This is a genomic window from Cupriavidus ulmosensis, assembly GCF_977008105.1.
Map to the genome: position 1 here is coordinate 1 of NZ_CDRMWP010000002.1, position 227266 is coordinate 227266.

Annotated in this window: 196 protein-coding genes and 2 tRNA genes (1 of these 198 cut by a window edge); 124 read left to right on the forward strand and 74 right to left on the reverse strand. The window is 70.4% G+C overall.

Translation table 11 applies throughout. The features are described from left to right. Nucleotides 1–51: 51 nt before the first annotated feature. Complete coding sequence (locus ACWTPI_RS19985; RefSeq protein ID WP_231401657.1) at nt 52–1095, forward strand: replication protein RepA; 1044 nt, start codon at nt 52–54, stop codon at nt 1093–1095. 249 nt (nt 1096–1344) lie between these two features. Here ACWTPI_RS19985 and ACWTPI_RS19990 read toward each other — a convergent pair whose 3' ends face one another. After that, nucleotides 1345–1548 (reverse strand): cold-shock protein, encoded by a 204-nt coding sequence (locus tag ACWTPI_RS19990; protein ID WP_006159056.1) that lies wholly within the window; start codon nt 1546–1548, stop codon nt 1345–1347. Nucleotides 1549–1917: 369 nt separating this feature from the next. Between ACWTPI_RS19990 and ACWTPI_RS19995 the strand changes: the two genes are divergently transcribed. Continuing rightward, on the forward strand, nt 1918–2577 hold the full coding sequence (locus ACWTPI_RS19995) for a ParA family protein (RefSeq protein WP_020204770.1): 660 nt from the start codon (nt 1918–1920) through the stop codon (nt 2575–2577). A gap of 2 nt (nt 2578–2579) precedes the next feature. Beyond that, nucleotides 2580–3593: a ParB/RepB/Spo0J family partition protein gene (locus tag ACWTPI_RS20000; RefSeq protein ID WP_059411996.1), complete on the forward strand. Its 1014-nt coding sequence runs from the start codon at nt 2580–2582 to the stop codon at nt 3591–3593. Nucleotides 3594–3845: 252 nt separating this feature from the next. On the opposite strand, the gene ACWTPI_RS20005 is transcribed toward ACWTPI_RS20000, so the two are convergent. Beyond that, the gene (locus tag ACWTPI_RS20005) at nt 3846–5510 is read right to left on the reverse strand and encodes a phage integrase family protein (protein WP_454732510.1); all 1665 of its coding nucleotides are present in this window, start codon (nt 5508–5510) and stop codon (nt 3846–3848) included. Nucleotides 5511–6018: 508 nt separating this feature from the next. On the opposite strand from ACWTPI_RS20005, the gene ACWTPI_RS20010 reads away from it, so the two are divergent. The 13 genes from ACWTPI_RS20010 to ACWTPI_RS20070 all read left to right on the forward strand — a co-directional run bounded on the left by ACWTPI_RS20010 (nt 6019) and on the right by ACWTPI_RS20070 (nt 22679). After that, nucleotides 6019–6876, forward strand: coding sequence for a helix-turn-helix transcriptional regulator (locus ACWTPI_RS20010; RefSeq protein WP_059411998.1), 858 nt, complete (start codon nt 6019–6021; stop codon nt 6874–6876). 221 nt (nt 6877–7097) lie between these two features. Beyond that, complete coding sequence (locus tag ACWTPI_RS20015; RefSeq protein WP_020203277.1) at nt 7098–7547, forward strand: response regulator transcription factor; 450 nt, start codon at nt 7098–7100, stop codon at nt 7545–7547. A gap of 99 nt (nt 7548–7646) precedes the next feature. Then, nucleotides 7647–7946, forward strand: coding sequence for a hypothetical protein (locus ACWTPI_RS20020; RefSeq protein WP_020203278.1), 300 nt, complete (start codon nt 7647–7649; stop codon nt 7944–7946). Between the two features lie 739 nt (nt 7947–8685). Next, nucleotides 8686–9354, forward strand: a complete 669-nt coding sequence (locus tag ACWTPI_RS20025; RefSeq protein WP_043366677.1) for a phosphatase PAP2 family protein — start codon at nt 8686–8688, stop codon at nt 9352–9354. Between the two features lie 187 nt (nt 9355–9541). Continuing rightward, nucleotides 9542–10945, forward strand: a complete 1404-nt coding sequence (locus ACWTPI_RS20030) for an undecaprenyl-phosphate glucose phosphotransferase (RefSeq protein WP_454732511.1) — start codon at nt 9542–9544, stop codon at nt 10943–10945. Between the two features lie 173 nt (nt 10946–11118). Further along, nucleotides 11119–11370, forward strand: coding sequence for an acyl carrier protein (locus tag ACWTPI_RS20035; protein ID WP_020203280.1), 252 nt, complete (start codon nt 11119–11121; stop codon nt 11368–11370). Continuing rightward, nucleotides 11367–12566: an acyl-CoA dehydrogenase family protein gene (locus ACWTPI_RS20040; protein ID WP_454732512.1), complete on the forward strand. Its 1200-nt coding sequence runs from the start codon at nt 11367–11369 to the stop codon at nt 12564–12566. The genes ACWTPI_RS20035 and ACWTPI_RS20040 overlap by 4 nt, the downstream gene beginning before the upstream one ends. A 10-nt stretch (nt 12567–12576) precedes the next feature. Beyond that, nucleotides 12577–13596: an amino acid--[acyl-carrier-protein] ligase gene (locus ACWTPI_RS20045; RefSeq protein ID WP_020203282.1), complete on the forward strand. Its 1020-nt coding sequence runs from the start codon at nt 12577–12579 to the stop codon at nt 13594–13596. After that, nucleotides 13596–14588, forward strand: a complete 993-nt coding sequence (locus ACWTPI_RS20050; protein WP_454732513.1) for a DUF1839 family protein — start codon at nt 13596–13598, stop codon at nt 14586–14588. Before ACWTPI_RS20045 ends, ACWTPI_RS20050 begins: the two co-directional genes overlap by 1 nt. 14 nt (nt 14589–14602) lie before the next feature. Beyond that, nucleotides 14603–17179: a glycosyl hydrolase 2 galactose-binding domain-containing protein gene (locus ACWTPI_RS20055; protein ID WP_454732514.1), complete on the forward strand. Its 2577-nt coding sequence runs from the start codon at nt 14603–14605 to the stop codon at nt 17177–17179. A gap of 269 nt (nt 17180–17448) precedes the next feature. Continuing rightward, the gene (locus ACWTPI_RS20060; RefSeq protein WP_020423794.1) at nt 17449–18171 is read left to right on the forward strand and encodes a Crp/Fnr family transcriptional regulator; all 723 of its coding nucleotides are present in this window, start codon (nt 17449–17451) and stop codon (nt 18169–18171) included. A gap of 82 nt (nt 18172–18253) precedes the next feature. Further along, nucleotides 18254–20629 (forward strand): polysaccharide biosynthesis tyrosine autokinase, encoded by a 2376-nt coding sequence (locus ACWTPI_RS20065; protein ID WP_454733981.1) that lies wholly within the window; start codon nt 18254–18256, stop codon nt 20627–20629. A 226-nt stretch (nt 20630–20855) separates the two neighbouring features. After that, nucleotides 20856–22679, forward strand: a complete 1824-nt coding sequence (locus ACWTPI_RS20070; RefSeq protein WP_454732515.1) for an alpha/beta fold hydrolase — start codon at nt 20856–20858, stop codon at nt 22677–22679. A gap of 12 nt (nt 22680–22691) precedes the next feature. Here the strand turns inward: ACWTPI_RS20070 and ACWTPI_RS20075 are convergent, their stop codons facing one another. From ACWTPI_RS20075 to ACWTPI_RS20085, 3 genes are all read right to left on the reverse strand, one after another. Further along, entirely contained in the window at nt 22692–23942 is a 1251-nt protein-coding gene (locus ACWTPI_RS20075) for an alpha/beta hydrolase fold domain-containing protein (protein ID WP_454732516.1), read from the reverse strand. Between the two features lie 59 nt (nt 23943–24001). Next, the gene (locus tag ACWTPI_RS20080; RefSeq protein WP_454732517.1) at nt 24002–25165 is read right to left on the reverse strand and encodes a porin; all 1164 of its coding nucleotides are present in this window, start codon (nt 25163–25165) and stop codon (nt 24002–24004) included. A gap of 74 nt (nt 25166–25239) precedes the next feature. After that, entirely contained in the window at nt 25240–27213 is a 1974-nt protein-coding gene (locus ACWTPI_RS20085; RefSeq protein WP_454732518.1) for a cellulase family glycosylhydrolase, read from the reverse strand. A gap of 137 nt (nt 27214–27350) precedes the next feature. Between ACWTPI_RS20085 and ACWTPI_RS20090 the strand changes: the two genes are divergently transcribed. The 6 genes from ACWTPI_RS20090 (at nt 27351) to ACWTPI_RS20115 (ending at nt 33804) form a co-directional block, all read left to right on the forward strand. After that, nucleotides 27351–27965 carry a TetR/AcrR family transcriptional regulator gene (locus ACWTPI_RS20090; RefSeq protein WP_231401609.1) on the forward strand — a complete coding sequence of 205 codons (615 nt, stop codon included), beginning with the start codon at nt 27351–27353 and terminating at the stop codon, nt 27963–27965. 171 nt (nt 27966–28136) lie between these two features. Continuing rightward, on the forward strand, nt 28137–29345 hold the full coding sequence (locus ACWTPI_RS20095) for a formylglycine-generating enzyme family protein (protein ID WP_454732519.1): 1209 nt from the start codon (nt 28137–28139) through the stop codon (nt 29343–29345). A 56-nt stretch (nt 29346–29401) separates the two neighbouring features. Beyond that, a complete protein-coding gene (locus ACWTPI_RS20100; protein ID WP_454732520.1) occupies nt 29402–31213 on the forward strand; it encodes a sulfatase family protein in 1812 nt (603 codons plus the stop codon). 58 nt (nt 31214–31271) lie between these two features. After that, the gene (locus ACWTPI_RS20105) at nt 31272–32936 is read left to right on the forward strand and encodes a sulfatase-like hydrolase/transferase (RefSeq protein ID WP_454732521.1); all 1665 of its coding nucleotides are present in this window, start codon (nt 31272–31274) and stop codon (nt 32934–32936) included. A 56-nt stretch (nt 32937–32992) separates the two neighbouring features. After that, on the forward strand, nt 32993–33421 hold the full coding sequence (locus tag ACWTPI_RS20110) for a DUF2141 domain-containing protein (protein ID WP_155888084.1): 429 nt from the start codon (nt 32993–32995) through the stop codon (nt 33419–33421). A 74-nt stretch (nt 33422–33495) separates the two neighbouring features. Next, nucleotides 33496–33804, forward strand: coding sequence for a hypothetical protein (locus tag ACWTPI_RS20115; protein ID WP_020203296.1), 309 nt, complete (start codon nt 33496–33498; stop codon nt 33802–33804). A gap of 34 nt (nt 33805–33838) precedes the next feature. Here ACWTPI_RS20115 and ACWTPI_RS20120 read toward each other — a convergent pair whose 3' ends face one another. From ACWTPI_RS20120 to ACWTPI_RS20135, 4 genes are all read right to left on the reverse strand, one after another. Then, nucleotides 33839–36085: a polysaccharide biosynthesis tyrosine autokinase gene (locus ACWTPI_RS20120; RefSeq protein WP_454732522.1), complete on the reverse strand. Its 2247-nt coding sequence runs from the start codon at nt 36083–36085 to the stop codon at nt 33839–33841. Then, the gene (locus tag ACWTPI_RS20125; RefSeq protein ID WP_020203298.1) at nt 36082–36546 is read right to left on the reverse strand and encodes an arsenate reductase/protein-tyrosine-phosphatase family protein; all 465 of its coding nucleotides are present in this window, start codon (nt 36544–36546) and stop codon (nt 36082–36084) included. Before ACWTPI_RS20125 ends, ACWTPI_RS20120 begins: the two co-directional genes overlap by 4 nt. 5 nt (nt 36547–36551) lie before the next feature. After that, nucleotides 36552–37646 carry a polysaccharide biosynthesis/export family protein gene (locus tag ACWTPI_RS20130; protein ID WP_029043679.1) on the reverse strand — a complete coding sequence of 365 codons (1095 nt, stop codon included), beginning with the start codon at nt 37644–37646 and terminating at the stop codon, nt 36552–36554. Between the two features lie 413 nt (nt 37647–38059). Continuing rightward, a complete protein-coding gene (locus ACWTPI_RS20135; protein WP_020203300.1) occupies nt 38060–38932 on the reverse strand; it encodes a helix-turn-helix transcriptional regulator in 873 nt (290 codons plus the stop codon). A gap of 859 nt (nt 38933–39791) precedes the next feature. On the opposite strand from ACWTPI_RS20135, the gene ACWTPI_RS20140 reads away from it, so the two are divergent. From ACWTPI_RS20140 to ACWTPI_RS20170, 7 genes are all read left to right on the forward strand, one after another. Continuing rightward, entirely contained in the window at nt 39792–40661 is an 870-nt protein-coding gene (locus ACWTPI_RS20140) for a class I SAM-dependent methyltransferase (RefSeq protein ID WP_454732523.1), read from the forward strand. Nucleotides 40662–40668: 7 nt separating this feature from the next. Continuing rightward, entirely contained in the window at nt 40669–41856 is a 1188-nt protein-coding gene (locus ACWTPI_RS20145) for a glycosyltransferase (protein ID WP_020203302.1), read from the forward strand. 4 nt (nt 41857–41860) lie between these two features. Then, nucleotides 41861–43183 (forward strand): lipopolysaccharide biosynthesis protein, encoded by a 1323-nt coding sequence (locus ACWTPI_RS20150; protein WP_454732524.1) that lies wholly within the window; start codon nt 41861–41863, stop codon nt 43181–43183. Further along, nucleotides 43180–44319, forward strand: coding sequence for a glycosyltransferase family 4 protein (locus ACWTPI_RS20155; RefSeq protein WP_059412016.1), 1140 nt, complete (start codon nt 43180–43182; stop codon nt 44317–44319). The genes ACWTPI_RS20150 and ACWTPI_RS20155 overlap by 4 nt, the downstream gene beginning before the upstream one ends. Continuing rightward, nucleotides 44319–45254, forward strand: coding sequence for a DUF6625 family protein (locus ACWTPI_RS20160; protein ID WP_059412017.1), 936 nt, complete (start codon nt 44319–44321; stop codon nt 45252–45254). Before ACWTPI_RS20155 ends, ACWTPI_RS20160 begins: the two co-directional genes overlap by 1 nt. 100 nt (nt 45255–45354) lie before the next feature. Beyond that, nucleotides 45355–46341 (forward strand): glycosyltransferase family 2 protein, encoded by a 987-nt coding sequence (locus ACWTPI_RS20165; protein ID WP_454732525.1) that lies wholly within the window; start codon nt 45355–45357, stop codon nt 46339–46341. A gap of 33 nt (nt 46342–46374) precedes the next feature. Continuing rightward, the gene (locus ACWTPI_RS20170) at nt 46375–47823 is read left to right on the forward strand and encodes a hypothetical protein (protein WP_454732526.1); all 1449 of its coding nucleotides are present in this window, start codon (nt 46375–46377) and stop codon (nt 47821–47823) included. A 77-nt stretch (nt 47824–47900) separates the two neighbouring features. Here ACWTPI_RS20170 and ACWTPI_RS20175 read toward each other — a convergent pair whose 3' ends face one another. The 6 genes from ACWTPI_RS20175 to ACWTPI_RS20200 all read right to left on the reverse strand — a co-directional run bounded on the left by ACWTPI_RS20175 (nt 47901) and on the right by ACWTPI_RS20200 (nt 54465). After that, a complete protein-coding gene (locus ACWTPI_RS20175; RefSeq protein ID WP_029043681.1) occupies nt 47901–49172 on the reverse strand; it encodes a glycosyltransferase WbuB in 1272 nt (423 codons plus the stop codon). A gap of 38 nt (nt 49173–49210) precedes the next feature. After that, nucleotides 49211–50278 (reverse strand): glycosyltransferase, encoded by a 1068-nt coding sequence (locus ACWTPI_RS20180; protein ID WP_454732527.1) that lies wholly within the window; start codon nt 50276–50278, stop codon nt 49211–49213. Nucleotide 50279: 1 nt separating this feature from the next. Continuing rightward, nucleotides 50280–51281, reverse strand: coding sequence for a GDP-L-fucose synthase family protein (locus ACWTPI_RS20185; RefSeq protein WP_020203309.1), 1002 nt, complete (start codon nt 51279–51281; stop codon nt 50280–50282). After that, nucleotides 51274–52491 (reverse strand): GDP-mannose 4,6-dehydratase, encoded by a 1218-nt coding sequence (gene gmd / locus ACWTPI_RS20190; protein ID WP_454732528.1) that lies wholly within the window; start codon nt 52489–52491, stop codon nt 51274–51276. The genes ACWTPI_RS20185 and gmd overlap by 8 nt, the downstream gene beginning before the upstream one ends. Then, nucleotides 52478–53902 carry a mannose-1-phosphate guanylyltransferase/mannose-6-phosphate isomerase gene (locus ACWTPI_RS20195; RefSeq protein ID WP_454732529.1) on the reverse strand — a complete coding sequence of 475 codons (1425 nt, stop codon included), beginning with the start codon at nt 53900–53902 and terminating at the stop codon, nt 52478–52480. Before ACWTPI_RS20195 ends, gmd begins: the two co-directional genes overlap by 14 nt. A gap of 230 nt (nt 53903–54132) precedes the next feature. Continuing rightward, complete coding sequence (locus tag ACWTPI_RS20200) at nt 54133–54465, reverse strand: hypothetical protein (RefSeq protein WP_454732530.1); 333 nt, start codon at nt 54463–54465, stop codon at nt 54133–54135. 677 nt (nt 54466–55142) lie between these two features. Between ACWTPI_RS20200 and ACWTPI_RS20205 the strand changes: the two genes are divergently transcribed. Continuing rightward, nucleotides 55143–55268 carry a hypothetical protein gene (locus tag ACWTPI_RS20205; protein ID WP_020203314.1) on the forward strand — a complete coding sequence of 42 codons (126 nt, stop codon included), beginning with the start codon at nt 55143–55145 and terminating at the stop codon, nt 55266–55268. A gap of 33 nt (nt 55269–55301) precedes the next feature. Continuing rightward, nucleotides 55302–55745, forward strand: a complete 444-nt coding sequence (gene cynS / locus ACWTPI_RS20210) for a cyanase (RefSeq protein WP_454732531.1) — start codon at nt 55302–55304, stop codon at nt 55743–55745. A gap of 475 nt (nt 55746–56220) precedes the next feature. Here cynS and ACWTPI_RS20215 read toward each other — a convergent pair whose 3' ends face one another. Then, entirely contained in the window at nt 56221–56823 is a 603-nt protein-coding gene (locus ACWTPI_RS20215; RefSeq protein ID WP_020203316.1) for a response regulator, read from the reverse strand. Nucleotides 56824–57273: 450 nt separating this feature from the next. On the opposite strand from ACWTPI_RS20215, the gene ACWTPI_RS20220 reads away from it, so the two are divergent. Together ACWTPI_RS20220 and ACWTPI_RS20225 are read left to right on the forward strand one after the other, a co-directional pair. Beyond that, complete coding sequence (locus ACWTPI_RS20220) at nt 57274–59367, forward strand: ATP-binding protein (RefSeq protein ID WP_081651415.1); 2094 nt, start codon at nt 57274–57276, stop codon at nt 59365–59367. Continuing rightward, nucleotides 59364–61043: an EAL domain-containing protein gene (locus tag ACWTPI_RS20225; RefSeq protein ID WP_454732532.1), complete on the forward strand. Its 1680-nt coding sequence runs from the start codon at nt 59364–59366 to the stop codon at nt 61041–61043. The genes ACWTPI_RS20220 and ACWTPI_RS20225 overlap by 4 nt, the downstream gene beginning before the upstream one ends. Nucleotides 61044–61351: 308 nt before the next feature. Here ACWTPI_RS20225 and ACWTPI_RS20230 read toward each other — a convergent pair whose 3' ends face one another. Both ACWTPI_RS20230 and ACWTPI_RS20235 read right to left on the reverse strand, forming a co-directional pair. Beyond that, nucleotides 61352–61534 carry a hypothetical protein gene (locus ACWTPI_RS20230; protein WP_020203319.1) on the reverse strand — a complete coding sequence of 61 codons (183 nt, stop codon included), beginning with the start codon at nt 61532–61534 and terminating at the stop codon, nt 61352–61354. 139 nt (nt 61535–61673) lie between these two features. Next, a complete protein-coding gene (locus ACWTPI_RS20235) occupies nt 61674–61862 on the reverse strand; it encodes a hypothetical protein (protein WP_454732533.1) in 189 nt (62 codons plus the stop codon). Nucleotides 61863–61954: 92 nt separating this feature from the next. Here ACWTPI_RS20235 and ACWTPI_RS20240 point away from each other — a divergent pair, with 92 nt between their 5' ends. Further along, the gene (locus ACWTPI_RS20240) at nt 61955–62650 is read left to right on the forward strand and encodes a phosphoribosyltransferase (RefSeq protein WP_454733982.1); all 696 of its coding nucleotides are present in this window, start codon (nt 61955–61957) and stop codon (nt 62648–62650) included. 49 nt (nt 62651–62699) lie between these two features. On the opposite strand, the gene ACWTPI_RS20245 is transcribed toward ACWTPI_RS20240, so the two are convergent. Genes ACWTPI_RS20245 through ACWTPI_RS20260 form a run of 4 tightly spaced genes read right to left on the reverse strand, consistent with a single transcriptional unit; the run spans nt 62700 to nt 66460 of the window. Then, on the reverse strand, nt 62700–63242 hold the full coding sequence (locus tag ACWTPI_RS20245) for a LeuD/DmdB family oxidoreductase small subunit (protein ID WP_454732534.1): 543 nt from the start codon (nt 63240–63242) through the stop codon (nt 62700–62702). Then, on the reverse strand, nt 63239–64573 hold the full coding sequence (locus ACWTPI_RS20250) for a 3-isopropylmalate dehydratase large subunit (RefSeq protein WP_020203323.1): 1335 nt from the start codon (nt 64571–64573) through the stop codon (nt 63239–63241). The genes ACWTPI_RS20245 and ACWTPI_RS20250 overlap by 4 nt, the downstream gene beginning before the upstream one ends. After that, entirely contained in the window at nt 64570–65628 is a 1059-nt protein-coding gene (locus ACWTPI_RS20255) for a tripartite tricarboxylate transporter substrate binding protein (RefSeq protein ID WP_454732535.1), read from the reverse strand. Before ACWTPI_RS20255 ends, ACWTPI_RS20250 begins: the two co-directional genes overlap by 4 nt. 52 nt (nt 65629–65680) lie before the next feature. Then, nucleotides 65681–66460 carry a GntR family transcriptional regulator gene (locus ACWTPI_RS20260; protein WP_020203325.1) on the reverse strand — a complete coding sequence of 260 codons (780 nt, stop codon included), beginning with the start codon at nt 66458–66460 and terminating at the stop codon, nt 65681–65683. Between the two features lie 665 nt (nt 66461–67125). Here ACWTPI_RS20260 and ACWTPI_RS20265 point away from each other — a divergent pair. The 7 genes from ACWTPI_RS20265 (at nt 67126) to ACWTPI_RS20295 (ending at nt 75319) form a co-directional block, all read left to right on the forward strand. After that, on the forward strand, nt 67126–68631 hold the full coding sequence (locus ACWTPI_RS20265) for a hypothetical protein (RefSeq protein WP_059412028.1): 1506 nt from the start codon (nt 67126–67128) through the stop codon (nt 68629–68631). Between the two features lie 194 nt (nt 68632–68825). Beyond that, nucleotides 68826–69269, forward strand: a complete 444-nt coding sequence (locus ACWTPI_RS20270; RefSeq protein WP_059412029.1) for a hypothetical protein — start codon at nt 68826–68828, stop codon at nt 69267–69269. Further along, complete coding sequence (locus ACWTPI_RS20275) at nt 69266–69961, forward strand: C39 family peptidase (protein WP_020207142.1); 696 nt, start codon at nt 69266–69268, stop codon at nt 69959–69961. The genes ACWTPI_RS20270 and ACWTPI_RS20275 overlap by 4 nt, the downstream gene beginning before the upstream one ends. A 10-nt stretch (nt 69962–69971) precedes the next feature. Further along, on the forward strand, nt 69972–71228 hold the full coding sequence (locus tag ACWTPI_RS20280; protein WP_454732536.1) for a hypothetical protein: 1257 nt from the start codon (nt 69972–69974) through the stop codon (nt 71226–71228). 211 nt (nt 71229–71439) lie between these two features. After that, nucleotides 71440–72855, forward strand: a complete 1416-nt coding sequence (locus ACWTPI_RS20285) for an acetate kinase (protein WP_059412031.1) — start codon at nt 71440–71442, stop codon at nt 72853–72855. 230 nt (nt 72856–73085) lie between these two features. After that, a complete protein-coding gene (locus ACWTPI_RS20290) occupies nt 73086–73598 on the forward strand; it encodes a hypothetical protein (protein ID WP_020207109.1) in 513 nt (170 codons plus the stop codon). 962 nt (nt 73599–74560) lie between these two features. Continuing rightward, the gene (locus ACWTPI_RS20295; RefSeq protein WP_454732537.1) at nt 74561–75319 is read left to right on the forward strand and encodes an SDR family oxidoreductase; all 759 of its coding nucleotides are present in this window, start codon (nt 74561–74563) and stop codon (nt 75317–75319) included. Between the two features lie 15 nt (nt 75320–75334). Here the strand turns inward: ACWTPI_RS20295 and ACWTPI_RS20300 are convergent, their stop codons facing one another. Further along, a complete protein-coding gene (locus ACWTPI_RS20300; RefSeq protein WP_454733983.1) occupies nt 75335–76240 on the reverse strand; it encodes a LysR substrate-binding domain-containing protein in 906 nt (301 codons plus the stop codon). Nucleotides 76241–76426: 186 nt separating this feature from the next. On the opposite strand from ACWTPI_RS20300, the gene ACWTPI_RS20305 reads away from it, so the two are divergent. The 5 genes from ACWTPI_RS20305 to ACWTPI_RS20325 all read left to right on the forward strand — a co-directional run bounded on the left by ACWTPI_RS20305 (nt 76427) and on the right by ACWTPI_RS20325 (nt 80973). Further along, nucleotides 76427–77806, forward strand: coding sequence for an acyclic terpene utilization AtuA family protein (locus ACWTPI_RS20305; RefSeq protein ID WP_454732538.1), 1380 nt, complete (start codon nt 76427–76429; stop codon nt 77804–77806). Continuing rightward, nucleotides 77803–78165 (forward strand): AtuA-related protein, encoded by a 363-nt coding sequence (locus tag ACWTPI_RS20310; protein WP_020206097.1) that lies wholly within the window; start codon nt 77803–77805, stop codon nt 78163–78165. Before ACWTPI_RS20305 ends, ACWTPI_RS20310 begins: the two co-directional genes overlap by 4 nt. A 72-nt stretch (nt 78166–78237) precedes the next feature. Beyond that, on the forward strand, nt 78238–79224 hold the full coding sequence (locus tag ACWTPI_RS20315; RefSeq protein ID WP_454732539.1) for a Bug family tripartite tricarboxylate transporter substrate binding protein: 987 nt from the start codon (nt 78238–78240) through the stop codon (nt 79222–79224). Between the two features lie 103 nt (nt 79225–79327). Further along, nucleotides 79328–79918 carry a nuclear transport factor 2 family protein gene (locus tag ACWTPI_RS20320; protein ID WP_020206095.1) on the forward strand — a complete coding sequence of 197 codons (591 nt, stop codon included), beginning with the start codon at nt 79328–79330 and terminating at the stop codon, nt 79916–79918. A gap of 56 nt (nt 79919–79974) precedes the next feature. Next, nucleotides 79975–80973: an MBL fold metallo-hydrolase gene (locus tag ACWTPI_RS20325; protein ID WP_454732540.1), complete on the forward strand. Its 999-nt coding sequence runs from the start codon at nt 79975–79977 to the stop codon at nt 80971–80973. Nucleotides 80974–81007: 34 nt separating this feature from the next. On the opposite strand, the gene ACWTPI_RS20330 is transcribed toward ACWTPI_RS20325, so the two are convergent. Both ACWTPI_RS20330 and ACWTPI_RS20335 read right to left on the reverse strand, forming a co-directional pair. Next, entirely contained in the window at nt 81008–81442 is a 435-nt protein-coding gene (locus ACWTPI_RS20330) for an EamA family transporter (RefSeq protein WP_020206093.1), read from the reverse strand. An 11-nt stretch (nt 81443–81453) separates the two neighbouring features. After that, complete coding sequence (locus tag ACWTPI_RS20335) at nt 81454–81843, reverse strand: GNAT family N-acetyltransferase (RefSeq protein ID WP_020206092.1); 390 nt, start codon at nt 81841–81843, stop codon at nt 81454–81456. Between the two features lie 171 nt (nt 81844–82014). Here ACWTPI_RS20335 and ACWTPI_RS20340 point away from each other — a divergent pair, with 171 nt between their 5' ends. Next, entirely contained in the window at nt 82015–83511 is a 1497-nt protein-coding gene (locus ACWTPI_RS20340) for an AMP nucleosidase (RefSeq protein ID WP_020423973.1), read from the forward strand. A gap of 151 nt (nt 83512–83662) precedes the next feature. On the opposite strand, the gene ACWTPI_RS20345 is transcribed toward ACWTPI_RS20340, so the two are convergent. Beyond that, complete coding sequence (locus ACWTPI_RS20345; RefSeq protein WP_020206090.1) at nt 83663–84313, reverse strand: OmpW/AlkL family protein; 651 nt, start codon at nt 84311–84313, stop codon at nt 83663–83665. A gap of 955 nt (nt 84314–85268) precedes the next feature. Here ACWTPI_RS20345 and ACWTPI_RS20350 point away from each other — a divergent pair. Continuing rightward, the gene (locus tag ACWTPI_RS20350) at nt 85269–86654 is read left to right on the forward strand and encodes a hypothetical protein (RefSeq protein ID WP_454732541.1); all 1386 of its coding nucleotides are present in this window, start codon (nt 85269–85271) and stop codon (nt 86652–86654) included. A gap of 218 nt (nt 86655–86872) precedes the next feature. Here the strand turns inward: ACWTPI_RS20350 and ACWTPI_RS20355 are convergent, their stop codons facing one another. Genes ACWTPI_RS20355 through ACWTPI_RS20365 form a run of 3 tightly spaced genes read right to left on the reverse strand, consistent with a single transcriptional unit; the run spans nt 86873 to nt 89403 of the window. Then, nucleotides 86873–87187 (reverse strand): DUF6587 family protein, encoded by a 315-nt coding sequence (locus tag ACWTPI_RS20355; protein ID WP_454732542.1) that lies wholly within the window; start codon nt 87185–87187, stop codon nt 86873–86875. 17 nt (nt 87188–87204) lie between these two features. Beyond that, nucleotides 87205–89076, reverse strand: coding sequence for a ferrous iron transport protein B (gene feoB, locus ACWTPI_RS20360; protein ID WP_029044258.1), 1872 nt, complete (start codon nt 89074–89076; stop codon nt 87205–87207). Nucleotides 89077–89097: 21 nt separating this feature from the next. Next, nucleotides 89098–89403 (reverse strand): FeoA family protein, encoded by a 306-nt coding sequence (locus ACWTPI_RS20365; RefSeq protein WP_020206086.1) that lies wholly within the window; start codon nt 89401–89403, stop codon nt 89098–89100. 314 nt (nt 89404–89717) lie between these two features. Between ACWTPI_RS20365 and ACWTPI_RS20370 the strand changes: the two genes are divergently transcribed. Further along, nucleotides 89718–90017, forward strand: a complete 300-nt coding sequence (locus ACWTPI_RS20370) for an antibiotic biosynthesis monooxygenase family protein (RefSeq protein ID WP_059412063.1) — start codon at nt 89718–89720, stop codon at nt 90015–90017. 185 nt (nt 90018–90202) lie between these two features. On the opposite strand, the gene ACWTPI_RS20375 is transcribed toward ACWTPI_RS20370, so the two are convergent. Further along, the gene (locus tag ACWTPI_RS20375) at nt 90203–91078 is read right to left on the reverse strand and encodes a LysR substrate-binding domain-containing protein (RefSeq protein WP_454732543.1); all 876 of its coding nucleotides are present in this window, start codon (nt 91076–91078) and stop codon (nt 90203–90205) included. Between the two features lie 282 nt (nt 91079–91360). Here ACWTPI_RS20375 and ACWTPI_RS20380 point away from each other — a divergent pair, with 282 nt between their 5' ends. From ACWTPI_RS20380 to ACWTPI_RS20395, 4 genes are all read left to right on the forward strand, one after another. Next, nucleotides 91361–93181, forward strand: coding sequence for an acyl-CoA dehydrogenase family protein (locus tag ACWTPI_RS20380; RefSeq protein ID WP_454732544.1), 1821 nt, complete (start codon nt 91361–91363; stop codon nt 93179–93181). Nucleotides 93182–93423: 242 nt separating this feature from the next. Then, nucleotides 93424–94404, forward strand: a complete 981-nt coding sequence (locus ACWTPI_RS20385; RefSeq protein ID WP_020206081.1) for a Bug family tripartite tricarboxylate transporter substrate binding protein — start codon at nt 93424–93426, stop codon at nt 94402–94404. A gap of 174 nt (nt 94405–94578) precedes the next feature. Next, nucleotides 94579–95040, forward strand: coding sequence for a PaaI family thioesterase (locus ACWTPI_RS20390; protein WP_020206080.1), 462 nt, complete (start codon nt 94579–94581; stop codon nt 95038–95040). A 72-nt stretch (nt 95041–95112) separates the two neighbouring features. After that, nucleotides 95113–96276 (forward strand): CaiB/BaiF CoA transferase family protein, encoded by a 1164-nt coding sequence (locus ACWTPI_RS20395; protein WP_029044257.1) that lies wholly within the window; start codon nt 95113–95115, stop codon nt 96274–96276. An 845-nt stretch (nt 96277–97121) separates the two neighbouring features. Here the strand turns inward: ACWTPI_RS20395 and ACWTPI_RS20400 are convergent. From ACWTPI_RS20400 to ACWTPI_RS20415, 4 genes are all read right to left on the reverse strand, one after another. After that, nucleotides 97122–98846 (reverse strand): lactate permease LctP family transporter, encoded by a 1725-nt coding sequence (locus ACWTPI_RS20400; RefSeq protein WP_454732545.1) that lies wholly within the window; start codon nt 98844–98846, stop codon nt 97122–97124. Between the two features lie 202 nt (nt 98847–99048). Beyond that, on the reverse strand, nt 99049–100527 hold the full coding sequence (locus tag ACWTPI_RS20405; RefSeq protein WP_020202417.1) for a LutB/LldF family L-lactate oxidation iron-sulfur protein: 1479 nt from the start codon (nt 100525–100527) through the stop codon (nt 99049–99051). Further along, a complete protein-coding gene (locus ACWTPI_RS20410) occupies nt 100524–101228 on the reverse strand; it encodes a LutC/YkgG family protein (RefSeq protein WP_454732546.1) in 705 nt (234 codons plus the stop codon). The genes ACWTPI_RS20405 and ACWTPI_RS20410 overlap by 4 nt, the downstream gene beginning before the upstream one ends. Beyond that, nucleotides 101225–102016, reverse strand: coding sequence for a (Fe-S)-binding protein (locus ACWTPI_RS20415; protein WP_020202419.1), 792 nt, complete (start codon nt 102014–102016; stop codon nt 101225–101227). Before ACWTPI_RS20415 ends, ACWTPI_RS20410 begins: the two co-directional genes overlap by 4 nt. A 168-nt stretch (nt 102017–102184) precedes the next feature. Between ACWTPI_RS20415 and ACWTPI_RS20420 the strand changes: the two genes are divergently transcribed. Then, a complete protein-coding gene (locus tag ACWTPI_RS20420) occupies nt 102185–102874 on the forward strand; it encodes a FadR/GntR family transcriptional regulator (protein ID WP_454732547.1) in 690 nt (229 codons plus the stop codon). A 44-nt stretch (nt 102875–102918) separates the two neighbouring features. Here ACWTPI_RS20420 and ACWTPI_RS20425 read toward each other — a convergent pair whose 3' ends face one another. Further along, the gene (locus tag ACWTPI_RS20425; RefSeq protein ID WP_029043473.1) at nt 102919–103956 is read right to left on the reverse strand and encodes an AI-2E family transporter; all 1038 of its coding nucleotides are present in this window, start codon (nt 103954–103956) and stop codon (nt 102919–102921) included. Between the two features lie 261 nt (nt 103957–104217). Beyond that, nucleotides 104218–105231: a helix-turn-helix domain-containing protein gene (locus tag ACWTPI_RS20430; protein WP_454732548.1), complete on the reverse strand. Its 1014-nt coding sequence runs from the start codon at nt 105229–105231 to the stop codon at nt 104218–104220. Between the two features lie 222 nt (nt 105232–105453). Here ACWTPI_RS20430 and eat point away from each other — a divergent pair, with 222 nt between their 5' ends. The 6 genes from eat to ACWTPI_RS20460 all read left to right on the forward strand — a co-directional run bounded on the left by eat (nt 105454) and on the right by ACWTPI_RS20460 (nt 111210). Continuing rightward, entirely contained in the window at nt 105454–106893 is a 1440-nt protein-coding gene (gene eat, locus ACWTPI_RS20435) for an ethanolamine permease (protein ID WP_454732549.1), read from the forward strand. Between the two features lie 9 nt (nt 106894–106902). After that, nucleotides 106903–108285, forward strand: coding sequence for an ethanolamine ammonia-lyase subunit EutB (locus tag ACWTPI_RS20440; protein WP_454732550.1), 1383 nt, complete (start codon nt 106903–106905; stop codon nt 108283–108285). Between the two features lie 10 nt (nt 108286–108295). Continuing rightward, entirely contained in the window at nt 108296–109108 is an 813-nt protein-coding gene (gene eutC, locus ACWTPI_RS20445) for an ethanolamine ammonia-lyase subunit EutC (RefSeq protein ID WP_454732551.1), read from the forward strand. Nucleotides 109109–109202: 94 nt separating this feature from the next. After that, entirely contained in the window at nt 109203–110498 is a 1296-nt protein-coding gene (locus ACWTPI_RS20450) for a haloacid dehalogenase-like hydrolase (RefSeq protein ID WP_454732552.1), read from the forward strand. 106 nt (nt 110499–110604) lie between these two features. Beyond that, complete coding sequence (locus ACWTPI_RS20455; RefSeq protein ID WP_059412075.1) at nt 110605–110883, forward strand: type II toxin-antitoxin system RelE/ParE family toxin; 279 nt, start codon at nt 110605–110607, stop codon at nt 110881–110883. 12 nt (nt 110884–110895) lie between these two features. After that, the gene (locus ACWTPI_RS20460) at nt 110896–111210 is read left to right on the forward strand and encodes a HigA family addiction module antitoxin (RefSeq protein WP_059412076.1); all 315 of its coding nucleotides are present in this window, start codon (nt 110896–110898) and stop codon (nt 111208–111210) included. A gap of 20 nt (nt 111211–111230) precedes the next feature. On the opposite strand, the gene ACWTPI_RS20465 is transcribed toward ACWTPI_RS20460, so the two are convergent. Together ACWTPI_RS20465 and pdxR are read right to left on the reverse strand one after the other, a co-directional pair. Beyond that, a complete protein-coding gene (locus tag ACWTPI_RS20465; RefSeq protein WP_059412077.1) occupies nt 111231–112658 on the reverse strand; it encodes an FAD-binding oxidoreductase in 1428 nt (475 codons plus the stop codon). A gap of 108 nt (nt 112659–112766) precedes the next feature. Continuing rightward, nucleotides 112767–114365 (reverse strand): MocR-like pyridoxine biosynthesis transcription factor PdxR, encoded by a 1599-nt coding sequence (pdxR, locus tag ACWTPI_RS20470; protein WP_454732553.1) that lies wholly within the window; start codon nt 114363–114365, stop codon nt 112767–112769. A gap of 178 nt (nt 114366–114543) precedes the next feature. Between pdxR and ACWTPI_RS20475 the strand changes: the two genes are divergently transcribed. From ACWTPI_RS20475 to ACWTPI_RS20535, 13 genes are all read left to right on the forward strand, one after another. Next, entirely contained in the window at nt 114544–115893 is a 1350-nt protein-coding gene (locus ACWTPI_RS20475; protein ID WP_020202430.1) for an ArgE/DapE family deacylase, read from the forward strand. An 88-nt stretch (nt 115894–115981) separates the two neighbouring features. Beyond that, nucleotides 115982–117598 carry an ABC transporter substrate-binding protein gene (locus tag ACWTPI_RS20480; RefSeq protein ID WP_020202431.1) on the forward strand — a complete coding sequence of 539 codons (1617 nt, stop codon included), beginning with the start codon at nt 115982–115984 and terminating at the stop codon, nt 117596–117598. A gap of 92 nt (nt 117599–117690) precedes the next feature. Beyond that, complete coding sequence (locus ACWTPI_RS20485) at nt 117691–118695, forward strand: ABC transporter permease (protein WP_020423742.1); 1005 nt, start codon at nt 117691–117693, stop codon at nt 118693–118695. Continuing rightward, on the forward strand, nt 118692–119531 hold the full coding sequence (locus ACWTPI_RS20490; RefSeq protein WP_020202433.1) for an ABC transporter permease: 840 nt from the start codon (nt 118692–118694) through the stop codon (nt 119529–119531). The genes ACWTPI_RS20485 and ACWTPI_RS20490 overlap by 4 nt, the downstream gene beginning before the upstream one ends. 8 nt (nt 119532–119539) lie before the next feature. Then, nucleotides 119540–121204 carry an ABC transporter ATP-binding protein gene (locus ACWTPI_RS20495; RefSeq protein ID WP_454732554.1) on the forward strand — a complete coding sequence of 555 codons (1665 nt, stop codon included), beginning with the start codon at nt 119540–119542 and terminating at the stop codon, nt 121202–121204. Between the two features lie 44 nt (nt 121205–121248). Continuing rightward, nucleotides 121249–122511 carry a 4-aminobutyrate--2-oxoglutarate transaminase gene (gene gabT / locus ACWTPI_RS20500; protein ID WP_020202435.1) on the forward strand — a complete coding sequence of 421 codons (1263 nt, stop codon included), beginning with the start codon at nt 121249–121251 and terminating at the stop codon, nt 122509–122511. Between the two features lie 61 nt (nt 122512–122572). Beyond that, nucleotides 122573–124039, forward strand: coding sequence for an NAD-dependent succinate-semialdehyde dehydrogenase (locus tag ACWTPI_RS20505; protein ID WP_020202436.1), 1467 nt, complete (start codon nt 122573–122575; stop codon nt 124037–124039). A gap of 24 nt (nt 124040–124063) precedes the next feature. Then, entirely contained in the window at nt 124064–124351 is a 288-nt protein-coding gene (locus tag ACWTPI_RS20510; protein WP_029043477.1) for a cupin domain-containing protein, read from the forward strand. Next, nucleotides 124348–126072 carry a thiamine pyrophosphate-binding protein gene (locus ACWTPI_RS20515; protein ID WP_454732555.1) on the forward strand — a complete coding sequence of 575 codons (1725 nt, stop codon included), beginning with the start codon at nt 124348–124350 and terminating at the stop codon, nt 126070–126072. Before ACWTPI_RS20510 ends, ACWTPI_RS20515 begins: the two co-directional genes overlap by 4 nt. Nucleotides 126073–126175: 103 nt before the next feature. Then, nucleotides 126176–127249, forward strand: a complete 1074-nt coding sequence (locus ACWTPI_RS20520) for a histone deacetylase family protein (RefSeq protein ID WP_454732556.1) — start codon at nt 126176–126178, stop codon at nt 127247–127249. Between the two features lie 22 nt (nt 127250–127271). Beyond that, nucleotides 127272–128516, forward strand: a complete 1245-nt coding sequence (locus tag ACWTPI_RS20525; RefSeq protein ID WP_454732557.1) for a Zn-dependent hydrolase — start codon at nt 127272–127274, stop codon at nt 128514–128516. Between the two features lie 43 nt (nt 128517–128559). Continuing rightward, nucleotides 128560–130059 carry an aldehyde dehydrogenase gene (locus ACWTPI_RS20530; protein WP_029043478.1) on the forward strand — a complete coding sequence of 500 codons (1500 nt, stop codon included), beginning with the start codon at nt 128560–128562 and terminating at the stop codon, nt 130057–130059. Nucleotides 130060–130411: 352 nt separating this feature from the next. Next, nucleotides 130412–131365: a Bug family tripartite tricarboxylate transporter substrate binding protein gene (locus ACWTPI_RS20535; RefSeq protein ID WP_059412083.1), complete on the forward strand. Its 954-nt coding sequence runs from the start codon at nt 130412–130414 to the stop codon at nt 131363–131365. A 47-nt stretch (nt 131366–131412) separates the two neighbouring features. Here ACWTPI_RS20535 and ACWTPI_RS20540 read toward each other — a convergent pair whose 3' ends face one another. Together ACWTPI_RS20540 and ACWTPI_RS20545 are read right to left on the reverse strand one after the other, a co-directional pair. Beyond that, on the reverse strand, nt 131413–131886 hold the full coding sequence (locus ACWTPI_RS20540) for an aminoacyl-tRNA deacylase (protein ID WP_020202443.1): 474 nt from the start codon (nt 131884–131886) through the stop codon (nt 131413–131415). Between the two features lie 134 nt (nt 131887–132020). After that, the gene (locus ACWTPI_RS20545) at nt 132021–132977 is read right to left on the reverse strand and encodes a LysR family transcriptional regulator (RefSeq protein WP_454732558.1); all 957 of its coding nucleotides are present in this window, start codon (nt 132975–132977) and stop codon (nt 132021–132023) included. A gap of 941 nt (nt 132978–133918) precedes the next feature. Between ACWTPI_RS20545 and ACWTPI_RS20550 the strand changes: the two genes are divergently transcribed. From ACWTPI_RS20550 to ACWTPI_RS20565, 4 genes are all read left to right on the forward strand, one after another. After that, nucleotides 133919–134239, forward strand: a complete 321-nt coding sequence (locus tag ACWTPI_RS20550; protein WP_020202445.1) for an H-NS histone family protein — start codon at nt 133919–133921, stop codon at nt 134237–134239. Nucleotides 134240–134390: 151 nt separating this feature from the next. Next, nucleotides 134391–134807: a lysozyme inhibitor LprI family protein gene (locus ACWTPI_RS20555; protein WP_029043480.1), complete on the forward strand. Its 417-nt coding sequence runs from the start codon at nt 134391–134393 to the stop codon at nt 134805–134807. 155 nt (nt 134808–134962) lie between these two features. Beyond that, nucleotides 134963–136120 (forward strand): acyl-CoA dehydrogenase family protein, encoded by a 1158-nt coding sequence (locus tag ACWTPI_RS20560; protein ID WP_059412086.1) that lies wholly within the window; start codon nt 134963–134965, stop codon nt 136118–136120. Between the two features lie 129 nt (nt 136121–136249). Next, nucleotides 136250–137038, forward strand: a complete 789-nt coding sequence (locus ACWTPI_RS20565) for an ImmA/IrrE family metallo-endopeptidase (RefSeq protein ID WP_454732559.1) — start codon at nt 136250–136252, stop codon at nt 137036–137038. A gap of 50 nt (nt 137039–137088) precedes the next feature. On the opposite strand, the gene ACWTPI_RS20570 is transcribed toward ACWTPI_RS20565, so the two are convergent. From ACWTPI_RS20570 to ACWTPI_RS20580, 3 genes are all read right to left on the reverse strand, one after another. After that, complete coding sequence (locus tag ACWTPI_RS20570) at nt 137089–138399, reverse strand: MFS family transporter (RefSeq protein WP_020202449.1); 1311 nt, start codon at nt 138397–138399, stop codon at nt 137089–137091. Between the two features lie 490 nt (nt 138400–138889). Then, nucleotides 138890–139318, reverse strand: a complete 429-nt coding sequence (locus tag ACWTPI_RS20575; RefSeq protein ID WP_052165853.1) for a hypothetical protein — start codon at nt 139316–139318, stop codon at nt 138890–138892. Between the two features lie 319 nt (nt 139319–139637). Further along, nucleotides 139638–142490, reverse strand: coding sequence for a M16 family metallopeptidase (locus tag ACWTPI_RS20580; protein WP_454732560.1), 2853 nt, complete (start codon nt 142488–142490; stop codon nt 139638–139640). Nucleotides 142491–142658: 168 nt separating this feature from the next. Here ACWTPI_RS20580 and ACWTPI_RS20585 point away from each other — a divergent pair, with 168 nt between their 5' ends. The 8 genes from ACWTPI_RS20585 (at nt 142659) to ACWTPI_RS20620 (ending at nt 152432) form a co-directional block, all read left to right on the forward strand. Further along, entirely contained in the window at nt 142659–144146 is a 1488-nt protein-coding gene (locus ACWTPI_RS20585) for an AlkA N-terminal domain-containing protein (RefSeq protein ID WP_454732561.1), read from the forward strand. Next, nucleotides 144143–144679, forward strand: coding sequence for a methylated-DNA--[protein]-cysteine S-methyltransferase (locus ACWTPI_RS20590; protein WP_454732562.1), 537 nt, complete (start codon nt 144143–144145; stop codon nt 144677–144679). The genes ACWTPI_RS20585 and ACWTPI_RS20590 overlap by 4 nt, the downstream gene beginning before the upstream one ends. A gap of 446 nt (nt 144680–145125) precedes the next feature. Further along, nucleotides 145126–147411, forward strand: coding sequence for an alkaline phosphatase family protein (locus tag ACWTPI_RS20595; protein WP_454732563.1), 2286 nt, complete (start codon nt 145126–145128; stop codon nt 147409–147411). 185 nt (nt 147412–147596) lie between these two features. Beyond that, on the forward strand, nt 147597–148973 hold the full coding sequence (locus ACWTPI_RS20600; protein ID WP_454732564.1) for a cytochrome-c peroxidase: 1377 nt from the start codon (nt 147597–147599) through the stop codon (nt 148971–148973). Nucleotides 148974–149104: 131 nt separating this feature from the next. After that, nucleotides 149105–149761 (forward strand): hypothetical protein, encoded by a 657-nt coding sequence (locus tag ACWTPI_RS20605; RefSeq protein WP_454732565.1) that lies wholly within the window; start codon nt 149105–149107, stop codon nt 149759–149761. 62 nt (nt 149762–149823) lie between these two features. Beyond that, a complete protein-coding gene (locus tag ACWTPI_RS20610) occupies nt 149824–150741 on the forward strand; it encodes a 2OG-Fe(II) oxygenase (RefSeq protein WP_059412092.1) in 918 nt (305 codons plus the stop codon). A 41-nt stretch (nt 150742–150782) separates the two neighbouring features. Continuing rightward, complete coding sequence (thpR, locus tag ACWTPI_RS20615; protein WP_454732566.1) at nt 150783–151376, forward strand: RNA 2',3'-cyclic phosphodiesterase; 594 nt, start codon at nt 150783–150785, stop codon at nt 151374–151376. Between the two features lie 306 nt (nt 151377–151682). Further along, nucleotides 151683–152432: a flagellar brake protein gene (locus tag ACWTPI_RS20620; protein WP_020202460.1), complete on the forward strand. Its 750-nt coding sequence runs from the start codon at nt 151683–151685 to the stop codon at nt 152430–152432. Between the two features lie 53 nt (nt 152433–152485). Here ACWTPI_RS20620 and ACWTPI_RS20625 read toward each other — a convergent pair whose 3' ends face one another. Further along, nucleotides 152486–153334, reverse strand: a complete 849-nt coding sequence (locus ACWTPI_RS20625) for an IclR family transcriptional regulator domain-containing protein (RefSeq protein ID WP_029043485.1) — start codon at nt 153332–153334, stop codon at nt 152486–152488. A gap of 322 nt (nt 153335–153656) precedes the next feature. On the opposite strand from ACWTPI_RS20625, the gene ACWTPI_RS20630 reads away from it, so the two are divergent. Beyond that, the gene (locus ACWTPI_RS20630; RefSeq protein WP_454732567.1) at nt 153657–154163 is read left to right on the forward strand and encodes a hypothetical protein; all 507 of its coding nucleotides are present in this window, start codon (nt 153657–153659) and stop codon (nt 154161–154163) included. Between the two features lie 36 nt (nt 154164–154199). Here ACWTPI_RS20630 and ACWTPI_RS20635 read toward each other — a convergent pair whose 3' ends face one another. Both ACWTPI_RS20635 and ACWTPI_RS20640 read right to left on the reverse strand, forming a co-directional pair. Continuing rightward, nucleotides 154200–154553: a DUF1304 domain-containing protein gene (locus ACWTPI_RS20635; protein ID WP_454732568.1), complete on the reverse strand. Its 354-nt coding sequence runs from the start codon at nt 154551–154553 to the stop codon at nt 154200–154202. 87 nt (nt 154554–154640) lie between these two features. After that, nucleotides 154641–155162: a cupin domain-containing protein gene (locus tag ACWTPI_RS20640; RefSeq protein ID WP_454732569.1), complete on the reverse strand. Its 522-nt coding sequence runs from the start codon at nt 155160–155162 to the stop codon at nt 154641–154643. Nucleotides 155163–155406: 244 nt separating this feature from the next. Here ACWTPI_RS20640 and ACWTPI_RS20645 point away from each other — a divergent pair, with 244 nt between their 5' ends. Then, a complete protein-coding gene (locus tag ACWTPI_RS20645; RefSeq protein WP_454732570.1) occupies nt 155407–156366 on the forward strand; it encodes a VTT domain-containing protein in 960 nt (319 codons plus the stop codon). Nucleotides 156367–156374: 8 nt separating this feature from the next. On the opposite strand, the gene ACWTPI_RS20650 is transcribed toward ACWTPI_RS20645, so the two are convergent. Beyond that, complete coding sequence (locus ACWTPI_RS20650) at nt 156375–157073, reverse strand: hypothetical protein (protein ID WP_454732571.1); 699 nt, start codon at nt 157071–157073, stop codon at nt 156375–156377. Nucleotides 157074–157323: 250 nt separating this feature from the next. Here ACWTPI_RS20650 and ACWTPI_RS20655 point away from each other — a divergent pair, with 250 nt between their 5' ends. Next, nucleotides 157324–160182 carry a hypothetical protein gene (locus ACWTPI_RS20655; protein WP_454732572.1) on the forward strand — a complete coding sequence of 953 codons (2859 nt, stop codon included), beginning with the start codon at nt 157324–157326 and terminating at the stop codon, nt 160180–160182. An 80-nt stretch (nt 160183–160262) separates the two neighbouring features. Here ACWTPI_RS20655 and ACWTPI_RS20660 read toward each other — a convergent pair whose 3' ends face one another. After that, nucleotides 160263–161273, reverse strand: a complete 1011-nt coding sequence (locus ACWTPI_RS20660; protein WP_454732573.1) for a TauD/TfdA dioxygenase family protein — start codon at nt 161271–161273, stop codon at nt 160263–160265. Between the two features lie 303 nt (nt 161274–161576). On the opposite strand from ACWTPI_RS20660, the gene ACWTPI_RS20665 reads away from it, so the two are divergent. Beyond that, nucleotides 161577–162041, forward strand: a complete 465-nt coding sequence (locus ACWTPI_RS20665) for a YbaN family protein (RefSeq protein WP_454732574.1) — start codon at nt 161577–161579, stop codon at nt 162039–162041. Here ACWTPI_RS20665 and ACWTPI_RS20670 read toward each other — a convergent pair. Then, entirely contained in the window at nt 162038–162706 is a 669-nt protein-coding gene (locus ACWTPI_RS20670) for a TetR/AcrR family transcriptional regulator (protein ID WP_454732575.1), read from the reverse strand. The genes ACWTPI_RS20665 and ACWTPI_RS20670 overlap by 4 nt on opposite strands. A 123-nt stretch (nt 162707–162829) precedes the next feature. Between ACWTPI_RS20670 and ACWTPI_RS20675 the strand changes: the two genes are divergently transcribed. The 3 genes from ACWTPI_RS20675 (at nt 162830) to ACWTPI_RS20685 (ending at nt 165761) form a co-directional block, all read left to right on the forward strand. Continuing rightward, nucleotides 162830–163855, forward strand: coding sequence for an LLM class flavin-dependent oxidoreductase (locus ACWTPI_RS20675; RefSeq protein WP_454732576.1), 1026 nt, complete (start codon nt 162830–162832; stop codon nt 163853–163855). A 167-nt stretch (nt 163856–164022) separates the two neighbouring features. Beyond that, nucleotides 164023–164985 carry an aldo/keto reductase gene (locus ACWTPI_RS20680; protein ID WP_454732577.1) on the forward strand — a complete coding sequence of 321 codons (963 nt, stop codon included), beginning with the start codon at nt 164023–164025 and terminating at the stop codon, nt 164983–164985. 23 nt (nt 164986–165008) lie between these two features. Next, nucleotides 165009–165761, forward strand: a complete 753-nt coding sequence (locus tag ACWTPI_RS20685; protein WP_020202474.1) for a haloacid dehalogenase type II — start codon at nt 165009–165011, stop codon at nt 165759–165761. Nucleotides 165762–165866: 105 nt separating this feature from the next. Here the strand turns inward: ACWTPI_RS20685 and ACWTPI_RS20690 are convergent, their stop codons facing one another. Continuing rightward, nucleotides 165867–166619 (reverse strand): FkbM family methyltransferase, encoded by a 753-nt coding sequence (locus tag ACWTPI_RS20690; protein ID WP_059412100.1) that lies wholly within the window; start codon nt 166617–166619, stop codon nt 165867–165869. Between the two features lie 231 nt (nt 166620–166850). Here ACWTPI_RS20690 and ACWTPI_RS20695 point away from each other — a divergent pair, with 231 nt between their 5' ends. The 15 genes from ACWTPI_RS20695 to ACWTPI_RS20765 all read left to right on the forward strand — a co-directional run bounded on the left by ACWTPI_RS20695 (nt 166851) and on the right by ACWTPI_RS20765 (nt 182106). Continuing rightward, nucleotides 166851–168938, forward strand: coding sequence for a sigma-54-dependent Fis family transcriptional regulator (locus tag ACWTPI_RS20695; protein ID WP_454732578.1), 2088 nt, complete (start codon nt 166851–166853; stop codon nt 168936–168938). A gap of 202 nt (nt 168939–169140) precedes the next feature. Beyond that, complete coding sequence (locus tag ACWTPI_RS20700; protein WP_454732579.1) at nt 169141–170253, forward strand: ATP-NAD kinase family protein; 1113 nt, start codon at nt 169141–169143, stop codon at nt 170251–170253. Nucleotides 170254–170264: 11 nt separating this feature from the next. Then, nucleotides 170265–171260: a thiamine pyrophosphate-dependent dehydrogenase E1 component subunit alpha gene (locus ACWTPI_RS20705; RefSeq protein WP_454732580.1), complete on the forward strand. Its 996-nt coding sequence runs from the start codon at nt 170265–170267 to the stop codon at nt 171258–171260. A gap of 49 nt (nt 171261–171309) precedes the next feature. Continuing rightward, the gene (locus tag ACWTPI_RS20710) at nt 171310–172326 is read left to right on the forward strand and encodes an alpha-ketoacid dehydrogenase subunit beta (protein WP_020202480.1); all 1017 of its coding nucleotides are present in this window, start codon (nt 171310–171312) and stop codon (nt 172324–172326) included. Then, complete coding sequence (locus ACWTPI_RS20715; RefSeq protein WP_020202481.1) at nt 172326–173432, forward strand: acetoin dehydrogenase dihydrolipoyllysine-residue acetyltransferase subunit; 1107 nt, start codon at nt 172326–172328, stop codon at nt 173430–173432. Before ACWTPI_RS20710 ends, ACWTPI_RS20715 begins: the two co-directional genes overlap by 1 nt. A 151-nt stretch (nt 173433–173583) precedes the next feature. After that, the gene (yjjJ, locus tag ACWTPI_RS20720) at nt 173584–174909 is read left to right on the forward strand and encodes a type II toxin-antitoxin system HipA family toxin YjjJ (protein WP_454732581.1); all 1326 of its coding nucleotides are present in this window, start codon (nt 173584–173586) and stop codon (nt 174907–174909) included. Between the two features lie 81 nt (nt 174910–174990). After that, a complete protein-coding gene (locus ACWTPI_RS20725) occupies nt 174991–175743 on the forward strand; it encodes a lipoyl protein ligase domain-containing protein (RefSeq protein WP_020205453.1) in 753 nt (250 codons plus the stop codon). A 116-nt stretch (nt 175744–175859) separates the two neighbouring features. Next, nucleotides 175860–177011 (forward strand): CaiB/BaiF CoA transferase family protein, encoded by a 1152-nt coding sequence (locus ACWTPI_RS20730; RefSeq protein ID WP_454732582.1) that lies wholly within the window; start codon nt 175860–175862, stop codon nt 177009–177011. Between the two features lie 407 nt (nt 177012–177418). After that, entirely contained in the window at nt 177419–177712 is a 294-nt protein-coding gene (locus ACWTPI_RS20735) for a hypothetical protein (RefSeq protein WP_454732583.1), read from the forward strand. A 145-nt stretch (nt 177713–177857) separates the two neighbouring features. Then, the gene (locus tag ACWTPI_RS20740; RefSeq protein ID WP_454732584.1) at nt 177858–178088 is read left to right on the forward strand and encodes an AbrB/MazE/SpoVT family DNA-binding domain-containing protein; all 231 of its coding nucleotides are present in this window, start codon (nt 177858–177860) and stop codon (nt 178086–178088) included. Between the two features lie 323 nt (nt 178089–178411). Then, entirely contained in the window at nt 178412–178774 is a 363-nt protein-coding gene (locus tag ACWTPI_RS20745; protein WP_454732585.1) for a type II toxin-antitoxin system RelE/ParE family toxin, read from the forward strand. Continuing rightward, complete coding sequence (locus tag ACWTPI_RS20750; protein WP_454732586.1) at nt 178771–179094, forward strand: helix-turn-helix domain-containing protein; 324 nt, start codon at nt 178771–178773, stop codon at nt 179092–179094. Before ACWTPI_RS20745 ends, ACWTPI_RS20750 begins: the two co-directional genes overlap by 4 nt. A gap of 34 nt (nt 179095–179128) precedes the next feature. Next, nucleotides 179129–180094 (forward strand): ABC-three component system protein, encoded by a 966-nt coding sequence (locus ACWTPI_RS20755; RefSeq protein WP_454732587.1) that lies wholly within the window; start codon nt 179129–179131, stop codon nt 180092–180094. A 70-nt stretch (nt 180095–180164) separates the two neighbouring features. After that, entirely contained in the window at nt 180165–180326 is a 162-nt protein-coding gene (locus ACWTPI_RS20760; RefSeq protein WP_454732588.1) for an ABC-three component system middle component 8, read from the forward strand. Beyond that, entirely contained in the window at nt 180313–182106 is a 1794-nt protein-coding gene (locus ACWTPI_RS20765) for a DUF2326 domain-containing protein (protein ID WP_454732589.1), read from the forward strand. The genes ACWTPI_RS20760 and ACWTPI_RS20765 overlap by 14 nt, the downstream gene beginning before the upstream one ends. Nucleotides 182107–182322: 216 nt before the next feature. Here ACWTPI_RS20765 and ACWTPI_RS20770 read toward each other — a convergent pair whose 3' ends face one another. From ACWTPI_RS20770 to ACWTPI_RS20830, 13 genes are all read right to left on the reverse strand, one after another. Next, nucleotides 182323–183159: a shikimate dehydrogenase family protein gene (locus ACWTPI_RS20770; RefSeq protein ID WP_454732590.1), complete on the reverse strand. Its 837-nt coding sequence runs from the start codon at nt 183157–183159 to the stop codon at nt 182323–182325. 95 nt (nt 183160–183254) lie between these two features. Further along, a complete protein-coding gene (gene gabD, locus ACWTPI_RS20775) occupies nt 183255–184703 on the reverse strand; it encodes an NADP-dependent succinate-semialdehyde dehydrogenase (protein ID WP_059412106.1) in 1449 nt (482 codons plus the stop codon). Between the two features lie 215 nt (nt 184704–184918). Then, entirely contained in the window at nt 184919–185659 is a 741-nt protein-coding gene (locus ACWTPI_RS20780; protein WP_454732591.1) for an SDR family NAD(P)-dependent oxidoreductase, read from the reverse strand. Between the two features lie 30 nt (nt 185660–185689). After that, nucleotides 185690–187069, reverse strand: coding sequence for a dihydrolipoyl dehydrogenase (lpdA, locus tag ACWTPI_RS20785; protein WP_454733984.1), 1380 nt, complete (start codon nt 187067–187069; stop codon nt 185690–185692). Between the two features lie 31 nt (nt 187070–187100). Further along, nucleotides 187101–188339 (reverse strand): pyruvate dehydrogenase complex dihydrolipoamide acetyltransferase, encoded by a 1239-nt coding sequence (locus ACWTPI_RS20790; protein WP_454732592.1) that lies wholly within the window; start codon nt 188337–188339, stop codon nt 187101–187103. Between the two features lies 1 nt (nt 188340). Next, entirely contained in the window at nt 188341–188829 is a 489-nt protein-coding gene (locus ACWTPI_RS20795; RefSeq protein ID WP_454732593.1) for a VOC family protein, read from the reverse strand. Nucleotides 188830–188888: 59 nt separating this feature from the next. Then, the gene (locus ACWTPI_RS20800; RefSeq protein ID WP_454732594.1) at nt 188889–191078 is read right to left on the reverse strand and encodes an alpha-ketoacid dehydrogenase subunit alpha/beta; all 2190 of its coding nucleotides are present in this window, start codon (nt 191076–191078) and stop codon (nt 188889–188891) included. Nucleotides 191079–191180: 102 nt separating this feature from the next. Further along, nucleotides 191181–192005, reverse strand: coding sequence for an SDR family NAD(P)-dependent oxidoreductase (locus ACWTPI_RS20805; protein WP_454732595.1), 825 nt, complete (start codon nt 192003–192005; stop codon nt 191181–191183). Then, the gene (locus ACWTPI_RS20810; protein WP_020205439.1) at nt 192002–192742 is read right to left on the reverse strand and encodes an ABC transporter ATP-binding protein; all 741 of its coding nucleotides are present in this window, start codon (nt 192740–192742) and stop codon (nt 192002–192004) included. The genes ACWTPI_RS20805 and ACWTPI_RS20810 overlap by 4 nt, the downstream gene beginning before the upstream one ends. Further along, nucleotides 192739–193509: an ABC transporter ATP-binding protein gene (locus tag ACWTPI_RS20815; protein WP_454732596.1), complete on the reverse strand. Its 771-nt coding sequence runs from the start codon at nt 193507–193509 to the stop codon at nt 192739–192741. Before ACWTPI_RS20815 ends, ACWTPI_RS20810 begins: the two co-directional genes overlap by 4 nt. Beyond that, nucleotides 193506–194870 (reverse strand): branched-chain amino acid ABC transporter permease, encoded by a 1365-nt coding sequence (locus ACWTPI_RS20820; RefSeq protein WP_454732597.1) that lies wholly within the window; start codon nt 194868–194870, stop codon nt 193506–193508. Before ACWTPI_RS20820 ends, ACWTPI_RS20815 begins: the two co-directional genes overlap by 4 nt. Before the next feature lie 2 nt (nt 194871–194872). Then, nucleotides 194873–195814, reverse strand: a complete 942-nt coding sequence (locus ACWTPI_RS20825; RefSeq protein ID WP_020205436.1) for a branched-chain amino acid ABC transporter permease — start codon at nt 195812–195814, stop codon at nt 194873–194875. A gap of 156 nt (nt 195815–195970) precedes the next feature. After that, nucleotides 195971–197218: a branched-chain amino acid ABC transporter substrate-binding protein gene (locus ACWTPI_RS20830; protein ID WP_029044129.1), complete on the reverse strand. Its 1248-nt coding sequence runs from the start codon at nt 197216–197218 to the stop codon at nt 195971–195973. 422 nt (nt 197219–197640) lie between these two features. On the opposite strand from ACWTPI_RS20830, the gene ACWTPI_RS20835 reads away from it, so the two are divergent. Then, a complete protein-coding gene (locus ACWTPI_RS20835) occupies nt 197641–198345 on the forward strand; it encodes a FadR/GntR family transcriptional regulator (protein WP_020205434.1) in 705 nt (234 codons plus the stop codon). 488 nt (nt 198346–198833) lie between these two features. Here ACWTPI_RS20835 and ACWTPI_RS20840 read toward each other — a convergent pair whose 3' ends face one another. Further along, a complete protein-coding gene (locus tag ACWTPI_RS20840) occupies nt 198834–199763 on the reverse strand; it encodes a LysR family transcriptional regulator (RefSeq protein WP_454732598.1) in 930 nt (309 codons plus the stop codon). Between the two features lie 144 nt (nt 199764–199907). On the opposite strand from ACWTPI_RS20840, the gene ACWTPI_RS20845 reads away from it, so the two are divergent. The 5 genes from ACWTPI_RS20845 to ACWTPI_RS20865 all read left to right on the forward strand — a co-directional run bounded on the left by ACWTPI_RS20845 (nt 199908) and on the right by ACWTPI_RS20865 (nt 203164). Next, nucleotides 199908–201026 (forward strand): muconate/chloromuconate family cycloisomerase, encoded by a 1119-nt coding sequence (locus tag ACWTPI_RS20845; RefSeq protein WP_020205432.1) that lies wholly within the window; start codon nt 199908–199910, stop codon nt 201024–201026. Nucleotides 201027–201088: 62 nt separating this feature from the next. After that, the gene (gene catC / locus ACWTPI_RS20850) at nt 201089–201367 is read left to right on the forward strand and encodes a muconolactone Delta-isomerase (protein ID WP_020205431.1); all 279 of its coding nucleotides are present in this window, start codon (nt 201089–201091) and stop codon (nt 201365–201367) included. A 53-nt stretch (nt 201368–201420) separates the two neighbouring features. Further along, entirely contained in the window at nt 201421–202404 is a 984-nt protein-coding gene (locus tag ACWTPI_RS20855; protein WP_059412114.1) for a tripartite tricarboxylate transporter substrate binding protein, read from the forward strand. A gap of 120 nt (nt 202405–202524) precedes the next feature. Then, the gene (locus tag ACWTPI_RS20860) at nt 202525–202761 is read left to right on the forward strand and encodes a FitA-like ribbon-helix-helix domain-containing protein (RefSeq protein WP_020205429.1); all 237 of its coding nucleotides are present in this window, start codon (nt 202525–202527) and stop codon (nt 202759–202761) included. Then, complete coding sequence (locus ACWTPI_RS20865) at nt 202748–203164, forward strand: type II toxin-antitoxin system VapC family toxin (protein WP_029044128.1); 417 nt, start codon at nt 202748–202750, stop codon at nt 203162–203164. The genes ACWTPI_RS20860 and ACWTPI_RS20865 overlap by 14 nt, the downstream gene beginning before the upstream one ends. Before the next feature lie 24 nt (nt 203165–203188). Here ACWTPI_RS20865 and ACWTPI_RS20870 read toward each other — a convergent pair whose 3' ends face one another. Further along, entirely contained in the window at nt 203189–203932 is a 744-nt protein-coding gene (locus ACWTPI_RS20870) for a DUF3047 domain-containing protein (RefSeq protein ID WP_082079540.1), read from the reverse strand. Nucleotides 203933–204226: 294 nt separating this feature from the next. Between ACWTPI_RS20870 and ACWTPI_RS20875 the strand changes: the two genes are divergently transcribed. Then, complete coding sequence (locus tag ACWTPI_RS20875; RefSeq protein WP_454733985.1) at nt 204227–205132, forward strand: LysR family transcriptional regulator; 906 nt, start codon at nt 204227–204229, stop codon at nt 205130–205132. A 61-nt stretch (nt 205133–205193) separates the two neighbouring features. On the opposite strand, the gene ACWTPI_RS20880 is transcribed toward ACWTPI_RS20875, so the two are convergent. Continuing rightward, nucleotides 205194–205859, reverse strand: coding sequence for a DUF746 domain-containing protein (locus ACWTPI_RS20880; protein ID WP_020205425.1), 666 nt, complete (start codon nt 205857–205859; stop codon nt 205194–205196). A 141-nt stretch (nt 205860–206000) separates the two neighbouring features. Next, a complete protein-coding gene (locus tag ACWTPI_RS20885; protein ID WP_020205424.1) occupies nt 206001–206606 on the reverse strand; it encodes a response regulator transcription factor in 606 nt (201 codons plus the stop codon). A 58-nt stretch (nt 206607–206664) separates the two neighbouring features. Here ACWTPI_RS20885 and ACWTPI_RS20890 point away from each other — a divergent pair, with 58 nt between their 5' ends. Further along, complete coding sequence (locus tag ACWTPI_RS20890) at nt 206665–208308, forward strand: HAMP domain-containing histidine kinase (protein WP_020205423.1); 1644 nt, start codon at nt 206665–206667, stop codon at nt 208306–208308. 80 nt (nt 208309–208388) lie between these two features. Here ACWTPI_RS20890 and ACWTPI_RS20895 read toward each other — a convergent pair. Both ACWTPI_RS20895 and ACWTPI_RS20900 read right to left on the reverse strand, forming a co-directional pair. Next, nucleotides 208389–208465: transfer RNA gene (locus tag ACWTPI_RS20895), tRNA-Asp, on the reverse strand. Nucleotides 208466–208547: 82 nt separating this feature from the next. Continuing rightward, a tRNA-Glu gene (locus ACWTPI_RS20900) sits at nt 208548–208623 on the reverse strand. Between the two features lie 261 nt (nt 208624–208884). Here ACWTPI_RS20900 and ACWTPI_RS20905 point away from each other — a divergent pair. Next, a complete protein-coding gene (locus tag ACWTPI_RS20905; RefSeq protein ID WP_454732599.1) occupies nt 208885–209412 on the forward strand; it encodes a metal-dependent hydrolase in 528 nt (175 codons plus the stop codon). Nucleotides 209413–209567: 155 nt separating this feature from the next. Here the strand turns inward: ACWTPI_RS20905 and ACWTPI_RS20910 are convergent, their stop codons facing one another. After that, the gene (locus ACWTPI_RS20910) at nt 209568–210407 is read right to left on the reverse strand and encodes a hypothetical protein (RefSeq protein WP_020204694.1); all 840 of its coding nucleotides are present in this window, start codon (nt 210405–210407) and stop codon (nt 209568–209570) included. 217 nt (nt 210408–210624) lie between these two features. Continuing rightward, entirely contained in the window at nt 210625–210858 is a 234-nt protein-coding gene (locus tag ACWTPI_RS20915) for a hypothetical protein (RefSeq protein ID WP_020204693.1), read from the reverse strand. A gap of 641 nt (nt 210859–211499) precedes the next feature. On the opposite strand from ACWTPI_RS20915, the gene ACWTPI_RS20920 reads away from it, so the two are divergent. Further along, nucleotides 211500–213227 (forward strand): M14 family metallopeptidase, encoded by a 1728-nt coding sequence (locus ACWTPI_RS20920; protein ID WP_059412120.1) that lies wholly within the window; start codon nt 211500–211502, stop codon nt 213225–213227. Between the two features lie 23 nt (nt 213228–213250). Here the strand turns inward: ACWTPI_RS20920 and ACWTPI_RS20925 are convergent, their stop codons facing one another. The 3 genes from ACWTPI_RS20925 to ACWTPI_RS20935 all read right to left on the reverse strand — a co-directional run bounded on the left by ACWTPI_RS20925 (nt 213251) and on the right by ACWTPI_RS20935 (nt 215871). After that, complete coding sequence (locus ACWTPI_RS20925; protein WP_020204690.1) at nt 213251–213451, reverse strand: hypothetical protein; 201 nt, start codon at nt 213449–213451, stop codon at nt 213251–213253. Between the two features lie 126 nt (nt 213452–213577). Further along, nucleotides 213578–214495 carry a cysteine synthase A gene (gene cysK, locus ACWTPI_RS20930; RefSeq protein WP_020204689.1) on the reverse strand — a complete coding sequence of 306 codons (918 nt, stop codon included), beginning with the start codon at nt 214493–214495 and terminating at the stop codon, nt 213578–213580. A gap of 134 nt (nt 214496–214629) precedes the next feature. Further along, a complete protein-coding gene (locus ACWTPI_RS20935) occupies nt 214630–215871 on the reverse strand; it encodes a diguanylate cyclase (RefSeq protein WP_454732600.1) in 1242 nt (413 codons plus the stop codon). A 14-nt stretch (nt 215872–215885) separates the two neighbouring features. Here ACWTPI_RS20935 and ACWTPI_RS20940 point away from each other — a divergent pair, with 14 nt between their 5' ends. The 7 genes from ACWTPI_RS20940 to pelF form a co-directional block, all read left to right on the forward strand. Further along, on the forward strand, nt 215886–216092 hold the full coding sequence (locus ACWTPI_RS20940; RefSeq protein WP_454732601.1) for a hypothetical protein: 207 nt from the start codon (nt 215886–215888) through the stop codon (nt 216090–216092). Nucleotides 216093–216799: 707 nt separating this feature from the next. Beyond that, nucleotides 216800–219685 carry a bifunctional glycoside hydrolase 114/ polysaccharide deacetylase family protein gene (locus ACWTPI_RS20945; protein ID WP_454732602.1) on the forward strand — a complete coding sequence of 962 codons (2886 nt, stop codon included), beginning with the start codon at nt 216800–216802 and terminating at the stop codon, nt 219683–219685. After that, nucleotides 219648–223805 carry a tetratricopeptide repeat protein gene (locus ACWTPI_RS20950; protein ID WP_454732603.1) on the forward strand — a complete coding sequence of 1386 codons (4158 nt, stop codon included), beginning with the start codon at nt 219648–219650 and terminating at the stop codon, nt 223803–223805. The genes ACWTPI_RS20945 and ACWTPI_RS20950 overlap by 38 nt, the downstream gene beginning before the upstream one ends. 67 nt (nt 223806–223872) lie before the next feature. Beyond that, a complete protein-coding gene (locus ACWTPI_RS20955) occupies nt 223873–224430 on the forward strand; it encodes a penicillin-binding protein activator LpoB (RefSeq protein WP_454732604.1) in 558 nt (185 codons plus the stop codon). Between the two features lie 13 nt (nt 224431–224443). Beyond that, on the forward strand, nt 224444–225892 hold the full coding sequence (locus ACWTPI_RS20960) for a PelD GGDEF domain-containing protein (RefSeq protein ID WP_059412124.1): 1449 nt from the start codon (nt 224444–224446) through the stop codon (nt 225890–225892). Further along, entirely contained in the window at nt 225885–226871 is a 987-nt protein-coding gene (locus ACWTPI_RS20965; RefSeq protein ID WP_020204682.1) for a tetratricopeptide repeat protein, read from the forward strand. Before ACWTPI_RS20960 ends, ACWTPI_RS20965 begins: the two co-directional genes overlap by 8 nt. Further along, nucleotides 226868–227266, forward strand: the 5' end (the start) of a protein-coding gene (gene pelF / locus ACWTPI_RS20970; protein WP_454732605.1) for a GT4 family glycosyltransferase PelF. 1203 nt of this gene lie beyond the right edge of the window; only the first 399 of its 1602 coding nucleotides appear in the window; its start codon is at nt 226868–226870; its stop codon lies beyond the right edge, outside the window. The genes ACWTPI_RS20965 and pelF overlap by 4 nt, the downstream gene beginning before the upstream one ends.

The window sequence follows — 227266 nt, forward strand, 5'->3', positions numbered from 1 at the left end:
ATGCCCATCAAACGCACCCAGACCATCCTGGGATCTCATGGCCCAGCCGACATGGACCATGAACCATCCCGCATCATCGTTCCCGGCGACGAGAACAGTCTGGTTCCGTCCGAGAAATTCCAGCGCCTGTTCGATGAGGCGCAGGCTATGGAGCGGGAAGATGCCTGGCAGAGCGGCGAGGTCGGCTTCCTGAGCCGGGCCAGCGTGCAGGTCACGCTTCCGTACCGCGCGCCGAAGGGCGCGCCTCCGGTCTGGACCCGGACCAGCGGCAATATTTCGCTGATGATCCAGCCCGGCTACTTCACGCAGCAACGATCCGAGAAAGCGAGCAATGGACGCCAGAAGCTGGTGTCCGAAACCGTTTCGCTGGGCTATCCCTACGGTTCCTACCCGCGCCTGATGCTGGCCTGGATCGGCAAGGAAATCATGGCCAAGAAGAAGCGCGGCGAGTTTACCGGCACGGTCGAGGACCGGCGCATCTCGCTGGGCAATTCGCTGTCGGAGTTCATGTACAACCTGGGCATTCCGATGGCCACTGGCGGCAAGCGCGGGACCATGACGCTGGTGCGCCAGCAGATGATCCGGCTGTTCTCCGCCACCATCGCGATCGTCCAGAACAAGTCCACGCCGGCGCAGAACCAGAATCCCAATCACGAACCGCTCTCGATCGACCGGGTCGGTTATCTGCTGGCCGACCAGTTGTCGACCTGGTGGGACCCGATGCAGCCCGGGCAGGGATCGATGTTCGAGAGTTTCGTGGTGCTGTCCGAGCCGTTCTTCAACGAGCTGGTCAACCGGCCGGTGCCCGTCGACATGCGCGCGCTGAAGGCGCTCAAGCAATCGCCGTTCGCGCTCGACGTCTACTCCTGGCTGACCTATCGTTTCTTCACCATCCAGCGCCGCACCGAGATTCCGTGGGAAGCGCTGCAAATGCAGTTCGGCACCGAAACCGAAAGCGAGCGCAAGTTCCGCGCGCTGTTCCGCAAGGCGCTCAAGGATGTGCTGGTGGTCTACCCCGGCGCAAAGGTGGATGCCGACTCGTCCAAGGCACTGATCCTGCAGCCGTCGCGCACCAGCGTCCGCAAGCTGGCCTGAGCGACGGCTGGCGAATTGCCGAACCCGCCCGCCATCGGCCGGCGGGTTTTTGTTTTCCGGCACCGCCGGTTTCCGCTGCGACGCGTTGCCGCATGGGGTTCGGTGGCAACTGTGGGGCAATTGCATCACCCGCGGCAAGACCGGCCGCGAAAAAGAGAAAGGGCAAGCGCGGAACGCTTGCCCTTTGTCTGCTGGCCGTACCGGAATGATGGTTCCGGTGCAGCCGGCTATTTCGGCTGATTCGTGAGATCAGGCCGGCTTGATGGCGGATGCCTGCAAGCCCTTCGGACCTTGCTTCACTTCAAACGTGACGCGCTGACCATCCTTGAGCGTCTTGAAGCCCGAACCCTGGATTTCCGAGAAGTGCGCAAACAGATCCGCACCGCCATCGTCCGGGGTAATGAAGCCAAAGCCCTTGGTCTCATTGAACCATTTGACCGTACCGGTTGCCATGTGAATTTCCTTTCGAAGCAAGTTCTTGTACACAACGCAAACAACGCTAACAACCGCTCAAGCACGCTAAGTTCTCGTAGTTACCGAACGGATGCCGACGAGGTTGACACGACTTGACTCGACTGTAGCGGGCATCATAACCAGTTTGTCTAGTTGTGTCATGTGCGGCGAAAGACGCACTATGCCTAATGTAGGCGGATTCCATGCCGCATTTCAAGCGGAAATCTTTCATTTCCATAACGCGGAATGTTTCAGCTAATTTTATATTAAAAATATAAAATAAAAAAACAGTTGAGCCGGCACGTCACTTTGTCTACAGTTGCGCCTAGGGTTAATCGCGCGCTTTCAGCGCTGAAAGAGAGGTCGCAAGTGCCAGCTAAAATCATCACGGTCTTCAACCAAAAGGGCGGATGCGGCAAGACGACGGTCAGCATGCACCTCGCGGGCACGCTGGGCCTGCGCGGCGCGCGCGCCATGCTCGTGGACATGGACGAGCAGGGCACGGCAACCCGCTGGGCGGCGCAGGCCAGCGACGAACGTCCTTTTCCGGCTTCGGTGATCGGCCTGGCGCCCTCGGGCGGGGCCATGCACCGGGAAGTCCGCAAGTTTGTCCAGGATTACGACTACATCGTGGTGGACTGTCCTCCCGCCGTGCATTCGGCCGCGCCGTCGAGCGCACTGCTGATTTCCGATCTGGCGATCATTCCCGTCGTGCCCTCGCCGCCCGACCTGTGGGCAGCGGTGGCCGCCAAGACGCTGGCCCAGCATGCTCAGGTCCAGAATGAAACGCTGCGGATCCGCGTGATGGCCAACATGGTGCAGCGGCGCGTATCGATCGCGCGCCAGGCCATCGAGATCCTTGGCGACGATGCGGATGTGCCGTTGATGAATGCGATGATCGGCTCGCGCTCGGCGTTTCGGGAATGCCAGGCGATCGGTTGTACCGTGCACGGTGTGGCCGGTGCGCGCGAGTCGGTGCAGGAAGTCGACCTGATGGTCGACGAAGTATTGTCTTTGATTGAGCAATAGGTATGGCGACAAAACTGAAGAGCCTCAAGGCCGGCATGTTGGCCGGCATGGCGGCGGAGAAGACGCGGGGCGATTCCCTCGACCGCTTCGCGCGCGCCGAGGCCGCGATTTCCCAGCATCCGAACGGATTGTTGCAGGCGCGCTCGCGCGAGGTCAGCCCGATTTTCAGCGCTGAAAGTGACCCGGCGAAGGAAGGCGGCCGCGTCCTGATGAAGGTGCCGCTGGCCCAGCTTCACGACAATCCGTTCAATGCGCGGCGCATCTACGACCCGGTCGTGGTGCAGGAGCGGGCCGCCTCGATCGCCACGCATGGCCAGAAAACGCCTGGCCTGGCCACGCCCGACCCGGCGCGCCCGGGGCATTACATCCTGATCGACGGGCACTATCGCAAGCGCGCGCTGGCCTCGGCCGGCAAGCTCGAGATGGAATGCTTTATCGAGAGCGACGTCAGCGATCTCGATTTCTACCGCCTGTCCTTCCTGCTCAACGAGCAGCGCTCCGACCAGTCCGCGCTCGACAACGCCATTGCCTGGCGGCAATTGCTCGACGAAGGCAAAGTCCAGAAAGAGGAAGATATATGCGAATTGACGGGCATGTCCGCCGGCACCGTCAACAAGACGCTGGCGCTGCTGCGCCTGCCGGAATCGGTGCTGGGCGTGATGCGCGAGCGGCCGGCGGCGATCGGCATCGCCACCGGCTATGAACTGACGCTCTACTGCAAGATCGTCGGCGAGGACCGCACCCGCGATCTCGCCACGCGCATCATGGTGGAGGGGCTGTCGAGCCGGGAAGTGGAGGCCATCCGCAAGCAGGCCCAGGATGGCAAGTCGCGCAAGATCAAGGAAATCAGCCGGCAGTACAAGATCCGCAGCGATGCCGGCCAGTTGCTCGGCACCATCAAGGAGTGGGATTCCGGCCGCGTGATGCTCGACGTGCAGGTCGGCGACCGCGCCGCGCGCGAAGCCCTCGTCGAAGTCCTCAAGGCGCGTTTTGGCCTGGACAAGACGGCTGGCTGAGAAGCCGGCGGGGGAGGCCGCGGATGCGGGCTCCCCCGCCAGAACACCCCGCCAGAACACCCCGCCAGAACACCCCGCCAGAACACCCCGCCAGAACACCCCGCCAGAACACCCCGCCAGAACACCCCGCCAGAACACCCCGCCAGAACACCCCGCCAGAACACCCCGCCAGAACACCCCGCCAGAACACCCCGCCAGAACACCCCGCCAGAACACCCCGCCAGAACACCCCGCCAGAACACCCCGCCCAGATTAAGCAACTCCGCCAGCAGCGGCACCATCCCCGACGTCCGACGCCACCGAAGCACCACCCCCACGCGAAACCACGGGCTTCATCCGCGTCCGCCGCCCGGCCAGATCGCGAGGCGAGCGGGCCGCAAATTCTCCATCCGCTTCTGCCCGATAGCGCTCTATTGCCTGGCTGAGCAGCGCATGCAAGCCCCGGACCGAATATCCCGCGCCGGGTGAACTGTCGGCCTTGCGCCGTGCCCGCCCGGTCGGCGGCAGGCGCGGCGGTCCGACCAGGACGATGGGCTGCCCAGCGAGTGTGTCCCAGTCCAGCCCCCGGTCGTGCCAGTGGCGCACCAGCGCCGCGCGCGCCGCTTCGTCCAGATCATTTTCCGGGAAATACTTGTCCGCATCGCCAGCCCCGCCAAGCTGGTCGCGCCGGAATTCCGCGAGTTCGGCAAAGCCGATCGGCAGCGCCTGCAGCACGCGCACGGCGGCTTCGGCCGCGCGGTAGCGCAGACCGTCGTCCGCCCGTGCCTGGGCGGATAGCCAGCCCAGGAAGCGGTCCAGCGAATCGGTCTCCAGCGCCGTGCCCGGCCGCAGCGGGGCCTCGCGCCGGGCACGCGCGCGCGGTTCCGTACGCGCCCGCGGCTCCGGTAGCCAGACATGGGATGCCACATGGCCGCGAAGCTGCAGCCATTCGAACAGGGCGCCCAGGATGCGCGACGCATGCAGGACGCTGCTCTCCGAAAGCGGCCCGGTGAACGGCCGCCACGCCACCGAATCGCGCGGCGCGCGTGGGCCGACCCAAAGGCGCTCGGGGGCCGGCTGGCGCAGGAAGGCGAGGTAGTCCTGCCGGTCCTGCGCGTCGAGCGCCGCCAGCGGCTTGCGGCGCGCCGTGGCGGCCCACAGCAGAAGGCGCTCGGCTTCCTTGCGATAGGCCAGCCAGGTACTTTGCTGTGATTCATTTGCAGCCAGCCACGCGCCTACGGCAGCAAGATCGCCTGCAAAAGTGCTTTTTATTGCACTCGAAGGCTCGCCATCGGCTCCGCAAACCGGCTCCCGCATCAGCTCGAACGGCACCAGTTGCCGCAAGCCCGGCGCCAGCACGGCTTCGCCGAGCTTTCCCCGCGCCCCCACGTGATCACGCAGCAGCGGCGCGCCATGCTCGTCCCTGACGATATCCCGATGCTCGGCAAGCCAGCGGTTAATGGCTCCGCCGGCAAGCGCGCCGATGCGCGGCACCGAGCGCCACCAGGCATTGCCGTGACGGTTGGCAAGCTCGACCAGAATATGTAGATTCGATATCTTCTGCGCGCGCAGGCGCCGCGCCAGGGCAGGGGAGAACCACAGCTCGATGCCGTGATCGGCCCGCGGCCGCGCCGTGCCCAGCCGCTCCAGCTCCGCCAGCGCCTCGACGCGGCGGTCCATGCCGCGGTTGGAGCGCCCGGGGCCCATTTCCAGCAATTCCGCCAGATCGGGGCGGCTGTGGAGGTGGGCAAGCTGCACCATGCGGTCGCGCAGGCCCAGCAGCACGCGCAGCGCGGACTCCCCGCCGGGGTCGTCGTCGCCGTCGTCGGACAGGTAGCGATCGGCCACCATCGTGGCCGGCATGCCCTGGACATAGGCCCGGACCGCGGCGAACTCACTGCGCGTGAGTGTCAGGCTGGGCACTTTGGCGGATTGCATGGCGTGAGCCCCGATTTGGGGCTAAGGTATTGATTCATAAGGCACTTGAACAGTCACCAAATGCATCCGGGTAGAAATGCATAGTGAAATCTAATGCCGATAATTATAGCCCGGATTATCCCGAAACCCGCAACGCCGGCGGGAACCCGCTGCCAAAACCGGCGCCCGCTTCTCCTGTTCGTGCCCCGTTGACCGGCCCGCGCCGGGTGTAACCCTGACTTGCAATCATGTGTTGCAGTGCATATGCTCTGACCAGAGTTAGATTTTTTTAACTCTGACTTAAGAAGTATCGAAGAAGCAACGAAAGCGTAATAACAACGCAAACGGGGCGATCCGTAGACGGCACCAAGGGAAGTCAGGCACGCAGCGAACCTGGACGGGCACGCAGCGGCAGTCGGGAGCCGGGCCGGATCGTAGGGAAGCGCATCCACAGGATAGTGGGGCGTTTCCGACAGCATGTGCGGGTTGTCGCGGGGCTCGCCATGCAGCAACAAGAAAGAGAGCGGCCATGGCCACCATCCTCTTGATCGAGCCTCATCCACTCCTGCGCCTGGGTCTGCGCCATCTGCTGACGCAAGCGGGCCTGCATGGCGATCTGGTCGACATCGACCCGGGTTCCCTGCCCTATCCTGCCGAATGGCTGTGCCACGCCGATTTGATGATCTACGGCCTGTCGCCCGATCCCGCCACGCACTGGCAGGAAATGGAACAGGCCTGCCGGTCGCTGATGCCGCGCCGCGTGCTGGTGCTGGCCGATGAAGTCTGCACGCCGCCCGGCGCCGGCGAACTGCCCGGCAATGTGCGCGGCCTGTTGTCCAAGGCCTGCAGCGCGGACATGCTCGACGCGGCCATCCGGCTCGTGCTGGCCGACGGCGAATGCTTTCCCGCGCGGGCCCAGGCGGCGCGCGCTGGCGAGCAGCAGGCCTTCTCGCGGCCCGCGGCGCAGGCCGCGCCCGCGCCGGACAACCTGCACCGGTTCGGCGGCGGCATGTCGCCGGACGGCGAACGCGAGCACCCGGCGCGCGCGGTGCCGCCCGGCGGCCCCGCCGCGTCCGACCCCGAGACGCCCTCGGCCGGCTCGCACCTGCTCAACATCACCGAGCGACAATATGAAGTGCTGGCACTGCTGGCGCGCGGTTATCCCATCAAGACCGTAAGCCGGCTGCTCAATATCTCGGTGGCGACGGCCAAGACCCACGCCTGCACCCTGTACCAGCGGCTGCAGGTGCGCAACAAGGGCGAGGCGGTCTACGTCGCGCTCCAGCGCGGGGCCAAGCTGAGCTGGCCGGGGCCGGCACCGGCCCTGGCCACGCGCGGCGCCGGCCAGCCGCCGGTGGAACTGGTCAGCGTGTCCCAGGCTGCCTGACGGCACGGCACGGCACGGCACGGCACGGCGCGTCCGCCCGCGCGCATGCGCGGCGGCGCCGGCCGCCGGCGCCTCTCCATCCTCTGCGGTACGCCGCCTCATCCGAAAGCATGAGGCGGCGCCCGGCCGCGCTTGCTACGCTGGTTCCCAACTGAAGTCTCTGCGCGCGGCCGGCGCCGTGCCGGCGCCGCGACCCTCCCAACCCGCTGTCACCTCTCCCGATGACAACGCTCCTGCTTGCCCACAACATGATGCTGCGCCGGGGGGTGCTGCGTCAGCTGCGCGAATTGTCGGCGCTCGCTCCGGTCCTGTCGCAGACGCCCGAATGGCTGCTCGAGGCCGCGCCCGCGGACCTGCCGCGCGGCCCCATCGATTTCGCGCTGCTCGACTGCAGCGGCACCGACGCCGATCCCTTCCGGTTGCTGCATGCGCTGAGCACGCGGCTGGCGCCGCGGCGCTGGCTGGTCATGAGCGAAACCGTCGACCCCGTCTTCACTGGCCACGCGGCCTATCTCGGCGCCAGCGGCTGCCTGGCCGTGCCGGCCTCGCCCGAGCAGACACGCGCCGCGGTGGCGCTGGTGCGCGCCGGCGGCCAGTGTTTCCCGCGCCGGGGCTTCGCCATGCCGCTGTCTTCCCCCATCGGTTCAGGTGGGTCTACGGCAAGGGGATGAGGCGCCGGCTGGCACGGCCTCCTATGCTGAAAGCGCGCGGATAACGAAGCCGGGACAGCCAATGTCGATCCGGCCGGCGCGCGTTGCAGAGGGGGTCGTATGGAAAACGGGCTGGACATCCTGGTCGTGCGCGGCTTCGCCGTGCCCGAAGGCCGGGGCAAATGGGCGTGCTGCTACGAGATCAGGCTGACCACCGGGCGCGACGGGCCGCTGCTGTACCGCGGCGAGCTGCACGGCCGGCGCTACGCCTGCGAGGCCGCGGCGATTGCCGCGGCCACCTTCGCCGGCGAGCAGGAAGCGCGCCGCCGGGTGGCGGCGGTGCGCGACGGGTTGCTCGCGCGCCATGAATACTGTGTGGTGGTGGCCGGCGAGCAACCGCGCGAGCCGGCGGCCGGCTGAGCCGCCGGGCGGCTGCCGGCACGGCGCGTGCGCGCCACCGCGGCAGTCGCGGCCGACATGGCGGGATAACGGGAGGGCGACGACGAGCGCGTGCTCGGGGGACCGGAGCGATCCGGTGCGCAGGCCAGGCAGGCTTGCGCGCACGCGCGGTTCGGCCGCAGCGCAAGCTGCGCCGGAACTTGATGGCCACGGTCGAGCCGTCCGGCAGATACGGCACGCCGTGGCCTGTTCTTTTTCTGGCGCGGGCGAAGGCCGCCGCCGGCGGGATCGGCCTGGCGCCGCGCAAAAAAAAGAGTCCGCCGACCGGGGGACCATGCGGACTCCAAGCGGCCTGCCCGATTCCGCTCGGACAGGCCACTCTCCGACGATAGACAAAGCATGCCGGCAACTGTATCGGCCAGAAGCAGCATTCGCCGCCCGGTGCCGGCGCGCGCCGGCGAAACCCGCCGGCCCGGCGCATGCGCCGCCGCGCCGTGCTGCGCGCGGCGGCGCGGGCCGCGCCACCCTGGCCGCTTCATGCTTCCGGCTGGGTTGAGACAAGGCGGGATCAAGCCCGGACGAGCGCGGCGCCAGGGGAAACCGGCGCCGCCGGGCGCAGGGCGGCGACCCGACCGGCACGGCGCGGATCGCGGGACGCGGCCGCGGCAATCGTGGCACCCGTAGCACCCGTAGTAACCATGAAAGGCAACTGTGATACTTTGCCCGCGTACCGAAACCAAACCTCACCACGGCCATCCCGATGCACTGGCATTTCATCTCGCGCTTCGGCGAAACCTCCCTGCTGCTGCCCTGCGCGGTGCTGATCGCCATCTGGCTGCTGTATGCGGGCGCCTACGCCGGCGCGCGCCGCTGGCTGCTGTCGTTCGGCTCCGCCGCGGCGCTGGTGCTGGCGTCGAAGCTGGCCTTCATGGGCTGGGGCATCGGCTGCGAGGCGCTCAACTTCACGGGCTTTTCCGGGCACAGCACGATGGCCGCCTCGGTGCTGCCGGTGATGCTGTACCTGGTGGTGCCCGCGCGCCATCCGCGCCTGGCGCTGGCCGCGTCCGGCGCCGGCATCCTGCTGGCGCTGCTGGTGGGCGTCTCCCGCCTGAAGCTGCAGGCGCATTCCGATTCCGAAGTCATCAGCGGGCTCGCGCTCGGCTTTGCCGCGAGCTTGTCCTTCATCGCCTGGAGCGCGCGCCCGCGCCGCTCGGCGCCCGCGCTGGCGGCGGTGATCCTGATGGCCGTGATGCTGGGCGTGCCGGTCGCCGGCGTGGCCGCGCCCACGCACCGCTGGCTGGAGATCCTGGCCACGCGCCTGGCCGGGCGCGACAAGCCGTTCCAGCGCGGCCAGTGGCGCGAATGGGCGGCCCGGCACGAGGGCGCCGCGGTGTTCGCCTGCGCGCCGCCGGACCAGGCCGCGCGCTGAGCGCTTAGGGCGGCAGGGCGGGAGAGGGCGGGAGAGGGCGGGAGAGGGCGGGAGAGGGCGGGAGAGGGCGGAGCGCGCGCAGGGGACGCCACGGCGCCCCTGTGTGTGCCAGCAAACAGACCGCCGGGCCCGCGCGGCGCAACCATGATCTGCATCACTGGTCCGGCCTGCCGGATGGAGGCAAATCATGTCCGCGATCCGCGCCTTCGTGGGCGAGCGCCAGGCTGCGCTGCAGATGCTCTACCGCTTTGCCGATGCCGCCATCGTCGCCGCGTGCGGCGTGGCCGTGGGCGAGCTGCTGTTCCCGCACGGCCTGCGCAGCGCCGCCCCGGTGCACGGCTTCATCACCGTGCTGTGCTCGGTGAGCACGCTGCTGGTGTTCCCGGCCTGCGGCCTGTACAACTCCTGGCGCGGCCGCAGCCGCATGGCGCTGGCGCTGCGCACGCTGGCCGCGTGGGGCGCGGTCTGCATGCTCGGGCTGATCGCCGCCTACCTGATGCACCAGTCGGCCGCGCTGTCGCGGCTGTGGTCGATGAGCTGGCTGCTGAGCGTGGCGGCCATGCTGCTGGCCTCGCGCGTGGCGCTCTACGGCATGCTCGGCAGCGTGCGCGAGCTCGGCATCAACGCCAAGCGCGTGGTGATCCTCGGCTACGGCTCGCTCGGCCACGAGATGTACCAGCGCGTGGGCAGCAACCGCGGCGCCGGCTACAACGTCGCCGGCATCTACGACGAAGGCATGCAGCCGGTGCCCGCCGGCGTGACGCGGCTGGAGTCGCTTGAGCAGGTCTGCGCCTTCGTGCGCAACAACGGCGTGCGCGAAATCTGGCTGACGCTGCCGATGGCCGCGTGCCGCGACCTGTACGACGTGGTCTCCCATTTTCGCAACGACCTGGTGGACATCCGCTGGGTGCCCGACATCATGTCGGTCGAGCTGCTCGGCCACCGCTTCAGCGACTTCCTCGGCCTGCCGGTGATCGACCTCAACAGCCCGCCGCAGTCGGGCATCACCGGCCTGCTCAAGGCCAGCTTCGACCGCGCCTTCGCGCTGGCCGCGCTGGCCGGGCTGTCGCCGCTGCTGCTGGCGATCGCCGCGGCGGTCAAGCTGTCGTCGCCGGGGCCGGTGCTGTTCCGGCAGGCGCGCCTCGGCATGGACGGCAAGCCGTTCCACGTCTACAAGTTCCGCACGATGGTGCAGCACCGGGAGCACGGCGTGACCCAGGCCGTGCGCGGCGATGCGCGCATCACGCGCGTGGGCGCCTTCCTGCGCCGCACCAGCCTCGACGAGCTGCCGCAGTTCTTCAACGTGCTGCGCGGCGAGATGTCGGTGGTGGGCCCGCGCCCGCACGCCATCGAGCACAACGAGATCTACAAGGAAGTGATCGACCGCTACATGCTGCGCCACCGCGTCAAGCCCGGCATCACCGGCTGGGCGCAGATCAACGGCCTGCGCGGCCAGACCGACACCGTGGACAAGATGCGCCGGCGCATCGAGTTCGACATCTTCTACATCCGCAACTGGTCGTTCCGCCTGGACCTGCACATCATCCTGCGCACCGCCCTGCACGGCTGGACCGGCAAGGCCGCCTACTGAGCACCGCCGGGCACCCGCCCGGCAAGCACCGCGCGCGCCGGGTGCTCGCGTTCGCCGTCCGGCGACATGCCGCCGCCGCGGCGGCGCGAAGTTGGTGGGCCAGCGCACCGAAGCCCGATGGCGGCTGCGGCCCAATGATGAAACCCGATCATCCTCACCGAGGAGTAACAGAGATGAAGGCAACCATTCGACAAATCCTCGCCGAGGTGGCGCGGCTCGACGTATCGGTCGAGGCGCTCGACGACCAGGCCGATCTCTACGAAGCCGGCCTGTCGTCGCTGGCCACCGTGCACGTGATGCTGGCCATCGAGAATGCGTTCAATATCGAGATCCCGGATGCGATGCTGACCCGCCAGCTCTTTCGCAGCGTGAATTCGCTGGCCGCCGCGGCCGAGCAGCTCAGGCAGCAGCAGGAGGCAGCATGAGCCCCCCGCTGGCCAGCGTGGAGCTGGCGCGCCCGGCCGCGGTCCATGCCGGCACCGCCGGGCTGATGGCCGCGGCGGCCCTGGCCGCCGCCGAGGCCGCGCTGCACGCCGACCGCGTCGACCGCGACGCCGCCTTCCCGCACGAGGCCTTCGCGGTGCTGCGCCAGCATGGCCTGCTCGGCGCGATGGTGCCGGCCGCGCACGGCGGCGCGGGCGCCTCGCTCGACACCATCGCGGCGATCTGCCGCGTGCTCGCCGCGGGCTGCTCGTCGGCCGGCATGATCTACGCGATGCACCAGATCCAGGTCGCCTGCCTGATCGAGCACGGCGGCGGCAGCCCCTGGCACGAGCAGCTGCTCGGGCGCATCGCCGGCGAGCAGTTGCTGCTGGCCTCGGCCACCTCGGAAGAGGCCATCGGCGGCGCGCTGCGCAACAGCGGCTGCGCGGTCAACGTCGACAACGGCCGCTTCCACCTGCTCAAGATGGCGCCGACGATCTCCTACGGCGCGCACGCCGACGCGATCCTGGCCACCGCGCGCCGCCATGCCGACGCCTCGCCCTCCGACCAGGTCATGGTGTGCCTGCTCAAGCCCGACTTCACGCTGGAAAGCCTCAGCACCTGGGACACCCTGGGCATGCGCGGCACCTGCAGCAACGGCTTTCGCCTGGAGGCGCGCGGCGCCTGCGAGCAGATCCTGCCGGTGGCGTTCGGCGAGATCGCCGACGGCACCATGACGCCGGTCTCGCACATTCTCTGGGCCTCGCTGTGGACCGGCATCGCCGGCGACGCCGTGCAGCGCGCCAAGGCCTTCTTCCAGGGCCAGGCGCGCGCGCGCCCCGGCTCGCTGCCGCCGTCGGCCACGCGCGTGGCCGACGCGGTGGCGATGGTGCAGATGATGGAAGGCCGGCTCGAACTCGCGCTGGCCCACCAGCGCCAGCGCCACGCCGGGCTGTCGGTGTCCGCGCTGTTCTCGCTCGCGGCCGAGATGAACGGGCTCAAGACCAGCGTCTCCGCGCTGGCCATCGAGGCGGTGCAGCAGGCCATGATGATCTGCGGCATGGCCGGCTACAAGCACGGCACGCCCTACAGCCTCGGGCGCCATCTGCGCGATCTCTGGTCGGCGCCGCTGATGATCAACAACGACCGGATCCTGACCAACACCGCCAGCCTGCTGCTGGCCGAGCGTTCGAGCTGAGGAGCACCACATGGATGCCAACGTTAGCGTGGACAATGCCGGCGCCGCGCCCGCCACGTCCGCCGGACTCGCCGAACCCGCCGGGGATGCCGCCGCGGCAACGCCCTACGGCGACCCGCAGGCCGGCCAGCGGCGCTACCAGCAGGCGCTGATCGCGGCCGGCCTGCTGATCCCCAGCGGCGTCGACGGCGTGTACGGCCGCAGCGCGGTGTTCGAGGCGATTGCCGACGGCCTCAACGTGGCCGTCAGCGCGCTCGGCGCGGACCAGCGCGCGGAAGTGATGCGCTTCCCGCCGGCCATGTCGCGCAAGGACTTCGAGGCCAGCGGCTATCTCAAGAGCTTCCCGCAGCTGGCCGGCACCGTGCACAGCTTCTGCGGCAGCGACCGCGACCACCACCGCCTGCTGGCGCGGCTCGAGGACGGCGAGGAATGGGCCGACGAACAGCGCCCCACGCGCGTGGTGCTCACGCCCGCGGCCTGCTATCCGATCTACCCGGCGGTGGCGCGGCGCGGGCCGATGCCGCCGCAGGGGCTGGTGGTGGACGTGCTGTCGTACTGCTTCCGCCACGAGCCGTCGATCGACCCGGCCCGCATGCAGATGTTCCGCCAGCGCGAGTACGTGCGCCTGGGCAACGCGGAGCAGATCATCGCGTTCCGCCAGCTATGGATGGAGCGCGGCCAGCAGCTCGCCGGCCTGCTCGAGCTGCCGCACGAGGTCGACGTCGCCAACGACCCGTTCTTCGGCCGCGGCGGCAAGATCGTGGCCGACAGCCAGCGCGAGCTGAAGCTCAAGTTCGAGCTGCTGGTCCCCATCAACGAGGGCGCGCCGCCCACCGCCTGCATGAGCTTCAACTACCACATGGACCACTTCGGCCAGGTGTGGGAGCTGCGCACCGCCGACGGCGAGCCGGCCCACACCGGCTGCGTCGGCTTCGGCATCGAGCGCCTGACGCTGGCGCTGCTGCGCCACCACGGCTTCGACCTCTCGCAGTGGCCTCGCGGCGTGCGCGCCACGCTGGGAGGGCTGTGATGCTCGTCGCCCCCCGTACCCTGGAGCGCGTCGCCCACGTGTCGCACGCCCTGCACAGCGGCAATCCGGTCTGGCCGCAGACCAACTGCTATGTCGACCTGTGGATCGAGCTGCTGCACGGCTGGGCGCTCGATCCGGTGGCGGCGCTCGGTTTCACCGTGGCGCAGGATTTCGAGGGCGACCAGTTCACCTTCTTCAAATACCCGCACGACGACCTCGAGCGCCTGTACGGCGTGGTGGTGCAGGAACTCTCGCTGTACGAGTCGATGGAGGCGCGCGTGGCCGCGCAGACCTGCCGCGGCCACGTGGTGCTGCTCGAGGTGGACAGCTTCTACCTGCCCGACAACCGCGCCACCACCTACCGCCGCGAGCACAGCAAGACCACCATCGGCATCGACGTGATGGTGCCGGATGCGCAGTCGGTCGGCTACTACCACAACGAGGGCTACCACGTGGCCAGCGGCGAGGACTACGACGGCCTGTTCCGCCGCCTGCCGGGCCTGGCCGGCGACGTGAACCTGCTGTTTCCCTACGCCGAGGTGGTGCGACGCCGCTTCCCCGCGCTGGAAGGGGCGATGCTGGTGCGCGCCGCGCTCGCGCTGCTGCGCAGGCACCTCGCGCGGCGCCCGCGCCAGAACCCCATCGCCGCGTTCCGCACCGCGTTCCCGGCGCACCAGGAAGCGCTGATGGCCGGCGGCGAGCAGGTCTTCCATCCCTATGCGTTCTGCGTGCTGCGCCAGCTCGGCGCCAACTTCGAGCTGCTCGGGCAGTACCTGCGCTGGCTGGCCCAGCACGGCCAGCCGATGCCGGACAGCATCGCCGGCGCGTGCCAGAAGATGGCCTCCGAGGCGATGGTGATGCAGTTCCGTCTGGTGCGCTCCGTCATCAGCCGCCGCATGGACCGCTGCCTGGACTGCCTGGACCAGCTCGAAGCCTCCTACGAGGCGGCGGTGCCCGCGCTGGCCGGCTACGTGGGCGAAGCCGAATACTGACGCGCCCGCCGGCCATGCACGCGCCGCTCGCACTCGCGCCGGTCCCCGGGCGGCCCGCCTGCCGGCAGCCGCTCGCGCACGGCTGGACCCTGCTGGAGACGCCCGCCGGCGCCGCCGCCTCGCCGGCCGCGCTGGCCAGCCGCGCGCCGTGGCTGCCGGCCAGCGTGCCCGGCACCGTGGCGCAGGCGCTGCAGGCCGCGGGCCGGTGGCAGGCCGCCGCGCCGCGCGCGCTGCACGACCACGACTACTGGTATCGCGTGCCGCTGTCCGGCAGCGGCGCGCATCGCCTGCGCCTGCATGGCCTGGCCACCATCGCCGAGGTCTGGCTCGACGAGACGCGCGTGCTCGACGCGCACAACATGTTCACCGCGCACGAGGCCGAGCTGCATCTCGACGGCAGCCACGTGCTGTACCTGTGCTTCCGCGCGCTGCACCGCTGGCTGCGCGGCCAGCGCGGGCCGGCGCGGTGGAAGCCGCGCCTGGTCACGCCGCCCTCGCTGCGGCTGGTGCGCACCACGCTGCTGGGCCACATGCCGGGCTGGTGCCCGCCGGTCCATACCGTGGGCCCGTGGCGCGGCGTCGACCTGCTGCCGCTCGACGCCGCCAGCCCGCTGCTGACCGCGCGCTACGACCTGCACGCCGCGCTCGACGCCGATCTCGCGCGCGGCACGATCCGCCTGTGCCTGCGCGACGTGGCGCCGCTGCCGCCGGGCGTGCTGCCGATGCTGTGCGCGGACGGGCGCGAGGCGCCGCTGGCCGCGGTGGACGCAGGCCCGGGCGGCATCGCCTACGAAGGCGAGCTCGCCATCCCCGCGCCGCGCCTGTGGTGGCCGCACACGCATGGCACGCCCGAACGCTATGCCGTGCAACTGCGGCTGGGAGAACTGCGCATCGACTGCGCGCAGGTCGGCTTTCGCCGCATCGAAGCCGAGCGCGAGACACCGCAGGGCGACGAAGGCTTCGCGCTGCGCGTGAACGGCGAGCGCATCTTCTGCCGCGGCGCCTGCTGGACCAGCCACGATCTGACCGGCCACGCCGATGCGCCCGCGGCCGTGGAAAAATGGCTCGCGCTGGCGCACGGCGCCGGCATGAACATGGTGCGCGTGAGCGGCGTCACCTGCTACCAGGGCGAGGCCTTCTTCGATGCGTGCGACGCGCTCGGCCTGCTGGTCTGGCAGGACTTCATGTTCGCCAACTTCGACTATTCGGCCGATGCCGAAGCGGCGCGCCCGCTGATGGCGCAGGCCGCGCGCGAGGTCGGCGAATGGCTGGCCGCGCACCGCCACCACCCGAGCGTGGCGGTGCTGTGCGGCGGCAGCGAGGTCGAGCAGCAGGCCGCCATGATGGGCGTTGCCGCCGCGGCATGGCGCCAGCCGCTGTTCGACGAGATCATCCCGGCCTGCGTGGCGCGCTGGCATCCCGAGGCGGTCTACGTGCGCAATTCGCCCAGCGGCGGCGCGTGGCCGTTCCAGCCCGACAGCGGCGTGACGCACTACTACGGCGTGGGCGCCTACCAGCGCCCGCTCGACGACGCGCGCCGCGCCAGCGTGCGCTTCACCTCCGAATGCCTGGCCTTCGCCAACGTGCCGTGCGCGCGCACGCTGGCCGAGGCGCTGCCGGTGCCGCCCGCGCACGACCCGCGCTGGAAGGCGCGCGTGCCGCGCGACGCGGGCAGCGGCTGGGATTTCGAGGACGTGCGTGACTTTTACCTGCGCGAGCTGTTCAAGGTGGACCCGCCGCGCCTGCGCTACGAAGACAGCGCGCGCTACCTGCAACTGTCGCGCGCGGTGGTGGCCGAGGTCATGACCGACGTGTTCAGCGAATGGCGCCGCGCCGGCTCCACCTGCGCCGGCGCGCTGGTGTGGCAGTTGCAGGACCTGCTGCCGGGCGCGGGCTGGGGCATCGTCGACGCGCTGGCGCGGCCCAAGTCCGCGTGGCACGCGCTGCGCCAGGTGTGGCAGCCGTTGCAGGTGCTGCTCACCGACGAAGGCCTCAACGGCATCCACCTGCACCTCATCAACGAGAGCGCCGCGCCGCGCGCGGTGCGCCTGCAACTGCAATGCTGGCGCGACGGCGAGACCGCGCTGCTCGACGTCACGCGCGAGCTGTGCCTGGCGCCGCGCGCCACGCGGCGCGTGAGCGGCGCCGAGCTGGCCGGCGCGTTCTTCGACTTCACCTATGCCTACCGCTTCGGCCCGCGCCAGCACGACGTGGTGCGCGCCGCGCTGTTCGATCCCGCCGACGGCGCCTTGCTGAGCCAGGCCTGCTACCTGCCCGACCGCAGCGCGGCCGCGCTCGAGCCGCCCGAGCTGGCGGTGGCGGTGACGCGCGAGCACGGCGACTGGTGGCTCACGATATCGGCGCGGCGCTTCGCGCGCTGGGTCCACATCGAGGATGCCACCATGCGCGCCGAGCAGGACTGGTTCCACCTCGCGCCCGGCAGCCGCCGGCGCGTGCGGCTGCTGCCCGAGGCCGGCCCCGATGGCGGAGTGCGCGGTGCGGGCCCGCCCGGCGCCGCGTTCATCCCGATGGGGGAGATCCATGCGCTCAATGCGAGACGCGCGCTTGCCTACAGTGCGCCGGGCGCCTGATGCGCCGCGCTCGCACCATACTGCCCGCCGCGCCGGGGCGGCGTCCGCGCGGCATTGGCCCTGCCCCGGCAATTGCTCTCAAACCTACCGAAGGATGACCGGGTTTCAACCGTGCGGCTACTGTTGGCAGGCCCACATATAGCCCTTAATGAAGACACAGATGCCGCACGAGCCAGGGTCACGGAATAGGCGGCCGGCGCGGGTCCCGCGAAGTGCGCGGACCGGCTCCGGTGTTAAGTGTTCGTGCGGCTGGTCACGGGGAGAGGGAAATGATCAGTCAGCGTTCGGATCTGCACGTCAATCATGTGCTGGGTGCCTTGCCGCGCAAGGATTGGGAGCTGTTGTCGGCGCATCTCGAGCTGGTGCGCATGCGCGCCGGGCAACTGCTGACCGACTCCGGCCAGCGCATCCATCACGTCTACTTCCCCACCACGGCCATCGTCTCGATGCTGTCGCTGCTGGAAGACGGCGCCACGGTGGAGATCGCCGCCATCGGCAAGGAAGGGCTGGTCGGCATTCCGGTGCTCACCGGCGGCGACACCATGCCGTGCCGCGTGGAAGTGCGCACGCCGGGCTTCGCCTACCGCCTGTCCGCGGCCACGCTCAAGCAGGAGTTCCTGCATTCGCCGGCGATCCAGCGCGTCACGCTGCTGTACGTGCAGGCCGTGCTCACGCAGATCGCGCAGACCGCGGTGTGCAACCGCCACCACTCGCTCAACAAGCAACTGTGCCGCTGGCTGCTGCTGGCGCTCGACCGCATGGCTTCCAACGAGCTGGTCATCACGCAGCAGGTCATCGCCAACATGCTCGGCGTGCGCCGCGAGGGCGTGACCGAGGCCGCCGGCAAGCTCGAGGACCTCGGCCTGATCCAGCACAGCCGCGGGCACATCACCGTGCTCGACCGGCATGGCCTGGAAGCGCATTCGTGCGAGTGCTACAAGCTCGTCAAGCGCGAATTCGATCGACTGCTGCCGGCGCTGGCAACCGTCTGAAGCCGGCGCGGCCGATGGCCGACGGGCAATGGGGCGAGCGTGGCCGACGGGTCGGCCGCCCAGGGAGAATGCCGTGAACAGGTTGTTCTTTGCCGGCGCGACGCCGGCTGCGAATGCGCCGGCGCAGCCGCGCGCGCGCGGGCGGCGCGCGCTGCTCGACCACCTCGGCTGGATCGTCGGGCTCGCGGTTGCCGGCGGGGTGGCCGGCGCGCTGGTGGCGCTGTCCACGCCGCCGCGCTACCGGGTCGAGGCGCTGGTGCAGATGGCGCCGCGCAATGCCGCGCAGGGCAATGTGTCCGCGGCGCAGTTCGATGCCGGCATGCTGACCAGCCGCGCGGTGGTCGGGCCGGTGGTGGAGCGTCTGCGCCTGGACGTGTCGGCCGCGCCGGTGCGCGCGCCGCTGCTGGGGGCGCTCGCCGAGCGCCTGGCCGAGCCAGGCCGCGTGCTCGCGCCGTGGCCCGAGGGCCTCGGTTACGCCTGGGGCGGCGAGCGCGCGCGGGTGGACAGCCTGTCGGTGCCCGAGCGCCTGCTCAACGTGCCGCTCACGCTGGTGGCCCAGCCCGAAGGCCGCTACCGGCTCTACGCGGGCGAGGCCATGCTGCTCGACGGCGCGGTCGGCGAGCCCGCCGCGGGCAACGACGTGGAGCTGCAGGTCGGGCAGCTCGACGCGCGGCTCGGCACGCGCTTCGAACTGATGCGGCGCGATCCGCTGTCGGCGATCGACGCCATCACCGGCGAGCTGGTGGTGGACGAGCACACGCGCGACGCCGGCACCGTGCGCATCGCGTGGCGCTACCCGGACCGCAAGCTCGCCGCCGCGCTGGTCAACGGCGTGGCGCAGTCCTACATCGACAGTCAGACCAGCCAGCGCCGCGACGACGCCGCCGGCAGCCTGGCCTTCGTCACCAGCGAGCTGCCGCGCGTGCAGCGCGAGCTCGAGCGCGCGGAAGCGGCGCTCACGCGCTACCGCGCGCGCAGCGGCACGATGGCGCCCACGCAGGAGGCGCAGTCCTACCTCAACGGCAGCATGGACTACCAGCGCCAGATCGCCGCGCTGCGCCTGGAGCGCACCCGCCTGCTGCAGCGCTTCACCACCGACAGCAACGAAGTGCGCACCGTCGACACGCAGATCCAGGAACTGGGCAAGGTGCGGCGCGACATGGATTCGCGCATGCAGAACCTGTCCGAGACCGAGCGCGAATCGGTGGCGCTCACGCGCGACGTCAAGGTCGCCGAGGACATGTACATGACGCTGCGCAACCGCGAGCAGCAGCTCTCGCTGGCGCAGTCCGACCGCTCCAGCACCATGCGCATCGTCGACCCGGCGCTGCCGCCGGCGCGCCCGGACGGCCCGGGCCCGCTGCCGCTGGCCGGCGGCGGCGCGCTGCTCGGCCTGTGCCTGGGCCTGATCGGCGTGGCCGCGCGCCAGCGCCTCAAGCCCTCGGTGGCCGACGCGGCCGACGCCGAGGCGCGGCTCGGCATGCCCATGCTCGGCGAGATCGCCTTCAGCAGCGAGCAGGCCGAGCTCGAGCAGCAGGCCGAGGTGCATCGCCGCCTGGGCATGATGATGGGGTTCGCCGGCGCGCCCGGCCCGCGGCTCTACGCCCCGGCGCCCGGCACCGCGCTGGCCGAGCCCGGAGAGTTCGCCTCCAGCGAGGGCGACCGGCTGCTGCGCTGCGGCCTGCACGACCGCTTCCTGCTGGCGCGCCGCTCGCCGCATTCGGTCGCGGTGGAAGGCCTGCGCAGCGTGCGCGCGGCGCTGCATTTCGCCGTGCGCAACGCGCCCGACTGCGTGCTCGCGGTGACGAGTCCCGCGCCCGGCGCGGGCAAGACCTTCGCCGCGGTCAACCTCGCGGTGCTGTTCGCCGAGGCCGGCCAGCGCGTGCTGCTCATCGACGCCGACCTGCGCCGCGGCAGGGTCGCGCACTGGTTCGACCAGGCGCCCGAGCCGGGGCTGGCCGACCTGCTGGCGGGGCGCGCCGATCCCGCCACGGTGGTGCGGCCCACGGTGGTGTCCGGCCTGTCGCTGATCACCGCCGGCGCCACGCCGCCCAACCCGTCCGAGCTGCTGATGATGCCCGCGCTGGCCGAGACGCTGCGCATCTGCAAGGCGCGCTTCGACCTCGTCATCATCGACACGCCGCCGGTGCTGGCGGTGGCCGACGGCACGCTGGTGGCCAACCTCGCCGGCGCCACGCTGCTGGTGGTGCGCGCCGACGTCACGCCGGCCAGCCAGGTCGACGAAGCGCTCAAGCGCCTGGCGCGCGCCGAGGCCCGCCTGGCCGGCGGCATGCTCAACGGCGTCACGCGCCGGCGCAGCAACCGCGCGGACTTCGCCGCGATGAACCCGTACCTGGGCCTGCCGCTGCCGCCCGCGCGGCCCGAAGCGCTGGCGCTGGAGGCGCGCGCCGCGCCCGCTCCGGGCGCGGACCAGCATGGCTCCATGCCGGCGGCCTGACCGCCTGACGGCCCGCGGCATGGCGCGGCGGCCGGTGGCGTACCCGTTTCTGCGTGCCCGCGGGCAGGCCGCGAGTGGGGCGCAAACGCGGTGCTTTCCGGCCCCGCATGCGCGCCGGCAGCGGGCTTCGGCGCCGCCGCCGGCACGCGCGCGACAACAAAGCGTACCCGTTTCTGCGTGCGCAAGATGCCAGGGGCCCAAGCCCCGTTTTTCATTGGGAGAGGTGATGAAACCGGTCTTGTTCGAAGGATGCGCCGGCTGGCTGCATGAAGCCGCGGGCAGCACGGGCGTGGTGCTGTGCAACCCGCACGGCCACGAGGCGATGTGGTCCCACCGCGCGTTCCGGCACCTGGCCGACGACCTCGCCGCGGCCGGGGTGCCGGCGTTGCGCTTCGACTATCCCGGCACCGGCGACGCCGCCGGCAGCGGCGCCGAGCAAGAGCACATCGCGTGGTGCGTGCACGGCATCCTGGCCGCGGTCGGCACCCTGCGCGAGCAGGGCGGCGTGGAGCGCGTGGTGCTGTGCGGCCTGCGCCTGGGCGCGGCGCTGGCGGTGCTCGCGGCCGAGGCGCTGGCCGCGCGCGATCCCGCCGTGGTGGCCGGGCTGGTGCTGCTGGCGCCGGTGGTAAACGGGCGCAACTACCTGCGCGAACTGCGCGCGCTGCATACCGGCTGGCTCAACAACGTGATCCCCGACATCGCGCAGGCGCCGCCCGCCGACGGCGCGCTCGACGTGCTCGCCTACCGCTTCCAGGCCGACACCGTGGCCGCGCTCGAAGGCCTGCGCCTGGCGCGCCGCAAGGGCTGCCCGGCGCCGCGCGTGCTGCTGCTCGACGCCTGGCCGGGCACCGCGTCGCCGGTCGCAGAAATGGGTACGCTTTACCGCGCGTCGGGCGCCGAGGTCACGCTGGACGGCTTTCCCGAGTACGCCGGCATGATGCAGGCGGCCGAGTACGCTCGCGTGCCGGAGGCCGCCTGGCAGGCCGTGCTGGCGTGGCTCGGCCCGGTGCCCAGGGCCGCCGCGCGCGCCGCGCCGGCGGCGCAGGAGCCGCGTCCGGCGCTGGAGTGGGAGGTCGACGGCGTGCGCGAGCAGCGGGTCTGGCTGGACCACGGCCGCCAGTTCGGCATCCTGTGCCAGCCGGCGCGGCGCGCGCCCAACGGCGTGGCCATCGTGTTCCCGAACACCGGCGGCAACCACCACGTCGGTGACGGGCGGCTGTTCGTCATGCTGTCGCGCGAGCTGGCGCGCCACGGCGTGACCGCGCTGCGCCTGGACCTGTCGGCGCTCGGCGACAGCCCCGCGCCGGCGCGCCAGATGAGCATTCCCGCCGTATACGACCCCTGCGCCTGCGAGGACGCCAGCGCCGCGGTGGACTGGCTGCGCGCGCAGGGCCTGCGCCGCGTGGTGGTCTCGGGCGTATGCTCGGGCGCCTACATCAGCCTGCACGTGGCCCTGCGCAACCCCAACGTGTCCGGCGTGGTGCTGGCCAACCTCGCCAAGTTCCGCTGGGACGAGGCCGACACGGCCGCCGCCAGCGAGCGCGTGCAGTCCATGCGCGGCTACGCCGCCGCGGTGCGCCGCGTCGAGAACTGGCAGAGGCTGCTGCGCGGCGAGGTCAGGGTGGTGCCGATCCTCCACGGCTTCGTGCGGCGCGGCGCGCGCCGCCTGGGCCAGCGCGCCGCGTCCGCGCTGGCGCGCTGGCGCCGCGGCGAGGACACCACCACCGTGACCGGCTTCGCGCGCGCCGCCATGCGCGAGCTGGACCGGCGCGGCGTGCAGACCGACTTCCTGTTCGGCATGAGCGACCTCGGCCTGGAAGAAGCCAGGGACCGTTTCGGCGGCAACCTGGAGGCGCTGCAGGGGCTCGCGCACATCCGCGTGCGGACCCTGCCGAAGTTCGACCATTCGCTGTTCCTCGAGGAAAGCCGCGCGGCGCTGTGCGCCTACCTGGTGCGCTACATGGAGCAGCAGGCCGCGCGCGGCGAGGCGGCCGGCAGCGGCGAGCGCGCGGAGCTGGCCGACGCCGTGGCGGGCAGCGCGGGCGCCTGAGCCCGGCGCGGCTCAATGGCCGGCTGCTGCCGGCGCCGCCGCGCCCGCGTAGCGCTCGAGGAAGGCCGCGATCCTGGCGCGCGCGATCTGCGTGGCAAAGCCGCCCCAGTGATGGGCGAAGGCGTGGTCGGTGGCGCGCAGCAGGCAGGTCTCGTGCGGCACGCCGTGGCGGGCCAGCGCGTCGTCCAGCAGCCCGGCCTGCTCGGACGCGATCACGCGGTCGCTCAGGCCGATGAGCGTGATGGTGGGCGGGGTTTGCGCGCCGACGTGGCTCAGCGGCGACAGCAGGCGGTAGCGCTGCGGCTGCGCCGCGGGCGTGCCGCCGGCATACGCCCGCAAGGCGGCCCGTATGTGCGGCGGCGTGGCCGGCGCGTCGTGCAGCCGCGCCAGGTCGGCCGGGCCGAACAGGTTGACCACGCTCCTGACCGCGACCGGCCGCGCCGCGCACGACGGCGGCAGGCGCGCGTCGCCCGCGCTGTAGGCGGCCAGCGCGGCGAGGTTGCCGCCGGCGGAGCTGCCCATGATGCTGATGCGCGCGGGGTCGACGTGGTAGTCGGCCGCATGCGCGGCGACCCAGCCCAGCGCGCACTTGACGTCGCCGACCTCGTCCTGCCAGCGCGCATTCGGCGGCATGCGGTATTCCACGTCGAACACCTCGTAGCCGAGCCCGTTCAGCCAGCGGTTCCAGTCCGGCGTCATGCTGCGGTTGCCGCGCACCCAGCCGCCGCCGTGCACCTGCACGATGGCCGGGCGCAGCGGGCCGTCGCCGGGCCGGCCGCTGCGCCACACGTCCAGCACCAGCCGGGTGCCGTCGGCGGCGGTGCCGTAGACCACGCTGCGCGCCGGCTGCGCCGGGCCCTTGTTGACGTGGCGCGCATTGGCGAGATAGTCGCGCAGCGACAGCGGCACCCCGAGCGCGCGCGCCTGCTGCCACGTGGCGATGGCCGGGACCAGGCCCATCGCCGCGGTCAGGATGGCCACCACCGCCGACAGCGCCGCGGCCAGCCTGGCGCCGGCGCGCAGCGCCGCGTACCACGACACCACCGCCGCGGCCGTGACCAGCAGCAGGTGCAGCGGGAACGAGAGCGCGAGCATCGGCACCAGGTAGGACAGCACCGCCCCGGTCCTGCCCGGCCCGCCCCAGTGCCACGGGATGAGCAGGCAGAGCGTCAGCGGCGCCGTGATCGCCACCAGGGCGCAGGCCAGCAGGGTCCAGGGCCACGTCCGGGCGCGGCGCGTCCCCAGGCTTGCGGTCTTGTGCATCGTTTTGTCTCCGCGATGTCGCGTGCCGCCAGCCGGTACCCCGGCATGGCTGGCACGGCTCAGAACTTGGTCCGGATGCCGAGCGTGGCGGCGAACATGCTGTCCTTGCCGCTGGCGAGATAGTAGCCGTTGACGAAGCCGCCCGCGGCGGTGTCCAGGCCGATGCCGGCGTGCTTCGCGTAGGCGCCGAGCACGTAGACGTTGGTGCGCTTGGACAGGCTGTAGTCGGCGATGAACAGCATCTGCCAGGGGTTCTTCGCGTTGGTGGCGGGCAGCCGGTTGAGGCTGGCGTTGGCGAGCTTGATGTCGTCGTAGTAATACGCCAGCGTCAGGTTCAGCGCCGGCGTGGCGAGATAGTTGGCGCCGATCCAGTACATGTTGTCGCGCATCAGCGTGGCGCCCGCGCCGTTCTTGTCCAGGCCCCAGCGCACGCCGCCCTGCAGCGTGAGCGCGCCGTTGACGTAGTTGCCCGCGACGCCGGCGCGCCGGAAGGTGCCGCTGTCGCCGGCCGCGGTCAGGGTCGGGTTGTACTGGTCGTAGGCGACGGCGACGCCGTAGCGGCCGAGCGCGTAGTTGAGCGCCGTGCCGTAGCCGGTGTCGCGGCGGAACTGGCCCGGCACCTCGCCCGAGGAGAAGATGCCGTTGCCGAAGGACCAGTGCGCCAGCGCGATCAGCGGGCCGACCTGGGCGGCGAACTTGGCCATGTTGTCCGAGCGCGAACTGTAGCCCCCGAGCGCGCCGGCCGGCTCGTATTTCGTGTACGCGGCCGGCGCGAAGTTGGCGAAGCCGTCGTAGATGGAGGTGCTCTGGCGGCCGAAGGTCACGCGCCACGCGCCGTGGCCGCCGAGGCCGACCAGGGCCTGGCGCCCGAACAGGCGGCCGTTGAAGGCCAGCCTGCCGTCGTCGGCGGTGAAGCCGCTTTCCAGCACGAACAGGGCCTTGAGGCCGCCGCCGAGGTCTTCCTCGCCGCGCATGCCGAAGCGCGAGCCGGCCAGGTTGCCGGAGCTCATGCGCACCGTGTTGTGGCCGGCGCCGGTGGCGTAGCCGTTGGCGGCCGTGGGGACCTTGTCGGAAAAGTGGCTCAGGTATTCGATGCCGGCGTCCATCACGCCATAGAGGATCAGGTTCGACTGCGACTGCGCCTGCGCCGATCCGGCGATCAGCGCGGTGCCGCCGGTCAAGATGGCGTTGCGCAAGTGCTTGCATGCTTGGGGCTGCTTCATCCTTGTCCACTCCTTTTTTCCGGTTGTTGGCGACATGGATCGCCGGCCGCCGCGGCTGGCGCGCCGCGCGCCGGTCATGCGCCGCGCGGCGCGGCGCGGCGGCGGCACGTGACGCGCACGGCGCCGTCCGCGGCGGCCCAGATGCGGGCCCGCCCGCCGCGCCGGTCTTCCTCGCTGTGCCGCACCGGGCCGCTGGCGGTGATCTCCGCGCCGTGCGGAAACTGCGCGCGCGGCAGCACCAGTTCGGTCGGCGCCGGCACCGCCGCGTCGGCCTCGTACTCGACGACGAACAGGCCCGCGCCGCGCTCGAAGGACATCGCGCCCAGGCGCCCCTGCACCGCGCACGCATAGGGCCGCGCGAAGCCGGCCACCGCGCGGCCGCCATCGCAGGCCGGGTCGGCCGGGTCGATCTGGTCGGCCGAGAAGATCGAGAGGTCTTCCTGGTTCCACTGGTCGCCGATGCGCGGGTCGTTGCGGTTGCCCGCCGTGTAGTTCCACTGGGTGGCGCTGAGCAGCAGCCGGTCCAGCGCCTCGTACATCAGCTCGAGCGCCACCGTGTGCGGGGCGAAGGCGTCGCGCCTGCCGGCGGCCCACTGCGCGTAGGCCAGGCCGTCGTCGAGATCGTAGGGAATGCCGAACTCGCCGATCAGCGTGGGCGCGCCGCCGCCGGGAAAGCGGCGCGCGGCGTCCCTGAGCGCGGCCAGTTGCCGCACGTGCCGCTCGCGTAGCGCCGCCGGCCCCTCGGCGCGCTCGCCGGTCAGCAGGTCGACGCTGGCGCCGGGGTCGAAGGTTCTGGTCATCACCAGCGCCAGGTCGTACCAGTGGCAGGTGTTGACCGACTGCGCCGGCATGCGCGCGGGATAGTCGCGCCCGGTGAGCATGCCGATCGGATCCATCTGCGCCATCAGCAGCCAGTCGGCGCGGTGGGCGCGGATGCGCGCCGCGGCCTGGGTGAAGAACGGCGCGAACACGTCCTCGGCGATGTCCAGCCCGCGGCCGTCGACGCGGTCGAAGGCGTGTTCGTCGAGCGGCACGGCGATGCCGTCGTCGAGCCGGTAGATGCCCGCGCGCTCGAACGGGCAGGCCGCGCCGTCGCGCCAGATCGGGCGGGCGGCCGCGTTGAGCACGCGGGTGGCGCGCGGCGCGGCGGCGCTCGACGGGTCCAGCGGATTCGACGGATTCAGCGCGACCTCGGTCGGGATGCCGCGCGCGGTCGCCAGCGCCGCGAGCGGCGTGACGACGGGCCCGGGCAGCGGCAGGCCGCGGTCGGTCGAGAGCGCCTGCCCGAGCCAGCCCAGCCCCGGCTCGTTGAGCATGTCGAAGCCGATCACGTGCGGCAGGTCGCGCACGCGCAGTGCGATCTGCTCGGCCGCGCCGAGGAAATGCTCCAGCAGATAGTCCTGCACGTTGCGCCCCGCGATGCGGAAGTCCGGCGTCAGCCGACGGCCGGCCCAGAACAGCGTCCACATGATGCCGTTGGCCGCCAGCCGGTAGTTGAGCGGCCAGCTCATGCGCGCATAGCCGGGCTGGAGCGGGCTGGCGTCGGCGAAGTCGAAGCGGTGCTGCATGACGTGCGCGGCGTGCGCGGCATCGAACGCGAGGCAGTCGAGCCCGACCGCCTCGAGCGTCCAGCCCGGCGCGCCGTCGCCGCCGCTCATGCGCGACCACGCATCCTGGTGGAGGTCGACGAACACGTACAGGCCATGCTCGCCCGCCTTGCGGCAGATTGCCGCGAAGTAGTCCAGGTAAGCGTGGTCGTACTGTCCGGGGCCGGCATGCTCGATGGCCTCCCAGGTGGCGAGCAGCCGCAGGCAGTTGAAGCCCCAGCCGCGGATGCGCGCGAGGTGCGCGTCCGCCTCCGCCAGCGGAAACGGGCGGCCGACGAACGAGACCTCGCGGTGGTCCGCGAAGTCGGTCGGGTACTGGGTGCCGCCGCGCGGATAGGGGACCTTGCTGTCGCCGCCGAGGTTCACGCCGCGCAGCAGGATCTGCCGGCCCTGGACATCGATGAATCGTTCGGCTTCGGTATGCAGGCGTGTCAGTGTCATGTCGTTCCCTGTCGTTCCCATGTTGGAGGTCGCAATTTATTAACTTTCCAGTAGGTTAGTTTGTTTGCGCGAAAAGTACACATGGGGTTTACAATGGCACGCGGCAATTGCCCCCAAATCCGAAATCGGAGCCATCAGTGAAGCCCAGGAGAACGCGCGAGCACAGCACGTCCAACGCCGAGATGTCCGCGCAGACCAAGGCCGGGATCCTGAACGCCGCGATCGCGTGCCTGGCCGAGCTCGGCTACGCCGGCACCACGATTTCGGAAATTGCCGATCGCGTCGGCCTGACGCGCGCGGCCCTGATTTACCATTTCGAGAGTAAACACGCGCTGATGGCGGCCGTGATCGACGCCATCTACGACGAGATGGCGGCGCGCTTCGCCGCCGCGGCGCCGCCGTTCCTGGCGCCGCGCGAGCGCCTGCTGGCCTTGCTCGACTCCGCCGGCAACCACGCCTCGTCGGTCAACCAGATCGCGCTGCTCGAGCTGCTGCTCGCGGCGCGCCGCGACCCGGGCTTCCAGGCCGAGGTGCTGCCGGCCATCGCGCAGCGCGAGGCCGCGTTCGACGGCGCCTGGCGCGAGGCCATCGGCGGCCTGCCCAACGCGCCGCGCCTGGAGATGCTGCGCGACCTCAGCGTCGCGGTGCTGCGCGGCGTCACCATCGGCCGCTCGCTCGGCCATGACGTGGTCCGCATCGACCACCAGCTCGCGGAGCTGCGCCGCCTGTTCGTCGAAGCCATCACGCCCTAGGCGGCGGGCGCGTCGTTCAGGGTTTGTCCCGGTTGTCCATGATATTTACTGATGTGATAGTAAATTATCGACGGCGCGGTGGCGCCGCCGCGACCGCAGCCGCAGCCGGCCCCGTGCCGCCGCGGTCCGCTCATGCCGGCATGGCGCCGGCGCCATGACCGGAAATGCCACATGCCCGCACGATCCTCGCGTTTTCGTCCGGTAGTCCCGATTGCCGCGCTCGCCACGCTCGCGGTGGTGGCCGCCGCCATCGGCATCGCCGGCGGCGGCGTCGCGTCGCTCGCCGGCACGCGCGCCGCGCCGGGCGGCCCGGCCGCTCCGCAAGCCATCGTCGGCGACGGTCTCCACGGCCCGCGCGGCATGGCGTGGATTCCCGGCGGCCGGTTCATGATGGGCAGCGACCACGAATTCGCGCAGGCCAACGAGCGCCCCGCGCACGAGACGCGCGTCAGCGGATTCTGGATGGACGTGCATCACGTGACCAACGCCGAGTTCCGCGCGTTCGTGGCGGCCACCGGCTACGTCACCAGCGCGGAGAAGGCGCCCGGCTGGGACGCGCTCAAGGCCCAGTTGCCGGCGGGCACGCCGCGCCCGCCGGACAGCGCGCTGGTGCCCGGCGGGCTGGTCTTCGTCGGCACCGAGCGGCCGGTGCCGCTGCACGATTATTCGCGCTGGTGGCGCTTCGTCGCCGGCGCCGACTGGCGGCACCCGGGCGGTCCCGGCAGCGCCATCGCGGGCAAGGACGACCATCCCGTGGTGCAGGTGTCCTGGCAGGACGCGCAGGCCTATGCGCGCTGGGCCGGCAAGCGCCTGCCGACCGAAGCCGAGTGGGAGTTCGCCGCGCGCGGCGGACTGGAGCAGGCCACCTACGCCTGGGGCGACCAGTTCGCGCCGGGCGGCCGGCAGATGGCCAACGTCTGGCAGGGCCGGCAGCCGCAGCCGTTCCCGGTGGTCAGCCCCAGGGCCGGCGGCGCGGCCGGCACCAGCGCGGCGGGCACGTTCCCCGCCAACGGCTACGGGCTCTACGACATGACCGGCAATGCCTGGCAATGGGTGGCCGACTGGTATCGCGCCGACCAGTTCCGGCGCGTGGCGCGCGCGGGCCGTGTCGAGGCCGACCCGCGCGGCCCGGACCATAGCTGGGATGCCGCCGGCGTGCCCGCGCGCGCGCCGAAGCGCGTGATGCGTGGCGGCTCGTTCCTCTGCAGCCAGGACTATTGCCTGAGCTACCGCCCGAGCGCGCGGCAGGGGACCGACCCGGACAGCAGCATGTCGCACCTGGGCTTCCGGCTGGCGCTGGACGAGGCCGCGTGGCAGGCGCAGCGGGCCGCGCAACAAGCCGCACCACAGGCTGCACAACAGGCCGCCGCCGGCGGCTGAAACGCGCCGGCGCAGACCCCTCCGCCCCAACCAGCCGACACGGGAGGCATCACCGCATGAATCCACGCAACCGCATGAGGGCCGCGCGCGCCGGCCTGGCTCGCGCGCTGCGCCACGCCGCGCGCTGGGCCACCCTGCCGCTGCTCCTGTGCGCGGGCACGCCGCACGCGCAGCCGCAGCCGCAAGCCCGGCCGAACATCCTCTGGATCACGGTGGAAGACATCACCACGCTGATCGGCGCGTATGGCGACCGCGCGGCCAGCACGCCGAACATCGACCAGCTGGCCCGCGAGGGCGTGCTCTACACCCACGCCTACCAGACCGCCGGCGTGTGCGCGCCCGCGCGCGCGGCCATGATCACCGGCACCTACCCGACCTCGGTGGGCGCGCACCACATGCGCACCGGCAGCGCGGAGCTGCCCGGCGGTGGCGCCCGGCCCCGGCCGGAAGGCATTCCCGCGAGCTATTCGGTGGTGCTGCCGCCGCAGGTCAAGGCGTTCCCCGAGCATCTGCGCAAGGCCGGCTACTACACCACCAACAACCAGAAAGAGGACTACCAGTTCGAGGCGCCCGTCACCGTGTGGGACGAAAGCGGCCCGGCCGCGTCCTACCGCAACCGTCCCGCGGGCAAGCCCTTCTTCGCGGTCTACAACTTCTTCCTGACCCACGAGGCGATGGTGGCCCTGCGCAAGGACGCGCTGCTGGCGGAGCCGGCCGCGGTGGCGGTGCCGCCGGTCTTCCCCGACACCGCGGCGGTGCGCGGCGACATCGCCCGCATGTACACCAATATCGCGCTGATGGACCGGCAGGTCGGCGAGCTGGTCCGCATGCTCAAGGACGACGGCGTGTACGACGACACCGCCATCTTCTTCCTGGCCGACAACGGCGGCAGCCTGCCGTGGATGAAGCGCGAAGTGCTCGAGCGCGGCACGCGCGTGCCGCTGATCGTGCGGCTGCCCGGCGGCCGGCGCGCCGGCACGCGCAGCGACGCGCTGGTCAGCGGCGTCGACCTCGCGCCGACCGTGCTGTCGCTGGCCGGCGTGCCGGTGCCCGGCTACATGCAGGGTCAGGCGTTCCTCGGCGGGCCGCCGGCGCAGGCGCCGCGCAAGTACGTATTCGCCGCGCGCGACCGCATGGATACCGAGTACGACCGCGTGCGCATGGTGCGCGACGCGCGCTACCGCTACCTGCGCAACTACATGCCGGACAAGCCGTATTACCAGAACCTGCGCTTTCGCCTGATGCTGCCGATGATGCAGGACATCCTGCGGCAGCGCGACGCCGGCACGCTGTCGGCCGCGCAGGCGGCGTGGTTCGGGCCCAAGCCCGCCGAGGAACTCTACGACGCCGAGCAGGACCCGTGGGAGCAGCGCAACCTGGCCGGCGACCCGCGCTACCAGGACAAGCTCGCCGAACTCCGGCAGGCCCTCGATGCCTGGACCATGCAGTACGGCGACCTCGGCGGCGTGCCGGAGCGCGACATGCTGGCGCGCATGTGGCACGGCGCGAGCGAGCCGCCCGCGACCGCCACGCCCGAGGTGATCGCGGTGGCCGACGGCGTGCGCATCGCGTGCGGCACCGACGGGGCGTCGATCGGCTACTGGATCGAGCGCGCCGCCGCGCCGCCGCCCGCCGCCCACATCGTGCAGAGCTGGGACTACGAGCGCCTGGCCGGCGAACTGTTCGGCGGCAACTTCGCCCGGCTCGGCGACAAGCGCCCGGCCGCGCCCGCGTGGACGGTCTACGGCGGCGAGGTCATCCCGCTCGCGCCGGGCGAGATCCTCCACGTCAACGCGATGCGCATCGGCTATCGCGCGGCGCGCGTCGACTACGCCGACGGCCGCGCGGTCGTGCCGCCGGCGCGCTGATGCGCGCGTCCTTATGCGTGCATCCTTATCCGCCAACACAGGCAAGGGAGAAAAACCCATGACAATCCGTTCGCGCATGCGCGCCGCCGCGCTGCTGGCCGCCGCGTTTGGTGCCGTGTTTGGCGCCACGTTTGCCGCCGCATCCGGCGCCGCGCCCGACGCGGCGCGGGCCGCGGCACAGACGCCCGCACGAGCGCTCGCACAAGCGCCCGCACGGACAGCCGCGCCGACGCGCCCCAACATCGTCGTGCTGGTCGCCGACGACCTCGGCTGGGGCGATCTCGGCAGCTACGGCCATCCGGTGTTCCGCACGCCCAACCTGGACCGCATGGCGGCCGAGGGCCAGCGCTGGACCAATTTCTACGTGAGCTCGCCGGTCTGCTCGCCGAGCCGCGGCGCCATGCTGACCGGCCGCGTCGAAACCCGCACGGGCCTGTACGGCGTGGTCAACACGGTGCAGATCGAGGACGATCCCTACGGCTTCCCGGACCGGGAGACGACCGTCGCCAGCCTGCTGCGCGATGCCGGCTACGCCACCGCCCTGTTCGGCAAGTGGCATCTCGGCGACGCGCCGCGCGCCTATCCGACCCGCCACGGCTTCGATTCCTGGTGGGGCACGCCGATGTCGAACGACGCCTACTTCATCGGCGGCGTGTCCACCAGCGAGCTGCGGCGCCGCTACGCGGCCGGCGAGTCGCCGCTGGCGCTGTTCTCGCTGTACTACGAGCAGGCCACCGCGAGCTTCCGCCATCCCAGGAGCGAGTACTGGAACCTGCCGCTGATCCGCAGCGAGCGGATCGCGAAGGCGGGCGGGGCCGGCTATCGCGACGAGGTCATCGAGCGGCCGATCGACCAGCGGCAGTACAACCGGCGGCTGACCGACCAGGTGGTTGGCTTCGTCGGCGGGAAGCACGACAAGCCGTTCCTGGCCTGGGTCGGCTACGAGAAGCCGCACCTGCCGCACCTGCCGGCGCCGGAGTTCGCCGGCAGCAGCAAGGGCGGCCCGGTGGGCGACGCCATCGCGGAGCTCGACCACAGCGTGGGGCGCGTGCTCGATGCGCTGCGGCGCAGCGGCAACGCCAAGGACACCGTGGTGGTCTTCGTCTCCGACAACGGCCCCTGGATCCTGTATGAAGACATGGTGGGCTCGGCCGGCATCCTGCGCGATGGCAAGGCATCCACCTATGAAGGCGGCGCGCGCGTGCCGGCGCTGTTCTGGTGGCCCGGCACGATCCGCCCGGCCGTGGTCGACGGCATCGGCGCGACCTACGACTTCCTGCCGACCCTGGTCGCGCTCGCCGGGGCGAGGCTGCCCGACGCGGCCATCGACGGCGTCGACCTCGGGCCGGCCCTGCGCGGGCGCGCGCCGAGCGCGCGCCAGGTGCTGCCGTACTACTACAAGGGCCGGCTGCAGGCGTGGCGCGACGGCGACTGGAAGCTCAATCTCTACGAGACAAGCGGACGCCCGGGCGGCCCGCAGCGCAAGCTGGACAAGCCCACGCTCTATCACCTCGGCCGCGATCCCGCGGAGAAATACGACCAGGCGGCGGCCGAGCCGGCCGTTGCCGAACGGCTGGCGCGCGCGGCGCTGGCCTTCGAGGCATCGATCGCCAGGGCCGAGCCGGAGTTCGACCGCGTCAATGCGGCATTCGCGGCATTCGCGCCGCCGGCGGCCGGCGGCGCGGAGCCGAAGCGGAGTTCAGACGGAGTCGAAGCGAAGTAACAGTGCAGCAGAAGTGAAATCGAAGCGCAACCGAAACGAAAAAGGAGACGAGGAACATGCAGAGAAAGATATCGCTCATGCAGTGCGCGGCCGCCCTGCTGGCATGCGCGGCCGGCGCGGCCAGCGCGGGAGACCTGAAGGTGGTGGTCCGCAACGTCCAGGGCAGCGAGGGCACGGTGCGCGTGGGACTGTTCAACAATGCCGGCGAGTTTCCGAAAGGCCCGCTGTTCCGGGGCCAGGAGCAGGCCGCCGCGCCGGGCGAGGTCGTCGTGATGTTCAAGGACCTGCCGGCCGGCGATTATGCGATCATCGCGTACCAGGACAGGAACGGCAACGGCGACCTCGACAAGAACGTCATCGGGATCCCGGTCGAGCCGCTGGGTTTTTCCCGCGGCGCGTGGATCACGAGTGGCCCGCCGGCCTTTGGCGAGGCGAAGTTTTCCTTCGACGGCGCCAGCCAGACCCAGGCCGTCGGGCTGCGCTAGGCGCGGCGGGGCGGGCCGCGCGGGGCGGCGCCGCATTGTTTCATGTTGGATCGGATCAGCAGCAGAGGAAGTTCATGACGGCAGAAATCAGCGGCCAGTGGGATTGCGTCTCGCAGACGCCCAACGGCGAGCAGCACTCGGTGCTCACCATCGTCGGCACCGGTGCCGGCACCTTCGGCGGCACCAACGCGAGCGAGAAGGCCTCGGTCGAGGTCACCGACGGCGAACTGGACGGCGACCGCGTGAGCTTCAGGATGAAGCTCACCTCGCCGCTGCCGCTGTCGCTCAAGGTGGAGGCCGTGCTGGCCGGCGACACGCTCGAAGGCACCATCGCCGCCGGCGTGTTCGGGCGCTTCCCGATGCGGGCCACGCGCAGGGCCTGAGCGCGCCCGCCGTGCCCGCCGCGCGCCGGCGCGGTCAGCGGCCCTGCACCACCTCCGCGTCCTGGTAGCGGTAGCTCAGGTAGCGGTACTTGCCGAAGTTGTAGTGCGCGCGGTACCAGCGGCCCTGCACGTTCAGGCCGTTGAACAGCACGCCCCTGACCTCGCCGCCGCCCTGCCGGATCGCCTTGCCGGCCGCCTCGAGCTCGTCCATCGTGGTGGCGTCCGCGCGCGCGACCATGAACACGGCGTCGGCCTTGGTGGCCAGGATGCCGGTGTCGGACGCGGCCAGCACCGGCGGCGTGTCGATCAGCACCACGTCGTAGCTCGACTTCAGCGCGGCGAGCAGCGAGTCCATCATCGGGCTGAGCAGCAGGTCGGCGGAATGCGTGGGCAGCGTGCCGGTGGGAATGAAGTCGAGCCCGGGCACCACCTGCCGGCGCACCGTGTCCTCCACCGGCGCGCCGTGCAGCAGCTCGGTCAGGCCGGGGCCGCGCGCGGTGTCGAAGCGGTGGTTGAGGTTGCCGCGGCGCAGGTCCGCGTCGATCAGCACCACGCGCTTGCCGCCGGCGGCAAGCACCGCGGCGAAGTTGGCGCAGATGAAGGACTTGCCCACGCCCGGCGAGGGGCCCGTGACCAGCACCACCGGATGGCGCGTGCCCAGCAGCGAGAACTGCAAGGCGGTGCGGAAGCTGCGCAGGCTCTCCATCGCCGGGTCCTCCGGCATGCGGCAGGCCAGCAGCGCGTTGGGTCCGCCCTGCGCCGCCAGGCGCGACTGCTCGGGGCTGAACGGGATCGTGGAGTAGACCGTGAAGCCGGTCTGGTTCTCGATGTCGTCGGCCTCGGACACGGCGCCGTCGAGCAGGTGGCGCAGGAACACCACGATCAGCGCGCCGGCCGTGCCGAGCAGCGCGGCGAACATCACCAGCAGCTTGCGGTCGGGCCGCACCGGCTGCAGCGGCACCTCGGCCGGGTCGACCAGGCGCGCGGTGCCGACCTTGCTGGCCTTGGTCAGGCGCAGTTGCTGCGCGTCGTTGAGCAGGGTCTGGTACATCTCGGTGCTGACCTTGACGTCGCGCATCAGCCGCACCACGTTCTGCTCCACCTCGGGCAGCTTCTGGATGCGCGTGGTCACGGCGGCCAGCGCGGTGTTCAGGCTGCCGATCTGCTCGTCGATGATGCCGATGCTCGGATGGTTGCCGGTGAAGCGAGTCACCAGTTCCTGGCGCTTCTGGCGCAGCTCCTGCAGGCGGGTCTGGAGCTGCACCGACTGCGCCAGGATCAGCCGCGACTCCTCGGTCAGGTCGATGGTGCCGCGCTGGTTGCGCAGCGCGTTGTAGCGCGTCTCGGCGGTCTCCACCTGCTGCTTGACCTGCGGCAGCTGCTGCTCGAGGAAGGCCAGCGATTTCTCCGCCTCCTCCGCCCGGCGGCGCACGTTCTGGTCCACGTACTCGGTGCCGATCTCGTTGAGCGTGGCGGCGATCAGGTCGGGGTCGGGGCCTTCGAGGGTGATGCCGATCACGCCGCTGGACTTGCCGCGCTCGGAGATCTGCAGGGTCTGCTGCAGCATTGCGATCGCGTTGGCGCGCGGCACCCGCGTCACCGTGAATTCGGCGCCGGGCCGCGCGTCGAGCTCGGCCACCACGATCTCGACGTTGCCGCGCGCGGTCGGCGCCAGCAGCGGCTGGCCCACGGTGCCGGTGGCGCCCTTGTCGTCGCCGTCGACGGCCAGGCGGTAGCGCTGGCCGTCGAGCGCGGTGATCCGCATGCGCTTGCCTTCCAGGCGCGCCGGCACGTCGAGCCGCGTCACCGCGATGTGCTCGTCGCCCCAGACGAAGCCGCCCCAGCCGAACAGCCCGGGCTCGGACAGCCCCGGGTTGTAGCGCGCCAGCGGCTGGCCGACGAGCGGGAAGTAGCGCGGCCGCGCGTCGATGAACAGGCGCAGGTTGTCCACCGCCTTGCCCACCACCATGCGCGAATGCAGCAGCTCGATCTCCGCCGACGCGGCCGGCTTGACCTCGAACACGGGCGCGATGCTGGCGGCGAGCTTGCCGCCGGCGTTGCTGTTGCCGGTGTCCTCCACCTGCACCACGATGTCGGCGCGGTAGACCGACCTGGTGAAGAACGCATAGGTCGCGCCCAGCAGGAAGATCGTGCCGGCCACCGCCACGAAGGTCCAGCGGTAGCGCACCAGGATGTCGAGATAGCCGGTCAGGTCGATCCCTTTCTCCCGGGCCGGGTGCGGCGAGCCCGGCAGTATGTCGTGCGGATTGATCGTGTTCATGCTACCTCCCCGTGGTATGGATCCCGTGCCATGGCGCGAATCCGCTCCGACCATGTGTCGACGCCCTGTCCGACGAGCCCGAGCACGATCCGGAACATGTTCTGCGAACAGCCGTAGGGGTCGGGTACGTCAGCGTGCATGAACTCGCAAAGCCGGTAGATCTTGCCGCGTGCCTGCGGAAACTGGCGCTCCAGCGCCTCTCTTTGTTCTGTGTCCATCACCAGCACCAGGTCGGCGCCGCTGACCATGCCGCCGTCCAGCGCGCGCGCGCGGTGGCCGGACAGGTCCAGCCCCTGCTCGGCGAGCAGCCGCACGGCATGCGGGTCGGCCGCGGCGCCCTCCAGCGGCGCCAGCCCGGCCGAGGCGATCGCGCATCCGGGCAGCGCGTCGCGCAGCAGGTACTGCGCCATCGGGCTGCGGCAGGTGTTGCCGATGCACACGACCAGGATCGAGCGGATCATGGCATCTACTTGATGGCCGTGGCCGAGCCGATGACCGGGCCTGTCGACGGAATCAGCAGGTTCATCACGCGGCTCCAGCGCACCAGCTCGCGCGCGTCCACGTAGACCACGTCCTTGGCCTCCAGCTCGAAGCCTTCGGCGATGGCCAGTGCCACCGGCGAGGTGCCGTCGAGGTGGTAGACCTTGGGCTTGCTGTCGGTGTCCTTGCGGATCACGAAGATCTGCTCGGCGTTGGCCGAGCCGGGGTTGACGCCGCCGGCGTCGCCGAGCGCCTCGTTGAGGGTCATGCGGCCGTTGCGCATGAGCAGCGTGGTGGGGCGCACGACTTCGCCGGTGACGAAGATCTTGCTGTCCTCGCGCTGCTCCACGCGCACGATGTCGCCGTTCCTGAGCAGGATGCGCGACGGGTCCACGCCGCGCGCCAGCAGCGCCGGGATGTTGATGCGCCAGCTGCGCTCGCCGCGCGTCAGGCGGATGCGGCTGTTGTCGCCGGTCAGGTTGACCACGCCGCCGGCGCGGTTGAGCGCCTCGATCAGCGTCATCGGCGCGTCGTCGATGGGCAGCATGCCGGGCGTGCGCACTTCGCCGTCGACGTAGACGCGCTGGCTGCGGAAGGCCAGCACGCGCACCGTCATCTGCGGGTCGCGCACCACGCGCGAGAGCACGCGCGCGATCTGGTCGCGCACCTCGTTGGCGGTCTTGCCGGCGACCTTCATCACGCCGGCGTACGGAAACTGGATGTCGCCCTGCGCGCTGACCACGTAGCCGGGCACGTTGGCGCCGCCGCCCACCGCCGGGATCTCGTAGGCCGCGCCGATGCTGTAGGTCTGGTTGGGGAACACCAGCTCGGGGTGGTCCCACACCACCACCGAGACGATGTCGCCGGGGCCGATGCGGTAGGGCTCGGGCGTGGCGAACAGTTCGTCGATCTTGTCGAGCTCGCGCTGGGCCACGTTGCGCTGGTTGCGCACCAGGTCGAGCGTGATCGGCGTGATGTCCGGCGTCGCGTCGGGGCCGACCGCGGTCACTGGCGCCTTGGCGTCGAAGTGCATGCCCGGCGAACTCGCGCACGCGCCCGCCAGCAGCGCCGCGCACAGCATGGCGAACGCGGCCAGCGGGCGCCCCGCGCGGCGCCGGCCATGCGCCTGTCCGCTCCGTGGTTCATCCCGCTGTTCGTCCGTGCCCCGCGCTTCCTGGTCGATGGTCTCGTTCACGGCAGCCTCCCCGCTCTGACGGGCCCGGCGCAACGACTGCGACAGTCCCCCGTGTTGTCATCCTAGGACGCCCGGCACCTCCCATCGGTGCGCTGTCCCACATTGGCGGGGGCTCGCGGAACCGGCGCAAAGCGGCGCCGGGCAAGGCGCGGCGGGCCGCGCGGGGGGACGCCGGCGGGCGGCTGGCGATGATCGATTGGCGGCTCGCGACGACAGAATGGCGAGGCCCAAAAGCACGGCGGGAAGCGCCGCCGGACAGACCCGGCCGCGCTTCCCGCGCGGGCGGCGCGGCGCGGGCGCTAGCGCATCGCCGAGGCGCCGGCGCCATACTCGGCGGCGGCGCGCACCGTGGCGCGCGGCGCGGCGTCGTCGCCGCTGACCCACTCCAGCGAGGCGCCGCGCTGGAGCGCCGCGTAGACCGCCTCGCCCTTGTTGCGCACCTTGAGCCGCTGGTACAGCGTGCAGGCGTGGCTCTTCACCGTGGCCACCGAGATATTGAGCATGCGGCTGACGGTCTTGATCGGGTGGCCGCGCGCGAGCAGCACCAGCACCTCGTACTGGCGCGGCGTGATCTGCAGCATCTCGGCCTCGTCGTAGGCGGTCTCGCCGTGGCTGCCGGCGTCGCCCGCCGGCGCGCCCTGGCGCGCCACGGCGGCCAGCGAGTCGCGCGAGCACGGCGTGGCCTGGATGCGCCCGCCCGCCGGGCCGCAGGCGGCGCCCTCGGCCAGCGGCGCCAGCACCGGCACGCGCCCGCCCGGCGGATAGCCGCCGACCGGCACGCCGGCCTGGCGGCCGCCGACGCCGCGCACGTGCTGGCCGCCCACCATCGCCAGCCGGATGCCGGCCTCGAGCACGGCCAGCGAAGCGGACTTGGGCAGGCAGCCGCAGATGCCCTGCGCCATCGCCAGCGCCGGGATCTGCAGGGGCAGGACGTCGGCGAGCAGCAGCAGGCGCTCGGCGCTGAGCACGGTGCGCACCTTGTTGAGAAGCTGCCAGCCGGTATCGGTGTCGGCCGGCATGCCGAACACGAGGAGGTCGCAGTGATTGCCGTCGAGCAGGGCGACGTCGGCCGGGTCGACGGTGATGACGTGGTCCACGCCGTGGATGCGTTCGAGCATCTGCAACAGGCCCAGACGCAACAGAGGATGACCCTCGATGAGCAGCGCGTTCATGTTCTTATTCCCCCGTTTGATTGCGGCAGGAAACAGGTTGAACGCAGCGGAATATGGACCTGCACGACCCAAGCTGCTGGCTTGCGTCGCCCCGATTTATCCCCGTACTACCGTCAGGCCGGTCCCGCTCGTCTTTATTTGTCGGAACCTGACTGCATGCCGGAAGGCTGACCCCCTGAACCCACCCCAAATGCCATTCGTCTTAAAACGAATTAAGGTCATCTTATGGTCTGCTTTGCGTTAAATCAAGTTGCTTTGCCGGCGCCCGGAACGGGGTGGAGGCATTTCCTTTCATCATCCGGAAAGCCTTGGTGGAAGCCGGATGGCGGGGTACCCGAAAGGGTGAGGCATATTCAAAAAGATTAAGTTTCAGCGGTGAAACAGTAATTCCGCGATTATGTTTCACCGCTGCAACGGATAGACCGCCGGAACGGGATTTTCAAAGCGCGCGGCGCGGCCGCGGCGGTGGCCTGACACAGATCTGAAACTTGTCCCCGGGGTGGAGCGTGGCGCATCCGCGCCCCCGCGGCGGGCTCCGCGCCCGTGCCGCCGCGCGACGCACGGATGAGAGTCATATCAGCCATCAGGATGAGGGGGATGGCCGCGCTCCCCCGGTGTCGGCGTGCTCGCGGACCGCCGCGCCGGCGCGGCCCGCGCATGCGGCGGCGCCGCTACCCGCACTCCCCGCACTCCCCGCGCCGCGTCGCGGCATGCCGCACCGCAGCGTGTGTGCCAACGAACAGAACCCGCCCCACCGCCCCGGCATCCTCGATGCAACGCAGGCCGCTGGCCCCGCCGCCGACGGCGGGACACGGCGGCGCATCCGTTCGCGGCGGCTTTTTCCTTTCCCGAGGTTCCCATGACAGCAGACACGGTGCAGGACCGCATCAACCGGCACGCCTGGCGCAGCTGGGGCGCGCGGCGGTGGTTCGGCACCGCCAGCGACTGGACCGATCCCGGCGAGGCCGCCGCCATCGCCTGGGTGGCCGACCAGGTGCGCGGCCAGCCGATCCTCGACGTGGGCGTGGGCGGCGGGCGCACGGTGCCGCCGCTGCGCGCGCTCAGCAGCGACTACACCGCGGTCGACTACATGCCCGAGATGGTCGCGATCTGCCGGCGCAACCACCCGGGCGTGCGCGTCGAGCAGATGGACGCGCGCGACATGGCGGCGCTGCCCGACGGCCACTTCGCGCTGGTGATGTTCAGCTTCAACGGCATCGACGCGGTGGACCACGCGGGCCGCGAGGCCATCCTGCGCGAGTTCGCGCGCGTGCTGCGCCCGGGCGGGCTGGTGCTGTTCTCCACGCACAATCTGCGCGGGCCCAGCTACCGCGAGAATCTCTCCAAGTTCCTGCGCCTGCCGCGCCTGTCGGCCAACCCGGTCGCGGTGGGCGTCGACGCCGCGCGGGTGCTGTGCAACCTGCCGCTGGCCACCTTCAACTACCTGCGCCACTCGCGCCTGAACCGCGAGTTCGACGGCTACGCGATCCGCGTGTGCGCCGCGCACAAGTTCGGCATCGTGATCTTCTACACCGAGCTCGAGGCGCAGCGCCGCGCGCTGGCGCGGCTCGGCCTGCACACCGAAGTGGTGTTCGGCAACGTGGACGCGGCGCCGCTGCGCGACGGCCAGGATCTCGGCGAGGTCTACTGGTTCCACTTCATCGCGCGCAAGGCGGCCGGCGCCGCGCGGCAATCGGCGGGCAATGAGCGGGCGGTGAACGAGCAATGAGCCGGCCATGAAGCTCCTGCACGTCATCTCGTCGATCGATCCCGGCGGCGGCGGCCCCATCGAGGGCGTGCGCCAGTTGCGCGCGCCGCTGCGCGAGCGCGGCGTGCAGGTGCAGGTGTGCTGCGGCGACGCGCCCGACGCCGCGTGCGTGCGCGACAGCGAGCTCGACGTGATCGCGCTGGGGCCGTCCACGCTCAAGTACGGCTTCAACCGCCGCATGGTGGCGTGGCTGCGCGCGCACGCCCGCGACTACGACGCGGTGGTGGTCGAGGGGCTGTGGCAGTTCCACGCGCTCGCCGTGTGCCTGGCGCTGCGCGGCCAGCCGGTGCCGTACTTCGTCTTCGCGCACGGCATGCTGGACCCGTGGTTCCGCCAGCACTATCCGCTCAAGCACCTGAAGAAAAGCCTCTACTGGCTGCTCGGCGACTACTGGGTGCTGCGCGGCGCGCGCGCCGTACTGTTTACCTCCGGCGAGGAGCGGCTGCGCGCCAGCGGCGCGTTCTGGCCCTACCGCTGCCATGAAGTGGTGGCCACCTACGGCACCGCGCGGCCGCCGCAGGATGCCGCGCGGCTGCGCGCGGCGTTCTTCGCCGCCTTTCCCGCCGCGCGCGGCAGGCGCAACGTGCTGTTCCTCGGCCGCATCCATGAAAAGAAGGGCTGCGACCTGCTGGTCGAGGCGTTCGCCGGCGTGGCCGCGCAGCATCCGGCGCTGCACCTGGTGATGGCCGGCCCGCAGGACGCGGCCCTGCGTGCCGCGCTGGAGCGGCGCATCGCCGCGCGCGGGCTGGCGGCGCGCGTGACGTGGACCGGCATGCTCGCCGGCGACCTCAAGTGGGGCGCGTTCCACGCCGCCGAAGTCTTCTGCCTGCCCTCGCACCAGGAGAACTTCGGCGTGGCGGTGGCCGAGGCGCTCGGCTGCGGCGTGCCGGTGCTGATCTCCGACAAGGTCAACATCTGGCGCGAGATCGTCGGGGAGGGCGCGGGCCTGGCCGGCCCCGACACCGAAGCAGGCACCCGCGCCTGCCTGCAGCAGTGGCTGCGCATGGACGCGGCCGCGCAGGCCGGCATGCGCGCGGCCGCGTCGCGGGCCTTCTGCGGGCATTTCCAGGCGGAGCGCGCGGCGCAGCGCCTGCTCGAGATCATCGGCAGCGAGGCCGCCGGCATTCCCGCGGCGGCCTCCGCGGTGGCGGGCTGAGGCCATGCAGCCCGGCACCCACTTCCGCTTCGCGCCCGGCCGCCTGGCAAGCCTCTTCCACGTGGTGTGGGGCCAGGTGCTGCTGGCCTTCGTCGCCATCGCCGGGGTCCGCGTCTACACCGAGCTGCTGGACACCGCGGAGTTCGGCTACGTCATGCTGGCCCTCGGCGGCTACACGCTGCTGGACGGCCTGGTCGTCATGGCGTTCAGCCAGACCCTGGCGCTGTACTGCAGCCGCCAGAAGGAGGCCGAGGCGCGCCGCAGCCTCGCCGCCGGCCTGTACCTGGCATGCCTGCGGTGGTGGCTGATGCTGTCGCCGGTGGTGGTCGCCGGCGTCGCGGCCTTCTGCCTGCTCACCGGCCGGGGCGGCATTTCCGCCATCCTGCTGAGCCTGTCCACCTGCCTGTACCTGGCCGCGGAAACCGCCAAGGCGGCCATGACCACGTTGCTGAACGTCGACAGCGAGCATGCGCGGTTTTCCGCGTGGATCGTGGCGGAGGCCTGCGCCTGTTTCGCCGCCGTGACCGGCGCGCTGTGGTTCGGGCCGCGCGACGCGGCCACGTTCATTCACGCCTACGTCATCGCCAAGATCGCCACCACGGTTTTTTTCCACCATCGCTTCCACGGCGGCAGGTTCTTCCTTTCGGTCGACCGGAGCGTGCTGTCGGCGTGCCGCGCCGAGGCCCTGCGCTACGGCCTGCCGTTCAGCGTGATGGCCGTCATCGGCTGGCTCGGCAGCTACGTCGACCGCTACATCCTGAACTTCGCCGCGGCGCCCGGCACGGTCGGCGTCTATGCGGCGGCGGCCGGCACCATCGGCCGCCCGTTCGCCATCAGCGGCGCGATCCTGTCCAACTATTTCCGGCCGATCCTGTTTCGCCTTACCTCGCAGGACAACGCCGCGCAGGCGCAGGCGGTATTCCGCGCGTGGTGCGCGGCCGCCGCCTTCACCGGCGTCATGGGCATGCTCGGCGTCCATTACCTGGGCCCCCATCTGCTGCCGTTCCTGCTGGCCAGGCCCTACCGCGAAGGCGCGGTCACGATCATGCTGATCCTGTCGCTGGGGTTCTCCGCGACCATCGTCTGCCATGCGCTCGACAACATGATCTTCGCCGGCGGGACGAGCCGTTCGCTGGTGATGCCGCAGGTCGGCTCGGTGGTGGTCGGGGTGGTGGCGGTCGTGATCCTCGCGGGCCTGCATGGCGCGGTCGGCGCGGCGATCGGCAAGGTGGTGGGCGACGTGGCCAAGGTGCTGCTCACGGCGCTGCTGCTGGCGGCGCGCCGGCGCCAGGCCGGCAAGACCGAAGCCTGTGGAGTGGCGCCATGAAGATCGCCATCGCGACCACCACGGGATTCCATCTCGTCCACCTGGCGCGCGAGCTGATCGCGCGCGGCAACGACGTGACCTACTACTCTTCCCATCCCCTCTACCGCATCGTCAGGGATGGCGTTCCGCGGCGCCATGCCCGCGCCCAGTTCGCGGCGCTCCAGCCCTTCGCCACCGGTGCGCTGCAGCGCGTGCTGCCCGCGCTCCAGGGGCGCTGCGTGGAGTCGATGCTGGAGCGGATGGACGAGCAGGTCGCGCGCCGGCTGGAGCCCTGCGACGTGTTCATCGGCCTGTCGGCGATGATGGACAAGTCGGGCGAGGCCGCGCGGCGCATGTACGGCGCGCGGGTGGTCGCCGACCGCGGCGCCATGCACGTGCTGACCCAGCGCGCGCTGACCGCGCACAACGGCGTGTCGACGCTGTCCGAGCGCTACGTGCGGCGCGAGCTGCGCAGCTACGAGGTGGCCGACTATGTCGCGCTGCCCTCGAGGAACTGCGTGCGCAGCTTCGTCGAGCACGGCGTGCCCGAGCGCAAGCTGTTCCTCAACCTGTACGGCGTCGACCTGGCGCGCTTCATGCCGACGCCGCGGCCCGCCGGCGACTTCACCGCGATCTTCGTCGGCAACTGGTCGCGCACCAAGGCCGTGGACATCATCTGCGCCGCCGCGCGGCGGCTGCCCGACGTGACCTTCCTGCACGCCGGCACCGCCGGCGACTGCCACATGCCGCAGATGAAGAACCTGCGCTCGCTCGGACACGTTCCCAACGGCATGCTGCGCGAGACCTACGCGAAGGCGCACGCCTTGCTGCTGCCGTCGCGGCAGGACGGGTTCGGCATGGTCATGCTCGAGGCGCTGGCCTCGGGGCTGAGCGTGATCGCGAGCGAGAAGACCGGCGCGCCGGACATACGCCAGAGAATATCGAACAAGCACGCCGTGGAGATCGTCGAGGCGGAGTCGGTCGAGAGCCTGGTCGGCGCGATCACGCGCACGCGGCAGCGGGTCTGCGCGCAGCCGGCGCATGAACCGCGCCACCTGATGAGCGACGCGGACATCGCCTACTTCGGCTGGCAGGCCTACGCGCGGCGCTATGCGGCATTCATCGCCGCGATCGGCGGCGCCGGGGAGGGGGCGTGATGCCGCCGGTCGCCATCATCGCCGTGTACTTCGGCCGGCTTCCCTCGTATTTCGATCTGTGGCTGACCTCCTGCCGCTTCAATCCGGGGTTCGACTGGCTGGTGTTTACGGACTGCGACTGGCGCGCGTTCGACATCCCCGCCAACGTGCACATGCACGCGCTCACGCTGGACGAGTTCAGGCGGGTGGCGGCCGACGCCCTGGGCATACCGGTGCGGTTCGGCTCGCCGTACAAGGTGTGCGATTTCCGGCCGGCCTACTGGATGCTGCTGCCGCTCGCGGGCCGGCCATACGCGTACTGGGGGCATTGCGACCTGGACATGATCTTCGGGCGGCTCGACCGCTTCATCTGCGCCGACATCCTCGACGGCGCCGAGAAGATCTTCTCGGTCGGCCACCTGACGCTCTACCGGAACTGTCCCGAGGCGAACTTCATGTTCCGGCGCCATCACCCCGAACTGAACTGGGTCGAGATTCTCTCGGACGAGCGCCACCGCGGCTTCGACGAGCACATCGGCGTCAACCGGATCTGGCGCTATCACGGCGGCCGGACCTACGTGGACGAAACCATCATCGCCGACCTCGATCCCCACGTCAGGCGGCTCGAGTTCGTCAACGCGCTGCGCAACCGGCGGCAGCAGCTTTTCTATTTCGACCAGGGCAAGGTCCTGTGCGGGGTCTACTCGGGAGGGCGGTGGAGCACCAGCGAATACATGTACGTGCATTTCCAGAAGCGCGCGATGGCCAGGCGCAGCTGCGACCCCTACGCAAGCCGCTTCGCCATCGCGAGCGACGGCTTCGGCGGGCTCGCGGCGGTGCCGCCGGGCAAGGACCTGATCCGCGAGTACAACCCGGCGCGTCTCGCGGATCTTTCGAAGGAGCTGCCGCACCGGGTCAGGCGGCTGATCAGGAGCGTCAGGGGCAAGATCGCCTGAGGACGGGCGCGCCGTGCCGAGGGCGGCAGGGAACCGCCAGCGGGCATCCGCCACGCCCGGCGATATGAATCGACATCACAATGACAGGTGTCCCATGAGAATGGATGCGAAATTCATCAGTGTCGTCATGCCGGTGCACAACGGCGCCCGCTATCTCGCCGAGGCGGTCGACAGCGTGCTCGGGCAGTCGTATGCCAACTTCGAGCTGATCGTCGTCGACGACGGCAGCACCGACGAGACCAGCCAGATCCTGGCGGGCTACCGCGATCCGCGGCTCGTCGTCGCCAGGCGGGAGCGGCTGGGCCTGGTCGGCGCCCTGAACGAAGGGCTGCGGCTGACCCGCGGCGCCTACATCGCGCGCATGGATGCCGACGACATCTGCGAGAACACGCGCCTGGAGGTCCAGGCCGGGTTTCTCGACAGCCACCCGGACATCCACCTGATCTGCACCGACATCACCACCATCGACATGAACGGCCGCGTCATCGGCAAGGAAACCGAGCGCGGCCTGACCAGCCGGGCGCTGGCCAACGCCCTGCTGTTCCGGGGCAAGATCAAGCCGATCATCCATCCGTCGGTGATGATGCGGCGCGAGGTGTATCTGCGCGTGGGCGGCTACCGCAATTTCGTCGGCGCCGAGGACTCGGACTACTGGCTGCGCTGCGTCGACGATTTCGAGTTCGCGCGCCTGCCGGAGCCGCTGCTGCGCTATCGCATCAACGTCGACGGCATCTCGTTCAAGCGGACCAGCCAGCAGGTGCTCAGCGCGATGCTCTGCGCCGTCACGCACAGGGTGAGCTCGACGACCGGGGTGGACATCTACGAGACGCGGTCCGACCTGTGGTCGCTGGCCGAGACCCTGCTGTCCGCGGAGGATCTCCTGCCGCCGACGATCAGGTCGATCGACCACTTCCGCGACTTCAAGTGGGCCCTGCGGCGCGGCTCGCCGGCGGCGGCCTACCGCGCCTTGCTGCGCGGCATGCTGGACAGCGGCCTGCTGCTGATTCCCTACGTGCACATGAAGCGCCTGACCGGCGCGGTGGACGCTGTCACCGGCATCATCGAAGCCAAGGTGCTGAAGGCCTGACCATGCTTCGTCAACGCTGACGCGGAGGTAACGATGGACATCGCCATTGGCTCGCTGTATTTCGCGGTCTGCATCACCCTGCTGGTCCGCATGCTCTCGCGGGGCTCGCTGCTGTCGATCCATCTCGGCCTGCTGGCCCTGTTCTCGATCGGCTACATGATCGTGCCGCTGCTGATGAAGACGGAGTCGCTGCTCGCGCCGTTCGACCCCGAGACCATCGCGGTGGCGCTGTCCATCCACTTCCTCTACTTCCTGTCCCTCCTGCTGGGGTTCGCCTGCGTGGCCGCGGCGCGCAACATCCGCACCTTCTCGGCGCCGCGCCTCGATACGCTGATCGACACCCACCGCGGGCTGCTCTTTTGCGCATGCTTCGTCATCTATGTGATCTATTTCTTCACCAACGACCTGACCAGCTACTCGTCGGACGATTTCGAGCGGTTCTTCCACGAGCGCAGCCCCTACTCCGCGCTGATCGCGGCGGTGGCGGGCTATGCCCAGGCGCTGATGGCCGTGACCTTCGCGCTGAGCGCGCAGCGCTCGTCCCGCCTGGCGCGGCTCGCGATGGGGGCCGGCTTCGCCGTCATACTCGTCCTGCTGCTGTCCGCGGGGCAGCGGCTGGCGGTGCTGGCGCCCTGCATCATGCTGTTCGTGGCATTCGCCAACTTCGGCCAGAAGCGCAAGGCCTTCAAGATCCTGGCCGGCTCGGTGGCGATCCTGCTGCTGCTCAGCCCGTTCGCGGTCTATCTGCGCGAAGCCAGCACGCTGGCCACCGGCAAGGCCAAGATCCTGGAGGCCGCCTCGGGCTTCAGCTACGGCGACAGCACCGCGGGCACGGCGCTCAAGTCGATCGCGGAGCGGGCCGACCTGCTGGTCAACACCATCCACCTGAAGACATACATCGACCATCACGACTACGTCGGCCCCGAGTACTACTATTCGGTGCTGATCAGTCCAGTTCCCCGCCTGCTGCTCGGGGAAAAGCCCTATCCGGTCAGCTCCGACGGCACCATAGACGGCGAGATATCCAATCTGGCGTGGCGCATCATCGTCGGCTGGTCCACCGGCAGCCTGACCGCGTTCGGCGCGATCACGGCGTACCGGCAGGGCGGCTGGCTGGTGCTGATCATCGACGGCCTGCTGGCCGGCGCGCTGGGCGCCTACCTGTGCCGGAAGCTGGCGGGGGGCGGCGGCGTCGGCGGGATGTTCTACGTCATCATCCTGCCGATCATCGCCGTCAAGCGGGTGCCCGCCAGCCTGATGGAGGCGCTCGCGGACATCCTGCCGATGCTGCCGGTATTCCTCCTGCTCGTGGTGCTGGACCGGGTGCTTCAGGGGCGGGCCCGGCGGCGCGCCCGCCGGTACGGGTACAAGGCGGCGTCCGGCTTCGGCGCGCGGCCCGGCCCGGCCGCGGCCATCCCGGTCGCGCCGGCTAGTGTGGCCAGCGCCGCGGCGCGCGAACCGACCCTGCCGGCGGGGCAGTGAGCCCCGGCGGGCCGGCATCGCGCGCGGCGCGGTGTCGTGAGTCGGCGTGGGCCGGTGTGAGTTGGCGTGAGCCGATGCTATTCCTGGCTCACGCGCGCGGCCGCGGAAGTCTGCGCGGGTTGCGGCCGCGCCAGCGCGAACAGCGCCTTCTCCAGTTCGCCGAGCACCATGTCGCGGTCCAGGTGCTGCTCGGCCCAGCGGCGCCCGGCCGCGCCCAGGTGCGCGCGCAGCGCGGGCTGCGCCGCCAGCGTGCCGATCGCGCCGGCCAGCGCCGCGGCGTCGCCGGGCGGCACCAGCACGCCGCATTGCGCCAGCGCGCGGCCAAGCTCGGTGGCCGGCTGCGCCGTGGCGACGACGGGCCGCGCGCTGGCCAGCATGCCGGTCAGCTTGGACGGCATCACGAGGTCGGCGGCGCCGGCGCGCTGCGGCAGCAGGTGGATGTCGGCGGCGCACAGCAGCGCGGCGAACATGGCGGCCGGCTGCAGCGGCAGGAAGCGCACGCGCGGCAGCCCGGCGCAGTCCGCCTCCAGTGCGGCGCGTCCGGCGCCGTCGCCGCAGAAGACGAAGTGCAGCGTGTCGTGGTCCTTCAGCAGGCGCGCGGCCGCGGCCATGACGTCGAGCCCCTGCTTGGCGCCCATGTTGCCGGCGTAGAGCGCGAGCACGGCGCCGGGCGGCAGTTCGAGCATGCGCCGCGCCAGCGTGGCGTCGGCGCCGCCGGCGGCGCCGATCTCGCGCAGGTTGACCCAGTTGGGCAGCAGCGCGGCGCGCTGCGCCGCGGCGCCCTTGCCGCGCGCCAGCGCGACCATCGCCTGCGAGATCGACGAGACCCGGTCGAAGCGCGCCATCAGGCGCTGCTCCACGCGCCGCGCCAGGCGCTGCAGCCAGGGCCGGCGCAGCAGCCCCAGCGCGAAGGCGGCGTCGACCTCGTAGTCCTGCACGTGCAGCCAGGTCTTGCAGCCGCTCCAGCGCGCGAACAGCAGCGCGGCCGGCGCGCACATCAGCGGCGGCTCCACCACGAACAGCACGTCGGGGCGCCAGCGCAGCTGCAGCATCAGGCTGGGCAGGCTGGACACGGCGAAGCTGGCCAGGTGCAGCAGGCGCGCGAGGCCGGTGGGCCGGGCCGGTACCCACAGCGGCGCGCGGAACACCTCCACCCAGCGGCGGCGCTCGCGCCGGTACCGCCAGGCGCGGTAGCCCTCGGCCACGCGCCACGCCGGGTAGTACGGCGGCGCCGTGACCACGCGCACCTCATGGCCGCGCGCGGCCAGCCATTCGGCCTGCTCGCAGGTGTACTTGCCGATGCCGGTCAGCTCGGGCGCGTAGTTGAGGCAGTACATCAGTATCTTCATGGCGCGGCGTCCCCGGCATGGTGATGTGGCGGCGCGCGTCAGCCGGCCGTGTCCATGATCCGCACGCAGCCCGCGGCGATGGCGCGGCCCGCCGCGCCGGGCGAGTGGGCCAGCGCGGCGGCCTGGCAGCGCGCGGCGCTGGCGGCGTCGCCGAATTGCGCGGGCACCTGCGCCAGGCGCCGGGCCAGCGCGGCGGCGTCGCCGGGCTTGAAGTACAGGCCGGTGACGCCGTCGCGCACCAGCTCGCCGGCGTCGTCGTTGTTGACGCTCACCACCACCGGGCAGCCGTAGCTCAGCGCCTCGCGCACCAGCGGGTGCCAGCGCTGGTCCGCCTCGGGCAGCACCAGGCAGCTCGCCTTGCGGTACTCGACCGCGACGTCGGCCGGCGCCATCGCGCCGAGAAAGCGCACCGAGGCGCCCAGCCCGAGCGCGTTGGCGGCCGCGCGCAGGGCGCCGTAGCCGGCGCCCTTGCCGACCAGCGACAGCGTGGCCGCGGGCCACTGCGCGCGCGCCGCGGCGAACGCGCGCAGCAGCAGCGTCATGGCGGCGCTGTGCACCAGCGCGCCCACGTACAGGTAGTGCGGCGCGTGCGGCGGCGGCGCCAGCTCGGCGCGCGCGCGCAGCTCGGCGGCGGCGTCGAAGCCCTCGGGCAGCGCCGCCGGCGGGCGGCAGGCGAAGATCCGGCGCGGCGGCACGTCGGCGGCGATGGCGCGCGCGCAGCCGCGGTCGGTGCCGACGAACACGCCGTGGCAGCGGCGCAGCAGCACCGCGTCGGCGAGCGCGCCCAGGCGCCCGGGCATGCTGGCGAAGGCCGCGCCGTGGAAGAACGCCGCGCGCCGCCGCTGCATCGCCATGCTGGCCAGCAGCATGGTCCAGTTCTCGATGCGGGTCTGCCCGGCCAGGATCACCAGCGCGCCGGGGCTCAGCGCGATGGCGCGCACCTGCTGCAGGCAGCGCCGCCACAGCCCCGCGCCCGCCGCGCCGGCGGGAAACACGATCTGGCCCGGCCACAGGCCGCCGGCGCCCGGCGCCGCGGCGGGGGTCGCGCTTGCCGGGGCGACGCGCGCGGGCGCCGGCTTGTCGGGGTTGCGGAACAGCGGCTTCATGTCAGGCCTCCACACGTTGTGCGGGCGCGGTGCCGTGCGGCAGCCTCCCGCTCTGCAATGCATCCAGGTACGCCAGCCGCAGGCCGTCGCGCAGCGCCACCGCGGGCTGCCAGCCGGTGGCGGCGAGCGCCGCGCAGTCCAGCCGCTTGCGCGGCGTGCCGTCGGGCTTGCGGTGGTCGAAGACGATGCCGCCGCGAAAGCTCACGGTCTGCGCCACCAGCGTGGCCAGCTCGCGGATGCTGACCTCCTCGCTGCTGCCCACGTTGAGGAAGCCGGCCGGCGCGGTGCGGCGGTACACCTCGCGCGGCAGCGCCATCACGTGCAGGCAGGCCGCGGCGAGATCGTCGGCATAGAGGAATTCGCGCAGCGGCGCGCCGCTGCCCCACACCGGCACGTGCTCGGCGTGCGCCATGCCGGCTTCGTGGAAGCGCCGCAGCAGGCCCGGGATGACGTGGCTGTTGTCGGGGTGGTAGTTGTCGCCGGGGCCGTACAGGTTGGTCGGCATCACGCAGCGGTAGTCGGTGCCGTACTGGCGGTTGTAGCTCTCACACAGCGCGATGCCGGCGATCTTGGCCAGCGCGTAGGGCGCGTTGGTGGGCTCCAGCGGCCCGGTCAGCAGCGCGGCCTCGCCGATCGGCTGCGGCGCGAACTTCGGGTAGATGCAGCTCGAGCCGAGGAACAGCAGGCGTGTCACGCCGGCGCGCCAGGCCTCGTGGATGACGTTGGCCGCGATCATCAGGTTCTGCTGGATGAACTCGGCCGGATAGGTGTGGTTGGCGTGGATGCCGCCCACGCGCGCGGCCGCCAGGTAGACCTCGTCGAGCGCCTCGGCGGCGAAGAACGCGCGCACCTGCTGCTGGTCGGTCAGGTCGAGCTCGGCATGCGCGCGCGTGACGGTCTCGGCCTCGGCGCGCGCCTGCAGCGCGCGCACGATGGCCGAGCCGGCCATGCCGCGGTGGCCCGCGACGAAGACGCGCGGTGGCCGCGCGGCGCGCTCACTCATGATGGTCGTAGGCCCGGAAGCCGGCCAGCTTGACGAAGGCGTCGCGGCGCGCGGCGGCGAAGTCGGCCTGCACCATCTCGCGCACCAGCTCGGCGAAGCGCGTGCGCGGCGCCCAGCCGAGCCGCTCGCGCGCCTTGCCGGCGTCGCCCAGCAGGGTCTGCACTTCGGTCGGGCGGAAATAGCGCGGGTCCACGCGCACGATCACATCGCCGACCTTGCAGCGCGCCGCCACCGGCGCCGCGTGGCGGTCGATGGCGGCCACCACGCCGGTCTCCGCCTCGCCCTCGCCCTCGAAGCGCACCGCGATGCCCAGCTCGGCCGCCGCGCACTGCACGAACTCGCGCACGCTGTGCTGCTCGCCGCTGGCGATCACGTAGTCCTCGGGCTGGTCCTGCTGCAGCATCAGCCACTGCATTTCCACGTAGTCGCGCGCGTGGCCCCAGTCGCGCAGCGCCGACAGGTTGCCCAGGTACAGCGTGTCCTGCAGCCCCAGCGCGATGCGCGCCACCGCGCGCGTGATCTTGCGCGTGACGAAGGTTTCGCCGCGCTCGGGGCTTTCGTGGTTGAACAGGATGCCGTTGCAGGCGTACATGCCGTAGGCCTCGCGGTAGTTCACCGTGATCCAGTAGGCGTAGAGCTTGGCCGCGGCGTAGGGGCTGCGCGGATAGAACGGCGTGGTCTCGCGCTGCGGGGTCTCCTGCACCAGCCCGTACAGCTCGGAGGTGGAAGCCTGGTAGAAGCGCGCGTGCTTTTCCATGCCGAGGATGCGCACCGCCTCGAGCAGGCGCAGCGTGCCCAGCGCATCGGTGTTGGCGGTGTACTCCGGCTCCTCGAACGACACCTGCACGTGGCTTTGCGCGGCCAGGTTGTAGATCTCGTCGGGCTGCGACTGCTGCACCACGCGCACCAGGCTGGCGGTGTCGGTCATGTCGCCGTGGTGCAGGATGAGGCTGCGCCCGGGCGCCTGCGGGTCCTGGTACAGGTGGTCGATGCGCTCGGTGTTGAACAGCGAACTGCGGCGCTTGACGCCGTGCACCTCGTAGCCCTTGGCGAGCAGCAGCTCGCACAGGTAGGCGCCGTCCTGGCCGGTGATGCCGGTGATCAGCGCGCGCCGCGCGCGCGGCGGCGTGCCGCCGCCGCCGGTGCCGGGCTCGGGCAGCGTTTCGCGCGCCGCGAGCCGGCCGAGGGGATCGAGTTCATGTGCGCCCATAGATGTCTGCCATGCGGATGATGTCGTCTTCGCCGAGGTAGGAGCCGGACTGGATCTCGATCAGTTCGAGCGGGATGCGGCCGGGGTTTTCGAGGCTGTGGGTCTCGCCGATCGGGATGTAGGTGGACTGGTCCTCGGTCAGCAGGTATTCGACGTCGCCGCGCCGCACGCGCGCGGTGCCCGACACCACCACCCAGTGCTCGGCGCGGTGGTGGTGCATCTGCAGCGAGAGCTTGGCGCCGGGTTTGACCGAGATGCGCTTGACCTGGTAGCGCGCGCCGTGGTCCACCGCGTCGTACGAGCCCCACGGCCGGTACACCTGCCGGTGCCGGGTGGCCTCGGGGCGGCCCTGGCCGCGCACCAGCTCCACCAGCTGCTTGACGTCCTGGCAGTGGTTCTTGTGCACCACCAGCACCACGTCGGGCGTCTCCACCACCATCACGTCGTCCAGCCCGGCCACCGCCACCAGCCGGTGCGAGGCATGCACCAGGCAGCCCTGCGCGCGGTGCGTGACCACGTCGCCGATCGCTACGTTGCCGTCGGCGGTCTTGTCCGCGGCCTGCCACACCGCGTCCCACGAGCCGACGTCGCTCCAGTCGGACGCCAGCGGCGCCATCTGCGCGTCGCGCAGGTGCTCCATCACGGCGTAGTCGATCGAGTCCGCGCGGCAGGCGGCGAACGATTCGGCGTCGAGCCGGAAGAAGTCGAGGTCGCGCTGGCCGCGCACCATCGCCTCCTGCGCGGCCAGCAGGATGTCCGGCGCGAACTGCTCGAGCGCGGCGAGATAGGTCGAGGCGCGGAACAGGAAGATGCCGCTGTTCCAGAAGCAGTTGCCTTCCTGCAGGTAGGCCGTGGCGACGTCCAGCGAAGGCTTCTCGACGAAGCGCGTGACCGCCATCAGCGCGGCGGCGTTGCTGGGCACGGCCTTGATGTAGCCGTAGCCGGTGGCGGGAAAGGTGGGCGCCACGCCGAGCGTGACCACCACGCCGGTGGCGGCCACCGCGCCGGCCTCGCACACGGTGCGCGCGAACGCGGCGCGGTCGTGGATCAGGTGGTCCGAGGGCAGCACCAGCAGCACCGGGTCGGCGCCGCCCGTGCGCGCGTGCAGCGCGGCCACGGCCGCGGCCGGCGCGGTATTGCGCGGGTGCGGCTCGAGCATGATGGCGCCCAGCTCGCAGCCGGCCTCGCGCGCCTGCTCGGCCACCACGAAGCGGTGCGCCTCGTTGCTGACCAGGATGGGGCACTGCGCGCCGGGAATCTCGCGCACGCGCAGCAGCGTGTCCTGCAGCAGCGAGTCGCGCCCGAGCAGGCGCAGGAACTGCTTGGGATGGCCGTCGCGCGACAGCGGCCACAGGCGCGAGCCGGCGCCGCCACACAGGATGACAGGCACGATCCGGTTGTCGTCAGGCATGGCACGCTCCTTCACGCAACACGAAGTCCGGCGCGCGCGGCGGGCCGGGTGGCGGGTAGTGAGCAGACTGTATGCCGCGCCCCGGACGGGGACTGTTGGCTAGCACACACAGGGGCGGCGGCCCCGAATGCCACGTCCCCGCCGGGGCGGGGACGTTCGTTGCGAAGGTACTGCGACGGATATTGCGACGGATATTGCGACGGATATTGCGACGATATGCGGCGCGCGCGTCAGCGCGCCCAGTAGCCGGGCCGCATGGTCCAGCCGCGCGGCCCCTGCACCCAGCGCTCGGGCACGTAGCGCTGGCCCGCGCGGGCGCGGGTCCAGTAGCCGCCGCGCCAGTCGTAGCGGTTGCCGGCGGCGACCCAGTGGCCGGGCACCCAGGCCTGGCCGGGACGCGCGCCCGGGCGCGGCTCGTAGCGCGGCGGCGGCGGGGCCGGGCGCACGTAGGCCGGCCCGCCGTGGTAGCCCGGCGGATAGGCCTGCGCCTGCGCCGGCGAGATGATGCCAAGCGCGGCGCCGGCGGCGATGGTGGTGAGGGCGAGCAGCAATTGGCGTTTCATGATTCGGCTCCCAGTGATGCGGTTGGTGCGTATGGTGCGGGTGGTACGGCTGCGGCGGTGCCGGCCGCGCGGCGCTCAGTAGCGGTCGTGGTAGCGGTAGGGCGGCGGGCCGCCGCGCGGCGGCACCACGATGCAGGCGGACAGCAGCGCGGCCGTGGTGGAAAGCAGGACGACGAGGGCGATGGCGCGTTTCATGTCGGGGGCTCCGTGACTGGCGTGGGGTTGAACACGGCTTCACTGTAGCCAGCGGCATGGCGCCGGTGTGCTTGCACTTGTAAGGGGTGTTCACATTTGCGCGGGCCCGCGCGGGGCGCGCGCGGCGCTTTCGCGCGAGTCCCGCGGCGGCTCGCCAGGCCTTGCCGGCATTGGGCGCGCGGCCCGCGCCGCGTACCTCGCGCGGCACCCGCCGCGCCGGCGCGAAGTCCCGCGCAGGCGTAATGTGGCGTTACATCGGAAATAATTCGCGCAAGGTTTTGCGCGTGCGGGCGGCGCGTTCCGGGCCTGCCGCCGCGTGTCCGCCGGCGCGCGCGGCGGCGCTGCACTGCTTGGGGGCGCGGCGGCCGGCGGCGGGTGCGCACTGCCGCCGGCGATCCCCGCGGCAGTGCGCCGGCGCCGCGCACGCCACGCCGGCCAGTGGCATGAACCTTGCGCGGTGCGCTTCGTCACGGGAGAACGCCATGCCCATCCTCGTCGTCGTACTCGCGCTGCAGGCCCTGGTGCCGGGCGCCACCACGTTCGTCGCGATCGCGCGCTACGACAGCGCGCGCATTGCCGCCAGCGCCGGGCCGGGCGGGCTGCCCTGACCTCATCCCAACCGCCGACAGGAGGCCAGTGAAATGAACCGTAGCGACGTAACCGACCTGATCATCGAAGCCAAGGTGACAAAGGGCATCCGCTGGGCCGACGTGGCCGCCAAGGTCGGCAAGAGCAAGGAGTGGACGACCGCGGCCTGCCTCGGCCAGATGGCCTTCGACGCGCCGGGCGCGCAGGCGGTGATGGAGATCTTCGGCCTGCCGCCCGAGGCCGGGCCCTGGCTGCGCGAGGTGCCGTACAAGGGTTCGCTGCCCACGGCGGTGCCAACCGATCCCCTGATCTACCGCTTCTACGAGCTCGTCAGCGTATACGGCACCACCTTCAAGGCGCTGATCCACGAGGAGTTCGGCGACGGCATCATGAGCGCGATCGACTTCCGCATGGACCTGCGGCGCGAGCCCGACCCCAACGGCGACCGCGTGCGCATCGAGATGTCGGGCAAGTTCCTGCCTTACAAGACCTACTGAAGCCCGCCGGGCATCCGGCGGCGCATCGCGCAGAAACGGGTACGCCCGCAGGGATTTCGCAAGAAAACCTCCGCAGAAACGGGTACGCACCCGGTGCCGGGAACGGGACCGGGGTGCGCTTTTTCGTGCAATCCGGCTGCCCCGACCGGCCCAGGGAGGCTGGCGCGCGCGTGAAACCGCCCGCGCGTCGGCTTTTCGGGGGGCTGGCGGCCTGCCGGCACGGCCGCCGCGATCACGCAGAAACGGGTACGCAACCGGGTTTTCGCTGCCCGCAGAAACGGGTACGCTGCGCGCCGCAGGCGCTGCGGGGACGCTGCGGAGGACATCTCGGGGGACACCACGGAGGTGCGCCGCGCAGGCGGGCGGCAGCGCCCGGGCGCGGGACCAATTGCGTAAATATGAAAATGCATGCTGGCGGCTAGATGAAAAAAATGATATACAATACCCGCGCTGATTTCCGCCGGCGCGCCGGGGTCTAGGCGGGCGTGCCCGGGCTGACCTGCAAGGTCACCACCAGCGACTGCAACACCGACATCGGGATCGGTTTCGAGAACACGCGGATATGGGGCGGGACGCCCCCGCGGTCGGCGATCGCGTGCTTGTCCAGCGACGTGACCACCGCGATGCGGGTGGCGGCGAATTCCTGCTGCGCGTCGATGGTGCGGCACAGGCGGAAGCCGTCGATGCCGGGCATGATCAGGTCCAGCACGACCAGGTCGGGCTTGCTGCTGCCGATCAGCAGCAGGCCGTCGTAGCCGTTGGTGGCTTCGAGGATCTCGACCGGCGGATCGAGCGTCTCGAGCGCCATGCGGTAGATCTGCAGCAGATGTTCGTCGTCTTCCACCAACAGCACGCGAAACGGCCTGGCGGGCGGCGCCGGTGCCCTGCGCGCGGGCGCGGACTGGTGGCGCTGCTCCGCCACCATGCGGTCCACCGCGTCGGCCGGGATCCGGCGATGCCCGCCGTCGGTCTTCCACGCGGGCAGCCGGCCGTTCTCGACCCACAGCTGGACCGTGCGCAGGGAGACGCCAAGCATCTCGGCCGCGGTCTTGGTGGAATAAAAGCGCAGATCGGTCATAGAGCCTCTTCAACTGCCGCAGCGTGCACGGGGCGAATGTGCGGCGTTGCATATCGTATTTTTTTCATTATTCTTCGGAAAGCGGCCAAAACGCAACTTAATGCCAGAAAAGCGCGCAACGATGATAAGGCATCGCTAAATGAGACCGGAGGAAATGGCGCGCGCAGCACCGGGGCCGGCAGCGCCGCGCGGCCTCTCCCGCGGGCCCGGGCCGGCTTGCCGGTGCCGCCCGATGGATCATACTGTGAAGCTTTGCCACAAGGAGAGACTGCCCGGAACGCCCAAGGGCAGCGGCACCGGGGGAGCGCACGGACCGCAGCCGCGCGCGGATAGGTGCGCAGGGTCATAGGAGTGGCGCGAGCCGGTTCCGGTTATCCGGCGCACGCGCGTATCGAAGGCTGGGATTCACGGCTGTGACGAACAATATTCTGGTTTTTTGGTAGCTTTCCCATGAGCCTGGAAATCTACCGACAGGCACTGGCAAGCCCGCATCGTTCCGCGCGACATCCGTTCTGGTCAGGTGTGGTCATCGTCGTCGGCATCTGGGCCGCGCTGGGCGCCTGGGCGCTGTGGGACCGCGCCACCGAGATGCGCCATGTCCATGCCAGCCTGGCGCGCGTGGCCGCCATGCTGGGCGAACAGGCCGAGCGCACCCTGGCCGAGGCCGATCACGTCGCCTCCCTGATCGGCGGCACCGTGGCCGAACGCGGCCGCGCGCCGCCGCTGGCGCATTGGGCGCGCAGCGGCACCCTCGTGATCGAGCCCTTCAGCGAAGTCTCCGTGTTCGACCGCGCCGGCACCCTGCGGGCCTCGACCAGCGCGAGTCTCGCGCCGCCCGACCCGGGCGACCCCCAACTCTTCGACCTGCACCGCCAACGCTTGCCGCCCGCGCTCTACGTCGGCGTGCCGCTGCCCGGGCGCATCGGCGGCCCGTGGTCGATCCAGCTTTCCAAGGGCATCGTGTCCCGGGCCACGGGCCGCTTTCTCGGCGTGGTGGTGGTGTCGCTCGATCCGGGCTACCTGTCGCAGGCCTACGCGCGCGCCGGGCTGGGCGCGTCCGGCGCGGTGCTGCTGGCCGGCACCGACGACTACGTGGTGCGCGCGCGCTGGAGCGAGCAGGGCCGGCAGCCGGGCCAGGTGCTGATGCCCGGCTCGGCGCTGCGCCGGGCGCTGGCCGCCACCGGCGAGAGCCAGGTCACGAGCATCGGCGCGGGCGGCGTGCGCGACCGCGTGGCCGCCGGCACGCCCGACGGCGCCGAGCGCATCTACGCCATCCGGCGCCTGCCGGGCTACGACCTCGCGCTGCTGGTCGGCGTGAGCCGCCGCGCGGCGATGGCCAGCTACCACGACCGCCTGTGCGCCGCGTTCGGCATCGCCGCGCTGGTCACGGTGCTGGTGCTGTTCTTCCAGGTGCGCCAGCTCGCGGCGCTGCGCGCGCTGGCCGCGCTGGCCGACCGCGAGCGCGTGGTGCGCGACATCCTCGCCGAGAAGAAGCAGCACCTGCGCGGCCTGTTTCTCGCCATGCCGGACGGCGTGGCCGTGTTCGGCGCCGACCGCGTGATCGACGAGACCAACACCGCGCTGTGCGAGCTGCTCGGCGTGTCGCTGCAGCGGCTGCGCGGCGCCACCCAGCGCGAGTTCGTCCACTGGCTCTACCGCGGCCGCCAGCCGGCGCGCCAGGCCTGCCGCGCCGAACAGCTGCTGGCCGAGCTGGACCGCGCGCAGGCGGGCGCCGAGTTCGCCGGCATCATCGAGTTCGACATGGCGGTGTCGCCGGCCTACGAGGTGCGCATCGTGCATGCCGGCGGCGGCGGCGGCGGGCTGGTGCTGGTGCTGCGCGACATTACCTCGCAGCTGCGCCACGACCGCATGAAATCGCATTTCGTCTCGGCCGCCGCGCACGAGCTCAAGGCGCCCGTGGCGGGCATCGCCGGCTACGCCGAGCTGCTCGGCGCGGACGTGGTGCCGCCCGAGCGCCGCCGCGGCATCTACCACGCCATCCACGCGCGCGCGCGCCAGCTCAACGACCTGCTCTCCGACATGCTCGACCTGGCCCGCATCGAGGCGCGCAGCAGCGGCGCGCTCGAGCGCCAGCGCGTGGACATGGCGGCGCTGGTGCGCGATGTCGTGGCGGGCGATTTCGCCGAGCACGGGCGGGTGCGCGTGAGCGCGCCGCAGGCGCCGCTGTGCGTGCTCGGAGACCGCGTGCAATTGACGCAGGCGGTGCGCAATCTGGTGGAGAACGCGCTTAAGTATTCTGACGGCAAGGACGAGGTCATCGTGACCGTGTGGACGCCGCAGCAGGAGCCCGACAAGGTGTCGGTGCGGGTGGAAGACCGGGGTATCGGCATGACGAAGGAAGAAGCAGGCATGGCGTTCGACAACTTTTACCGGGCCAACCGCCGCGGCAATGCCAAGGGCAACGGCCTCGGGCTGGCGATCGTGCGCGAGATCGTGGCGGTGCATCAGGGACAGATCGCGCTGAGCAGCGAGATCGGCAAGGGCACCGTGATCACGCTTAGCCTGCCGGCGGCGGCGGCATGATGCGCTGCTTGCGGGTGGTGCCGGGCCAGGGCGCGCGGCCGCCGGCGTCGGCATGGGTGGCGGCGTTGGCCGCGGGCTGCCTGGCGCTGTGGCTGGTCGTGCTGCTGGCCGCGCACGACGCGCGCGCGCGGGTGGAGCGGACCGCCACGGCGCTGCGCGACAACCTCGAGCTGGCGCTGGCCGACACGCTCGGCATTGCCCACCAGGACCACGCGCTGGCCGGCGTGCCGTGCCGCGGCGTGGCGCGCCAGTTGCGCGAGCAGGGCGCCTACACCGCCTACGTGCTCGACGTGGAGCTGGTGGCGCGCGGCATGCGCTACTGCTCGGCCGTGCGCGGCGAGATGGCGCTGCCGCTGGACGAGCTGCTGCCGTGGCGCCCGGGACTGCAGTACCGGCTCGCCGCGGCCGGCCCCGGCAAGGGCACCGCGCTGGCGGTGTTCTCCGGGACCGCGCCGGGCCAGGGCGTGCTGGTGTGGGTGGACGGGCGCTACCTGGCCGACATGGTGCAGTCGGCCGGCCGGCTGGGCTTCGCCGACATCGGCATCGAGGTCGCCGGCACGCGCTTCATGCTGGGCGCCGGCAAGGCGGCCGGGGCGGACGAGGCGCCCGGCCACGGCGAGGCCGCCGGCGTGCCCGCGCTGGTGCCGCGCGACACCGTGTGGCAAGGCGGCGACGGCATCGTCGACGTGCGCCAGCTTGCCGGGCATCCGATCGCCGTCGTCGCCGGCGCGCCGCGCAGCATGATCTTCCACGAAGGCCTCAAGTACCTGCTGCTGCCGCCGCTGGCGGCCCTGCTGGCCGCGCTGGCGGCGTGCGCATGGCAGTCGCGGCGCGCCGCGCGCCGCTCGTTCGCGGCCGAGCTGCGGCGCGGGCTGCGCCAGGGCGAGTTCGTGCCGTACTACCAGCCGCTGGTCGATCTCGAAAGCGGCTTGTGCACGGGCGTGGAAGTGCTGGCGCGCTGGCAGCATCCGCGGCGCGGCCTGCTCGAGCCGGATGCGTTCATCCCGGCGATCGAGCGCCAGCGCCTGGCGGTGGCGCTGACGCTGTGCCTGATCCCGCAGGTGTTGCGCGACTTCGCCGCGCTGGCGCCGGTGCCGGCGTTCCACATCGCCTTCAACATCACCGCCGAGCACTTCGACGACGCCGGCTTCTGGGCCGACGACTCCGCGCTGTTCGCGCTGCTGCAGGCCAACGTCACGCCGGTGCTGGAGATCACCGAGCGCGACGCGGTCTCGCTGGCCGAGCCCCAGCGCAGCGCGATCCAGCGCGCCAAGGCACGCGGCATCAAGCTGGCCGTGGACGACTTCGGCACCGGCTACTGCGGCCTGGCGTACTTCAAGCGCTTCGAGGTGGATTTCCTCAAGCTCGACCGCCTGTTCGTGCAGGCCGAGCCCGGCGACAAGGTCAGCGGCCAGATCGTCGACGCCACGCTGAGCTTTGCCTACGCGCTGGATCTCGCCGTGGTGGCCGAAGGCATCGAGTCCGAGCCGCAGCGCGCGCTGCTGGCGGCCAAGGGCGTGCGCCTCGGCCAGGGCTATCTTTTCGCCCGTCCGATGACGGCGGCCGCGCTGCGCGAATGGCTGCCCGCGCGGCTCGAGCCGGCGCCGCCGGCGCCGTCCTCATGGCGTGTCCACAAGCCGCACGATCCGGCCCGCGAAGTGCCGCTCGGTGCGTAAATATGAAATGGACACCCTATTCAAAAGTGAAAAAAATGATATAGAATCGAATCCATAGCCTTGCTTCCCCGTCGGGCTATGCGACTCCCTGCCGGGATCCCCTTGCCGGCCAGCGCCTCGTGACGACACGCGAGGCGCTCTTTTCATTCCTCTCCCGCTCTCCCGCTCTCCCGCTCTCCCGCTTTCTCTCCGTCTCCCCGCCGCGACGCCGGCCATGCCGCGCGAACAAAGCAGGACGCCGCCTGCGCGTGCCTGCCGGGGGCAGGCGCGCGCAGGCGGCGTCGCGGTTCGTGCGCGGGCCGCCTGGCTTAGCTGAAGCACTCGTTGTAGTAGCGCGTGCAGGTGCCCACGGGGCGGAAGGTGTATGGCAGCTCGGCCAGCGCGGCGGATTCGAGCGAGCCGAAGGGGATGTCGAGGCCCAGGCCGTTCGCGTCGGTCGCGGCGCCGTCGGTGCGTTGGGGGTCGTGCGCGGGTTTGTGATGCGTGCTCATGGTGTTTCTCGCAGTGGGTTCGCATGACACCGGCCGCAAGACCGGCAGGCCGCCATGCCTCTGCGCGCCGCCCTGATCGAGGGATGGCGCGCCGTGGAGACGGCAGCGCGGGTGGTGGCTGCCATCGGTACGGGCCATGTTAGCCAAATCCCGCCGAAAGAAAATCCAGGCGCGGCAAAACACACTGTTGCTGAATCGCATTCAATCGCGCGCTGCGCGCCGTGCGCATCACCCGCATCGTCCGCGCCACCCGCGCCACCCGCGCCGTGCCGCCGCCGCCGCCTGCCCCGCGCGGCGCGAGAAAAAACGCATGCAGGCCCGCCTTCATTCGCGCGCCCGATCCGCCTATATTTGGCCTTGTCCCCGCGCTCTCTTGCTCACCGCGCCACTGAACCCGGAGGTCAGGCCATGTCCCGCCCGATGCCGTTGCCGCCGTGCTTTGCCGATCGCCGCGAGGCCGGGATCTATCTTGGCCGCCACCTGGCCGGCCTCGGCTACGGCGCCGCGGCGCTGGGCGAGGCGCCGCTGGTGCTGGCGCTGCCGCGCGGCGGCGTGCCGGTCGCGTTCGAGGTGGCGCGCCTGCTCGAAGGCCGGCTCGACATCCTGCTGGTGCGCAAGATCGGCGCGCCCGGTTATCCCGAGCTGGCGCTCGGCGCGGTGGTGGAGGGCGACGCCGCCGGCGGCGCGCCGCACACCGTCGCCAACGACGACCCCTGGACCCGGCGCGCGCTCGACAGCGGCGCCTTCGACGCCGAGCGCGGCCGCCAGCTCGACGAGATCGCGCGGCGCCAGCAGCGCTATCGCGGCGGCGCGCCGGTGCCGGCCGTGGCCGGGCGCACCGTGATCGTGGTGGACGACGGCGTGGCGACCGGCGCCACCATGCGCGCCGCGCTCGAAGGCGTGCGCGGCGCCGGCGCGCGCACCGTGGTGGCGGCGGCGCCGGTGGCCTCGGCGGACGGGCTGGCCAGCCTGCGCGCGGCGGTCGACGAGGTGGTCTGCCTCAACGTGCCGGCCAGCTTCGGCGCGGTGGGCGCGTTTTACCTGGATTTCCGCCAGACCACCGACGAGGAGGTCGTGGCGCTGCTGCGCCAGAGCGCGTGCGGGCGGCCCGCGTGATGCCGGCGCGGCAATGTTTCGGCGTTGGCCTGGCGATGGCCGCCGGCGCCTAGCGCGGCTGCGCCGCCAGCCTGGCCTTCAGGTGCGGCACCAGCCCGCCGGCCCGCAGCAGCGCGCGCAGGAACGCGGGAATCGCATCGCAGGCGACCGGGCTGCCGTCGGCCAGCCACAGCGCGGGAAGGTCGAGGTCGAGCCGCGCGCGCGCGCCGTCGGCCAGGCGCGCGGTATCGGCGCAGGTCAGCACCGGCAGGCCGAGGTTGATGGCGTTGCGATAGAACAGCCCGGCGAACGAGGGCGCGATCACCGCGGCTACGCCGAGCTGGAGCAGGGCCTGCGGCGCCTGCTCGCGCGACGAGCCGACGCCGAAGTTGTGCCCGGCCACCACCACGTCGCCCGTTCGCACGGCGGCGGGAAACTCCGGGCGCAGCCCGGCCAGGCAATGGCGCGCGATCTCCTCGATGCCGCCCTTCATGTGGGCGCCCGGCGCCATCTGGTCGGTGTCGACGTGGTCGCCGAAGCGCCAGATGCGGCCGCCGTGCGGCGGCGCGCCGGGGGCCGCAACGGGGACGGGGGCGGGAGGAACCGGGCTCATGCCAGCATCTCGCGCGGGTCGGTGATGCGGCCGGCCACGGCGCTGGCCGCCACGGTCAGCGGCGACGCCAGCCACACCGCGCTGCCGCTGTCGCCCATGCGTCCGGCGAAGTTGCGCGCGGTCGAGGCGATGGCGCGGCTGCCGGCCGGGAAGCGCGAGGCGCCGTAGCCGGCGCAGGCGTTGCAGGCATTGGGCAGCAGGTGCGCGCCGGCATCCAGCAGGACCGCCAGCGTGCCTTCGCGCTCGGCCTGCTGCTGGTCGCGCAGCGAAGCCGGCGCCAGTTGCAGGCTCACGCCCGGCGCCACGCGGCGCCCGCGCAGCACGCTCGCGGCCATGCGCAGGTCTTCCAGCTTGGCGCCGGTGCAGGCGCCCAGGTAGGCGATGTCCACGGGCTGGCCCGCCGCGTCGCCCACCGGGCCGGTATTGGCCGGCGAGTGGGGCGCGGCCACCTGCGGCGCCAGCGCGGCGGCATCGAAGCACAGGCTCTCCAGCAGCGCGGCGCCGGGGTCGGTGCGCCAGTGCTCCGGCGCGATGGCGTCCAGCGTGGCGGCCGGCACGCCGGCCTCGGCCAGCCACGCGAGGGTGGTGGCGTCCGGCGCGATCAGGCCGGTCTGCGCGCCCAGCTCGGCGCTCATGTTGGACAGCGTCATGCGTTCCTGCATGGGCAGCGCGGCCACCGCCCGGCCGGCGAACTCGACGGCCTCGTAGCGCCCGCCGCCCAGGCCCAGCCGGCCGCACAGGAACAGCATCATGTCCTTGGCGCACACGCCCGCGCCGAGCGTGCCGTCCCACTGCAGGCGGATGGTGTGCGGCACGCGCAGCCAGATCTCGCCGGTGGCCAGCACGCCCGCCATCTCGGTGGCGCCGATGCCGAACATGTAGGCGCCGAAGGCGCCGCCGGTGGGGCTGTGGCTGTCGCCGCCGACGATGAAGCGCCCGGGCAGCACGTGGCCGTGCTCGGGCAGCACCACGTGGCAGATGCCCTTGCCGTCGATGAAGTGGGGCAGGCGCGCCTCGCGCACCCAGTCGCGCGTGAAGCGCACGATCGCCTCGGCCTCGGGGTCGGCGGCGGGCACGTAGTGATCCGTCACCACCACGTAGCGCTCCGGGTCCCACACCGTGGCGCCCAGCTCGCGCAGCAGCGGCGCCACGCGGCGCGGGCCGCTGGAGTCGTGCGACATCGCCAGGTCCACCTTGCAGGTCACCACCGTGCCCGGCGTGACCGTCTCCAGCCCGGCGGCGCGCGCCACCAGTTTCTGGGCCAGGGTGGCCGGCAAGGCCGGCGGGGTCGGCTTGGCCGGCGCGGGGGCGGGCGCGGCGAGTGGCATCATTCGGGCGTGGCTCCCGAGTATTTGACCACCTTGGCCCAGCGCTTGACGTCCTCGCGCACGAAGGCGGCGAATGCCTGCGGCGTGCTGCCGACCGGCTGGGCGCCGTCCATTTCCATGCGCTTGCGCACCGCGGGCGTGTCCAGGCCCTTGCGGGCGGCCTGGTAGAGCGCCTGCAGGACGTCGGGCGGCAGCCCGGCCGGGCCGAACAGGCCGAACCAGGCGCTCGACTCGAAACCCTTGACGGTGTTGCCGATCGGCGCCACGCCGGGGAACTGCGGCAGCGGCGCCGGGCTGGTCACGCCCAGCACCTTGAGCTTGCCGCTCCTGACGTGGGGCAGCACGTTGAGCGTGCTGGCGAACATCAGGTCCACCTGGCCGGCGAGCAGGTCGGTCATGGCCGGCGCGGTGCCCTTGTAGGGAATGTTGACGATGTAGGTGCCGGTCATCATCTTGAACATGTCGCCGGCCAGGTGCACCGACGAGCCCACCGAGCCGATGGCGAAGTTCAGCTTGCCGGGCTGGCTCCTGGCCAGCCGGATCAGCTCGGGGATGTTGTTGGCGGGCAGGCCGGGCGTGGCCACCAGCACGCTCGGCACGCTGGCGACCAGCGTGATCGGGGTGAAGTCCTCGATCGGGTCGAACGGCAGTTTCTTGTAGAGCGTGGCGTTGATGGTGTGGCTGGTGAAGCTCATCAGCAAGGTGGTGCCGTCCGGCGCGCTTTTGGCCACCAGGTCGGCGGCGATGTTGCCGCCCGCGCCGGGCCGGTTCTCCACCACCACGCCCTGGTCCAGCTCGCGCGCCATCTCCTGCGCGATGGTGCGCGCCAGCGTGTCGGTGGTGCCGCCGGCCGGCGCGCCGACCAGGATGCGGATGGGCTTGCCGCCGGCGATCTGCGCCGCCTGCGCCGGCACCGCCAGCGCAAGGCCGGCGGCGGCGCCCAGCAGCGCGGCCAGCGCGCGGCGGCGCGAAAGCCGTGCGGCTCGTGCGGCTGGTGCAGACCGCGCGGAAGGCCGGCGGCGCGGCAGCGGTGATCGGGCCGTGAAGTGAACTGGCATCGCGAATTCCTTCAGGAAGAGTTCGGGAGCGCGCAGTATCGCTTGTCCCGGCCTATTCGCGCAGCCCCGTGCGCGCTTCGCTTTCCACCCAGACGTTGGCGCTGTCGCCGCCCGCGGGAGACAGCTCCATGCGGTATTCGTAGCGGTCGGGGCGGTACTGGCCCAGCAGGAACTGCACCGGGCGGCCGGCCTTGTCCAGCACCACGCGGCGCACCGCCAGCAGCGCGCCGCCCACGGGCACGTCCAGCAGCGGCGCGACCACCACGTCGGCCAGCCGCGCCGACAGCGTCTGGCTGGCGCGTCCCAGTTGCACGCCCGCGCCTTGCAGCAGGCGCAGCATCGGCGTGGTCTCGAGGTCCTTGCGGGTCAGGCCGCGGCCCAGCTCGCCCGGCAGGTAGGTGGTGATGTGCGACAGCGGGCGGCCGCCGTAGTGGCGCACGCGCACCACCTTGACCACCGGGTCGCCGGCCTGCAGCCCGAGCGCCTCGGCCACTTCCGGCGTGGCGTGCACGTCGTCGATCGAGATCACCTTGACCGAGGTCTTCTGCCCCATGTCGATGATGTTGTCGAGCAGGCTGCCGGGCCGGTCGCCCACGGTGACGGGCTTGATCGGGTGCGGGTTGACGAAGGTACCCAGGCCGCGGTGACGGCGCACCAGTCCCTCCTGCACCAGCCGGTCGAAGACCCGGCGCATGGTGACGCGCGACGCGTGGAACTGCTTGGCGAGGTCGATCTCGCCCGGCAGCGGGCCCTGGCCGAAGCGGCCTTCCACGATCTGTTGGCGTAGTACCACGTAAATCTGGTGATACAGGGGAACGACGGCTTCACTCATGGTTTCCCTTGCGTATGGGTAACAAGTCTTGAATAGTCCTAATGTACTTTAAATCAGACATAGAGCCTAGTTATGTCGGCGCTTGTGCCGCATTCCACGCACCGGGCGGCGGCAATCGTTGCGCGCGCGCCGCGCATATGCCGCGCGCGCCGCAATCGCGCCGGCGAATGTTTGCGTCCCGCGCGCCCCCCCGGGCCGGCCGCGCGATTGCTGCGGTGCCCCGCGCGGTCCCGCCCGCGCCGCCCCTCATGCGGCGACCAGTGCACCGGCCACGGGGCCTGTTTCACGTCCGATACAGCGGCGGCCGCCGAGGGTTTTCCTTAGGAGCCGCCTCCGGACCCCTGACAGGCAGCGCTTGTTCCGGCGCCCGGGAGACCCATGCGCGGTGACGTTCGGTGCGCGCTGTCACAACTGTGTGACATGTCGCGTGCGCCGCATGGCGGCCGCGCGCGCGCAAGCCGCGCGGCACGGGTTCCCGCCCCGCGCCGGGCACTTCGCAGCCCTTGTATTTCAAGGGATTACAGCGCGGCCGCCGGCCGCTGGCACTGATTATGCGGAACGGGAGGCTGGTTTGGCCGTGAAGCCGGACCCGCACCTCCGGCCGCCGTTCTCCCCGAGCGCCGGCCAGAGGCCGAGCCGCTGTGAAATCCTCCTGGGAGCTTTGTATGAAAAAGACCTTACTTGCGTCGGCGATTGCCTTAGCCCTTGGGGCCGGCGGTCAGGCCATGGCCAACCCGACGAACAACAATGACGTCAAGTGGAACGGCGACAACACGCAGACGGCCACTGCGAACTCCACGCAATCCGGCGGCGGCGCTCTGGCAAACGAAAACTCCTCCGCCTGGCAGGACAACAGCACGTCGAGCAAGACCTCGAGCTTCGCTTCCACCAAGACCTCCACCAGAACCACCACCAAGACCAACGCCGACAACAAGGGCAAGGTGACTTTCGATGAAGGCTACGGCAACGCCGGCGCCAACAACGGCAGCACCGCCACCGCCAACTTCACCAACTCGTTCAACAGCAGCAAGGCCATCGCGGTGAGCAAGCTGTCGGGCGCGGTCACGGGTGTGGTGGTCCACGGCATCGGCAATATCGCCACCAACAACGGCAACGCCAACGGCGGCTGGGGCGGCAAGGGCGGCACCGGCTATGGCGGGACCGGCCAGGGCGGCTCGGGCGGCAATGGCGGCAACAGCGGCAACGGCGGCGCCGGCGGCAGCGGCGGCTCGGCCACCAACGGCAGCGCTACCGCGGGCTATGCCTCGGCCGGCAGCGCGTTCGCCGGCCGTGGCGGCAGCGGTGGCGACGCCAAGGGCTACGGCGGCGACGGCGGCGGTGCCAAGGGCTATGGCGGCGACGCGCTCAGCGCCAGCGCCGGCCGTGGCGGCAGCGGCGGCGGCGCCAAGGGCTCCGGCGGCGATGCGCTCGGTGCCAGCCTGTCCGGCTCCGGCAAGGGCGGCGGCGCGCTGGCCGGTGGCGGCAGCGCCGGCGGCCTGGCGGCGGGCGTGGGCGGCAGCAGCGGCTCGCGTTCGGGCAGCGGCGGTGACGGCGGCTTCTTCGGCAACGGCGGCGGCAGCGGCACCAGTACCGCGGGCGCGGGCGGCGCCGGCTCCACCGGCACCACCACCACCACCGCCGGCGCGGCGGCGGCGAACGGCGGCGCGGGCGGCAGCTCGGCCTCGGGCGCGGTGAGCCCGACCGGCGGCGCGGGTAGCGGCACGGGCGGTGCGGGCGGCGCAGGCTCCGGCGGCGCGGCTACGGCCACGGCCGGTGCCGGCACCGGCACGGGCGGCGCGGGCGGTGCGCAGACCAGCGTGGCCGGCAACGGCGGCGCGGGCGGCAACGCCAGCGCTGGCGGCGCCTCGACGCAGGCCAGCAACGGCAGCGCCACGGCGGGCGCCGGCGCGGTCGGCGCGGCTTCCGGCGCGGGCGGCGCGGGCGGCACGGGCAACGGCGGCACCGGTGGCGTGGGCAATGGCGCGGTGGGTGGAGCCGGCGGCGCCGGCGGCACCAACTACGTCGATGCCGGCACCTTCAACATGTCCAACATGATGAGCAGCGTCGGCCAGTCGGCCGCGGGCATCATGATCGCCAACCAGAACAGCGGCATGGCATCGCTGGTGCAGCAGAGCGTCAACGTCCAGGCCAACCTGGCGGTCGGCAAGTAAGGCAGTGCATGGCGGCGGCGCGCCGCGGGTGGATGGCCCGCGCGCATGCCCCGCCGGCACGGCACCAAGCCGGCAACTCAGGGCATCCGCGCGCGTCGTCCGCGCGAGGATGCCCGTTCGACGAAGCGTCCACTCGTCTCCCGCTTGCCCGTCCGGATGGGGGCGGCAGGCAAGAGGCCGAAGGAGACACCAACATGCGATCGGTCCGCTTTGCCGCCGCCGTCATGGCGACGGCCGTCCTGGTCTGGCCGGGCCTGCAAGCCCTGGCCGACCCGTTGCCCGACGGGCCATCGGCCGCAGTGCCTGCGGCAGACTCCGCCAGCGCCGCCAACACCGGCGCCGCGGTCCGGGAACCGGTTCCCCCCGCGGTGGCGCGCGGCGTATTCGCCGGCCTCGGCAAGCCGGTCGCCAGCAACAGGCTGGACGGCATCCGCGGCGGCTCCGAACTGGTGGCCAACGACATGCGCCTGGCCGGCACCGTGGCCGACAACAGCGCGAGCCACATCATGAGCGGGGCCAACAGCATCGCCGACGGCTCCTTCGCCAGCGCCGCGGGCCTGCCCACCGTGATCCAGAACTCGGGCTCCAACGTGCTGATCCAGAACGCCACGATCATCAACGTCCAGTTCAAGCCATGACGCTGCGCAAGCTGCTACTGCCGGCCGCGCTCGCGCTGGCCGCGGCGGCCGCGCCGGTGGCGCGCGCCGACGACGCGGTCATTCCCGCCGACGGCAGCCATTTCTTCAGCGTGCGCGTCACCAGCCTCAAGGAGGCGCGCTACAAGACCACCATCCGCCAGCAGTACGACTTCAGCTGCGGCTCGGCGGCGGTGGCCACGCTGCTGACCTACCAGTACGGCTACCCGGTCACCGAGCAGGTGGTGTTCGCCAACATGTACGTCAACGGCGACCAGGCCAAGATCCGGCAGGAGGGTTTCTCGCTGCTCGACATGAAGCGCTTTCTCGAGTCGCGCGGTTTCATCGCCGACGGTTACGAGCTGCCCTTGTCCAAGCTCGAGGAAACGCAGATCCCGGCCATCGTGCTGGTGGTCGAGAACGGCTACCACCATTTCGTGGTGGTCAAGGGCGTGCGCGGCAACCGCGTGCTGATCGGCGATCCGGCGCTCGGCACGCGCGCGATCTCGCGCGAGCATTTCGAATCCATCTGGGACAGCCAGCTGCTGTTCGTCATCCACAACCGCGAGGAGCTGGCGCGCTTCAACCTGGCGGCCGACTGGCGCGTGGCGCCGACCGGCCCTTATTCAATGGGTATCAACCGGGATAGTCTGTTCTTCACTGTCATGCCTTCGCATGGCAGCAGCGACTTCTAAGGAACGCATCATGTTCCAGGCATCCTCGAAGCCCACGCAATCCCGCCGCAGCGCAGCCGGTCCGGCTACTGCGATGGTGCTGCTCGGCGCAGGGCTGGCTTGCGCCGGCCACGCGCGGGCCGATGAAAACACGGGGCTCGCAGTGCCGGATCTGCATGGCGCAAGCGATGCCGCCGGCCTTGCCGTCCCGCCTGCCGCGCAGGCGGAATCCACCAACCCTTCCTTCGCTGCCGCACTGGGCGGCATGGCCGGCCGGACGCCGGCAACGCAGGACAACGCGGCGCGCGATCCGGCGCCGCAGGACAGCGCGGCGGTGCCGCCGGCGCCGGCGGAATTCGATGTGTTTGCCGCTGCCGTCGACGAGGCGGCGCCCGCCATGTCCGGCGCCGACGTCGCCACTGCCGCGGACACGCGCGAGGCATTGCCGCCGGCGCGGGAAGCGCCACCGGCAGCCGCCGCGCCGCGCCCGCCCGATGTCATCGCTGCAGCGCCAGCGCTGACGCCGCCGCAGCCGCCAATCTCGCGCGGCGCGGCGCCCGGAGCGCGCGCGCGCGAAGCGGCGCTGGCCGCCGCGGCGCCGTCCGGCGCGCAGGACCGGCCCGAGGGCCAGGCCCCGCCCGCGCGCGCCGCGCGCAGCATCATGGCGAGCTGGAAGCCGGTGGAGCAGGACCGCCTCGACGACCTGCGCGGCGGCTTCGACGTGGGCTCCAACCTGCAGGTGTCGTTCGGCATCCAGCGCGCCGTGTACATCAACGGCGATCTCGTGGTGGCGACCAGCCTGACCATTCCCAACCTGAGCCGCATCACCGCCGACCAGGCCACGCGGCTGGCGGCGGCGCTGGGCGTGGCGACGGGAGCCGGGGCGGCGGCGGTCAACAACGCGCTGGCTTCCCATCCGGCCACCGCCGGCAATGGCGGCAATGGCAGCAGCAATGGCGGCAATGGCGGCAGCGGTAGCGCGGGCGGCAGCGCCGGCGCCGCGGGCACGGCGATGACCAGCCTGCCGGCGGCGATGGTGTCCGCGGGCGCGGCCACGGTGACCACCAACGGCGTCATGAGCCTGATCCAGAACGGGCCGGGCAACAGCGCCGCCGCCAGCGCGCTGGCCGGGTCGCCGGCGACGGTGATCCAGAACACGCTGAACAACCAGTCGATACAGAACCTGGTGACGATCAATGCGGGCGTGAACACCTTGCAGGCATTCCGCGCGCAGGTGGCCAACCAGACATTGACCAACGCCCTGCTCGGCACCACGGGCCTGCGCTGAAGGCCCGGCCGGCGACGGCGGGCGGCATGCGCGGATGGAGAGCGGCAAGCCGACGAGCAGCAGGCAGCAGGCAGCAGGCAGCACAGGCAGCAGGCAAGAAGCAGGCAAGAAACAGGCAGCAGGCAACACACGCAAGAAGAGAGGCTGTATGCGGTAGGCAGGTTGCGGACTCCTGCACCAAACAGTCCGCCGACCGGGGGAGGAAGGCGAAATGAAAACAGGGTCGCTGCGCGGCATCCGGCAGGCCGGATGCTCGACATTGCTGTTGCTCGGGAGCATGGCGCAAGGCCAGACTCCGCCAGACCAGGGACCGGCTGCGGCAAAGCTGGAGCAGCTCCGGCGCGAGGTGGCCGAGCAGGCCGCCGTGCTCGAGGCGATGAAGCGCTCGATGGCGGAGCAGGAGGCCACCATCCGCGAGCTGCGCAGCGTGCTCGGCACCGACGTGCTGGCCAGGAAGCGCGGCGGCCAGCGCGCGCCCGGCACCGGCCCCGCGCCGGCCAGCGCGGGCGAGGACGCGGCCACCAACGCCGCCTCGGCGCCGCCCAGGCCCGGCGCGCAGGATGGCGGCAACACCGCGATGGAGCAGAACGCCACGGCGCAGGCCGCGCAGGCGCAGCTCGCGCTGGCCGGCGACGAGCAGCCGGTGGGCCGGCCTCCCGAGGAAAAGACCGCGCCGCCGGCGATCGCGCCGATCTTCGACCAGCCCGGCGTGCTCACGCCCGCGGGCAAGCTGGTGGTCGAGCCGAGCTTCCAGTACGGCTATTCGTCGAGCGACCGCGTGGCGCTGGTCGGCTACACCATCATCCCGGCGCTGCTGATCGGGCTGATCGACGTGCGCGAGGTCAAGACCTCGACCTACATCGAGACCATCGCGCTGCGCTACGGCCTGACCAAGCGCCTGGAGATCGAGGCCAAGGTGCCCTACGTGCAGAGCTCCGGCTCCACCGTCAGCCGCGAGGTCTTCACCGGCACCGCGATGGACAACGTCTTCAACGCCAGCGGCAAGGGCCTCGGCGACGTGGAGGCGACGCTGCGCTACCAGCTCAACTACGGCAACGAGAAGATGCCGTACTTCGTCGGCTGGCTGCGCTACAAGTCCAACACCGGCAAGAGCCCGTTCGACGTCGTGACCGACTGCGTGACGCGCTGCGTGGGCAATACCACCGGCACCGGCCTGCCGCTCGGCCTGCCCACCGGCTCCGGCTTCCAGGCCATCCAGCCCGGCATCACGTGGCTGCTGCCGAGCGACCCGGCGGTGTTCTTCGGCACCTTCAGCTACCTGCACAACTTCGCGCGCAACGACGTCAGCCGCACCGTGCTCAACGGCGAGAAGGAGAACCTCGGCAAGATCGCCCCGGGCGACATCTTCGGCTTCAACTTCGGCATCGGCCTGTCGCTCAACGAGCATGCCTCGTTCAGCATCGGCTACGACCAGAGCATCATCTGGCCGACCAAGCAGAACGGCCAGACCGTGCCGGGCTCGGTACGCGTGACGCAGGGCACCTTGCTGGTGGGCTACTCGTACCGCTTCAACAGCCGCTACACGCTGAACCTCTCGGTGGGCGCGGGGCTGACCACGGACACGCCCAACCTGACGGTCACGCTGCGGCTGCCGATCACGTTCTGAGGCCGGCCGCGCACATGGCGGCGCGCCGGGTGATGCCGGGCCGGCATGCGGCCGGGGCCGCCTTGCGCTGGCCACGCGGCTGGCGTACAACTGAAGAAACCCGTCCCCCGGGGCGGATACGGATACACCTTCGCCTGGCAGGTCCGGCCGGCGTGACGGCGGCTCCGCATGCACGGCGCCGCCGGGACGGCCCGGGGATGGCCTGGAGTGACCTGAGCGAGGAGACAGTCATGCGCAAACGCATCTTCTGGTTGTTGCCCGATCTGGAGAGTGCCCGCCGCACCATGGACGACCTGCTCCTGGCGCGCGTCGAGAACAAGCACATCCACTTCATCGCGCGCGACGGCGCCGACATGAGCGGCCTGCACGAAGCCAACCTGTTCCAGACCTCCGACATCGTGCATGCCGCCGAGATGGGGCTCATGGTGGGCGGCGGCATCGGCATCATCGCCGGCGCGCTGGTGGCGCTGTTCCCGATCGTCAGCGACACGCCGCAATGGGGCCTGGTCGGCGTGCTGGCCGTGCTGGGCGCGGCGTTCGGGGCGTGGGCCTCGAGCATGATCGGCTGTTCGGCGCCGAACAGCCGGCACAAAGCGTTCGAGAAAGACATCGAGGAAGGGAAGATCCTGCTGATGGTCGACGTCTCGCGCGGACGCATCGAAGAGATCGAGGCGCTGTTGCAGGCTTCGCATCCGGAGGCGAGGTTTGCGGGGATGGATCCGGCGGTGCCGGCGTTTCCTTAAAGGGTTTTTCTTGGTGGGTTGTTTGTTTGGCTTCTTGGCCTGAAAGTTAACGGCTTTAACTTTAACTTCAACTTCAAAGGCTTAAAGTCAAAGGCTTTCGCTCCTCCGGAGCGACCTACTTTCTTTTGTCCGAAAAGAAAGTAGGCCAAGAAAGCGGACTGCCTGGCCGGCAGGGGCAGAAACGTTGGGGTTTCTGGTGTTGCTGGTTTCGTGGTGGGGGCGGTGGTTCTGCTGACCTGCTGCCGTTACCGGTTCGGCTCGCCACGATCTGGCTGGCGGTATGGGTTGCGGGGTCAGACCTATGATGGCGAGCGCACTGCTGGTTCGAGCATCTGCCGTTACCGGTTTGGGCGGTCACGGCGTAGCACCGGCACTGGTTTCGTGGTGGGGGTGGTGGCCCCCCCGCGAGTGTGCTGGGTTGCTGGAACCGAATTACCTCTCAAGTCAAAACCGTCCGGCACTGCGTTCAAACAGGGGCCACCGCGCCCACCACGAAACCAGCGCCGTCTCTATGACGAGCCCATCTGCCCCGGCCGCGGCAGCAGCTTGAAGGGCCTGGACCAACGCCATCATGCAGCGCCACCACGAATCGAACACCACCCGAGAGACAGTGGCCGCCAAAACCGGTACCGGCAGAATCCCAGCAGAACCACCGCCCCCACCACGAAACCACCAACCCGAGAAACCCCAACGTTTCTGCCCCTGCCGGCCAGGCAGCCCGCTTTCTTTGCCTACTTTCTTTTCGGGGAAAAGAAAGTAGGTCGCTCCGGGGGAGCGAAAGCCTTTGACTTTGACTTTAAGAATTTGACTTTAAGTCTTTGATTTAAATACTTTGACTTTGAAGTTAAATATTTAAGAAGTTGAATTTAAACAATATAAGAGAGAATCAAGGTAATTGAGAGATAAAAAATAATAAACCAACCACGCCCCCCCCCATATCCCCCCTGAGGTATAGTCCCCAAATGACTACCTCCCCCTTCTCCCTAACCAACCGCGTGGCACTGATCACCGGCGGCGCCCAGGGCCTCGGCCTGGCCATCGCCACCGCCCTTCGCCAGGCCGGCGCCCACGTGATCATCGCCGCCCGCAATGCCGACCGCGTGCACGCGGCCGTGGCGCGGCTTGACGGCGGCGCCGAGCCGCTGGTGCTCGACATCACCGATGAAGCCGCGGTCGCGGCCGCCTTCGCGCGCATCGACGCCAGCCACGGCCGCCTCGACATCCTCGTCAACAACGCCGGCGCGCGCAAGCGCAGCGGCATGGCCGAGCTCGGCGCCGGCGACCTGCGGGAGATGCTGGAGACCAACCTGGTCGCGCCCTACGCGCTGTGCCGCCACGCCGCGCAGCGCATGCGCGATGGCGGCTACGGCCGCATCATCAACGTCACCTCGATCGCCGGGCAGGTGGCGCGCGCCAACGACGTGCTCTATCCCGCCACCAAGGGCGGCCTCGACGCGCTCACGCGCGCGATGGCGGCCGACCTCGGCCGCGACGGCGTGACCGTCAACGCCATCGCGCCCGGCTACTTCGCCACCGAGCCCAACCAGCCGATGGTGGCCGACGAGAGCGTGGCGCAATGGCTGCGCCAGCGCACCGCGCTGGGCCGCTGGGGCCAGCCGGAGGAGGTCGCGGGCGCGGCGGTGTTCCTCGCCTCGCCGGCCGCGTCCTACGTCACCGGCCACGTGCTGGCGGTGGACGGCGGCTACCTCGCGCACTTCTGACGGCAGCGCCGCCGTTCAGCGCGCGCCGCCGCCCGCGGCGCGCCCGAAGTGCGCCCGCACGGCTTCGATCATCGCGGCGGCGGCGGCCGAATCGCCGCGCTCGCGCAGCCGCACCAGGCAGATGTCGCGCACCAGCGACGGCAGCTGCAGCGGCCGGATCGCCAGGCCGTCCTGCTGGAACTGGAACAGCGCCAGCGCCGGCACCACCGTCACGCCCAGCCCCGCCGCCACCAGTGCCGCCACCGTGGCGAGATGCTCCACTTCCATCACGCCGTTGAGCTTGAGCGGATGCAGCGCCGCGTCCAGGTGCTGGCGCACGCTGCTGGTGCGCGACAGCTGGATGAACGGCAGCCCCGCCAGCGCCTGCGGCGCCACGCGGCGGCGCCGCGCCAGCGGATGGTCCGCCGGGCATACCAGGTGGAAGCGGTCGGCCACCAGCGGCTCCACGCGCAGGTCGCCGTCCTGCGCCGGCGCGGGCGCCAGCGCGAAGTCGGCGCGGCCGCGCCGGACCATGTCGATGCAGCCGTCGGCCAGCAGGTCGAACAGCTCGATGGCGATGCCCGGATAGCGCTGGTGGAACGCGGCCAGCAGCGGCGGCAGGTCGCCCGCCGCCAGCGAGGGCAGCGCCGCGACCGAGACCCGTCCCTTGCGGCGCTCGGCGTGGTCGCGCAGCTCCGCGAACGCGGTCTCGAAATCCGCCAGCAGGCGCGCCGCCACTTCCTCGAAGCGCCGCCCCTCCACGCTCAGCTCCACATGGCGCGTGGTGCGCTCGAACAGGCGCGTGCCGGCCTGTTCCTCCAGCGTCTGGATCAGCGCGCTGAAGGCCGATTGCGACAGGTGGCAGGCCTGCGCCGCGCGGGTGAAGTTGCGGTGCGCGACCAGCGCCACGAAGGCGCGCAGGTGCTTGACGGAGAGGTTCATCGCAGCGGGCGGCGGCGGGGTGCGCAAGCGCATTTCCCGCGGCCGCGCTTTTATCCGGAAAGTCGATAGATTAATCCAAATTATCCGTTTTTCGGCGCAGGCCGGCGGCCCTAGAATCTGCCCACGGTGCCCACGGGCGCCGACCTTGCATCGCGGGCCCGCGCCCGCTTCACCAGGCTTCGTCCCATGACCGCTTCCGTCCCCGCCAGCGCCACCTTGCAGATCGGCTGCGGCGCCGGCTTTTCCGGCGACCGCACGGATGCCGCGCTGCCCGTGGTGCGCACCATGATCGCCGCGGGCGGCCCCGCCGTGCTGATGTTCGAGACGCTGGCCGAGCGCACGCTGGCGCTGGCGCAGCTCGCGCGGCGCGCCGACCCGGCGCGCGGCTACGAGCCGCTGCTCGACGCGCTGCTGGCGCCGGTGCTCGGGCTGTGCCTGGCCCACGGCATTCCCATCGTCGGCAATTTCGGCGCCGCCAACCCGCGCGCCGCCGCCGCGCGCGTGCGCGCGCTGGCGGCCGAACTCGGCCTGGCGCCGCCGCGCGTGGCGGTGGTGGAGGGCGACGATCTCTCGCACGAGGCCGGCCGCGCGCTGCTGCGGCAGGCCATCGGCGCCGGTTTTCCCGAGGCGCGCTTCGTCTGCGCCAACGCCTATCTCGGCGCGCGCGGCATCGCCGACGCGCTGGCCGACGGCGCGCAGGTGGTGGTGTGCGGCCGCGTGGCGGACCCGGCGCTGGCGGTGGGCCCGGCAATGGCGCATTTCGGCTGGTCGTGGCAGGACTGGGACCGCCTGGCGCGCGCCACCATCGCTGGCCACCTGCTCGAATGCGGGGCCCAGGTCACGGGCGGCTATTTCGCCGATCCCGGCATGAAAGACGTGCCCGACGTGCACGCGGTCGGCTACCCGATCGTGCGCCTGGACGCCGACGGCAACATCGAGGTCGGCAAGGCCGCCGGCACCGGCGGCTGCGTGGACCTGCGCACCGTCAAGGAACAACTGCTGTACGAGGTGCACGACCCGGCCGCCTACCTCACGCCCGACGTGGTGGCCGACATCGGCGCGGCCACCGTCGAGCAGCTCGGCCCCGACCGCGTGGCGGTGCGCAACGTGCGCGGCCACGAACGGCCCGCGCAGCTCAAGGCCAACCTGTTCTGCGAAGGCGGCTGGATCGCCGAGGGCGAGATCTCCTACGCCGGCCCCAACGCCGCGGCGCGCGCGCGCCTGGCCGCGGACATCGTGCGCCGGCGCATGGGCGTGCTCGGCCACGACGCGCCGGTGCGCTTCGACCTGATCGGCGTGTGCAGCGTGTTCGCCGACGACGCCGGCGAGCTCGTGCGGCAGCCCCAGCCCGGCGAAGCGCAGGCGCAGGACGTGCGCCTGCGCGCCGCGCTCGCGCACGAGGACAAGGCGGTGGCCGAAGCGCTGCTGCGCGAAGTCAACGCGCTCTACACCTGCGGCCCCGCCGGCGGCGGCGGCGTGCGCACCGCGCTGCGCGCGCGCCTGAACGCCATGTCCTGCCTGGTGCCGCGCGGCGCCGTCACCGCCAGCCATACCCTGCTGCCATGAATACTGCCCACACCAGCGCCACCGCCGATATTGCCCTCTACCAGCTCGCGCACGGCCGCACCGGCGACAAGGGCGACCGCTCCAACATCAGCGTGATCGCCTACGACCCGCGCGACTTCGACCATCTCGCGGCCCACGTCACCGAGGACGCGGTGGCCGCGCTGTTCAGCCATCGCCACCCGGCCGCGGTCAGGCGCTACCTGGTGCCGTCGCTGCAGGCCATGAACTTCGTCATCGACGGCGTGCTCGACGGCGGCGTCAACGACGCGCTCAACCTCGACACGCACGGCAAGGCGCTGTCCTTCCTGCTGCTGCAGCTCCGGCTGCCCCTGCCGCCGCGCCTGGCCGGCGCCGGCTGATCTGCCTGACCCGGTACCACAGCCGGCCACCACCACAAACCACAACATCAGAATTCCAACTGGAGACCCAACATGTCCGTACACACCCAGCTTGCCCCCGCCCTCAAGGCGGCCACCGGCATCGTCGCCGCCGCGCTCGCGCTGCTGGCGGGGCCGGCGCGCGCGGAGTTTCCGGACAAGCCGATCCGCTTCGTGGTGCCGTTCGCCGCGGGCAGCGCTACCGACCAGCTCGCGCGCGCGATCGGCCAGTCCATCACGGTGGATGCCAAGGTCACGGTGGTGGTCGACAACAAGCCCGGCGCCAACGGCTTCATCGCCGCCAGCGACGTGGCCAAGGCCGGCCCCGACGGCTACACCGTGCTGATCACCACCAACACCACGCACGCCGCCAACGAGCACCTGTTCAAGAAGCTGCCCTACGACCCGGTCAAGGACTACGCGCCCGTCACGGCGCTGGGCCGCGGCGGCCAGATCATGGTGGTGAACCCGCAGTTGCCGGTCAACAGCGTGGGCGACTTCATCGCGCTGGCCCGCAAGGAGCCGGGCAAGCTCAGCTTCGGCAGCGGCAGCTCCTCGTCGCGCATCGCCGGCGAGCTGTTCCAGCAGATGGCGCACGTGCAGCTGCTGCACGTGCCGTACAAGAGCAACCCGCTCGCCGTGACCGACCTGCTCGGCAACCAGATCCAGATGATGATCACCGACACCGCCACCGGCCTGCCCCAGGTCAAGAGCGGCAAGCTCAAGGCGCTGGGCGTGTCGGGCAAGACGCGCTCGCCGCTGGCGCCCGGCGTGCCGACCATCGACGAGGCCGGCGTGAAGGGCTACGAGATGAGCTACTGGTTCGCCGCCTACGCGCCGGCGAAGACGCCGCCGGCGGTGGTCGACAAGCTCAACGCGCTGATGATCAAGGCCGCGAAGAGCGAGACCGCGGCCAGCTTCTACCAGTCCACGGGCACCGACGTGTTCACCAGCACGCCGGCCGAGCTGGCGAAGTTCCAGGCCGCGGAATCGGCCAAGTGGGGCAAGATCATCAAGGCGGCCAACATCCAGCCGGAGTGAGCGCGGCGGCGGGCAACCTTGCCGGCAGCAGGGCCGCGCCGCCGCGGCGCGCCGCGGCGGGCTACCATGCGCGCAGATCCGCAAGTCACGACACAGGCCCAACATGCACTCTTCCTCTGCGCCGGCGTTCTCGCCATCCTCCGATCCCCAGTCGCTGATCGTCGCCTACATCCGCGCCAAGGACGAAAACCGCCCGCACCGGATGGCGCATGCGTTCGCCGCCGACGCGGTGCTGGAGATGACGGTCAAGTCCGAGGCCATCGCCTTTCCCGCGCGCAGCGAGGGGCTGGCTGCGATCAGCGAGGTGCTGGTGCGGCGCTTCGGCCAGACCTACGACAACGTCTACACCGTCTGCCTGGCCGATGCGCCGCCGGCCGCCGACGCCGCCACCTACCGCTGCGACTGGCTGGTCGGCATGACCGACAAGGCCAGCGGCAGCGTGCGCGCGGGCTGCGGCCGCTACGCCTGGACCTTCGGCGGCACCGGCGGCGAGCGCCGCGTGCGGGCGCTGGAGATCGTGATCGAGGCGATGGAGGTCCTGCCCGCCGAGGCCGCGCAGCCGGTCATCGACGGCTGGCTGGCGCGCCTGCCCTATCCGTGGTGCACGGCGGCGCGGGCGGTCGAGGCGGCGCCCGCGCTGGCCGGGCTGGCGCCGGTGCTGGCGTACCTCAGGTCCGCCGGATCCGCCGCGTAGTGCACTTTGCGGGGATAATGCAGGATCGCCGCCCCCGGATTGCTTTGGAGCGCTGCATGACGACCCTGCCTTGTTTCCTCCGCCGCCGGCTGGCGGTTTCCCTGAGCGTGGTGCTGGCCCTGGCCGGCGCGCTGGCCCAGGCGCCGGCGGCCTCGGCCCCGCCGGCCCAGCAGAAGACGCAGGTGCCCGGCTACTACCGCATGATGCTGGGCCAGTTCGAGGTGACCGCGCTGTACGACGGGCATGTCGACCTCGACACAAAGATATTCCGGTACAGCAGCCCGCGCGAGGTGCAGCGCCTGCTGGCGCGCATGTTCGTGGCCAGCACGCCGGGCATGCAGACCGCGGTCAATGCCTACCTGATCCACACCGGCGGCAACCTGGTGCTGGTCGACACCGGCACGGCGGCCTGCTTCGGCTCCGCGCTGGGCCACGTGGCGCAGAACCTGCGCGCGGCCGGCTACGAGCCCGCCCAGGTCGACACCGTGCTGCTCACCCACCTGCATCCCGACCACGCCTGCGGCCTGGTGGCCGACGGCAAGCCGGTGTTCGCCAACGCCACGGTGTACGTCGACCGGGCCGATGCCGCCTACTGGCTGGACGAAGCCGCCGCCGCGCGCGCGCCGCAGGACGCGCAGGCGGTCTTCGCGCTGGCGCGGGCCGCCGTCGCGCCCTACCAGGCCGCCGGCCGGCTGCGCGCCTATGGCGCCGGCGACACACTGGTGCCCGGCGTCACCGCGGTGCCGGAGCACGGCCACACGCCGGGCCACAGCGGCTACCTGTTCAGGTCGGGCGGGCAGGGCATGCTGGTCTGGGGCGACGTCGTGCACAGCCACGCGGTGCAGTTCCGCCGGCCGGAGGTGGCGATGGCGTTCGACGTGGACAGCCGCCAGGCCGTGAGCGCGCGCAAGGCGATCCTGGCGCAGGCCGCGCGCGGCAAGCTGTGGGTGGCCGGCGCGCACCTGCCGTTCCCGGGCATCGGCCACGTGCGCGCCGAAGGCCACGGTTATGTCTGGGTGCCGGTCGAGTACGGGCCGGTGCGCACCGACCGGTAGCGCGCGCGGGCGCCGCTGCCGCGACGCGCCGGCGCTAGCGCCGCAAGCCGAGCACCAGCACGCCGGCGCCCACCAGCAGGATGCCGGCCCACTCGCGCAGGCTCGGGCGCTCGCCCAGGAAGACCACGGCGAACACCGCCACCAGCAGCAGGCTGAGCTTGTCCACGGGCGCCACCTTCGAGGCGTCGCCGATCTGCAGCGCGCGGAAGTAGCACACCCATGAAGCGCCCGTGGCGAGGCCGGACAGCAGCAGGAAGGTCCAGGTGCGCGGCGACAGCGCCAGCGGGTTGCTCCACTTGCCGGTCAGCACCACGAACAAGGCCAGCGCCACGATGATCACCGCGGTGCGCACCAGCGTGGCGAGGTCGGAGTCGATGCCCGCGAGGCCGATCTTGGCGAAGATCGCGGTCAGCGCGGCGAACACCGCCGACAGCAGCGCCCAGTGGAACCAGCCCGCGGCGGAAGACATGATGCGGCGGCTCAGAGGCGCCGGCGTTCCATCGCCACCAGCGACGGCACGAAGCCGAGCTGGCCGAAGAAGGCCGCCTCGGAAGAGCGGCCGGCGCGCAGCACCCAGGTGATGTCGGGATCGTTGCCGACGATGTGGCGCACCAGCGCGCGGCCGATGCCGCGGCGCCGGTGGCTCGGCGCCACCGCCACCATCGACAGGTAGCCGTTGGAGACGTCGTCGCACAGGGCGCGCGCGAAGCCGACGATCTCCCCCTTGTCGACCGCGACCGCGACGCGCTGCGAATTGGCGATCAGGCGGGCGAAGCGCTCGGTGTTGGCAACCCGGTGTGCCCAGCCGTTGGCCGCAAGCAGTTGCCTGGCCGCCTCGATTTCGTCGGGCAGCAGATTGCGGATTTCCATCGGGGCTCCCATGCAAGCACATACGGCAACTCGGCGCAGCCCTTCTGTCGGGGGGCGTCACGAGGCGAGGACGGCGCGGGGCCGCCAAAGACTGCTGGCAGTGTAGCGAGCGCGCGCAGGCCCGTCAATTTGGCGGCCCGCCATGTTGCTTCCCTCTTGCGGCGGGGTATCATGCTTGCCATGAACGCCTCGATCTTCTCTTCCGCCCATCCGGCCGATCAGCTGGCCGAGTTCAACGACGCCGACGCGGCGCTCGCCCGCATCCTCGAGATCTACGAGGCATCGGTCGGCGCCATACGCGCGCGCTTCGACGCGTTCGCGCACGGGCAGCCGCTGCCGTCCGCGGCGCACGCCTGTTATCCCTATCTCGGCATCTCGGTCAACCTCGAGACGATGGTGACCGACAGCCGGCCCTCGTGGGGCACGGTGGCCTACCCCGGCGTGTACGGCACCACGGTCACGCGCCCCGACCTGCTGGCCGATTACTACCGCGACCAGATCGAGCGCCTGCTGCGCTACCACCGCGTGCCCGTGGTGGTCGGCGTGAGCCGGCGGCCGATCCCGCTGCCGTTCGTCATCGAAGCCTCCACCACCGACATCAGCTACACGCAGGCGCGCGAGCTGGAGGCGTCGTTCGTGCTGCCGGAACTGAGCCGCATCGACGACGCCATCGCCAACGGCACCTTCGAGCCCGTGTCCGGCGAGGCCTGGCCGCTGTCGCTGTTTACCGGCGAGCGCGTGGATCTCGCGCTGCAGCGCCTGTACCACTACACCGGCACCGCGCCCCAGCATTTCCAGCGCTTCGTGCTGTTTACCAACTACCAGCGCTACGTCGACGAGTTCATCGAGCTGGGCCGCTCGCTGATGGCGGCGGACGATGCGCAGGGCGCCGAAGGCTACGCGCGCTTCGTCGAGCCCGGCGACGTGGTGCAGGTGCGCGGCGCGGCCGAGCCCGACGACGCGCAGCGCCCGCGCGCGCTGCCGCAGATGCCGGCCTACCACCTCGTGCGCGAGGACCGGCTCGGCGTGACGCTGGTCAACATCGGCGTGGGTCCGTCCAACGCCAAGACCATGACCGACCACCTCGCCGTGCTGCGTCCGCATTGCTGGCTGATGGTGGGCCACTGCGGCGGCCTGCGCCGCTCGCAGCAGCTTGGCGACTACGTGCTCGCGCACGCCTACGTGCGCGACGACCACGTGCTCGACCACGACCTGCCGCCGTGGGTGCCGGTGCCGCCCATCGCCGAGATCCAGGTCGCGCTGCAGGAAGCGGTGGCGCGCATCACCGGCCTGTCCGGCAACGAGATGAAGACGCGCATGCGCACCGGCACGGTGGTCTCCACCGACGACCGCAACTGGGAACTCAAGTCCAAGTCGCTGTACGCGCGCTTCAACCAGTCGCGCGCGATCGCCATCGACATGGAAAGCGCCACCGTGGCGGCCAACGGCTTCCGCCTGCGCGTGCCCTACGGCACGCTGCTGTGCGTGTCCGACAAGCCGCTGCACGGCGAGCTGAAGCTGCGCGGCATGGCCAATGCGTTCTACCGCCAGCGCGTGAGCCAGCACATGACGATCGGGCTCGAGGCGATCCGCATCCTGCGCGAGGCCGGCGCCGAGCAGCTCCACTCGCGCAAGCTGCGCAGCTTCGACGAGCCGGCGTTCCGCTAGCTCGTCGGTCCCGCGGTCACGACAAAAAAACAAAAACGCGCAACAAACGCACGCGCGGCGCGAGCGCCGTCACCGGCCCTGCGCGCCGCCGCGTTGCCGCCGCCCGCGCATCCCGCCGCGGACGACCGCTTGCCTTGTGCATGCGCCCGCTTCAGAAGCGGTAGCCCACGCCCACGCTGAACAGCCACGGATCGAGGCTCGCGTTCGAGAGCTTGACGCCGCCGGCCTTCACGTCCGACGAGATCCAAGTCTTCTTGACGTCGGCGTTGAGGAACCAGTTGCGCGTGAGCTTGTAGTCCATGCCGATCTGCAGGACCGGGCCGACGCTCCAGCGGTCCAGCGACAGCGTGTTGCCGGCGAGGTTGGCGCCCCAGATGCGGGTGACGTTGATACCGGCGCCCACATACGGGCGGAACGTGGCTTCAGGCAGGAAGTGGTACTGCAGCAGCAGGCTCGGCGGCAGGTGCGAGAACGTGCCGATCTTGCTGCCGCCCAGGTAGACGTCCTGCTTCTGCGGCACCGTCAGCACCAGTTCGGTGGCGATGTGCGGCGTGATGAAGTAGGTGACGTCGAGTTCCGGGATCCACTTGTTGTTGACCGTGATCAGGTCCGAAGGGCCGACCCCGCCGATCGGGTCCGACTTGTCGGCCATGTCGAGATAGGTGGCGCGCAGGCGCACCATCCAGTTGCCCTGGGCTTCGTCCGCTGCGGCTGCCGGCGTGGCGGCAAGCGCGCCGAACAGGGCCAGGACGGCGACGGCGGTGGTGGCGAGACGGGTGGGGACAAGCAGACGATTCTTCATGATGTTGGCTCATTAATTGGAAGACTTCACGCACAGTGTGGCGGAGCGTTCCCATGTGAACCTTGACCAAGAGCAAGAATAGCAGTATCGGCTGCCGGCGCTGGCGGCTGCGTCGCGAAGCCGCGACAGTGGGCTGCCGGACCGTCGCCGGGCGGGCCGCTGGCCCCGCCTGGCTCCCTGCCGGACTCCCGGCATGGCGGCCGGGGCGCGCGTTGGGGCGCGCGCTGGAGTGGATCGGCGCCCCGGGTTTGCGGCGATGCAGCAACGCCGGAACCGCGACGCCCGGCCGCGGCCCGGGGCCCGCTCCGGCCTGGCGTGGCCGGCTCCCAAGCGCCAGACACGCTCTAAGGACATGCGCAAATATTCGTGGCCGCGCGCGGCGGCTGGCCTTACGCTGTGCACACGGTTACAGCAAAGAGCAACACAGCAACGAGCATGTCGTGGGCGCCCCGCAAAGGCGTCTTTCCGGGTGTGCCCCGTGGGGGCGGGGCACACCGGCTTTTCTGCGCGGGCCTTGCTGTACGGATCATGCCACACGGGCTTCGCCCGCACGGGTTCCATCCGCGCAAGTTCTGTCCGCATCACGGCAGGGCCGTCTCCGTCTGTCCTTCATCCATCCTGGCGATTCCAGCCGGCGCGGGTTCGCGCCGGCTTTCGGGCGTTCCGCTCCCGGGCCGATCGGCCGGCATTGCATTTCCCCGGCCGCGGCGCGGCCCTGGCGGATCGCATCCTGCCGCGAGCCAGAGATAGAGCGCGCGCCGGCGTGACGGGGTCCGCGTTGCCGGACCGGCGGCTTTCCCTGCGGCCCACATTCGCGCGTGCGACGGCGCACACAGGCCTCGAACCTTCAACCGTATGGCTGGTACAGCCACGCGCGCATCGTGACTAGCCTTGAGAAGAATCGAAGTGTTTCGCTGCCGGCGCAGACAAGACACCAACGGAGGAGGCAGGCATCATGAAGAAAACCGGGAAATGCGCCGGCGGACAGCGGGCGTGGCCGGCGTGGCTGGCGTGCGCGTGGATGGCCCTGATGCTCGCCGCGTGCGGCGGCGGCGGCAGCGGTGGCGGGGGCGGCGCCGGGACCGCGCCGTCCACCACCGGCACCGCGGCGGACCTCGCGCCGGTGCAGTACTCGGTCTCGCTTTCCACGACCTCGGGACAGGTCGCCATCGGGCGCAGCATCTCGGTGAGCGCGTCGGTGGTGGACAGCAAGGGCAACGACCTGACCGCCGGCAGCACCTTTGCGTGGGCTTCCTCCAGCACCACGCTCGCCACCGTGGTGCCGGCCGCAGCCAACGGCACCGCCACGGTCACCGGCGTGGCCGCCGGCACCGCCGTTATCCAGGTGCTGGCCACCATCAGGACCTCCGACAGCAGCACGCTCACGCTGCCGGCGCAGGCCGCCACCATCACCGTGCTGCCCACCGCCGCCAGCTACAACCTGGCGCTGTCCAACCCGGTGCTGTCGCTGGCCGACGGCCAGGCGCAGCCGGTCAAGGCCACGCTGCTCGACGCCAACGGCAGCGACGTCAGCGCCGCCGTGCACGACTGGGCCTGGGCCAGCTCCAGCGCCAACGTGCAGGTCAGCGCCGCGCAGAACAGCGCCACGCTCACTGGCAGCAACAGCTCGGCCACCGCCGCGCTCGGTACGGTCACGGTCTCCGTCACCGCGCCCAACGGCGTCGCGGTCAGCGGGCAGATGCTGGTCACGGTGCTGAAGAACGCCGGCTACACCTACCGGCTGGCGCTGTCGCAGGGCGGCACGCCGGTCAACGCGCTGTCGGTGCTCAACGGCTATCCGCAGACCTTCGCCGCCCGCGTGATCCGCAGCGACGCGCAGGACGTGACGGCCGATTTCGACGGCGCCTGGACCTATGCCGCGGCCTCGCCCACGCTGTCGGTGGCGGCGGACGCGGCCACGCGGCAGGCCACGGTCAGCACCGCCATCGCGCCCGGCATGCCCACCGTGCAGAGCGTGCTGCAGGTCACGGCGGCCAGCAGCAAGATCGCCGCCACGCCCAGGGCGAGCCTGGCCGTGACCGAGCAGCCCAAGTGGGCGCTGGTCTACAACGGGCCGCAGCCGCTGCGCCTGCTGCTGGGCCTGCCGCTGCCGATCCCGGCCACCGCCACGCTCAAGCTGTACGGCGCCGACGACGTCTTCTCCGACTGCGCGGGCTGGAACTGGACCGCCAGCGCCAACGTGGCGCTCGCGCCCGGCGTCAATGCCGCGCAGGTCCTGGTGACGCCGCTGGCGGCGGGCAGCTTCTCGGTGACGGCAACGTGCACGGCCGGCCCCGAGCAGGAGCCGGTCACGGTCACGATCCCGGGCACGGTGAGCTGAGCGCGCAACGCAACGATGCCCGACGGGGAAGCCTGCCGGGCATCGTCTTGTGCTGGGGAAAGCTGGGGAAGCGCGCGGAGAAAAGCCGCGTCGCGGCCGTGCCGGAGGGCTGCAGGTAAACCGGCCGGAAGCCAGGGCGTACCCAATTCTGCGTGGCCCGCGCGAGGGCCGGATGCGTCTTCCGGCGGGCGGTTTCGCGCCGCCGGGGCCGCCGCGCCTCAGCGCTTGGCGACGAAGCGGATGACCTGCTCGTTGCGCGCGGGCTCGGCCGGCTGGCCCTCGGTGGTGCTCGAGCCGCAGGTATTGCAGCCGCCGCTGTCGCAGCCGCTGGCGCAGCCCGCCACCGCCTGCGGCGCCAGCCACGCCACCGCGCGCAGGCGCCAGCCGGTGGCCGCCGCGCCGCCCAGGCGCGTCGCCAGCCAGGCCTTGAAACGCTCGCGCGAGCGCGGCGCGTAGCGCGACAGCACGGAGACCGCGCAGACCAGCACGATCAGCGGCACCAGCAGGGTTTCGAAGGCGTGGTAGAGGCTCATGGCAGCGGCACCTCGGGTCAGCTGAACATCAGGGCGATGCGGTAGGTGGCGAACGCGGCCAGGTAGCCCAGCGCGAACAGGTAGAGCGTGGAGGCGGCCATCACCTTCCAGGAATTGGTCTCGCGGCGGATCACCGCCATCGTCGAGATGCACTGCGGCGCGAACACGTACCACGCCAGCAGCGCCAGCGCGGTGGCCAGCGACCACTGCGAGGCGATCATCGGCGCGAGCTGGCTGGCCACGGCGTCGTCGCTGCCCGACAGCGCATAGACGGTGGCCAGCGCGCCCACGGCAACCTCGCGCGCGGCCAGGCCCGGCACCAGCGCGATGCAGATCTGCCAGTTGAAGCCCACCGGCGCGAACACGTGCTCCAGCGCGCGCCCGATGATGCCGGCGAAGCTGTAGTCGATGGCCGGCGCGGTGGCGCCGTCCGGCGGCGACGGGAAGGTGGCCAGGAACCACAGCAGCACCGTCAGCGTCAGGATCACCTTGCCTACGCGCGACAGGAAGATGCGCGCGCGCTCCCACAGCCCGATGGCGATGTCGCGCGGGTTGGGGATGCGGTACGACGGCAGCTCCATCAGCAGCGGATGGTCGGTGCGGTCGCGGCGGAAGTACTTCAGCACGTAGGCCACCACCAGCGCGCTGACGATGCCCGCCACGTACAGCGCGAACAGCACCAGCCCCTGCAGGTTGAACAGCCCGGCCACCGTGCGCGCCGGGATGAAGGCGCCGATCAGCAGCGCGTACACCGGCAGGCGCGCCGAGCAGGTCATCAGCGGCGCCACCAGGATGGTGGTGATGCGGTCGCGCGGGTCCTGGATGGTGCGCGTGGCCATGATGCCGGGAATCGCGCAGGCGAAGCTCGACAGCAGCGGGATGAAGGAGCGCCCGGACAGGCCCGCGCCCATCATCAGGCGGTCCAGCAGGAAGGCCGCGCGCGGCAGGTAGCCCGATTCCTCGAGCGTCAGGATGAACAGGAACAGGATCAGGATCTGCGGCAGGAACACGATCACGCTGCCCAGGCCGGCGATCAGGCCGTCCACCAGCAGGCTGCGCAGCATGCCCTCGGGCAGGTGGCTGCCGACCAGCTCGCCGAACCAGTGCACGGCGGCCTCGATGCCGTCCATCACCGGCGCGGCCCACGAGAACACCGCCTGGAACATCAGGAACAGCAGCACGGCCAGGATCGCCAGGCCGAACACCGGATGCAGCACGATGCGGTCGAGCCGGTCGTCGATCGCCGCGGTGCGCGCCGGCATGGTGACGGCGGCTTCCAGCAGGCGCTTGACCTCATGGTGCACGTCCAGGTCCGAGGGCGGCGCGTCGGTGGCCGGCGGCGCGTCGGGCAGGGCCGCGTCGAGCGCCGCCAGCAGGCTGGCCGCGCCGTCGCGCCTGACCGCGATGGTCTCCACCACCGGCATGCCGAGCGCGGCGGCGAGCTTGTCGCGGTCGATATGGATGCCGCGCCGTTCGGCGGCGTCGCTCATGTTGAGCACCAGCACCATCGGCAGGCCCAGGCGGCGCAGCTCCAGCACGAAGCGCAGGTGCAGGCGCAGGTTGGTGGCGTCCACCACCGACACCAGCAGGTCCGGGCGCGGCTCGCCCGGGCGCTGGCCCAGGCAGACGTCGCGCGTGATGGCCTCGTCGAGGCTGGCCGCGTGCAGGCTGTAGGCGCCCGGCAGGTCCAGCACGCGCACCTGGCGGCCGGCCGGCGAGACGAAATGGCCTTCCTTGCGCTCGACGGTGACGCCGGCATAGTTGGCCACCTTCTGGCGGCTGCCGGTCAGGCGGTTGAACAGCGCGGTCTTGCCGCAGTTGGGGTTGCCCACCAGCGCCACGCGCAAGGCGGGACGCTGGGCGGCGGAGGTCGGGGATGCGGCGGACATGTTCTTGGCAGGGGCCGCGCTTCAGGCGGCGGTGCGTTTGGCGGCGGGCGCGTCGGGCTGCGCGGCCGGCGTGATGCTGGATACGGAAGCGCTCACGGCCTCCACGGTGATGCGCGCCGCTTCCGAGCGGCGCAGCGCGAACCGGGTGAAGCCGACCTGGGCCACCAGGGGGTCCATGCCGAACGGTCCCAGCGCGATGACCTGCACGGCTTCGCCGGGCACGAAGCCGAGCTCGCGCAGGCGCCGCGCAACGGGATCGCTGGAGGAGGTGTCATCGACCGAGACAATGACAGCGGCAGTGCGCCGCGGAAGTTCAGACAACCGCATGAGGCTTCCAGTCCGTTGGCGCGAGGCACGGCACGCGGTCGGCAAACTCACGCCAGGGTACGTAAATGAAAATCGTTCCCATTGTAGCCGCTTTTGCCTGGGGACGTCCGGTTTTCGCCGTGCCGCCAGCGTGCTGACGGCGGGGCCGGACAAGGCTCTGCGCCAGGCTCCGGCGGCGAAGGCGCAACAGCATAGCGTGCCCCGGCATAGAATGCGAGTCGACACATGCCGCCGTCATGGCATGGCCGCCGCGCCCGGCGCCCGCGGGGCCGGCTTTCCCATCCGCAAGACAAGCAAATACGGAGTCAAGAGACATGATCCTCGAAATCGCCCAGTTCCAGATCAAGGCCGGCTCGGAGTCGGCCTTCGAAGCCGCCGTGGCCAAGGCCGCGCCGCTGTTCCGGCGCGCCCGCGGCTGCCACGGCCTGCGCCTGCTCCGTTCGATCGAGAACCCGTCGCGCTTCACGCTCGAAGTGAAGTGGGAGACGGTCGAGAACCACATGGTGGATTTCCGCGAGTCCGAAGACTTCGCCGAATGGCGCAAGCTGGTCGGCGAGCACTTCGCCTCCGCGCCCGACGTGGGGCACGTCAGCATCGCGGTCGAAGGCTTCTGAGCGGCGGGGGCCGCCCGCCGCCCGCGCCCCCTCCCAGATGGGGGGAGGGGAATAACGCATTTGCGTTATTGGTTGAGGCCGGTGCAGGCGGTAAGCTGGCCTCACGCTGAACACCCCGTTCCACGCGTACTTGACAATGCTGCCTGCCGGTAAAGCAGGCGGCATTTTTCTTTCCGGGGTGGCGTTCACCCCGCCCTGACCATCTCCAGGAAGCGCTCGCGCGCCGGATCTTCCACCGCGCCCTTCCAGGCGCAGTACACCTCCGACGGCACCGTGGCCTCGGCCAGCGGCAGGAACACCGCCCCCGCCATCGCCGAGCGCTGCAGCGCCGCCGGCACCACCGCCACGCCGGTGCCCTGCGAGACCAGCGACACCACCGACAGCCAGTGCCGCACCTCGTGCCGGATCTGCGGGTAGAAGCCCTGCGCCGCGCACATCTCGAAGATGCGGTTGTAGTAGTCCGGCGAGACCTTGCGGGAAAACAGCACGAACGGCTCGCCGCGCAGCGCGGCCAGCGCCACGCTCGGCTGGCCGGCCAGCGCATGGTCGGCCGGCACGCAGCACAGGAACGGCTCGCTGTGGACCAGCGCCGTGGCCAGCTCGTCGGGCACGCGGTTGGTGTGGATGAAGCCGGCGTCGAGCCGGTCGTGCAGCAGCGCGTCGATCTGTTCCTGCGAGTTGAGTTCGGTCAGCGTCACCTGGATGCCGGGGTAGCCGGCCTGGAACTCGCGCAGGCGCTGCGGCAGCCCGCGGTACAGCATCGAGCCGACGAAGCCGATGCGCAGCCGGCCGATGGCGCCGGCCTCGATCTCGCGGGCCTGCTGGCGGGCGTCCTCGGCCTGCGCCAGCAGCGCGCCGGCCGCCTCGCGGAAGGCGCGCCCGGCCGCGGTCAGGCGCACGCCGCGGCTGTCGCGCTCGAACAGGCGGGCGCCCACCGACGCCTCCAGTTGCTGGATGTTGAGCGACAGCGGCGGCTGCGAGATCGACAGGCGGCGGGCGGCCCGGCCGAAATGCAGCTCTTCGGCCAGCACGAGGAAGTAGCGCAGGTGACGGAATTCCATGTCGATACAAAAAATATATGGATCAAGCCAATTTTAGAATTAGACACGAATCGACGCGCTTTGAATAATGCAGGCAAGGCATCCGTCCCGCGCCAGTGTGGCGGATTGCCGCAGCGCCCCGTCCTGGAACGACAGGAAGCCAGAAAGGGCTGCGAAAAGCACAAATACAAGCAACAGAGACAACCAACGCCCGCTACCGCAATACCGCCGGCCCGCATGCAGCCCCGCTGCCAGCGCGGCCCGGCGCCGCCGGCGCGTGCCGGCCAACACAGGAGATCCCTCATGCAGACCAGCGCTGCGCGCCAGCCGGCCGCTTCCGTTTCCGCCTCCGCTTCCGCTTCCGTTGCGACCCCGGCCACCCCGGCCCATCCGGTGCCCGACCAGCAGGGCGTGAACCTGTTCGCCAGCGACCCGGACCTGCGCGCGCTGCTGCCGCTGTACCTGCCGCCCGACCTGTTCGCCCACCTGCTGCCGCACCTGGACCGCATGGGCGCGCTGGCCGGCGGCGTGCTGGACCGGCTGGCGCACACCGCCGACCACAACAAGCCCGTGCTGTCGCACCGCACCCGCACCGGGCTGGACGCGCAGGCCATCGACAAGCATCCGGCCTACGTGGAGTTGGAGCGCGTGGCGTTTTCCGAGTTCGGTCTCGCCGCGGCCTCGCACCGCGGCGGCGTGCTCGGCTGGGACAAGCCGATGCCGGCGGCGGCCAAGTACGCGCTGACCTACCTGTTCGTGCAGGCCGAGTTCGGGCTGTGCTGCCCGCTCTCGATGACCGACTCGCTCACGCGCACGCTGCGCAAGTTCGGCGACCCGGCGCTGGTCGCGCGCTACCTGCCCAACCTGACCACCCAGGTCTTCGAGGACCTGTACCAGGGCGCCATGTTCATGACCGAGCAGGGCGCCGGCTCCGACGTGGCCGCCACCACCGCGCGCGCCGTGCGCGACGCGCGGGCCGAAGGCGGCTGGCGCCTGTCGGGCGACAAGTGGTTCTGCTCCAACCCGGACGCCGCGCTGGCGATGGTGCTGGCGCGCGTGGAAGACGAGCACGGCAATGCCGCGCCCGGCATCAAGGGCGTGTCGCTGTTCCTGCTGCCGCGCACGCTGGCCGACGGCAGCGCCAACCAGTACCGCATCATCCGCCTCAAGGACAAGCTCGGCACGCGCTCGATGGCCAGCGGCGAGATCCGCCTCGAAGGCGCGCAGGCGCACCTGGTCGGCGAGCTCGGCCGCGGTTTCGTGCAGATGGCCGACATGATCAACAACTCGCGCCTGTCCAACGGCGTGCGCGCCGCCGGCCTGATGCGCCGCGCGCTGTCCGAAGGCCAGTTCATCGCGCGCGAGCGCCGCGCGTTCGGCAAGCGCCTGGTCGACATGCCGCTGATGCGCCGCCAGTTGCTCAAGCTCGCGCTGCCCACCGAGCAGGCCCGCACGATGGTGTTCCAGACCGCCGAGGCGCTGCGCCGCGCCGACGCCGGCGAGGCAGGCGCCTACGCGCTGATGCGCGTGCTCACGCCGCTGATCAAGTTCCGCGCCTGCCGCGACGCGCGCAAAGTCACCGGCGACGCGATGGAGATCCGCGGCGGCTGCGGCTACATCGAGGAATGGAGCGACCCGCGCCTGGTGCGCGACGCCCACCTCGGCTCGATCTGGGAAGGCACCAGCAACATCGTCGCGCTCGACGTGCTGCGCGCGATCCGCCGCGAAGGCGCGCTGCCGGTGCTGCAGGCCCATCTGGACGGCCTGCTGCGCGACACGCCGCTGCACCCGGGCGCGCGCGCCGCGTTCGACGCCGCGCTCGGCCGCGCCGTGGCGCTGGCCGCGCGCGCCGCCGAGGCCGGCGCCGACGGCGACGTGCTGGCGCGCCAGGCCGCCTCCGCGCTGTACCACGTGACCAGTGCCGTGGCGATGGCATGGGAAGCCGGCCGCATCGGCTCCGAGCGCCGCATGCGCCTGGCCCAGCTCGTGCTGGTGCACCGCGTGCTGCCGCAGGACCCGCTGGCCGGCGAGGCCGAGCCCGACTGGCTGGCCGACACCGTGGCGCCGCCGGCCGACGGCACCGTGCGCGCCGCCGCCGCGGTCGACCACATCAACCTGTTCTGAACACACCGCGGAAAAAAGAGATCACCCGTTGCGTGCTCCCCTCTCCCGCCCGCGGGAGAGGGGCCGGGGGAGAGGGCCAGCGCAAGCCATGCCGCAGTCCCCAAAGCACCACGAACCGTAGCACCGCAGCACCGCAGCACCGCAACACCAGCAAGCCCCCGCGGCTGCGCCCACCCGGCGCCCGCGCACTCCGTTCGGGCGCACCTCGCCCGGCGGAAGACGACTGACAACAGGAGACCACCATGACCCTCTGGCAACGCCTTGCCGCCGTCGCCGCGTGCACCCTGTGCGTGGGCATCGCCCCCGCGCTGGCGCAGAAAGACTACCCCTCCAAGCCGATCATGATGATCGTGACCTACCCGCCCGGCGGCCCCACCGACGTGATGGCGCGCACGCTGGCCGCGGCGCTCAAGACCAGCCTCGGCCAGACCGTGGTGGTGGAGAACCGCGCCGGCGCCGGCGGCAACATCGGCGCCGAGGCGGTGGCGCGCGCCGAGCCGGACGGCTACACGCTGATGTTCGGCACCTCGGCCCCGCTGGCCATCAACGTCAGCCTCTACCGCAAGATCAACTACGACCCGGTCAAGAGCTTCGCCCCGGTGATCCAGATCGGGCAGCTGCCCAACGTGCTGGTGGTCAGCCCCACGGTGCCGGCCAGGACCGTGGGCGAACTGGTCGCCTACGGCAAGGCGCACCCGGGCGAGCTGACCTATGCCTCGTCCGGCAACGGCGCCTCCTCGCACCTCGCTGGCGTGCTGTTCAACAACCTGGCCGGCACCGACTTTCGCCACATCCCCTACAAGGGCACCGGCCCCGCGCTCAACGACCTGCTCGGCGGCCAGGTCAGCATGACCTTCACCGACGTGCTGACCGCGCTGCCGTTCATCAAGGGCGGCAAGGTGCGCGTGCTCGGCGTGACCACCAAGGGCCGCTCGCAGGCGCTGCCCGACGTGCCCACCGTGGCCGAGCAGGGCGTGCCCGGCTTCGACGTCTCGGTGTTCTTCGGCGTGGTGGCGCCGGCCGGCACGCCGCCGGCGGTCATCGCCAGGCTGAACCAGGCCTTCGCCGACGCGCTCAGGCAGCCCGAGGTGCGCAAGACGCTGCAGGCCCAGGGCCTGGAGTTCCCGCCGTCGACCACGCCCGAGCAGCTGGGCGGCTTCGTCAAGGCGGAAGTCGCCAAGTGGCGCGGCGTGGTGCAGAAATCGGGCGCGCAGCTCGACTGACGCGGACGGCCTGCCGCGCGATGCCGCCGATGGCCGATCATCGCGCAGCATTACGGCGGCAACCCGCGCCGGCCGGTCAGGGAAGGGCCAATCGGCGGTAGTATCGACCTCCGTCCGCCGGGCGCCGCGCTTGCGCCGCGGCGCGCCCCTTCCTTTTTTCGTATCCGCAACGCCATGAACGATCTTCGCACCGCCACGCCCGCCAACGCGCCCGTCAACGAATTCGCCGGCGAGCCCCCCGGCACGCTGTTCGGCCTGACCATGCCGATGTCGCGCGTGTTCGGCCTGCGCGGCGTGCAGATCGACGCGCGCGAGGCGCGCGTGAGCATGCCCTACCACCCGGACCACACCAACAGCCGCGGCGAAGTCCACGGCGGCGCCATCGCCACGCTGCTCGACTGCGTGCTGTCGTGCGCCGCGCGCGGCCACGACCCGCGCAACTACGGCGTGGCCACCATCGACCTGACCGTGCACTTCACCGCGCCCGGCCGCGGCGAGCTGACCGGCATCGCCTGGTGCGAGCGGCGCGGCCGCGCGATGTGCTTCGCGCGCGGCGAGATCCGCAACGAGCAGGGCGAACTGCTGGCGCTGGCCACCGGCACCTTCAAGCTGGTGGAGCGCGTGCCCGCCAAATAACCGGACACCGCCTCGCCGCGCCGCCGGCGAGGCCACTTCCCAAGCCATTCCCGCCATGAACGGAGCCCCCTGATGAGCCAATCCCCGAGCCAACCCCCTGCATCGCCCGGCGCGCTCGCCGGCATCCGCGTGGTCGATCTCTCGCGCATCCTCGGCGGTCCGTTCTGCGGACAGATCCTCGGCGACCACGGCGCCGACGTGCTCAAGATCGAGCCGCCGCAAGGCGACGATACCCGCACCTGGGGCCCCCCGTTCAAGGACGGCGTGGCCTCGTACTACTTCGGCCTCAATCGCAACAAGCGCGTGATGCGGCTGGACCTGACCACCGAGGCCGACCGCGAAGTCCTGCTCGCCCTGCTGGCCGACGCCGACGTACTGGTGGAGAACTTCAAGACCGGCACGCTGGAGAAATGGGGCCTGGGCTACGACGCGCTGTGCGCGCGCTTCCCGCGCCTGGTGCATTGCCGCGTGTCCGGCTTCGGCGCCGACGGCCCGCTCGGCGGCCTGCCCGGCTACGACGCCGCGATCCAGGCGATGGCCGGCATCATGAGCATCAACGGCGAAGCCGGCGGCGACCCGCTGCGCGTGGGTTTGCCGGTGGTGGACATGGTCACGGGCCTGAACGCCGCGCTCGGCGTGCTGCTGGCGCTGCAGGAACGCGAGCGCAGCGGCCGCGGCCAGTTCGTCGAGGCCGCGCTGTACGACTCGGGCCTGTCGCTGCTGCACCCGCATGCCGCCAACTGGTTCATGAACGGCAAGGAGCCGGCGCGCACCGGCAACGCGCACCCGAACATCTATCCCTACGACACCGTGGCCACCGCCACCGACCCGATCTTCCTCGCGGTTGGCAACGACCGCCAGTTCCGCATCCTGTGCGAGCACCTCGGCATCGCCGAATATGCCGACGACGAACGCTTCGCCACCGCGGGCGCGCGCTCGGTCAACCGCTCGGCGCTGAAGGTCGAGCTGGAGTCGCGCATGGCCAGGCTGGACGGCAAGGTCCTGGCCGACACGCTGGTAGCCGCCGGCGTGCCGTGCGCGCCGGTGCTGTCGGTGGCGGATGCCTTGCAGCATCCGCATACCGCGCACCGCGGGATGGTGGTGGAGATGGCGGGGGGGTATAAGGGGCTGGGGGCGCCTGTGAAGCTTAGCCGCACGCCGGCGACGTATCGGTTTGCGCCGTTGGCGGAAGGGGAGAGGTTTTTGCCGGTGGTGGCGGCGAATGATGGGGAATAAGGGGGTTTCTTTTGGGGGAATTTACGGTCAAAGGCTTTAAAGGATTAACTTCAAAGTCAAAGGCTTAAAGTCAAAGTCAAAGGCTTTCGCTCCTCCGGAGCGACCTACTTTCTTTTGTCCGAAAAGAAAGTAGGCCAAGAAAGCGGACTGCCTGGCCGGCAGGGGCAGAGCCGAACAGTGTTGCTTGGGTTGGTGGTTTCGTGGTGGGGTTTGTGGTTCTGCTGGGATTCTGCCGGTACCGGTTTTGGCGGCCACTGTCTCTCGGGTGGTGTTCGATTCGTGGTGGCGCTGCATGATGGCGGAGGTCCAGGCCCTTCGGGCTGCTGCCGCGACCGGGGCGGATGCACACGGCATAGGGACGGTGCTGGATTCGTGGTGGGCGCGGTGGCTCCCGTTTGAACTCGGTGCGAGATTCTGAGACGCGCCAGAGAGCGCTCATCGAAACCCAACACACCCGCGCCGGGTCCACCACGCCCACCACGAAAACACGAGGATGCTATGTCGTGGCGGCCCAAGCCGGTAACGGCAGATGCCCGAACAAGCAGTGCATTCGTCATCATAGGTCTGACCGCGAAACCAATACCGCCAGCCAGATCGTGGCCAGCCGAACCGGTAACGGCAGGATGCCAGCAGAACCACCGCCCCCACCACGAAACCACCAACAAGAGAAATCCCAACGTTTCTGCCCCTGCCGGCCAGGCAGCCCGCTTTCTTTGCCTACTTTCTTTTCGGGGAAAAGAAAGTAGGTCGCTCCGGGGGAGCGAAAGCCTTTGACTTTAAGCTTTTGAATTTGACTTTGAAGTTAAAACCTTCGACTTTAAAGTCGAAAACCAAAATACCAAAAACTACGGCACCATCCCCGTCAAAACATAAGCCTGCACCATCGTAATCCCCCCCACGATCACCGCGAACAGCAGGCTGTGCTTCACCGTGAAGCGGAACAGTTCCGACTCCTTGCCCACCAGCCCGGTGGCCGCGCAGGCCACCGCGATCGACTGTGGCGAGATCATCTTGCCGGTCACGCCGCCCGTGGTGTTGGCCGCCACCAGCAGCGTGTCGGACACGCCGATCTGGTGCGCGGTGGTGCTCTGCAACGAGCAGAACAGCGCGTTGGACGAGGTGTCCGAGCCGGTCAGGAACACGCCCAGCCAGCCCAGGAACGGCGAGAAGAACGGGAACGCGGCGCCGGTGCCGGCCAGCAGCAGCGCCAGCGTGGACGACATGCCCGAATAGTTGGTGACGAACGCGAAGGCCAGCACCAGCCCGATCGACAGGATCGGGCGGCGCAGTTCCGCCACGGTCTCGCCGAAGGTGGCCAGCGCGTCGCGCGGTTTCATGCGCAGCAGCACGGCGGAGATCAGCGCGGTCAGCAGGATGGCGGTGCCCACGGCGGACAGCAGGTCGAGCTTCAGCACCGCTTCGTAGGCCTTGGGCTGCGCCACGATGGGCGCGGCCTTGATGACCAACTGGTCCAGCGCCGGCACCTTGAACTTGAGCACCGATCCGGCCAGCGCGCCGTTGCCGGCGAACAGCGCCTTGAACGACGGCAGGCTCCACACCGTGACGATGGCCGTCAGGATGCCGAACGGCGCCCACGCGCGCAGCGTCTGCGCGGTGGTGTAGGGCGAGGCGCGGCGGTTATCGCCCGCCACCTTGCCGAGGCCGCCCGCGGCCAGCCCGCCGCCCACGCGCGCCAGCGCCGCCGCGCCGCCGCCGCCCACGGCCAGCGCGCCGCCGGCGCGCTGGCTGGCGCTGCGCGGCTGCCAGACCTTCAGGAACAGCGTCAGCGAGATCAGGCTCACCAGCGCCGAGGTGATGTCCGGCAGTTCCGGCCCGATGTGGTTGGAGGTGAAGTACTGCGTCACCGAGAAGCTGGCGCCCGTCACCAGCGCCGCCGGCCAGGTCTCCTTCACGCCGCGCTTGCCGTCCATGATGAACACCAGCCAGAACGGCACCGCCAGCGACAGCAGCGGCAGTTGCCGGCCCGCCATCGCGCCGATGCGCATGGCGTCGATGCCCGTTACCTGCCCCGCCACGATGATGGGGATGCCCATCGCGCCGAACGCCACCGGCGCGGTGTTGGCGATCAGGCACAGCCCCGCCGCGTAGAGCGGGTTGAAGCCCAGCCCGACCAGCAGCGCCGCGGTGATCGCCACCGGCGCGCCGAAGCCCGCCGCGCCTTCGAGGAAGGCGCCGAACGCGAAGCCGATCAGCAGCATCTGCAGGCGCTGGTCGTCGGTGATGGCCAGCACCGAGGCGCGGATGATGTCGAACTGCCCGGTCTTGACCACGATCTTGTAGAGGAACACCGCGGTCACGATGATCCACGCGATCGGCCACAGGCCGTAGGCAAAGCCGAACCCGGCCGCGGCCAGCGCCTGCGGCACCGGCATGCCGTAGGCCAGCACGGCCACGCCCAGCGCCAGCAGCAGCGTGATCGCCGCGGCCACGTGGCCCTTCATGCGCAGCACGGCCAGCGCGAGGAAAAAGAACAGGATGGGCAGCGCCGCCGCGAGCGCGGACAGCCACAAGCTGCCCAGCGGCGTGTAGATCTGGGTCCAGGGTTGCATGGTCGGGTCTCCTCCGATGGATGCGTTTGAAATGAACTTGAAGGGGGCGCCTTCTTGCGTGGTTTTGGTTTGTGTTTTGTGTTTTTCTTGTGGGCTTGTGGGCTTGTGGGCTGCAGGAGCGGTCCCGTCGCTGCGGGTTTGCTCCCCTCTCCCACTGCGTGGGAGAGGGGAGCAAACCGAGGGCAGGCCCAAAAGGCCGCGCCTACTCCGCCTGCCCCCGCTCGCGCAGCAGGTCCGACAGGCTGCGCGGCGCCGGCGTCAGCGGCGCGCGGTGCCTGGTCCAGCCCAGTTGCCGCGACGGCGCGAACGCGCGCAGCCGCGTCGCGGCCCAGCGGAACACGCGGTACGTGAACGGATGCGCGAACGCGCCGCTCCAGAAGCGCCACACCAGGTGCTCGCTGCGGCTGAACTTCGCGCCCTGGCCGCGCAGCGGGTGCGCGACCTGCTCGGCGGGATCGCGGTTGGCCTCGGTGCGCAGGCGGATCAGCAACTGCGGGATCGGGATGCGCACCGGGCACACCTCGCCGCACGCGCCGCACAGGCTCGACGCGGTGGCCAGGTCGGCGGTGGCTTCGAGCCCCAGCAGGTGCGGCGAGATGATCTTGCCGATCGGCCCCGGGTAGGTGGTGCCGTAGGCATGGCCGCCGATGCGCGTGTACACCGGGCAGTGGTTCATGCACGCGCCGCAGCGGATGCACTGCAGGGTGGCGCGCAGCTGCTCGTCGGCGTAGGCCTGGCTGCGGCCGTTGTCGAGCAGCACGAGGTGGACCTCGCGCGGGCCGTCGCGCTCGCCGCGGCCGGCGTTGCGCGGGCCGGAGATCAGGTTGAAGTAGGTGGTGATGGCCTGGCCGGTGGCCGAGCGCGTCAGCAGGCTGGCCAGCGGCACGATGTGCTCGAGCTTGGCCACCACCTTTTCCATGCCCATGATGGCGATGTGCACGTCCGGCACGGTGGTGGAGAGGCGGCCGTTGCCCTCGTTCTCCACCAGCCACAGCGTGCCGGTGTCGGCGGCGGCGAAGTTCACGCCGGACAGGCCGATGTCGGCCTCGACGAAGGCCTGGCGCAGCGCACGGCGGCCGGTCTGGATCAGCTCGTCCACGTCCTCGGTGTAGGGCGTGTCGGGGATGTGCTGCTCGAACAGCGCAGCGATGTCGCCGCGCGTCTTGTGGATGGCCGGCATCACGATGTGCGAGGGCTTCTCGCCGGCGAGCTGCACGATGTACTCGCCCATGTCGGACTCGATGCAGTCGATGCCGCGCTCGGCCAGGTAGTGGTTGAGCTCGATTTCCTCGCTGGCCATCGACTTGCCCTTGATCACGCGGCGCGCGCGGTGCGCCTGCGCGATGCCGTGGACGATGGCGTTGGCCTGCTCCGCGGTCTCGGCCCAGTGCACCTGCACGCCGGCTGCGGTGAGCTTGTCTTCCAGTTGCGCCAGCAGGTCCGGCAGGCGCGAGAGCGCATGCTGGCGGATCGCCTCGCCGAGGTCGCGCAACTGTTCGAGTTCGTCGCCGTCGGGGAACTGCACGGCGCGCTTGGCCTGCAGGAAGTCCATCGCGCCGCGGAAGCTGCTGCGCAGCTTGGGGTCGTCCAGCGCGGCGCGCGCGCGCGCCTTGAAGTCGGCCGCGGGGACGAAGTGCAGCGGGGCGGCGGCGGGTGCGCCGGAGGTGGCGTGCGTGCTCATCGTGCGTCTGCGCTGGCGGCGCGCGTCACGATGACCACCCACAGCGCGCGCGGGCCATGCGCGCCGTAGGCCAGCGTCTGCTGGATGTCGGAGGTCTTGGACGGGCCGGACACCAGCACCAGGTTGGTCGGCATGCCGTCGCGCCAGCGCTCGGCGCGCGCGGCGGCGTGCAGGTCCGCGTGCAGGGTGTCGGCGTACACCAGCGCCACGTGCAGCGGCGGCACCAGCGAGACCGTGCGCGGCGTGCGCGCGTCCGGCGCCAGGATCAGCGTGCCGGTGGCGGCGATGCCGGAGCGCGCCACGGTGAAGCCGGCGTCCACGGTGTCGAACAGTTCGGCCTTCCAGTCTTCGATGGGGCGGTCGTAGGCGAGCGCGGCCACGCCGGCGGGCAGCGCCTGCGCCAGCGCCGCGCCTTCCGCGCCGGCCGGGTCCAGCAGCAGGCGGCGCACGCCGGCGGCGGCGAGCCTGTGGGCCAGTTGCGCCGGCCAGGCGTCGCCGCTCGCGCACCAGACCTGCGTGTGCGCGGCGTCCAGCGCGGCCTGCATGGCCTGCGCCAGGCCGGCCGGCGTGGCCGGCGCGCGGCGGTTGTCGAAATGCGCGTCGATGCGCGCGTCCAGCGCATCGACGGCGGCGGCGGCGGCGGCCGGCGCGGCGGCGCGCAGGCGGCCCAGCATGCGCTCGCGTGCGGAGAGTGCGCTCATGCCGGCTCTCCGTTGCCGCCGGTGCGCCGCCACAGGAAGCTGGCCAGGTGCTCCACCGGCAGCGGCGCGCCCTGGTGCCGCGCGGCGTGGCCGATGTTGAGCAGGCAGCCGCAGTCGGCGCAGACCAGCCGGTCGCAGCCGGTGGCGCAGGCCGAGGCGATCTTGTCCTGCACCATCGCGCCGGAGATGTCGGGATGCTTGAGCGAGAAGGTGCCGCCGAAGCCGCAGCATTCGGATTCGCGCGCGTGCTCGGCGCGCGTCACGCCGGGCAGCGCGTCGACCAGGGCCACGCCGTGCTGGCGCGTGCCCATTTCGCGGCGCGCCGCGCACGAGGTGTGCAGCACCACGGTTTCGTCGGGCTGGGCGGACACGGTGGCGTCGAAGCGCACCTTCAGCACGTGCAGCAGGAATTCGCTCAGCTCGTAGACGCGCTCGGCCAGCGCGCGTGCCTTGGGGCCGGCCACCGGGTCGTCGGCGAACAGCAGCGGCCAGTGGTGGCGCATCATGCCGGCGCACGAGCCGGAAGGCACGACGACCGGCCACGGCTCGGCGAACAGGTCGAGCTGCGCCAGCGCTACCTTGCGCGCCTGCTCCGGGTTGCCGCTGCTGTAGGCCGGCTGGCCGCAGCAGCTTTGCCCGCGCGGGAAATGCACGGTCAGGCCTTCGCGCTCGAGCAGGCGCACCGCGTCCAGGCCGGCTTGCGGCACGAACAGGTCGACCAGGCAGGTGGCGAACAGGTAGGCCTGCGCCGGGGCGGCGGCGGCGGGGGGATAGCGCCTTGGATTCATGTCTCGCTCCGTGGGGGGCGGTCGCCTGGCCATCAGGTCCGCCACTGTTTGGCGCATAATTCCGCGAGACGCGCCGCAGTTCAAATTGGTTGGACCAGCGGCGGGCGGGATGACACGGGGACGAGGATGGCGGGGGGCATGCAGGCGCGCGGGCGCGTGGAACAGGTCATGCGGAAAATGGAGACGGCGCTGCTCGACGGCACCTGGCCGGCCGGCACCCGGCTGCCCGCCGAACGGCTGCTCGCCGCGCAATACGGCGTGGCCCGCAACACCATCCGCGAGGCCATCCAGCGCCTCGGCGCGCGCGGCCTGCTGCAGAGCCGCCGCGGCGCCGGCGTGTTCGTCACCGAGCAGCTGCGCGCGGGCATCGCCTCGCCGTGGCGGCAACTGGTGGCCGACCACCCGGTGCTGCGCGACGACATCCTGGAGTTCCGCCGCGTGCTCGAAGGCGCCACCGCCTACTTCGCCGCGCTGCGCGCCGATCCGGCCGACCTCAAGCGCATCCGCGCGCTGCTGCGCGCGCTGGAGACCTCGCGCGAGCGGGACGACAAGGCCGCCGAGGCCGAGGCCGACGCGAAGCTGCACGAAGCCATCGCCCAGGCCTCGCACAACACCATGTTCCTGCATCTGCACACCAGCGTGATCGGCATGCTGCGCGAACACATCACCATCAACGGCACCGGCCTGCGCGTGCAGGACGAGGGCGCCTCGGCGCTATTGCTGCTGCAGCACCGCACGCTGTGCGAAGCCATCCTCGCGCGCCGCCCGGAGGAAGCGCGCACGGCCATGCAGACGCATATCGATTTCGTGCGCAGCCGGGTGGAAGCGGAAGCGGAAGGCGGGCCGGCGGGGCCTTGACCGGCGCCGGCGGCCGGATTGGTCCGACCTGGCGCGCGCCGGCCTCAGATCAGTTCTTTCGCCGCCAGTTCGCGCTTGAGATAGGCATAGAAGATCGGCCCGGCGATCACGCCGGCGATGCCGTAGACCGACTCCATCAGCAGCATCACCGTCAGCAGCTCCCACGCGGCGGCGTTGATGCGCGCGCCGATGATGCGCGCGTTGAGGAAGTATTCGAGCTTGTGGATCACCACCAGGTAGACCAGCGAGGCGACCGCGATCGGCAGCGAGATCGACAGCGACGCCACCACGATGCCCGCGTTCGAGATCAGGTTGCCCAGCACCGGCAGCAGCCCCACCAGGAAGGTCAGCGCCACCAGCGTCTTGGTCAGCGGCAGGTGCACGCCGCACAGCGGCAGCACCACCAGCAGGTAGATCGCGGTCAGCACGGTGTTGATCAGCGAGATCTTGATCTGGGCGAAGATGAACTGCGCGAAGGCCCGCTGCAGGTTGCGCGCGCGTTCCACCAGCGCGGCGGCCAGCGGCCTGCGGTTGGGCTTGGCGATGGCGCGGTACAGCGCCACCATCGCGCCGATCACCAGGCCGATCAGGATATGCGCCAGCGTGCGCAGCACCTCCGCGCCGAACTTCTGCGCCATCTGCGCGTGCTCGCGCAGCCACGCGATCAGCGCGTTGGCCAGTTCGTCCACGCCGCGCGGCAGCGCGTCGCTGACCCAGCCCGGCAACTGCGCGCGCGATTTGTCGATGATGTCGGCGGAGCGGATCAGCAGCGTGTCCAGCCGGTTGCCGTCGCCGCCGACGAAGCGGATCAGCGCCCAGCCGCCGAGCGTCAGCACCAGCAGCGTGATGGCGGACAGCAGCGCCACGGCCAGCGCGTCATGCTTCTGGTGCAGGCCGGCGAGCCTCGGCGCCAGCACGTCCACCAGCGAATACAGCAGCAGCCCGGCCAGCAGCGCCGCGACCAGGTTGGCCTGCATCACCACCCACAGGGCCAGGGCGGTGAGGACGTAGGCGGCCAGGCCGACGTTGAACCACGCTGCCTCCGGCAAGCGGGGCAGGCGTGGCGGATCGGGTTGATTCATCGAGACTCCTGCATGGACGGCCGCCCCACGCTGGCGGCCGGCATCTGTGGATGGTACGGCGCTCGATTGTCGGTCCCGCAGGCGGCTAAGGCAAGCGCGCCCGTGCGCGCAAAGGCGGGCGCGGCGGCGGGCCGGGCAATTTCCGGGGCAGCGGCGCGGCGGGAAGATGCAGGAGGAGGTGGGAAGAGGGCGGGAAGAGGGCAGGAAGCGGGCAGGAAGCGGCGGGGGAAGGGCGCCGGGGAGCGGCCGGCGGGCGCGGGCCTAGTTCGCGCCGCCGCGCAGCGCCGCCGAGGGCAGCTCGCCGAACATGCGGCGGTAGTCCTGGGCGAACTGCGAGAGATGGTGGAAGCCCCAGGCCGCGGCCACGTCGGAGACGGTGCGCTGCCCGGCGCCCGCGCGCAGGTCGCGGCGCACGCCGTTCAGGCGCAGCGCGCGCAGGTAGGCCGCCGGCGACATGCCGGCCACGTCCTCGAAGCAGTATTGCAGCGCGCGGCGGCTCAGGTGGAAGTGCCGGCACAGGTCGGGCACGGCGATGGGGTCCGCGGCGTGGGCCAGCAGGTAGTCGCGGATGCGCTGCACGGTGCGCTGGCGGTTGATGTGCGTGATGGTGGGGCGCGCGGCGCTGTCGTTCGCGGCCATCAGCAGGGTGACGAGGCTGCCCAGCAGGCGCTCCTGCAGGTCGCCGCAGGCCTGGGCGGCCTCGCTGGCGTCGGCGGTGGCGATGCCGTCCGGCGGGGCGTGGCGCGCGGCCTCGGACAGGATCTCCAGCAGCGCGCGGCACAGCCGGGCGCGCGCCCACGGCTGCACCGACAGCACCGCGCGCTGGCCCAGCACGCTGGCGGGGTCGCGGTGTTCCACCTCGTCCATGTAGCGCGCCAGTTCCTCGGCCCGCACCACGATGCCGAAGATGCCGAAATCCTCGGGCGTGCGCAGCTCGAATTCCGTGCCGCCGGGCCGCACCGCGATGTCGGTATGCGCGATGGCGGTGCCGCCCACGGTGGCCGGCGCCTGCGCGGAGGGCAGCGGCACGCCGAACCAGATCGCATCGGGCCAGGCCATGCAGGACTGGCGCAGGCTGCGGTTGGTGCGCTCGACGAACACCTGCGCATGCGGCAGCCACAGTTCGCGCACCTCGCCGGCGAAGGCGCCCGGCGAAAGCTGGTCGTAGGTCTGGTTCCAGCGCGACAGGTTGGCGGCGTGCTCGTCGGCGTCGCGCGCGGCGGTGACGCGGAAGGTGGCGAGGGCTGCGGGCGGGATGTCGCGGGTGGCGTTCATGGCGAAGATTTGGGTACGCAGGACGATCCTGAACGTTGCAAGTTCCATTCCACCGGGGGTGCCGCGCCTGCCGGCCGCCGCATGCCACATCCGCGATGGTGCCGATTCGCAATGGTGCCGATTTTCGATAACGCTGCCCGCGCGCTTTTGGCGATGATGCCGGAAACGCCGCGGCCGGGGCAACGATCCGCCGCCGGCACACCGTCCGGAGAAACCCTAGCCATGTCCAGCCAGCCCCCGCACCCGCCGTCCCCGGCCAGCCCCCCGCACCCGGCCGGCGGCGGCACGCTCACCCGGACGCTCGGCACCGTGCAGCTGTGGGGCATCGCCGTGGGGCTGGTGATCTCGGGCGAATACTTCGGCTGGAGCTTCGGCTGGGCCAGCGCCGGCACGCTGGGCTTCATGGTCACGGCGCTGGCGGTGGCCACCATGTACGCCACCTTCATCTTCAGCTTCACCGAGCTGACCACCAGCATCCCGCACGCGGGCGGGCCGTGCGCCTATGCCTACCGCGCGTTCGGCCCCGGCGCCGGCTACCTCGCCGGGCTGGCCACGCTGATCGAGTTCGTGTTCGCGCCGCCGGCCATCGCGCTGGCCATCGGCGCCTACCTCAATGTGCAGTTCCCGGGGCTCGATCCCAAGCATGCCGCGGTCGGCGCCTATATTGTGTTCATGGGCCTCAACATCATCGGCGTGCGCATTGCCGCCACCTTCGAGCTGGTGGTGACGCTGTTCGCCATCTTCGAGCTGCTGGTCTTCATGGGCGTGGTGGCGCCGGGCTTCTCGGTGGCCAATTTCGCCCGCGGCGGCTGGGCCGGGCAGGACGGCTTCTCGCTGGCGGCGGTGCCCGGCATGTTCGCCGCGATCCCGTTCGCGATCTGGTTCTTCCTCGCCATCGAGGGCGTGGCGATGGCGGCGGAAGAGGCGCGCGACCCGCGCCGCTCGATCCCGATCGCCTACACCACCGGCATCCTCACGCTGCTGGCGCTGGCCGTGGGCGTGATGGTGTTCGCCGGCGGCGCCGGCGACTGGACCCGGCTGGCCAACATCAACGACCCGCTGCCGCAGGCCATGAAGATGATCGTGGGCGAGCACTCGGGCTGGCTGCACATGCTGGTGTGGCTGGGCCTGTTCGGGCTGGTGGCGTCGTTCCACGGCATCATCCTGGGCTACTCGCGGCAGATCTTCGCGCTGGCGCGCGCCGGCTTCCTGCCGGGCTGGCTGGCGCGCGTGCATCCGCGCTTCGCCACGCCGCACCGCGCCGTGCTGGCCGGCGGCGTGGTGGGCATCCTCGCCATCTACAGCGACGGCCTGATCGTCATCGGCGGCCAGCCGCTGACCGCCAACATCGTCACCATGTCGGTGTTCGGCGCGCTCACCATGTACCTGTTCAGCATGGCCAGCCTGTTCCGCCTGCGCCGCAGCGCGCCGGACATGGCGCGGCCCTGGCGCACGCCGTGCTATCCGGTCTTCCCGCTCGTCGCGCTGGCCGGCGCGCTGGTCTCGCTCGGCGCGATGGTCTGGTTCAATCCGCTGATCGCGCTGCTGTATGCCGGCGTGCTGGCCGTGGGCTACGCGCACTACCACTGGCGCGCGCGCCACCAGGTGGCGCACGGCGACCTCGCCGGCGGCGCGCCCGCGCAGGTGCCCGCCGCCGACTGAGATACCGTCATGGCCTTCACCCACACCGTCGGCGCGCGCCGCCACCTGTTCGCCGACCTCAAGACGCTGCTGGCCAAGGCCAGCCCGGCGCGCTCGGGCGACTACCTGGCCGGCGTGGCCGCCGCCAGCGAGGAGGAGCGCATGGCCGCGCGCATGGCGCTGGCCGAGGTGCCGCTCGCGCATTTCCTGCGCGAAGCGCTGGTGCCGTATGAGGACGACGAGGTCACGCGCCTGATCCTCGACCGGCACGACCGCGAGGCCTTCCGCGAGATCGCCGCGCTGACCGTGGGCGACTTCCGCAACTGGCTGCTGCTGCACGAGACCGACAGCGCCACCCTGGCGCGCGTGGCGCCCGGCATCACGCCCGAGATGGCGGCGGCGGCGAGCAAGCTCATGCGCAACCAGGACCTGGTGGCGGTGGCGCGCAAGTGCCGCGTGGTCACGCGCTTTCGCAACACCATCGGCCTGCCCGGCCGGCTCTCGGTGCGGCTGCAGCCCAACCACCCGACCGACGATCCCAAGGGCATCGCCGCCTCGATGATCGACGGCCTGCTGTACGGTTGCGGCGACGCCACCATCGGCATCAACCCGGCCACCGACAACCTCGGCGCCATCGTCACGCTGCTGCGCCTGATCGACGACCTGCGCTGCCGCTACGACGTGCCCACGCAGTCGTGCGTGCTGACCCACGTCACCAACACCGTGCGCGCGATCGAGCAGGGCGCGCCGGTGGACCTGGTGTTCCAGTCCGTGGCCGGCAGCGAGCGCGCCAACGCCGGCTTCGGCATCGGCCTGGCGCTGCTGGCCGAGGCGCACGACGCCGCGCAGAGCCTGGCGCGCGGCACCGTGGGCAACAACGTGATGTATTTCGAGACCGGGCAGGGCAGCGCGCTGTCCGCCAACGCGCACCACGGCGTGGACCAGCAGACGATGGAGGCGCGCGCCTACGCGGTGGCGCGCGAGTTCTCGCCGCTGCTGGTCAACACCGTGGTGGGCTTCATCGGCCCCGAGTACCTGTACGACGGCAAGCAGATCATCCGCGCCGGGCTGGAAGACCATTTCTGCGGCAAGCTGCTCGGCGTGCCGATGGGCTGCGACGTCTGCTACACCAACCACGCCGAGGCCGACCAGGACGACATGGACACGCTGCTGACGCTGTTCGGCGTGGCCGGCATCAATTTCATCATGGGCGTGCCCGGCGCCGACGACATCATGCTGAACTACCAGAGCACCTCGTTCCACGACGCGCTCTACCTGCGCGACACGCTCGGCCTGCGGCCCGCGCCGGAGTTCGAGGACTGGCTGCGGCGCATGGGCATCCTCGGCGACGACGGCCGCCTGCTGGAGCCGGGCGAGCGGCAGCCGCTGCTGCAGCTGGCGCACGGACTGTGAGCCGCCCACCATGTCCCGCAAGCTGACCCAGCCCAACCCGTGGCAGCGCCTGCGCCAGTTCACCGCGGCGCGCATCGCGCTGGGCCGCGCCGGCAACAGCCAGACCACCGAGACCGTGCTCGCCTTCGGCCTGGCCCACGCGCAGGCGCGCGACGCCGTGCACCTGCCGCTGGCGCGCGCCGACATCGAGCAGGCGCTGGCCGCGGCTGGCTTCGCCAGCGTGCCCGTGCACAGCGCCGCGGCGGACCGCCAGCACTACCTGCGCCGGCCCGACCTGGGCCGCCGCCTCGACGACGACAGCCGCGCGCGGCTGGCGCAGGCGCGCCCCGCCGAGGCGCCCGACGTGGTGTTCGTGATCGCCGACGGCCTCTCCGCGCTGGCCGCCGGGCGCCACGGCGTGCCGCTGCTGCTGGCCGCGCGCGCGCGCCTGCCGGGCTGGTCCATCGGTCCGGTGGTGGTGGCCGAGCAGGCGCGCGTGGCGCTCGGCGACGAGGCCGGCCACCTGCTCGGCGCGCGCCAGGTGGTGATGCTGATCGGCGAGCGGCCGGGGCTGAGCTCGCCGGACAGCCTCGGCATCTATCTCACCCACGCGCCGCGCCCGGGCCGCAGCGACGCCGAGCGCAACTGTATCTCCAACGTGCGCCCCGAAGGGCTGCCCTACGCGCAGGCGGCGGACAAGCTCGCCTTCCTGCTGCGCGGCGCGCTGGCGCTCGGGCGCAGCGGCGTGGACCTGAAGGACGACAGCGGCGAGGTTGCGCTGCCGCCCTCTCCGCCAGACATCGCGCCAGACGCCGCGCCGGACGCCTTGCCCGCATCCGAGTGAACCCCCGCTCGACCAAGCCGCCGGCTCCGGCCGGCCGGCTTCGTGACGCCTTTTTTCCCGCTGCACCCACGACAACGAAAACGAGGAAATCGCCATGAAGCAAAAGCAAAAGAGCCTGCTGATCGCAACCCTGCTGGCCGCCGCGCTCGCCGCGGGCGGCTGCGCCACGCAAGACCCGCGCGCCGGCGCCCCCGCCGCGCAAGGCGCGGTGCAGCCGCTGGCGCAAGGCAGGTGGGACGCCTTCAACCGCGCCCGCATCGACGCGCTGATCGCCGCCCACGGCAAGGGCAGCCCCGGCTACGACGCGCGCAAGCCGCCCTACGCGGTGTTCGACTGGGACAACACCAGCATCTTCCTCGACATCGAGGAAGCGGTGCTGGTGTACCAGCTGCAGAACCTGCGCTTCGGCGCCACGCCGCAGCAGCTCGACACCGCCATCCGCCTGAACATCCCGCACAAGGCCTTCAACGCGCCGTTCAACAACGCCGCCGGCCAGCCGGTGGACATCGACAAGGTGGCGCCCGACATCATCGAGAGCTACACCTGGCTGTACCGGAACTACAGCGGCCTGAAGGGCAGCCAGTCGCTCGAGCAGGTCAAGGCCAGCCCGCACTACCAGAACTTCGTCGCCAAGATGCGCTACCTGTACGAAGCCATCGGCGACAGCTTCGACCACGCCGTGGCCTATCCGTGGGTGACCTACCACTTCGCCGGCATGACCGAGGCGCAGGTGCGCAGCCTGACCGCCGACACCGTCGCCTGGCAGCTCGGGCAGCCGATCGAGAAGGTCAGGTGGACCAGCCCCGCCGCGCTGCCCGGCCGCGCCGGCGTGGTCTCGGTGAGCTGGAAGAACGGCCTGCGGCTGGTGCCCGAGATGCAGGACCTCTACGCCCGCATGCGCGCGGCCGGCTTCGACGTCTGGGTGTGCTCGGCCTCGTTCGTCGACGTGGTCAAGGAGATTTCGTCCAATCCCGCCTACGGCTACAACAATCCCGCCGACCGCGTGCTGGCGATGGAGCTCGAGCGCGACGCGCAAGGCGTGATCCAGCCCGAGTTCCGCCGCGGCTACGCGCAGACGCAGGGCAAGGGCAAGACGCAGACCATCGAGCGCTTCCTGGTGTCGCGCTACGGCTACGGCCCGGTCTTCGTCGCCGGCGACAGCGAGGGCGACCAGAACATGATGCAGGACTTCGCCGACACCCGCGCCGTGCTGATCGTCAACCGCCTGCGCGCCAGCGACATCGGCAAGCTCTCCGGCGTGGCGGTGCAGACCTACGGCAAGGCGGATGCGAAGTACCTGCTGCAAGGCCGCGACGACAACGCCGGCGTGTTCGTGGCGTCGCAGGCGCATACGCCGCTGGGGGCGAAGGAAGGGAAGTTGCTGAAGTAGCGTTCCCCGACTTCGGCAGCGTGCTTCGTTCTCCACACGGGCCGCGCGAATTCGCGGCCCGCTTTTCTCTTATACCGTTTATCGGTAAGCGATATATAATTCCGCCATGATCCAGTCGTTCAAATGCGCAGACACGGCGGCGCTGTTCACCGGCCGGCGGGTACCCAGGTTCGCGAACATCAAGGCAGCGGCGGAACGCAAGCTGGAGATGCTGGCCGCTGCCGCTTCGCTCGACTTCCTGCGCTCGCCGCCCGGCAACCGGCTCGAAATGCTGGGCGGGCGCCGCAAGGGGCAGCACAGCATCCGCATCAACGATCAGTGGCGCGTCTGTTTTGTCTGGACGCCCGATGGCCCGGAGGCCGTCGAGATCGTGGACTATCACTGAAAGGAAATCATCATGGCCCGCTTCCAGAACGGCATGCGTCCGGTCCATCCGGGCGAGATCTTGCGCGAGGAGTTTCTCGTCCCGTTCGGCATGAGCGCCAACGCACTCGCCGTGGCGCTGCACGTCACCCCGGCGCGCATCAACGATATCGTGCGCGAGCGCCGCGGCATCACCCCCGACACTGCCCTGCGGCTGGCACAGTACTTCGGCGGCGATGCGGAATCCTGGCTCAATCTGCAGCAGTCCTATGACCTGAAGATCGCCCGGCGCGAACATGGCGGGGAGATCACGAGCGAGATTGCGCCACGCGATCTCGAACCGGTCTGACTGCGTGCCTGTCTCCGCTTTCACCCCAGATCGAACACCCGCCCCGGACTCAGAATCCCGTTCGGGTCCAGCGACCGCTTCAGCAGCCGCATCAGCGCCAGTTCCTCGGGCGAGCGCGAGCAGTGCAGGTAGGGCTTCTTGTGGAAGCCGACGCCGTGCTCGGCCGAGATGCTGCCGTGGAAATCCCGCACCACGCCGTAGGCCAGGTCGGTGATGTCGTGCTCGGGGAAGTCCGCGGCGTCCATGCCGGGCAGGCGCACGCCGAAGTGCAGGTTGCTGTCGCCGACGTGGCCGAAGTGCATCATCTCGGCGCCGGGCCACGCGGCCAGCACGCGCGCGCGCAGCGTCTCGGCGAACTCGCCGATGCGCCCGATCGGCACGCTGACGTCGAAGCCCACGCTGGGCGTCCACATGGTCGGGAACTCGGCCACCGCGTCGCGCAGCAGCCAGAAGCTCGCGGCTTCCTTGTGGCTGGCGGCGACCGCCGCGTCCTGGATCAGGCCCGCCTCCAGCGCCGACTCCAGCATGGCCTCGAAGACCGGCGCGTCCTGCGCGCTGTCGTTGCCCTGCAGGTCGAGCAGCACGTAGAACGGATGGCCGGCGGGCAGCGGCGCGCGCACGCCGGCCACGCGCGTGGTGACGAGCGCGTAGAAATCGGCCCACATCACTTCGAACGCGCTGAGGCGGCCCGAGAGCGCGCGCTGGGCATGGCGCAGCAGACGCACCACGTCCTCGTAGCCCGCGAGCGCGCACAGCGCGGTCTGGGTGGCGGCCGGCAGCGGCGCGAGGCGCAGCACCGCGCGCGTGATCACGCCGAGCGTGCCTTCGCTGCCGATGAAGAGCTGGCGCACGTCGTAGCCGGCATTGTTCTTCTGCATCTTGTTGAGCGAGGACACCACGGTGCCGTCGGCCAGCACCGCCTCCAGCCCCAGCACCTGGTCGCGCATCATGCCGTAGCGGATCACGCGGTTGCCGCCGGCGTTGGTGGCGATGTTGCCGCCGATCTGGCAACTGCCGCGCGCGCCGAGGTCCACCGCCAGCAGCCAGCCGGCTTCGCGCGCGGCGTCCTGCGCGGCCTGCAGCGTGGTGCCGGCCAGCACGGTCATGGTGCCGGCCTGCGCGTCGATCTCCTCCACGCCGCGCATGCGCTCGAGCGACAGCACCACCTCGCCGCCCTGCGGCGTGGCCGCGCCGGCCAGCCCGGTAAGCCCGCCCTGCGGCACCACCGGCTGGCCCAGGCGGTTGCACAGCGCCAGCACGGCGGCGACTTCGGCGGTGCCGCGCGGGCGCGCCACGGCCAGCGGCGGCGCGCCCAGCGGCGCGTACCAGTCCTTGCGGAAGCGCGTCTCGATGGCGTCGCCGGCCTGCAGGCCGGGGCCGTCCAGCAGGGCTGCCAGCGCCCCGAGGATGGCGCCGGGCGCCTTGCGTGCGGGATCGGAGTCGGTCATGTCGGCCTGATGGCGATGCGAAAGCCGCAATACTAGGCCACGGCCGCAAGCAGCGGGAAGGGCCAATCGCCGCCCCCGGCATGGCGCCACGGCAGCACGCGGGCCGCGCTACGCCCCGCTCCACGCCTCCTGGTTGATCGCCGCGGCGGCCGCGCGGCGCGGCGCCTGCGTGCGCGCGAGGTGTTCCAGCGCGGGCTCGATCACCTCGGCGAGCTTGTGGAAGGCCGGCGCGATCTGGTCGTCCGGCACGCAGGCGTAGCCCAGCAGCAGGCCCTGGCTGGCGGCCCGGGCCGGGTCGGCGAAGTAGCGCGACAGCGGCCGCGTGGTCAGGCCCTGCGTGCGCGCCGCCATGCTGATGCCGAGGTCGTCGGCGCCGGGCGGCAGGTGCAGCACCATGTGCAGGCCGGCCTCGTGCGTGGAGGTCGGCCAGTCCGCGCCCAGGCGCGCGGCGATGGCCTCGCGCAGCAGGCCCTGGCGCTGCGCGTAGCGCTGGCGCACGCGGCGGATGTGGGTGGCGTAGTGGCCTTCCTCGATGAAGTCGGCCAGCACCGCCTGCTGCATCAGCTGGCCCTCGCGGAACAGCTCCGACAGCCCCGTGGCGAAATGCGGCGCGAGCGGCTTGGGCAGCACCATGAAGCCCATGCGCAGCCCCGGGAACAGCGTCTTGGAGAAGGTGCCCATGTAGATCACGCGGTCGTGCTCGTCCAGGCCCTGCAGCGAGGCCAGCGGCCGGCCCTCGAAGCGGAACTCGCTGTCGTAGTCGTCCTCCACGATCCACGCGCCGCGCTGGCGCGCGTATTCGAGCAGCATGCGCCGGCGCGACAGGCTCATCACCATGCCGAGCGGATACTGGTGCGACGGCGTGGCGAAGATGAAGCGCGGCGGGTTCTGCAGCGTGACCGCGTCGGGCGCGATGCCCTCGCCGTCCACCGGGATCGGGATGGTCTCGATGCCCGCGCTGTTGAGCAGGCTGCGTGTGCCCCAGTAGCCGGGGTCTTCCATCCATGCCTTGTCGCCGGGGTCGCCGAGCAGCCGCGCGATCAGGTCGATGGCCTGGTGGATGCCGGTGGTCAGGATGATCTGCTCGGGCTCGCAGCGCACCGAGCGCACCAGCCGCAGGTGCTCGGCCAGCACCCGGCGCAGCGGCATGTAGCCGCCGTTGTGCGCATACGTCAGCAGTTCGGGCTTGGGCGCGCGCCAGTGCTTGTTGAGCAGGCGTGCCCAGACAGCGTGCGGAAACAGCGAAACGTCGGGCACGCCCGCGACGAACGCGCCCCATTGCCGGTCCGATGCACCGGAATGCGACACCAGGTGCTGGCCGCGCCGCGACAGCGTGAAGCGGTTCGGGTTTTGCTGCGCTGCGGGCACAGTGATGGTGCCACTTTGCGCCCTAACGTTGTGCAATGCACTATGGTCGGGAAAACTCTGCGACACGAAGGTGCCACTTCCGCTCGATGCGGTGACGTAACCCTCCGCCAGGAGCTGTTCGTAGGCATACAGCACGGTGTTGCGCGAGACCCCGACCTCCTTCGCCAGGAGCCGCGACGCGGGCAGCTTGCTACCCGCAACCAAAGACCCAGCAAGGATTTCCTGCCGAATGATCTCGTAGAGCTGGCGGTTCATATGCGCGCCGTTCTTGTCTTCCGCACCATCGGCGGGGCTTTCCAGACGCTGCAGCAGCAGCTCCGACAAAATGGTCTCTTTCAAAGTGGCACCGGCTAAAAAGCGAAACATGGACCTACCGATGGTACCAATGATCGGCTAACTTTCGATACATCTTGTTGGGTTCGTCGTTTTTTTGAACGACGTCTTGCCGATTCGGCTGATTCGATCCCCCTCCGGAAGCGCCCCCCTCGCGCATGCCGGGCCAGTCAGTGGAGCCACCATGCAACGTCCCGCCGGCAGTGCCGCGATTGCCGCCACGCCAGATCTTCCCGCGCTCACAACCGATGCCATCGCCGCCGCCGTGCGCGCGCTCGAGCCGTACATGGTGCGCACGCTGTCGGATTTCGTGGCGGCGCCCAGCCCGTCGGGCCAGGAGCAGCCCGCCGTGGCCTTCATGGAAGGCGCGCTGCGCGAGCTCGGCCTGGCGTCCGAGCACATCTACCTGCGCAGCGAAGCGCTCAAGGACCTGCCGCTGTTCTCGCCGCCGTGCTGCCCCGACGGCGGCCGCTACAACCTGCTGGCCACGCACCGGCCCGCGGCGAAGGGCGGGCGCTCGGTGCTGTTCAACGGCCACCTCGACGTGGTGCCGACCGGCCCCGAGTCGATGTGGCGCCAGTCGCCGTATGCGCCGTTCGTCGAGGACGGCTGGCTGTTCGGCCGCGGCGCGGGCGACATGAAGGCCGGCATCGTCTGCACGCTGGCCGCGTTCAAGGCGCTCAAGGACCTCGGCGTGCAGCCCGCCGGCGCGGTCGGCTTCAACTCCGTGCTGGAGGAAGAGAACACCGGCAACGGCGCGCTGGCCACGGTGGCCGCGCTGCGCAGCGCGGTCGGCGCGGGCAAGCTGGCCTCGTTCGACACCGTGGTGATTCCCGAGCCGTTCGGCGAAACCCTGATGAGCGCGCAGATGGGCGTGTTCTGGATGTTCGTCGATCTCACTGGCCACCCGGCGCATGCCGCCTACATGTCCAGCGGCGTGAACCCGGTCGAGGCCGCCATCGAGGTGATCGCCGACCTGCGCCGCCTCGAGGCCGAGTGGAACCTGCCGCAGAACCGGCCCGCCGCGTACCGCGACCACGCGCACCCGGTCAATTTCAACATCGGCCAGATCCAGGGCGGCGAGTGGAATTCCTCGGTGCCGTGCACCTGCACGCTGGGCGTGCGCATCGGCTTCTTCCCGGACATGGATGTCAACGACGCCAAGGCGCGCGTGGCGGACTGCGTGCGCGCCACGCTCGCGCGCCTGGCCAGCAACCTGCAGCTCGGCATCCGCTACGAGGGTTTCCACGCGCCGGGCTGCGAGTTCGACCTGGAGGTGGCCAGCATGCAGACGCTCGCGGCCGCGCACCGGAAAACCACCGGCGAGCCCGTGCGGCACGAAGCCTCCACCGCCACCACCGACGCGCGCCATTTCCGCATGATGCTGGACACGCCCGTGACCTGCTACGGGCCGGTGGCGCGCAACATCCACGGCATCGACGAGTCGGTCTCCATCGAGAGCATGGTGCGCGTGGCCACCACGCTCGCGCAGTTCATGCACGACTGGTGCGGCGTCGAGCCCGCCGCCGCCTGAGCCACCACGCAGTCACCGCAGCCGCAGCAATCGTCTTTCGTACCTTCCGTATCCGCAGAGCACGATCACTACCACAGGAAACTGACCGATGAAATCCTTCACCCAACACCTGAAAAAGAGCTTTGGCAAAAGCCTGGTGTCGATGGCGCTGGCCAGCGCCGGCCTGGCCCTGGCGCCGGTGCTGCTGCCCGCGGGCAGCGCCGCCGCGCAGACCGTGGGCGGCACCTTGTCCGGCATCGTCCAGCCCGAGCCGCCGATCCTGGTGAGCGCGATGAACTCGCAGGCGCCCACGCAGTACATCGCCGGCAAGATCTACCAGGGCCTGCTGACCTACGGCCCGGACCTCAAGCCGCGCCCCGAGCTGGCCAAGTCGTGGAAGATCTCGCCGGACGGCCTGACCTACACCTTCGAGCTGCAGCAGGGCGTGAAGTGGCATGACGGCAAGCCGTTCACCTCGGCCGACGTGGTGTTCTCGATCGACAAGATGCTGCGCGAGGTGCACGTGCGCACGCGCGCCGTGATCAACAAGTACATGGACTCGATCCGCGCGGTCAACGACAGCACCGTGGAGATCAAGCTCAAGGAGCCGTTCCCGCCGTTCATCTCGATGTTCGAGACCGGCACCATGCCGATGATGCCCAAGCACATCTACGACGGCACCGACTACCGCAACAACCCGGCCAACCAGAAGCCCATCGGCACCGGCCCCTTCATGTTCAAGGAATGGAAGAAGGGCGCCTACATCAAGCTGGCCAAGAACCCCAACTACTGGAAGAAGGGCAAGCCCTACCTGGACGAACTGGTGTTCTACGTGATCCCGGACTCGGCCTCGCGCGCGGTGGCCTTCGAGAAGGGCGACGTGCAGGTGCTGCGCGGCGGCGACGTCGACAACGTGGACGTCAAGCGCCTGCGCGCGCTGCCCAACGTGGAATACACCACCAAGGGCTGGGAGATGTTCGCGCCGATGTCCACGATGCTGATGAACGAGCGCAAGCCGCCGTTCAACAACATCAAGGTGCGCCAGGCGGTGATGCACGCGCTCAACCGCAAGCTGATCGTCGACAACATCTTCTTCGGCATGGGCAAGCCGGCGGTGAGCCCGTTCTCCTCGAGCACGCTGTTCTTCGACAAGAACATGCCGGCCTATGACTTCAACCTGAAGAAGGCGCGCGACCTGATCAAGGAGTCCGGCGTCAACGTCGGCCAGTACCCGGTCAAGATCCTGTCGACCTCCTACGGCGCCAACTGGGACCGCCTCGACGAGTACGCCAAGCAGATGCTCGAGCAGCTCGGCTTCAAGGTCAGCATCGAATCGGCCGATGCCGGCACGTGGTCCAGCCGCGTGAGCAACTGGGACTTCGACCTGACCGTCACCTACACCTACCAGTACGGCGATCCGGCGCTGGGCGTGGAGCGGCTCTACGTGACCAAGAACATCGTCAAGGGCACGCCGTTCGCCAACGTGCAGGGCTACAGCAACCCGCAGGCCGATGCGCTGTGGGCCCAGGCCGGCGTCGCGCTGGACGCGGGCGAGCGCCAGAAGCTGTACAGCGAGGTGCAGAAGATCCTGGTGACGGAAGTGGCCGCCGGCAACCTGTTCGAGCTGGAGTTCCCCACGCTGTACCGCAAGAACGTCAAGAACCTCGTGACCACCGCGATCGGGCTGAACGAGTCGTTCGACAACGTTTCCATCGAGAAGAACTGAGTCGTGCGTGACGGGCGCGCGCGTGCGGGGCGGCGCAGCAATGCGGGCGCGATGGCGCCCGGACCCAGCTTTTGCCCCGCGTGGAGCATGCCGTGAATTTCCTCTCTTTCCTGTTGTCCCGCCTGTGGAAGGCCCTCGTGGTCGTGCTCGGCGTGGTCATCATCAATTTCTTCCTGATCCGCATGGCGCCGGGCGACCCCGCCACCGTCATGGCGGGCGAGGCCGGCGCCGGCGATGCCGCCTTCGTCGGCCAGCTGCGCCAGCAGTTCGGGCTGGACCAGCCGGTGCTCACGCAGCTCGGCATCTATCTCAAGGGCGTGGCCAGGCTCGACCTCGGCTACTCGTACCGCAACCACCTGCCGGTGCTGGACCTGATCCTGGACCGCCTGCCGGCCACCATCGTGCTGATGAGCGGCGCGTTCGTGTTCTCGCTCGTGCTCGGCGTGCTGCTGGGCGTGATCTCGGCGCGCACGCGCTACGAGAACAAGCGCCGCTGGGTCGACAGCGCGGTGATGAGCGGCGCGCTGCTGCTGTACGCCACGCCGCTGTTCTGGCTGTCGCTGATGGCCATCATCCTGTTCTCGGTGGTGCTGGGCTGGCTGCCCGCGTTCGGCATGGAGACCATCGGCGCCGGCTACACGGGCCTGGCGCGCGTGCAGGACGTGGCGCTGCACATGGTGCTGCCGACCATCTCGCTGGGCTGCTTCTTCATGGCGGTGTACGTGCGCCTCACGCGCGCCTCGATGCTGGAAGTGATGGGCATGGACTTCGTCAAGACCGCGCGCGCCAAGGGCGTGCCGGCCGGGCGCGTGATCCGCGTGCACGTGCTGCGCAACGCGCTGCTGCCGGTGATCACGTTCGCCGGCATCCAGCTCGGCCAGATGGCCGGCGGCGCGGTGCTGACCGAGACCGTGTTCTCGTGGCCCGGCATCGGCCGCCTGATGTTCGACGCGCTGCTGCAGCGCGACTACCAGCTGCTGCTCGGCATTTTCTTCGTGACCTCGGCGCTGGTGGTGTTCTTCAACCTGGTGACGGACATCGTCTACCGCTTCATCGACCCCCGCATCGCGGTGGGCGGCAAGGGAGCCACGGCATGAAAGCCTTCGCCCGACGTTATGCGCGCAACTACGGCGCGGTGATCGGCCTGCTGGTGCTGCTGGCCGTAGTGGCGGTGGCGCTGCTCGCGCCCGTGCTGTACGAGGACTCGCCGTGGCTGATGGTGGGCGAGCCGCTGGTGCACCCGTTCGCCGACGCCGCCTATCCGTTCGGCACCGACATGCTGGGCCGCGACATCACCGCCGGCATGCTGTACGGCGCGCGCGTCTCGCTGCTGGTGGGCGTGATCTCCACCGGCGTGGCGCTGGTGTTCGGCATCCTGATCGGCTCGGTGGCCGGCTACTGCGGCGGCCGCGTGGACGACGCGCTGATGCGCTTCACCGAGTTCTTCCAGACCATCCCGCAACTGGCGATGGCGGTGGTGATCGTGGCCATCTTCAACCCGACCATCTACTCCATCGTGGCGGCCATCTCGGTGGTCTCCTGGCCGCCGGTGGCGCGCCTGGTGCGCGGCGAGTTCCTCACGCTCAAGCAGCGCGAGTTCGTGCAGGCCGCGGTGGTGATCGGGCAGAAGCCGCTGCGCATCATCCTCACGCAGATCCTGCCCAACGCCATGTCGCCGATCATCGTGTCGGCCTCGTTCATGGTGGCCACGGCGATCCTGACCGAGTCGGCGCTGTCCTTCCTGGGCCTGGGCGACCGCAACATGATGAGCTGGGGCTTCATGATCGGCGCGGCCCGCACCATGATCCGCGAAGCCTGGTGGATGAGCGTGTGGCCGGGCGTGGCGATCCTGCTCACGGTGCTGTCCATCAACCTGATCGGCGAAGGCCTGAACGACGCCATGAACCCCCAACTGCGCCGCCGCGGCGAGTGAGCCAAAGGATGCCGCACATGCAATCACCTGACCAGAATTCCGCGCCGGCAGCCGCGCCGCTGCTGTCCGTGCGCGACCTCACCATCGCGCTGCCCGCCGGCGGCGACCGCCCGCACGCAGTCAGCGGCGTGACCTACGACCTGCACGCCGGCGAGATCCTGTGCATCGTCGGCGAGTCCGGCTCGGGCAAGTCGATGAGCGCCAACGCCATCATGGGCCTGCTGCCGCCCTACCTCAAGCCGCAGGGCGGGCAGATCCTGTTCAAGGGCCGCGACCTGCTGGCGCAGGACGAGAACACCCTGCTGTCGATGCGCGGCAAGGACATGGCGATGGTGTTCCAGGAGCCGCTGTCCGCGCTCAACCCGGTGATGACCGTGGGCGAGCAGATCGCCGAGGTGATGCGCGTGCACGGCGCCTATCCGGGCGAGGCGCGCAACCGCCGCGTGCTGGAACTGCTGGAATTCGTCGGCCTGCCCGACCCCGCCACGCTGACCCACAGCTATCCGTTCCGCCTGTCCGGCGGCCAGCGCCAGCGCGTGGTGATCGCGATGGCGCTGGCGCTCGAGCCCGCGCTGCTGATCGCCGACGAGCCGACCACCGCGCTCGACGTCACCACGCAGGCGCAGATCCTGGCGCTGATCAAGCGCATCCAGGCCGAGAAGGGCATGGGCGTGATGTTCGTCACGCACGACTTCGGCGTGGTGGCGGAGATCGCCGACCGCGTGGCGGTGATGGAAAAGGGCGTGCTGGTGGAGATGGGCACGGCGCAGCAGGTGCTCAACCATCCGCAGCATCCCTACACGCGCCGGCTCATCGGCGCCGTGCCGCACGGGCGCGCCAAGGAGCGCCAGGCGGACGCGGCCGAGACCGTGCTGGAAGTGCGCGACCTGCGCAAGACCTACGTCTCCGGCGGCGGCCTGTTCAGCAAGAAGCGCGTGGTCAACGCCGTGGACGGCGTGAGCTTCCGCGTGCAGCGCGGGCAGACGCTCGGCATCGTGGGCGAGTCCGGCTCGGGCAAGTCCACCATCGGCAAGTGCCTGCTCAAGCTGACCGGCATCGACGGCGGCGAGCTGCTGTTCGACGGCCAGGACATCGCGCGCCTGTCCGAGCGGCAGTTCCGCCCGCTGCGCAGCGACGTGCAGATGATCTTCCAGGACCCGTTCGCCTCGCTCAACCCGCGCCACACGGTGGGCCGCATCATCACCGACGGCCCGGTCGCCAACGGCGTGCCGCTGGCGCAGGCGCAGGCGCGCGGGCGCGAGCTGCTGCAACTGGTGGGGCTGGAGCCGTCCGCGTTCGACCGCTATCCCAACCAGTTCTCGGGCGGCCAGCGCCAGCGCATCGGCATCGCGCGCGCGCTCGCGCTGGAGCCCAAGCTGCTGGTGGCCGACGAATCGGTCTCCGCGCTCGACGTCTCGGTGCAGGCGCAGGTGCTCGAGCTGCTGGCCGACCTGCAGAAGCGCCTGAACATCGGCCTGATCTTCATCACGCACGACCTGCGCGTGGCCGCGCAGATCTGCCATCACGTGATCGTGATGCACAAGGGGCGCGTGGTGGAGTCCGGCCCGCCCGACCAGATCTTCGACGCGCCGCGCCACGAATACACGCAGCGCCTGATCGCCGCGGTCCCCGGCAAGGAATGGGACCCGACCCTGATCCGCGCGGCCGCCTGAACGCGGCGCGCACCAACCTGACATCAAAGACGGAGCAACGACAGATGAAGAACGCCGAACTGGTTCGCCGCAAGGACGCCGCCACCCCGCGTGGCGTGGGCGTGATGTGCAATTTCTACGCCGAGCGCGCCGAGAACTCGGAGATCTGGGACGTGGAGGGCAAGCGCTACATCGACTTTGCCGCCGGCATCGCCGTGCTCAACACCGGCCACCGCCACCCGCGCCTGGTCGAGGCGATCCAGCGCCAGCTCGGCCGCTTCACCCACACCGCGTACCAGATCGTGCCGTATGCCAGCTACGTCGAGCTGGCCGAGAAGATCAACCAGCGCGCGCCGGGCCGCTCGGCCAAGAAGACCGCCTTCTTCACCACCGGCGCCGAAGCCGTGGAGAACGCCATCAAGATCGCCCGCGCCGCCACCGGCCGCCCCGGCGTGATCGCGTTCTCGGGCGGCTTCCACGGCCGCACCATGATGGGCATGGCGCTGACCGGCAAGGTGGTGCCGTACAAGGTCGGCTTCGGGCCGTTCCCGGGCGAGGTGTTCCACGCGCCGTACCCGTGCGCGCTGCACGGCGTGTCGGTGGACGACTCGCTCAAGGCGCTGCAGCACCTGTTCAAGGCCGATGTCGATCCCAAGCGCGTGGCCGCCATCATCTTCGAGCCGGTGCAGGGCGAGGGCGGCTTCAACGTGGCGCCGCCGGCCTTCGTCAAGGCGCTGCGCGCGGTCTGCGACGAGCACGGCATCCTGCTGATCGCCGACGAGGTGCAGACCGGCTTCGGCCGCACCGGCCGCCTGTTCGCGATGGAGCACTACGAGGTGGCGCCGGACCTGACCACGATGGCCAAGAGCCTGGCCGGCGGCATGCCGCTGTCGGCCGTGTGCGGCCGCGCCGAGGTCATGGACGCGCCCGCGCCCGGCGGCCTGGGCGGCACCTATGCCGGCAACCCGCTGGCGGTGGCCTCCGCGCTGGCCGTGCTCGACGTGCTCGACGGCGAGCAACTGATCCCGCGCGGCGCCGCGCTCGGCCAGCGCCTGGTGGCGCGGCTGGAAAGCCTGAAGTCGCGCGTGCCGCAGATCGCGGAAGTGCGCGGCCTGGGCGCGATGGTGGCGGTGGAATTCCGCCGCGCCGACGGCTCGCCCGACCCCGAGTTCACGCGCGAGGTGCAGAACCGCGCGCTCGAGCAGGGTCTGCTGCTGCTGTCGTGCGGTGTGTACGGCAACGTGATCCGCTTCCTGTTCCCGCTCACCATCCAGGACGCGGTGATGGACGAAGGTCTGGACATCCTGGCCGACGTGCTCACGCGCTGACACCGGGCCGCATCCGCGCACCCTCCGGCACATCCACACCAACATAACGAGACAGAACATCATGCAACTCAAGGATTCCAGCCTCCTGCGCGCGCAGGCTTTCGTCGGCGGCCAGTGGCAGGACGCCGACAACGGCGCCACCTTCGCCGTCACCAACCCGGCCGACGGCGCGCTGATCGGCACCGTGCCGCTGATGGGCGCGGCCGAGACGCGCCGCGCCATCGAGGCCGCGCGCGTGGCGCAGGCCGCGTGGCGCCGCAAGACCGCGCGCGAGCGCGCCCAGGTCATGCGCGCCTGGTACGACCTGATGATCGCCAACGCCGACGACCTCGCCGTGCTGATGACCAGCGAGCAGGGCAAGCCGCTGGCCGAGGCGCGCGGCGAGGCGCTCTATGCCGCCTCTTTCCTGGAATGGTTCGCCGAGGAAGCCAAGCGCGTGAACGGCGACGTGCTGGCCACGCCCGCGGCCGACAAGCGCCTGCTGGTGGTCAAGGAGCCGGTCGGCGTGTGCGCGGCCATCACGCCGTGGAACTTCCCGCTGGCCATGATCACGCGCAAGGCCGGCCCCGCGCTGGCCGCCGGCTGCGCGATGGTGCTCAAGCCGGCCGAGGACACGCCGCTGTCCGCGCTCGCGCTGGCCCTGCTGGCCGAGCGCGCCGGGCTGCCCGCCGGCCTGCTCAGCGTGGTGACGGGCGACGCCGCCAGCTCGATCGAGATCGGCGGCGAGCTCACCGGCAGCCCCGTGGTGCGCAAGCTCAGCTTCACCGGCTCTACCGAAGTGGGCCGCATCCTGATGCGCCAGTCGGCGCCGACCATCAAGAAGCTGTCGCTGGAGCTCGGCGGCAACGCGCCGTTCATCGTGTTCGACGACGCCGACCTCGACGCCGCCGTGGAAGGCGCGATGGCCTCCAAGTACCGCAACGCCGGCCAGACCTGCGTCTGCGCCAACCGCCTCTACGTGCACGACAAGGTGTACGACGCCTTCGCGCAGAAGCTGGTGGCCGCGGTGGAAAAGCTCAAGGTCGGCCACGGCCTCGAGCCCGGCGTGCTGCAGGGTCCGCTGATCAACCAGGACGCGGTGGCCAAGGTCGAGCAGCATATCGCCGACGCCGTGGGCAAGGGCGCGCGCGTGCTCTCGGGCGGCAAGCGCCACCGCCTCGGCGGCACCTTCTTCGAGCCGACCGTGCTGGCGGGCGTGACGCCGGCCATGCTGGTGGCCCGGGAAGAAACCTTCGGCCCGCTCGCGCCGCTGTTCCGCTTCGGCAGCGACCAGGAAGTCATCGACATGGCCAACGACACCGAGTTCGGCCTGGCCTCCTACTTCTACAGCCGCGACATCGGCCGCGTGTGGCGCGTGGCCGAGGCGCTGGAGTACGGCATGGTCGGCATCAACACCGGGCTGATCTCCAACGAGGTGGCGCCGTTCGGCGGCGTCAAGCAGTCGGGCCTGGGCCGCGAAGGCTCCAGCTACGGCATCGAGGAATACCTGGAAACCAAGTACCTGTGCATGGGCGGCGTGGATCGCTGACCGGCACACCTTCAGGAGAAACGCATGAGCAGACCCCAAGCCGTTCCCACCGTGCAGATCGACAACGACCGCGTGGCCGTCACCGAGTGGCGCTTCGCGCCGGGCGCCGAGACCGGCCATCACCGCCACGGCTACGACTACGTGGTGGTGCCGATGACCACCGGCGCGCTGCGGCTGGAGACGCCGGCCGGCGAGGTGGTCAGCCAGCTCGTGGCGGGCCGCGCCTACTACCGCGCGGCGGGCGTGGAGCACAACGTCATCAACGCGCACGAAGGCGAGTGCGTGTTCGTGGAAATCGAGATCAAGCGATGAGCGTATCTTCAACCCGGGCCGCCGCGCCGCGCGAGCGCAACGGCGGCCAGATCCTGGTGGAACAACTGCGCATCCAGGGCGTCAGGCGCGTGTTCCTGGTGCCGGGCGAAAGCTACCTGCCCTGCATCGACGCGCTGTACGACCACCAGGACGCGATCCAGCCGATCGTGTGCCGGCAGGAAAGCGGCGCCGGCTACATGGCGGAAGCCTACGGCAAGCTCACCGGCGAGCCCGGCATCTGCTTCGTCACGCGCGGGCCCGGCGCCACCAATGCCAGCATCGCCGTGCACACGGCGCACCAGGACTCCACGCCGATGATCCTGTTCGTCGGCCAGGTCGGCAACGACTTCAGCGAGCGCGAGGCGTTCCAGGAGATCGACTACCGCCGCATGTTCGGCCAGATGGCCAAGTGGGTGGCGCAGATCGACCGCACCGAGCGCATTCCCGAGTTCATCGCGCGCGCGTTCGCGGTGGCCACCAGCGGCCGGCCCGGCCCGGTGGTGCTGGCGCTGCCCGAGGACACGCTGTGGGGCAAGGCGGCGGTGGCCGACATGCCGCGCTACCAGCGCCCGCACGGCGCGCCCACGCCCGAGGCGCTGGGCGCGCTGGCCGGCCTGCTCGAGCGCGCCGAGCGCCCGTTCATGCTGGTGGGCGGCTCGGGCTGGAGCGCGTCCGCGCAGCGCCGGCTCGAAGCGTTCGCCGAGCGCTTCGCGCTGCCGGTGGGCGTGGCCTGGCGCCGGCTCGAGTGCTTCGACAACCATCACCCGAACTACGCCGGCCACGTCGGCTGGGGCATGGGCGAGGCGCTGCGCGAGCGCATCCGCGAGGCCGACCTGCTGATCGCCGTGGGCACGCGCATGGGCGAGGCCACCACCGAAGGCTACACGCTGGTGGAAAGCCCGCTGCCGCGCCAGAAGCTGGTGCACGTGTACCCGGACGCCAACGAGCTGGGCCGCGTGTTCCAGCCCGCGCTGCCGGTGGTGGCGGACGTGAACGCGTTCGCCGCCGCGCTCGACGGCCTGTCGCCCGCGCGCGAGCCGGCCTGGGCCGCGCGCACCCGCGCCGCGCGCCAGGAGCTGCTGGCCGCGCAGGAGCCCAAGGCCGCGCCCGGCAGCCTCAACCTGAACCGCGCCGCCTGCCACGTGCGCGACGTGCTGCCCGAAGACGCCTGCCTTACCGTGGGCGCCGGCAACTACGCGCTGTTCCCGCATGCGTACTACCGCTTCAAGGGCGTGGGCACCAGCCTGGCGCCGACGGTCGGCTCGATGGGCTACGGCCTGCCGGCGGCGATCTCCGCCAAGCTGGAGAACCCCGAGCGCACGGTGGTCTGCTATGCCGGCGACGGCTGCTTCCAGATGAACCTGCAGGAACTCGGCGTGGCCATGCAGTACCGGCTCGGCATCGTGATCCTGGTGTTCAACAACGGTATCTGGGGCACCATCCGCTCGCACCAGGAGCGCGAGTTCCCGGGCCGCACGATCGCGCTGGGCTTCGACAACCCCGAGTTCACCGAGCTGATCCGCGCCTATCGCGGCTACGGCGAGGTGGTGGACAACGACGCCGCGTTCGGCCCCGCGTTCGCGCGCGCGCGGGCCTTCGCCGACCGGGAAAAGCTGCCGGCGCTGCTGGAGCTGCGCTACGACGCCGACGGCATCGCCCCGGGCGTGACGCTGACGGAGATCCGCGAAGCGGCGTTCGCGCGGCAGCGGGCGGCCGCCTAGCGCCTGGTGTCGCGCCCTTCTCCCGCGTCGTGGGAGAGGGGCGCGAACCGGCAGCCAACGCGTTTCACCAGGTTTCACCACGCTTCACCACGAACCCAACATCATGCGCGCCTTCTTCTCGGATGACCAACTGCTGCACCAGCCCCGCCAGTTCATGCGCGCGGGCCGCCTGTGCGAACCGACCGACGTGCCGGCGCGCGCCCATGCGCTGCAGCGCGCGCTGGCCGGGCGCGGCATCGCGCTGGCCGAGCCGGCCGATTTCGGCCGCGCGCCGCTGGAAGCCGTGCACAGCCCGGCCTATCTCGATTTCCTCGGCTACGCCTACGAGCGCTGGATGGCGCTGGCGCGGCCCGGTTTCGAGCCCGGCATCGAGGTGCTGCCGAACCTGTCGCCCTACTACAACGGCCGCGTGGACCAGCCGCGCCGCGTGCCGTGCCCGACCGACTCCATCATCGCGCAGGCCGGCTACTACCTGGGCGACCTGAGCGCGCCGCTCGGGCCGCAGAGCTGGCGCGCCATCCTGCGCTCGGCGCACAGCGCGGTGGCCGCCGCGCAGTACGTGTGCGAGCAGCAGCACCGCCAGGGCATCGCGTATTCGCTGTCGCGCCCGTCCGGGCACCACGCGCACAGCGATCGCGCGGTGGGCTTCTGCTACGTCAACAACTCGGCCATCGCCGCGGAGACGCTGCTCAAGCGCTTCGGCAAGGTGGCCGTGCTGGACGTGGACGCTCACCACGGCGACGGCACCCAGCAGATCTTCTACCAGCGCTCCGACGTGATGACGATCTCGCTGCACGCCGACCCGAGCGGCTACTACCCGTTCTACACCGGCTACGCCAACGAGCGCGGCTACGGCGCGGGCTACGGCTACAACCTGAATTTCCCGCTCGCGCACGGCACCGAGGACGACGGCTTCCTGGCCGCGCTCGACAATGCGCTCGACGCCCTGCGCGACTACCGTCCGCAGGCGCTGGTGCTGGCGCTGGGCTTCGACACCTACATCCACGATCCCATCAGCGTGCTGCGCGTGGGGCTGGACGCCTACCGCGGCATCGGCGAGCGCATCAACGCGCTGGGCGTGCCCACGGTGGTGGTGCAGGAAGGCGGCTACGAGGTCGATGCGATCGGCCCGGCGCTCGATGCCTTCCTGTCCGGCCTCGTCCCGGCGATGGCCTGAACCGAGAACAAGGAGACCCGACATGACCGCACTGAAGATCGACGGCGAGCGCCTGTGGCAATCGCTGATGGACCTGGCCCGCATCGGCGCCACGCCGCGCGGCGGCAACGCGCGCCTGGCGCTGACCGCGCTCGACGGGCAGGGCCGCGACCTGGTGACGGGCTGGATGCGCGAGGCCGGCCTGAGCGTCACCGTGGACCGCGTGGGCAACATCTTCGGCCGCCGCGCCGGGCGCAACGGCAGCCTGCCGCCGGTGATGACCGGCAGCCATATCGACACCCAGCCCACCGGCGGCAAGTTCGACGGCTGCTTCGGCGTGCTGGCCGGGCTGGAGGTGATGCGCACGCTCAACGACCACGGCGTGCAGACCGAGGCGCCGCTCGAGCTGGCGATCTGGACCAACGAGGAAGGCACGCGCTTCGTGCCGGTGATGATGGGCTCGGGCGTGTTCGCCGGCATCTTCCCGCTGCGGACCGCGCTGGATGCCACCGACAGCGAAGGCAAGCGCGTGGCCGACGAGCTGCGCGCGATCGGTTATGCCGGCGAGGCCGAGGTGGGCGGGCGCGAGATCGGCGCGTATTTCGAGGCGCATATCGAGCAGGGGCCGGTGCTGGAGGATGCCGGCAACGTGATCGGCGTGGTGACCGGTTCGCTGGGCCTGCGCTGGTACGACCTGACCGTGACCGGCATGGAGGCGCATGCGGGCCCCACGCCGATGCCGCTGCGGCGCGACGCGCTGTACGGCGCCTCGTTCATCGTGCAGGAAGTGGTGCGCATCGCCCATGACTTCGCGCCGCACGGGCGCGGCACGGTGGGCGTGATGACGGTGCATCCGGCCTCGCGCAACGTGATTCCCGGCGAAGTGAAGTTCACCGTGGACCTGCGCCACCAGGACGCCGACCGCCTGGCCGAGATGGACGCGCGCCTGCGCGCGGCCTGCGCGGCGCTGGCGCGCGGCGAGACCACCGGCGCGCCGCTCGGCGTGAAGATCGAGGACGTGCAGTATTTCCCGCCCACGCCGTTCGCGCCCGAGCTGGTGGGCCACGTGCGCGGCCAGGCCGCGGCGCTGGGCTACACGCACCAGGACATCGTCACCGGCGCCGGGCACGACGCGGTGTACATCGCCACGGTGGCGCCCACCGCCATGATCTTCGTGCCGTGCAAGGACGGCATCAGCCACAACGAGGTGGAGGACGCCCGGCCCGAGCACCTGGAAGCCGGCGCCAACGTGCTGCTAGGCGCGATGGTGGCGCAGGCCGGCGCGTAAGCGCCGCCATGCGCCTTCGTTCCACTTCAACCGCGGAAACATGATGAGTGAATTGCACGACCTCGCCTACTGGCGCCAGCGCGCCGCCACGGTGCCGATGCGCACCCAGGCCTACATCGGCGGCGCCTGGACCGACGCCGCCGGCGGCGCCACCTTCGAGACCCGCAACCCGGCCACCGGCGCGCTGCTGGCGCACGTCGCCGCGTGCGGCGGCGCCGACGTGGACCGCGCCGTGGCCGCCGCGCGCGCGGCCTTCGAGTCCGGCGTGTGGTCGCAGATGCCGCGCCGCGAGCGCAAGGCCGCGCTGCTGCGGCTGGCCGCGCTGATCGAGGCGCAGCGCGAGGAACTGGCGCTGCTGGAAACGCTCGACATGGGCAAGCCCATCGGCGACGCGCTGCTGTACGACATCCCCGAGGCCGCGCGCACCTACGCGTGGTACGCCGAGGCCATCGACAAGCTCTACGACGAGATCGCGCCGACCGACGGCAACACGCTGGCCACCATCACGCGCGAGCCGCTCGGCGTGGTGGCGGCGGTGGTGCCGTGGAACTACCCGCTGCTGATGGCGAGCTGGAAGGTGGCGCCGGCGCTGGCCGCCGGCAACAGCGTCATCCTCAAGCCGGCCGAGCAGTCGCCGCTGACCGCGCTGCGCCTGGCCGAGCTGGCCGGGCAGGCCGGCATTCCCGCCGGCGTGCTCAACGTGGTGCCGGGCCTGGGCGCGGAAGCGGGCCAGGCGCTGGGCCGCCACCCGGACGTGGACTGCATCGCCTTTACCGGCTCCACCGCCACCGGCAAGCGCTTCATGGAATACGCGGGCCAGTCCAACCTCAAGCGCGTGTGGCTGGAGTGCGGCGGCAAGTCGCCGCACATCGTGTTCGACGACTGCCCGGACCTGGACCGCGCCGCGCAGGCCGCCGCCGTGGGCATCTTCAACAACCAGGGCGAGATCTGCATCGCCGGCTCGCGGCTGTACGTGCAGCGCGGCATCTACGATGCGTTCATGGCGCGGCTGGAAGCGGCCGCGGCGCGCATGCAGCCCGGCGACCCGCTCGACCCGGCCTCGGCGATGGGTGCCATCGTCGACGCGCGCCAGCTCGACCGCGTGCTGTCGTTCGTCGACGCGGGCCGGCGCGAAGGCGCGCGCCTGCGCCTGGGCGGGCAGCGCGTGCGCGGCGAGAGCGGCGGCTATTTCCTCGAGCCGACCATCTTCGAGTGCCCGTCGCAGTCGCTGTCGATCGTGCGCGAGGAGATCTTCGGCCCGGTGCTGGCCGTGACCGTGTTCGACACCGAGGACGAAGCCGTGCGCATGGCCAACGATTCGCCGTATGGCCTCGGTTCCGGGCTGTGGACCGCGAACCTGTCGCGCGCGCATCGCGTCTCGCGCCGACTGCGCGCGGGCCTGGTGTGGGTCAACTGCTACATGGATGGCGACGTCACGGTGCCGTTCGGCGGCGTCAAGCAATCCGGCAACGGGCGCGACAAGTCATTGCACGCACTCGACAAATACACGGATCTGAAGACCACCTGGATGCATCTGGGATGACGGGATTGATTTAAAGAAATTCGCTGAATCCATTCAGCCTGATTTACGGAAAATGGCAGGGCCGTATCGCGTGGCCGGGGCGTTCTCGTTGCCCGCCGTGCGGTACGGCCCTGCGTTTTCCGTCTTGAAGCCCTCGAGGCCGATCGGAAATTCCATCGCAGTGCATGAAACAGAACCGGTCATCCAACAGGGTGCATATTGCTCTGTAAACGGTATTGGAAATTAGAAAAAAGCCATTTTTCAATGGCATGGCAATTGCTTGACTGATTCACACCCCGAGCCGGGACGATCCAATCTCCTAGAGGCAAGCCACACCATGCAAAATCCTTCATTCCAGAAACGACGCGCGGCGATGCTCGCCATCCTGCTGGGCGCCGCCGCGCCTTCGCTGTTCGCCCAGACCACGCGCGACTGGCCCACGCAGCCGGTGCGCATCGTGGTGCCGTTCCAGGCCGGCTCCGCCACCGACCTGATCACGCGCCAGATCGGCATCGGCCTGAGCAAGGAATACGGCCAGACCTTCGTGGTGGAGAACCGCCCCGGCGCGGCGGCCATGATCGGCAGCGAGGCCGCGGCGCGCGCGCCCGGCGACGGCTACACGCTGCTGATGTCCGGCCCCGCCTCGATGGTGACCAACCGCTTCCTGTACAAGAAGCTCAGCTACGATCCCGATGCGTTCGAGAAGGTCGCGGTGGTGGCCTATACGCCCAACATCCTGCTGTCCAGCCCGGACCTGCCGTTCAAGACGCTGCCGGAGATGATCGCCTACGCCAAGGCCAACCCGGGCAAGCTGACCTATGCGTCGTTCGGCGCCGGCACCACCTCGCACATGGCCGGCGAGATGCTCAAGGCGCTGGCCGGTATCGACATCGTGCACGTGCCGTACAAGGGCGCCGGCGACGCGATTCCCGCGCTGCTGTCGGGGCAGGTATCGATGTACTTCGACACCATCATGACCGGGCTGCCCTACGTGAAGGCCGGCAAGCTGCGCGCGCTGGGCGTGTCCAACAGCAAGCGCTCGCCGATGGCGCCGGACATCCCGACCATCGCCGAGCAGGGCTATCCCGGCTACGACATCGCGCCGTGGTACGGCATCGTCGCGCCCAAGGGTACGCCGGCGGACGTGGTCAACAAGCTCAACGTGTCGATCAACAAGCTGCTCAAGGACCCCGGCTTCCGCGAGAAGCTGGCGGCCACGGGCGCCGAGCCGCGCGGCGGCTCGGTGGCGGATTTCAGCGCGATGGTGGGCGCCGAGATCCCGCGCACGGAGAAGCTGGTCAAGCAGTCGGGGATCAGCCTGCAGTAGCGCGGCGAAAGGCTCGCCGCGCGCGCGGCGGGCCTGCATTCGCCGGCCTACATCATGTGGCGGGAAAAGCGGCCGTGCTCGGCGCCGGCCATCAGTTCGGTGAACTGCTCGCAGCTCATGTGCACCAGTTGCTGGTGGTCGCCGGCCTCGAAGAACACTTCGGGCTGGGCCAGCAGGCTGTCGTCGAGGTAGGTGTGCATGCCGTACGCCATCGCCACGGGCGGGATGGCGCCGAAGTCGCAGTCCTTAAAGACTTCGCGGATCTCGTCCTCCTGCGCGAGGATCAGCGTGCGCCCGGTCTGCGCGCACAGCGCCGACAGGTTCAGGTGATGCGTGGACGGGATCACCACGGCCACGTAGCCGATCTCGTCTTCCAGCAACAGGGTCTTGGCCAGGCGGTCTCCGGGAACGTGCGCTGCCTCGGCAGTGGCCATGCTGCTGAGGGTGTAGGGATGGCGGATGGTATCGAAACGGCTGTTCCTGCTGTTCAGGCAATTTGCCAGGGTGGTAGCCAAGGCCATGATGCGTCTCCTTCGCTGTACGTTGCAGTCTGGGCCGGGGGACCCCTGCGCTTCCTACTATAGACGGCGCCGCCCGGATGCAAAGCCGCTATCGGTGGGGAACGGTTGGCGGTGACGCCCGCGCCATGCGGGGCTCAGTCCTCGCCGTGAGTTGCATCGGCCTGCGTGCCGGCCTGCCGCGGCGCCGGCCACAGGACCTGGAGCTCGGTCTTGAGGAAATTGAGCAGGTAGCGCGTGGCCATCGTCTGGTAGCGGTTGGGCATGGTCAGCATGTAGAGCCGGCTGCCGAACACGCTGATGCGGTAGTCGGGCAGCAGCGCCACCAGCGTGCCCGCCGCCAGCTCGTCGGCGACGGCGTAGAGCGGGAAGATGCCCAGGCCGACGTCGCCCAGCACGCCGTCCTTGAGGAAGGCGAAGTTCTCCGAACTGAGCGTGGGTTCCAGCGCCACCTGCTCGCGCACGGCGTCGGCGCCGTGGCCGCGCGTGCCGAAGGCCTTGAGCTTCTGGCCGATCGGCGAGGCGCACACGATGGCATGGCCGCGCAGGTCGGCCAGTTCGCGCGGCGCCGGATGCGCGGTGAGATAGCCGGGCGAGCCGCACACGATCCACTCGACCACGCCGATCTCGGTGGCGACCACCGAGTCGGGCGGCGTGGAGATGATGCGCAGGGCCACTTCCACGTCCTCGGACACCAGGTTGTGGATGCGGTTGTCGAACACCACGTCGAGCGTGATGTCCGGGTAGCGGTGCTTGAACTTCACCAGCAGTTGCGACATCAGCGCGTGGCCCAGGCCGGTCGGCACCGACAGGCGCACATGGCCCTGCAGGCTCTTGCCCATGCTGTTGATGAGCGCGTTGGCGGCGGCCACCTCGCCGAGGATGTTGCGGCCGTGCTCGTAGAGGCCGGCGCCCACGGGCGTGGGCTCGACGTGGCGCGTGGTCCGGCGCAGCAACTGCACGCCGAGCGCTTCTTCCAGTGCCTTGAGGTGGTAGCTCACGTTGGCGCGCGTCATCTTGAGCTTGCGCGCGGCGGCCGACAGGTTGCCGGCGTCGACGATGTCCACGAACAGGCGAAGGGCGTTGAGGTCCATGTGGCGCTTGAAATCCTTGCAGTGAAAGCATGCCGGCGTGGCGGCGTGGCAGGAGTTTAGCCGCGTTGGCGCGCCGCGCTCCGGCGCGGCGCGAGGCGCGGGTTTATCTCGCGGCGCAGGCGGCGGCATTCCGTATTCGCCGAATTGAATCGGGGCATGAATCCGGTCCCGAATCTGGTCCGGAATCCGGTCCCAAATCCGGCCCGCGGCGGACCTGCGATTTGTCCGCCGCCATCGCCGCGCGCCGGCGGGCAAAGAATGGATGCCGCCGCTGCATGCAATGCGGACGCGCCAATTCGCATTGCGCGGGCGGGTGCGTTTGAATCAAAGCAGGCAATCCAATGCGATTCAAGTCCGGCGCCGCGATGCGCGTCTTTCCGCGCCAATTTCGCCATCCGTATTCGGGAGCCGGGCGCGCGGATCGCGATAGTCCGCGGCCGGAAAGTGGATACTGCTTAGCTCCGGCTTTGCCGGTTTCGGGGGGAATTCCTGTCATTTTTGCCAATTGTGTGCAATATCCCAAAACGGCCCGGCCGGGTGCCGGCGCGCGCCGCCGGACGCCGCCAGCGGCGGCGGTTGCGGGCAATTGACCGGCTTTTTTGCTTTCGATTACCTTTCGGGCGCGCGCCGATTGCCTGAATGCCGCGGCGCGGCAACCATCAAGGCGATGATGGAAATGAGAAATAACCCCTCGCCTAATACGTGAATCCGGCATTTCGGACTGTGCATTGGGCCGTGGCGAATCCGCGCCAATCCTGTCAATCCGCGCAATCGACGCAATCGGACCAATCCACGCTGCGGCAGCCAGCGCCAATAGGCAAGGAAATTCGGACGGTTGTATCAAGTTCTTACGTGGCTATATTTTCATTAATCAAACGTGGTAGGCTACGGCATCCGATTTTCCCCCTATCATTCAATTAACCCTCCCCAGGAGAATCCAAATGGCGACATACAAGCAACTGATTGCGGAGAAGGAAGCGCTCGAAGCAAAGCTGGCGGAAATGCGCGCCAGCGAAGTGGCTGGCGTCATTGCCCAGATCCAGGGCCTGATGACCGAATATGAGCTGACGGTCGACGACATCGCGCCCAAGCGCCGTCGCGGCCGTCCGGCATCCGGCGCCAATGGCAAGGCCGCCAAGCCCAAGAGCACGCTGCCGCCGAAATACCGCGATCCCAAGACCGGCGCCACCTGGACCGGCCGCGGCCGCGCCCCGGCATGGCTGGGCAAGAACCGCGCGCGTTTCCTGATCGCCGAAGCCTGATTGCGCGGCGGCGCTCGCGCGCCGCCCGGCTTTGCCATCGACCCGGCCGCGGCGCGCCTCGCCGCGCGCGGCGGGCGTTGCCGGCGCCGTTTTCTCGTTTTTCCGTTTTTCCATTCTTCCGTTTCTCCCCCTTCGCCTTCCCGTTCTCCCGATGAAAAAAACCTTGAGCGCGGCGTTGCTGCTGGCGGCGTCGCTCGGCGCGCAGGCGGGCGAGCGTCCGGAGCGTTCGGAGCGTTCGTTCTCGGCGCGGTACACGGCCTGCATGAACGGGCCCGACGCCACCACCGCCGGCATGCACGGCTGCATCGCCGCAGAAACCGCGCGCCAGGACACGGCGCTGAACGCGGCCTACAAGCGCCTGCAGCAGGCCATCGCCCCCGCGCGCAAGCCGGCGCTGCTGGACGCCCAGCGCGCCTGGCTGAAATTCCGCGATGCCAACTGCGGCTTCCGGGCCGATCCCGACGGCGGCACCCTGGCGGGGCTGAGCGCCGCGTCCTGCGTGATGCAGATGACCGCGGACCGCGCGCAGGAACTGGGCGACCTGGCGACCGAGGCCGCCTCGCATTAGCCATCCGGGTTTCGTGGATATGCCTGCTGAAGCATATCCACGGGATTGTAAAGTCTGGCTATCCAGTCTGTCCAAGATGTGTGGGATTGTCAAAATACGGTGACGGCGTACCATGTTGGCCACATCGTTGTTTGCCTTGACCGGAGATTTCCCCCATGAGCCTGGATGCCGAATCCTTTTCGCTGCTGCGCGCGTCGGTGCAGCGTTTCATCGACGAACGCCTGAAGCCGGCCGAAGACACGCTCGAGGAAACCGACGACGTGCCGGCCGAGATCGTCGCCGACATGAAGGAGATGGGCCTGTTCGGCATCTCCATCCCCGAGAACTACGGCGGCATCGGCCTGTCGATGTCGCAGGAATGCGATGTGGTGTATGACCTCGGCCATACCGCCTTCGCGTTCCGTTCGGTGTTCGGCACCAACGTCGGCATCGGCTCGCAGGGCATCCTGATGGACGGCACCGAGGCGCAGAAGCAGGCCTACCTGCCCAGGATCGCCAGCGGCGAGCTCATCATCTCGTTCGCGCTGACCGAGCCCAACGCCGGCTCCGACGCGGCCTCGCTGCAGACCCGGGCCGAGCTCGACGGCGACCACTACGTCATCAACGGCACCAAGCGCTTCATCACCAACGCGCCGCGCGCGGGCGCCTTCACGCTGATGGCGCGCACCGGCGGCGCCGGCGCCTCGGGCATCTCGTCGTTCATCGTGCCGGCCGACACCCCGGGCATCTCGCTGGGCAAGCCGGACAAGAAGATGGGCCAGCGCGGCACCAAGACCTGCGACGTGGTGCTGGAGAACGTGCGCGTGCCGGCCGCCAACATCATCGGCGGCGTGCCGGGCGTGGGCTTCAAGACCGCCATGAAGGTGCTCGACCGCGGCCGCCTGCATATCTCGGCGCTGGCCTGCGGCATGGCGCACCGCCTGATCACCGACGCGGTGGCCTACGCCAGGGAGCGCAAGCAGTTCGGCCAGCCGATCGGCGATTTCCAGCTGATCCAGGCGATGCTGGCCGACAGCCAGGCCGAGCTCTACGCGGGCCTGTCGATGGTGCGCGACTGCGCCCAGCGCTACGACGCCAAGACGCCCGGCAAGAGCGACCCGGAGGTCAGCATGCTGGCCTCGTGCACCAAAATGTTCTGTACCGAGATGGTGGGCCGCGTGGCCGACCGCGCGGTGCAGATCCACGGCGGCGCCGGCTACATCGCCGAGTACAAGGCCGAGCGCTTCTACCGCGACGTGCGCCTGCTGCGCCTGTACGAAGGCACCACGCAGATCCAGCAACTGATCATCGCCAAGCAGCTGCTGCGCGACTGAACCGCCATGCGCGCGGCGGGCGCGGGCATGGCCCGCCCTGCCGCGCGCGGCTCTTCCCGGCGGCCCGTGCCGCCCCCGCGCGCAGCGTCCGCAGAGCGCGCAGTCCTGCTGCCCCGACGGAGACCACTCATGATGGCGTTCGCCGCTTCCCGTGTTCCTGCGCCCGGCGGCGAACTGCCGCCGGCCGTCCACGACGGTGGCGCGCGGCCCGACCGTGCCCCGTGCTATCCGGTCATCGCCGCGTTGACGGCCGCCATGCCGCAGGGCGAGGCGCCGCCCGACGCCGCGCGCTTCGCGCTCGGCGCGGCCCGCGCGCTGGGCCGCGCCGATCCGGTGTCGTCGGTCCAGGCGGCACCGCTGCGCAGCTTCGACGGCGCGCTCTACCGCACCGGCACCGGCGCCTGGACCATCCTCCACGGCGACCGCCTGCCCGCGCCGCGCGCGCGCTTCATGATCGCGTACCTGCTCGGCCGCCAGTTGCTTGGCGGTCCCGGCCTGGAGTTCGTGGAATGCGCCGACGAGGCGCTGATGGCGATGCCGGACGACGAATCGGCCGGCGGCCTGGCCTATGCCTTCGCGGCCCGGCTGCTGATGCCGCTGGAGGCGTGCCGCCGCCACCTGCCCGGCGCGGTGGACCTCGACGCGCTGGCCGCGCTGGCGCGGCGCCTCGGCCTGCCGCTGCCGCACGTGGCGCGGCGCTGGCTGTCCTACACCGCGCAGCGCGCCGTGCTCACGCTCGGGTGCGACGGCCGCCCGCTCGGCACGTGGGCCAGCGAGACCGCGTTCGGCCTGCCCGCCGCCGATCTGGCGGGCACGCACATGGCGTGGGAAGACGGCATCGGCATCGGCCTGTCCTTCGGGCCCAGGCATGGCGCCGCGCGCGCGGGGCAGCGCCGGCCCGCGGCGTTTCCGCGCTAGCGCCGGGGGCCACGTCCCCGGCGCATCATCGATGCCCGCTCAATTCCCGCTCAATGCTCGTGATGCAGGTACTTCGCCTGGCGCGGCAGCCGGAAGCTGACGGCGAACACGATCACCATCATCGCCGTCACGTACCAGTAGAAGCTCGACTCGTGGCCGAGCGACTTGAGATCGAGCGCGACGTACTCGGCCGAGCCGCCGAACACCGCGTTGGCTACCGCATAGGCCAGCCCCACGCCGAGCGCGCGGACCTCGGTCGGGAACATCTCCGCCTTCACGATGCCGCTGATCGAGGTGTAGAGGCTGACGATGGCCAGCGCCACGGAGATCAGCACGAACGCGGCGAACGGGCTGTGCACCGCCTTGAGCGCGGTCATCACCGGCACCGTGCCGAGCGCCCCGAGCGCGCCGAACAGCAGCATGTTGTTGCGCCGGCCGATGCGGTCCGACAGCATGCCGAACAGCGGCTGCATGCACATGTAGAGGAACAGGCAGCCCGTCATCACGTAGCTGGCGGTCTTGATCGACATGCCGGCCGTGTTGACGAGGTACTTCTGCATGTAGGTGGTGAACGTGTAGAAGATCAGCGAGCCGCCGGCGGTGTAGCCGAGCACCGTGAAGAAGGCCGCCTTGTGGTTGCGGAACAGCTCGGTGAGCGTGCCCGCTTCCTTGCTCGAGCGCGTGGCGGCCGAGGTGGTCTCATGCAGCGTGCGGCGCAGGAACAGCGCGATCACGGCGGTGATGGCGCCGACCACGAACGGGATGCGCCAGCCCCAGGCCTTGAGTTCCGGCTCGTCGAGGAACTGCTGCAGCGCCACCACCACCAGCACCGCCAGCAACTGCCCGCCGATCAGCGTGACGTACTGGAACGAGGAAAAGAAGCCGCGCTGGCCCTTGAGCGCGACCTCGCTCATGTAGGTCGCGGTGGTGCCGTACTCGCCGCCGACCGAGAGGCCCTGCAGCAGCCGCGCCACCAGCAGCAGCGCGGGCGCCCAGGCGCCGATGCTGGCATAGGTGGGCAGGCAGGCGATCAGCAGCGAGCCGCCGCACATCATCGTCACCGACAGCAGCAGCGAGTTCTTGCGGCCGTGGCGGTCGGCGATGCGGCCGAACAGCCATCCGCCGATCGGGCGCATCAGGAAGCCCGCGGCGAACACGCCCGCGGTGTTGAGCAGTTGCGCGGTGGGGTCGGACTTGGGGAAGAACGAGCCGGCGAAGTAGATCGCGCAGAACGCGTAGACGTAGAAATCGAACCACTCGACGAGGTTGCCGGACGATGCGGCGACGATCGCGTAGATGCGCTTGCGTTTTTCTTCTGCGGTTGGGGGAGCGGTAAAAACGGGGGCGGAGAGATCGGTCATGATTTGCCTTTTTGATTTCGTCATGCCGCCCCGCGCCAAGGAGGCCACGGGGGCCAAGCCGGCATGCAGGCGTCCAGTGTACTGCGATTGCGCCGGCGCGGCCGTCCTGCGCGCCTGTCGCCGCATGGCGGCGGCGCGACATGGCGCGTATGGACCTGTCACGGCGTGACATTCCGGACGGCCGGTTTTCTCGCGCGCGGCGGATGTGGCGAGCCGGGCGCCGGCACAAGGCACGAACGCATGCCGCGCCGGCTCTGGCGCGGAAAGGGGGATCCATGCTGGGGATGGGTCGATGGGGCGCGCCGCCTTCGGCGGCGCGCGGCGCGGTTGCGCGGGCGCTGCCCGTGGGCGTGTTTCCCGGAAGATGGCGCGTGCTGGCGTGCACCGTCGCGGCCACGCCAATGCGGTCTGCCCTGGCGGCGCGGACAGCCGTGCAGGCCGCGGAAGCGCGGTGCCTGCGGTGTCCTTGCTGCGTGTCCTGCCGCGCGCGCTACTGCGCTTCCTGCGGCGGTTCCGTGCGCTGTTCCTGGCGCGGCTCCTGCGCTTCCTGCGGCCACACGGCGTCCACGTCCCGGAGCAGGTGGCCCGCCAGGATGTAGTCGCCCAGCCGGGTGGCCTTGGCCTCGAGATCGAGCAGTTCGTGGTCGGCCAGCGTGCCGAGGTCGAACTGGCAATACAGGTTGCGTTGGCGGAAGGTGGTCTTGGTCTTGGCCAGCCCCTCGATCAGGGCTTCGCGTGAATGGACGGCGATGCTTTCCTGTCCCCGGTACTGCACTTTAATGCCGCGTTTCTCTCCGAGCCGGCCCAGTTCGACGGCATCCTGCCATCCGGTCTCATAGTCCAGCTCAAGGGCCAGCACATCTTTCGATGCGAGAAGCCGAAGCGCTTCTGCTTTGCTGCTAGCTCGCACTATTGACATCCACACCTCTTATATCGACTTGGAGACACTATCAAAAAAATCCTGGCGTCATTGCGCGGTCGCGGCAGTGCGGTCACGGCAACTACCGGCTGACTATGCCGGCTGAATGCGCCGGCCGAACCGTTCGTGCCGTCCGCGGCCGCGTGCGTCGTGGCCAGGATCGTTCGGCTTTGTTCCGATAACGTCTCTTATATACTGTACGAATATACAGTCAACGCGCGGTTGCAGCAAGGGGTTGCCCCCGGGCCGTCCGCGTTGCCGCGCCGCGAGCGGCCTGCGGCGCCCGCGGCGGCCTCCATTTTCCTCCAGTCTCGTCGTTTCAGGGGGACGGCGTTGCCGTTTCCGCCGCGCTGTCCGTCTTCATGGTGGCGCCGGCGTTTTGCGCTGCCGTGACAGAGAAATCTCCGGCGTATATCTGGACCACCCTGGCCGGGTCCAGGTACTGGCGGATCGCCGCGTTGACCTGCTCGACGCTCGCCGTGGCGATACCTTGCTCGAACTTCGTGACATAGCGCATGGTGCGTCCCAGGAACAAGTGGCTGGCCAGCATGCCGGCCAGCGATGCGTCGCTGGTGCGCGCCAGCGCGCCTTGCTGCAGCAGGCCGCTCCTGGCCTGCCCCAGCTCCTCCGCCGTGATGCCGCGCGCCGCCAGCCGCGCCAGTTCCTCCTGCACGCCGCGCCGGAGCTTGTCCAGGTTCTGCGGCGCATAGGCCGCCTGCATGCCGAAGCGCCCGTTGCCGTCGAGCGCGCCGACCCGCACGAAGCTGCCCACACTGTAACTGATGCCGTCCTGCTGGCGCAGGCGGTCGGCCAGGCGGCTCTTGAGCGGGTTGCCGCCGAAGACGCGGTTGGCGATCACCAGCGCCGGATAGTCGGGCGCGTCGCTGGTCAGCGGCACCGGCAGCGCCGCCATGTAGATGGCATTGGCCTTGCCGGCGGTCTCGCGGGTCAGGCTGGCCGGCGGCAGCGCCACGAACGGGCGCGCGATGCGGACATAGGGCGCCCGCGCGCGCCAGTCGCCGAACAGGCTGGCCAGCTGGGCGCGCGCCGCCGGCTGGTCGAAGTCGCCGACCAGCGCGACCTGCCCGTTGTCCGCGCCGTAGAAGCGCGCGTGGAAGGCGCGCACGTCCTCCAGCGTCAGCCGCGTGAGCGCGTCCATGTCTTCCTGCGGCGTGGCCACGTAGCGCGGGTCGCCGGCGGGGTAGGGGTTGCCGTGCCGCCCGAGCGCGGTGGCGGCGATCGTCTCCGGCCGTCCCAGCCCGCTGGCGATGCCGGCGATGGCGTTGGCGCGCAGCGTCTCGAACTCGGCCGCGGGCAGGCTCGGCGCGCGCAGCACGTCGCGGATCAGCGCCAGCGTCTGCGCCAGCGTGTCGCGCCGCGCCTCGAAGCGCACCGTGACCGCTTCCTCGTCGCCCTGCACCGAGACCGAGGCCTTGAGCGCGGCCAGGCGGTCCGAGATCTGCTGCCGGTCCAGGCTGGTCGTGCCGCGCATCAGCATGGCGGCGGTGAGGTCGCCGGCCGCGCCCAGCCCGCGCAGGCTGTCGAGGTCGCCCATGCGCAGCACGATGCGCCCGCTCACGGTCTGCCCGCGGCTGGGCTTGGGCAGCAGCGCGAACTGCATGCCGTTGGCCAGCGCGCCGCGCAGCGTGTGCGCCTCGATGTTCTCCGGGCTGGGGTCGAAGGCGGCCACCTCGGCCTTGGTCGGCTGGGGCCGGAAGCCGGCCACCAGCGCCGCGACGTCCGGCGCGGCGGGCATCGCCGCCGGCGCCAGCGCCGCGTTGGCTGTCTCGCCGGGCATGTCGAGCGGGATGAAGCGGCCGAGCGTGCGGTTGCTCGGGCGCAGGTAGTTCTGCGCCACGCGCTGCAGGTCGGCCAGCGTGACCTGCGCGGCCTGGTCGCGCGCGATCAGCAGCAGGCGCCAGTCGCCCTTGGCGATGGCCTCGGACAGCGCCACCGCGTAGCCGGCCGGATTCTCCAGCAGGCGTTCGTAGGCGTTGAGCAGGCGGGTGCGCGCGCGGTCCAGCTCCACCTGCGTCACCGGGTGCGCGCCGAAGCCTTCCACCTGCGCCACCAGCGCCGCGCGCGCGGCTTCCAGGTCCTGCGTCTTGCTCACGCCGGCGGCGAACAGCACCGAGCCGGGGTCGCGCATGGCCGCCACCGAGCCGGACTGCCAGGTGGCGCGGCCGGTCTCGACCAGCGCCTTGTACAGGCGCCCGCCGGCGCCGTCGGAGAGGATGTCCGCCAGCAGCTGCATGGCCACCACGTCCGGGTGCGCGCCCGGCGCGATGTGGTACTGCACGGCCACCATCTGCGCGTCGCCGGCGCGCCGCAGCGTGACCTCGCGCGTGCCTTCCTGCGGCGGCTCCACGGTGTACTGCGCCGGCAGCGTGCGCGCCGGCTTCGGAATCGGGCCGAAGTACGCGCCGATGCGCGCCAGCGTGGCGGCCGCGTCGAACTTGCCGGCCACCACCAGCACCGCGTTGTCGGGCTGGTAGTAGCGGCGGTAGAAGTCCTGCAGGTTGCCGATGGCGACGTGCTCCACGTCGCTGCGCGCGCCGATCGGCACCTTGCCGTAGTTGTGCCAGCGGTAGGCCGCCGCGCGCATCTGCTGCGCCAGCATGGGGCCGGGCTCGTTCTCGGCGCGCTCCATCTCGTTGCGCACCACCGTCATCTCGCTGTCGAGCGCGGCGCGCGCGATGAAGCTGTTGACCATGCGGTCCGCCTCCATCTTCAGCGCCCAGTCCAGGTTCTCCTCGCTGGCGGAGAAGCTCTCGAAGTAGTTGGTGCGGTCGAAGCCGGTGGTGCCGTTGAACTGCATGCCGCGGCGCGTGAGCTCCTGCGCGATGGCGTTGCCGGGCAGCGACGGCGTGCCCTTGAACAGCAGGTGCTCGAGCAGGTGCGCCATGCCGGTCTCGCCGTAGTTCTCGTGGCGGCTGCCGACCAGGTAGGTCATGTTGACCGTGGTCACGGGCTGCGCCGCGTCGGGCGCCAGCAGCACGCGCAGGCCGTTGGGCAGGCGGTATTCGGTGATGCCCTCGGCGCTGGCCACCTGCGCCGGCGCGGTGGCGGCGGGTGTGGGCGGCACGGCGGGCGGCACGGCGGGCGCCGCGGGCGCGGCGGTGCTGAAGGCGAGGGCGAGCAGGCAGGTAAGGCGCTGGAGAGCGTGGCGCATGCGAAGGCGGCAAGAGAAGTCCGGAGGCCGATTCTAGCCGCTGCCGCGCGGCGTGGCGGCACGGCGCCGCGTTTTCCGAAATTTCCGCGTTTTGCCGCACCGCAGCAGGCCAAGGCAAATGTCCGAATCCGGCTAATGCCGCGCGCGCGGCGGGTTAGCATGCACGCTATGAAACTCGATCCGGACACCTGCTACAAGGCCGTGGCCTCGCACGACCGCCGCTTCGACGGGCGCTTCTTCGTGGGCGTGTCGTCCACCGGGGTCTATTGCCGGCCGGTATGCGCGGTGCGCACGCCCAAGCGCGAGAACTGCACGTTCTACGAGACTGCGGCGGCGGCCGAGAAGCGCGGCTTCCGCCCGTGCCTGCGCTGCCGGCCGGAGCTGGCGCCGGGGCACGGCCTGTCGGACCTGTCCGGGCGGCTGGCCCAGGCCGCCGCCACGCTGATCGACGAAGGCTTCATGGTGGACGCCGGCGTGGCCGCGCTGGCCGCGCGCATCGGCGTCACCGAGCGCCACCTGCGCCGGCTGTTCGACGCGCAGTTCGGCGTCTCGGTGCTGGAATACGCGCAGACCCAGCGGCTGCTGCTGGCCAAGCGCCTGCTGACCGACACCGCGCTGACGGTGACGGATGTCGCGCATGCCGCCGGCTTCGGCAGCGTGCGGCGCTTCAACGACGTGCTCAAGACGCGCTACGGACTCACGCCGCTGGCCATGCGCAGGCGCGCCGCCGACAACGTGGCCGACGAGCTCGTGTTCGAGCTCGGATACCGCCCGCCGCTGGCCTGGGCCGCGTGGCTGCAGTTTGTCGGCGTGCGCGCCGTGGACGGCATCGAGCAGCTCGGCGACGGCACCTACGCGCGCACGCTGGCCATCGACAGCGGCGGCGCCACGCACCTGGGCTGGCTGCGGCTCGAGCACGTGCCGCGCCGCCACGTGGTGCGCGTGGCGCTGTCCGGCACGCTCGCGCACGTGATTCCGCAAGCGCTGGGGCGCGTGCGCCGGCTGTGCGACCTGGGCTGCCGGCCCGACGTGGTGGACCGCCACCTCGGCCCGCTTGCCGCCGAGGCGCCCGGCATGCGCCTGCCCGGCGCGGTGGACGGCTTCGAGATCGCCGTGCGCGCGGTGGTGGGCCAGGTGATCTCGGTCAGGCACGCGCGCACGCTGCTGGCGCGCCTGGCCGCGCATCACGGCCCCGCGCTGGCGCAGCCCGCGCCGGGCCTGCGCTATGGCTTCCCGAGTGCCGCCGCGCTGGCGCAGGTCACGCCCGAAGCGCTGCGCGAGATCGGCATCCCGCTGGCCAAGGGCCGCGCCATCCGCGCCATCGCCAGCCGCGTCGCGGCCGGCGAACTGAAGCTTGACCCGAGCGCCGCGCCCGAGGAAACCATCGCGCGCCTGTGCGCGATCGAAGGCGTGGGCGACTGGACCGCGCAATACGTGGCGATGCGCGCGCTGGGCTGGCCGGACGCGTTTCCCGGCACCGACTACGCGCTGCGCAAGGTGCTCGGCATCGCCACCGTGCGCGCCATGAAGCAGCACGCCGCGCAGTGGGCCCCGTGGCGGGCCTACGCCGCCATCCACCTGTGGCGGCGCTATGAGGAACGCAAGGAGCCGGCGCCGGCCGGCCAGGAAAAGGCAGAGAAAAAGGACACGCCATGATTGCCTACCGCATCATCCCCAGCCCGCTCGGCGACGTGCTGCTGCGTGCCGACGAGGCCCGCCTGAGCGGGCTGTTCTTCGTGGGGCAGAAATACTATCCCGCGGCGGCCACGCCGGCCGCGGCCGTGCCCGCCGCCGCGCGGGCCGTCTTCGAGCAGGCCGCCGGCGAGCTCGACGACTATTTCGCCGAGCGCCTGCGGGCCTTCACGGTGCCGCTGGCGCTGGGCGGCAGCGCGTTCCAGCATGCCGTGTGGCAGGCCCTGTGCGCGATCCCGTTCGGCGAGACCGTCTCCTACGGCGGACTCGCCGCCGAGCTGGGCCTGCCGCCCACGCACGCGCGCGCCGTGGGCGGCGCGGTGGGCCGCAACCCGCTCTCGGTGATCGTGCCGTGCCACCGCGTGCTGGGCGCCGGCGGCGGCCTCACCGGCTATGCCGGCGGCACCGACCGCAAGCGGGCGCTGCTGCGGCTCGAGGGCACCGCCGCGGCGACCGCGCTGCCCATCCTGCGTCAGTCGGCGTTGGCATTTGCATGAGCGGGAGGGCGCCGGCCCGCCTTGCCGATTTATTCGCCGGAACAATGTCAGGTCATTAAGAAATAAAAAGGACATTTATTCGGATTTAATTCCCGCGATGCCCGGCATCGGCTGAATAAATGCAATCGGCCTCGGCCGCCGCGTATGCTTCAATACGCGGAGAAATCCGCATCGCCGGGCGCGCCGGTCCCCGCCGCGCCGCATCCCGCCAGCCGCCGCGGCGCGGCGTTCATCGCGTGAAATGTCCATACATCCATAAACATAAATATCATGTAATTGCGCGTGTAATAAGATTTAACATTTCATGAAGTGCTTAATGGTTCCACGACACCGACCTGTCATGTGATCGACCAATACTACCGGCGCCTCACAACAGCTCGATTTTCTTGCAGTTCCCCCGAGCTTCTCAATAAAAACGGTAGGTCCTCACATATCCCGGAGTAGGAATGTCATCGTTCCAATCACCCCGCAGTATTCTCATCCTGACTGCAGTCGCATCGGCCTGCGTGCTGACCGCCTGCGGCGGCGGAGACGACAATGCCAGCGCAGGCACCGGCGCCGGCACTGGCCCGAGCCAGACCCAGCAGACCATTGCCGGCGTCGTCGCCGCCAGTGGTTTCGTTCCGGGCAGCGCGGCCCAGCCCACGCTGAAGGCTGGTTACTATCAGGGCGCGCTGGTCTGCGCCGATGCCAACGGCAACGGCAAGTGCGACACCTCGGAAAACCCGGTCACCACCGATTCGCATGGCGCCTTCAAGCTGAGCGTCAGCGCGCCGGTCGCGCTGATCGCCGACGTTGGCGCGTCGGCGATCAACACCGGAACGGGGGCCGCCGTGGGCAGCCGCGTCGCGCTGCGCGCATCGCTGGCGCAGGTGAATGACCAGATCGGCAGCAGCGTCGTGATCAGCCCGCTGTCGAGCGAAGTGCAGCGCCTGGTCGAAGCGAACAGCACGACCTACGCCGTCGAGAAGGCAAACCTGGCCCAGCGCGTCGGCGTCGGCGCCGACGCGGTGCTGTCGGACCTCAACGCGGCATCCGGCGCGACGCAGTCGGCCCTGCTGACCGAGGCCAACCAGCTCGCCAACCGCTTCACCTACGCGACCAAGAAGTTCGACCGGGGCGATCTCTATCCGGACGCGCTGTCCGTCTCCGGCGGCGACCCGGAACTGACCGGCATGGGCAACGTAACGGCCGCCACCGCCACGACCACCGACACCCGCGAGCCGATCACGTTCCTGCAGGCGCAACAGGCCGCCTTCAACCTCGAAGGCATTCCGCGTTACGACAACATCTTCATCGTGATGCTGGAAAACAAGGGCACGCAGACCATCCTGAATTCGCCGTATGCGCCCCACATCAACGAGTACCTGACCGCCGGCAACCAGTTCACCAGCTATTTCGCCACCGGCAACCCGAGCGAGCCGAACTACACGGCGCTCGGCGGCGCCGACGACTGGGGCATCACCGACGACAATCAGTGGAACTGCAACGCGACCGGCGCGAACGCACCGCAGGACACGCCGATGCCGGACAACACGCAGCCCGGCCTGGCCAAGTCGCCGTTCTCGGCCACCTGCACCTCGACGCCGAACGTCAACCACAACATCGTCGGCCACCCGAACCTGTTCAACGCGATCACGGCTTCCGGCATGACGTGGCGCACCTATAGCGAGTCGATGAACCCGGGCCAGGACTTCCGTACCGACAGCGTCGCCGACGCGGCCGTGACCGCGCCCGACAACGTCTACCCGCCGGGCACGCTCAACGGCAACGCCACGCAGGTCGGCAGTTCCACGGCCATCCTGCCGATGCCGGCCGGCCTGTACAAGACCAAGCACCATCCGGGCATGGCCTACCAGAACGTGCGCAGCGCGCCGGAATGGAAGTTCAGCAACCGCACGCTCGGCGGCGGCCAGTGGGATGCGGCGCTGAAGAACAGCTCCGACTACACGGTCCCGTCCAACTACGTGGTCGACCAGCTCGGCGCCGACCTGCAAAGCGGCGACGTCGGCAACCTGAACTTCCTGATGCCCGACCAGTGCGACGACATGCACAGCATCACGGTGAAGACGGCGGACGGCACCGTCACCGCGAGCGATTGCGGCGGCAACGCGATCATCACGCGCGGCGACAACTTCGTGCAGAAGCTCGTGACCAAGATCCAGTCCTCGCCGCTCTGGGCAAACCGGCAAAAGAAGGTTGCCATCGTGCTGATGTTCGACGAAGGCACGGCCACCTCCGGCTTCAATTCGTGCTGCGGCTGGAACCCGTCCAACGGCACGCTGGCCAATCCGCTGAAGCAGAATGCCGACGGCACGTTCTCGGTGGATTCGACGATCGCCAACTACACGCTCGGCAATCGCGGCCACGGCGAATCGGTCTACGCGGTGCTGACCAACCAGCCGGGCGCGCCCAAGCACGTGGTCGACAGCGACGCCTACAGCCACTTCTCGTTCGTCCGCACGCTGCAGGACATGTTCCAGATCGCCGATCCGCAGGTCGATACCTCGTACATGAACCGCTCGAAGTACACCGAGAAGTTCATTGCGCAGAACATCCTGAACCTGCCGGAGTACGCGGGTAGCGCTGATACGCACTTCGACTCGGTCCGCCCGATGAACCATGCGTACAAGATCCCGGCGACCTACACCGCGAAGCAGTCTTCCGACGTGAACACGGCGGCGCAGGTGGGTCCGGACGGCAACCAGACCAACGTCTGGGCAATCAAGTAAGGCGCGGCCCGCGCGGGCGCGGCACGGCGGCAGCAGCGGCCGTGCCGCATCATCGCGGCCCCGGGGCCGGCGGCGGCAGGCAGGACCAGCCGCCGCCGGCCATTCGTGTTCCAGCGCTTCACATCGACTTTCCCGGCACACCTGGCAAACCCAGGGGCCGACGTACCTCGCAAAAGGAACTCACCATGCGCAAGCTCTTGGCTGGTGCCATGTGCATGCTTTCGCTGATGCTGGCCGCCTGTGGCGGCGGCGACGGCAGTGGCGCGACGACCGGCAGCAACGACCCTTCGACCGGCCCGAGCGGACCCGCGGCCGGCACCCCGAGCACGCCGGCGCTGAGCCTCGCGGCACAGCTCGGCAAGCAGCTTTTCTTCGACCGCACGTTGTCGGGCTCCGGCAAGATGTCGTGCGCGACCTGCCACGATCCGAATTACGCATACGGGCCGCCGAACAATCTCGCGGTCCAGCTCGGTGGCCCCGCCCTGGCGTCGGCCGGCGTGCGTGCGGTGCCGTCGCTGCGCTACAAGGACAACACGCCCCCGTACTCCGACCTGCTCGACAACCCCGACGGCATCAGCGTGCCCGGGCCGGGCGGCGGCTTCACGTGGGACGGGCGCGCGGCCACGCTCGCCGACCAGGCCAAGCTGCCCCTGCTCGATCCCGTCGAGATGGACAATGCCTCGCCCGCCGACGTGGTGACGAAGGTGAAGGCGGCATCGTACGCGCCGCTCTACCTGCAGGCATACGGCGACAACGGTTTCAGCGACACCAACGCGGCGTTCGACAACATCACCGCCGCGCTCCAGGCGTACCAGCGCGAAGACCCGAGCTTCCACCCGTACAGCAGCAAGTTCGACCTGTGGGCGGGCAACAAGATCGGCGGGCAGCTGACGGCGGCGGAGCAGCGCGGCCTTGCCGTGTTCACCGACGCGAACCGCGGCAACTGCGCCTCGTGCCACTACCAGGGCGCGGGCTTCAACGGCAGCAGCGCGTTGTTTACCGACTTCTCGTACGAGGCGATCAGCGTGCCGCGCAACCCGGAGATCCCGGCGAACGCCACTGCGGGCTATTTCGACATGGGTGTCTGCGGCCCGGCCCGGACCGACCACCTGCCCGCTTCCCCGGGCGCGGCCAATGCGTTCTGCGGCATGTTCAAGGCGCCGACGGTGCGCAATTCGGCGACGCGCCAGGCGTTCTTCCACAATGGCGTGATCCATTCGCTGACGCAACTGGTGCGCTTCTACAACACGCGGGACACCAATCCCGAGCTCTGGTATCCGACGATCGGCGGCACGCCGAAGGCCACGCCGGACGCCAGCTTCCCGACCTACGGCCTGATCACGACGCAGTACGTCGGCGGCACCGTGCAGAAGTTCGACGACCTGCCGGCGGCCTACGTCGGCAACATCGACACGCAGATGCCGCTCGACGGCCGGGCCCCCGGCTCGCCGATGCCGATGTCCGAGCAGGACGTGCAGGATCTCGTGTGCTTTCTCGGCACGCTGACCGACGGCTACAAGCCGCCGGCCAACCCGCCGACCAGCGGCGCCTGCGTGAATTGACGCGATCCCCGGCGCCGCGCGGCAACGCGCGGCCCGGCGTTTGCGGCGGGGGCGGCATGACGCCGCTCCCGCAACCCCGATCAACTGAATGGACCATTTTCATGACGTACTGCCCGACCTGGAACCGAAACATGGCGCGCGCCATATGCGTGCTGGGCCTTGCCACCGCACTGGCCGCGTGCAACCAGGCGAAGACCGCCGAGGAGGCGGCCAAGACCGACCAGGCAACCTTCGCCGCCGCGCTGAACGACTATCTCGCGCACAAGGGCAACCTGTGCCTGGCGAAGTACGACTGGCCGGTAAACGTCGAATACAAGGATGGCCCCATCACCGAGCGCGACGCGGTGCAGATGCCGGTGCTCGAGAAACTCGGCATCGTCACCGCCAAGGACGCGATGGTCGACTACAAGAACGAGGACGGCACCGTGCAGAAGAAGGTGCGGCAATACTCGCTGTCCGCGGAGGGCCAGAAATTCTACCTGCGCCAGCCGGTCCAGATTCCGGCCCCGGACGGCGGGAAGGTCACGCATGCGGGCGACCTGTGCGTGGCCAAGCTGACGCTCGACAAGGTGATCGGCTGGGAGCCGCCGCGCACGTTCGACGGCAAGACCCAGACGGCGGTGATGTTCACCTACAAGCTCGATGCCGCGCCGTGGATGCGCACGCCGGAAGCGCTGCGCGCCTTTCCGATGGCCGCGCGCGTGATCGAAGGCAGCGGGACCATGCAGCTGCGTGAAGGCTTCCACCTGACGCCGCATGGCTGGCTCCCGAACGACGACCTGATCTGACCCGGACCGGGCCGCTGCCGGCATCCGCCGCCGTGCGGCGCTCGTTTCCTCATTTTTCCGCCATGCCAGAAACCACGCTCGCCACCATCCACTTCCCTCCCGCCCTGCGCGACTGGATCACGCAGGGACTGCAGCGCGGCGGCGCGCCCGACCACATGGCGCAGGCGCTGGCCTCGCAGGGCTACGATCCGCTGGTGGCGCGCGAGCTGGTGGCGGCCTTCGCGCGCGCGCGGCGCGAGGGCACGCCCGCGCCGCGCGACAGCATCACCGTGAGCCGCGCCGTGCCGGCCGCGGCGGGCGGCCCACGCCTGGCGCAAGGCACGCTGCTGCGCGCCGCCGACCGCGACGTGCGCGTGCTGTCGCGCATGGACCAGCCGATCGTCGCCGTGCTCGAGGGCGTGCTGAGCCACGACGAGTGCGACGCGCTGGTGGCGATGGCGCAGCCGCGCCTGGCGCCGTCCACCACGGTCGATCCCTCGACCGGCTTCACCGTGGTGAGCGAGGGGCGCACCAGCCACGGCATGTTCTTCCGCCTGCAGGAAAACGCGCTGGTGGCGCGCCTCGACCAGCGTATCTCCGCGCTGATGCGGCTGCCGGTGGAGAACGGCGAGGGCCTGCAGGTGCTGCGCTACGGCGTGGGCGCGCAAAGCTCGCCGCACTACGACTTCCTGATGCCGACCAACGCGGCTAACCAGGCTTCGCTGGCGCGCAGCGGCCAGCGCGTGAGCACGCTGGTGGTGTATCTCAACGACGTCGAGGCCGGCGGCGAGACCGCGTTTCCCGAGATCGGCTACGCGGTTTCGCCGCGCAAGGGCAATGCGGTGTATTTTGAGTATTGCGATGCGGCCGGCCAGCTCGACGGCAGGACCCTGCACACGGGCGCGCCGGTGCGGGCCGGCGAGAAATGGGTCGTCACCAAGTGGATGCGGCAGCGGCGCTTCGTGCCGGCCGGCGGCGAGCCGCGCATGATGGCCGGCTAGTTGGCGGGCTGATGCCCGGCTGGTGCCCGGCGCCGGGCACCTTGAAAAAGATCGAGCCGATGGCACGCCTGTTCGTGGCAATCGAAGTCCCCGCGGCGCTGGCCGGCGCGCTGCTCGCGCGCGTGCCGCGCGCGGCGGGCATGCGCCTGGCGGCGCCGCATCAGGTCCACCTCACGCTGCGTTTTCTCGGCGAGCGCGACGAGGCCGCCGCGCAGCGCATCGAACAGGCGCTGGCGCGGGTCGCGTGCGCGGCGTTCACGCTGACCGTGCAGCAGGCCGGCTGCTTTCGCGGGCGCCGCGCCAGCGTGCTGTGGGCCGGCGTCGCGCGCAGCGCCGCGCTCGACGCGCTGCACGCCGCCGTCGGGCAGGCCCTGGATCGCTGCGGCGACGACGGCACCGCCTCGCCGGCGGCGGCGGGGCATCGCCGCCATGCCGGCTTCCTGCCGCACATCACGCTCGCGCGCAGCATGCAGCCCGTGCCGGACGCCGTGCTGCAGGCGTGGCGCGCCGCGCAGGCGGAACTGGCCGGCGCGCCGTTCGCGGTCGGGCGCTTCGTGCTCTACCAGAGTCACCTGCTGGCCGACGGCGCGCAGCACGTGTGCCGCCGCGCCTACGCGCTGGCGCAGCAAGCGTAAACGCCGCGGCGTCCGGGCCGGGTTGCGGGGCTCGCGGGAGTGACCGCGCCGGCACCCGCGCCACGCGCACGCGGCCGGGCCGCACGCACCGGCAGTGCCCGAACGCCGCCGGACGGCCACCCCACGGAAGTCTGGCTTAAGTTTTGCCACACTTCGCCGTTGAACCAACAAGAGCTTGCGCAGCGACAGGCGCCGCGCTTAACATGCTGCGGCGCTGACGCCCGCACCTCGCGCGCGGGTCAGCCCGTTTTCCGTCGCAAGCCACTCTGGCGCGACGCAGGCCCCTCAAGACGTTTGCGTGATTTCATGAGTCTCCAAGATTCCTCGGAGCAATCCGATCAGGACGCGGGCGCGTCGTCGGACGATCGCTACCGCCTCACCCACTCCTCGCAGATCGGCACCGTGCTGCGCGATCTGGCGTGGCAGAAATGCATCGTCAACGTGCGCGCGCGCACCGCGCATGAGATGGTCACCACCGTCCTGCACGTGGATCCGGCCAGCCGCACCTTCATCTTCGACTGGTGCCGCACCGAGCCGGAGCGCCAGGCCTTGATGGCCTCCAGCGAGAATGCGTTTTCCGCTTCGCTGCGCGGCGTGCCCGTGAATTTCGTGATCGGCGCGCCCGAGGCCACCGAGTTCCAGGGGGCGCCCGCCTTCATCGCGCCGTTCCCGGAGAAGATGTATCACCTGCAGCGCCGCCGCCATTTCCGCGCGCGCACCCTGCTCACCAAGGGGCATAGCTGCAGCATCAAGATGCCCGACGGCGCCCAGCTCAAGCTCGACATCGCCGACCTTTCGCTGTCCGGCGTGGGCCTGCGCTCCAAGACGGTGGATGCCACGCGCCTGCCGGTCGGCACCACGGTGTCCGGCGCCCGGCTGGACTTCGGCCCGCTGGGCAAGGTCGACCTGAACCTGCAGGTGGTGGGCCACTGGCTGGCCGGGCGCGACGACAGCGCCCTGCATCACTTCGGCTGCGCCTTCGCCAATCTCGACGGCCGCATGGAGAATTTCCTGCAGCGCCTGGTGTTCTCGCTGGAGCTTGCCAGCCGCGGCTGAGCGCGGCGGCAAGCGGCGGGCGCGTTGCCCGCCGTTCCAGACGTTTCAGCCGCCTACGCGGCGATCAGCTTGCCGATGGCCACCGCGGCCTCGCGCATCGGCGGCAGCAGCCGCGTGACCATTTCCGCCTCGGACACCTGCGTGGCCTTCATGCTGACGCTGATGCCGGCCATCACGCTGCCGGAAATCCCGCGCACCGGCACCGCGATGGCGCGCAGGCCGGGCTCCAGTTCCTCGTCCACCACCACATAGTCCAGTTCGCGCGCGTTGGCGAAGCTGGTTTCCAGCTCGGGCCGCGAGATCTTGGTCTGCAAGGTGCGCGGGCGCAGGTCCACGCGGTCGAAGAAATCTTCCAGCGCCGGCTCGGCCAGGTGCGCCAGCAGCAGGCGCCCGATCGAGGTGCAGTAGGCCGGCAGCCGGCTGCCCATGCCGAGTGAATAAGTGAGCACGCGCTGCACTTCCGAGCGCACCAGGTACAGGATGTCGGTGTCGTCGAGGATGGCCAGCGCCGAGGTCTGCTGGATGCGCGCGCTGAGGCCGTCGAGGATGGGCTGGGCCAGCGACACCAGCGCGGTGGACGAGAAATACGCATGCCCCAGGTGCAGCACGCGCGGGCGCAGCGCGAACTGGCCGCCCTGCTGGCTGACGTAGCCGAGCTGCTCCAGCGTGTACAGGCAACGCCGCACCGAGGCCCGCGACAACTGCGTGCGCTGCGCCACCTGGGAGATGGTCAGCGGGCGCTTACGTTCGGAGAAAGCCTCGAGCACGCTCAGGCCGCGCGCCAGCGACAGCATGAAGTTGGGGTCGCCGGAGAAGCTGTTGAGAAGGTCGGCCTGGGGACGGGCGACGCGGACAGTGGCGGCCGGTGCCTGGCCAGGGCTGCTCGGAAGGGAGGCGTCCATTGGGCGATTGCGCGCATGTCGTTCGATAATCGCGCATCTTAAACCCCCTCGGCCCACCGGGCCAGCGCTTTTCTTGTGCGCGCCGCCTCGCAATGGTGCCCGCGGCTCGCGCGGCGGGCAAAAAAACGTCGCCGTCCCAAGGTGGCGGCGACATCGAAGGGTGCCATCAAGACGGGGGTCTTGGCGACGCCTCCAGCATAGGACGGCACATCAAGACATTGAATACAACTTCGGAGGGGATCGAAGTATCGGACAAGGCTCAATGCCGGGTCCGCGCCGGGGCGGGTAGAATCGCGCCCTTGTTTCCCATGCCGATCCTGCCATGACCGACCAGCCCGAACCGTCCGGCGACCAAGCCGCGGATGACGCCGACAAGATCCAGGAAGCGCGCCTGTGGCGCGCCGACGGCTGGACCGCCCGCGTGCTCAAGAACGAGGACGACGACGGCTGGGCCGTGGCCATGATCAAGGACGGCGAGCCCGAGCCCGCCCTGGTCGGCCCGTGGACGATGGGCCGCGACAAGAAGAACCCCAAGCCGCTCGACGCCGGCGCGTTCTCCACGCTGGTCAAGACCGCCTCCGAGGTGCTGCGCCGCCACGAGCAGCAATTGCACGCCATGCTGCACAAGAGCGTGCTGGTGGACACCGACACCGCGCGCATCGCCGTGACGCTCGACATCGTGCCCGACGAGGACAATCCCTACGCCGTGCTGCGCGCCCGCGACGAGCTCGGCGAGGAGCTGGCCCAGGTGCGCGTGTCGCCCGCGTTCAAGCTGAGCAAGGCCAGCGCCGCGGACTGGATCGAGAACGCATACCGCCGCCCGGGCTGAAGCCGCGCGGGTCTTCAGCGGGTCTTCGGCGGACCTTCAGCGGGCCAGCAGCACCAGCGCGATGGCCACCGCCGCCGGCACGGCCTGCAGCCACAGGATGCGCCGGTTGGCCGTGCAGGCGCCGAACACCCCGGCCACCAGCACGCAGCCCAGGAAGAACAGCTGCACCGGCACCGCCGCGCCGGCCAGCCCCCACAGCAGGCCGGCGGCGAGAAAGCCGTTGTAGAGGCCCTGGTTGGCCGCCAGCGCCCGCGTGGCGGTGGCGAATTCCTGCGTCAGCCCGAACGCGCGCAGGCCGCGCGGCCTGTCCCACAGGAATATCTCCAGCACCATGATGTAGACGTGCTCCAGCGCCACCAGCGCGACCGCTGCAAGGGACAACCATTTCATGGACAAGGCTCTCGGGAAAGTACGGCGGGTTGGGAATCGTTGGAATCGTTGCGGGAACGTCGCGGGCAATCGTCGAGGGTAGCCGGTTCAGCCCGGCGCGGCCGGCGCCAGCCGCGCGATCAGCGCCGCGTGCCGCGGGTACGCGGCCCGCAGGCTGGCGGCGTCGGCCAGCTCGAACTCGCTGAACTCGAAGCCGGGCGCCACCGTGCAGCCGACCAGCGAGAAGCCGTTCGGGTCGCTGCGCTCGGCGGCGAACCAGCAGCCCGCCTTCACCACCGCCTGGAACACCGCGTCGCCATGTTCGAGCGCGTTGCCGAGCCGGTGCGTGGTCAGGCTGCCGTCCGCCTCCAGCACGTGCACGTGGAGCGGGCAGCCGGCGTAGAAGTGCCAGACCTCGTCGGCGCGGATGCGGTGCCACGCCGAGTACGCCCGCTCGCACAGCAGGTAGTAGATCGCCGTGGAGGCGGCATGCGTGGCCGCGCCGCCGGCGCCTTCGCGCGCCACGCGCGCGCTGTCGCGGTGCGTTTCGCGGTAGTAGCCGCCCTCGGGATGCGCCCGCAGGCCGAAACGCGCGATCAGCTGGTCTTGCAGGGCGGGGTCGGCGGGCATGCGTGGCTCCGGGGGCGGGAGGTGAATGGAACGTGCATGATAACGGGAGCCGACATGATGCCTGCTGCCCGCGGAAAAGTCAGCGCGGCGTGGCTTCAGGGATTTTGAGGCAACCATGCAAGACGACGCCCGCATGCGCGGCGCGGTGGTGGCACACTAGCGCCTATGCCCGCCGGCGCGGACATCCCGTGCGCGCCGCCAGAGATCTTGGGCAGGCAATGACGCGGAGCGTGGCGTGGGCGGTGTGGGCGAACTGAAGACCTTGCTGGAGAATCACGGCGTGGTGCTGGTGTTTCTCAATGTGCTGGCCGAGCAGGCCGGGCTGCCGGTGCCGGCCGTGCCCATGCTGTTCGTGGCCGGCGCGCTCGGCATGCGCGAGACCGGCCCGTCGATCGGCGTGGTGCTGGCGGCGGTCATCGTGGCCTGCCTGATCGCCGACACCGCGTGGTATTTCGCCGGCAAGCGGCTGGGCCAGCCGATGCTGCGCACCATCTGCCGCGTCTCGATCTCGCCCGACAGCTGCATCCGCCAGACCCAGTCGCTCTACCTGCGCGTGGGCCCGCGCTCGCTGGTGTTCGCCAAGCTGCTGCCCGGCGCGGGCGCGCTGTCCACGGCGATGGCCGGCATGACCGCCACGCCGTTCCCGGTATTCCTGTTCTACGACGCATTGGGCGCGCTGGTGTGGGCCGGCGGCGCGCTGCTGATCGGCATCGTGTTTACCGATTTCGTGGAAGTGATCCTGCTCGCCTTCAGCACCTACGGCCCGGTGGCGGTGATGGCGGTGGTGGGCGCGTTCGCGGCCTTCGTGGCGTACAAGTTCGTGCGGCGCGTGCGCTTGCTGCGGCGCACCCGCCGCGTGCGCCGCATGACGGTCGATGAGCTGGAGTCGCGCCGCGGCGGCGAGCGCGGCCCGCTCGTGCTCGACGTGCGCAGCAGCGCCGAGGAGCGCATTCCCGGCGCCATGACGATGGACCTGCACGCGCCGCTGGAGATGCTGGCGGCGCATCCCGTGACCACCGAGATCGTCATCTACTGCGCGTGCCCGAACGAGGTGTCCGCCGCGATCCTCGCCGAGCGGCTGCAGGCCGCGGGCTACCTCAACACCTGGGCGCTGGCCGGCGGCTTCGACGAATGGAAGCGCCTGCAGGACAGCGCCTCCGCCGTGGAAGACCTGGCCCAGGAACCCGCGCCGCGCGCTTCCTGAGCGCGGTTCTAGCAGCCGACCCAGTAGGCGTAACCGACCAGCCGCTCGCCGAGGAAATACAGGCGGTACTGGTCGCCGTCGCCGTCCAGCGTGTACAGCGTGGTGTAGTCCAGGTGCTCGAGCGGGTCGCCCTCGTCGCGGTCGGACGGGCTGCGCACCTTGCCGGGCGCCTCGGCCATCTTCCAGTGCGGGTTCCGGCGCAGCGCCGCGTCGAGCTGGCCCAGCGTGGTGGCGGCGGTGATGTCGCGGCCTTCGAGCTTGAGCGTCAGGCCCGCCGGGATGCCGTGCAGCGCGCGGATCACGGCGTCGCCGCTGCGGCCCACCTCGATCAGCGCGTCCGGGTAGCGGTAGTCCATGAGGTGCTCTTCGTCCAGCGCCGTGCCGCATTCCTCCTGGTTGGGCGTGATCTCGGGCGGCTTGCCCCAGGCCGCCTGCACGTCCGCCATGCTGGTCAGCCCGCGCAGCGCCACCAGCGGGCGCGCCAGCGGCGCGGGGGCGAAGGCGGGCGCGTCATCGGGCGGCGCGGCATCGCCGTCGCGCGCGGCCTGCGCGGCGGAGGCCGGCGCGGCGGAGGCCGGCGCCGGGGCGGCCGGCGTGCCCGCCTCGCGCTCGCAGCCCGGCAGGGCCGCCAGCGCGGCGCAGGCGGCGAAGATGGACAGGCAGCGCGGCAGCAGCGCGCCGGCGGGAGCATTCGGGCAGGACGTCATGCAAAAAGAATAGCCACTGGGGCAGGGACCGCATCAGGTGCGCAACCATACACCGAAGCGCACAGGCTGAACATGCCCGCTTGGTGGGCTGCCGAACGGAAGCGGCGCGCTGTACCGCATCACGCCTTCATGCTGTCTTGGGCCGCTTCATGCCGCCCCGCGCCGGCGCGGGCGGCCCGCCCGGCACTTCGCGCCGCCACCCGCCGTGGCGCCGCCTATACTTGGGCGGACATCTGCGAGGGAGAGCCGCATGCCTGCCGAAGACCAGCCTTCCGGAGATGAACCCGCCCGCATCGCGCGGCGCCGCCGGCAGCTCGGCATTCCCCGGCGCGCGCGCGACGGCGAGGGCAACTGGGCGCTGGCGCTGTCCGGCGGCGGCATCCGCAGCGCCACCTTCTGCCTGGGCGTGATGCAGGCGCTGGCCAAGGCGCCGCCGCCGCAACTGGCCGGGCGGGCGCCGCCGCCCGGCGCCGCGCCCGCCGACGTACAGGAAGGCGACGGCCCCGACGCCATCGCGCCGGCCCCCGCGCCGGCCACCGCCGCGCTGCTCGGCCAGTTCGACTACCTCTCCACCGTCAGCGGCGGCGGCTACCTCGGCGCCTTCTTCTGCAGCCTGTTCGTGCCCGGGCGCCTGAAGCCCGGCACCAGCGCCGCCGAGGCCGCGGCGCTGGCTTACCACACGCTGGAGCAGGAGCCGCCCGGGCGCATCCGTTCCTCGGTGTCCTATGCCGCCGAGCCCGGCCGCGCGGCGGTGGCGTGGCTGCGCGAGAACGGGCGCTACCTGACCCCGTCCGGCGGCGGCGATTCGCTCTACGCGGCCGCGCTGGTGGTGCGCAACTGGTTCGCCATGCAGTACGTGATCGGCAGCGCGTTGCTGTTGCTGCTGGCGGTGCTGGCCCTGCTGCGCCATCTTGCCGTGGGCTGCTGGATCGGCCTGGGCCGGCACCAGATGGACCTGCTGCACGACGCGCGCCAGGTGTTCAACGAAGGCGGCATGGCGATCTGGTGGAGCGAGCTGCTGTGGCTGCCGCTGGCGGCGCTGCTGCTGCTGGCGGTGCCGCCCGCGGTGGCGTACTGGCTGGTCTACCCGCGCGCCGGCGAGGCGCAGCCGGCGCTGCGCTTCGACAGCCTCGCCACGCGGCTGGCCGCGCTGGCGGGCGCGGCGATGCTGGGGCTGGCGGCGTGGCTGCACTGGCTCGGGCCGGGCCTCGTGGTGTCCTGCCTGCTGCTCGGCGCGGGCGTGCTGTGCTGGCTCGGCGTGGCCTGCTGCTTCGTCCTGTGCCGCGAGCCGCCCGCCACGGTGCAGGCCTACCGCGTGCGCGCCACGCGCGCGCTGAGCGGCGCGGTCGGCATCGTGCTGTGGCTGGCGGCGCTGGGCGTGGCGGACACCGTGGCGCGCACGTTCTACCTGTACACGCAGTCCAGCGGCCATCCGTGGGGCGCGCTCGGCCCGGCCGGCGCGCTCGGCGCCCTGGTCTGGCTGGTGCGCTACGGCGCCGGCATGCTCGACGGCAAGGGCGAGGGCGGCGCGGGCAAGGGCGGCATCGTGGCCGCGCTGGCGCGCCTGCCGGTGTCGCTGCTGGCCGGCAGCGCCGCCGCCGTGCTGGCGCTGCTGGTGTTCGTGCTGTGGTCGTGGCTGGTGCTGTGGGTGCGCTGGAACGGCGCCGAGCCGGTCGACTGGCTGGTGTTCGGCAATGCCTACACCACGCCCGTGCTGGGCACGCTGAGCGCGCTGGCGCTCGGGCTCACGCTGATCGCCGGGCGCTTCGCCGGTTTCCTCAATCTGTCCACGCTGCAGCAGTTCTACTCGGCGCGGCTCACGCGCGCCTACCTGGGCGGCTCCAACGGCCAGCGCTTCGCGCCGCCCGCCGGCGCCGGGTCCGCCGCGCGGCAGCACGCCGCGCAGCGCGCGCGCCTGAGCGTGGCGGAGCCGGCCGAGGGCGACGCGCTGAGCCTCAACGCCTACTACGATCCCGCCATGCTGGCGCCGCTGCACCTGATCAACGTCACGCTCAACCTGACCGTGGACCCGGCCGAGCAACTGGTGCAGCGCGACCGCAAGGGCAAGCCGCTGTGCATCGCGCCGGGGCCGTTCACGCTGCCGCCCACCGCCGCGCGCGGGCTGCCGCCCGATGCCTTCGTGCGCTTCACCGTGGACGGCCAGCGCTTCTTTCCGGAGACGCACAAGGCTGGCGGCAGCGAGCTGGCGCAGTCGCGCACGCTGGGCGACTGGATCGCCACCTCGGGCGCGGCCATCTCCACCGGCCTGGGGCGCTCCACCACGCTCGGCACCTCGCTGCTGCTGGGGCTGGCCAACCTGCGCCTGGGCACGTGGTGGCCGTCCTATCCGCTCGATGCCGGCAGCGCGCCGCGCGCCGGCGGCGCCGAGCGCGACCGCGTGCAGGCCGACCGGCCCGGCAGGCCGTGGCTGGGCGCGTGCATCTCGCTGCTCCGCACGCAGTACTACCTGGCGTGCGAGCTGAGCGCGCGCTTCCACGGCACCCACCGCGGCTGGCAATACCTGTCCGACGGCGGCCACTTCGAGAACACCGCGGTCTACGAGCTGCTGCGCCCGGAGCGCCGGGTGTCGCTGATCGTGCTGTGCGATTGCGGGGCGGACCCGCGCTACCAGTTCGGCGACCTCGCCAACCTGATCCGGCTGGCGCGCATCGACCTGGGGCTGGAGATCGTGGTCGACGGCGCCGCCGCCGAGGACCCGCTGCTCGGCGGCGTGTTCGGCACGCCCGCGGATTTCCCGCCGCAGGCGCGCGGCGCGGGCAGCAACGAAGCTGGCGACAAGACCGGCGACAAAACCGGCGACAAGTGCGCGCTGCTGCTCAACGTCTATCGCGCCGGCGAGCCCGCCGCCGCGCGCAGCCCGGTCGCGCGCATCGTGCTGCTCAAGCCGTGCCCGCTCGCCGGCGCGCCGGCCGACGTGCGGCAATACGGCGCCAGCCATCCGGCCTTCCCGCAGGAGCCCACCAGCGACCAGTTCTTCGACGAGGCGCAGTGGGAAAGCTACCGCGAGCTCGGCTTCGCCATCGGCCAGCGCGTGTTCGGCGGCGGCGCGGCGGGCGACGCGGTGGCGCGGGCGCTATGGGCTCGCTGATGGCGCGCTGAGGCGCCACTCGGCGCGGAGGCCCTGCGCTTGTCTGTGGCGGCTGTCGGCCCGATGCCGGCGCCGCCGCGCTACGAAGCCGCGCCGTGCGCGGCCAGCACCGGGTCGCCCTCGAGCGCGCTGGAGGGGCGGCCGTCCACGCCCACCGGCACGTCGCCCACAAGCGTGATGCGGTAGAGCTGGCGGTCGAAATCGAGGTCGAAGATGTCGGCCGGCGCCAGGTGCGCGGTGGCGCGGTTGTCCCAGAACGCGATGCTGCCCGGCTCCCACTTGAAGCGCACCGTGTATTCCGGGCGCACCACGTGTTCCCACAGCAGCTCCAGCAGTTGCTGGCTCTCGCGCGGCGCGAAGCCGGACAGCGACTTGAGGAAGCTCGGGCTGACGTAGAGCGCGCGCTCGCCGGTCTCGGGGTGCACGCGCACCAGCGGATGCTCGCTGACCAGCGAGCGGCTCTTGACCGCGCGCTCGAACTCGCCGGTGGCGCTGGCGCCGGCCGGCGCGGTGAAGCGGTGCACGCCGCGCAGGCCGTCCACGATGCGGCGCAGCGGCTCGGACAGACCCTGGTAGGCGGCCACGAGGTTGGTCCACTGCGTGTCGCCGCCGTAGGGCGGGATCACCACGCCGCGCAGGATGGAGGCGGCCGGCGGGTTGACCGCCGCGGTCACGTCGGTGTGCCAGCCGGTCCACGGGCGCTGGATCGCCTGGCCCTCGAAGCGGTTGGCCTTGCGGTGCTTGCTGATCGAGTACAGCTCGGGAAAGCCGTCCACGTGGCCGAACACGGGATGCCCGACGGTGAGCTCGCCGAACTGCCGGGCAAAGGCGATGTGCTGCTCGTGCGACAGGTGCTGGTCGCGGAAGAACACCACCTTCCACTTCAGCAGCGCGGCGCGGATCGCCGCCACCTGCGCCGGCGGCAGCGGCGCGCGCAGGTCCACGCCGTCGATGCGCGCGCCGATGTGCGCGGAAAGCGGGTGCACGGTGAGCGGTTGTCCGGCGGCGTGCCGGCGCGCGGCGTCCGCGGTGGTATCGGTCACGGCGGCGGTCACGGCGGCGGTCACAGCGGCGGTCGCGGCGACGGTCATGGCGAGGCTCCTTGGCAAGGGAAGAGGGCGGCGCCTGCCGCCAAAGCGCTACCATATGCCGTGCCGCGCGGCGTGCTCAACGAAGGAATTCGGCTTTGCATATGCGCGCAAGCCGCATCGCCGCCGGGGTCGCGCGGGCTACGCCTTGCCGCGCGGCGCGGCGGCGCGGACAATGAGACCCAGCCGCGCACCACCAGCCGAACCGAGAGAAGCCATTCCATGCCACCTGCCGTTGCCGCCTTCACGCACGGGTCCGCCCGCCTTGCCGCGGCGTGGCGCGGCCTGCCGCCGGGGTGAAGCGCCGTGGATGACGCCGAAGCCGGCCCGCGCGACGCCGTGCCGCCCCGGGCCCGCGCCGCGGCGCAGGTCGACGACGCCCCGCTGCGCCTGGCGCGCACGCGCGCGGCGCGCGCGCTGCTGACCGCGCTGGCGCTGGCCAGCCTGGGCGTGGCCATCCTCGGCCTGTTCATTCCGGGGCTGCCGAGCACGGAATTCGTGTTGCTGGCCGCGTGGGCCGCGGCCAAGGGCTCGCCGCGGCTGCACGCATGGCTGCTCGGCCACCGCGTGTTCGGCCCCATGCTCTACAACTGGCATCACGGCCGCATGGTCAGCCGCCGCGCCAAGTGGAGCGCCACGGCGGCGATGACGGTGTGCGCCGGCGTGCTGCTGTACGGCATGCACCGGCCCTGGCTGGCCTATGCCGCGATCGCCTGCATGGCCTGCGTGCTGGCGTGGCTGTGGCGCCGGCCGGAGCCGCCTGTTTCCTAAACCCTCTGCGGCGCCTTTGTTCTGGCCGCTTTGGCAGGCTTTGCGGGCGGCGCCGGCCAGGCCAGCATCGCCATCTCCGCCAGCCCTTCCAGCGCGGCGCGCGTGGCGCCGTCGCGCGCCTGCATCGACATGCCCTGCATCACCGCGTTGAAGAAGCGCGCCAGCGCCGCCGCGTCGGCGCCCGCGGGCAGCTCGCCCGCGGCGATGCCGGCCTCGATGCGCGCCTGCATGGCCTGTTCCTTTTCCCGGCGGCGCAGGCGCAGCGTGTCCTCGATGTAGGCGCAGTCCGCCGAGCAGCTGGTGCCGCTCATCAGGAAGCAGCCGGCCGGGCTGCCCTTGGCGCTGAACAGCGCGGCCGCGCCGGCCAGCAGGTCGCGCACCGCGTCGCGCGCGCTGCCGCCGGCTTCCAGCGGGCCGTACAGCAGCGCGCCGTGGGTCTCGGCGTAGCGGTCCACGGCTTCGTAGAACAATTGCTCCTTGCTGCCGAAGGCGGCGTACAGGCTGGGGGCGGTGATCGCCATCGCCTCGGTGAGCGCCGCGACCGAGGTGGACTCGTAGCCGTGGCGCCAGAACAGCGCCAGGGCCTGGCCCAGCGCCGCGTCGCGATCGAATTGCCGGGGCCGTCCGCGGCCCGCGCCGGAAACACTCTTTTTCATAGTGGTCATTATATTTTTCCGTTGCCAGTCGCACCAGCCTGTGATTAATATAGCGATCGTTCAATAAATCGTCGAGCCGGCCGCAGTCCGTCGCCCCCATCGACGTTCCGCATCTACGCCATGAGTGCCGCCATGATCCCCTACTCCCTGCTTGACCTGTCGCCCATCGTGGAAGGCGGCGATGCCGGCCAGGCCATGCGCAACACGCTTGCGCTCGCGCAGCACGCCGAGCGCCTCGGCTACCGCCGCTTCTGGCTGGCTGAGCACCACAACATGCCCGGCATCGCCAGCGCCGCCACCGCGGTCCTGATCGGCCACGTCGCCAACGGCACTTCCACCATCCGCGTGGGCTCGGGCGGCATCATGCTGCCCAATCACTCGCCGCTGGTGGTGGCCGAGCAGTTCGGCACGCTCGAGGCGCTGTTCCCGGGCCGCATCGACCTCGGCCTGGGCCGCGCGCCCGGCACCGACCAGTCCACCGCGCGCGCGCTGCGCCGCAGCGCCACGCAGGACACCGCCGACGCCTTCCCGCAGGACGTCGAAGAACTGCAGGCGTATTTCGACACGCCGCGCCCCGGCCAGCGCCTGCGCGCGGTGCCCGGCGCGGGCCTGAAGGTGCCGCTGTGGCTGCTCGGCTCCAGCCTGTTCAGCGCGCAGCTGGCCGCGGCGATGGGCCTGCCGTTCGCGTTCGCTTCGCACTTCGCGCCGGGTTTCATGCGCCAGGCGGTCGATCTGTACCGGCAGACCTTCCGCCCGTCCGAGCAACTGGACCGCCCGCACGTCATGCTCGGCCTGAACGTGTTCGCGGCGGATACCGAGGTGCAGGCGCGCCGCCTGTTCAGCTCGCTGCAGCAGCAGTTCCTGGCGCTGGTGCGCGGCGCGCCCGGCCCGATCCGTCCGCCCGTGGACGACATCGAGACGCTGTGGAGCGAGACCGAGGCCACCCATATCCGCCGCTCGCTGGCCTGCTCGGTGGTGGGCGACGCGGCCGGCGTGCGCGCCGGCCTGCAGCGCTTCGTCGACGACCTGCGCCCGGACGAGCTGATGCTGACCGCGCAGATCTACGACCACGAAGCCCGCCTGCGCTCGTTCGAGATCGCCGCGCAGGCCATGCGCGACCTCGCGCCCGCCGCGCGCGCCGCGCGCGCCGCGCTCTGAGTTTGCGCCGCTGACGCACGGAAGGGGCCGCCGCGGACCCCGCCAGCAAGCTTTCCGTTCCCTGCCTACAATGTGCTTTTCGCCGCGCCGGCCACCGGCGCGGCACCCTGCCGCCGACGGGCCGGCCTGACGGGGGCACATCGCATGCAACTCGCGGAGCAAAACGGATGACCTCAAGCATTACCAAGCGCAAACTGGGCAGGTCCGGGCTGGAAGTCTCGCCCCTGGCATTCGGCGGCAACGTGTTCGGCTGGAGTGCCGACGAGGCCACCTCCTTCAAGCTGCTCGATGCCTTCGTCGGCGCCGGGCTCAATTTCGTCGACACCGCCGACGTCTATTCCCGCTGGGTGCCCGGCAACCGGGGCGGCGAATCCGAGACCATCATCGGCAAGTGGTTCAAGCGCAGCGGCAAGCGCGCCGAGGTGGTGCTGGCGACCAAGGTCGGCATCGAGATGGGCGAAGGCAGCAAGGGCCTGTCGCGCGCGTACATCGAGCGCGCCGTCGATGCCTCGCTGCAGCGCCTGCAGACCGACTACATCGATCTCTACCAGTCGCACACCGACGACCAGGACACCCCGCTGGAAGAAACGCTGGACGCCTACGACCGCCTCATCAAGGCCGGCAAGGTGCGCGCCATCGGCGCCTCCAACTACGGCGCCGAGCGCCTGGCCGAAGCGCTGGCGACCAGCGCCCGCCTCGGCCTGCCGCGCTACGAGAGCCTGCAGCCGAACTACAATCTCTACACCCGCGCGGCATACGAGAGCGAGCTGGAGCCGCTGGTGCTGCGCGAAGGGCTGGGCGTGCTCAACTACTACGCGCTGGCCAGCGGCTTCCTGAGCGGCAAGTACCGCTCCGAGGCCGACCTCGACAAGAGCAGCGCGCGCGGGCAGGCCGTCAAGGCCTACCTGAACGCGCGCGGCCTGGGCATCCTGGCCGCGCTCGACGAAGTGGCGGCACGCCGCGGCGCCAATCCGACGCAGGTCGCGCTGGCGTGGCTGATCGCGCGGCCGAGCATCACCTCGCCCATCGCCAGCGCCACTTCGGTGGCGCAGCTGGACGACCTGATCGCCGCCACGCGCCTGCAGCTCGGCGCCGACGACATTGCCCTGCTCGACAAGGCCAGCGCCTGAGCGCGGCCGCAACGGGAGCAGACATGGACAGCAATAACGGCCAGGCGGCGGACGCTGGCAAGCACGGCCTCGGCGAAGTGAAGGCGCTGGTGTTCGACGTGTTCGGCACCGTGGTCGACTGGCGCAGCAGCGTCAGCGCCGACCTCGCCGCCTTCGGCAAGCGCAAGGGCATCGAGGCGGACTGGGTGGCGTTCGCCGACGCCTGGCGCGCCGGCTACGTGCCCGGCATGGACCGCGTGCGCGAAGGCGCGCGGCCCTGGGCCAACATCGACGTGCTGCACCGCGAGCGGCTCGACGTGCTGCTCGACGAGTTCGGCATCCAGGGCCTGGACGAGGCCGAGAAGGACTACCTCAACCGCGCCTGGCACCGGCTCTCGGGCTGGCCCGACACCGTGCCCGGGCTCACGCGCCTGAAGCAGCGCTACATCCTGAGCACGTTCTCCAACGGCAGCGTGCCGTGCCTGATCGACACGGCCCGGCACGCCGGCCTGCCGTGGGACGCGATCTACAGCGCCGACGTGGTGCGCCACTTCAAGCCCGATCCGCGCATCTACCGCGGCGTGATCGGCTTTCTCGGCCTGCATCCGCACGAGGTGATGCTGGTGGCGGCGCACAACGGCGACCTGCGCCACGGGCGCTCGCACGGCATGCGCACGGCCTACGTCAACCGGCCCACGGAATACGGGCCGAACCAGTCCAAGGACCGCGCCGCCGAGTCCGACTGGGACGTGGTGGCCGGCAGCATGACGGAACTGGCCGACCGGCTCGGCTGCTGAAGCCGGCGCGCGCGCGGATGTGCGGGCGGATGCGCGGATGCGCCCGCCCGTTCCGCGCCGCCGGTGCGCGCTTGCGCGGCGCCCGCACTTCGCGGCCCGGGAACGCTAGAACCGGATGACTTCCCCGTGGGCCGGATGCTGGGCAAAGCTGTCGCAGCCCCAGTGGAAGACCTCGTAGCCCAGCGCCTCCACCCACGCGATCAGTGCTTCCCTGCGCTCGGCGAACCACGCGAATTTCCACGTCTCGAAGACGAGCGGCGGATAGTGGTTGCGCCTGAGCAGTTCCCGGGCGCCTTGCAGCACCTGGAGCTCCATGCCTTCGACGTCGATCTTGATCAGGCGGATATCGGTGTACTCGCCCTGGTCCAGCGTCGCCACGGGAATCCGCTCGACCGCCACGCCTTGCGGGCTGCGGCGATGGAAAGCGTTGAATTCCGCGTCGAAGCTGTAGCTGCCGATGTTGTTGTGGCTCGGGTAGTCCGGGATCTGCGCCTCGATTTCACCGGGGCGGTCGGACAGCGCGAGATGGTAGGTGTTGATGTTGGAAAGGGAATTCAGCGCGATCGATCCGCCCAGGCAATAGAGCGCGAGCCGCTGCGCGTCGAAGCATTCGAAGCGATGCAGCGGATACTGCCGCGCCAGCGGCAGCACGAAGGTGCCGATGTTGCAGCCGACGTCGAGAATGGTGCCGGGCAACTGGTTGCGCAGCAGCTTTTCGAAGAACGGGCGCAGCCATGTTTCGAAGCCACCGGTCTTCCTCAGTTCGTTCGAGATCAGGTCCGGCCCCTGGAAAACGATGTAGCGGGTGCCGTCGAGTGCGCTGGTGATGACTTCGGTCGGGGGGAACAGGATCGGCATGGGCCGGCGTGGGCGAGTGGGAGGCCTCGAAGTTAAGGCGAAACCCGAGCCGTGGACATTGGACGGATACGAAAATTGCTGCGCCGCACGCATGGGCCTGCCCGCGCACATCGCATGAAGAGGTTTGCCCAAGCCGCTCCCGGTCGGATACATTAGGATTCCCGGCCGCCCGTCATTCAGAGGCACGCAGAGCCGGACGGCGCCACGCCGGGAGACGACAAGGAGACGACGATGGACCTGCGGCAACGCGAGCACATCGACACGGTAGTCCAGCTCACCACGCACGCCGGCGCGCCGTTGCCGTGCCTGCCGCGCGCGCCCGAGACCATCATCCAGAATTCCTGGCGGCGCTGCGTGCACCAGTACGGGCTCGACCCCGCGCGCATGCAGCAGGCCCGCATCCTGCCGCAGACGCGGCTGCGCGAGCACCAGCAGCGCATCGACGATTTCACCCGCATCGCCCGCCACGGCCTGCAGACGCTCTACGGCCAGGTGGCCGGCATGGGCTATGTGGTGCTGCTCACCGACGCGCAGGGCGTGACCGTGGACTACCTCGGCGACGCCAATGCCGACGCGCGCCTGCGCCGCGCCGGCCTGTACCTGGGCGCGCAGTGGAGCGAAGCCGGCGCCGGCACCTGCGCGGTGGGCACCGCGCTGGCCACCGGGCAGGCGCTGACGGTGCACCAGGCCGACCATTTCGACGCCACCCACATCCCGCTGACCTGCACCGCCGCGCCGCTGTTCGACTCGCACGGCAGCCTCTGCGCCATCCTCGACATCTCCGCGCTGACCTCGCCGCAGGCCAAGGACAGCCAGGGGCTGGCGCTGCAGATGGTGCGCATCTACGCCAGCCACATCGAGAACGCCAGCTTCCTGCGCAGCCACCGCGAGGACTGGATCCTCAAGCTCGACGCGGCGCCGGAATTCGTCGACGTGAACCCGGAATACCTGCTCGCGCTCGACGCCGCCGGCCGCGTGAGCGGCCACAACCGGCGCGCGCAGCAGATGCTGGAGGCCGAGCTTGGCGCGGGCGGCGGCGTATCGAGCGTATCGACCGTATCGACCGTATCGACCGTATCGGGCGCGCCGGTGCTGGGCATGGCCTTCGAGGCGCTGTTCGACGCCCGCCTGGACGAGCTCGGCCGCTTCGTCCATTCGCGCCCGAGCGAGCAGCGCGCGCTGGCGCTGTCGCGCAGCGGCAGGCGGCTCTACCTGAGCGTGATGCCGCCGGCGCCGCGCTGGCAGCCGGCCGTGGTGGCGCGCGGCGCGCCGCTGCAGGCGCCGCTGGCCGCCCTGTGCGGCGGCGATGCCGCGCTGCAGCAGCAATTGCAGCGCGCCGCCCGGCTGGTGGATTCGCCGATCAACCTGCTGATCAACGGCGAGACCGGCAGCGGCAAGGAATACCTCGCCAAGGCGCTGCACCAGGCCAGCGCGCGCCGCGGCGGGCCGTTCGTGGCGGTCAACTGCGCGGCGATTCCCGAGACGCTGATCGAGAGCGAACTGTTCGGCCACCTGCCCAACAGCTTCTCCGGCGCCGGCCCGCGCGCCAAGCGCGGCCTGATCCAGGAAGCGGACGGCGGCACGCTGTTCCTCGACGAGATCGGCGACATGCCGCGCGAGCTGCAATCGCGCCTGCTGCGCGTGCTGGCCGAAGGCGAGGTGCTGGCCATCGGCGCCGCGCGGCCGGTGCCGGTCAACGTGCGCGTGATTTCCGCCACGCACCATCCGCTGGATCAACTGGTGAGCAGCGGGCGCTTCCGCGAAGACCTGTATTACCGTCTCAACGGCGCGCGCCTCGTGCTGCCGCCGCTGCGCGAGCGCACCGACCTGGACTGGCTGATCGGCAAGATGCTCGGCGCGGGCGGCGGCGCCGTCAGTGCCACCGTCAGCCTGTCGCCGGCGGCGCGCGCGCGCCTGCATGCGCATGCGTGGCCCGGCAACCTGCGCGAACTGCGCAACGCGCTCGAATACGCGCGCGCGGTCTGCACCGGCGGCCATGTCGAAGTGGAAGACCTGCCCGAAGGCATCGGCGCCGCACCGCGGCAACCGGGTTTGCTGGCGCCCGCGCTGCCGCCTGCCGGCGCGGCGGCGCCAGCGGTCCAGCCGGCGCCGGTCGCCGGCCCCGGTCCGCACTCTGATCCGCACTTCGATCCGCACCAGCTTCCGCCCGAAGGCATGCTGCTGATGCAGTACCTGCGCGCGGCGGGCTGGAACCTCAGCGCGGTGGCGCGCCAGATCGGCGTGAGCCGCATGACGCTGTACCGCCGCATGGCGCGCTATGGCATCGCCTCGCCCAACCAGCGCGACGCGCCGCACTGACCGCGCGACAGGTGTCGCGCGGCTTGACACCTGATGCTGTGACACCTGTCACAGCGCGGCCCCGGCTGTCTCGCCGGCAGCCGTTTTTTCTGCGGGTAATCCCGCAATTTTTCCGCGCTTTTGCTGCCTCGCCCGCGTGTGCGCCGGGTGGCACGCCCATTGCGATATGCCTGCCACAAGATAAAACGGCAGGAGACCAGGCATGGGTGAGCAGACGCTGGCCGCGCGGCCGCTGGTGGGCATCATCGCCAATCCGATCTCGGCGCGCGACATCCGCCGCGTGATCGCCAACGCCAATACGCTGCAGCTGGCCGACCGCGTCAACATCGTGCTGCGCCTGCTGGCCGCGCTCGCCGCCTGCGGCGTGGGCCGCGTGCTGATGATGCCGGACCGCGAAGGCATGCGCGTGCTGTTGGCGCGCCACCTGACGCGCCGCCAGGGGCCGGACGCCGCGCTGCCCGAAGTGGCCTACCTCGACATGCCCGTCACCGCGCGCGTGGACGACACCTTCCAGGCCGCGCGCATGATGCGCGAGGCGGGCGTGGCCGCCATCATCGTGCTCGGCGGCGACGGCACCCATCGCGCGGTGGTGCGCGAATGCGGCCGCGTGCCGATTGCCGGCATCTCCACCGGCACCAACAACGCCTATCCCGAAATGCGCGAGGCCACCATCACCGGCCTCGCCACCGGCCTGTTCGCCAGCGGGCGCATTCCCGCCGCGCAGGCGCTGGCCGCCAACAAGCGGCTCGACGTCCGCATCGCCGGCGAACACGAAGTGCGCCACGACATCGCCCTGGTGGACGCCGTGATCTCGCACGAGCATTTCATCGGCGCGCGCGCGTTGTGGAAGACCGAGACGCTCGGCGCCGTGTACCTCGCCTTCGCCGATCCGCAGGCCATCGGCCTGTCCGCCATCGGCGGGCTGCTCGAGCCGGTCGGGCGCCACGAGCCCGGCGGCCTCGCCATCGAGCTTGCCGCCGCCGGCGAGGGCCGCTTCGACCTGCGCGCGCCGATCGCGCCCGGGCTGCTCAGCGCCGTGCCCATCGCCGGCTGGGAGCGCCTCGCCGACGGCGTGCCGCACCGCGTGCGCCAGCGCAGCGGCATCGTCGCGCTGGACGGCGAGCGCGAGCTGGTGTTCGGCGCGCGCGACGAAGTCACCGTGACGCTGCGCGAGCGCGCCTTCCTCAGCCTCGACGTGGCCGCCTGCATGCGCTACGCCGCCGCCGCCGGGCTGATGCGCTGCGGGCGCGCGCCGCCGCCCGCTTCCTGCCCGCCAACGCTTGCCGATAGCCTTACCGCTGCCACAAAACCATGAAGGAGACAGCCATGACCACCCCAGCCAGCCAGCACACCTTGCCGCTCGGCAAGGAAGACCTGCTCGCCGTGTACCGCCGCATGCGCACCATCCGCGATTTCGAGGAGCGCCTGCACGTGGACTTCGGCCGCGGCGACATTCCCGGCTTCGTCCACCTCTACGCCGGCGAGGAAGCCGCCGGCGTCGGCATCCTGCATCACCTCGGCGACGGCGACCGCATTGCCAGCACGCACCGCGGCCACGGCCACTGCATCGCCAAGGGCGTGGATCCGGCGGCGATGATGAAGGAGATCTACGGCCGCAAGGGCGGCTCGTGCAACGGCAAGGGCGGCTCCATGCATATCGCCGACCTGTCCAAGGGCATGATGGGCGCCAACGGCATTCTCGGCGCGGGCGCGCCGCTGATCTGCGGCGCCGCGCTGGCCGCCAAGTTCCGCGGCAAGGGCGAGGTCGGCATCACGTTCGCCGGCGACGGCGCCTCCAACCAGGGCACCTTCCTCGAAAGCCTGAATCTGGCCGCCGTGTGGAACCTGCCGGTGATCTTCGTGATCGAGAACAACGGCTACGCCGAGTCCACCGCGCGCGAGTACGGCACCGCCGTGGACAGCTACGTCGACCGCGCCGCCGGCTTCGGCATTCCCGGCGTGACCGTGGACGGCACCGACTTCTTCGCCGTGCACGAGGCCGCCGGCGAAGTCATCAAACGTGCCCGCGAAGGCGGTGGCCCCGCGCTGCTCGAATGCAAGATGGTGCGCTTCTACGGCCATTTCGAGGGCGACGCGCAGACCTACCGCGCTAGCGGCGAGCTCGACGACATCCGCGCCAACAAGGACTGCCTGAAGAAATTCGCCGCCACCGTGACGCAGGCCGGCGTGATCGCCCCCGAAGAACTGAAGGCCATCGACGAGCAGGTCGCCGCGCTGATCGAGGACGCCGTGCAGCAGGCCAAGGCTGCGCCGTTCCCCACCGCCGCCGACCTGCTCACCGACGTCTACGTCAGCTACTGAGCGCATCGCAGACCGGACCGCACGAACAGCACAGACAGGAGACCACACCATGTCCCGCAAACTCAGCATGAAGCTGGCGATCAACGAAGCGATCGACCAGGAAATGACCCGTGACCCGAGCGTGATCATGCTCGGCGAGGATATCGTCGGCGGCGCCGGCGCGGACGGCGAGAAGGACGCCTGGGGCGGCGTGCTCGGCGTCACCAAGGGCCTCTACGCCAAGCACGGCGACCGCCTGCTCGACACGCCGCTGTCCGAGTCCGCCTACGTCGGCGCGGCCATCGGCGCGGCGGCCTGCGGCATGCGCCCCATCGCCGAGCTGATGTTCATCGACTTCATGGGCGTGTGCTTCGACCAGATCTTCAACCAGGCCGCCAAGTTCCGCTACATGTTCGGCGGCAAGGCCGAGACGCCGGTGGTGATCCGCGCGATGGTCGGCGCGGGCTTTCGCGCGGCGGCCCAGCACAGCCAGATGCTCACGCCGCTGTTCACGCACATCCCGGGGCTCAAGGTGGTGTGCCCGTCCACGCCCTACGACACCAAGGGCCTGCTGATCCAGGCCATCCGCGACAACGACCCCGTCATCTTCTGCGAGCACAAGAACCTGTACGGCTTCGAAGGCGAGGTGCCGGAGAACTCGTACGCGATTCCGTTCGGCGAGGCCAATATCGTGCGCGACGGCAAGGATGTTTCGATCGTCACCTATGGCCTGATGGTGCACCGCGCGCTGGAAGCCGCCGCCACGCTGGCCAAGGAAGGCATCGAGGCCGAGGTGGTGGACCTGCGCAGCCTGTCGCCGCTGGACATCGACACCGTGCTGGAGACCGTGGAAAACACCGGCCGCCTGGTGGTGGTGGACGAAGCCAGCCCGCGCTGCAACATCGCCACCGACATTGCCGCGCAGGTCGCGCAGCGGGCTTTCGGCGCGCTCAAGGCCGGCATCGAGATGGTGTGCCCGCCGCACACGCCGGTGCCGTTCTCGCCCGCGCTGGAAGACCTCTATATCCCCAGCGCGGCGCAGATCGCCGAGGCCGCGCGCAAGACCGTGAAGGGAGGAAAACACTGATGGCCGAGATCACCCCGATCGTCATGCCCAAATGGGGCCTGTCGATGAAAGAAGGCACCATCAACGACTGGCTGGTGGAAGAGGGCGCGCAGATCACCGTGGGCATGCCCATCCTCGACGTGGAAACCGACAAGATCGCCAACGCCGTGGAAGCGCCCGACGCCGGCACGCTGCGCCGCAAGGTCGCCGCCGTGGGCGACGTGCTGCCGGTCAAGGCGCTGCTCGGCGTGCTGGCCCCGCCCGAGGTCAGTGACGCCGAGATCGACGCCTACGTGGCCGCGTACGAAACCCCCGCCGCCGATGAAGACGACGCCGAAGCGGGCGCCGCCGCGTACCAGTTCATCGACATCGACGGCATCCGCGTGCGCTACGCCAGGCGCGGCGAAGGCGCCGAGACCGTGCTGTTCCTGCACGGCTTCGGCGGCGACCTCGACAACTGGCTGTTCAACCTCGACGCGCTGGCCGAGACGCACACCGTGGTCGCGCTGGATCTGCCCGCGCACGGCCAGTCCACGCCCAGGCTGCCCGGCACCACGCTGGCCGCGCTGGCCGGCTTCGTCGCGCAGTTCATGGACGCGCTCGACATTGGCCAGGCGCATCTGGTCGGCCACTCGATGGGCGGCGGCGTGGCCGCGCAACTGGCCGTGGACGCGCCGCAGCGCGTGCGCTCGCTGGCGCTGGTCTCGCCGGTCGGCCTCGGCGACGAGATCAACAACGGCTACACCGAAGGCTTCGTCAACGCGCAATCGCGGCGCGACCTCAAGCCGGTGATCGAACTGCTGTTCGCCGACACCGGCCTGGTCAGCCGCCAGATGCTGGACGACCTGCTCAAGTACAAGCGCCTCGACGGCGTGACCGAGGCCCTGGCCAGCCTCGGCGCCAGCCTGTTCGGCGGCGGCCGGCAGACCGAACAGCCGGGCCGCAGGCTCGGCGACAAGCCGGTGCTGGTGGTGTGGGGCGCGCAGGACCACGTCATTCCGCCGGCCCATGCGCAGAACGCGCCGGCCGGGGCCACCGTCAAGGTGTTCGACGACGCCGGGCATATGAGCCAGATGGAGCGGGCTGGGGAGTTCAATGCGTTGTTGCGGGCGCATTTGGGAGGGTGAAGAGGGGGGTGAAGAGGGTCGTGGAACGTGAAAGGCACTTTCGTATCTATTCAATATCTATTCATATTCCACGGCAAAGATTGGAGAAGACGTTGCTAAGCGATTGATATACAATAATTTTCTCGTACATCGATCCATTCAGTATCTATTCATGTCTGCCCACATCACCGCGCTGCTCGACGCGCTTGGCAGTGGCCCCGCCAACGCGGGGTACCTGTGCGAGCGGCTGGGGATTAGCCAGCCTACGTTGTCGCGCCGCATCGCGGCCGCGAGCGACCGTGTGCTGCGCATCGGCAAGGCCAAGGCCGCGCAGTATCTGGCGCGCCGCAGCGTGGCGGGGCAGGCCCAGCTGGCGTTGTACCGTGTCACGGCCGCCGGCAGGCTGGAGCAATGGGGCGAACTGTTGCCGGTCCATCCGGGCTTTGTCGTGCGCGAGGCGGGCCAGCCCGATCGTCACTTCGAAGGCCTGCCGTGGTGGCTGCAGGACATGCGCCCGCAGGGTTTTCTAGGCCGGCACTGGGCGCGCCAGCGCGCCGCCGGGCTCGGCCTGCCCGACGACCCGAGGAACTGGACTGACGACCACGTGCTGGTCGCGCTGGCGGCGGGGCAGCATGACGTGACCGGCAACCTGCTGCTGGGCGACCTGAGCCGCGACGCCTGGCTCGCGCAACGGCCGGAAGGCATCGCCGCCGGCGAGCGCGCGCAACGCTTTCCGGAACTGGCGGCGCGCTCGATGGCGGGCGAGCGGATCGGCTCCAGCGCCGGCGGCGAGCAGCCGAAGTTCGCGGTCCAGGTGGATGGGCGGGATGTGCTGGTCAAGTTCAGCGCCGCGCAGGACAGCGCGATCAGCCAGCGCTGGCGGGATTTGCTGCTGGCCGAGCACCTGGCCCTGCAGCACCTGGCAGGGCACGGCTTGCCCGCGGCGCAGAGCGAATTGCTGGATGCCGGCGGCCAGCGCTTCTTGCAGGTCGCCCGCTTCGACCGCACCGAGCAGGGCGGCCGGCGCGGCGTGGTGTCGCTGGCCGCGCTGGACGCGGAGTTCGTCGGACGCCGCAGCAGTGCGTGGCCGGCCGTGACGGACGCGCTGTTCGCGCAGGGCGTGATCACGCAGCAAGCACATCATGATGCCGGCCGGCTCTATGCCTTCGGCCGGCTGATCGGCAACACGGACATGCATTTCGGCAACCTGGCCTTCCTGCATGACGGCGCGCTGCCGTTTCCGCTGACGCCGACCTACGACATGCTGCCGATGGGCCTGCGGCCCCACGACAGCGGCGCCATGCGCGACGACCTCGACCCGCTCACGCCGCCCGCGCAGCCGCCGGTCGCGGTCTGGCACGAGATGCTGCCGCTGGCCCGCGCTTACTGGCAGCGGCTTGCCGGCCATCCGCTGGCCAGCGCGGGATTCGCCGCGATTGCCGGCCGGCAGCAGGCATGGCTGGATGACGTCGGCCAGCAACTCGAACGGCTGGCCTGAAGGCAAGTCACCACTCGGGCGAGGGCGAGGTGGTATTGAACAGCGGTATCCGTGCAACGTCACCACACTACGGCGCAACCCATGCCCTTCACCCCCTTCACCCCCGACCCAACCGACCCCGATCCCCTCCACGCCGAGCACGCCATGCTCGAGCAGGCCGCCGCCGGCCGCTGGCTGTCGCACCTGTGGCAGGCGCCGGTGTCGCTGGTGGTGCCGCGCAGCTACCTGCGCCATGCGCAACTGGAAGCCGCGCGCCGTGACTTCGCCGCGCGCGGCTGTCCGGTATGGCTGCGGTTGTCCGGCGGCGGGCTGGTGCCGCAGGGCCCGGGCATCCTCAACCTGAGCCTGGCCTACCCGGTGCGCGGCGGCGCGGGCACGCACGCGGAACGCGTCTACCTGCACCTGTGCGAAGTGCTGGCCGGCGCGCTGGCCGAGCTTGGGTTGCGCACGCACTGGCAGGCCGTGGATGGCTCTTTCTGTGACGGCCGCTTCAATCTCGCGTGGGGGCCGCAGACGGACGCGCGCAAGATCGCCGGCACGGCGCAATACTGGCGCCGGGCGGCCGGCGCCGCCGATGCCGCGCTGCACGTGGTGCTGGCCCACGCCGTGCTGCTGGTGGCGGCGGAGCCGGAGGAGATCAACCGGCGCGCCAACGATTTCGAGGCCGCCATCGGCAGCGGCCGCCGCTACCGCGCCGACAAGGTGGTGAGCGTGGCTGGCGCGCTGGCGCGAAGCGGGCAGGCCGTGCCGGCAGCATTGGAGGAGCTCACCGCCAACGCCCTGCGGCGCGCGCTGGCCGCCAACCCGCCCGCCTTCGCGGTGCTTGCAGCGTGAGGCGGGCCGGGATTCGTCGGTATTGACGATTTCCCGCGGCGGCGGCCGTGGCAAACTATCCGGCAAGACGCATCCGGGGATGGGCCCGGCGCAGCGCAGACAACCGGAGACAAGACATGGCGGGACCGTTGGCGGGACTGAAGGTGGTGGAGATGGTCGGGCTCGGCCCGGCGCCGTTCTGCGCGATGATGCTGGCGGACCAGGGCGCCGAGGTGATCCGCGTCGACCGGCCGCGCGCGCCCGGCGCGCCCGCCGCCACCAGCGCCGGCAAGGCCCGCTGCGACGTGACCGCGCGCGGCCGCCGCTCGCTGGCCATCGACCTGCGCAAGCCCGGCGCGGCGCAGACCGTGCTGGACCTGATCGCCCGCGCCGACGTGCTGATCGAAGGCTTCCGCCCCGGCGTGATGGAGCGCCTGGGCCTGGGCCCCGACGCTTGCCTCGCGCGCAACCCCGCGCTGGTGTACGGCCGCATGACCGGCTGGGGCCAGCACGGGCCGCTCGCGCAGGCCGCCGGCCACGACATCAACTACATCGCCATCGCCGGCGCGCTGCACGCCATCGGCCGCCCGGACCGGCCGCCGGCGGTGCCGCTCAACTACATCGGTGACTTTGGCGGCGGCGGCATGCTGCTGGCGTTCGGCGTGATGTGCGCGCTCGCCGAGGCGCGCCAGTCCGGCAAGGGACAGGTGGTGGACGCTGCCATGACCGACGGCACCGCGCTGCTCGGCGCCATGATGTACGGCTTCAAGGCCGGCGGGCGCTGGAGCAACCAGCGCGGCGACAATCTGCTCGACGGCGCCGCGCATTTCTACGACACCTACACCTGCGCCGACGGCAAATACGTGGCCGTGGGCGCCATCGAGCCGCAGTTCTACGCGCTGCTGCGCGAGCGCTGCGGGCTGGACGACCCGGCCTTCGACGCGCAACTGGACAAACGCCAGTGGCCCGCGCTCAAGGCCCGCATGGCGCAGATGTTCCTGACCCGCACGCGCGACCAATGGTGCGAACTGCTCGAAGGCAGCGATGCCTGCTTCGCGCCCGTGCTCGACTGGGACGAAGCGACCCGCCACCCGCACAACCGCGCGCGCGAGACCTTCCTGGAAATCGACGGCGTGGTGCAGCCGGCCCCGGCCCCGCGCTTCAGCCGCACGCCGGCTGGCGTGCCGAGCGCGCCGGTGGAACCGGGGGCGGACAGCGAGGCGATTCTGCGGGATTGGGGCGTGGGCGCCGAGGCGATTGCAGCGTTGCGTGCGGATGGCGCGGTCTGAGGCGACAGGTTCGGCAACAAGGGTTAAAAGTTGTTGCCGATGGGTTTGGGCGATACGACGGAATCTATACTGGCTATGTCGCTGCGATCGTGGCGACCCGGGGTGAGAGCCGGAATGTGAGAGAACGGACGACTGCTGCCAGATGGTATTCTTTCGTCCGTTGTGCCTTTGTACGCCTCTACGGGCGGGCCTGGGCGGGGGGCCTTCGGGCCCGCCGGTCGCCTCTCTTCCGGTCTCTCAACCACGCCTTGTGCCCGCCCACCCGTTTGAGAGCGATTGGGCGGATTCCAGATCGTTCAAGAGAGAGGCATACACCATGCGTCAGTCTTCGCTCGCCCATCTCGGGCAGACAGCCGTTCCCATCATCACCCTCCCGCGCGCATCCGTATCGTTCAGGAGGGCGCGCCATGCCTAAACACACCCGCTACGGCATCACCGCCGAACACACCGGCGCCGACCTGTTCGTCACGTCCCACGCGCCATCCGAAACGCCCTTGAGCCTGGCGACAGAGAAAGCAGGCCAGCTTTACGCACTGCTCTGCATGACCGGCGACTATGCCGCGTCAGGCAATGCGTGCGGGGCGTTGAATCAGGAAGTACAAAGCGGAATTTTCTCACTGGCAGCGGAGCTCGCGCATGAGACGCTTGTGCTGAGCGAACTGGCAGCGCTGCGGAAGCAGGAAACTGTTTTGGCGGAATGAGGCCAGTGACCCGGCACGTTTTCGCGCATTGCTGATACGTGTTGCGCAGCCCGGCAAGCGCTTGCGCTTGCCGGCTTCGTCGGTGCATCTGCATGCCAGTCGCTCGAGATAGCCAATCAAGATGCATATCTTCCAGGAGCGTGACATGCTGATCGAGAAATGGGGCAACAGCCTCGCCGTGCGCTTGCCGCCGAGCGTGGTGGAAGCGCTGGCGCTGCGCGAGGGCGACGACATCGAAATCGTGATCAACGCATTGCGTACCGCTGCAATACGCAAGAAACCGGGCGCCGACGAACTGCTGTCGCGGCTGCGCCGTTTCCGCGGCAAGTTGCCTGCCGACTTCAAGTTTCGCCGCGGCCAGGCCAATGCGCGATAGCCGGCAACGCAGCAGGACGACCGCGGACGCCACCATTTCACGGCATCAGAAAGCCAAAAGCCACCGCTAGGGTGGCTTCGACTCTATCGCAGACTGCGGCGTCACCGGCTTAGGGCCCTCCGGGAGGGGCGGGAGTGGGATCGCAGTTGCCTACGAGCCGGATAGTAGCGCTTAGCGTATCGCCAATCAAGCCCGGAGACGAGCCCGATCTCGCGCTGTACCGCCGCAGACGAGTCCAGCCCCGAAGAACCGATGCAGGAGTAATCCGAGAGGATTGCCATGATTCCTGCATCTTGTTTTTCATATCCGAACGGATATAATTCATGATCGAGAAACGCAAGCTCTTGTATTGGGAAGGGTCCTCGAAAAAGGACTTCAAGGCATTTCCCGTCCCCGTCCAGAAGGATATGGGAGTCGCGCTGTTCGTGGTCCAGTTGGGCGGCACGCCTGATTCGGCCAAGCCTTGGAAAGGCTTGGGTCCCGGGGTGTACGAGCTGGTGGAAGACCATCGGGGTGACACCTTCCGGGCGGTCTACTCCGTACTGATCGGCGATGCAGTGCATGTGCTGCATGCGTTTCAGAAAAAGTCCAAGTCCGGCATCGCCACGCCGCAGCCGGACGTGGAATTGATAGAGAGGCGGTTGAAGGCTGTGCTCACCCGTTACGGGGTGAGCGGGAGAACATGATGAGTCACAAGCACGATATTCAGGGCACCGACAACGTACTGGCAGACCTCGGTTTCGACGACGCCGAAGACCTGTCCGCAAAGGCCGCGCTCGCGTTCAAGTTCAATGCGCTGCTCGACAAGCGGGGCCTGAGCCAGACGGAGGCGGCCGCCATTACCGGCATGACCCAGCCCAAGGTGTCCCAGGTCCGCCGCTACAAGCTCCAGAACATTTCGCTGGAGCGGCTGATGCAGGCGCTGGTGTCGCTCGACCAGCATGTGGAGATCGTGGTGCAGCCCGCGCGTCATGCGCATGCTCGCGGCATTACGGTTGCTGCGTGATAGGTCGTCCGCGGAAAATCGGCCCGGAGGCACGATGAAGTTCGCCTACGAAGATATGAGCGAGGATCAGTTCGAGAAACTGATCGTTTTTTTGTGCCAGCGCTTGCTTGGCGTTTCTGTGCAGGGTTTCGCCAAGGGGCGTGACGGCGGGCGCGATGCCAAGTTCGTCGGCACGGCCGAACTGCACCCAAGCAAGGCTGCGCCTTGGGTCGGGACGACTATCGTTCAGGCCAAGCATACTAACGGCTACAACCGGAATTTCTCGGAATCCGACTTCTTCAGCAAGAATGCGGCCAACACGGTGCTTGGCAAGGAAATTTCACGTATCAAGGCATTGCGCGACGCCAAGCAACTCGATCACTACATGCTATTCGCCAATCGGCGTTTGGCTGGCAATGCCGAGAGCGAGATACGAGGATATATTGCTGAGCAATGCGGTATTCCTGCTTCATCGATCTACTTGTGCGGTTTGGAGCAACTGGAAGTCTTGTTGAAGACGTTTCCCGACGTTGCCGGAAAGGCGAATCTTGACCCAGTCGATTCACCCCTGATCGTCAGTCCGGATGATCTTGCCGAGGTTGTTCAGGCGCTGGCCAGGCAGAAGGATGGCGTGTCGGCAATGCTTGACGATCCGCCTACCGGACGCGTGACCTATGAGCAGAAAAATCGGCTGAACAACATGACTGCCGACTACGCCAAGGCGCAACGCAAGAAGTACTTGAAGGAGACCGCGCAGATCAGTGCCTTCCTGGCGGCACCTGAGAATCTTGAATTGCTGCGCATGTATGAGTCAGTGGTCGATGAGTTTCAACTCAAGATCATTGCGAAGCGTAAGGACTACCAGAGCTTCGATGATGTGATGGAGTACCTGGTGGACCTGCTGTTCAGTCGCGACCCGGTGCTGCGCCAGCATGCACATAAGCGGCTGACCCGCGCTGTGTTGTTCTATATGTACTGGAACTGCGATATCGGGGAGGTGGGTGATGTTGCGGCCAACTAAGCACTCGCATCCGGATCGTACAGTTATCAATGTTTCGCTGTTATTGTTGACGCGATTGAAAGCTCGTCGCGTGGATGAGTATGATGCGTTGCGAAAGTACGCGAAGAAAGCCGTCATTGGTGGCGATGTGCTGTTCCTGCCGGCGCTGAACTTTCTTTATTTGATGGGGCTGATCGACTATCGCCCCAAGACAGATGCAGTGGAATATGTAGGGCCCAATGAAGCTATCTAAACTCTATTCGAACAAACCAGATCTGTTCGAGTCAGTGGACTTCGCGCATGGCCTGAATGTGGTGTTGGCTGAAATTCGTTTGCCGGAGAACCGTGAAAAGGACACGCACAACCTGGGGAAAAGCACCCTGGGGCGCCTGCTCGACTTTGGGTTTCTTGCCGCGCGCGACACTAGTTTCTTTCTCTTCAAACACCTCGATCTTTTCAAGGACTTTATTTTTTTCCTGGAGATAGAACTGGAGGATGCCTCATTCGTCACGATACGGCGTGGAGTGGAAGAGGCGACCAAGATCAGTTTCAAGAAGCATGAAGCCAGACATCAAGACTTCTCTTCGTTGTCGATCCTGGAGTGGGACCACCAGGAGGTACCATTTGATCGCGCTCGTGACCTGCTCGACGGTTTGCTCGATTGGCGCGCACTCAAGCCGTGGTCGTATCGCAAAGGGCTTGGCTATCTACTACGCTCACAGGAGGACTTCCGCGAGGTGTTCCAACTGCGAAAATTCGCGTCAAAGCATGCGGACTGGAAACCATTCCTCGCACACATGCTGGGGTTCGATGCGGGATTGATTGCCCTGCACTACGAGAAGGAGGAAGAACTGTCCAGGAAGCAGGACACCGCGCAGACCATCAAGAATGAGCTGGGCGGGTCCATCGAGGACATTAGCAAGATTGAAGGCATTCTCTTGCTCAAGCAGAAGGAAGCAGAGAAGAAGCAGAAACTACTCGATGCCTTTGATTTCCGTGTTCAAGACAAGGACAGAACCAAGCAGCTAGTCGATGATATCGACGAGCGTATCGCTGTGCTCAATGGCGAGCGTTATTCACTGACTCAGAACAGGAAGAAAATACTGGCTTCGCTGGAAGCGGATCAGATCCTGTTCAATCCGGATGAGGCGCAGCGCTTGTTTGAGGAGGCCGGGGTCCTATTCAAGGGACAGGTTAAGAAAGATTTTCAGCAATTGATTGCTTTCAACAGGGCAATTACTGACGAGCGTCGTGGCTATCTGCAGGAAGAGCGCGCAGAGGTCGAATCCGAGTTGAAACGGGTCAATGTGGAACTTAGCCAGTTGGGAAAGAAGCGCTCAGACATGCTTTCTTTCTTGAGCGGAACTGATATCTTCGGCAAATACAGGCAGGTCTCGGACGACATGGTGACGCTTAGAGCGGATATCACATCTCTGGAGCGCCAGCGCGGCTTCCTTCATCGCCTGCAGGAATTGCGTGCGGACATCCGGGCATTGACAGAGGAACGAGGCCATCTACAGACTCAGATTGAAGCTGACGTCGAGAAGCAGAACTCGGATCCGAACAGTCTATTCTCCACGATACGTGTCTTCTTCAGTGAGATCGTCGAGGAAGTGATTGACCGTAAAGCATTGCTGAGCGTCTCTCCGAATCAGGCCGGGCATCTGGAATTCAAGGCGGAGATTCTGGATGAATCGGGCAATGCGACCAGCGCCGATCTTGGGTACACATATCGCAAACTGCTGTGCATTGCATTTGACTTGGCTGTGCTGCGGGCTCACCTTGACGACAAGTTTCCACGCTTCGTCTACCACGATGGTGTATTCGAATCACTGGATGACCGCAAGAAAGAAAACTTGCTTGCGGTCATTCGTCGCTATGCCGAGTTGGGTCTGCAACCTGTCGTCACCTTGATCGACTCGGATTTGCCTGCCCGAACCGATGACGGCACCGTGTTTGCTGCGGAAGAAATCGTCCTCGCCTTGCACGACGAGGGAGAACAGGGACGTCTGTTCAAGATGCGAGCCTGGTGAGGTACTGTCAGTCGGTGGCACGTCACCACAAGGCGAGGCTGTGGCATGGGGTCTTCCGAATCGCTGGCCAATGACCAAAACATCGCGATATTGCGGTTAGTGGGCGTACTCTGCCTGCGGGGTTGGGTTGCGATGACAGGCCGATAATGACCGCGATCCTGGTTGGAATCCCGGTCCGAATCGCTTCCGCCGCCCGGACAATTCCTCTTCCTCAACTCACCCCGCCGGCCCCAATATCCGCTCAACGAACGCCGCCTCCAGCCCAACCCCCAGGAAGCGCGCAATCTCCACGATCTGTCCATACAGCATCCACTGCCCGTGATGCACCGCGCAGCCTTGCTCGCGCGCGGCCTTGAGCAGGGGTGTGTCGCCGTCGCGCACCACGGCTTCGCAGACCAGCGTGCCGGCGGCGAGCCGGGTTGCGGGGACCGGCAGCGGGTCGGTATCGCGCAGGCCGAGCGCGGTGGCGTTGACCACCACGTCGAAGCCGGCGGGGTCGTCGCCGCCGGCGCGGATGTTCACCGCGGGCAGGATGGCTTTCAGGCTGGCCGCGAGTTCGGCGGCCTTGGCGGCGGAGCGGTTGTGGATGACCAGTTCGGCCGGCTGCTCGCGGGCGATGGCGTAGGCCATCGATTTGCCGGCGCCGCCGGCGCCGAGTTGCAGCACGCGCTTGCCGGCGAGGCGGTGGCCGCGTTCGCGCAGGCCGGCCACGAAGCCGTCGCCGTCGAAGTTGCCGCCGATCCAGTGGCCTTGCGCGCGGTCGAAGCGCATGGCGTTGACGGAGCCGACCAGGCGGGCGGTTTCGGTCAGCGCGCCGCAGGCGGCGACCACGGTTTCCTTGTGGGGGATCGTGACCACGAGGCCGTCGAGGTTCTGCGCGCCGGCCACGCCGGCGAGGAAGGCCGGCAGTTGCGCGGGCTCGACGTGCAAGGGCACGCAGGTCGCGTTCAGGCCCTGGCGGGCGGCGGAGGCGTTGAATAGCTGCGGCGTGCGCACGTGCGCGACGGGCGCGGCGATGATGCCGACAAGGCGGGTATTGCCGTCGATCTGCATGGCGGGTGTGGGAAGGGAAACGGGGAGATGGGAAAAAGGGGAGAAAGCGAGAAAAAGCGGGAGGGACGCGCGCCCTCCCGCCGTGCGCAGCCGGCTTAGATGCCCGCCATGCAGGTGTACTTGATGACGAGGTAATCCTCGATGCCGTAGTGCGAGCCCTCGCGGCCCACGCCCGATTGCTTGACGCCGCCGAACGGCGCGACCTCGTTGGAGATCAGGCCAGTGTTGACGCCGACCATGCCGTACTCCAGCCGCTCGGACACGCGCCATACGCGGCCGAGGTCGCGCGCGTAGAAGTAGCTGGCGAGGCCGAACTCGGTGTCGTTGGCCAGGGCCACCACTTCGTCTTCGGTCTCGAAGCGGAACAGCGGCGCGAGCGGGCCGAAGGTTTCCTCGCGCGCGACCAGCATGTTGGGCTTGACGTCGGCCAGCACGGTGGGCTCGAAGAACGACTGCCCCAGCGCATGGCGCTTGCCGCCTTCCAGCACGCGCGCGCCCTTGGCGAGGGCGTCGGTGATGTGTTCCTCGACCTTGGCCACGGCCTTGCCGTCGATCAGCGGGCCGATGCGCACGCCGTCGTCCATGCCGTCGCCTACCTTGAGCGCGCGCACGGCGGCCACCAGTTTCTCGGCGAAGGCGTCATAGACCTTGCTGTGCACGTACAGGCGGTTGGCGCAGACGCAGGTCTGGCCGGCATTGCGGTACTTGGAGACGATGGCGCCTTCCACCGCGGCGTCGAGGTCGGCGTCGTCGAAGACGATGAAGGGCGCGTTGCCGCCCAGTTCCATCGATACCTTCTTGATGGTGGAGGCGGTCTGCGCCATCAGCGTGCGGCCCACTTCGGTGGAGCCGGTGAAGGTGAGCTTGCGCACCAGCGGGTTGGTGCTGAGCTCGCCGCCGATGGCGCCGGCCGAGCCGGTGATCACCGACAGCACGCCGGCGGGGATGCCGGCGCGCTCGGCCAGCACCGCCATCGCCAGCGCGGTCAGCGGCGTCTGCGAGGCGGGCTTGACCACCATCGTGCAGCCGGCCGCCAGCGCGGGGCCGGCCTTGCGCGTGATCATGGCCGCCGGGAAGTTCCACGGCGTGATGGCCGCGCACACGCCGACCGGCTCCTTGGTGACGACGATGCGCTGGTTGCTGACCGGCGCGGGAATGGTCTCGCCGTAGACGCGCTTGCCTTCCTCGGCGAACCACTCGATGAACGAGGCCGCGTAGGCGATCTCGCCGCGCGCCTCGGCGAACGGCTTGCCCTGCTCGGCGGTCATGATGCGGGCCAGGTCGTCCTGGTTGGCCAGCAGCAGTTCGAACCACTTGCGCAGCAGCGCCGAGCGGTCCTTGGCGGTGCGCGCGCGCCATGCCGGCAGCGCGCGGTTGGCGGCCTCGATGGCCTGGCGCGTTTCATCGGCGCCGAGCTGCGGTACCTGGGCCACGCGCGCGCCGGTGGCGGGGTTGGTGACGTCGATATGACGCTCGCCGTCGATCCAGCGGCCGTCGACATAGCACTGCTGGCGCAGCAGGGAGGGGTCTTGGAGGTTCAGCATGGTCTGGTTCCGTAGCGGTGTTGGGGGATGGGCGGCGAGCCACAGGCGGCAGATTAGCAGGATGCGCGCGCACGCGCTGGCGCATGTGGCGGCGTCCGACCGGGAAGTTGTTTCAAAATGAAGCGAAGCGGTCTTGGCTAGGCGTGCGGCCGCAGACAGTACAAGTCGTACGACAAGGCCGCGCAACGACGCCAGGATCTTTTTGAAACGACTTCCTAGCCGGCGATGTACAGGCCGCCGTTGACGTGCAGCACTTCGCCGGTGACGAAGCTGGCCGCGTCGCTGCACAGGAAGCCGATCGCGGTGGCGATCTCGCGCGGGTGGCCGAGGCGCTTGAGCGGGGTCTGCTCGATGGAGTCGGCGCCGCGTTTCTGGATCAGCTCGGTGGTCATCGGGGTCTCGATCACGCCGGGCGATACAGCGTTGACGCGCGTGCGCGGCCCGAGTTCCCGCGCCAGGCTGCGCGTGAGGCTGAGCAGGCCGCCCTTGGAGGCCGAATAGTGCGCATTGTAGTAAGCGCCGCGGTGCGCGGCCACCGAGGTCAGGTTGACGATGGCGCTGTTCTCGCGCAGCGCGGGAATGGCGCGGCGCACAAGATAGAACACGCCGTCGAGGTTGATGGACAGCGTCTGGCGCCATTGCGCGTCGCTCATCTCCGCGACCGGCTGCGCCTGGTACAGGCCGGCCGAGGGCACCAGGAAATCGATGCCGCCGAAACGCTCCTGCGCCAGCGCCACGGCGCGCGCGCAGTCGTCGGGGCTGGCGGCGTCCATGCGCAGCGTGGCGATACGTTCGCCGGCGGGGTCGAGTTCGCGCGCGAAGCCGGCTAGGCCGGTTTCGTCCAGGTCGGTCAGCACGAGGTTGGCGCCGTGCGCGAGGAACAGCCGGGCCGTCTCGCGGCCGATGCCGCCATTGGCGCCGGTCAGCAGCAGGGTGCGTTGGTCGAAGTTGTACATGCTTTGTCTCTCCAGGAATGCGGCGCGGCTTCAGATATGCAGCGCGCGCCCGTAGGCCGCCAGCACCGCTTCGTGCATGGCCTCGGACATGGTGGGGTGGGGCAGCACGGCGGCCATCAGGTCGGCCTCGGTGGTTTCCAGCGTCTGCGCGATGGCGTAGCCCTGGATCATCTCGGTGACTTCGTCGCCGACCATGTGGGCGCCGAGCAGCTCGCCGCTGCCTTCGTCGAACACCACCTTGACCAGCCCGCCGGTGCTGCCCAGCGCGATGGCCTTGCCGTTGGCGGCGAACGGGAACTTGCCGACCCGGATCTGGTGGCCGCGCGCGCGCGCCTGCGCCTCGGTCAGGCCCACGCTGGCCACCTGCGGATGGCTGTAGGTGCAGGCCGGAATGCGAGCGGGGTCGAGCGCGTGCGGCTGCAGCCCGGCGATGTGCTCCACGCAGATCACGCCTTCGTGGCTGGCCTTGTGCGCGAGCCACGGCGGGCCGGCCACGTCGCCGATGGCGTAGACGCCGGGCTCCGCCGTGCGGCCGAACCCGTCGGTGACGATGTGCGTCTTCTCGACCTTGACCGCGGTGTTCTCCAGCCCGATGCCCTCCACGTTGCCGACGATGCCGGCGGCCACCAGCACCACGTCGGCCTCGATCTTCGCGCCATCCGGCTTGCCGCCTTGCAGCGTGACCGTCCAGCCGGCCCCGGCGCGTTCGGCCTGCGCGATGCCGGTGGACGTATGCAGCACGATGCCGTCGCGCGCCAGGCTGCCTGCCACCTGCGCGGAGATGTCGGCGTCTTCCACCGGCAGGATGCGGTCCGCCATTTCGATCACCGTCACGTGCGCGCCGACCGCGTGGTAGAAGCTGGCGAACTCGATGCCGATGGCGCCGGCGCCCACGATCAGCATGCGCCGCGGCAGCGCCGGCGGCGCGAGCGCCTCGCGGTAGCTCCACACGGTCTTGCCGTCGGCGGGCAGCGCGGGCAACTGGCGCGCGCGCGCGCCGGTGGCGAGCACGATGTGCGCGGACGATACCGTGCGCGTCCTGCCATCCGGCGCGGTGATGTCCAGCCGGCCTTTGCCGGCGAGGCGGCCGTGGCCTGTGAGCACGGTCACGCCGTTCTTCTTCATCAGGCCCGTCACGCCCTTGTTGAGCTGCGCGGCCACCGCGCGCGAGCGCGCCACCATCGCGGGCAGGTCGGCGGCCGGCGCCGCCACCTTGATGCCGTAGGCGGCCGCGTCCCGCACCAGTCGCAGCACGTCGGCCGAGCGCAGCAGCGCCTTGGTCGGGATGCAACCCCAGTTCAGGCAGATGCCGCCCAGTTGCGCCTTCTCCACCAGCGCGGTCTTCATGCCGAGCTGCGCGGCGCGGATGGCGGCCACGTAGCCGCCCGGCCCGCCGCCGACCACGATCATGTCAAACGAGGCATTGTCCACGTCGCGGTCCTCAGATCAGCATCGCCAGCGGGTTTTCCAGCAGGCGCTTGAACGCGGCCAGCCACTGCGCGGCCAGCGCGCCGTCGATGGCGCGGTGGTCCACCGACAGCGTGCAGCGCATCACCTGCCCCGCGCGCAGCGCGCCGTCCTCGACCACCGGCACCGCCTGCGTGGCGCCCACGGCGAGGATGGCGGCCTGCGGCGGGTTGATGATGGCGGAGAACTCGGACACGCCGAACATGCCGAGGTTGCTCACGCTGAAGCTGCCGCCCTGGTATTCCTCGGGCCGCAGTTGCGAGGCGCGCGCGCGCGCGGCGAGGTCGGCGATTTCCTCGCTGATGCGCGACAGCGGCTTCTGGTCGGCCGCGCGCACGATGGGCGTGATCAGCCCGGCGTCGGTGGAGACCGCCACGGCGATGTCGGCCTGGTGGTACTGGCGCATGGCCGCGTCGGTCCAGCCGACGTTGGCGGCGGGCACTTCGCGCAGCGCCACGGCCACGGCGCGCACGACGAAATCGTTGACCGAGATCTTGCGCGGCGCGGCGGCGTTGATCTCCGCGCGCAGCGCCAGCAGGCGCTCCATGCGGCAGTCCGCCGTGAGGTAGAAATGCGGGATGGTGGACTTGCTCTCGCCCAGCCGGCGCGCGATGGTGCGGCGCATATTGCTGTGCGGGATCTCGGTGAACGCGGCGGTGGCCGGTGTGTTGGCCTGCGCCTGCGGCGCGACCGGGGGCGCGCTCGCGGGCGCGGGAACCGCCGCGGCCTGCTCGACATCGCGCTTGACGATGCGGCCGTTCGGCCCGCTGCCGCGCAGCGCGGCGAGGTCGAGGCCGCGCTGCGCGGCCAGCCGGCGCGCCAGCGGGCTGGCGAAGACGCGGGCGGCCTGCGTTGCGTTGCCGCCAGCAACGTCGACAGCGGCGGGCGGGGCGGTTTCCGCTGGCGCCTCCGCCTGCGATGCCGGCGCACCGCCAGCCGCGGCGATCAGCGCACCCACGTCCACGCCGGTCTCGCCGCCGGCGAGCAGCACGCCGATCGGCGCGCCGACTTCCACGTCCTGCCCGGCCGCGACCAGGCGGCGGCCCAGCACGCCGGCGGTGTCGGCGTTGAGCTCGACCACGGCCTTGTCGGTCTCGATCTCGGCGATGCAGTCGCCCACGGCCACGGCATCGCCTTCGTTCCTGGTCCACGCTTGCAGCGTGGCGTGGGTGGCATTGGCCGCCACCTCGGGCATGCGCAACAGGGTGGCCATGTCAGGCGGTCCTCGCTTGGTGCAGGTCGGGGCGGTAGGCCGCGATGTCCGCGTATTGCACGATCTCGAGCACGTTGCCCTCGGGGTCGCGGCAGAAGGCCAGGTAGGTGCCGGGGCGCACTTCCACGCGCTGCGGGCCGGTGAGGAATTCCACGCCGGCGGCCAGCAGCTTGTCGACCACGGCCTGGATGTCCGCCACGATGAAGGTGAGATAGGTGGCGTTGGCCTTGTCGAGGATGTAGGCGGGCGCGGCCTCGGGCGCGGGCGCCTGGGCCGGCGCGAGCAGCTTGATGCGTTCGCCGTAGGGCGTCTGCAGGCGCACCGCGGTATAGCCGGCCGCGTGCATGGCGGCCTGCGCGGCCTTGTCGGCGGGCACGGCGACTTCGCTGACGAAGGTCAGGCCCAGCACCTGCTCGTAGAAGCGGCGCATGCGCGGCAGGTCGCGCACGGCGATGCCGACCTCCAGGGGGACGATCATGTTCAGGCTCATCGGAATTCCTTTGCTGTGTCTGGCGTGTTCGGTGTGCTCGGGGTACCGGGCGGCGGCGCTCAGGCCGCGCCCTTGTCGCGCATGGCCTGGCGCAGGCCTTCGGCCACTTCCTCGGTGCGGGCGGCGGCGGCGCGCTCCAGCACCTTGGAAATGCTGGGCGCGGCTTCCGCGCCGCTCACGCGCTGCACCGGCTGGTCCAGCCAGTCGAAGAAGCGGCGCTGGATCTCGTCGGCCAGCCAGCCGCCATAGGAGGTGCCGCGCGCGCCCTGCTCGGCGATCAGCACGTTGTTGGTCTTGCGGATGCTCTGCCCGATGGTGTCCCAGTCCAGGCTGGCGCGGTCCAGCCAGCGCAGGTCGATGACCTCGGCGTCGATGCCGGTCTGCTCCACCGCTTCCAGCGTGTGGCCGACCATCGACAGGTAGGTGAGCACGGTCAGCTCCGCGCCGCAGCGGCGCACGGCGGCCTTGCCCACCGGCAGGTGGTAGTCGAAGTCCTCGACCGGACCCACGCCGGTGGCGTTGTACAGGTCGACGTGCTCGATCACCAGCACCGGGTCCTTGCAGGCCAGCGCGGTGTTCATCAGGCCCACGTAGTCGAACGGCGTGGACGGCGCCACGATGCGCCAGCCCGGGCTGGTGGCGAAGATGCCGGCCGGGTCCATCGAGTGCTGCGAGCCGTAGCCGGTGCCCATTGCCACCTTGGTGCGCAGCACCAGCGGCACGTCGCTCTGGCCGCCGAACATGTGGCGCGCCTTGCCGATCTGGTTGAAGACCTGGTCGGCCGCCACCCACATGAAGTCCGGGTACATGAACTCCACCACCGGCTTGTAGCGGCCGTCCAGCGCCAGCCCGCCACCGAGGCCGACGAAGGCGTTCTCGCTGATCGGCGTGCCCAGCACGCGCTCGGGGAAGCTGTCGCGCAGGCCGCGCGTGGCGCCGTTGGTGCCGCCCTTGAGGCGGTGCACGTCCTCGCCCATCACCACCACGGACGCATCGGTCTCCATGCGGCGGTGCATGACGTCGGCCACCACGTCGATGAACTTGCGCGGTGCGAGCTTGCCGGCGAAGCCTGCTTCTTCCTCGCAGCGCAGGCCTTCCAGCTCGGACAGGTCGCCGCGGATGCCCACGTCGCGGAAATCCGGGCTCGGCCACAGCTCGGGGCGGATGCGGCGCTTGCCGGCCTTGCCGGACGGGTCGGCCTCGGTCAGCGCGGCGGCGGCTTCGCGCATGGCCTGGCGCACGCGCTCGCGCAGCGCGGCGATCTCGTCGGCGCTGATCAGCCTGCGCTCCTGCATGCGGCGCGCCATCAGGTCGAGCGGGTCGCGCGCGCGCCATTGCTGTTCTTCTTCCTTGCTGCGGTAGCCGAAGGCGCTGCCCGGGAACGGGCCGTTCTGGTGGAAGAAGCGGTACAGGTCCGCCTCGATCACGGTCGGGCCGCGGCCGGCGCGCATGTGCGCGAGCGCTTCCTGCGTGGCCAGCCAGACCGCCAGCGGGTCCATGCCGTCGACCTTCCAGCTCGGGATGTTGAAGCCCATGCCGCGCGCCGACAGGCGCGGCTCGGCGGTGGACTCTTCCACCGTGGTGGAGACCGCGTAGCGGTTGTTCTCGATGAAGAAGCACAGCGGCAGCTTCCACGCCGCGGCCAGGTTCATGGTCTCCAGCACCGAGCCGATGTTGACCGCGCCGTCGCCGAAGTAGGTGATGGCCACCGCGTCGGTGCCGGCATGGCGGTGCGACCACGCCGCGCCGGCCGCCATCGGCACGCCGCCGCCGACGATGGCGTTGGTGCCGAGCGCCCCGGCCTCGGCCCACTGCAGGTGCATGGAGCCGCCGCGGCCCTTGCAGTAGCCTTGCGCGAGGCCGAGGATTTCCGCCAGCGTGCGTTGCAGCAGCGTCTGCACGCCATCCGCCAGCGGCGCGCGCGGGTCAATGCCGCCGGGCGCGAGGTAGCCCAGCGCCTTGGACAGGAACTGGTGGTGGCCGCGGTGCGAGCCGTTGATCTGGTCGGCGCCGGTCAGCGGCACGATGGAGCCCGCGGCGCCGCCTTCCTGGCCGATGCTGGAATGCGCCGGGCCGTGGACCAGCCCTTCGGCGGCGAGTTCGAGCACGGCTTCCTCGAAGCCGCGGATCAGGTGCAGGTGGCTCAGCAGCGTGCCGAGCAGGGCCGGGTCCGCGCGGGCCCAGTCTTCGTCGGTGGCTCGCAGTTCCACCCATTCGGCGGCGGGGCGCAGGGCGCTACGTTCAGACATTTGAGAATCCTCGGTTGCCGGTCGTGGCCGGCCGTGTTGTGTTCGGTGTCGTGTGCGGTGTCGCGTGCGGTGTCGTGTGCGGGAGGTGGCGCCGCGCGCCGTTCAGAAGCCGTCCGCGGTCCAGCCGCCGTCGGAGACCAGCGCGTGGCCGGTGATGAAGGCGGCCGAGTCCGAGGCCAGGAACAGCGCCACCTCGGCCATCTCGTCGGGCGAGCCGAAGCGCCGCAGCGGCGTGCGCGCGAGCAGCGCCTCGCCGTCGATGGCGCCGCGCGCCAGCAGCGTTTCCATCAGCGCGGTGCTGGTGTAGCCGGGGCACACCGCGTTGACGCGGATGTTGTATTCGGCCCATTCGGCGGCCAGCGACCTGGTGAGCGAGACCACGCCCGCCTTGGCCGCGCAGTAGGCCAGGCGCCGCGCCGACGAGGCCAGGCCCCACATCGAGGCGGTGCTCAGGATGTTGCCGCCGCCCTGGCGCACCATGCGGCGCGCCGCCGCCTGCGCGCAGTAGAAGACGCCGGACAGGTCGATGTCGATGGCGCGGCGCCAGTCCTCTGGCGTGAGTTCCAGCGCGGGCTTGTTCATCGAGATGCCGGCGTTGTTGAGCAGGATGTCGATGCGGCCGAAGCGCGCCTCGGTGGCGGCGCAGGCTCGCTCGACGGCGTCGGGGTCGGTGATCGAGGCGACCACGGTATCGACCTGGGCTTCCGGATACGCCGCTTCCAGCTCGGCGCGGGTGGTGGCCAGCCCGTCCGCGTCCAGGTCCAGCAGCATCAGCCGCGCGCCGTGGCGCGCGAAGCCGTGCGCCATCGCGCGGCCGATGCCGCTGGCGCCGCCGGTGTTGAGCACGGCCTTGCCGGCCAGGCCGGGGTAGGTGGCGCGCGCGAACGGTTGCGCGTTGGGGTATCCAGTCGGCAAAGAGGTGCTCATACGGCTAGCCAGTCCTTCAGAAGTTGGGTATTGGAAGTGAGTTGCGCGGGCGTGCCTTCGTAGACGATGCGGCCGTGGCCCATCACGCAGACGCGGCTGGAGACCTTCAGCGCGATGGCGAGCTTCTGCTCGACCAGCACCACCGACACGCCGCGCCGGTGGATGTCCTGGATGGCCTCGCCGACCACCGCCACGATCTTGGGCGCGAGGCCCTCGGTGGGCTCGTCGATCAGGATCACCAGCGGGTTGCCCAGCAGCGAGCGGCACATGGTCAGCATCTGCTGCTCGCCGCCGGAGAGGCTGCCGGCCTTGGTGTTGCGGCGCTCCTTGAGGCGCGGGAAGTAGTCGAACATCTGCTCGAGCGTCCATTGCGGCGCGCCTTCGGTGGCGCGCTGCTCGCCCATGCGCAGGTTCTCGTCCACGCTCAGGTTGGCGAACACCTCGCGCTCCTCCGGCACGTAGGCGATGCCGCGCCGGCAGATCGCGTAGGACTGCGCGCCGGCCAGGTCGCGCCCGCGCAGCCTGACCTCGCCCGCGCTGGGCGGCACCAGGCCCATGATGGCCTTGAGCGTGGTGGAGCGGCCCGAGCCGTTGCGGCCCAGCAGGCTGACCACCTCGCCGTGGCCGACGTGGAAATCCACGCCGTGCAGGATGTGGCTCTTGCCGTAGTGCGCGTGCAGGCCCTGCACGGCGAGCAGCGGGGCGCCGCTCTCGTTCTGCATGGATGGCGTGCTCATACGCTGACCTCCTCGCCCAGGTAGGCTTCCTTGACGCGGGCGTTGTTGCGGATCTCGTCGGGCGTGCCGGTGGCCACGATCTCGCCGTAGACCAGCACGCTGATGCGGTCGCTGAGCGCGAACACCACGTCCATGTCGTGCTCCACGATCAGCAGCGTGCGGCCCTGCGCGATCTCGCGGATCAGGCCGGCGGTGTAGTCGGTCTCTTCCTGCGACATGCCGGCCATCGGCTCGTCGAGCATGATGACCTTGGGGTCCGAGGCCAGCGTCATGGCGATCTCCAGCGAGCGCTGCTCCGAGTACGACAGCTCGCCGGCGGTGTCCTGCGCGCGCGCGGCCAGCCGCACCTGCCCGAGCAGGTGCATGGTTTCGTCGCGCACCGCGCGCAGCTTGTGGGCGAATTTCCACAGCGTGTATTGCAGGCCGTGGCGCCGCATCACGGCCAGGCGCAGGTTCTCGTACACGCTCAGGCCGGCAAAGATGTTGGTGATCTGGAACGAGCGCGCCAGGCCGCGGTGGTTGATCTGCTGCGGCGACAGGCCCTGGATCGGCTCGCCGCCCAGCACGATCTCGCCGTGCGTGAGCGGCAGGCGCCCGGAGATCAGGTGGAACAGCGTGGACTTGCCGGCGCCGTTGGGGCCGATCAGCGCATGCCGCTCGCCGCCGGCGAGGTCGAGGTCCACGCCGCGGATGATGTCGATGTCGCCGAAGGACTTGCGCAGCCCGCGCAGGGAAAGGATCGGTTCGGTGTTCATGCGCGTGCTCATGCCGGGGTCCTCCGGGCGGTGGTGGCGGCGCCGGCGGCTTCCGTCCCGGCGGCGGGCGCGGCCTCCTTCAGCCGCAGCCAGCGGCCGTTGGCCAGCCGCGCCGTGGCGATGCCGGCCAGCAGCAGCGCCGCCGGCACCAGCCAGGTCAGCGGCGAGACCGGGTCCCACTCGCGGCCGAACAGCGGGATCGCGGGCCAGCCGGCGCCGCCGTTGAGGGAAGCCATCGAGCGGTAGTCCTGCGAGAAGAAGCGCTGCAGCATCTCCACCGTGAACACCGTGCCGCAGGCCAGCAGCAGCGTGCCGACGAGATAGGCCAGCGTGACCGGCAGCAGCGCGCGCAGGCCGTAGGTCTTGCCGTGGGCGACGAAGGACTGGATCAGCCCGGCCAGGCCGGTGGGCATGAACAGCATCACCAGCACGAACACGATGCCCTGGTACAGCAGCCACGAGCGCGTCAGGTCCGACACCGCGTAGCCGAAGAACGTCATCACCGCCGCGCCCAGCGCCGGCCCGAGGAAGAGCTTCACGCCGCCGATATAGCTGTTGAGCACCACCGCGGCCGAGGCCGAGGACTCGAACACCACGTAGTTGGCCGCCTCCATGTTGATGGCCTGCAGCGCGCCGGCAATGCCGGCGAACATGGCCGAGACCGCGAACACCAGCACGCCCAGGCGGTGCGTGTCGTAGCCGAGAAAGCGCAGGCGGTTGGCGTTCTCGCGCAGGCCGAGCGTCAGGCGCCCCACCGGCGTGAGCGTGAACAGGTACAGCAGCGCCAGCGACAGCAGCACCCAGGCCAGCGTCAGGTAATAGACCTGGTTGCTGTCGCCGAAGCTCAGGCCCCACGCCGGCATGCGCATGGTGGACAGGCCGGCCTCGCCGCCGAACCAGCCCTTCAGGTGCGGCGCCAGCGAATGCAGCAGCTCGGCCAGCGCCAGCGTGATCATGGCGAAGTAGACGCCGGTGCGCTTGGTGGCGAACCAGCCGGCGGCCAGCCCGGCCAGCAGGCCCATCGCGCCGCCGGCCAGCGGCAGCAGCGGGGTGGGCAGCAGGCCGTTGCCGCCGAAGGCGTTCATGGCGTGCACGGTGGCGAAGCTGCCGATGCCGAAGTAGGCCGCGTGGCCGAACGAGAGCATGCCGCCCTGGCCGCTGAGCAGGTTGAAGGCGGCGGCGAACAGCACCGCGATCAGCATCTGGATCGAGGCGTTGACCAGCGACGGCGACAGCACCAGCGGCAGCGCCACCAGCGCGGCGGTGCCGAGCAGCAGCAGGATCTTCTGCGCCGGCGACAGCCGGGGGGCGGGCGCGGCGTGCGTGGCGGGCGTGGCGCGCGGCAGGCGCGGGGAATGGGGGACTTGGGTCATGCTTACTCCTTCTCGCCCATCAGCCCGGACGGACGCACCAGCAGAATCAGCAGCATCAGCGCGAACGGGATGGTCCCGGCCAGGCTGGAGAGCTTGAGGGTCAAGAGGCCGCCGACGTCCTCGGCCCAGGCGCCCGCGCCAACCAGCGCGAGCAGGTCGGCGAGGCTGCGGTCGATGCCGACCGAGAACGACGTGATCAGCCCGATCAGCAGCGACGCCAGCATGGCGCCGCCGAGCGAGCCGAGGCCGCCGACCACCACCACCACGAAGACCATCACGCCGAGCTCCAGCGCCATGTTGGGGTTGGTGGTGTAGAACGCGCCGGCCACCGCGCCGGCCAGGCCCGCCAGCGCCGCGCCGATGCCGAACACGCCCATGAAGACCAGCGGCACGTTGTGGCCGAGCGCTTCGGCCATGCGCGGCTTGTAGATGGCCGAGCGCACCACGATGCCGACCCGCGTGCGCGTGAGCAGCAGGTAGATGACGGCGAACATGGCCAGCGCGATGGCGCCCATGAACACGCGGTAGAACGGATAGGCCGAGGCGCCCAGCCGGAACGCGGCAAAGTCCAGCGCCGCCGGGATGCGGTAGTCCACCGGGAAGTTGCCGAAGAACAGCTTGATCAGCTCGGCGATGATGAACGACAGGCCGAAGGTCAGCAGCAGCTCGTGCGCGTGGCCGTGGTGGTGCACGCGGCGCAGGAAGAAGCGCTCCACCGCCACCCCGACCAGGCCGACCAGGACCGGCGAGACCACGATGGCGGGCCAGAAGCCGAGCGTGCCCTGCAGCGCGTAGGCGAAGTAGGCACCCAGCATGTAGAACGAGGCGTGGGCGAAGTTGAGCACGCCCATCATGCCGAAGATGAGCGTCAGCCCTGCCGACACCATGAACAGCAGCAGGCCGTAGATGGCGCCGTTGAGCAGTGAGACGATGAGATATTCCATGAAGGCTTCCTTGGAACGAGCCGGTGCGGCGCGCGGCGGTGCGCGATGCGGCCGGCCGCGTCCGGCCCGGTCCGCGCCGGGAGGGCGGGAACCGGGCCGGTCTTGCTGGTGTGGTGCTGGCGTGGTGCTGGCGGAGTGCCGGGCGAAGGCGGCGGATCAGCCGGGGCGCTGCATCTTGCAGCTGGCCTGCGGCGGCGTGGCGGCCTCGGCCGCGGAGAAGGTCTTGACCGGCTTGAAGCCCATGTCGGTGCCGTCCACCTTGAACCTGGCGTCCCTGGAGACTTCCGACACCACCATCGGCAGCAGCACCTGGTGGTCGGCCGCGCGCATGCTCATCTCGCCCATCGAGGTCTTGATGCGGGCCGCTTCGAGCGCCTTGGCCAGCGCGCTGGTGTTGAGCTTGCCGCCTTCGGGCTTGACCGTCTTGAGGGCCTCGCCCAGCATCTCCACCGCGAACACGGTCTGCGGCTCGATGTAGGCGGGCATGTGGCCCTGCCTGGCCTTGAAGTCGCTGGCGAAGCGCTCGCTGTCGGCGCCGCTGGCCTCGGCGTTGAACGGATGGGCGACGAAGTGGCCGAGCGCCACGTCGGCGGCGTTGCCGATGTTGCCGGGCTGGTCGAGGAACACCGTGGCGAAGCGCGTCTTCAGCCCGGCGGCCTTGCTGGCCTTCATCAGCAGCAGCAGGTCGTTGGACCAGTTGCCGGTGATGACGCTGTCGGCCTTGGCCGCGGCGATCTTGGCCACGTAGGGCGAGAAGTCCTGCACCTTGTTGACGTCGTGCAGGGTCTTCTCCACCACCGTGTAGCCGCCGGGGCCGGCGTAGTCGATGGTCGCCTTCTCCATGTCGGCGCCCCACGAGTAGTTCTGGTTGATCGCGTACACGCGCGTGCCCAGCGCGTGCAGCGGCTTCATGGCGCCGACCAGCGCCTTGACGCGGATCTGCGCGTTGGTGGCGAACTTGAAATGGTAGAAGTGGCACTTCTCGCCGGTCAGCTCCATCGCTTCGCCGCCGACGTTCATGAACAGGATTTCCTTGCCCGGATTGCGCAGGTTGTACTTGCGCACGTCCTCGGTGATCTGGCCCGACACCGCCGACGACGAGCCCTGCATGACGATCTGCGCGCCGTCCGCCACCGCGGCCTTGAGCTTGTCGGCGGCGCCGGCCGGGCCGCCCTGGTTGTCGTACTCGACCAGTTGCAGCGGCTCGCCGTTCCAGCCGCCGGCGGCGTTGATCTTGTCGATCGCATAGCGCGCCGCCGCGCGGAACATCAGGCCGGTGGAGGCCTGCGGCCCGGACAGCGTCTCGACCAGCGCGACCTTCACCGGCGCCGCCGATGCCGCGCCGGCCAGCAGGCAAAGCGCCGCGGCTGCGAACAAAGGACGGGGGATGCGGCTACCGCTCATGAGTGTCTCCTTATCTTGTTGGGATCGTCCGGGGCCGCTGGGATGGGTCCGCCGTGGCGGTCTGACCTGTGGTTAAAGTGGTCTGACAGGTTTACTATAGGGAGATGCGCGGAAGCCGTCAACGGCGAAGTGCGCGCTGTGAGGGTTTCTACCAAGGCGTAGCCGGCGCTTGCCTCAAGGAACCGTCGTCATTGCCGCTTTCCGTTGTGTAGGCTGGATTGGCGGGAAGCCGTAGGAAATGGCCGCGGGCGCCGTGTCGGGGCATTCCGCACGTTTCACCCCGATCAAGACGTGCTACATTGACCTGTAAGGCCAATTCAAGAATCATGCGCAGCCGCGGGGCGGCTGACGCCAGGGAGCAAGCAGTGAACAAGACCGTGACCGGTGCCTCGCCACCGTTGACCCAGCGCCCGGAGGGAACCATGTTCCATCCCGAGCCCAGGCACCTGCCAGACGAAATCGCCAGGCGCCTGATCCACGCGATCCAGACGGGCGAGTTCGCCGTGGGCGACCGCCTGCCGAGCGAGCGCGTGCTGTGCGAGCAGTTTTCCGTGAGCCGCGCGGTGGTGCGCGAGGCGCTGTCGCAGCTCAAGTCGGAAGGCCTGGTCGCGCCCAAGGCCGGCAGCGGCGTGTTCGTGACCGAGCGCAGCCAGCGCCAGGCGTTCCGCATGCAGGACGTGGCCATCGACGAGAAAGACTCGCTGGCGATGGTGATGGAACTGCTGGTGACGATCGAGGTGGCCGCCACCCGCTTCGCGGCCATGCGCCGCACGCCCGAGGACCTCAAGCGGATCCGGCGCGCGCTGATCGGCATGGAATACGAGATCGCCAACGACCGGCTCGGCGACGAGGAGGATTTCGCTTTTCACCAGGCCATCGTCGAGGCCACCCACAACCCGCATTTCCAGGCGCTGAGCGAGCATCTCGAACACGGCGCGCGGCGCGTGATCCGGCAGGCCAGGAGCAATACCAAGAGTCATCACGCCAATCTCGTCGAGGCGGTGCAGGACGAGCATAAGGCGATCTACGAGGCGATCGTGGCGGGGGATGCGGAGCGCGCGGCGGAGGCGGCGGAGACGCATTTGCGGAATGCGGCTAAGAGGTTGAATATGTATTTGAAGGGGTGAGGGGGAGGTTGAAGGCTTTGGCTTCAAGGTCAAAGGATTAACTTCAACTGCTGAACGTCAAAGTCAAAGGCTTTCGCGCCCCCGGCGCGACCTACTTTCTTTTGTCCGAAAAGAAAGTAGGCCAAGAAAGCGGACTGCCTTGCCGGCAGGGGCAGAGCCGAACAGTGTTGCCGAGGTTGGTGGTTTCGTCGTGGGGGCGGTGGTTCTGTTCGCATTCTGCCGTTACCGGTGCGGACGGCCACTAAGCTGCGAGTCTTGCTGGTTTCGCGGTCAGACCTATGATGGCGAGCGCACTGCCTGTTCTGGCATCTGCCGTTACCGGTTTGGGCGGCCACGACATAGCATTCTCGTGTTTTCGTGGTGGGCGTGGTGGACCGGGGCGCGGGCGTGCGAGGGGTGGGGACATCGTGCTTGTCCCGGGGTCCTTGTTGTTCTGGTTTCTTCTCTCCTCCTCTTTCCAAACCGGCCGGCGGGCGCGCATCACCCGTTCATGGGATAAATGGCGGTTTTTTGCGCACCGCAGCAGTTTCGGCGCCGCGTCCGGCCAGCTTGCCCACGCGAGCGATCACTTCGGCCAGCAGCGCGGAGCGGTCGTCGGTGCGGTAGCTCATCATCACCGGCGAGGTGAAGCCGGGCGCGTTGATGGGCATGTAGGCCACGTCGTCGCGGTGCAGCCGTTGCACCGACGCCGGCACCAGGCAGATGCCGAGCCCGGCGGCGACCAGCCCGATGGCGGTCTGCAGTTCGTTGGCTTCCTGCGCCACGCGCAGTTGCAGGCCGCGCGTGCGGAACAGCGCCAGCACGTGGTCGGCGTAGCTGGGCCGCGGGCGCGCGGGGTAGAGCACGAACGGGTGGGCGGCGAGCTGGTCGGGCGTCATGGGCGGGCGCGCCAGCGCGGGGTGGCCGCCGGGCACGGCCACCATCAGCGGTTCGGCCATTACCACGGTGCGGGTGATGGCCGGGTCGTCCAGCACGATGCGGCCGAAGCCGATGTCGATGCGGCCGGCCTTGAGCGCTTCGAGCTGCTGCACCGTGGTGAGCTCGGACAGCCCTACCTCCAGCGCCGCGTCGGAGCCGCGCACCAGCCGGATCAGCTCGGGCAGGAAGCCGTACAGCACCGACGGCACGAAGCCGATGCCGAACCAGCGCTTCTCGTTGCGGCCGATGCGCCGCGTGCCTTCCACGATCTCGTCGATGCGCTGGCCGAGCTGCAGCGACTGTTCCAGCAGGAAGCGGCCCGCCTCGGTGAGCCGCACCGCGCGCGAGGAGCGGTCCAGCAGCACCGTGCCGATCTCGTCTTCCAGCTGGCGGATCTGGCGCGACAGCGGCGGCTGGGCGATATGCAGGCGCTCGGCCGCGCGGGTGAAGTTGAGCTCTTCCGCGACGGCCTGGAAATAGCGCAGGTGGCGAAGCTCCACGGCGCCTCCTTTCTATACTCTAAAGGTATGGATCGGGACATACTCGGTCTTGGACACCCCCGATGTCAAGCCGGATACTGCGTGCAGCGAATCCGGGCCACTCCCCTCCGCAGGCCCGGCGGACATCAAGGTAGTCACGCAAGCATGAAAGCCACCGTCACCTCCGTCGAAGCCATCCTGGTCGACCTGCCCACCATCCGTGCCCACCAGCTGGCCATGACCACCATGCAGCGCCAGACCCTGGTGATCGTGCGGCTGCGCTGCAGCGACGGCATCGAGGGCATCGGCGAGGCCACCACCATCGGCGGGCTGAGCTACGGCGACGAAAGTCCCGAAGGCATCAAGCTGACCATCGACACCTACCTGGCGCCCGCGCTGGCCGGGCTCGACGCGAGCAACGTCCACGCCGCCATGCAGCGCCTGGGCTCGGTGGCGCGCGGCAACCGCTTCGCCAAGTCGGCGCTGGAGTCGGCGCTGCTCGACGCGCAGGGCAAGCGCCTGGGCCTGCCAGTGTCGGCGCTGCTGGGCGGCGCGGTGCGTCCCAACCTGGCCTGCCTGTGGACGCTGGCCAGCGGCGACACGGGCCGCGACATCGAAGAGGCCGAATCGCTGCTGGCGGCGCGCCGCCACAATACCTTCAAGCTCAAGATCGGCCGCCGCCCGGTGCGCGAGGACGTGGCGCACGTCTCGGCCATCAAGCGCGCGCTGGGCGAGCGCGCGCGCGTGACGGTGGACGTCAACCAGGCCTGGAACGAGGCCGAGGCCGCCACCGGCATCGCCATGCTGGAAGCCGCCGGCATCGACCTGGTGGAGCAGCCGGTGCCGCGCGAGCAGCGCGGCGCGCTGGCGCGCCTGGCGGCGCGCTTCGTGGTGCCGGTGATGGCCGACGAGGCGGTGTGCGGCCCGGAGGACGCGATGGACCTGGCGCGCCAGGCCGCGGCCGACGTGTTCGCGCTGAAGATCTCCAAGTCCGGCGGCATCTACGAGATGCTGCGCACCGCCGCGGTGGGCGACGCCGCCGGCATCGCGCTGTACGGCGGCACCATGCTCGAAGGCAGCGTGGGCACCATCGCCGCCGCGCACGGCTTCGTCACGCTGCCGCGGCTGGCCTGGGGCACCGAGCTGTTCGGCCCGCTGCTGCTCAAGGACGACATCGTGACCGCGCGCCCCGAATACCGCGACTTCGCGCTGCACCTGCCGCCCGGCCCGGGCCTGGGCCTGGCGCTGGACGAGGACAAGCTGGCCCACTACCGCCGCGCCTGAGCGCGCCGAAACCCGTCGATGCGCATCGATGCGCATCGACATGACAAGACAAGGACGACGACATGCTTTTCCTGGTGAGAATGGACGTGAAGCTGCCGGCCGACATGCCGGCCGCGCTGGCCGACGAGATCAAGGCGCGCGAGAAGGCCTATTCGCAGGACCTCCAGCGCCAGGGCAAATGGCCGCACATCTGGCGCGTGGTGGGCGAGTACGCCAACTACAGCGTGTTCGATGCCGAAAGCAACGACGCGCTGCACGCGATGCTGTCCGGCCTGCCGCTGTTCCCGTACATGGCCATCCACGTCACGCCGCTGGCGCAGCATCCGTCGTCGATCCGGTAGCGCCGCCGCGCGCCGGACCCGATAAATTCAATAAATCCCAAGAGGAGACTTCGATGCGCCTGCCATTCCTGCGCAACCTCGCCGTCGGCGCCGCCTGCGCACTGGCTACCCTGGCCGCCGTCCCCGCGGCCCATGCCGCCTGGCCCGACAAGCCGATCCGCTGGGTCGTGCCGTTCCCGGCCGGCGGCGCGATGGACAATATCGCCCGCACGCTGGGCGAGGAAATGTCGGCCTCGCTCGGGCAGGCCATCGTGGTGGAAAACCGCCCCGGCGCGGGCGGCAACATCGGCGCCGAGATGGTGGCGCGCTCGCCCGCGGACGGCTACACGCTCATCATCGTGGCCAACGGCATGGCGGTGAACCCGGCGCTGTACGGGCGCCTGAACTACGACCCGGTCAAGGACTTCGCGCCGGTCTCGCTGCTGGCGGTGGTGCCCAACGTGCTGGTCACCAACAAGGCCAGGAAGCTGCCCGCCACGGTGCCGGACCTGATCGCCGCCGCGCGCGCCAACCCGGACAAGTACACCTACGCCTCCGCCGGCAACGGCACCTCGATCCACCTCGCCGGCGAACTGTTCACCTCGCTTGCCGACGTCAGGATGCTGCACGTGCCCTACAAGGGCAGCGGCCCGGCCATGACCGACCTGCTCGGCGGGCAGGTCGACTACATGTTCGACAGCATCACCTCGGCCAAGCCGCACATCGACTCCGGCAAGCTCACGGCCATCGCGGTGACGACCGCCAGGCGCTCCACCACGCTGCCCAACGTGCCCACGATGGCCGAGGCCGGCGTCAAGGGCTACGACCTGTCGCCGTGGTTCGCCGCCTTCGTGCCGGCCCGCACGCCGCCCGAGGTGATCGCGCGCCTGAACCAGGCGATGGTCGCCGCGCTGGCCAGGCCGTCGGTGCGCACGCGCCTGGCCGGCATCGGCGCCGAGCCGATCGGCAGCACGCCGGCGCAACTGGGCAAGCACCTCGCCGAGGAAACGCAGAAGTGGGGCAAGCTGATCCGGGAGCGGGGGATTCACGCGGATTGATCATTTGAGTGGCGCTGCCGCCTCTTCTTGGCGGGTACCGTGTTTCCTGGCGGTGCGCCGATTGCCCCTTGTTGATAGCAGTGCTATCGTTCTTGCGTGACAGTATCGGAAGGGGAAATCATGGCCACTCTCCTGGTTCGCGGGATTGACGAGGCACTGGTGCAGCGGCTGCGCGAGCGCGCCGCCGCGCACGGGCGCAGCGCAGAGGCGGAACACCGCGAGATCCTCGCGCAGGCCCTGTCGGCAACCCGGCGCAGGAGCTTTGCCGACATCCTGGCCAGCATGCCGGATGTCGGCGAGGACAGCGATTTCGAGCGGCTCGATCCGTCGTCCGGGGCCGTCCATGTATTTGATTGATACCAACGTCATCAGCGAAGCGCGCAAGCGCGAGCGCGCCAACCCGGGGGTGCGAGACTTTTTCCGCGAGGCCGCGCAACGAGAGTCCGCTTTGTTTCTCTCCGTGGTCACGGTCGGCGAACTGCAGCGTGGCGTCGAGTTGATCCGGCATCGCGGAGATACCGCGCAGTTTGCCGCTCTGGGGGCCTGGCTCGAGTCTGTGTTGAGCGAATTCGCAGAGCGGATCTTGCCCATCGACGATGTCGTCAGTCAGGTCTGGGGCCGCCTGCGCGTACCGCACGCGGAGCATGCGCTGGACAAGCTGATTGCGGCGACGGCGCTGGTGCATGACCTCACGGTCGTGACCCGCAATGTCGATGACTTCGCGGGCTGCGGCGCTCGCTTGCTGAACCCCTTCGCGTAAATCCCCCCGCTTTCGCCTGCTGCGCTATTTCCCCGCCGAAAACCGGACATCCCCATACCACGCCCGCGCGACCGCGCCGGTGTTGTCGGTATCGGTGAGCAGGCCGTAGGCGGTGAGCCTGCCCGGTGCTTCCTTGAAGGCGCGCTCGTAGTCCTGCGCCACGTTGCGGCTCAGGGACAGCCACTTGCCGACGTCGCCGGGGCCGCCCGATACCACGATCATCTTGACGCGCGAGGTGTGCGGGTTGTCGAGGATGGTGCCCACCGGCACGCTGTCGGACCAGATGTACATCAGCGTGGCATAGGGCAGGTCTTCGCCGGCCAGCGTGTGCGCGAGCTGCATGGCGGCGCGGTCGCCAAGCGAGAGTTTTTCCTTGTCGCCGTCGAACAGGAAAAGCAGCCGCGCGGGCGCGTCTTCCTGCGCGGCCACGCGGTTGTCGGCGTTGTCGACGGGCTGCTCGATCTTCCAGCGCCAGCTCACCCGGGGCGTGGCGGCGAGATCGATGTCGCCGTCGTGCATCAGCGCCGAGGCGGAGGCGTCGGCGCTGGCTTCCAGCACCGTGACGTTGCCGTCGGCCACCAGGCTGTAGCGCGTGGTCATCTTGCCGCGCGCCACCGGCAGGTTCTTCCAGCCGGCCGGCAGCGCGCCGCCCGGCGTGTCCGTGGAGAACGCCACGCCGGGCGGCGCGGCCTGCGCGGCGGCCCACAGCGGCAGGCCGCAGGCCAGCAGGCCGGCCAGAAGCCGCCTCGATGCGCGGTGCATGGTCATGTGCGGGGGCTGGCCGGCGGTGTGATGGGAGTTTCATTGTAGGCAGGCGGCCCGGGGTTTGTCCGGCCCGGCGCGGCTCCCGGCCGCGGGCCGGCGGGACGCGCGCGGCCCGCCCCGGGGTCTGCGATGGCTTGCCGCGCGCGCGCGACGGCGCTCAGGCGATGCCGCCGCCGGCGCGCGGGATCTGGCCGTTGACCCAGTCGATGTCGGGTCATGGACCATTCCGGTGAATGGATAATCGGCCGGGAATTGGTATCATTGCTCCATCTTCCTCAATAATTGACCGCCACCGCGATGGACCGCTTCCAGGAAATGCAGGCGTTCGTGCGCATCGCCGAGCGCCAGAGCTTTACCCAGGCCGCCGAGGACCTGCGCATCCCGCGCGCCACCATCACCAACCTGATCAAGCGCATGGAGCGCCGCATCGGCACGCGGCTGCTGGAGCGCACCACGCGCACGGTGCGCCTCACGCACGACGGCGAGGCCTACTACCGGCGCTGCGTGCGCCTGATCGCCGACCTCGAGGAAGCCGAGGGGTCGTTCCGCAACACCGCGCCGAAGGGGCTGCTGCGCGTGAACCTGCAGGGCACGCTGGCGCGGCATTTCGTGGTGCCGTCGCTGCCGGATTTCCTCGCGCGGTACCCGGAGCTGGAAGTACATATCGGCGAGGACGACCGCCTCGTGGACCTCGTGCGCGAAGGCGTGGACTGCGTGCTGCGCGCGGGCAACCTGCAGGACTCGTCGATGGTGGGGCGGCGCGTGGCGCTGCTCGAGCAAGTTACCGTGGCCAGCCCCGCCTACCTGGCCCGGCATGGCGAGCCGGCGGACCTGGAGGCGCTGGCCGCGCATCGCGCGGTCAACTACATCTCGAGCGCCACCGGCAGGGTGGTGCCGCTGGAGTTCACCGTGGACGGCCGCGTGAGCGCCGTGCAACTGCCGGGCACGGTGTCCGTCACCGGGGCCGATCTCTACACGGGCGCGTCGGTCGCGGGGCTCGGGCTGGTGCAGGTGCCGCGCTACCGCGTGGCCGGCGAACTGGCCGACGGGCGCCTGCGCATGGTGCTGCCGCAGTTGCCGCCGCCGCCGATGTCGGTGTCGGTGCTGTATTCGCATAACCGCCAGCTTTCGTCGCGCGTGCGCGTGTTCGTGCAGTGGCTGCGCGAGGTGTTCGAGACCGCCGGCGTGCGGACGGGCGACTAGCGCCGCGCGCGGCGCCGCCGGTTCGGCGCGCGGCGGATGTCGACGGGACGAGGGAGAAAAATCAGTGCGCCTTCAGCTCGCACGCCGGACACACGCGCACCAGCAGCGGCGGGCTTTCCATTTCCGCGAGCGCGTCGCTGTCGTCGGAGGCCACCGCGCAGCGGCACGCGGGCGACGCGGCCAGCGGCTTCACGGGGTCGCCCTCCGGCAGCACCGCGTAGCGCACGCCGAGCAGGACGCGGCGTTCCCACGCGCCGGTGGGATCGAGCGCCAGCAGCCACAGGCGCGTCTGCAGCGACCAGTGCTTGACGGTCTCGCTCTTGATGAGCAGCCGCCGCGCGGCTTCCGCCGTGGTGATCTGGTGCGACACCAGATGGAAGAACGCTTCGGCCTTGTCGCCCAGGCGCAGGCGCCCCATCGGCGTGCCGGTCAGGCGCGTGAACGGCTGGCGGCAGCCGGAGCACTGGAACTGCGGCAGGCCGCCCTCGTCGGTGCTGTGGAAGGCCGCGCCCGCGCCGCAGCGCGGGCAGCGCGGCGCGCGGCGGCTGGCCACGTGCAGGCGGCGCCAGGCGGCCATCAGGTAGTCGGCCAGGGCTTCGTCGCCGGCGGCATTGGCGGCGCGCGCGCCGATATGGATCAGCGTGGTCGCGCGGCGCGGTTCGCGCGCGGGCGGCGGCGCGCTGCCGAGGTCGGCCAGTGACGGCCGGGGAGGGGCGAATCTGCTCATAACGTCGGCGCGGGCAAACCGGCCCAGGCTCCGGGAGCGATGAAAGTGGGCAGATTCTATGGGGGATGGGGTCGGCCCGAAACTGTGATTGATCACAGTGGGCGGTGCCGCCGGGCCGCCTTGCCGGGCCGCTGTGCCGCGCTAGGGCTTGATGATGCCGGCCGAGGCCGCCTTGACCACCGCCTCGATGCGCGTGGCCACGCCGAGCTTCTGGCGCGCGTTGTCGATATGGAAGTCCACCGTGCGCTTGGACAGCCCGAGGATGGTGGCGATCTCGCCGGAGGTCTTGCCGCGCGCGGACCAGACCAGCGCCTCCACCTCGCGCTCGCTGAGCTGCACGTCGGGCAGGCCGTGCCGCGTGCGCGCCACGCGCGCCAGCCGCGTCTCGACGATGCTGGTGAGGATGTCGAAGTCCACCGGCTTGGTCACGTAGTCGTCGGCGCCGAGCCGGCGGCCGCGCAGCTCGGCCTCGCGCTGGGCCAGCGCGGTGAGGAACACGAACGGCATGTCGGCGAAGCGCGGCGCCAGCGCGGCGATCTTCTCCAGCAGTTCGAAGCCGGTCATCACTGGCATACTCACGTCGCAGAGCACCAGGTCCGGCGCGTCGCGCAGGATGCTGGCCAGGCCCTGCTCGCCGTCGTGCGCGATGCTCACGTCGAAGCCGCGCTCGACCAGTTCCTCGGCGATCAGGGCGGCCGTTTCGGCATCGTCCTCGATGCAGAGTATCTTGCGGCTGGCGTCGTGCATGGCGTTCCTCGGTGGTGCGGGCGGGCAGAGCGTAAGCGATTTCCAGGATGACAGTCTCATGAATCACCCGATTCAGCCGGCGCCGGGCGGCCGGCGCGTGCGCCGCGGGCTCGGGCGGCGCCTGGCCGGGCTGCCCGATTCGGTGCCGATGCTGCGGCCGATCCGCGTGCGGCTGTCGCTCGTGTTCGTGCTGTTCCTGCTGCTGGTGGCCGGCGTGGGCCTGTTCGGCATCAACCGCCTGAGCAACTTCCACAGCGTGTCGGCGCAGATCAGCGGGCGCTGGCTGCAGAGCAACCGCATCCTCGGCGACCTCAACAATTATATTTCCGACTACCGCGCCTTCGAGGGCGATGCCCTGATCGCCACCACCGGCGCCGACCTGCGCGCGGCGCAGGCGCAGATCGCCCGGCTGGACGACGTGATCCGCGAGGTGGAGGGGCGCTACGGCAAGATCGCGCACGACCCGGCCGAACAGGCGCTCTACGAGCAGTTCATGGCGCAATGGGCCGCCTACCGCCAGTGCGTGGACGACGTGGTGGCGCTGGCCTACCGCAAGGACACCGCGCCGGCGGTGGCGCTGTACCGCGGCGAGTCGCGCCATGCGTTCGAGCGCGCCAACGGCACGCTCGGCACGCTGACCGAGCGCAACGTGGCCGGCGCGGCCGCGGCGACCGAGCGCGAGGCCGACGCCTACCGCGAGGCGCAGCGCCTGATCGCCGGCGCCATCCTGGTGTCGTGCTGCCTGGTGATCGCCGCGGTGGCCTACCTGGTGCGGGCAGTGTCCAACCCGATCGCGGCGCTGGTCGAGCGCATGCACCGCATCACCGACAACGACCCGCACGTCGACATACCGGGCGCCGGGCGCCGCGACGAGATCGGCGAGATCGCGCGCGCGGTGGTGCGCTTTCGCGACAACACGCTGGAGCTCGAGCGCAGCAAGGCCGCGCTGGCCGCGCAGACCACCATGCTGCAGGACACGCTGGAAAACGAGCGGCGCATGGCCATGCTCCAGCGCAATTTCGTCTCGATGGCCTCGCACGAGTTCCGCACGCCGCTCAACGTGATCGACGGCCACGCGCAGCGCCTGATGCGCATGAAGGAAAGCCCGTCGGCCGAGGTGCTGGCCGAGCGCTGCGGGCGCATCCGCGGCGCGGTGCGGCGCATGACCAGCCTGATCGACCATCTGCTCGATTCCTCGCAGCTGCTCGACGGCGGCCGCCTGGCCACGCTGCGCGGCGTGGATTTCTCGCTCAGCCTGCTGGTGCACGAAGTCTGCGAGATGCACCGCGAGAGCTCGCCGGCGGCCGTGATCGAGGAGATCGTCGATCCCGGCGTGGCGGAGATCTTCCACGGCGACGCCAAGCTGCTGTTCCAGGCCTTCAGCAACCTGATCGGCAACGCCATCAAGTACTCGGCCGCCGGCACGCCAGTCACCGTGCGCGTGCGCGGCGACGCGGACACCGTCAGCGTGTCGGTGGCCGACCGCGGCATGGGCATCCCGGACAAGGACCGCGGCCATATCTTCGAGCGCTTCGTGCGCGGCGCCAACGTGGCCGGCACGGCCGGCGCGGGCGTGGGCCTGTATCTGGTCAAGCTGGCGGTGGACCTGCACCGCGGCGAGATCCGCGTGAGCAGCAAGGAAGGGCAGGGCTCGTGCTTCGACGTGCGGCTGCCGCGCGGGCTGGACGGCGCGGGCGGCTGAAGCCGCGCGGCGGCGGCAACGCGAGGAAGGGAAAAACGGAGGGCGAAAAAAAAGCCCGCCTGGCGGCGGGCATTTTCTTGTGGCGGAGCGGACGGGGCTCGAACCCGCGACCCCCGGCGTGACAGGCCGGTATTCTAACCAACTGAACTACCGCTCCACATTGGCTGCGGAAACCGGACGATACCGGCCTCCGACGCGCTTGCCGAAGCTGCCATGAGTGACTGGCATGCCTTCGAAACTGGCGTCCCCTAGGGGATTCGAACCCCTGTACTCACCGTGAAAGGGTGATGTCCTAGGCCTCTAGACGAAGGGGACATGAACCTGCTTGCAACACCTTGCGGTTTCATGTCGCGAGGGGCGCAATTGTAGCGCCCTTCATTGCGGCTGTGAAGCGTTTATTCATCGAAATGCAAAAAACGCGCGCGCGACACGCGCGGCACCAGGCGCTTCGGCGGCGTGCTTCCGCGCGCCGCCGCAGCGCCCGTACCTGCCGTTCCCGCCGGCGCTGTTCAACCGCGCGCCGATCTGCCACCATTGCGGCCCCTCGTTTTCATGGCCCGGCAAGGCGCCCTCGCAATGGCTTCCAGCAAAGCACACCACGCCACCGGATGGGCGGCCGGACTGATCGCCGCGGCGATCGTCGCCAGCGCCGGCGCGGGCGGCCCCTATTCATTCGGCGCCGCGCTGGCCTTTGCCGCGGGCGTGGCCGGCGGCGGTGCGCCGGACTGGCTGGAGGTGGCGTGGTGGTCGCGCTCGCGCCGCCTGTGGATCGCCCATCGGACCTGGACGCACTGGGGCGTGGCCTGGCTCGCGCTGCTGGTGCTGTCGCACCGCGCGCTGGGCAGCCACGCGCTGGCCGCGCCGGCGTTCGGCTTTGCCTGCGGCGGGCTCATGCATCTGCTGGCGGACTGGCCCAACCCGCTCGGCGTGCCGTGGATCTGCGGGCGGCATTCGCTGAACTGGTGGAAGAGCGGGCGCTGCGACGCGCTGGTGGTGGCGGCGTCGTGGGCGGGCGCGCTCACGCTGTCGCGCCATGTGTGGTTCCACGGCGCGCACGGCCTGGACCTGCTGCATTGCCTGCGCGCGTGGCATCTGCGCGCGTGAGCACGGCAAAAAAAGAGGCGGCCACGAGGGGCCGCCGATCGGGAATACGAGGGAGGCAATTCCCTCAGGGATGACTAACGGCCGGTAAAAGTGCCACATCCACCCCTCCGATGTGGGGTGACTTTCCGTGCATATGCGTCGCGCCGATGCGCGCCTCAGGCTTCCAGGCAGCTCAGCGGCGCGCTTTCCGGGCCGGGTTCGTTGGCGCTCTGGCGTTGCCGCTGGCGCCGCACGCCGAGGGTCATCTCGGCGTGCGCGGCGTCGAGCCAGGCGGTGCGGTGGCGCACCGGGTCGCGCGGCGAGAGCGCTTCGGCGCCGACCTGCCGCAGGAAATACTTGACCATGCTGCCGGCGCGCGCGGGCACCGGCAGCATGCCGAGCAACTGGCGCCGCTGCAGCAGGCCGGTGTCGACGGCATGGCCCAGCGCGGCCCACGCGGTGCGGCCCAGCGCCACGTACAGGACTTCGCCGCCGGCCTGGGCGAGCCGCTCGAGGAACAGCGCCTCGAACACGTTGCGCAGCATCGGCACCGCCATCAGTTCTTCGAGGTCGCCGTCGTAGGCCAGGCCGCGCCGCGTGGTGGCGTAGGGCAGCAGGGCCAGCGGCTGCAGTCGCGCGAAGCCGTCGCCCCACAGCGAGGCCGCGTTCGGCAGGCCCACCAGCTGCGGGATGCCGAAATGGTCCAGCATGCGGATCAGGTTGGGCCGCACCAGCCGCCCGCCCAGCTCCACCTGGCGCTTGTTCTCGCGCTGGATGGCGCGCCCGGGCGCGTGCCGCTGCAGCAGGCGCTCGGTCAGTTCCGCGGCGAGCTGCACGTGGGTGTGGCCGGGCGTGGTGCTCACCAGCGCCAGCCGCGCGTCCGCGTGCGTGTGCTCGAACGGCACGTAGCGCATGACATAGAAGCGATCGCGATCAACCAGTACCGGCTTGTCGATCACGGACGCCGCCGACCCGCGCCGGATGCGCGAGCAGTACTCTTCCAGATAGTTCGCCAAAGTGTCCCCGCCTTACCGCAGATTTCTCTCTGTCTTCGCCCTGTCGCCGGGCGTGTTCCTGCATGGTAAGCCGCATGCGCGCGCCAGGCAAAGGCGGCGGTGCCGTTTCCGGCGCGGGGGGCCGGCGGGTATGTGGGGCAGCGAACCAAGCGCGCGCGGGTGCCATCCCGATGGCGGATGGACGCGGCGCGCCCGCGCGGCCGGTGGCCGTGCCGCGTCAGCGCGCCACGCGCTGCTCCTTGCGGCAGGCCTTGCAGACGTGCTCGAGGCCGCCGCGGCGGCGCCCGTCGCGCGAGAAGAACTCGCCGTCGGCGGGCCAGTATTCGCCGCAGTTGCGGCACAGCTTGAGCGGGCCGATATCGGACATCATCACCTCGGTGGCGGCATGGGCGGCGTGGCCCGCATGGGAGGCGGCGCACGGGCGCTCGAGTGCGGTGGCGTGGTCGTACATGGTTTCTCCTTGCCTGGCGCGAACGGGCCGGCGTTGGTCAGGTGCGCGGGCGCGTGGCGCGCGTCTCGGCGGGACGGCTGAAATACCCGGTTACGAAATGGACGGCCGCGCGGGCCGGATCCGCCCCGGCCGGGCGCGCGCGCGGGGCGCGGGCCGCATGGCCGCCGGCGCGGGCCGTCATCGCGCGAGCAGGCTGGAGCAGGCCATCAGCAGCCATCCCGCCGCCGCGCAGGCGCCCAGCCATCCCAGCAGGACCAGCACGATGGTGGTCCACTTCATCGGGGCTGCCGCCGCGGCGCCGCAAGGGCTGCGCGCGGTGCGGCAGGGGTGGCGCGGCGGCGCGCGGGCAGCGCTGCCGGGCGCCATGACGGCGGCTGTGCTCGGGTGTCATTCATGCGACTTCCTTCAGACAGGCAAGACGGCGCTTGCACAACGGTGCAGCTTAGCCACCGCGCAGCACCGCTGTGTGTCCGGGTTGTAAGGAAATGTGCACGGCCGCGGGCGCCGCCGGGCGCGCCGGCGCTGCCTGGCGCCGCCCGGCGTGTTCCGGTCGCCTTCCCTATAATGGCCGCTCGTGCCGCCGGCCTGCCGCCGCCGGCACGCCGCATTCCGCATCCATCCGCTCACGCTCCGGCCACGCCATGACGACCCTGCTCGACGCCACCTTTGCCCGCACCCTCGATACCCTGGTCGAACGCCTCGCGGCCATGCCCGGCGCGCGCGCCCAGGCGTGGGTGTTCGAGGATGCCGACGCGCGCCGCGCGGCCGAGCGGCGGCTGGCCGCCGCCGGCGTGCGGGCGGAGATCCGCAGCGCGTACAAGCCGCTGGTGCATTTCTTCCTCGACGATTTTCCCGGTGAGGTGGATGTGGCGCAGCGCGCCGCCCACGGCGTGACGGTGCGCCTGCCCGCGGCCGCCACGGACAAGGAGGCGCAGCGCTTCCGCCTGGAGGCTTATCCGCTGGCCGGCCTGCTGCCCGAGGGCGCCCTGCGCCTGGCCGACGGCGACGCCGACGCGCACTACGTGGTCGAAGCCGGCGGCGAGGCCCGCCGCGTGTTCGTGCCGCTCGCGGCCTCGGGCGCGCCGTGCGGATGGCTGCGCCTGTGGCAGGGCGAGGCGCTGGTCGAGGACGGGCCGCTGGCCACCGAATACGAACTGGCCTTCGCCGCGGCGATGGACGCGATCCGCGCGCACGGCTGGGGCGGGCGCGCGCCGTATTTCGACGTGCTGCGCATCGCCATCGGGACCGGCGGCATCGAGCGCCGGCTGGCCTACCAGGACGAATGCATCAGCACGCGCGAAGCGCTGCACGAGGACCTGTATTTTTCCGTGCTGGAATATTTCCAGGACCGCGCCGGCCTGCCGCGCGGGGACCGCACCCTGCAGCCGGGCCAGATCGTGCCGGACGTGCATGCGGGCGCCAGCGAAGGCGCCACGCACGTGCGCGTGGAGGTGCTGCCGCACCCGCGGCCGGCCGCCGCCGGCGCCGCGCCGCTGTCCGCGGCGGCGCTGGCCGCGCTGGCGCGCCCGCTCACGCCCGAGGAGGCCGCCACCGAAATGGCGGCGCTCGGCGGCACGCGCTTCAGCGCGATGTCCACGCAAGGGCGCGTGGTCCACGGCACGCATATCGAAGGCGCGCTGCCCGGGCTGGTGATCTCCGGCGGCCAGCATGCCAACGAGAGTTCCGGCGTGGTCGGCGCGCTGCGCGCGGCGCACGCGCTGCGGCAGCGCCCGCAGGCCAACTTCGCCGTGATCGCGCTGGAGAACCCGGACGGCGCGGCGCTGCACGCGCGGCTGCGCGAGGACAATCCGCGCCACATGTCGCATGCCGCGCGCTACACCGCGCTGGGCGACGACCTCGAGGCGCGCACCGCGGCGCCGTTCGGCGAAAAGGCGGCGCGGCTGGAGGCGGCCGAGCGCACCGGCGCCGGGCTGCACATGAGCCTGCACGGTTATCCCGCCCACGAGTGGACGCGCCCGCTCACCGGCTACGTGCCGCCGGGCTTCGAGACCTGGACCATTCCCAAGGGATTTTTCCTGATCCTGCGCCATCACGGCGGGGTCGAGGACAAGGCGCTGGCGTTCATGCAGGCGCTGACGGCGGCGCTGGCCGCCTCGCCGGAACTGGCCGCGTTCAACGCGCGGCAGCTTGCCACCTGGGGCGCGCATGCGGGCGCGGTGCCGTTCCCGGTGATCAACGGCATTCCGTGCATGATCGTGGAGGATCACCGCTCCACGGTGCCGTTCATGCTGGTCACGGAGTTTCCGGACCAGACCGTCTACGACGATGCCTTCCGCCTGGCTCACACCACGCAGATGCGTGCGGTGCTGGCGGCGGCGGAACTCTACTGGGCGGGCGCGCTGGCGTAAGGGACAGGGCGCGCCACGCGGCGTCAGTGAATCGTGCGCGTCACTTTGGTGTGGGCGGCCTTGGCCGCCGTGCCGCCGCCGGGGGTGGCGTCTTCGTCCTGCTCGATCATCGTGGCCGCGAGGCTGAGCGCGGCCTGCATCTCTTCGTGCGTCAGCCCCGAGGACAGGGCCAGGCGCACCGCGAGCGATGCGAGCCGGGCGACTTCATAACTGGGAATGGTCATCTCTGCTCCTTGTTCCGGCCTGTCCGCGGCCGGCGGGCCGCGGACAGGCCGCTTGTCATGGTGGTCGGCGCAAGGCCGGGTCCCTTTTAGTATGGTTCACCGCGCGCCGCGCGCGCATGATTCCGCTCAGGCCGGCAGGAAACCTTCCACCGTCAGGTAGCGCTCGCCGGTGTCGTAGTTGAAGCCGAGCACGGTGGCGCCGGCCGGCAGGTCGGGCAGCTTCTGCGCGATGGCGGCCAGCGTGGCGCCCGAGGAAATCCCCACCAGCATGCCTTCTTCGCGCGCGGCGCGGCGCGCCATCTCGCGCGCCGGCTCGGCGTCGACCTGGATCACGCCGTCGAGCAGCGTGGTGTCGAGGTTGCGCGGGATGAAGCCGGCGCCGATGCCCTGGATCGGGTGCGGCGCGGGCGCGCCGCCGGAGATCACCGGCGAAGCCACCGGTTCCACCGCGAAGACCTTCAGTTGCGGCCATTTCTGCTTGAGCACGCGCGCGCAGCCGGTGATGTGGCCGCCGGTGCCCACGCCGGTGATCAGCGCGTCGATGCCCTGCGGGAAATCGGCGAGGATTTCCTGCGCGGTGGTGGTCTCGTGGATCTCGACGTTGGCCGGATTCTCGAACTGCTGCGGCATCCAGGCGCCCGGCGTGGCCGCCACCAGTTCCTCGGCGCGGGCGATCGCGCCCTTCATGCCCTTTTCGCGCGGCGTCAGGTCGAAGGTGGCGCCGTAGGCCAGCATCAGGCGGCGGCGCTCCACCGACATGCTGTCGGGCATCACCAGCACCAGCTTGTAGCCCTTGACCGCGGCCACCATCGCCAGCCCGATGCCGGTATTGCCGGAGGTCGGCTCGATGATGGTGCCGCCGGGCTTGAGCACGCCGGACCGCTCGGCCGCCTCCACCATCGAGAGCGCGATGCGGTCCTTGATCGACCCGCCGGGGTTGGCGCGCTCGGACTTGATCCAGACCTGGTGCGTCGTGCCGAACAGGCGCTGGATGCGGATGTGCGGCGTGTTGCCAATGGTCTGCAGGATGTTGTCGGCCTTCATTCAGAGATCTCCAGGGATGGTTTCGATGCGGACCTGCGCGCGGGCCCGCCCATGCATGCACGGGAGGATTCTAGCCGGCCACCGCGCCGGCATCACGATTTCCGCGCGGCGCCGGCGGCTTCGCCTGACCCCGCTCAATGACAGGCTTCGGCGCACGCCGGCAGGCGCAGCTCGCGCCCCGCGCCCGGCGCCCGGGCCTCCAGCGAGGACGCGCTCACCACGCGGCCGCGGCCGCGCCGCTTGGCCTCGTACAGGGCGCGGTCGGCGCTGCCGAACAGGCGGTCCCAGGCCGCCGCGCCGCCGCCAGGGCCGCCACCCGCGCCGCCGCGCATCTCGGCGACGCCGATGCTGGCGCTGGCGAAGCCGCCCATCTCCGGCGGCAGCGCGATGGCGCGGATGCCGCGCAGGATGCGGTTGGCCAGCAGGAGCGCATCGGCCTCGGCGGTATGCGGGCACAGCACGCAGAATTCCTCGCCGCCGTAGCGCCCGGCCACGTCGGTGGCGCGGTGCTCGCCCTCCACCACTGCGGCGATCTGTCGCAGGATGAGATCGCCGGCGCGGTGCCCGCTGCTGTCGTTGATGCGCTTGAAGCGGTCGACGTCGATCACCAGGCAGCTCAGCGGGTGGCCGTGGCGCGCGTACTCGGCCGCCAGCACCCGGGCCGCGCCGTCGACGGCGCCGCGGTTGAGCAGGCCGGTGAGCGCGTCGAGCCGGGCCTGCCGTTCCTGCGCGGCGAGCATGGCTTCCATCGTCATCACGGTGAAGGCGGCCAGGCCCGCGAGGATCGCCACGAACGACGGCAGCAGGCGCAGCAGCAGCAGCGCTTCGGCATGGCTGGCGGCCACGGCGGCGCTCACGCCCCACACCGCGTAGAGCCCGCAGCATTGCGCCAGGCACTGCAGCGCGCAGGCGGCCAGCACCAGCGGGCGCGCGCGGCGGCCCGGCGCCTGCGGCCGCGGCAGCAGCCAGGCCAGCGTGAAGGCGGCGCAGACGGCCGCCGCCGCGTAGCCCGCGGCCGCGGCCGGGCGGCTGCCTTCGCCCAGCGCGGCGGCGCCCAGCACCGCCAGCATGGCGGCCGCGGCGGCGCCCGCGGCGCCCGGCGTGGCCGCGCGGCGGCCGTCGGCCATCACGATGCCGCGGTGGATCAGCAACTGGGCGGCCAGCCCCAATGCCGGCGCCAGCAGCAGGGGCCAGGCCGGCTCGCCGGGCCCGTCGGCCACCAGCAGGCCGGCGGCGCAGGCCAGCGCCAGGCCCACGCCCCAGGCACGGCCCGCGGCGCTGCGGCGCAGGGCCAGCATCAGCGCTGCCAGGATGCATTGCACGGCGGTAAACAGGACCAGCAGCGCCATGACGGCAGCGCTCTCATCAGACGGCATGAGATTCCCACGGAATGCGGCGCATCGCCGATGCGCCGGAGTTTGCCTTCGAAGATGGCCATGCGTGTCCGCGCGCGGCTCGTCCGCGCCGTGGTCTGGCCAGGGATATTCCCGAGAGTGGCGGCGCGTGGCCGGAGCGGGTCCGGTGCGATATGGCCGCGATGGGCCGCCATGAAGTCGTTTTCTTGTTTGAGAAAATTCTACACAGTGCCGACCTGTAAGAGCTATGTCGTAACAAGGTATGACAATTGTTGACATTGGGTTTGAAACGGGTGACTTACCATTCCTTTCCCGATGCTGCCGGCGCGGCCTGGGTGGAGGTTTTCCCGGGTGCCGCCCATTTCGCGGGTCGTATTTCATCTGTCGTTTATCGTCCATTCCGACGTTCGGCGGAACGGCTCTGTGCTATGGTTGTCGCTGCCCAAAAACAACAAAAATGCAGAAAGTATCGACACGGCACGGTGATGCGAAAGTCGCTATCGCCGACCTCGGGAGACAGGCGCCGGATGCCGGCATGCCCTGTTCCATCAACGGATTGCGGCCGCGCGCACGGAATCGTCGCCGGATGTGACAAGGGACTGCATTCGCCCATCGTGCGAAATCCCTAGTCCGAAATGCTTATAGGCATGACCATCGGCATGCCTCAGAATTTGCGACCGTAGTGCTTAAATCTGCACTTCGGTATGACCGCGAAAGGGACTGACCGGCCGACGCCGGACAGCGCGGGCGCAGTAGACGTAAGCAAGCCATGCCTGGAACGCATCGCCTTTCCGGCGCCGCAGCGCGGCGCTCAGAGCAGACGAGGCGAGCGGCTCCAGGACGGGAATAAAAAAGCCAAAAAAAAAGGGGCCAACAAGTGAAATTGTTGCGATTGGACGGCGTCCTGCGTCGTGTGCCGGCCGTGCGAAGAGGCCGCCGGGATACGATCATGACCAGGGTCAGGCTGGGTGCGTTGCTGGCGCCGCTGCTGGCCTCATTGCTGGCGCTGCTTGCCGCCTGGTGCTGCCCGGCGCAGGCGCAGGCGCCCGCACCGGCCGGCGTGCGTCCGCCCAACATCGCCTTCCACTACGGCAGCAAGCCTCCCGTGGATGCCTTGCAGGCATTCGACATCGCCGTGGTCGAGCCCGACAGCGGCTTCGATCCGCGCCGCGCCGCCACGCCGAAGACCGCCTGGTTCGCCTACGTCAGCGTGGGCGAGGTCGAGCCGTCGCGCCCCTACCTCAAGGACATGCCCAAGGCCTGGCTGACCGGCAACAACGATGCCTGGGGCGCCCGCGTGGTCGACCAGGCCGCGCCGGGCTGGCCCGCCTTCTACGTCGACAAGGTGATCGCGCCGCTGTGGGAGCGCGGCTATCGCGGCTTCTTCCTCGACACGCTCGATTCCTACCAGCTGGTGGCCAAGACCGACGCCGAGCGCGCGCGGCAGGAAGCCGGCATGGTCGCCGTGATCCGCGCCATCAAGGCGCGCTACCCGGACGCCCGGCTGATTTTCAACCGCGGCTTCGAGATCCTGCCGCAGGTCAACCAGCTCGCCTACGCGGTCGCGTTCGAATCGCTGTACCGCGGCTGGGACCAGGGCAACAAGCGCTACACCGAAGTCAGCGACGCCGACCGCGCGTGGCTGCTCGGCCAGGCCCGCACCATCCGCGAGCAGTACCGCCTGCCGGTGATCTCGATCGACTACTGCCCGCCGGCCGAGCGCCAGTGCGCGCGCGACACCGCGGCGCGCATCCGCGCGCAGGACATCATTCCTTATGTGGCCGATCCTGGCCTGCAGACGGTCGGCATCGGCAGCATCGAGGTCATGCCGCGCCGCGTGCTGGTGGTGCAGGACCGCGAGCCCGGCGTGTCGATCGACGATTCCGCCGGCGTGCGCTTCGTCTCCATGCCGCTGAACTACCTCGGCTACCGCGTCGACTTCGCCGAGGCCAGCGAGCCGCTGCCGGAGATCGGCCCGGACCGCTACGCCGGCGTGGTGGTGTGGATGGACGGCAACGTGCGCGCCGAGCCGGGCCGCCTGTTCAGCTGGGTCCAGCGCAACATCGGCCAGGGCATCCCGGTGGCGTTCCTGAACGATTTCGGCGCGCGCATCGGCGGCTCGCTGGCGTCGTCGCTGCAGCTCGAGGCGGTCAAGGGCAAGATCGGCAAGACCGCCGAGATCGTGTCGAAGGACCCGATGATGGGCTTCGAGATGCCGGTGGCGCCGGACCGCACCCGGGCCGCCCCCGTGCAGGTGGGCACCGGCCCGGGCTTCCGCTCGCTGCTGCGCCTGCGCTCGGGCACGCTGACCTACGACGCGGCCGCGATCACGCCCTGGGGCGGCTACGTGATGGGCCCGTACGCGGTGCGCCAGAGCGTCAACGACCAGGACCGCTGGGTGGTGCAGCCGCTGGACTTCCTGCGCGCCGCGCTGCGCCTGCCGTCCATGCCGGTGCCGGACGTGACCACCGAGAACGGGCGCCGCCTGCTGACCATCCACGTCGACGGCGACGGCTTCGCCTCGCGCGCCGAGATCCCCGGCGGCGGCTTCTCCGGCGAGGTGCTGTTCCGCGAGATCTGGGACCACTACCGCCTGCCGATGACGATGTCCATCATCCAGGGCGAGGTCTCCAGCGACGGCATGTACCCCAAGCTGACCGCGCAGCTCGAGCCGATCGCGCGCAAGGTCTTCGCGCAGCCCTACGTGGAGGTGGCCAGCCACACCTTCTCGCACCCGTTCGACTGGGGCCGCACCGTGCCCAACGGCACGCACGCGCAGAACCCGACCGAAGGCGACGACGATTACCACCTCGCCATTCCCGGCTACCAGATGGACCTGCGGCGCGAGATCGGCGGCTCGATCGACTACATCAACCGCACGCTGGCGCCCGCCAACAAGCCGGTCAGCATGCTGCTGTGGTCGGGCGACTGCCAGGCGCCGGCCGAAGCCATCAAGCTGGCCAACCAGGCCGGCGTGCTCAACATGAACGGCGGCGACACGCTCATCACGCGCAGCAACCCGACCTGGACCGCGATCTCGCCGCTCGGCGTGAACAAGGGCGACGACACCTTCCAGGTGTTCGCGCCCAACCAGAACGAGAACATCTACACCAATCTGTGGCACGGCCCGTTCTACGGCTTCGAGCGCGTGATCGAGACCTACGAGCTGACCGACCGGCCGTACCGCTTCAAGTCGGTCAACATCTACTACCACAATTATTCCGGCACCAAGGCCGCCTCGCTCAAGGCGCTGCACAAGGTCTACGACTACGTGCTGAGCCAGCCGCTGATGCCGGTGCACGCCAGCGACTACGTGCGCAAGGTGATCGACTGGCAAGGCATGGCAGTGGCGCGCGAGGTCGGCGGCGACAGCGGCGGCCAGCCCGGCGCCTGGATCGTGCGCGGCGACGGCAACCTGCGCAACGTGCGCTGGACCGGCGCCGGCGTGCCCGACGTGGCCGCCTCGCTGAACGTGACCGGCACCTCGCCGGCGCCCGGCGGCGGCGTCTACGTGCACCTGGCCGATGGCGACTCGCGCATCGTGATGCGCGACGGCGCGGCCCAGGCGCCGGCGGTGCCGCAGATCGTCGAGGCCAGCGGCTTCGTGCGCGGCTGGCAGCGCGGCGTCCAGGACGGCGCGCAGCACATCCGCTTCGAGTTCAGCGGCTACACCAAGCCCTTCTTCCGTCTCGCCGGCGCCGAGCGCTGCCGGGTCGCCATCGATGGCAAGGCGGTACAGGGCGTGCGCGAGCGCGGCACGCTGCGTATCGATACCACTCCCGTTCCCGATCCGAACAATGCCAAGCAAAGCGTCGAAATCACCTGCGCGGCCTGAGCGCGAGCGGCTGCTGCCGCCTGCGTTCGTGCTGACCTTCACCGCGATGGTGGGGATCGGCCTGGCGCTGATGTTCCCGCGCGAGACCCTGCGCGAGCGCCTGCTCGGCGAAGGCCGCGCGGTCGACGGGCTGAGCATGGCCTACCTGGAAGCCTGGTGGCGCGCCTCGCCCGACGACAGCGGCTTCATGGCCGTGCTGGCCGAGCAGTACGCGCGCACCGGCCGCCTGGACGAGGCCGAAAGCATGCTCGGCCGCCTCGAGGCGCGCTACAACGCGGCGCGCCAGGGCCCGGTGCGCAACCCCGCCGACGCCGACCTGCCCGGCCAAGTGCTGCGCACCCGCATCGAGATCATGCAGCAGCGCGCGTTCGCCGCGCAGCCGGACACGCCCGAGCGCAAGCTGTACGTGGACCGCCTCGCCGGCCTGCTCGACCAGGCCGTGCCGATGCCGTGGTCGCGCGGCGACCTCGAAGACCTCGCCACCACCGCGCGCGCGGTCAACGCGCTCAAGCCGGCGCAGGCGTTCTACCGCGCGCTGGCCAAGAGCGACCCGGCCCGCGCCGAGCTGTGGAACGCGCAGGCCGCCTCGGCCGCGCTGGCCGGCGGCGACTACCAGCAGGCCGCCGAAGCGCTGTTCAGCGCGCAGGCGCGCGCCACCGACCCGGCCGAGCAGCGCCGGCTGTTCCTGGCCGGCCTCAAGACGCTGCAGTCCGGCAACCTGCTGGACCAGGCGCTGGCCCAGGCCGAGCAGCGCGGCGGCAAGCTGCTCGACAACGCCGAAGTCCTGCGCTACCTGACCCGGCTGGCGCTGGCCGCCAACCGGCCCGAGCAGGCCGCGCGCTATGTCGAGCGCCTGCTGCGCCAGCCACCCAGCGTGCAGGGCCTGCCGGCCGCGCCGCGCGCCGAGCTCCGGCGCGCCGAAGTGCGGCGCATCGCCGCCACGCAGCCGTGGGCCGCGCAGGGCGTGGTGTTCCTCGACGGCCCGCGCGGGCTGGCGCTGCGCCGCGCGATGGGCGAGGACGGCATGCCGCATCTGCGCCGCGTGGCCGATACGCCGGGCGCCGCCGCTGCTTCTGCGCCCGCCGCCGCGCCCGCCGCTGCCGCCGCCGCCGATCCCGCCGCGGCCGACCGCGCCTTCAACGCGGACGACTACGAACTCGCGTTCCAGGTGTTCCTGTCCGCCGGCAAGCTGAACGATGCCCAGCGCGTGGCCGAGACCGCGGTCAAGCGCCTGCCGGGCTCCGCGCGCTGGCGCGAGCGCCTGGCCCAGGTGGCCGAATGGAACCGCCAGCCCGCGGTCGCGCTGCAGAGCTGGCTCGAATACGCCCAGGCCAGCAACGACGAGGCCGCGTGGAAGGCGGTGCTGCGCCTGGCGCCGGCCCTCAACGACGACCGCGCCTACCTGGCCGCGCTGCGCCACCGCGCCGGCAACGGCGACCTCGCCACCATCGACGAGGTGGTCGCCACCTACGAGCGGCTCGGCGAGCCCGAGGACGCGATGGCGTTCCTGCAGGGCCTCAGCCAGGGCCCCAACGCGCGCCCGGCGATGGAGCGCCAGGCCGAGCTGGCCGAGCGCGCCGGCAAGGACGCGCGCGCCTTCGAGCTGTACACGGCGCTGCAGACGCGCTTCGGCCCGCGCCCGCAATACGCGCTCAAGCAGGCCAACCTGCTCTACGTGCGCGGCGCGCTGCGCGAGGCGCTGCAGGCAATGGTGCCGTCGATGAAGAAAGCCGGCCCGGCCGACATCGAGTTCTGGCGCACGCTGACCGAGCTGGCGCGCCTGAACCAGCGCGACGACCTGCTTGAGCAAGGCTACCGGCAACTGATGCTGGCGATGGCCGAGACGCACGACGACCACTGCCTGAAGATGCCGCCCGGCGCCGGGCGCAACGACTGCCTGGCCGAGGTGCGCGACACCGAGGAATCGGACTTCTCCAACCTGATCGACTTCTACGACAGCTCGCCCATCGATGCCGGGCGCATCGCCGAAGCCGGCTGGCGCAAGGGCGGCAAGCTCGAGTCGCTCGAGCTCGCCATCAACTACTACACCCGCGCGCGCGCCTACGGCCGCGTCGCCAGCCTGCTGCAGGCGATGACGCCGGCGCAGCTGCGGCAGGCCGAGCAGGCCAGCCGCTTCCTCGCCATGCGCGCCGAGTACCTGCGCGCGCGCGGCGAGCGCGAGCGGGCGCTGGCCGACCTGCGCCGCGCCGCCGCGCTGCCCGACGCCGGCAGCGAGACGCTGGCCGCGCTGATGTGGTCGCTGGTGGACCTGGGCTCCGACACCGAGGTGCGCGCCATGATGCAGCGCCTGCAGGGCGAGGCCGAAGGCAACCCCGACCTGTGGGGCGCCTTCGCCGCCGGCAGCATGCGCTTCCAGGACGGCCGCGGCTCGCTGCACTACCTGCGCAAGATGGCCAGCGGCAAGAGCGCCGACCCGCTCTGGCTGGGCCTGGCCGCCGACGCCTACGACGCCATCGGCCAGACCGACACCGGCTGGCGCCTGCGCCGCCAGGCCTGGATCGATCTGCACAGCGACAAGACCCCGGAAGGCCGCCGCGCCTCCGACCCGCGCGCGTTCGGCCCGGCCGCCGAGGAAGAAGACGAGCAAGGCGGCCCGGCCCCGGCCGAGCTGCAGCGCCAGACCGTGGCGCTGGGCCAGATCTTCGCCTCGGGCGACGTCTCGCGGCGGCTGGTGATGGAGATGCTGCGCGCCGACCGCACCGTGATGGCCGGCAGCCGCGCCGCCGACTGGACCGGCCCGGTCGCGCCGAAGTCGCGCCTGGGCGAGATCCCGGGCCTGCCGCCGCTGGCGCTCAAGCTGCCGCAGGACATGGCGCAGCGCGAGGCGCGCCAGCAGGCGGTGGTCTCCGCCGCCGCCAGGGAAGTGGCGCTGGCGTGGGCGCTGTCGAACGAATCCAACGCGCTCGCGCGTGCCTGGCTGGCGCGCCAGTACGCGCGCCAGTTGCTGCGCCCGGCCTACGCCGAGGTCACGCTGGCGCTGGCCGGCGGCGACCTGAACGCGCTCGACCGCGTGCTGGAGCGCCAGGCCGGCCGCGTGCCGGTGGACAACCAGATCGAGGCCAACATGCAGCTCGACCGCCTCGGCGCGGCGCAGACGCAGGCCTTCGAGACGCAGGACGTCGCCCGTACCGACGACAGCCTGCAGGAAACGGTGCAGGAGTCGCTGCTGTTCAACGCGCAGGCCATCGAGCCGCGCGTGACCTACCAGCGCCAGAGCCCGCTGGCCTATTTCAACTACAGCCTGGCCGGCGGCGTGCGCCTGTGGGACGGCTACGACCTCAACCTGCGCGGCGTCTGGCGCAGCCAGCACAGCACCGACCAGACCCAGCTCACCGGCGTGCCGGGCTCGGACCAGCGCGGCGAGCTGTCGCTGGGCTACCGCGACCAGCACAAGCGCTGGCGTCTCGCGGTGGGGCGCCGCGACGGCCTCGACAGCATGACCACCGCGCGCTTCACCGGCGAGTGGCGCGAGGACAGCCGCCTGAGCTTCACCACCGAGGCGGGCCTGAACCAGAGCGCCGACGAATCGGCCGCGCTGCGCGTGGGCGGCGCCAAGGACGTGCTCGGCCTGGGCGCGACCTGGAACTTCAGCCTGCGCGAGTTCGCCGGCGCGCGCGTCGAGTACAACCGCTTCCGCGGCCAGGACGGCTCGTCGCTGGGCAACGGCATGGTGTACGACTTCGAGCTCGGCTACCGCATCCGCACCGCCTACCCCGACTACACCGTGCGCCTGGTGGGCACCCATGCCCGCTACAACACGCGCAGCGGCACGCTCAGCGGCAAGCTGGCCACGCTGGTGCCCACCGACGACGAAGCCACGCCGGCGTTCTACATGCCGCAAGGCTTCACGCAGGCCGGCGTGACCTTCGGCTTCGGCACCGAGCTGCTCGACGACTACACGCACAAGTGGCGGCCGTTCGCCGAGCTCGGCCTGCTGCACGACACCCGCGCGGGGCAGAACTTCCGCGCGCAACTGGGCATCGCGGGCACGGTCCTCGGCAACGATCACCTGTCCATGTACTTGCAGCACGAAACCGCCGCGCGCAACGGCGGCACGCCGCTGACCGAAGTGGGGGTGCGTTACAAATGGCTTTTTTGATCCGGCCCGGCACGGCGTGCCGGTCCATCGCATGAAATCGGATTCAATCGAGAAGGGGAGAAGCGTCATGGAAACAACGAGCAAGACGCCGCGTCGCGCGGCACGCCTGCTGGGCTGGTGCGGTGCGCTGGGCGCGGCCCTGTGGCTGGCCGGCTGCGCGGTCACGGACGTGGGCCGCGCGCCCGCGCTGCCCGCCGGCGAAGCGCTGGCGGTGCTGCCGATCGTCAACTACACCGAGACGCCGCAGGCCGGCCTGCGCGCCGAGGCCATCGCCGAGAGCCTGCTCAAGACCGGCGGCGTCACCAACGTGCGCCGCTATCCGGCCAGCCTGAATCCGGAAACGCTGTTCGAGCCGGCCGAGCGCGAATCGGTGGGCAAGGCGCTGGAATGGGCGCGCACGCAGAAGCTGCGCTACGCGCTGACCGGCGCGGTGCAGGAATGGCGCTACAAGGTCGGCGTGGACGGCGAGCCGGCGGTGGGCATCTCGCTGCAGCTGCTGGACGTGAGCACCGGCGAAGTGGTGTGGTCCGCCACCGGCAGCGACAGCGGCTGGAGCCGCGAATCGCTGTCCGGCACGGCGCAGAAGCTGCTGCGCCGCCTGCTGGCGCCGCTGCGCCAGGGTTGAGCCGGAGGAGGGTGTGATCGTGGCCAAGACAGCCGACAAGATACGGGAAGGACAGGGCATTGGCGCGGGCGGCCGCTATCTGCGGCTGATCGCGCCGGCCACGAGCGGACCGGTATCGCTGGTCGAGCTGGTGGTGACCATGATCCTGGCGATGGGGCTGGCCTATCTGGTGCTGCCCGGCAATCCGCTGCTGCTCGGCCTGGGCTTTCCCTGGGCCTGGCTGCTGCCGATGATCCTGGCGCTGCGCTACGGCACGCTGATCGGCGTGGGCAGCGTGCTGATGATGCTCGGCGGCTGGTTCTTCTTCCACCAGACCGGCGCGCAGCCGGGCGAGTTTCCGCGCCTGTTCTTCCTCGGCGGCCTGCTGATGGTGCTGGTGGCCGGCCAGTTCGGCGACGTGTGGGGCACGCGGCTGGCGCGCGCGCGCGCGGTCAACCGCTACCTGGAAGAACGCCTGGCCGCGCTCACCAAGAACCACTACCTGCTGCGCGTGTCGCACGCGCGGCTGGAAAACGACCTGCTGGCCAAGCCCACCACGCTGCGCGACACGCTCTCGCAGATGCGCGCGGTGTCGCTCGAGAACGGCAGCGCCGCCGGCGGCGAACTGGTCGGCGCGCGCGCGATGCTGCCGGTGGTGGCGCAGGCCTGCCAGCTCGAGGCGGCCGCGCTCTACGCGGTGCATGGCGACACCGTGGCCGGCGAGGCGTCGGCGCGGATCGGCCCGAACTTCGAGTTCGATGCCGACGACGCGCTGGTGCGCCACTGCCTGGAGACGCGCCAGCTCGCGCACCTGCAGACCAGCGGCCCGGCGGGCCACGTGCCCGACCATCCGCCCACGCGCTACCTGGCGGTCGCGCCCGTGCTGTCCGGCGCCGACAAGCTGGTCGGCCTGCTGGTGGTCGAGCGCATGCCGTTCCTGTCGCTCAACTATGAGAACCTGCAGCTGCTCATGGTGCTGATGGGTTATTACGCCGACGGCATCGAGCATGCCGCCTCCACGCGCGCCATCGAGGCCGCGATCCCGGGCGTGCCGTACGATTTCGCGCTGGACTACGCGCGCCTGTCGCGCCTGCGCCGCGACAGCGGCATCGAAAGCACGGTGGTGGCGCTGGTGTTCGACCTGGACGAATCGCGCGACGCGCTGTTCGAGCAGGTCATCCGCAGCCGCCGCGCGCTCGACGTGGCGTGGCCGCTGACCAGCGCGCACCAGCGCGCGCTGCTCACGCTGATGCCGCTGTCCGGCAGCGAGGCGGCCTCGGCCTACCTGGTGCGCATCGAGGACATGCTGCGCGCCCAGTTCGGCACCGACTTCGAGGCCGCGCGCATCGGCGTGCATACGCTGGCGGTGCCCGCCAGCGCGCCGGTGGAGCCGCTGGTGCGGCTGCTGCACCGCTGCCACGTGGACGTGCAGCCGGCGCCGGTGCCGGTGCCGATCGCGCTGAGCGAGGCCGGCCGTGGGTAAGCTCGGCATCGGCGGCATCGCCGCGCAAATCGCCGCCCTGGCGCTGCTTGCGCGCGCGGGCAACAGCAGCGCGCTGCTGCTCGCCTTCCTGGGCGCGCAGGCGCTGTCCGCCGCCATGATCGCGATGGTGCTGTGGCGGCTGCTGCCGCGGCGCTTCCGCGTGCCGTTCGCGTGGACCTACGGCTACCTGTTCGCGTTCTGCTTCCTGGTGCCGCTGGCCGGCAGCATCGTCTGCGCGGGCAGCCTGCTGATCGCGCGCCTGCTGCCGGCGCGCCGCGCCGCGGGCGGCATCGGCATGGTCGGCCTGCCGGTGTTCGTGACCCACCTGATCTCGCGCGTCACGCACGGCGGCGGCGCCCGCCTGCGCGCGCAGCTCGGCAACACGCGCGCGCCGCTGCCCGAGCGCATGACCGCGCTGGTGGCCATGCAGTCGATGCCGGCGCGCACTTCCAGCCCGGTGCTGCGCGACCTGCTGGCCGACAGCGCCGACGACGTGCGGCTGCTGGCCTACGGCATGCTCGACGGCGCCGAGAAGCAGCTCACGCAGCGCATCCTGGCCGAGCTGCCGCGCCTGGACGAAGCGCGCGACGACGCCGAGCGCGCCGAGATCCACAAGCGCCTGGCCGACCTGTACTGGGAACTGATCTACCAGAACCTGGTGCAGGGCGACGTCTACCGCTACACCGCCGACCAGGTCGAGCATCACGCCCGCGCCGCGCTGGAGGCGGACGCCGGCCAGCCCGGCCTGTGGTACATGCGCGGCCGCCTGGCGCTGAACCGCAACGAGCCCGCGCAGGCGCGCGAATGGCTGGAGCGCGCCGAGCGTCTCGGCTTCGCGCGCGAGCGCACGCTGCCGCTGCTGGCCGAAGCCGCCTACCTGGAGCGCGACTACGCCGCGGTGCGCGCCATCCTGCTGTCGTTCGACAGTCCATCGCCGCTGCCCCTGGTGCGGCCCATGCTGCGTTACTGGCGATCATGAGCGATACCTCCCTGCCCCGCGCCGACTCGGCCGACGTCTGCCTGCTGCTCGAAGGGACCTTTCCCTACGTGAGCGGCGGGGTGTCGAGCTGGGTCAACCAGATGATCCGCGCCTTCCCGGAGATCCGCTTCGGCATCGTCTTCATCGGCAGCCGCCGCGAAGACTACGGCGGCATGGTCTATGCGCTGCCCGACAACGTCGTGCATCTGGAGACCCATTTCCTCTACGACTTCGCGCCGCCGCCGCTGGTGCACGGCAGCGAGGGCGACCCGATCACCTTCGCCGCCTCGGCGCGCCTGCACGAGGTGCTGCGCGAGCCCGGGCGCGAGGCCGAGGCCGGCGAGCTGATCCGCGAGCTGATGCCCGAGCTCGACGACGACGGCAGCCTCTCCGAG

Coding starts and splice junctions, on each gene's coding strand:
- ACWTPI_RS19985 (WP_231401657.1), top strand. CDS start 52: ATGGACCATGAACCATCCCGCATCATCGTTCCCGGCGACGAGAACAGT.
- ACWTPI_RS19990 (WP_006159056.1), bottom strand. CDS start 1,548: ATGGCAACCGGTACGGTCAAATGGTTCAATGAGACCAAGGGCTTTGGC.
- ACWTPI_RS20000 (WP_059411996.1), top strand. CDS start 2,580: ATGGCGACAAAACTGAAGAGCCTCAAGGCCGGCATGTTGGCCGGCATG.
- ACWTPI_RS20005 (WP_454732510.1), bottom strand. CDS start 5,510: ATGCAATCCGCCAAAGTGCCCAGCCTGACACTCACGCGCAGTGAGTTC.
- ACWTPI_RS20010 (WP_059411998.1), top strand. CDS start 6,019: ATGGCCACCATCCTCTTGATCGAGCCTCATCCACTCCTGCGCCTGGGT.
- ACWTPI_RS20015 (WP_020203277.1), top strand. CDS start 7,098: ATGACAACGCTCCTGCTTGCCCACAACATGATGCTGCGCCGGGGGGTG.
- ACWTPI_RS20020 (WP_020203278.1), top strand. CDS start 7,647: ATGGAAAACGGGCTGGACATCCTGGTCGTGCGCGGCTTCGCCGTGCCC.
- ACWTPI_RS20025 (WP_043366677.1), top strand. CDS start 8,686: ATGCACTGGCATTTCATCTCGCGCTTCGGCGAAACCTCCCTGCTGCTG.
- ACWTPI_RS20030 (WP_454732511.1), top strand. CDS start 9,542: ATGTCCGCGATCCGCGCCTTCGTGGGCGAGCGCCAGGCTGCGCTGCAG.
- ACWTPI_RS20035 (WP_020203280.1), top strand. CDS start 11,119: ATGAAGGCAACCATTCGACAAATCCTCGCCGAGGTGGCGCGGCTCGAC.
- ACWTPI_RS20040 (WP_454732512.1), top strand. CDS start 11,367: ATGAGCCCCCCGCTGGCCAGCGTGGAGCTGGCGCGCCCGGCCGCGGTC.
- ACWTPI_RS20045 (WP_020203282.1), top strand. CDS start 12,577: ATGGATGCCAACGTTAGCGTGGACAATGCCGGCGCCGCGCCCGCCACG.
- ACWTPI_RS20050 (WP_454732513.1), top strand. CDS start 13,596: ATGCTCGTCGCCCCCCGTACCCTGGAGCGCGTCGCCCACGTGTCGCAC.
- ACWTPI_RS20055 (WP_454732514.1), top strand. CDS start 14,603: ATGCACGCGCCGCTCGCACTCGCGCCGGTCCCCGGGCGGCCCGCCTGC.
- ACWTPI_RS20060 (WP_020423794.1), top strand. CDS start 17,449: ATGATCAGTCAGCGTTCGGATCTGCACGTCAATCATGTGCTGGGTGCC.
- ACWTPI_RS20070 (WP_454732515.1), top strand. CDS start 20,856: ATGAAACCGGTCTTGTTCGAAGGATGCGCCGGCTGGCTGCATGAAGCC.
- ACWTPI_RS20075 (WP_454732516.1), bottom strand. CDS start 23,942: ATGCACAAGACCGCAAGCCTGGGGACGCGCCGCGCCCGGACGTGGCCC.
- ACWTPI_RS20080 (WP_454732517.1), bottom strand. CDS start 25,165: ATGAAGCAGCCCCAAGCATGCAAGCACTTGCGCAACGCCATCTTGACC.
- ACWTPI_RS20085 (WP_454732518.1), bottom strand. CDS start 27,213: ATGACACTGACACGCCTGCATACCGAAGCCGAACGATTCATCGATGTC.
- ACWTPI_RS20095 (WP_454732519.1), top strand. CDS start 28,137: ATGCCCGCACGATCCTCGCGTTTTCGTCCGGTAGTCCCGATTGCCGCG.
- ACWTPI_RS20100 (WP_454732520.1), top strand. CDS start 29,402: ATGAATCCACGCAACCGCATGAGGGCCGCGCGCGCCGGCCTGGCTCGC.
- ACWTPI_RS20105 (WP_454732521.1), top strand. CDS start 31,272: ATGACAATCCGTTCGCGCATGCGCGCCGCCGCGCTGCTGGCCGCCGCG.
- ACWTPI_RS20110 (WP_155888084.1), top strand. CDS start 32,993: ATGCAGAGAAAGATATCGCTCATGCAGTGCGCGGCCGCCCTGCTGGCA.
- ACWTPI_RS20115 (WP_020203296.1), top strand. CDS start 33,496: ATGACGGCAGAAATCAGCGGCCAGTGGGATTGCGTCTCGCAGACGCCC.
- ACWTPI_RS20120 (WP_454732522.1), bottom strand. CDS start 36,085: ATGAACACGATCAATCCGCACGACATACTGCCGGGCTCGCCGCACCCG.
- ACWTPI_RS20125 (WP_020203298.1), bottom strand. CDS start 36,546: ATGATCCGCTCGATCCTGGTCGTGTGCATCGGCAACACCTGCCGCAGC.
- ACWTPI_RS20130 (WP_029043679.1), bottom strand. CDS start 37,646: ATGCTGTGCGCGGCGCTGCTGGCGGGCGCGTGCGCGAGTTCGCCGGGC.
- ACWTPI_RS20135 (WP_020203300.1), bottom strand. CDS start 38,932: ATGAACGCGCTGCTCATCGAGGGTCATCCTCTGTTGCGTCTGGGCCTG.
- ACWTPI_RS20140 (WP_454732523.1), top strand. CDS start 39,792: ATGACAGCAGACACGGTGCAGGACCGCATCAACCGGCACGCCTGGCGC.
- ACWTPI_RS20145 (WP_020203302.1), top strand. CDS start 40,669: ATGAAGCTCCTGCACGTCATCTCGTCGATCGATCCCGGCGGCGGCGGC.
- ACWTPI_RS20150 (WP_454732524.1), top strand. CDS start 41,861: ATGCAGCCCGGCACCCACTTCCGCTTCGCGCCCGGCCGCCTGGCAAGC.
- ACWTPI_RS20155 (WP_059412016.1), top strand. CDS start 43,180: ATGAAGATCGCCATCGCGACCACCACGGGATTCCATCTCGTCCACCTG.
- ACWTPI_RS20160 (WP_059412017.1), top strand. CDS start 44,319: ATGCCGCCGGTCGCCATCATCGCCGTGTACTTCGGCCGGCTTCCCTCG.
- ACWTPI_RS20165 (WP_454732525.1), top strand. CDS start 45,355: ATGGATGCGAAATTCATCAGTGTCGTCATGCCGGTGCACAACGGCGCC.
- ACWTPI_RS20170 (WP_454732526.1), top strand. CDS start 46,375: ATGGACATCGCCATTGGCTCGCTGTATTTCGCGGTCTGCATCACCCTG.
- ACWTPI_RS20175 (WP_029043681.1), bottom strand. CDS start 49,172: ATGAAGATACTGATGTACTGCCTCAACTACGCGCCCGAGCTGACCGGC.
- ACWTPI_RS20180 (WP_454732527.1), bottom strand. CDS start 50,278: ATGAAGCCGCTGTTCCGCAACCCCGACAAGCCGGCGCCCGCGCGCGTC.
- ACWTPI_RS20185 (WP_020203309.1), bottom strand. CDS start 51,281: ATGAGTGAGCGCGCCGCGCGGCCACCGCGCGTCTTCGTCGCGGGCCAC.
- gmd (WP_454732528.1), bottom strand. CDS start 52,491: ATGGGCGCACATGAACTCGATCCCCTCGGCCGGCTCGCGGCGCGCGAA.
- ACWTPI_RS20195 (WP_454732529.1), bottom strand. CDS start 53,902: ATGCCTGACGACAACCGGATCGTGCCTGTCATCCTGTGTGGCGGCGCC.
- ACWTPI_RS20200 (WP_454732530.1), bottom strand. CDS start 54,465: ATGAAACGCCAATTGCTGCTCGCCCTCACCACCATCGCCGCCGGCGCC.
- ACWTPI_RS20205 (WP_020203314.1), top strand. CDS start 55,143: ATGCCCATCCTCGTCGTCGTACTCGCGCTGCAGGCCCTGGTGCCGGGC.
- cynS (WP_454732531.1), top strand. CDS start 55,302: ATGAACCGTAGCGACGTAACCGACCTGATCATCGAAGCCAAGGTGACA.
- ACWTPI_RS20215 (WP_020203316.1), bottom strand. CDS start 56,823: ATGACCGATCTGCGCTTTTATTCCACCAAGACCGCGGCCGAGATGCTT.
- ACWTPI_RS20220 (WP_081651415.1), top strand. CDS start 57,274: ATGAGCCTGGAAATCTACCGACAGGCACTGGCAAGCCCGCATCGTTCC.
- ACWTPI_RS20225 (WP_454732532.1), top strand. CDS start 59,364: ATGATGCGCTGCTTGCGGGTGGTGCCGGGCCAGGGCGCGCGGCCGCCG.
- ACWTPI_RS20230 (WP_020203319.1), bottom strand. CDS start 61,534: ATGAGCACGCATCACAAACCCGCGCACGACCCCCAACGCACCGACGGC.
- ACWTPI_RS20235 (WP_454732533.1), bottom strand. CDS start 61,862: ATGAAGGCGGGCCTGCATGCGTTTTTTCTCGCGCCGCGCGGGGCAGGC.
- ACWTPI_RS20240 (WP_454733982.1), top strand. CDS start 61,955: ATGCCGTTGCCGCCGTGCTTTGCCGATCGCCGCGAGGCCGGGATCTAT.
- ACWTPI_RS20245 (WP_454732534.1), bottom strand. CDS start 63,242: ATGAGCCCGGTTCCTCCCGCCCCCGTCCCCGTTGCGGCCCCCGGCGCG.
- ACWTPI_RS20250 (WP_020203323.1), bottom strand. CDS start 64,573: ATGATGCCACTCGCCGCGCCCGCCCCCGCGCCGGCCAAGCCGACCCCG.
- ACWTPI_RS20255 (WP_454732535.1), bottom strand. CDS start 65,628: ATGCCAGTTCACTTCACGGCCCGATCACCGCTGCCGCGCCGCCGGCCT.
- ACWTPI_RS20260 (WP_020203325.1), bottom strand. CDS start 66,460: ATGAGTGAAGCCGTCGTTCCCCTGTATCACCAGATTTACGTGGTACTA.
- ACWTPI_RS20265 (WP_059412028.1), top strand. CDS start 67,126: ATGAAAAAGACCTTACTTGCGTCGGCGATTGCCTTAGCCCTTGGGGCC.
- ACWTPI_RS20270 (WP_059412029.1), top strand. CDS start 68,826: ATGCGATCGGTCCGCTTTGCCGCCGCCGTCATGGCGACGGCCGTCCTG.
- ACWTPI_RS20275 (WP_020207142.1), top strand. CDS start 69,266: ATGACGCTGCGCAAGCTGCTACTGCCGGCCGCGCTCGCGCTGGCCGCG.
- ACWTPI_RS20280 (WP_454732536.1), top strand. CDS start 69,972: ATGTTCCAGGCATCCTCGAAGCCCACGCAATCCCGCCGCAGCGCAGCC.
- ACWTPI_RS20285 (WP_059412031.1), top strand. CDS start 71,440: ATGAAAACAGGGTCGCTGCGCGGCATCCGGCAGGCCGGATGCTCGACA.
- ACWTPI_RS20290 (WP_020207109.1), top strand. CDS start 73,086: ATGCGCAAACGCATCTTCTGGTTGTTGCCCGATCTGGAGAGTGCCCGC.
- ACWTPI_RS20295 (WP_454732537.1), top strand. CDS start 74,561: ATGACTACCTCCCCCTTCTCCCTAACCAACCGCGTGGCACTGATCACC.
- ACWTPI_RS20300 (WP_454733983.1), bottom strand. CDS start 76,240: ATGAACCTCTCCGTCAAGCACCTGCGCGCCTTCGTGGCGCTGGTCGCG.
- ACWTPI_RS20305 (WP_454732538.1), top strand. CDS start 76,427: ATGACCGCTTCCGTCCCCGCCAGCGCCACCTTGCAGATCGGCTGCGGC.
- ACWTPI_RS20310 (WP_020206097.1), top strand. CDS start 77,803: ATGAATACTGCCCACACCAGCGCCACCGCCGATATTGCCCTCTACCAG.
- ACWTPI_RS20315 (WP_454732539.1), top strand. CDS start 78,238: ATGTCCGTACACACCCAGCTTGCCCCCGCCCTCAAGGCGGCCACCGGC.
- ACWTPI_RS20320 (WP_020206095.1), top strand. CDS start 79,328: ATGCACTCTTCCTCTGCGCCGGCGTTCTCGCCATCCTCCGATCCCCAG.
- ACWTPI_RS20325 (WP_454732540.1), top strand. CDS start 79,975: ATGACGACCCTGCCTTGTTTCCTCCGCCGCCGGCTGGCGGTTTCCCTG.
- ACWTPI_RS20330 (WP_020206093.1), bottom strand. CDS start 81,442: ATGTCTTCCGCCGCGGGCTGGTTCCACTGGGCGCTGCTGTCGGCGGTG.
- ACWTPI_RS20335 (WP_020206092.1), bottom strand. CDS start 81,843: ATGGAAATCCGCAATCTGCTGCCCGACGAAATCGAGGCGGCCAGGCAA.
- ACWTPI_RS20340 (WP_020423973.1), top strand. CDS start 82,015: ATGCTTGCCATGAACGCCTCGATCTTCTCTTCCGCCCATCCGGCCGAT.
- ACWTPI_RS20345 (WP_020206090.1), bottom strand. CDS start 84,313: ATGAAGAATCGTCTGCTTGTCCCCACCCGTCTCGCCACCACCGCCGTC.
- ACWTPI_RS20350 (WP_454732541.1), top strand. CDS start 85,269: ATGAAGAAAACCGGGAAATGCGCCGGCGGACAGCGGGCGTGGCCGGCG.
- ACWTPI_RS20355 (WP_454732542.1), bottom strand. CDS start 87,187: ATGAGCCTCTACCACGCCTTCGAAACCCTGCTGGTGCCGCTGATCGTG.
- feoB (WP_029044258.1), bottom strand. CDS start 89,076: ATGTCCGCCGCATCCCCGACCTCCGCCGCCCAGCGTCCCGCCTTGCGC.
- ACWTPI_RS20365 (WP_020206086.1), bottom strand. CDS start 89,403: ATGCGGTTGTCTGAACTTCCGCGGCGCACTGCCGCTGTCATTGTCTCG.
- ACWTPI_RS20370 (WP_059412063.1), top strand. CDS start 89,718: ATGATCCTCGAAATCGCCCAGTTCCAGATCAAGGCCGGCTCGGAGTCG.
- ACWTPI_RS20375 (WP_454732543.1), bottom strand. CDS start 91,078: ATGGAATTCCGTCACCTGCGCTACTTCCTCGTGCTGGCCGAAGAGCTG.
- ACWTPI_RS20380 (WP_454732544.1), top strand. CDS start 91,361: ATGCAGACCAGCGCTGCGCGCCAGCCGGCCGCTTCCGTTTCCGCCTCC.
- ACWTPI_RS20385 (WP_020206081.1), top strand. CDS start 93,424: ATGACCCTCTGGCAACGCCTTGCCGCCGTCGCCGCGTGCACCCTGTGC.
- ACWTPI_RS20390 (WP_020206080.1), top strand. CDS start 94,579: ATGAACGATCTTCGCACCGCCACGCCCGCCAACGCGCCCGTCAACGAA.
- ACWTPI_RS20395 (WP_029044257.1), top strand. CDS start 95,113: ATGAGCCAATCCCCGAGCCAACCCCCTGCATCGCCCGGCGCGCTCGCC.
- ACWTPI_RS20400 (WP_454732545.1), bottom strand. CDS start 98,846: ATGCAACCCTGGACCCAGATCTACACGCCGCTGGGCAGCTTGTGGCTG.
- ACWTPI_RS20405 (WP_020202417.1), bottom strand. CDS start 100,527: ATGAGCACGCACGCCACCTCCGGCGCACCCGCCGCCGCCCCGCTGCAC.
- ACWTPI_RS20410 (WP_454732546.1), bottom strand. CDS start 101,228: ATGAGCGCACTCTCCGCACGCGAGCGCATGCTGGGCCGCCTGCGCGCC.
- ACWTPI_RS20415 (WP_020202419.1), bottom strand. CDS start 102,016: ATGAATCCAAGGCGCTATCCCCCCGCCGCCGCCGCCCCGGCGCAGGCC.
- ACWTPI_RS20420 (WP_454732547.1), top strand. CDS start 102,185: ATGCGGAAAATGGAGACGGCGCTGCTCGACGGCACCTGGCCGGCCGGC.
- ACWTPI_RS20425 (WP_029043473.1), bottom strand. CDS start 103,956: ATGAATCAACCCGATCCGCCACGCCTGCCCCGCTTGCCGGAGGCAGCG.
- ACWTPI_RS20430 (WP_454732548.1), bottom strand. CDS start 105,231: ATGAACGCCACCCGCGACATCCCGCCCGCAGCCCTCGCCACCTTCCGC.
- eat (WP_454732549.1), top strand. CDS start 105,454: ATGTCCAGCCAGCCCCCGCACCCGCCGTCCCCGGCCAGCCCCCCGCAC.
- ACWTPI_RS20440 (WP_454732550.1), top strand. CDS start 106,903: ATGGCCTTCACCCACACCGTCGGCGCGCGCCGCCACCTGTTCGCCGAC.
- eutC (WP_454732551.1), top strand. CDS start 108,296: ATGTCCCGCAAGCTGACCCAGCCCAACCCGTGGCAGCGCCTGCGCCAG.
- ACWTPI_RS20450 (WP_454732552.1), top strand. CDS start 109,203: ATGAAGCAAAAGCAAAAGAGCCTGCTGATCGCAACCCTGCTGGCCGCC.
- ACWTPI_RS20455 (WP_059412075.1), top strand. CDS start 110,605: ATGATCCAGTCGTTCAAATGCGCAGACACGGCGGCGCTGTTCACCGGC.
- ACWTPI_RS20460 (WP_059412076.1), top strand. CDS start 110,896: ATGGCCCGCTTCCAGAACGGCATGCGTCCGGTCCATCCGGGCGAGATC.
- ACWTPI_RS20465 (WP_059412077.1), bottom strand. CDS start 112,658: ATGACCGACTCCGATCCCGCACGCAAGGCGCCCGGCGCCATCCTCGGG.
- ACWTPI_RS20475 (WP_020202430.1), top strand. CDS start 114,544: ATGCAACGTCCCGCCGGCAGTGCCGCGATTGCCGCCACGCCAGATCTT.
- ACWTPI_RS20480 (WP_020202431.1), top strand. CDS start 115,982: ATGAAATCCTTCACCCAACACCTGAAAAAGAGCTTTGGCAAAAGCCTG.
- ACWTPI_RS20490 (WP_020202433.1), top strand. CDS start 118,692: ATGAAAGCCTTCGCCCGACGTTATGCGCGCAACTACGGCGCGGTGATC.
- ACWTPI_RS20495 (WP_454732554.1), top strand. CDS start 119,540: ATGCCGCACATGCAATCACCTGACCAGAATTCCGCGCCGGCAGCCGCG.
- gabT (WP_020202435.1), top strand. CDS start 121,249: ATGAAGAACGCCGAACTGGTTCGCCGCAAGGACGCCGCCACCCCGCGT.
- ACWTPI_RS20505 (WP_020202436.1), top strand. CDS start 122,573: ATGCAACTCAAGGATTCCAGCCTCCTGCGCGCGCAGGCTTTCGTCGGC.
- ACWTPI_RS20510 (WP_029043477.1), top strand. CDS start 124,064: ATGAGCAGACCCCAAGCCGTTCCCACCGTGCAGATCGACAACGACCGC.
- ACWTPI_RS20515 (WP_454732555.1), top strand. CDS start 124,348: ATGAGCGTATCTTCAACCCGGGCCGCCGCGCCGCGCGAGCGCAACGGC.
- ACWTPI_RS20520 (WP_454732556.1), top strand. CDS start 126,176: ATGCGCGCCTTCTTCTCGGATGACCAACTGCTGCACCAGCCCCGCCAG.
- ACWTPI_RS20525 (WP_454732557.1), top strand. CDS start 127,272: ATGACCGCACTGAAGATCGACGGCGAGCGCCTGTGGCAATCGCTGATG.
- ACWTPI_RS20530 (WP_029043478.1), top strand. CDS start 128,560: ATGAGTGAATTGCACGACCTCGCCTACTGGCGCCAGCGCGCCGCCACG.
- ACWTPI_RS20535 (WP_059412083.1), top strand. CDS start 130,412: ATGCTCGCCATCCTGCTGGGCGCCGCCGCGCCTTCGCTGTTCGCCCAG.
- ACWTPI_RS20540 (WP_020202443.1), bottom strand. CDS start 131,886: ATGGCCTTGGCTACCACCCTGGCAAATTGCCTGAACAGCAGGAACAGC.
- ACWTPI_RS20545 (WP_454732558.1), bottom strand. CDS start 132,977: ATGGACCTCAACGCCCTTCGCCTGTTCGTGGACATCGTCGACGCCGGC.
- ACWTPI_RS20550 (WP_020202445.1), top strand. CDS start 133,919: ATGGCGACATACAAGCAACTGATTGCGGAGAAGGAAGCGCTCGAAGCA.
- ACWTPI_RS20555 (WP_029043480.1), top strand. CDS start 134,391: ATGAAAAAAACCTTGAGCGCGGCGTTGCTGCTGGCGGCGTCGCTCGGC.
- ACWTPI_RS20560 (WP_059412086.1), top strand. CDS start 134,963: ATGAGCCTGGATGCCGAATCCTTTTCGCTGCTGCGCGCGTCGGTGCAG.
- ACWTPI_RS20565 (WP_454732559.1), top strand. CDS start 136,250: ATGATGGCGTTCGCCGCTTCCCGTGTTCCTGCGCCCGGCGGCGAACTG.
- ACWTPI_RS20570 (WP_020202449.1), bottom strand. CDS start 138,399: ATGACCGATCTCTCCGCCCCCGTTTTTACCGCTCCCCCAACCGCAGAA.
- ACWTPI_RS20575 (WP_052165853.1), bottom strand. CDS start 139,318: ATGTCAATAGTGCGAGCTAGCAGCAAAGCAGAAGCGCTTCGGCTTCTC.
- ACWTPI_RS20580 (WP_454732560.1), bottom strand. CDS start 142,490: ATGCGCCACGCTCTCCAGCGCCTTACCTGCCTGCTCGCCCTCGCCTTC.
- ACWTPI_RS20585 (WP_454732561.1), top strand. CDS start 142,659: ATGAAACTCGATCCGGACACCTGCTACAAGGCCGTGGCCTCGCACGAC.
- ACWTPI_RS20590 (WP_454732562.1), top strand. CDS start 144,143: ATGATTGCCTACCGCATCATCCCCAGCCCGCTCGGCGACGTGCTGCTG.
- ACWTPI_RS20595 (WP_454732563.1), top strand. CDS start 145,126: ATGTCATCGTTCCAATCACCCCGCAGTATTCTCATCCTGACTGCAGTC.
- ACWTPI_RS20600 (WP_454732564.1), top strand. CDS start 147,597: ATGCGCAAGCTCTTGGCTGGTGCCATGTGCATGCTTTCGCTGATGCTG.
- ACWTPI_RS20605 (WP_454732565.1), top strand. CDS start 149,105: ATGGCGCGCGCCATATGCGTGCTGGGCCTTGCCACCGCACTGGCCGCG.
- ACWTPI_RS20610 (WP_059412092.1), top strand. CDS start 149,824: ATGCCAGAAACCACGCTCGCCACCATCCACTTCCCTCCCGCCCTGCGC.
- ACWTPI_RS20620 (WP_020202460.1), top strand. CDS start 151,683: ATGAGTCTCCAAGATTCCTCGGAGCAATCCGATCAGGACGCGGGCGCG.
- ACWTPI_RS20625 (WP_029043485.1), bottom strand. CDS start 153,334: ATGGACGCCTCCCTTCCGAGCAGCCCTGGCCAGGCACCGGCCGCCACT.
- ACWTPI_RS20630 (WP_454732567.1), top strand. CDS start 153,657: ATGACCGACCAGCCCGAACCGTCCGGCGACCAAGCCGCGGATGACGCC.
- ACWTPI_RS20635 (WP_454732568.1), bottom strand. CDS start 154,553: ATGAAATGGTTGTCCCTTGCAGCGGTCGCGCTGGTGGCGCTGGAGCAC.
- ACWTPI_RS20640 (WP_454732569.1), bottom strand. CDS start 155,162: ATGCCCGCCGACCCCGCCCTGCAAGACCAGCTGATCGCGCGTTTCGGC.
- ACWTPI_RS20650 (WP_454732571.1), bottom strand. CDS start 157,073: ATGACGTCCTGCCCGAATGCTCCCGCCGGCGCGCTGCTGCCGCGCTGC.
- ACWTPI_RS20655 (WP_454732572.1), top strand. CDS start 157,324: ATGCCTGCCGAAGACCAGCCTTCCGGAGATGAACCCGCCCGCATCGCG.
- ACWTPI_RS20660 (WP_454732573.1), bottom strand. CDS start 161,273: ATGACCGTCGCCGCGACCGCCGCTGTGACCGCCGCCGTGACCGCCGCC.
- ACWTPI_RS20670 (WP_454732575.1), bottom strand. CDS start 162,706: ATGACCACTATGAAAAAGAGTGTTTCCGGCGCGGGCCGCGGACGGCCC.
- ACWTPI_RS20675 (WP_454732576.1), top strand. CDS start 162,830: ATGATCCCCTACTCCCTGCTTGACCTGTCGCCCATCGTGGAAGGCGGC.
- ACWTPI_RS20680 (WP_454732577.1), top strand. CDS start 164,023: ATGACCTCAAGCATTACCAAGCGCAAACTGGGCAGGTCCGGGCTGGAA.
- ACWTPI_RS20685 (WP_020202474.1), top strand. CDS start 165,009: ATGGACAGCAATAACGGCCAGGCGGCGGACGCTGGCAAGCACGGCCTC.
- ACWTPI_RS20690 (WP_059412100.1), bottom strand. CDS start 166,619: ATGCCGATCCTGTTCCCCCCGACCGAAGTCATCACCAGCGCACTCGAC.
- ACWTPI_RS20695 (WP_454732578.1), top strand. CDS start 166,851: ATGGACCTGCGGCAACGCGAGCACATCGACACGGTAGTCCAGCTCACC.
- ACWTPI_RS20700 (WP_454732579.1), top strand. CDS start 169,141: ATGGGTGAGCAGACGCTGGCCGCGCGGCCGCTGGTGGGCATCATCGCC.
- ACWTPI_RS20705 (WP_454732580.1), top strand. CDS start 170,265: ATGACCACCCCAGCCAGCCAGCACACCTTGCCGCTCGGCAAGGAAGAC.
- ACWTPI_RS20710 (WP_020202480.1), top strand. CDS start 171,310: ATGTCCCGCAAACTCAGCATGAAGCTGGCGATCAACGAAGCGATCGAC.
- ACWTPI_RS20715 (WP_020202481.1), top strand. CDS start 172,326: ATGGCCGAGATCACCCCGATCGTCATGCCCAAATGGGGCCTGTCGATG.
- yjjJ (WP_454732581.1), top strand. CDS start 173,584: ATGTCTGCCCACATCACCGCGCTGCTCGACGCGCTTGGCAGTGGCCCC.
- ACWTPI_RS20725 (WP_020205453.1), top strand. CDS start 174,991: ATGCCCTTCACCCCCTTCACCCCCGACCCAACCGACCCCGATCCCCTC.
- ACWTPI_RS20730 (WP_454732582.1), top strand. CDS start 175,860: ATGGCGGGACCGTTGGCGGGACTGAAGGTGGTGGAGATGGTCGGGCTC.
- ACWTPI_RS20735 (WP_454732583.1), top strand. CDS start 177,419: ATGCCTAAACACACCCGCTACGGCATCACCGCCGAACACACCGGCGCC.
- ACWTPI_RS20740 (WP_454732584.1), top strand. CDS start 177,858: ATGCTGATCGAGAAATGGGGCAACAGCCTCGCCGTGCGCTTGCCGCCG.
- ACWTPI_RS20745 (WP_454732585.1), top strand. CDS start 178,412: ATGATCGAGAAACGCAAGCTCTTGTATTGGGAAGGGTCCTCGAAAAAG.
- ACWTPI_RS20750 (WP_454732586.1), top strand. CDS start 178,771: ATGATGAGTCACAAGCACGATATTCAGGGCACCGACAACGTACTGGCA.
- ACWTPI_RS20755 (WP_454732587.1), top strand. CDS start 179,129: ATGAAGTTCGCCTACGAAGATATGAGCGAGGATCAGTTCGAGAAACTG.
- ACWTPI_RS20765 (WP_454732589.1), top strand. CDS start 180,313: ATGAAGCTATCTAAACTCTATTCGAACAAACCAGATCTGTTCGAGTCA.
- ACWTPI_RS20770 (WP_454732590.1), bottom strand. CDS start 183,159: ATGCAGATCGACGGCAATACCCGCCTTGTCGGCATCATCGCCGCGCCC.
- gabD (WP_059412106.1), bottom strand. CDS start 184,703: ATGCTGAACCTCCAAGACCCCTCCCTGCTGCGCCAGCAGTGCTATGTC.
- ACWTPI_RS20780 (WP_454732591.1), bottom strand. CDS start 185,659: ATGTACAACTTCGACCAACGCACCCTGCTGCTGACCGGCGCCAATGGC.
- lpdA (WP_454733984.1), bottom strand. CDS start 187,069: ATGATCGTGGTCGGCGGCGGGCCGGGCGGCTACGTGGCCGCCATCCGC.
- ACWTPI_RS20790 (WP_454732592.1), bottom strand. CDS start 188,339: ATGGCCACCCTGTTGCGCATGCCCGAGGTGGCGGCCAATGCCACCCAC.
- ACWTPI_RS20795 (WP_454732593.1), bottom strand. CDS start 188,829: ATGAGCCTGAACATGATCGTCCCCCTGGAGGTCGGCATCGCCGTGCGC.
- ACWTPI_RS20800 (WP_454732594.1), bottom strand. CDS start 191,078: ATGTCTGAACGTAGCGCCCTGCGCCCCGCCGCCGAATGGGTGGAACTG.
- ACWTPI_RS20805 (WP_454732595.1), bottom strand. CDS start 192,005: ATGAGCACCTCTTTGCCGACTGGATACCCCAACGCGCAACCGTTCGCG.
- ACWTPI_RS20810 (WP_020205439.1), bottom strand. CDS start 192,742: ATGAGCACGCCATCCATGCAGAACGAGAGCGGCGCCCCGCTGCTCGCC.
- ACWTPI_RS20815 (WP_454732596.1), bottom strand. CDS start 193,509: ATGAGCACGCGCATGAACACCGAACCGATCCTTTCCCTGCGCGGGCTG.
- ACWTPI_RS20820 (WP_454732597.1), bottom strand. CDS start 194,870: ATGACCCAAGTCCCCCATTCCCCGCGCCTGCCGCGCGCCACGCCCGCC.
- ACWTPI_RS20825 (WP_020205436.1), bottom strand. CDS start 195,814: ATGGAATATCTCATCGTCTCACTGCTCAACGGCGCCATCTACGGCCTG.
- ACWTPI_RS20830 (WP_029044129.1), bottom strand. CDS start 197,218: ATGAGCGGTAGCCGCATCCCCCGTCCTTTGTTCGCAGCCGCGGCGCTT.
- ACWTPI_RS20835 (WP_020205434.1), top strand. CDS start 197,641: ATGTTCCATCCCGAGCCCAGGCACCTGCCAGACGAAATCGCCAGGCGC.
- ACWTPI_RS20845 (WP_020205432.1), top strand. CDS start 199,908: ATGAAAGCCACCGTCACCTCCGTCGAAGCCATCCTGGTCGACCTGCCC.
- catC (WP_020205431.1), top strand. CDS start 201,089: ATGCTTTTCCTGGTGAGAATGGACGTGAAGCTGCCGGCCGACATGCCG.
- ACWTPI_RS20855 (WP_059412114.1), top strand. CDS start 201,421: ATGCGCCTGCCATTCCTGCGCAACCTCGCCGTCGGCGCCGCCTGCGCA.
- ACWTPI_RS20860 (WP_020205429.1), top strand. CDS start 202,525: ATGGCCACTCTCCTGGTTCGCGGGATTGACGAGGCACTGGTGCAGCGG.
- ACWTPI_RS20865 (WP_029044128.1), top strand. CDS start 202,748: ATGTATTTGATTGATACCAACGTCATCAGCGAAGCGCGCAAGCGCGAG.
- ACWTPI_RS20870 (WP_082079540.1), bottom strand. CDS start 203,932: ATGACCATGCACCGCGCATCGAGGCGGCTTCTGGCCGGCCTGCTGGCC.
- ACWTPI_RS20875 (WP_454733985.1), top strand. CDS start 204,227: ATGGACCGCTTCCAGGAAATGCAGGCGTTCGTGCGCATCGCCGAGCGC.
- ACWTPI_RS20880 (WP_020205425.1), bottom strand. CDS start 205,859: ATGAGCAGATTCGCCCCTCCCCGGCCGTCACTGGCCGACCTCGGCAGC.
- ACWTPI_RS20885 (WP_020205424.1), bottom strand. CDS start 206,606: ATGCACGACGCCAGCCGCAAGATACTCTGCATCGAGGACGATGCCGAA.
- ACWTPI_RS20890 (WP_020205423.1), top strand. CDS start 206,665: ATGAATCACCCGATTCAGCCGGCGCCGGGCGGCCGGCGCGTGCGCCGC.
- ACWTPI_RS20905 (WP_454732599.1), top strand. CDS start 208,885: ATGGCTTCCAGCAAAGCACACCACGCCACCGGATGGGCGGCCGGACTG.
- ACWTPI_RS20915 (WP_020204693.1), bottom strand. CDS start 210,858: ATGTACGACCACGCCACCGCACTCGAGCGCCCGTGCGCCGCCTCCCAT.
- ACWTPI_RS20920 (WP_059412120.1), top strand. CDS start 211,500: ATGACGACCCTGCTCGACGCCACCTTTGCCCGCACCCTCGATACCCTG.
- ACWTPI_RS20925 (WP_020204690.1), bottom strand. CDS start 213,451: ATGACCATTCCCAGTTATGAAGTCGCCCGGCTCGCATCGCTCGCGGTG.
- cysK (WP_020204689.1), bottom strand. CDS start 214,495: ATGAAGGCCGACAACATCCTGCAGACCATTGGCAACACGCCGCACATC.
- ACWTPI_RS20935 (WP_454732600.1), bottom strand. CDS start 215,871: ATGCCGTCTGATGAGAGCGCTGCCGTCATGGCGCTGCTGGTCCTGTTT.
- ACWTPI_RS20940 (WP_454732601.1), top strand. CDS start 215,886: ATGCGGCGCATCGCCGATGCGCCGGAGTTTGCCTTCGAAGATGGCCAT.
- ACWTPI_RS20945 (WP_454732602.1), top strand. CDS start 216,800: ATGACCAGGGTCAGGCTGGGTGCGTTGCTGGCGCCGCTGCTGGCCTCA.
- ACWTPI_RS20950 (WP_454732603.1), top strand. CDS start 219,648: ATGCCAAGCAAAGCGTCGAAATCACCTGCGCGGCCTGAGCGCGAGCGG.
- ACWTPI_RS20955 (WP_454732604.1), top strand. CDS start 223,873: ATGGAAACAACGAGCAAGACGCCGCGTCGCGCGGCACGCCTGCTGGGC.